This window comes from Akkermansiaceae bacterium, from assembly GCA_017798145.1.
In the GTDB taxonomy this organism is placed as follows: Bacteria; Verrucomicrobiota; Verrucomicrobiia; order Verrucomicrobiales; family Akkermansiaceae; genus Luteolibacter.
Map to the genome: position 1 here is coordinate 4084358 of CP059069.1, position 230686 is coordinate 4315043.

Consider the following 230686-nt stretch of genomic DNA (forward strand, 5'->3'; position numbering starts at 1 on the left):
TGCATTGGCTCGATGGGATGCTGCGGGTGAACTTGTGCTCGATGGGATGGCCTTTCTCCTTTTTCGAGATCATCGGATCCGGGTTGAAGGAAAGCCCCTGGTTGCCGTAGGCGCTGTACCAGCCGGAATTCGAGGGAGAGCGGTCATTCGCGTAAACTACGTGACATGCCGTACATCCGCTTGAGCGGTAGTCGCCGGCTCGGTCGTTGGAGCCGAAGAAATCCAGCAGCGGATCGTGCAGGCGGGTCTTGTGAGCGCCGATGATGACCGGATCGACGCGCGAGAGCGTGCCGAGGCCGCGCTCGCCGAGGCGGCGCAGCGGCCTGCCGGGAGGATCGAAGGGATCGGGGTTGCCGAGATCCAGCAGCCTTGTGCCGCCTTTCTCGAAGATGCGGTAGATGTTGCCTGTCTGGCCGACGTTGAAACGGGGCAGTGGGAAAATCTCATCGACGATCCCCATCTTTTTCATCTCCTCCTTGGGGTATTTGAACGGGCTTTTCAGGGCGAGCGGAGCGCCGTTCGCGCCGTATGCCTGGCCGAAGATCGAGTCCTTGGCCGGGAATGCGCCGTTGTTGTAGGCCGCCGCGCCCCACAGCATCGCGCCGTGGCGCATCATGCTGTGGCCGACGTTGTCCACTTCCTTGGCATGGCAGTCGCCGCAGGTTTTCTTGGCCACCCGGAGGTCGCCGGGATTTACGAATTGGATGAACTCCTCGGACTCATGATTGAGCAGGACCGTGCTGTCGCTTGGGTTTGCGGAGCTTTCGAAGAACACCGGATTGCGCGGCTCCACGTGCGCCTGCCTCATCGTGAGGCCGGGGGTCGCATCGCCGCCATGGCAATCGGTGCAGCCCAGCCGCACAAACTCGCTGCCGTGCGGATCGTGGGAGTTCTCATGGCAGTCGATGCAGCCGCGGCTCTTCGCCATCTGCGCGGCCTTGGATTGGTCCACCTTGTTCGGCCTGGGGATCGCGACGGATGTCGGCGCGGCTTCGCTGGCGGCCGTCCGTGGGCCGAACAGGCTGCGGTATTCCGTTTCCTGGGAAAGGGCGGGCAAAGAAAGGAAGGCCGCGGCGAGTGCGAGGGCGGCGAGGGGGCGTATGGCTGGATAATGGGTCATCAGAAAGTCATGGTTGCGCTGAGGAAGCCGCTGTAGAGCACCCCGTCGATATCGCCGGAGCCGCCGCTGCTGAAGCCGCCCGCAGCGGGGTTTGAAATGCGGTAGATATCCTTGAGGCCTTTTCCGGGAAACAACATGCCCAACCCGGCGACGAGCCTGACATTGTCCGTGAGATAGGGCCTGTATTCCATGCCGAAGCTCAGATCCCAGCCGATCTCCCGATCTATCCCTCCAGTGAGCAAGGCTGTGGAAAGCGGATCCGTTTCCATGAACAGCATGTAGTTGAGGTTGGCGAAAAAGCGAAGCCTTGGGGTCAGCTCCCACTCCTCTCCGATGCCCGCGATGAAAATGCCAGGGTTCACAAAGCTGGATTGGCCGAGGAACTTGCTGGAGCGCAGGTTCGGGATGAGGCTGAGGCGCTGCTTGAGCGCCACCGCCGTTCCTCCGAGGTTGGGCCCCTGCCGCTGCCAGTAGCTGAATGGGCCGCCGACGAGATTCGGGCTGTCCACGATCGAGTCCCAGCCCTTGGCCGTGCCGTCCGTTGCGTCGTCATCTCCGGATGCCCAGAAAAATGTGAGCTTGTGGCGCATCCAGTCGGTGTCCACGGAAAGCTCAAGCGCGGCCATCCATGCGTCGATGTCCACCGATTGCCCGGCGAGTCCGTTGAGATCGTCCTCGCCGAAGACGTGGTAGAGCGAGTGGCTGATGTTGAGCCGCCCGAAGTGACCTTCTCCGTTCCAGCCGAGGTAGTAGGCCTCAAGATCATGGGCTGCGATCGTGCCGATGGGGGTGGGCCGGGCGATGTTGCCCGCGCTGTCGAAGGTCAGGCCGGCATCGCTGCCCTTATCCCAATTCGCCAGAAAACTGATTTGTGAGGTGTAGCCTTCGATGAAAAGATCCTGCCAGTAGAGGTTCGCCACAAACACCGTCTGGTCCCGGTCATCCCAGGTGTTGAGCTCGGAAAACGACTCTTTCTCAAAGAGGTCGAAGAGTGCGATGTTATATTGGATGCGGTTCTTGTTGAGGTTTCCCAGCAAGCGGTAGCCCCAGTTCGAATCGAAGAACACGTGGCCCCGGAAATCCGCGTTGAAGGTCTGGGTGCCGACGCGCATCGCGGCGAAGTCGTAGTTTTCCGAGACATCCAGCAGGTGCGTCTCTAAGAAAAACTGCTGGAGTGCGAAGTGATTCTGGAAGCGCTCGGTGGCCTTTGATCCCCGGAAATCGCCGCCTGCGGGGAAGAGCAGGGGATCGAGGAAGAAATCGATGTCTCCGGGGTTGAGGCCGCCGGGGTTGGTGCCAAATCCGCTGGGTGGTGCGCTGCCGGTGGATTGGTTGAGTCCGCGCGGATCGGGGGAGATGAGGCTGGTTTCGTCCACCGAGACGTAGTTGGTGTTGAACACGGGCTGGATGCGGAACAGCCACTCGACGGGCTTGAAGGAGGTCTCACCACGGAAGAGGTCGAAGGTGAGGCTGGTGTTGGTGACGATCCCAGCCTGCTCGCCGCGCCCGTAGAACTCCGCGTTCCCCCCCCGCGCCGTGCTGACACCCGCAGGGGTGGGTATGGAGCGCGTCTCCAATTCCGAGAAGCTCTGTAGTGTGAACGAAGCGAAAATGTCCTGCCCGCGTACCGGGACATCGCCCTTGTATTTGCTCTGGTAGTAGGGATGCCAGAGATAGGGGGTGCTGCGGGCGTAAGGCGTTTCCGCGATGCTGTCGTCCTCGTAGCGCTGCCATTTTCCAGTGGCGATGTTCCAGCGGTCTTCCACCGAAGTCATGTTCGCGGGATCCTCCGCATGGTCGTAGTGGCCGGCGTGCCAGTGCTCGTAGATGCGCTCCTCGAAGCGGATATCGCCGCGCGGCAGCTCGAAGGCTTTGGTGATGTCCGGATCGAAGGGCTCCTCCGGGCCGTGCTCCACGATCTCGATGTCGATGCGATTCTGCTCCACGCCTCGGCGGGGCAACACCATTCCCTCGGGGATGTCCGGGACGAACCTGCGCCCGCCCTGCGTGAAGCCCGCATCGTTCCCGAAGAAGCCGCTGTTACCCGGATCCGCGTCGTTTTCGAAGAAAGGCCGCTTGGTCAGGCCGGACTCGTTGAAAAATGGGTTGTCGCGTCCTTCCGTGACGGGCTTTTCCTCGTCAACGGTTTCCTCGGTCCAGCCCTGACCGGGGTCAGGGTTGAACTGGGAAGGCGGCAGCGGCGGCTCTTCGGTGAGGATCGTTTCACGCCCGATGCGGAATTCGGAAAAAGGGTTTCCCGGCCTGCGGTTGGCGGCTCCGGCATCCGGGGAGAAATCGGAGGGCGCGGCGGGGGGTTGGGTGGCGCGTTGCTGATGCGCGGTTAGCCGATCCGGTTTTTTCTCCCCCGGTTCGAGATCCCAGTCCGGGGTCCGCCGGTGAGGCGGGTGGTAGCAGGTCGTCATGAGCACAACGCCAACGCAGGTGGCGGTGAACCTACCGCTGGTCTTGGGGCTGGTGTTGTTCACGGCTTGCTGATGTCCATGGTTCGGGCGATCCTAGGGAGCTGATGATAGGGCTTGGGCGACAATACCAAGCTTTTCGGAAAATCCGCCGGATACGGCGGCATCGAAAGCCTTGGGCGGCATAGCGGCATCGAAAAGATCGTTCACCAGCCCGTCCGCGATGGGTTTTCCGCAGGTTTCGTTGAGCCGATCTATGGCCAGGGCGAGGCGTTCCGCGTAGTGCCCTGCCGCCCACATCCGATGATCCTCGGCTACCGAAGCGAAGGCACCCTTGCCGAAAGGTTCACGGTTTCCGGCAAGGCGGGTGAGGATGGCCAGCGCCTCTCCGTCTTTGGCGGGTTGGGCGGAAACACGTTTCGCATAGGCATCGGCCTCGGAGACGAGGGTTTCCCCTATGCCGGGAAACTCCGCGCCCGCCGCCCTGAGCAGTTCCTTGATCGCCTCGATCTCCGCCGTCCGGATCTCGCCCGGCTCACGCAGCGCCTGGGCGGCGGACTCGCGCAGGGCGACGGCCTGTCCCACCAGCCATGTCCGGGCATTGGAAAAGCCCTCCTCCTCGTGCCAGTGCTTCGGCTGGGCAACAAGGAGGCCGTCGAGTTCGAAGACCAGCGGCGGGTGCTTCGCGGCGACAAGCTCGTCGCTGAGGTTCTGGTGGCATGCCACGCAATTGTTGGCGCGTTGGTAAGCGCTGCCGAGCTGCCGCATGCCGAGCTGTGCCAGCGCATCCCTGGGGAAATCGTCGCGGGTGTGGGAGAGGATCCAGTTTTCCGCCCCTCCGTGGCAGTTCGCGCAGCTCACGCTATTCATTTCACGGGCGCGATCCGCACCGGCCGCGAACATTGACGGATCCACCTGTCGGTTGGGGGCATGGCAGATTGTGCAGCTTTTGGATTCCGCAGCCCCATCCAGCCCCATCTGGGCGGCCATCGCCTTGGACCTGCCGTTCCCTAGGGTCGCGGCGGAGGAGGTGTGCGGATCGTAGTTCAGCCAGATCGAATGCGCACCCCTGTTAGGGCCGGCCCCGCCGTGGCAGCCGCTGGTGGCGCAGGAATCCGCGCCGAGTATCCTCGACCCGCGCGCCGGCTCGGCATGGGCCGCCCCGCAAAGGCAGACAAAAACCGATGCCGCCATTGATCTGGGAACGCTTCTCATCTTGGTAAACCTTGTGATTCGCCTTGCCTGTATGGCAAGCCATTTCATGTCTTTCCAATCGGATAAATATGTTAAATGATAATTTTCTATCATGCAGGGAAGTTTGCGTAATTTCCCATCGACAGTTTTTTCGGGGCTGGATAGCCTATCCAAGCCTGTGAATCGGCGAAAAAGGTTGTGGACACTGAAAATCTGTTAGGACTGGTATCCTCCAGTCCCCTGCTTGCCGTCGGGCTCACCGGGGGGACGTTGATGGTCGGTTATCTGGCGACCCAGTGGTGGGCGGTGGGAAGCCGGGCGCGCACCGAGCGGATCCGCAGCCGGCTTGAGCTGGAGATTCTCAGGAAAAAGATCGAGGCGCTCGACAAGATGGCTGCGGCGGCACCCGAGGTGGCGTGGAACGGTTTCCGCAAGTTCACCGTGGCAAGGAAGGTGCTGGAATCCGAGGACACATATTCCTTCTACATGAAGCCGCACGACGGCAAGCGCCTGCCACCCTTCAAGCCCGGCCAATACCTGACCTTCCAGTTCCACCTCCCGGGAAAACCCAAGCCGGAGATCCGCTGCTACTCGCTCTCCGATGGTGCGATCAGCGACGGGCACTACCGGGTCACCATCAAGCGCGCGCTCCCGGACAAGAACCACAGGAGCTACGATCCGGCCAGGGTCGGCCTGATATCCAGCCACTTCTGCGACAACGTCCGAGAGGGCGATATCATCGACACGAAGGCTCCTTCCGGGAAATTTTATCTCGATGTGGAGGTCGAGCGCCCTGTGGTGCTGATCGGCGGCGGCATCGGAGTGACCCCGATGATTGCGATGGCCCGTTACCTGACACATATCGGGGACAAAAGGGAGATATATTTCTTTTTCGGATGCCGCAGCGGGCAGGATCATATGTTCCGCGAGGAGATGATCGAATTGCAGAAATCGAATCCGAAGATGAGGCTGCATGTGTGCTACAGCCGCCCGGATCCCAGCGATGAGCCGGGCAAATCGTTCAACCACGAGAGCCGCGTCACCGTTGGCCTGATCAAGGAGATCCTCCCTTCAAGCAACTTCGAATACTATCTTTGCGGGCCGGGGGCCTTCATGGACAGCCTGGTCAACGGATTGTATGAATGGGGGGTGCCGAAGAAGGATGTGTATTTCGAAGCCTTCGGGCCATCCACGGTGAAGGCGGTGCCGAAGGGGCCAGCCGCAGGCACAGGGGCGAGTGTGGTGGACATCGAGGTGGAGTTCTCAAAGTCCGGGAAGAAGCTCAAATGGGATGCACAGGCCGGCAACCTTCGGGATTTCGGGAACGACAACGGCATCGACATGGGCGGCTTCTGCGGAGCGGGGAGCTGCACGGAATGCATGGTTGCCATCAAGGAGGGCGAGGTGGAGTACCCGGATAGCGCCGCCGATGTGGAGGAAGGATGCTGCCTGCCCTGCCTCTGCCGACCCAAGGGCAAACTGGTAATCGACGCCTAAGCGAACAACATGGCAGCAAGCGACATCTCATTGGCCGAACTCACCCGCAAGGCGGCCAAGCCCGACCGTTGGGACGACCCCATGGATCCGAACATGACGGATGCGGATGTCGAAGGCTTGATGGCGGTGGAGCCGTTTTGCGTGATGGACGAGAAGGCGTTCCCCTCCTCCATGCCGCTGCGCGAAATCCTCAGGGCGGATACCGCGATCCGCAGCTATCAGCCGGGCGAGATCGTCGTGCGCCGTGGGGATTACGGCACCTCCGCATACCTTGTTCTCGGCGGCGAGGTGGAGGTGATCCTCAAGCCGCACCTAGATCCGCGCCTCCTCGGGCGGGCTGCGACCGAGAAGAAGAAGGGCTTCGTTTCCCGCCTGGCGCAGCTTTGGTCGAACAATCCGGAGCCGGAGGGTTGGGACGAGGCCTCGCTGCGGGTCAGTGACGATTTCAAGAACTCGGTGAACTCGGAGGACAACTCGGTTTTCCTACAGGATTTCCCAAGGGTGATTTCAACCACGGAGACGGCGAAGCTGCACGAGGGTCAGATGTTCGGGGAAATTTCCGCACTGAGCCGAATGCCGCGCACGGCGACCGTGGTGGCATCCGCGCAGGGCACGCGGCTCCTCGAGTTCAGCTGGCAGGGTCTGAGGGACCTGATGAGATACGATGTGGCGCTCAAGGGGCAGATCGATTCGAACTACCGCAAGTACTCGCTCAGCTCCTTCCTGGCGAAGCTGCCCTTGTTCAGCCACATGGAGGTGAACAGCCCGCAGTTCCACGCACTTTGCAATGAGGCCCAGCTTGAGACCTTTGGCGATTACGGGTGGTCCGGGGAATACAAGAAACTGGCGGCCGGTGGGGATCCGGACACCAAGGCCACAGAGCCTCTCGTCGTCAAGGAGGGTGAGTATTGCAACGGCATCCACCTCGTGCGCGCCGGGTTCTGCAGGGTGAGTCAGAAGTATGGGGGCGGGGAGAGGACGCTCAAATACATCGGTGCGGGCCAGGTGTTTGGCTTCGATGATGTGGTGAGGCAGCGTGTGAATCCGGAACAGGATGCGGTGTCGCTCTTCACGCTCCGGGCGATGGGTTATGCGGATTTGATTTTCATCCCAACCGCCACGCTCGTCCGCTACGTCCCTTCCCACCTGCTGGATGCGGATCATGCCGCAGTCGATCCCCAGGGGAAAAAGCCGAGCAAGAAAGCGCGAGCCCGCCAGGGAGATGAGCGCATCCATCCGCCGACGAAACTGATGGAATTCGTGGCGGAACAGCGGTTCTTCAACGGCACCCAGTCCATGGTGATCGACATGGATCTCTGCACCCGCTGCGACGATTGCGTGCGTGCCTGCGCCTCCACGCACGATGGCAACCCGCGCTTCCTGCGCCACGGCCCGATGATGGACAACCTGATGGTGGCCAACGCCTGCATGCACTGCGTAGATCCGGTTTGCATGATCGGCTGCCCTACGGGAGCGATCCACCGCAGCAGCCATGGCGGCGAGGTGGTGATCAACCCGGCGAGCTGCATCGGCTGCACGATCTGCGCGAACAATTGCCCCTACGATGCGATACGGATGGTGGAGGTGCGGACGAAAAAAGGGCATTTCTGGGTGGACGAGCAGCAGAAGCCCTTGCTCAAGGCGACGAAGTGCGACCTCTGCATCGAGCAGGCGAGCGGGCCGGCCTGCCAGAATGCCTGTCCCCATGATGCGCTGACGCGCTCGGATCTCTCGCAGGAAAACTCCCTCATCCAGTGGCTGAAGAAACGATGACACCCGCCAGGAAAAGACCGGTCGGCATGCTTGCCACGTTGCTGATCTGCGCCGTGCTGGCGCTTGCATCCCTGTGGTTCATCCCGGATTTCCCGCACCATGCCTACCTCAGCGGCTGGCTTCTCTTCGCGCTGATGCTCATCCTAACCTTTTTCAACTTCCGGAAAAAGGTGCCCTTCCTGCGCATGGGTAAGGCCAGCTTCTGGCTGAGGATGCACATCTGCCTCGGGATTTTTTCGGGTGTCCTCTTCTTCGTCCACATGGGCTGGTCCTGGCCTTCCGGATTGTTCCGGCAGATCTTCGCCTGGTGTTTCCTCATCGTCTTCGCCTCCGGCCTGGTGGGCTGGTGGATGAGCCGTTCTTTCCCAAAGAGGCTTACGGTGGCCGGATACGAAACTCCCTTCGAGCGCATGGCGGATGCGCGCAACAAGCTCCGCAAGCAGGCGGAGGCTCTGGTGCTTGCCAACGGGGAGGGCAAGAGCCCCTCGCTCGTCGCCGTCCGCTATGCGGATCTCTTCGGGTCGTTTTTCACCAAGCCATGCAACTTCTGGGCGCACCTGATGGAGTCCCGCTCGCCGCAGGCGGCGCACGCCTCGCAGTTCGACGAGATGCAGAGATACATCGAAAAGAGCGAACAGGAGAGGTTTGAGGAGTTGCGCGAGCTTGTGGCCCGCAAGCACATGCTAGATTACCAATATTCTCTCCAACTCGCGCTGCGGCTCTGGCTTTTCGTCCACATCCCACTGAGCTACTCGTTGCTGGCCTTTTCCGTGCTTCACATCATCCTCGTCCATTCGTTCTCCGCCGCCGTCTCATGAAGGACAAGAAGCCATCATCCGCATTCGACAGGAAGGACTACGCCCGCCCGAACCAGGACTGGGTGTGCGGGCACCTTTGCAAGGGCGAGGCCTGCCGCATCGGCCCCTCGCCGAAGGGGAAATGCCGTGCCTCCTTCGAGTGTGTGCCGCTGCTCGATCTCAAGCCGGGCGAGGGCAAGGGGCAGTTCAAGTGCACCCGCCCGGCATCCGCCGGAGGCAGGTGCGACCGCGGCCCCATGCCGGACGGCAGCTGTTGCAACGCGATCCCGAAATGCCAGCCGCGCCGCAGCCTGCGCAACATCCGCAAGCGGGTGATCGCCTTCACGGTGATCGCCACCTTGCTCCTGCTCTGCATCGGAATCGATCACAGGACGCGCGATCGCTTCGTCAATCCCGGGCCGATCTCCAGCCCACATGCGAGCGTTCACTTTTCCGGACTGACGAAGGAGAAGTGGGGGGATCCGAGCAACTGCGCGGCCTGTCATGAAAGCGCCCGCCGCAACGCGGGGGCATGGCCGGGCAAGATCGGAGAGGCACTCAGCGGCGGCCTGTCACCCCACGCGCTCATCCGCAAGGGGCCGTCGGCACCGACGGGGATGGATAAGAACTGCCTGGCTTGCCACACGGGCAAGGATTTCCACCAGCCGAACATGGCCGTGGAATTCGCCTGCCATACCTGCCACAAGGAGCACGGGACAAGCGGCTTCATGCCGGAGGTGGCGAATTCCTCCTGTCTCGACTGCCATGCCTCCGCAGAGTTGATGTCGAAGTCCAGGGAGATGGTCGCGGGCACGGATTATCATGCGTTCCCCTCATCGGCGGGGAAGTCGGCGGCGGACAATCCATCGCTGCGGCGGCCGGAGGGCGGCTACACGAAGGTCATCCGGGATTTTCACGACGGTCACCCCGAGTTCCGCGTGATCCGGGACAAGGTGAGGGATGTGAACACGCTGAAGTTCAACCACAAGCTGCATCTCTCCTCCGGGGAAATCCCGGAGCTGCATGGCAAGGCGCTGGGCTGCACGGATTGCCACCAGACGGATGCCCAGGGCGAGTATCAGCTTCCAATCACGTATGAGGAAAACTGCGCGGGGTGCCATGCCCTGCAGTTCGACAAGGACACGCCGGGGCTGACCCTTCCGCACGGGGATCCGTTCTATGTTAGATCCTTCCTCCGCAGCCTGAGCATCCAGTATGAGGAATACGCGAAGACCACGGAGGGCATCACGAGCCGGGACACGCTCCGGGAATACGTGCAGAACAGGGGCAGGAAGGTCGAGAAACTCTATCAGACCGGCGCGTACATGGAGCGCGCCGTGTTCTTCGCCGACATGAAGGGGGAGGTGCCGGGTGGCCGCCGTGCTCCCTTTGCCGGCTGCGCGACTTGCCATGACGTCTCCGAGCCCGCCGTGGACAACGGCGCGCCCGTCATCGCCAAGGTCGCGGCGCCGAACCGTTGGATGAATGTTGGGAATTTCAACCACTCCATGCACGTGAAAGGACTGAGCTGCCTGGATTGCCACAATGTGATGAAAAGCGAGCTAACATCCGATGTGAACCTGCCTTCGATCAAGAGCTGCGTGGATTGCCACAGCCCCGGAGGCGGCATCGACCACCGCTGCATCACCTGCCACAGCTACCACAACACCCCGCCCGGTTCCCTCTTCGGGGAGGGAGAAAATAAGGCGTCGGGGAAGGGGAAATGATGCTGGCGGGGATGGCTGGTCAGCTTCCTGCTGCTTTCATTCGCCATGATGGGAGAGGATCTGCCCATCGGCCAGCAGGCGTTTTCTGAGATCCTCGTAAGGGAGGTCCTGGACGGGGATTTTTCCGTCGATGGACATGGAGGCGGCTGTTCCGGCGCTCTGGCCGAGGATCATGAAGACAGGCTCCATGCGCATCGAGCCGTAGGCGACGTGGGATGAGGAGATGCAGCCCGGCACGAGGAGGTTTTCGCACTCGGATTTTTTCGGGACGATGGAGCGGTAGGAAATGGGGTAGGGTTTCGGGCATTTGTGGCCGAAGCCGCCTTCGTTGCGAACGGTGGTGACGCCATCGAGCACGACCGGAACCCGCTGGCAGAAATGGGAATCCATGGCGTATGCGGCCAGCCCGACGGAGTCCTCCGCGACGCGTGTCGATTCGCAATCCGCCTGGGTCATCACATATTCCGAAACCATGCGCCGCCCCTCGCGGACGTAGAGGGCGTGCGGCCAGTGGCCGGTTTCCCGGAACTCATCGGGAGCTAGGCCGAAGCGGTTCACCCGCTCCCTGAACTCTGCGGGCACCTGCGGATCGTTGGCGAGAAAATACATGAGCCCTTGCTGGTAGCTGACGTGGTCTTGGAAAATTTTCTCGCGCAGCTCATAAAGCTCCGGAAGCGGAACCGGCAAACCACGCCGAGGCGCGGGCAACTCCGCGAACGAATCCGGGCTGTAGGTGCCATCCGGCCAGCGGTGGCTGCCGCCCACCAGATCGGTGGAGAAGCTGCCGGCGTTGTTGCTATCGCCCTCGCGCATCTGCACCGGGCCGTCGGTCATGGGTTTGGTTGTGTAGTTGAGCGGCCAACTGACAGAGGGATCGAAGTTCATGAAACGTGCAAGCAGGGCGAAGCGGGCGGGATCGTATCCTGCGGGTTTCGGGAAAGGGATTTTGCCTTCCCGCTGGGTCAGGTGCATGCGGAAATTATAGGCCTGCACGCGGTAGTCGCCTTCGCCGGGCTTGCCGGGCGTTTCGGAGGAAATTTCCGGAAGCAGCCCTGATGCGGGGTCGCCGGGTTTGTTGTATGGATCGACGGGCAGGTCGCAGAACTGATAGACGCCTTTCCAGGAAATCTCCTGCCACTGTCCGGCGAGGGATTCACCGTAGGTGCCGCGCGGCTCGCGGCCGACATGGTATGAGATATTCGCGGCGGCGAGAAGGTCACCCTCATAGGTGGCGTCCACGAACATCGAGGCGGCGATGGTCTCGCCGGTTTCCATGGCGATGGATGTGATTTTTCCGTCCTTCATGTCAACGGATTCGAGGGCGCGCCCGTAGAGCACGCGTACGTTTTGCTCCTCTAACATCTTGCGGAATTCCGCCTCGGCCAAGGATGGGCTGAAGTCCTTGAGTTTCCCGAGGCGTCCGTAGAACTCCCTAGCTATCCCGCCGATGGCCTCACGGTCACCGATATCGGTGGCGGTAAGGCCGCCCGAGGTGAGACCGCCGACATGCTGGTTGAAGGAAAGCAGCACCGCTTTTTTCCCCATGCGCGCAGCTTGCAGGGCTGCGGCGAAACCGGTGGGCGTGCCTCCGTAGATCGCGATGTCGCAGGTGATGGCCTGCGGTGCGGTACGCTCGGCTTTCCTGTAATAGTGCGGTGATTCTGCGAAAGCGGGGCTGTGGGTTCCGCAGGCCAAGAGGATGGCGAGAGAAGAAGCGGACAGGAAAGGACTTACGGCGGTTTGCATGGTTTTGGGTTACGAAATGATGAGCCGGAATCCTTCTCGGCAGGGAGCGGCGTGTCTCTCACCGCCGGATAGGGAAAAAGGAAATAGCTAGGTATGTGCAGGCGCCCGGAGAGACACCTCTCTAGCTACTTGTAAAACACCGTGAAATAAATGAGCAGCAGCACACCGATGCCGAAGCTGAAGGCGTAGGCCTGTAGGTTGCCGGACTGGGCTTTGCGGAAAAAATTGCCGGTGGATTCCGCGAGGCGCGAGAGGCCGCCGACGAGTAGGCTGCTGACCAGTAGCTCGTCGATGAAATGGACGATGGCCGCGAAGCCGTCCTGCAGGTATTTCACGATGCCTTTCTCGTAGATCGCATCGAGGTAGAAGCGGTTCCGGAACAGCGGGATGGAAAGCGGGTCTTTCGTTTTGCCCTTGTAGAGGACGAATCCTGCGGCGAGGCCAAGAACCAGCGAGGCGATGGAGGCGCCCAAAATCACGTAGTGGCCTTCTACATGATGGCCACCGTGATCCGGGCGGTATGCGTTGAGGGCGTTAGAGAGTAGCGGGAATCCCGAGAAAATAGCCATGCCAGCGAGGGCGATGAGTGGGATGAACATCAGCGGGCCGACCTCGTGGGCGTGATCCGCGTTTTCCGAACGGGTCTTGCCGAGGAAGGTGATGACGAAGGCGCGGGTCATGTAGAAGGTGGTGAGGAAAGCGACCAGGACTGCGATGGCGAAGAGCGCCTTGTTGCCGTTGTATGCGGCGGCGAGGATCTCCTCTTTGGACCAGAAGCCGGAGGTGACGTATGGGAGGGCGATGAGTGCCGCGGTGCCGATCGCGAAGGTGATCGCGGTGACGGGCATTTTTTTCAGCAGGCCGCCCATTTTCCAGATGTCCTGCTCGTGGTGGCAGGCATGGATGATCGCTCCGGCGCCGAGGAAGAGGAGCGCCTTGAACCATGCGTGGGTGAAGAGATGGAACATGCCCGCCTCCCCGACAAGCAGGCCGACGGCCATGACCATGTAGCCGAGCTGGGAGAGGGTGGAGTAGGCGAGGATCTTCTTGATGTCGTCCTGTTGCGTGGCCATCAGCGCGGCCGCCAGAGAGGTGATGCCGCCGACCCATGCGATGGTTGTGCCGGAGAAACCGTCAAACGAACCGGGTGGCAGGGAGATCTGGACGCGGAAGAGCATGTAGACACCCGCCGCAACCATCGTGGCGGCGTGGATGAGGGCGGAGACGGGGGTGGGGCCTTCCATCGCATCCGGCAGCCAGACGTGGAGGGGAAGCTGGGCGGATTTCCCGACCGCGCCGCAGAAGACGCAAAGCAGCGCCGCGCCGAGGACACCGGCGGAGACGGTGATCGGGGCGGACATTTCCGCGAAAGTCAGGGTGCCGGTGATGCCCCAGAGCATGAGGATGCCGATCATGAAGCCGAAGTCTCCGATGCGGTTGGTGAGGAAGGCCTTTTTCGCGGCGTCCGCGGCGGAGTCCTTCTGATACCAATGTCCGATGAGCAGGTAGGAGCTTAGGCCGACCAGCTCCCAGAAAATAAAGGTCATGATGAAATTCGAAGCCAGTACGATGCCGGTCATCGAGAACATGAACAGGGCGAGTCCGGTGAAGTAGCGGGCCTTCGCGGAATCGTCCTTCATGTAGGCGAGCGAGAACACATGCACTAGCAGGCCGACGCCGGTGACGACGATCATCATGCCGGTGGAGAGCTTGTCCAGGGTGATGCCGATATCGATCTGGAAGGAGCCGACGGTGGCCCACGGGAAGGAGAAATCGCCGGTCTTGCCGAGGCAGAGGATGGCGATGGTGAACGTTGCGGCGGCGGATGCGGTGGAGACCCAGTGGGCGATGCCGATTTTCCGGAGGAAAAGCTGGTTCGCGGCGGCGGCGAGGAGAGGCAGGATGAGGAGAAGCCAGGGCATGGTCGTGTGCGGGGGAAGATGGGGGAGGGGATGCCGGTTATCCAAGCATGAAATTCGCATCGGGATCGCCTTTTGGCGGCTGAGGCCTTTCCCTGCGGCGGAGGGTGAGATTTCGGGAGCATTTGTCTTGCCAGTGCCGGTGGCAGGCTCCACAACGTGCGCGCCCGTTCCGCTGGTGCATCATCCCTTGTTGCGCCAGTCGCAGCGCGCGCAATCCCAATCAAAGCGCAACCATGCACAGCATCTCATCACGTATCGAAAAGGTCTCGCCCTCACTTACCCTTGCCGTCACCGCACAGACCAAGGCCATGATCGCCCAGGGCGAGGAAGTCTATGCACTCGCAGGCGGCGAACCGGAGGTTGACACCCCGCAGTTCATCAAGGATGCGGCTGTGAAGGCTCTCATGGAGGGACGCACGAAATACACCCCTTCCGGCGGCATCCCCGAGCTACGCCAGGCGCTTTCCAAGAAATTGAAGGATGACAACGGTATCGACTACCCGGCCAGCCAGATTTGCGTCACGTCCGGTGCGAAAATGGCCTGCTTCAACGCCATCCTAGCCATCGTGGAGGAAGGCGACGAGGTGATCATCCCGACCCCTTACTGGGTTTCCTACCCGGAAATGGTCAAACTCGCCGGCGGTGTGCCTGTCCTCGTTGAGACCAAGGAATCCACCGGCTGGAAAATGACCCCGGCGCAGTTCGAGGGGGCCATGACCCCGGCGACCAAGATGGTGATCATCAACTCCCCCGGCAATCCAACCGGTGCCGTTTACTCAAGGGAGGAGCTGCTCGCCCTCGGTGAGATCGCCCTTGAAGAGGATATCATCATCCTTTCCGATGAGATTTACGAAAAACTTGTTTACGGAGAGACGGAGCATGTTTCCATCGCCTCTCTCAGCGAGGATCTCTACAACCTGACCATCACCGTCAACGGCTTCTCCAAGGCCTATTCGATGACAGGCTGGCGCCTCGGCTACACGGCTGCGCCGAAAGCCATCGCGGATGCCATCGACAAGATCCAGAACCACTCGGTTTCCAATGCGACCACTTTCGCCCAATACGGGGCGCTCGCAGCCCTGGAGGGCGACCAGTCATTCATCGAGGACCTGCGCGGCGAGTATGATGTGAAGCGCCAGTTCGTATTCTCCCGCCTCAGCGCGATCAACAACATCCGCGTGGTCGAGCCGAAGGGTGCGTTCTACTTCTTCATCTACACCGGCCAGACAGGCCTGAAGTCGATGAACCTCTGCGACAAGCTCCTCTCCCGCTACAAGGTTGCGGCCGTCCCCGGCATCGCCTTCGGCTACGACGAGGGCATCCGCATCAGCTACTGCACCACGCTAGACGTCCTCAACGAAGGTCTCTCGCGCCTGGAGCAGTTCTTCCGCGAGCACTGAAGCGGCATGCCATTCACGGAAGAAGGCGCACGGGAGTTATCCCTGCGCCTTTTTTCATCTCCCCGGCGGGGTTTCTGTCTCGGGGGAAATGAAGATATGCCAACCTCGGATATCAGGGGTTCTGATTCGGTGAGGGCGAGCCAAGGGCCTGATTTCTTCCGTCTCCCTCCGTGGAATCCGTTGTGATTCGCGCATTCTCCTCAGTCTGAGCCTTGTGGATGAAACCTGTATTACGAACGGGGGATTTCATTTGACATCTTCGTGATATTTGGATTTCATGATAATCAGTCATGTCAAATCAGGATTTGGAAAAACTGTTCGAGGCCGCGCTTCACGAAAAACAGGCACCCAGCCGTTTCGGCACTCCCGAGGAGCTCAGGAAATCAGTTCCGGCCGCATTCAGCCGCCCGGCCCCAGGCAGTGAGGCGCAGGGAGACGCGTCAGCGATCCGGGCAGCGCCGAGCGCGTTTCAGGCGGCGCCACCTGTTGGTCAGGCCGCGCCTTCCGTTTTCCGGGCAGCAGCGCCGACTCCCTCGGCATTCCAGGCGGCGCAGTCCGTCCCGATCCGAGATTCGAATGCGGAGGCCTCTCTGGACGTCTCGATCAACGCCGAACTCGCCGCCATCATGGATGCGAAGGTCTTGAGGGAAAAACGCCGCCGCCGCCGTGGTTTCGTTTTCACGCTGTTGTTCTTCCTGGGTGTGACGGGTGGCGCGACAGGCTGGGTTGTCATCAATCCGGAACGCTACCAGGCGCTGAAGGCGGTGATCGCAGAGATCAAGTCCGTCGGTGACATCCAGGGAATGGTCGCGAAATACCAGCAATCCCTGGATAAGATCGCGGTGCGCGGCACGCAGATCGATGCGGCAACCACCGCCATGGGGATAGATCCGAGTACGGTGGATGAGCATGAGGATCCCGGATTCGACAAGGAGATGCAGGAGATGATGGGCAAGGAAGGTGGCAAGACCACGGCTGCCCGCGACAAGCTGCTGCGCGAGAAATTCAAGGACGTCCAGGAATCGGGAAGCCTGGTTCCCAAAAAGGATTCCGAGAAGACGAAGGACAAGCAAAGCGAAACCAAGGACAAGGCGAAGGTGGCTGAGTGAGGCCGGCCTTTGCGCCATCCCGGCGCGGCCCCTCTTACTTCAAGTCCTGTTCGGTGTAAGGGCGGCCTGAGCGTCCGGCGGTTTCCTTGCGGAGCTTTTTGATGAGATCCGGGGAGACGGGGGCGGCCTTGTTCGACCATTCGTTGCGCGTGTAAGTCATGATGTCGGCGATCTTTTGGTCGGTGAACATCGGGTTGGCGGAAAGGGCGGGCATCTCGGCGGGGGTTTCGTATTTCACGCCATTCACATGGACAGGGCCTGTCATGCCGTGAAGGAGGAGCTTGGCGAAAACCTCCTCCTTGCCCGTGACCCATTCCGAGCCGTCGAGGGGCGGGCCGAGGTTGGGCATTCCCGCACCATCCGGTGCGTGGCAGCCGAAGCAGGCGGCCTCGCCGTGGAAGAGCGCCTTGCCGCGCTCGAAGGAAGCCAGCTGGGCTCCCTTGAGCTTGGGGCCGGTGGGGCCTTTCTTTTTCGCGGACTGCTCGATCCAGCCGGAGAGCTGCTTGTCGGTGAGCTTGGCGCCGAGGGCGGCCTTGAACGAAGCTTCATGCCCGGCGAGTCCGGAGAAGGCGGCGCCTTTCACCAATGGGTTTTTCGAGCCGTTGACGAGTTCGTTGATTTTCGCGAAAGCGGCCGGCGTGGCGAGTGGGCCTAGCGCGCGGGTGAGATAGACGGATTGTTCCTCGGACTCGGGAGAAAATGCGAGTAGCGCCGGACTGGCGGCGGCGAGTTCGGAGGCCGGGAGTTTCGAGGCGGCCCAGAGTGCGGAAACGATCACCTTGGGATCCTGCGCATTGATCGCCATGGTGACATGGGCTGCGCTCAATTTGCCAAGGCCTTCGAGCACCCACAGCGCATGGATTTTGGCGAGGGGCTGGTTGCTGCCGGTGATTGTCCGCTCCAGGAGCGAATCGACGGAGGTGTCCTTGCGGTCGACGAGGACGCGCTGCGCCATGTCGCGGTGCCAGCCGTTGGGATGGGCGAGGAATTTCACGAGTTCGGCGGAGGGGAGGGATTCCATGTCCGGCACGGGCTCCACCTTCCCGCCCTTGGCGGTGATGCGGAAGATGCGTCCGTGGCCGGTGCCGGGGCCGTCGAGGCCGAGGTCGGTGTAGTATTTCCGCAGGTAGCTGGTGACGTAGGTCTTGTGCTGGATGATACCGTGATACATGTCGAGCACGTGGACTGAGCCGTCCGGCGCGTTATAGATGTTCACGGGGCGGAAGCGCTCGTCGGTGGAGGCGAGCCATTCGCTGTCCTTGTAGGTGTGGGAGCCGCTGAGCTGGGTGCCGGATTCGGCGATGTCCATGGCCTTGATGAGGTTGATCGAGGGTTCGGTGATCAGGCCTTTGCCGACCCATTCCGAGGGGAAATTGGTGCCCCGGTAGATGGTCATTCCGGCGGCGGCGGTGCAGGAGAGCAGTTTGTGGGTTTCCGGATCGAGGGTGTTGGAATCGTAGCCGTTGGACTTCTGGATGTAGGCGCGGTTGAGGCCGGGGGTGACGCGGATGGGGAAGGGTTTGTTGGAACCGATCCTGCCGGTGCTGGAGACCCGTGTGTTCACCGAGCGGTTGCCCTCAAGCACGTTGGGGGCGATGAAATCGCCCATCAGGAACTGGGAGTTGTTGTTGTGGTAGATGCGGCCTTGGTTGTCGAAGGCCACACCCCATTGGCCGCGGAAGAGGGTCGGTTCGGAGACGAATTTGCCGTCGGTGCGGCGGATGCGGATGGCGGATTTGGCGTTGTAGAGCCAGTTGTCGAGGCCGCGGACGAGGCCGTTGGCGCGGTGCTCGACATTGCCGCCCTCGATATAGCCTTTGACGGCGACTTCCGCTTTTCCGATGGGCTTCAAGCCATCCCGTTTGATGAAATACAGGTCTTCCTGGGTGGCGTAGAGGAGGCCGTCGGGATACACGGCGACGGCGCGGGGCAGGAGGAGTTTGTCCAGGAACACGGTGCGCCTGTCGGCCTGGCCGTCCTTGTCGGTGTCTTCGAGGATGACGATGCGACCCATGGGTGTGTCTTCCTCGGTGCCGTCGATATCTGTCATGTAGCCTATCATTTCGCAGATCCAGAGGCGGCCTGCGGGATCGTAGTCGAGGGCGACGGGCTTCTCGGTCATCGGCTCGGTGGCGAAGGGCTTGATTTCGAAGCCGGGTGCGATGACGAAGGATTTCATCGCGTCATCCGGTGAGAGCACGGGCGCGGGCGGGACGAGATTTGCTGGAACGACGGGTTCCATGTTGTCGTGGCCCTTGCGGTTACCCTGTTGGGCGGGAAGCGGGGCGGCCAGGGCTAGGAGGAGGGCTAGGGGCTTTAATTTCATGCAGGCGAAAAATATGGGCAAATGGGCGCTTGGTCGAATGGAAATATGGGGAGGGCGGAACGCCCTTTTCACGGCCTGCGGCGGGAGGCCACAGCTACGCGGTGCGACTTTTGGCGATCTTGTCGAGCAGGCCGTTGACAAAGCGGCCTGAATCGGTGGTGCCGAAGCGTTTCGCCAGCTCGACGGCTTCGTTGATGATGGCTCCGGGCGGGGTGCCGGTGTGGAGTATCTCGTGGGTGCCGAGGCGGAGGATGGCACGATCCACGGGATCGATGCGCTCCGGAGAGTAGTTTTCCACGATCGAGGCGATGGTGCCGTCGATGCTTTCCTTGGCGGCGAGGATTTCATCGACCAAGGAGTCGGTTCGGGAGCGGAGATCGGCGATCTCCGCCTTGGTCTGGCGGAGTTTCGCCATGTCCGCCTGCTCGGGGAACTTTTCCGGTTCCTCAACCATGCGGAGCCGGTCCGAAATTCTCTGGAGGCGGCGTATGGGAGCGGAAACCGGCTCAAGCTGGGCTTTCAGGGATGGGAAATCCCCGGCGCTTTTGAGGAATTGCCCGCGATGGAAGGCGAGGTCGCGGTCGGTTTTGAAAAATGCCTCAAGGGCATCTCCGAACTCGTCGGCGACGGCGGAATCCTCCCTGTCCCTTGGGATTTTCCCGAGCTTGGAGAAAGCGAGGCTCCATGTGGACTCGAGTGCCAGCAGGCGGTTGAGTGAAATTCTCAGGTCTTCCGCCTGCGGGAGTGCGGAGAGGTGGGCGAGGGCGGTCTTGGATCGCTCAACGAACTCGGTGAGCCTGTCCCCACGGCCAGCGGCTAGGTGATGGACAGTGCGGAAGGTTGCGACCTGAAGGTTCCTGCGGTCAGTTTCCGTGAGGAACTCCCAGAAAGGCTCCCTCAGGCCGGATGGGTCGGCTCCGCCTTCCAGGTCGGAGCAATAAAGGAACTGGACGGCGGCTTCCCGGATTTGCCTGCGGCTCGGCATACTATTCACTTGCCCTTTCGTTTGTCTTCCTTCGGCATCGTCTTCGCGATCTCCGCGAACACATCGACAATTCCGGCGGCAGCGCGCGCGGCCTCGCGTCCGCGGTTCTTGGAGGAGGAGTTGCAGCGGGCGTGTGCCTGTTTCTCATCGTCCACGAGGAGCACTTCGTGGATGACCGGGACGATTTTCCCGATGGCCAGGGACTGCAGGGAATCGGTGACGGAGGCGGCGACGAGATCGGCATGGCCGGTATCGCCGCGGATGATGACGCCAAGGGCGATGACGCAGTGGATTTGCTCGCGATCCATGACGGCTGCGACCGCGACAGGGATCTCGAAGGCTCCGGGGACGCGGATCAGGTCGATGCGTGACATCGGGATGAGGTCGCCGAGTTCCTCGATGCAGTTCTCGACGAGGGAGTCGGTGAATTTCTCGTTGTATTTGGAGGCAACGATGCAGATACGGACCTTGTGGCCGATGATGCGGGGCTTGGGCTGCAACGCGGTTGACATGTGATGGCTATGGGGGGCGAGGACGGAAATGTCAACTGGCGCGGAGAATTTTCCCATGCAGGGCAGGACGATCTCCGGGTTTGCTCTTTACGCGGGGCTCCGTGCGGCTAAACAGGTGCCCCGCGCACCGATTTGGCCGCGACATCCAAACCAACCACCACATCCAAGACATGGACATACAAATTGCAACGCTTTGCGACTTCGCCGCCGACTACAACGGCAAGCTGGTCATCACCGGAACCTTCGACACCCTCGCCGCCCGTGCCCTGCCGGTGGTCCACCCATCGTGCGCGCTGGCGCTGCGGTTCTGCTTCACGCAGGAAGACGTCGGCAAGCACAAGCTCTCCATCAACATCATCGACGAGGACGGTGAGCCGCTCGATCCGAACAACATGCCCATTGAGCCGGAGTTCGAGGTGCAGCTGCCGAAAGGCGCGCCCTTTCTGACCCGCAACATCGTCATGAACCTCCAAGGCCTGCGCTTCAACAAGGATGGCATCTACTCGATCGACCTCGGCTGCGACGGCGAGCTGCTCATGCGCGTGCCGCTGCGTGTGTTGAAAGTGAATGCTGACGGCTCTGCGGCGCAGGCGAACTGATTGCCGCGTCCCCACCGACGCCGTCCCATGGAAATGGGCGGCGTCTTTTTTTGGTAATGGCCGCTTGCACGCGGGCTCCGGCGCGTTTCATGTGGGCTTATGGAAATGCACTACAACTGCGCGATGATCACCGGAGCCTCTTCCGGACTGGGGGAGGAGTTCGCATGGCAACTTGCGGGCGGGGTGGGCAGGCTGGTGCTCGTCGCGCGGCGTGTGCAACGTCTGGAGGCGATTGCCGCGGAGCTGCGTGATGCGTTCCCCGGCACGGCGGTGATGGTGCTTTCCGCCGATCTCTCGGATGCCGGGGAAAGGGCTGCGGCAATCGGAACGGCATCCGCCGCAGGCTTCGCGCCGGATCTCCTGGTGAACAACGCCGGTCTCGGGGACTATGGTGAATTCGCAACCGCGGAATGGCGAGCCTTGGAGTCGATGCTGGATGTGAACATCACCGCGCTCACCCACCTGAGCCACCTCGCCCTGCCGGAGATGATACGGCGCGGCGGTGGGGCGATCCTCAACGTTTCCTCCCTGGCAAGCACCCTGCCTATCCCGGACTTCGCCGTCTATGCCGCCACCAAGGCATACGTCAGCAGTTTTTCCGAGGCTCTCAGGATCGAGCTCGCGGAGCACGGCGTGAAAGTGCTCTCGCTCTGCCCCGGGCCTGTGAAAACGGAATTCGGCGAGGTCGCAAGGCGCGGGGGCAGTGCCGGTGACATACCGACCAGCCCCTATTTCTATGTGGCCAAGGAGCAGGTGGTGCGCGAGGCGCTGGCCGGGCTGGCGCGTGGCAAGGCCAGGGTGCTGCCCGGCCTCCAGGTCGCCGCGGCCGGACTACTCATCGGTGCCCTGCCGCTCTTCGCCCTTCGTGTGATCATGTCCCTTCGCCCGAGGCGCTGAGGGTTTGGCTTCACAATGCGCCGCGAAGGGCTACGCTGTCCGGGTGATTCCGCGCCTTTGCATGCCCCTCGTCCCGGTTGTCCTGTTAGCCCTGGCAGCCTGCGCACCTGTCGGCCCGCCGTCGGGGATTGCGACGCGGACGGAGGGGAAAGTCCCCGTTTCAGCCTTGTTGCGCGAGGTGCGGCTCAAGGTGGACTTGGTTCCGAAAGGCACGCACGGGCGCAAGGTGGTGAGGCCGATGACGCCCCGCTACATCACCATCCACAGCACCCAGAATTTCACGGCGGATGCCGAGAAGCATTCGCTGGCACTGAAGCGGGGCGCCCTGCGTGCGCCGAAACGCCGGGGAGGCAACCGCATCGGCTATCTCATCTGGCATTTCACGGTCGATCAGGGAAGGGCGATCCAGCACCTGCCCACCTCCGAGCAGGGCGAGCACGCTGATTTCGACGGGCCTGGAAACCGGTATTCGATCGGCATCGAGATGTGCGAGGAACGCGGGTCGAGCATCGCCGCGACCGTGGAGCGGACGGCGAAGCTGACCGCCGTGCTGATGAAGAAACACGGGATACCGGTCAGCAGAGTGGTTCCCCACTACCACTGGCCGCGCCGGGGTGCCAAGCCGCCCAACAAGGACTGCCCGCACTTCCTGCTGGATAATGGCAGGCCGGGGAGGAAGTGGAGGGTGTTCCAGGAAAAGGTGAATTTTTATTACCGGAGGCTGGAGTGATAGGCGCAAATCACGGTAGTCCGGGAAACGATCTGACGGTGCTGGAGCCGGGCTTGCATTATGTCTGCCAGCGGTGCAACGCCTGCTGCAAGTGGCCGGGCGATGTGCGGCTCGCGGAGCGTGAGATCGCCCCCATTGCCGCGCATCTCGGGATGGCGGAGGAGGATTTCATCGCACGCTACACCCGCCTGCGAACCAACCGGCAGGGGCTTTCGCTCATCGAGAAGGATAACCATGAGTGCATCATGCTGGAGGGTTCCGGCTGCCGCATCCATGCCGTGAAGCCTTCCCAGTGCGCCGGTTTCCCCAACAAATGGAACTTTCCCGGGTGGCGCGAGATCTGTGAGGCCATCCCAATCCCGGCCAGACCCTGAAAACCGGAAATGCGATACGATGTGAGGCGACCTTGGATCGCCCCTACGCATCCAGCCTGAGGGCGGCTTTCTGGGCGGCGGATTTTGCTTCGGTTTTCTGATCCTCGTTGGAGGCGGTGAGGCGCATGCCGACGGGTTTCGAGACGCCGAATTCCTCCATGGTCACACCATACATCACGTCGGCACGGGCCATGGTGCGCTTGGAGTGGGTGACGATGATGAACTGGGAGCGGTCGATGAAGCGGTCGAGCACCTTGACGAAGCGGTTGATGTTCGATTCGTCGAGGGGGGCGTCGAGCTCGTCGAGGACGCAGAAGGGCGAGGGCTTGATCATGTAGATCGAGAACAGCAGGGCGACGGCGGTCATCGAGCGTTCCCCACCGGAGAGCAGGGTGATGGACTGGAGTTTCTTGCCGGGTGGTTTGGCGATGACCTCGATCCCGGATTCCAGCGGGTCGTTCTCGTCGATGAGTGTGAGGTCGGCCTGGCCTTTCTCGCCGAAGAGTTCCTTGAACATGTCGCGGAAGTTGATGCGCACCTGGGCGAAGGTTTCCGAGAAACGGCGCTGGGTTTCCTCGTTGATGCGCTCGATGACGGCCAGCAGCTCGGTCTTGGAGGCGACGAGGTCGTCGTGCTGGTTGCGGAGGAAATTATGGCGTTCCTCAAGCTCGTCGTATTCCTCGATGGCATCGACATTGACCGGCCCCATGGATTCGATCTTGCGCTTGAGGTCGTGGACGAGGGACTCGACGTGGGACCAGTTGGGCTCGCCCGGGGTGTCCTGGATCTCTTCGTGCAAGACGGTCTGGGGCGGGCAGTCCGGGGACAGCCCGTCCTCGATGTCGCCGGAGTCGTTTTTGGCTTTCCGGGAGCTGAGCGTGGCGAGGAGGAGGTGGGCGTCCGGCTCGAAGGTGGCGAGGGTGATCTGGTGGCGGTCTTCGGTGGCGGCGAGAAGGTTTTCGAGCCGCAGGTCGAGTTTGGTGGCGGCGATCTCCTCGCGGCCTTTCTGCTCGTTGGTGGCGGCGAGTTCGCTGCGCAGCTTCGAGAGCAGCACTTCCGCATCCTCGATGGCCTTGATGAGTTCGGAGCGTCCCTGGGCTTTCTCGGATAGCGCCTGCTGGAGGTCTTCGGCTTCGATCTTGGAATCCTCGGACTGGGCGATGAGCGCGAGGTTTTCATCGGCGGCCGACTTGATGCGGGTGGTGAAATTTTCGATCTCCGCCTCGCGGCGGATGGCGAGCTCGCGAAGCTCGGAGAGGCGAGCCTCCATGGGGCGCTGCTGTTCCTCGGCGGCCTGCTTCGCGCGTTTTTCGACGGCGAGGTTGGTGCGGAGTTCGTTGAGTGCGGCGGTGAGATCCTGCTCGGCGGCGATGGACGAATCGAGCTGCGACTGTAGGGAACGGGTCCCGTCCTCGATGGCGGCGAGGCGCTCGCGGGAGGCGGCGAGTTCGGATTCCAGGGACTGGCGGGAATCGGCGGCAGCGGTCTCACGCTTGTCGAGCTCGGAGCGTTCCCATCGGACGTTCTCGATGCGGGTGTTGAAGTTTTCGACTTCCTTGGAGGCGAGCGAAAGCTGGCCCTGGAGGGTGGATAGCTCGACCTTCTGTCTCTGGAGGCGCTCGCGGGAGACTTCGACGGCCTCGCGGTGTGCCTCGAGGTTTTTCTCAAGTGTGGCGACGAGGGCGCGAGCTTCCTCGTCGGATACCTGTAGGGATTCGACTTCCTTTTCGAGGGAGCGGATTTCGTTTTGCCTTTCGAGAAGTGAGGTGGGAGCGCCGGATGCGGCTCCGCCCTGGATGGTGCCCTCGGGCGAGAGCGTTTCACCGGCGAGGGTTGCGAAGGTGAGCTCCGGGTAGCCGGAGCGCAGGCTGAGGGCGGTCTTGAGATCCGGGACGATAAGGGTTTTCTCCAACAGCTGCTCGATGATGGCGGCGACCTGCGGTTCGGATTTCACCTTGTCGAGCGCCCATGCGGTGGCGCCGGCGGGAAGGGTCTCGATCTGGGTGCCGGATGGTTTCGGGATGAGGTTTTTCGGGAGGATGGCGGCTTGGCCGAGTTTCTTTTCCGTCAGGCGGGCGATGAGGGTTTCAGCGACGGCGGAATCGGAGACGAGAACGGTTTGGAGTTTTGCGCCGAGGGCGGCCTCGATGGCCCGTGCGGCGGAATCATCTGCTTGGATAAAGGTGGCGAGAACGCCTTCGATGGAGGGCTGGAATTCTGCGGGAGAGTCGAGTCCTTTGAGGAGACTCTGGGTGCCCTTCGCGAAGCCCTCGCCGGATGCGACGAGCTGTTTCACTGCATCGAGACGGGCGGAACGCTGGGCGAGGATTTTGTTAGATTCGGTGGCGGCGTTGCGGGCGGAATCGAGATCTCCGCGGGTGTGTTGGTGGCTGCGCTCGGCGGCTTGGAAGGCTTCCTCCAGATCGGTGAGCTTGTTGCCCGTTTCCATGACGAGGGAGGAGATTTCCGACTGCCGGGAGATGTGCTCCTCGACCCCGAGGTTCAGGCGCTGCTCCTCCTCGGCGAGCTGCCTGGCGCGATCGCGGTTGCCTTCGAGCTGAGCGAGGGAGGACTCGATCTTGGCCTGCATCGAGGCGATGAGTGTCTGGGCCTTGTTCGCCTCGGCGCGGGAGGAGCGCAGGGAGGCCTCGAGGTTGGCGCGGGTCTCGCGGGCCGTCAGGGTTTGCTCTTCCTGTTTCTGGAGCTCGAGCTCTTGCTCGGCGATGCGGCGGTTGAGCTGGTCGAGGGATTCGTTGGCGGCGGTGAAATCGAATTCCTGCTGGGCGAGCTTTTCGCGGGTGGCGGAAATGTCGGAATGGTTCTGGGAGATCCGGCCTTCGAGTTCGGCCTTGCGCTCGTTGTTGAAGGCGATGCGCGCCTGGGCGGAGGCGAGGGCGTTCTGGTGGGTGTTGAGCTGCTGGCGGAGCTCGGCGAGCTCGGACTCGAAGAGGCGGGCGGCGGAACGGGCTTCGGAAACGGCCTCTTCCTTTTCCGGCAGCTGGCGCTCGAGGTGTGAGTCCTGCGCGTCGAGGGAGCGGATCGAGTTGGTGAGCTCCGCGCGCTCGGCGGTGATCTCCACATAGCGCTTGTGGGCGAGGTGGGTGTCGAGGATGCGGTGGTCGGTGGAGAGGGATTGGAAACGGCGGGCTTTTGCGACCTGGCGTTTCAGCGAGTTCATTCGGCGCTCCTGCTCGGCGAGGACGTCGGAGACGCGGAGCAGGTTCGCCTCGGTGTATTCGAGTTTGCGCAGCGCGTCCTTTTTCTCGCGCTTGAACTTCGTGATGCCGGCCGCTTCCTCGAAGACCGCGCGGCGCTCCTCGGGTTTCGAGGAAAGGATCTGGTCGATCTGGCCTTGCGCCATGATGGAGTACGCGGTGCGGCCGATGCCGGTGTCCATGAAGAGGTCGTGGAAATCGCGGAGGCGGCAGAGGGTGCCGTTGAGCCGGTATTCGGAGCGGCCGTCCCGGAACACGCGGCGTGTGATGGCCACCTCATTGAAATCGACTTTCAGGGAATCCTCGCAATCCGCCATGGTCAGGGTGACCTCCGCCATGCCGAGCGGCTTGCGTTTCTCCGTGCCGTTGAAAATGACATCCGCCATCTCCCCGCCGCGCAGGGCCTTTGCGGAGGTCTCGCCGAGCACCCAGCGGATCGCATCGACGACATTGGATTTCCCGCAGCCATTCGGGCCGACGATGCCGGTGACGCCTTCGGCGAACTCGAACACGGTCTTGTCTGCGAATGATTTGAAGCCTTGGATTTCGAGGGTCTTGAGGTACATGTTTTTGGGAAACCAGAATTTGGGAACCAGAGGCCGGAACAGGGCTTTGGTTGCTGGCAAGCCTACGTTTTATTCCTGCGCAAACAAGAAGGGAATGAGCTGAAATACAATATATGGTGGTTAAATCATTGTGAATATCCCATATGAAGTGTTTTTGGGTATTTCGGAAAACCTAATGAAAATGCCGGATGACAGGCGCGAAAGGGAAAATGACGCTTGCGAAACGGGGGCTGAATGATACTTCTAAGCGCTGATGTTCAAGGGATACGCGCCAACCCAAGCGCCCAATGTATGGGCGGCTGTTCTCTGGATTTCCGGGCTTTTGCTCGCCGGAAGTATGGCGCAGGCTCCCGAAAACCCTCAGTTTGACCCATCGGATGTCTATTTCCAGGCATACCTTGAGGCAAGGGCTGGCGAGCAACTGGAGAAGGATGGTGATTTTATGGCCGCCCTGAAAAAGTACGAGCAGGCGGGCAAGCTTTTCGATTCCGTAGGGCGTTTCTATCCGGATTGGAAAAGCGGGATGGTGCAAAACCGCCGGGAACTTACGGCCAAGGCGGTGGAGGTGGTGCGTGGCAAGGCGGGCGAGCAGATCCGGGAGCGCCAGGGTGTCATTGCGGAGCTCGAGGGCGGCGCGAAGGTCGGCGCTGCGCCGAATGGGAATCCAATTCCCGAGGTGCAGGTTGCGGGCAAACAACCGAGGCCACGGGAGGGCGGATTGGCTGCCAATCCAGTGGAAGCCTTGCAGGACCGTCGTCTCAGGGATGCCGAGGCGGAGGCGGCTAGGCTGAGGAAAATGATCGCCGAAGCCGATGCCCGAAGCACCGAGGCGATGCGGAACGCCACGCGTGTGGATGATTTGAAAAAGCAGAACGAGCTGCTTGCCCAGAAATTGAGGGAGGCGGACTCGAAGGTGGAGCAGATGAGGCAGGATGCCGCAGCCCAAAGGCGTCAGGAAGAACTGAACAGGGGGGTGCTTGAGGTCGATCCCTTGCTGGCGCGGCGACTCAAGGATGCTGAGGCGGAGATGGAGCGCCTTAGAAAAATGATCGCCGAAGGGAATGCCAGCAGCAATGCGGCGATGCGCAACGCCACGCGGGTGGATGACCTCAACAAGCAGAACGATCTTTTGGCGCGCAAGCTCAAGGCTGCGGAAGCCGATGCCCGCTCGTTGCGCGCCGAGATGGCCGCCGCGCCGGTGAAGAGTGAGATGGATGCCCTGAACAACCAGATCGAGCGTCTTGAGCAGGAACGCGAGGCGATGGGCATGGCATTGCGGACAAGCAGGGGAGACCACACGGAGGCGCTTTCCAAGATCGCAATACTCAATGCGGACATGGATATCCTGAAAAAGCAGGCAACGGAGCTCCGCCAGGCGCAGGCGAACATGCAGCGCGACCTGGAGAAGGAGCGGAAGGTGGCGAACGATGTGGTCGCCGGCCAGCGCAGGCAGATGGAAGCCCTTGAAAAAGCCCTGGAAGAAAAATCGTCCGAGCTGGAGAATGCGCGCGGTGAGATTGCAGCTCTTCACGAGCAGCTTGAGGAAAGCCGCGAGGCCTTCGCCGCACTTCGGGATGAGCGCGACGGATTACTCCAGGAGCGCGACCAGATGGCGGCCCTGCTCAAGCAGGACGATGCCGGTCGCACCGTCCAGCTCATCGAGCAGAACATGGGGCTCGTGAAACTGCTGCGCGAGGCGAACGAAAAGGTCGAGCGTCTCAACCGCGATAACAACGCAGCCAAGGACGATGTGGTCGATGCACTGCGTGACCTTGCTATTGCGAAAAGCCAGATCAACCGGCTGCATCAGGACAAGCGCGAGCAGGACAAGCGGATCAGTGATCTGATGGCCAAGCTCCGCAACGAGGAGACCGCGCTGGCAAGCGGACAGGTGGATGCCGATCCCGTGGAGGTGGAGATGCTGCGTGAGGTGATACGCCGCCAGCTGCGGGTGCAGGAGCGCCGCAGGCAGGCGAAGGAACTTCTGGTCGAGGCTGCGAAGGATCTCGGCAAACAGGATGGCAAGATCAACGAGGCGGTGGATCTCCTGGACGGTGCCGAGCTTGTCCTTACACCGGAAGAACAGAGGCTGGTGGCTGACCAGCAGGTGGACGGCGAGTTCATCTCCCCCTTCGCCCGCGACCGTGCCACCGTGAACAGGGCAACCGGCGAACTCAACCGGGAGCTTGAAAGCTACGACCGCGCGGCCACCAAGGCATACCTCGCAGGCCGCCTGCTGCCGACGCGCGAACTCTTCGAGCTGATGGTGGAGCAGCATCCCGGCCATGTGCCCGCACTCTGCAAGCTCGGTGTCGTACAGATGAAATTGGAGCAGCCCATCGAGGCGGCTGAGTCCTTCCAGAAGGCCATTGAGCTGGATGGCAACAATTCCTACGCGAACCGCATGCTCGGATACGCCATGATGAAAACCGGCGATCTTCCGTCCGCCCAGCAGCACCTGAGGCGGGCCGTGGATCTCGCCCCCGACGATGCGAAGGCATACCTGCTGCTTGGCACGGTATCCTTCCGCCTCGGCGACACCAAAGATGCGGAATCGAATTTCAAGGCGGCGATCAGCGCCGATCCGGTGCCGAGCGAACCGTATTTCAATCTCGCCGTCATCCACGCGAAGGCCGGCAATGGCAAGGAAGGGTTGGATTGCTACAACAAGGCGCTGGAGCGCGGTGCGGTGCCTGACCAGGCGTTGTTCGAGAAACTGGGAGGCAAACCATGATGTTCTCGAAGGAACCTGATTGGGTGGGGAGGGGGCTTGTTCTCGGGCTTTGCATCCTCACCGGTGCTTGTGCCGAGATGGGGGAGGATTCCGCTAAACCTGCCGTGGCCGAGCACAAGGGCCTCCAGGAAAGGCTCACGGAGGGCGGCGGATACATACAGGATGCAAACGGCCAGTGGGTGCCGAGATCCGACAAACGGAGCCAGTACGACAGCAAGGGAGAATCCCCGTATTTCAAGGGGAAACTTGAGAAGGAAAGCTACAAGACCGGGGATTACGCGAAGAAAACCTGGTGGGGCGGCAAGGACTACCAGACCAAGGGGTATGAAGGGAATACCGATGCCTCGCGCTTCCAGACCAAGGCGCGGCAGGATGGGATGACGGCCAGGGACAGCGGCAAAGGGGCTCGGGAATCCGGCATTTTCAAGACCAATACCCTCGATGGCAAGAGCGCCCGGGAGACCGGCGCTTCCGCGGTGAGCCGTCCGGCGGACGCCGAAACAGAATTTAGGAGAGGGGTGTTCCAGGCGCCGTCAGTGATCGGCTGGAGGGAGCAGCGCTCGATGAGCATGGAGCGCTCCAAGGGGATCTTGGGAAGGTGATCCTCCTCGCCCACCCTCGTTTGCTGCAACGCCATCAGCCCCCAGGGACTTGGACGAGCTTCGAATACTCGTAGGAGTTTTGGGCGATGAACTTGGCTTTCGCATCGTCATTCGCGAACGAACGCCTGCGGAGCTGCTGAAGCCCGAAATCGGTGAGCACCGTCATGGAAATCTCCACGGAAGAGAGCTGGGATCCCTTGATCTGATCCAGTGAGGCGCCGTTGATCGCCGAATCGGTGACGATCCCGGCTCCAGTGATGGAAAGCTTCCTGGACGCGTTTGTCCCCTGTCCGACCGGAATGCGGACCGTCCTTATCGTTGCCGGATTGGTGGTGGAATCGGTGATCCTGATGTGGAAGGTGACGGTGAACTGATAGACATTCTCGCAGATGAAGTTTTCCTTTGCGGTCACCGCGTTGGCGCCGCCGCCGGTGAAATCGACTTTGCCTTCGAGCGTGGCCTGGCCGAGGTTTTTTTCGAAGGTCTCCTTGGGATCGACCAGTTTCCGGTAAAGCACGAATGTCTTGTACTCATCGGTTCCGGAGGAATCGATGGGATCCTTGTAAGCGAGCTGGTAACCGATGGTCGAGACATCCCCGCCCTTGTCATCCGCAGTGCCGATCTTGCCGTTGTAGCGGTCGGTTGCCGCGGAGAAGAAAATCAGGTCGGTTGCATTGGGGCTGCCGTTGCCCTTGGGCCCGTCGGTGGATGGGTTGGACTTTGCATAAAGCCATTCGAAGGCGTTGCCCTTGCGGACCACGAGGGACTCGAAGTCGCGGGCGATCGTGTCGATCATGGCCTTGCCCTGGCGTGCGGCGCGTACTTCGGAGCGGCTGCGGTTCCATGTGTCGAGCGACATGGAGGTGACGGAAACGAGGATGGTGATGATCACCGTGGTGATCGCCATCGCAACGAGAAGTTCGATGAGCGTGAATCCGTTCGCTGGGTTCTTGGTGCGGGTCTTCATGGGAAATCTCGGTTTGGATTCAGCGGCGGATCGCCAGGTTGCGGGTGAAGACAGGCTTTGTGACGGAGTCGAAGCGGGTCTTGAATGCGGCTCCGGTCAGGTAGCCGATGGATTTTGTTGGGACGCTGTGGAACTCGGCGGAAAAGGGGATCACCGCGTCCCTGAAATCGGCGGCTGTGGCCGCCGTGGCAGGGCTGCTTCCGGTCGGGTTTGCTATCGTGCCCTTGGTGCCAAGCACCATCTGGTTTCCGCTGAAGACCAGTTGTGTCGGTTTCACGAAGAAAATGGCGCCTTCCATGGCCTTGAGATCCTCCCTGAATTCCGCATCGTCCGCACGGCGAGCCATGGATTGCACGATGTAGTCTGTTCCGGGTTGGCCGGTTATCACAATCTTTGGTTTCGGGGTTCCGTCGGGCCGGATGGCGCTTGGATCCCCGCGGTATTGGTAAACGAAGATCGCGTTGGCTGCGACGTTGCCTTCCTTAAGCCAGGTGAAACCTTTCTCGAAGCCCGTTTTTGCAGCGGCGGGTGTCTGACCGCTGCGCAGGGTGACAAGTTCGCGCTCCAGGGTGGTGGTGAGCCGATCCGCCTGCTGGGAGCTTATGGAGCGGCGTATGCCCTGGGCGGCGGGGGTGAAGACCGCGATGAAGCCGGTGAGAAGCACGGCGAGTACGCCGATGGCGATCACCGTCTCCATGAGGGTGAAGGCCGGCGTTCCGTTGGATGATGTCTGGGGTTTTTGCATTTAAGGTCAGAAGTTGAACGGTATGTCGCTTTTTGGGAGTCCGGTGATCTGCTCCGGGCTGCGGAAAGTGGATGTGCGCCCGTTGCGCCATACCACGAATCCTGCGAAGTCGCGCTTTGCCGATGGGGTGGTCTTCGGCTCCTGCCCCTTTGGGCGTACGCCGGCTCCGATCACGAAGCTTGAGCCGGGCTTGTCGAAGATGCCCTCGCCATTGAATTCATAGTAATAATATTTCCCGGCATAATCGGCCTTCGCTGTTGTCAGCGTGAATTCCGGGATTTTCCCGCCGGGCTCCAGTTCGGAGTATTGGTAGCTGAAATAGGTGCCGCTGGGCATGTCATAGCCCCGGCTGGCCAGGATCCAGCGATCCGGGACGACGGCTCCATTCGCATCGATTTCCTCATGGATGATGACCACGCGCTGGAGATATTTTTCCTTGGTGGGATCCGCCGCAAGCACCATCACGCGCGCTTTGCAGCGTTTCGAGACAGCGATGGTGCGGGCTTCCTCAAAGAGGGCTTCGCAGGAGGCGATGGCACTCGATGTGCCCTTGCCAGCGTTGATGTTGCCCAGTCCGATGGCTCCCGCACCCATTAGGATGGCGATGATTGCAATGACGGTCAGGACTTCCACGAGGGTGAATCCACTGCGGATTCCCGCTCGGAACGGAAAGGCGGCGTTTGTTGGGCTCTTGTTCATCGGGCTCTCGGATGGGTCTTGGGTTTCATGGCTAATGTGGCTTTTTGGGGCTGGTTCCGCAAGTATTAATGTCAATACATCGCAGATACCCCCATTCATTGTGATGCCGCAGGGGAAATCTCATCAGGAGGGGAAGCGCCCACCGCCAGGTCCACTCATCCAGGCCCATGCGGAGGCGACGATTTCCTGCACATCCTTGTGTTTTGCCGACCAACCCAGGGTTTGCAGCGCGAGCGAAGGGTCGGCAACAAGCTCGGGCGGATCCCCCTCGCGGCGCGCGCCGAAGATGACAGGAACTTTTTTGCCAGTGACCGCCTCGGCGGCGTCGATGATCTCCCTGACGGAAATGCCCTTGCCGGTGCCAAGGTTGCAGCGCACGGATGGTTTTCCTGAAATCAGGTGGTCTAGGGCCAGTCCGTGCGCCTCCGCGAGATCCTCGACGTGGATGTAATCGCGGATGCATGTGCCGTCCGGGGTTGGGTAATCCGTTCCGTAGACTTCCAGGGTTTCTATCTCGCCGGTGATGGCCATGAGCACGCGCGGGATGAGGTGGGTCTCGGGATCATGGTCTTCGCCGATCTTGCCGTCCGCAGAGCATCCGCTCGCATTGAAATAGCGCAGGCAGGCGGAACGCAGGCCCCATGCATGGTCGCAGTCCCGAAGGATGCGCTCGACCATAAGCTTGCTGTGGCCGTAGGGATTGATCGGGTTCTGCGGGTTGGACTCGTCGATGGGCACACGCTCCGGGGTGCCGTAGGTTGCGCAGGTGGAGGAAAAAACAAAGGCCTTGCAGCCGTGCCGCTGCATCGCCTGTAGCAGTACGATGGGCTCGGCGGTGTTGTTCCAGTAGTATTTCAAGGGATCTGTCACCGATTCCCCGACATAGGCGAAGGCGGCGAAGTGGACGACGGCGCAGAAGCGATGTGTCTCGAAAAGCGATTGCAGCAAGGCGCGATCCCCGACATCGCCTTTCACGAATTCCACGCCCGCATCCACGATGGCCTCGGGGTGGCCGTAGGCGAGGTTGTCGAGGACGACGATTTTCTTTCCGGAGGAGGCGAGGTGGCGTACGGTATGCGAGCCGATGTATCCGGCACCGCCGGTGATGAGGATGGGTTGGTCGGTCATTTGGCGCAGCCCAGAAAAGCTGGGAACCCAAGCAAGTGCAAGACCCGATGATGCCATTGCGCCTGGATTCATCGCCCAGCGATGAAACCTGGGCCGCGCGCCCGGCCTTGGTGCGGGATCATTGCCGACAGTTGCAATTGTGTCCCGGACACGGCTTAACCCATGCTTTTCCCCGGATTTCCAGATCACGCTCAGCGATTTCAGGATAACAAAAGGCTAGACGAATCGCGGATACAGTGTCGATTGGTTTGGTAATGAAAATTTCCGCAATTGTGATGACCGCCGCCCTATTGGCCGCGACGCTCCACGCAAGGGAGCCCGCCGCTTCCGTGGCAGATCTCCGCAACCTCGAATCCATGGTTGCCCAAGTGGCGGCAAAGGCCATGCCCGCAACAGTGGCGCTGGTATCCGAGAAATCCGGTTCCTCGGGATCCGGCGTCATCGTTTCCCCGGACGGGCTCATCCTTACCGCCGCCCACGTGATCCAGGGCATGGGCGAGGTGGACGTGTATTTCCCCGACGGCAAAAAATGGCTGGGGAAGGTGCTCGGTGCGAACTATTCCAAGGACATCGGCATGGTCAAAATGACCGATCCCGGCCCGTGGCCTTTCGTCTTGATCGGCGAGTCCAAGCCACTGGAAGCCGGCGATTGGGTGGTTGCCCTCGGACACTCCGCAGGCTTCGACCCGGCCCGCACCCCGCCGGTCCGCTTCGGGCGCGTGATGTCCGACGGCCCGGGGAACTTTTTCACAACCGACTGCACGCTCATCGGCGGCGATTCCGGCGGGCCGCTCTTCGGCATCGACGGGAAACTCGTCGGGATCAACTCCTCGATCGGGGTTTCCTGGAAAAACAACAACCATGCCGGGGTTGACGGTTTCCGCGAGGATTGGGACAGGCTGACCGAAGGCCAGACATGGGGTATCCTGCAGATGAACCCGCTTGCCAATCCAGAGACCCCTGTGCTCGGCATAGGCATGGCCATGCAGCGCGGCCGCGATGTCGGAGTTTCGATCCAGAAGGTGGAGCCGAATTCGCCCGCCGCTGCCGCCGGTGTCAGGGTGGGTGATATGATCCGATCCGTCGATGGTGAATTGGTCCGCGAGGGCGCGGATCTCCAGCAGGTGCTGGTGAAACGCGAGGTCGGCGACAAGGTCAAGCTCGGCATCCTGCGGGGAGAGGAATCGCTGGAAATCGAGGTCGAGCTGGTAAAACGGGAGGAACTTTACAAGGTAAGATGAACATCACCCATACCATACGCTGCTGCGCCCTTTTGGCCGGCCTCGCAACAATGGCCTCCGCACAGCGCGGCAACGAAGAGGTGCCGCTGATGCGGTCCGACGAGAAGAAGACCGTGGATGGCCAGACGGATGCCTTCAACAAGGCGCTGGAATCCGTGGTCAGGGACGCAGCGGAATCGACTGTCCTCATTTGGGGAAGGGCGAACAACCCGCTTGAACTCGCCTACGGCACGGTCATCGGGGACGGCACACAGGTTCTCACGAAATGGAGCCAGATCATGCCCTATGCGGATACCCTTTACCTCCAGGGAGGCAATGGCCAGGAGGCGAAGGCGGAGGTGGCCGGGATCTATACGGAGGAGGATCTCGCCTTGCTGACGGTCAGGGGAGCTGCCTTCACCCCCGCGAAGTTCTACGAAGCGCCCCTCACCCTGGGCCGTTTCCTCGCGGCCTCCCGCCCTTCCGGAAAACCGGGCGCCTTCGGGGTTGTCGGAGTGTTGGAAAGGAATTTGCGCGAGACCGACCAGGCTCACCTGGGCATCCTGGCGGACCAGAAGTACAGAGGCGAGGGTGTCCGCATCGCCGACGTCCAGCCGGAATACGGTGCAGCCGCTGCCGGTATCCAGGCCGGGGATGTCATACTGAAAATCGGTGATCGCGCGATCTCCGGCTTGCAGGAGCTCAAAAATGCGATGAGCGGGAAACGTCCGGGAGATACGATCAAGATCTTGGTGGACTCCGCCGGCAAGGAGCGCAGCATTGATGTGCGTCTCTCGAACCGTCCGGTGCTAGGCCAGTTTTCCGGAGACCGCCTCAACCAGATGGAGCGCATGGGCGGGGAGCCGAACCGTGTGCGCAGCGGCTTTTCCCGTGTCGTCCAGTCCGACATGCAGATCGAGGCAAACCGCGTCGGCGGCCCCGTCGCGGATCTCGATGGGCGCATCGTCGGGATCACCATGGCGCGAGCGGATCGCACGCGCACCTACATCATGGGAAGCTCTGCGGTCATGGAAATGCTGAAGGGCAAAACCGATACCGTGGCCGAGGCGATGATCAAGATGGAGGAGGAGAGGCAACAGCTCGCCGAGCAGCGCCGCGCCATGATCCCGCAGCTCCGCGCCCAGGGCAAACCACGCGATGCACAGCGCATGCGCAGGCACCTCGGCGACATGGAGCGCCTCATCGAGCGGATGAACCGCGAGATGGAGGAGCTGGGCGAGAGGTGACCCTGCCCCAGGCATGGCCTCGCCATGCGGGAGGCCGAATCCGATCGGAGCGAAATCCAACAAATGCGGAGCTTTCCGACGGATAGGCTTGGCAAGGGCGGGCGGGATATGCGAGATAAGGACTGATAGCGATCCTACGGCGGCTCCCCCGCTTCCAAACACATGCCAAAATCACTCAAGACAACAAACCCGAGGATTCTCATCGTCACCCCGGAAATTACGTATCTTCCGGCCGGCATGGGGAACATGGCGCAGAGGATGTCCGCCAAGGCCGGCGGGCTGGCCGATGTGTCCGCATCGCTCGTATCCGCGCTTTTTAACCTCGGTGCCGATGTGCATGTGGCGATGCCGAACTACCGCAAGCTCTTCCAGGGCGATGTCTTCAACCTCCATGAGAAGGAGCTGAAAAAATACCACGAGGTGCTTCCCGAGGCGCACATCCACCTCGCGGAAGACCGCATTTTCTACTACCGGGACCGCGTTTACAGCAATCATTCCGATGAGGCGATGCGCATCGCTCTGGTGTTCCAGCGGGAGGTGATCAACCACATCGTGCCCAAGGCGCGTCCCGACCTGATCCACTGCAACGACTGGATGACCGCGCTCATCCCGGCCATGGCGAAGCGGCGCGGGATCAAGAGCCTGTTCACCGTTCACAACATCCACACCAGGCAGGTGAGCCTGGAGCAGGCGGAGGGCACCGGGATCGATGCCGCGGAGTTCTGGATGAACCTGTATTTCTCCGCGAACCCCGGCGGATACGACCATGCCCGCTCCCACGTGCCGGTTGATCTGCTGACCTCCGGGATCTTCGCCTCGCATTTCATCAACACCGTCAGCCCGCGCTTCCTATGGGAGATCGTGGAGGGCTGGCATCCCGTGGTGCCATGGTCGGTGCGCGAGGAAATCCGCAACAAATATCACGCCGGCTGCGCCTCCGGCATCCTTAACGCGCCGGATGCCTCCTACAGCCCGAAGACCGATGATTCCCTCGTCCGCAACTTCACGCACAAGGACTTCTGGGATGCGAAGCGGGAGAACAAGCTCGCCCTACAGCACGAGCTGGGACTGGATCAGAATCCGGACGCTCCGCTCTTCTTCTGGCCATCCCGCCTGGATCCCGTCCAAAAGGGGCCGCAGCTTGTCACCGATATCCTGGTGAAAACCGTTTCCGATTACTGGGACCGCGGCCTGCAGATCGCAGTGATCGCCAACGGGCCGCATGAGGTGCATTTCAAGCAGATCATCAAGGATTTCAACCTGGGGAACCGCGTTGCCATCGTGGATTTCAATGAACGCCAGTCGCGCTTGGCCTATGCGGCCTCGGATTTCATGCTGATGCCTTCGTTGTTCGAGCCGTGCGGGCTGCCGCAGATGACCGCGCCGCTCTACGGATCCCTCCCTGTGGTGCACGGCACCGGCGGGCTTTACGACACGATACGGCCCATAGATGTGCAGAACTCGACGGGCAACGGCTTCCGCTTCGACAATTACGATGCCGGTGCGCTGCGCTGGGGTGTGGATCGTGCGATGGAATTCCATGCGCTGCCCTTCGAGATCAGGGAGCCTCAGATCCGCCGAGTGATGAAGGAGAGCAAGAAGGAATTCAGCCACGAGGAGGTGGCTCGGCGTTACATCGAGATCTACGAGCAGATGCTTGCCCGCCCGCTCGTCGAGCAGGAGGCGGGTGAGGAGTTCAAGGGGCTGACGGCCGCGAATTACTCGTTCCTTCCCAGTTCGTAGGAGGGCCTATCTTGCCCTGGTGATCAGCGAGCCGGGGACTTCGATCACCTCATCCCTGTGGCTTACGAAAAACCTGTCCCCCTTTCCGGGGTGGACGATGTGGCCGCCGGTGAAACTCCCGAAGGCTGGCAGTGTCAGGCGGTTTCCCGATAGGTGGAAGCAGGGCAGGCGCAGCGATGTTTTCCGCCCGTCCGGGATGCGCAGCACGGGGTGGATGTGGCCGCAGGCGGTGGGCATGCCATGCACCGCATCCTCCGGGCTGTGGACGATGCGGATACCGCACAGATCAAGGTGATCGGATGTGCCGATGCTGGTGGGAAGCCCGCGAATCCTGCGGTCATGGTTCCCGGTTACGAGTGAAAAGGGGATTCCGATCTCTTGGGTGAAATCGGCAAGTTCCTCCATCAGCGAGGAGTTGGCTCCGGCGGGGGCGTGGAAGAGATCGCCGGCGATGACGAGCTGGTCCGGGCGGTGCACGCGGATGAGCTTGGCGAGGCGGGCGAGATCGCGGGCGGTGTCACCCTCCGGAACAGGCAGTCCGTTGGCGCGGAAGGCGGCGGATTTCCCAAGGTGGATATCGGCTGCAACAAGATGCGTGCGCTCGCCGAGCACCAGAAGTGCGCTATCGGGCAGGAGCTTCAGTGGGACGGGTGCGAAACTTTCGATAAGCATGGCGTCCTGTGTTTACCGGCGGTTGGCGGGTTTGCCCTCCTCCTCCAGGTGAAGCAAAAGGATGCGGCGGATCTCATCGGATGCCGCCGGATGGTTCGGCACCCCATGGTTTGAGGGCACGATGAGCTCAGAGGCGACCGGGCTGACCCGCGACGACCAGTAAGGCACCACGCCGTCGCTGCTTTCAGGCGTGTCTCCCTGGCCCTTGTCGCCGATGATGGAGTGGAATGCCATCCCTGCGGGTAGGGGCATCCGTTCCAAGGCCCGGAAGCCGCGGCTGTTTGGCGAGAGGCTGCTGATCGCGGTCGGCGGGCGTAAGGTCTCGGACTCCGCGCTGCCGTCAAGGGAGCTTCCGAGGCCTTGCGCGGTCGCATCAAGTATGCCGATCGTGAGGGTCTTCGGCAGCCGGATCAGGTTGGAAATGAGTGCCGTCCCCCTGAAGTTGGCCATCGGGCTGCCGCGGTGCGGGACGGCCATGAAGACGATCCGTTTCGGATCGGCGTAGGGCTTGTAGAGCAAACCTTCCCGGATCAGTTCACGGGTTGTGGCACTGCTTTCCAGCTGGTCGAAGGGTGTGCTGAAGTGGGCGTCGTAGAGAGCCGTGCCGGGATCGGTGACCGCCGTCCGCGTGAGAAGCCCGCCCATGGAGTGGGTCAGGACCACCATCTTTTCCAGGTTCCTGTCGTCGCCCTGGGAGCGTGCGTATGAGGATGCCTCCTCCATGTTCTGGCGGAATTTCATGGCGTTGTAGAGCCAGGGGGTGCCGGTGGGGTAGTTGTAGAGCCAGATCTGGTAATTTTCCCTGAACCATGGCTCGGGCGAGAGGTCGTTGATGATATCGCGGTAGGCTTCCGGGCTCGATACCAGGCCGTGCACCATCACCAAGGGGATCTTGTCGGTGGTGTAAGGTTCGAGGAAATAGAGCCCCGTTTCCTTGGCAAAGCGCTCCGGGATGATGACGTTCTGGATGCGGAGGTTGTCGAGTTCACACATGTACCAGAAGAAATCCACGGGTGCGGTCCAGTCCGCCGCGAGGTGGTGGGTGTTCCTTCCGACCCTGTAATCGTCCTGCACCCAGCGCTTGGGGAAACGCCATTCGGGAACCGGTTTTCCGAAATCGAGCATGACCGTGAGGTTCCGCGGCTGTCCGTTGGGCGGATAGAACTTCGGACGCTCGACCCCGACCGGGGTTGTTGCCGTCCAGGCAACGGCAGGGATTCCCAAACCGTCGGTATAGTTGTGGCGATCCTTGGTGCGGATTTTCACCTTCGAGGCGGGGAAAAGCGCATCGACACGGGCAAGATCCTCATTGAGCCGGCCGGGCTTGGAAATGACGGTTCCGATTTTCGACGCCCGGGAATTCCAGTCGCCTCCACCGCAGCGGAGCTTGTCGAACAGAACGCCCACGGATTTGTTGTAGCTCTCCTGCGCCAGATGCCACTCCTCCTTTTTTCCGGGATCGGCAAGGATCGCCCAGTTGCGCCGCGCGTTCTCGAGCACTTCGTCGGCATTCCCGCGCGAGGCGATGGGAAGCATCCTGCAGGTTGGCGGCTGGGGTGAGCCGCAATTGAAGAGAAGGACAAGCGGGAGGAGAAAAACAATGGAACGCATACGAACTGCGCCCTACGTAATCCATCAGTCTGGATGGAACAAGAGGTTCCTCAAGGACTGTAAAGCACCCGGAAGCGGCCGAAATGGGCGGGAGGCGGCGAGGGAATGTCGTAGCGGTAGGTTGTGCGCTGGTAATTGGCGTTGAAAGGGTTGCTCGTTACGGTGATCCCCGCCGGCGGCGCTCCGAAAACCAGGTTTGTGGCCGCCTCCAGGCGGTAGTCGATCACATCCGCCCCGATGCGCTGAATGGTTTCCGCCACGAAAGCGCGGTTCGATCCGTTGACCTCGACACGGAACACCGGCAGTCCCTTGGTTGCCGTCGCGAAATTCCCGATCACCGCGCTGTCGGCAAGGTTCGGATTCATGTTGAATGCGTATTCCTCGTAGTTGGATACGCCGTCGAGATCGGGATCCTCGAAAGGTTCCGTGTCGGTCCCGGTCAGTCCGAACGACTCGGCGTATGCCTGCACCGCAGCCGCTCCCTGCGCCCACAGGATATGGTCGCCCGCTTGGCTGGCCACGAAGATGTCCATATCGCCGTCGCCGTTGAAGTCCGCCGCGATGACGGCCTCGGTTGTTTGGCTCCCGTATGTCGGTGTCTCAAGGACAAAGGACCCGGAGCCGTCGTTCGTCCATAGCTGATCCGGATTGGAGAAAAAGCCCCTGCCGAACCAGAGGTCGAGATCGGTATCCCCTTCGAGGTCGAATGCCGCAGCGGAAGTGGTGTTGTTGCCTGTGAAGACCTGCGCGGACTCCGTGAAGGTGCCGGAGCCGCTGTTCGTGTAGAGTTTGCTGCCTCCGGAAGAGTTCGCGCAGAGGACGTCGAGCCCCGGGCTGCCATCGAAATCCCCTAGCAGGACGGCGCGGGTATTGCCGGTGCCGAGCGACTGCCCGCTGTCGGTGAAATTCCCGGTGCCATCCCCGAACCAGATGGTCGTCGGGAGATCAATGCTGCCGACAACGATATCCACGTGCGCGTCGTTGTTGATCAGCCCGACCGCGATCCCGCGCGTGTTCCCGGTGCCGAGCGCATCGTATGGGGTGAATGTGCCGGTGCCGTCGTTGCGGTAGATGCGGTTCTGCCCCGCGCCAAATCCGTATGGCGCGTTGCCCACGATCGCATCCAGGTCATTGTCTCCGTCGACGTCCGCGATGGCCACGCAACCGCCGTTTTCCGCGCCGATCAGCTGCGGGCTCATGGTGAATCTCCCGGTGCCGTCGTTGAACCACACCCGATCCGCAAGATCCGCGTTTCCTCCCCTGGGATTGTTCACGACAAGCAGGTCGATGAAATTGTCCCCATTGAAATCACCCGCGCCGATGGCTCCGTTGTTGTTCCCGAACCCGTTGGGGAGGGGGTTTGGAGTGTCCCTGAATTGGCCGGCTCCGTTGTTCCGGAGGATGCGCACGATCCCCCCTCCGTTGCCCATTGCGATATCGATGTCGTTGTCACCATCGAAGTCACCCTGCGCCAGGCAGGATGCGCTGCTGCTGCCGAATCTCTGCCCGCTGTCCTTGATCGGGCCGCCCTGGTTGACGGGCACCCGGTTCCAGAGCTCGCTGGGGTAGCCGTTGATCGCGAGGAAAAAGTCGGTGTCGTTGTCCCCATCGAAATCCGCCGCCTCGATATCGATCGCGTTGTTGATGCCGAGGGTGACGGGTGCCAGCGTGAACGTCCCCGTGCCGTCGTTGCGCCAGACCTCGTTGGGCTGGGTGGTGTTGTTCCCCACCACCGCATCGATGTCCGAATCATTGTCCAAATCCGTCAGGACCACGCAGAACGAATAGCCGTCGCCGAGGCTCTGTCCGCTGTTCGTGAACGTTCCGTTGCCATCGTTGAACCACACCTCGTTGTCGTCGGCGAAGGGCGGATTGAAACCGTCGGCCACGAACGCGTCCGGAAAGGTGTCGCCGTTCAGGTCTGCGAACTGGATGTCAAAGGTGGTGCCGCCTCCGAGCTGCGTCGCGCTCAGCGTGAAGACACCGCTGCCATTGTTGATCCAGAGCTTGTTCTGGCCGTTGATCGAAAGGGCGATGTCCGGAAACGTGTCTCCGTTGACATCGAACACCGTGGACGACTGCGCAAAGGCGCTGCCCAATTGCTGTCCGCTGTCCGTGAAAACGCCGTTGCCGTCGTTGAGCCAGACCTCGGTGTAGATCACCGTGCTGCCGCTCATCGGGCTGTTTGCCGGAAGCACGACATCCAGATCGTTGTCCCCGTCGAGATCGGCAAGCGAGACCGCCACCCGCGAGTAGCTCCCGCTGATCGACTGCCCGCTGTCCGAGAAATTCCCGCTCCCGTCATTGAGCCACACCTTGCAAGGGCCCAGGTGGGTGGCGAGGAAAAGATCGGGATCCCCGTCGCCATCCAGATCGCCCAGCTGGGCGGCACCTGCAGCGGGAAGGGGGGCGGCGGTGGGGCTTTGTGTGAAGACGCCGCTGCCGTCATTCAGGAGGACTGTCCCTTCGTCGACGAGATGGATCAGGCAGACATCGAGATCGCCGTCATCGTCAACGTCGGCGGAGGTTGAGTCGATTGCAGTTGTGCCCTTGATTTTCTCCGCCCATGCGACCTGGAATTCCGCAAGGGCGGCGAGGCTGGCGATCAGGGAGAGGCCTGTTAGGAGGATTGGTGTCTTCATGGGGAATCGTCTTCGTTGGGGATTGATTGGGAGGGGCGGAAAAATGCAATTTCTCCATTACAACATGCACGCAGTGCGGGTCAATCATGAAGCCACCCCGTTTTCCCGTGCATTTGGTGTCGCATCCCTGCCCTGCGGGTGGTTTGTTCGCTGCGAGACATGAAAGTCGGCATTGCACAGATCAACGCGGTGGTGGGGGATTTCCCGGGGAATGCGAAACGCATCCTGGCGGCCTACAGGGAATGCCTGGAAAAAGGTGCGGAACTCGTGGTCACGCCTGAAATGAGTCTCGTCGGATATCCACCGCGCGACCTTGTGTTCAAATCACAGTTCGTCCCCAAGTGCCTGCAGGCACTCGACTACCTGGCCGATGAGATCAAGGATGTGCCTCTGCTCGTCGGCTATGTCGATCACCACGAAGGGAAAGTCGGCAAGCCTTATCGAAACGCCGCCGCATGGCTGGAGAAGGGCGGGATCAAGGCGAAGTTCTGGAAAACCCTGCTGCCGACCTACGACGTCTTCGACGAGCGCCGCTACTTTGAGCCGGGCGAGTTTTGCGAGCCGTTCACCTGGCAGGGGAAGCGCATCGGCGTAACGATCTGCGAGGACATCTGGACGGAGGACTACCTGCAGCGCCCGTTTTACGACCGCGATCCGGTCGAGGAACTCACCGCCAGGGGTGTCGATCTGCTGATCAATCTGAGTGCTTCGCCATTTCATCTCGGAAAGCCGGAGAACCGCCGGAAGATGCTCGGCGATGTTGCGCGCGAGGCCGCCGTCCCTGTGGTCTATTGCAATTCCCTCGGTGGCAACGACCAACTCGTCTTCGATGGTCACTCGATGGTCGTGGATGCATCGGGAAATGTCGTTTCACAGTTCGCCGGTTTCGCGGATGAGTGCCGGGTGGTCGATCCCTTCTCTGCCGGTGGGATCGAAGTCCTCAAGACCTGTGACTCCCAACAGCTCTACGACGCCCTCGTGCTCGGCCTCCGCGATTACACCTCGAAATGTGGTTTTTCCACTGTCTGCCTCGGCCTCAGCGGCGGGATCGACTCCGCCCTCACCGCCGTCATCGCCGCAGATGCGCTGGGGCCGGAAAATGTGCGCGGCCTGACCATGCCCAGCCCATACTCATCCCGGGGCAGCGTGGAGGATTCCTTCGCACTCGCGGAAATGATCGGCATCCGCTGCGATGAGGTCTCCATCTCCGCCGCATTCGATGCGGTGAAGCATTCCATGGCACCCATTTTCGAGGGCAAGGCCGAGGATGTGACCGAGGAAAACATGCAGGCTCGCCTGCGCGGGCTTTTCCTCATGGCGCTCTCCAACAAGGACAACCACCTCCTCCTCACCACAGGCAACAAGAGCGAGCTCGCCGTCGGCTACTGCACGATCTACGGCGACATGTGCGGAGGGCTCGCCGCCATTTCCGACCTCCCCAAGACCAAGGTCTTCGAGGTGGCGAAATGGGTGAACCGCAATGGTGAGCGCATCCCCTGGAACACGATCAACAAGCCCCCCAGCGCCGAGCTCCGCCCCGACCAGAAAGACCAGGACACCCTTCCGGAATACGATGTCCTCGATGCCATCCTCGAACTCTACGTCGAGCAACACCTTGGCGCGGAAGAGATCGTCGAGCGCGGCTTCGAGGAGGCCATGGTTCGCTGGATCCAGCGCCGCGTCGATCTGAACGAGTGGAAACGCCAGCAGGCCGCGCCGGGTATCCGCGTCACCACCAAGGCCTTCGGCATGGGCCGGCGCATGCCCATCGTGCAGAGGTTTCTGTGAAGCGGGTTGCAAATCCCGGGCCAGCCCCTACCTTGCGCCCAACATGAACACCACCCAGCCCAAGATCACAGCCTACCTGAAAACCTTCTGCGGATGGAGCGAGGGAGTCCGCGCCATCATGCGCAAGTATGAACTGCCCTTCGAGGAAAAGGACATCATCAAGAACCCCGCCTTCCGCTGGGAGATGGAGCAGCGCAGCGGCCAGCCGCTCTCCCCCTGCGTCGAGATCAACGGAATCATGCTGCCCGATGTCAGCGGTGAGGAAGTCGAGAAATGGATGTTGGAAAACGGGGTCGTCACCGAAAACGAAGTCCAGCCCGACGCCCCGATCGACTCGGCCTGCACCGACGAGCAGCATGAGGCGATGGCCGCCGGTAGGCTGCCGCTTCCCGGGAAGATCAAGTTCTTCGATTGATCGCCGCTAGAGCGCGAGCCGGTGCCTCACCTCCGGCGGGGTGTCTGCGTTTTTGCCCAGCTCTATGGCATGGAAGCTGGCCCAGTTGGGGGCCGGATGGGTCAGGCTCTGGAATTGCGCGATGGATTTCCTGTCATCCAGCCCGCCTTCCAGCATGAGCGGCTTCGCGAGGTGGGTCAGGTAGCTGCCCTGGTTGGAAAAGACCCTGGGCATGAATCCCAAAGACCCGGCGGCATGCGCGAGATCGGTGAAATCCACATGCGCGGTGATGTCTTTTTCCCCGGGCGCCTCCAGCGCATCCTCGCCGGCCTTGTGGCTGGAAAAGGTGCGGAGCGTGCCGGTGGTGCGGTGGCGGTCGTAGTATTCCGGGGCGGCGAATCCGTAGTCGGTGAAGAGCATGGTGCCGCCTTCCATGCCGGCCGCGATGGGTGTCAGGAAATCCAGGAAGTTTGTCCGCATCTCCGTGCGGTAGCCTTCCGGGAAATCATTTCCCAGCTCCACTAGCCGTGCTGACAATGCGCTTCCCTCCTCGATTTCCCTCGGCCTGTAGCCCAGTTGGCCGCCGGTGGCCACAACGTGGAGTTCCATCCATTTCCCGGAGCGCATTTCGATGAGATGGAAGGGCAGGGCATCGAGGATCTCGTTGCCGAACGCGAAGCCGGGAAGCGGCTCGGCTGCGAGTCCGCCCGGATCCGCAACGATGTTCAGCTTTTCCGTGAACTCCGCAAGCCGCTCCGCCTGAAGGTTGCGCAGCAGCGGCAGGGGCTCCGCGATGGCATACCGGAGGGCATCCCATGCATCGGGGCGGATTCCGCGGAGTTCGCCAAGGATGTCGGCGGCGAGCTTCCCGTCGTGCGCACCGATCTCAAGGATACGCCAAGCGCCGGGACGCCCCGCATCATCCCAGCCTGCGGCGAAACGGCGGGCCAGAAGCCTCCCGAAGAGATCGCCGACGCTGACGCTGGTGTAAAAATCGCCCCCGCGCCCGACCTGCCCGCCGGTTTTCGCGTAGTATCCGAGTTCCGGATCGTAGAGCGCCATTTCCAGATATTCCGGAAATGGCATCGCTCCCCGTTCCGTGATCATCGCATGCAAGGAAGGGGTTGCCGAGACATCTGGATTCGGGTAGTTCTGTGGGCGCAAAGAGTCGCCGGAAGGCGTCTTGGGATCGGCATCGGGCATGGCGGAAAACAGGAGCAACTACCGGAGGAAGGGCGGCAAGCGCCGTTTCTACAAGCGCAAAACCTTTTGGATTGTGAGCTTCATGCTTGTTCTGGTCGCGGGGGTTTTCGGATTGCTGTTTGCGGAGCAATACACCCGTGAATACCGCGAAAGGGCGGCCCGCTACGATCTCTCCCAGATCAACAAGATCGAGGTGCCCAGCGTGATCCAGGATCGCAGCGGAAAGGAGATAGGGCGCATCTTCGTCCAGAACCGCAGCATCATCCCGGTCGGCGAGGTTCCTGAGCTTTTCATCGATGCGCTCCGGGCCGGCGAGGACCAGCGTTTCTATACGCACGGCGGGGTTGACTACTTCGGGGTTGCCAGGGCGGCGAAGGATTGGCTCCAGGAAGGGCAGGCGGTGTCGGGCGCGAGCACGATCACCCAGCAGCTAGCCCGGAACGCTTATCCCCTCAAGCAGGATGCGATGGCCAAGGGCGAGGGCGGGCTGCAGCGCAAAATGGTGGAAGCCTTCCTCGCGATGCGCATCGAGGAGAGGTATTCCAAGCCGGAGATCCTCGGTTTCTATCTCAACAGGATCTATTTCGGAAGCGGCTTCTACGGGATCAAGTCCGCCTCGCTCGGCTACTTCGGCAAGCCGCCGGAAGATCTCACCCTGGCGGAGTGCGCGACGATCGTGGGACTGATCAAGAACCCTACGAAAAACTCGCCTCTCAACAACATCGCCGCCAGCACCAAGGCGCGCAACATGGTGCTTACCCGAATGCGGGATGAGGGGATGATTTCCGGTAAGGAAATGGCCGCCGCCCAGGCGGAGGCCATGGTCATCTCGCCGGATCCCTTGCGGCGCGGCACTTCCCACCTCTACGAGCGCATCGCGGACAGCGTCGGCAGGGCCTTGGGTGCGGATGCGCTGGCGGCGGGGGGCTTTACGATCCACACCACCATTTCCGCAGAGGCGCAGGACGCTGCGGAGAAAGCCTTGGCTGTCTCGCTGGCGGATGCGGAAAAGCACCCCGGATTCACCCGCCAGAAATACAGGGACTACGACCGAAAGGCCGGCGGCATGGCACCCGAGTATCTCCAGGGAGCCGTGTTCATGGTGGATCACAGGACCGGTGAGGTGCTCGCGCATGTCGGCGGGCGGGACTATGCGGAGGTGCCCTTCGATTTCATCGAGATGGGGAAACGGCCTCTTGGCACCGCGTTTTTCCCTTTCCTCTATTCCGCCGCCCTTGCCGACAAGCATACCCCGGCATCCCCGCTGGAGGACGAACCGATGGACAACCGCGCGGTCATGGTCGGCGGGCGCGAGGGCATACTCGGGGAGTGGGGCATGGAAGTGCCTTCCCCGAAATACGAGGGCTGGACGACGCTCCGCAATGCCTTCGAGAATTCCAAGATCGCGGCAACCGTCCGCCTCGGCTCGGAAATCGGGATACAGCGCATCATCGATGCCGCGGTTTCCTTCGGATTCTCGATGAAAGGCTCCAAGCCTTTGCCACGGGTCAGCGTGGGCTGGGAGCCAGCCTCCCTCAAGGAAGCCGTCACGGCGATGTCCACCTTTCCCCTGGGCGGCAGGAGAGGGCCGGCGAAATTCCACTACATCGATCGGATCGAGGATGCCGATGGGCTTGTGGTCTATCGCAGGGCGAAATCCGCAAACCCGCCCGGACGCCTTCTTGATGAAGGCGTGGCGTGGCAGATGCACAGCATGATGGCTGGCGGCATGAAAGATGGAAGCGCGCGGGGGTTGGCCGGTTCGCTCATCGAAAAACCATTTTCCGGGGCTGGAAAAGGCGGGACGACCCATGATTTTTCCGATGCTTGGTTCCTCGGCTACAATGGGCGCGTCACCTGCGGCGTCTGGACCGGATTCCTCCAGGGCAGCAGCGATCCCATCTACCCCGGGGCATTCAGCCGCGATCTTGCCATGCCCGTCTGGGCGGCAGCCATGAATGCGGTGACACCCGCCTTCGGGGGGAAGGCAATCGAAAAGCCGGATTCCATCGTGGATGTCGAGATCTGCTCGGTCTCCGGGCAGCGGGCGACCGAGTTCTGCCAGGAACTCGTCGAGGATGTCGCCAGTGGCACGGTGAAATCCGTCAGAACCGTGAGGATGGAGGGTTTCCGCGAAGGTGCGGACAAGCTCCCTTTCTGCGGCCTGCATTCTGGTGGCGGCGCTGCGGAGATCGATTCGGGCCTCGCGCTCAGCCACCTGCCCGCCCTCGACACCTTGCCCATAAGGCCCAAGGCTGCGGTGCTGCTGGGGGAGGATCCGTATCACTCGGAGCTGCCCAGCTATGCGCCGGCAGGCAGCGCCCGCAGTGGGATGCGGGGCGGCACCAACGTCCTGGATAGCCTTGAGCTGGAAAACTTCGACGAGGAGATACGCATGCGCAGGCCGCCGAGGCTGGAGATCCAGCCGGACTGACCTGCTAGCGCAGCCGCAGCGGCTCGGCCATGGGATCGGGTTTGAAGAAGATCACTCCCGGCCTTCCGTAGAGCTGCAGATCCAGGGCGGAGCGCTGGGGTGTGCTCAGCGGTGTGAGATGCGGCGCTTTCCCACCCGGCTGCGTGAACTTCGAGATGGCGGCCAATGCCTCCGGGGAGGCAATGACGCGGGCATTTGCCGCAAGCCTGCCATCGCTCAAAAGCATGCCGTTCCCGATGATGCATGCCTCCTCGCTGACCAGCCGAGCATCCGGGCAGCGCAACGCCCCGTTCTGGAAAAGGAAGATCGCCTGCCCGCGCTCGAAGCGGTTCCTCTGCGCCCCATGCCCGGCATCCACCCCGCCCGCCTCAACGATCCACTGCCCCTGCCATGTTGCGGGAGCCTGGAGATAGCCTTGCACGCGGCCTTGTGCTGCGATCTTCCCGGCTTTCGCCTCCAGACCGCTGCCTGTCCGCATCTCCCAGCCGTTTTGCTCCGGCACCACGCACTCCACGAGGAATGGCAAGCCCTGCACCAGCCCGACCTGTGCCCCAATCCGGAAATCCAAGCCGAAGATCCCTCCGTCCACGGTTCCGGCCGTGAGCGCGGGAGCCGACCACTTGAGCGGGATTTCGGTTTTCCCGGGAGCTGTCCCGCCTGTTCCGGTCAGCCGTTCAATGCTGATGAGCGACGTCGCATCCTTGCCTGCCAGCGGCACTCCGCCATTGATCCCGGATGCGTGGAAAAGCGGCGTGCGCAACATCAGGGTGACGATGCGCAGGCTGCCGCCGCGCACATCCATCCAGGTGGTCGGCTCCGTGGGCTTGCTGGGCGGGGCTGTCAGAACATGGGGCCGCTGCCCGGCCCCGGCTGACGGCGGAGGGGAGGGCACGCCACCCTCCGGCGCGGCGGGCACCTGCGCCTGGGGCCTTGCGGTGGCGGGATTCGGATTGGTGGCGGCCAGCACGGGCACGTCCTCTTTCTGCTGGATTTGCGAAAGCAGCTCGATGGGGATGCACAGCTCCGGCTTCACGATCTCCATGCCCTTGATGGAAAGCCTTTTCCGCGCCAGCTCCATCCAATCCGGATGGATGCGCACGGATTCCACGGATACCAGCGGCCTGCCAAAGGCCTTGCGGAGGGCGGGCGGCTGTTCCGCACGCAATCCGTAAACGGTGATCCCGTTCCAAGGCGACCATGTGGCTCCCTGCACGCTCGTTTCCAAGGGCAGCAACCGGGATATTTTCGCAGCGATGAATGCCCTGCCCTTGGGGCTGACGAGGTAAAGGTTGCTGATGCCGAACGCGAGCGGAGGTGCGGCCAGCGCCAGGGCCAGAAACGCAAGCCCAAGTCTCCGTTTCCAACTCCAGCTGCTCATGGCTCAGCGTGGAGCCGGTGCGGTCGGCGGTTGCATGTGCCCGGCCTTGCCCAGCGCGAAGCGGATCACAAGGCTCTTGTCCAGAAGGCGGCTGCCCTCCGAGGAGATCTCCTGCGCACGGTAGACGACAATGCCGAAGCCCTTGCCATCCATTTGTCCGACCGCGAAATTTTCCTTGGTCTTGCCCAGGCCGGTCTCCTCCTCGAAACGCCATTCCCGACCGGACCACGCGCCGAGTATGCTCGAGGGATCCGCCTTGATGTCCTCCAGTCGCTTCAACTCGCCGCTGGGCGAGCGCACCACATCCTTCTCGGGATCGTAGCGGAGGGTGGAAATCACACCCGCATCGCCTGTGGCGGTGATCGTCCAGGTTTTCCCGAAGGTTTCGCGCAGCATCAGCATGACCTCCGAGGTGGCCTTGAACTCGCGCTTCGCCCAGAGGGCCAGGTAATCGTCATACTCCTCCTTGGTGAGTCCCAGGTTCTCATGGTAAGGCAGGGGGGCGCCGGGCTTCGCAGACTTTGAGTATTCCGCAAACCACTCCGCATTCTTGCGAGCCGAGGCCTCCACTTTTGCGATGTACTTTTCGATCTCCGGCGGCGGCACGACGATCCCGATGTTCGCACGCACCGCCACGTCCTTTTCGAAAAGCCCTTCGAAAACCTTGGGGACGTCGGCGGCCAGCGGGGAGGCGAGCAGGAAAAGGAAGCTGAGGAATTTCATGGCAGGCGGCAGAGAGTGGGGGCACCGCGCGGACAACTCAAGCCGCAATCCCGGGCGGCGACGCGGATTTTTTCCCGGGCTGTTCGCCGAGTTCATCGTCAGCGCCGGGCGAGCCAATCCTTGCAGCCGTATTTGGCCCCGACGAGCGCGGCAACCCTGGACTCGTCCACGCTGAGATCCGCCTCCCACCAGCTTTCCGCCAGCCGCTCCGCGAAAAGCTCGCCCCGCAGCCTGGAATCCCCGCCCGTGGCGACGGAACCCTGGTGCAACAGCCCGAGCTTGCCGCGCCTCTGGGCGGCTCCCGCCAGCTTCGCCCCCCCGGCATCCATGAGATCATGCTCGACGGGGTTCTCAAAACACATGTCCCCGGTCTTCCTCCTCCCTGCGGAGAAATCCGGCGAGCCGCCCTCCGCAACCAGCACTTCCAGGAGGATGTGGTGGATGGCCCGGTAGCTCTCGCCGCCCTTCATGCGCGCGATCTCCCTGTCCCTGGGGACGATGAGGCTGTATGTCCAGTCGGCGCGGTGATCGACGATGCCGCCGCCGGTCCACCTGCGCACGAAATCCACGCCCGGCAGCCCGCCCGTCGCCTCGGAGAGTTTCCCGAAATAGCCGAGGCTGCCCCATGCTCCATCCCAGCGGTAGATGCGCAATACAGGGCTTTCCGCCCGCTCCAGAAGCCATTCGTCCACGGCCATGGCCTCCGGCCCGCTTCGCGGGACAGGATCGAACCACAGCTCCATTTCCCTGAATATCACGGTAAAAACCTAGGTGCCGCAGCTAGCATGGAAAAGCCAAAAACACAGTCGTGTGACTGCGGGCGGAATGAAAGCGGATGCGCCGGGGTGGGGGAGGGCTCACTTCCGCTTGCGCGTTTTCTTCGCCTCGAAATCGACGGCAGCGATGTCAAAAACCTCAGGATCGTAGCCGGGATGCGCCCACTCGATTTCCCCAGCCAGCGCCTGCATGTATTGGAATGCGCCACCAAAGTCCTCCGGAGGGCAGGCGCGCTCCCCGGCGATCATGACCGGCGGGCCCTCGCCCTCCTCGCGTTTGTCGAAGACCACCTCGTGGATCCATTCGTCGGCGAAATCATAGCGGTAGAGCATGCGCAGGGGCAGGCGCTTGCGGCCCATGTAATCGGCGACGGTGAGCTTGGCCTCGTCCTGGAAATCGCCGAGCGTCTGGTCTTGCAGGCCAACCGGGCCGATGACATCGACGAGGCGCTTGCCCTTGCCGTGGCGGAACTCGTGGGGATGCTTGTTTTCCCAGCCCATGGCCGCCTGGATCGCATCGCTTAGCCCAAGGAAGGTGACGGATGTGGGGATGGAGAAATGCCTCCAGACCTTCGGCTGTATGCCGTAGGTGAAGACCTTTACAAGCACCCGTTCCGCTCCGCTTTTCTTTGGCATGCCCGAATCCTAGGAAATTCGCACCGCCGGTTCAAACCGAAACATGCGCTCAGTTCCGGGGTGCGAACTGGTTCAGGTTCTCCGCGGATTCCAGGATGCCCGCCTGGTAACGCTGCAATTGCGCGGGGGTGAGTATGCCCTCGAATTGGCCCATCCTGCGCTCCATTTCCTCCCTGTGGATGGCGGCGATCTCCTCAATGCCCATCGGGCCGCCCGCGCCGGAGGCTGCCAGTTTTCCGAGGAGCCGGTAGCCGTCTTCTGTGATGCGCCGCTGGCCTATGGGCAGCACGGACCCATCGAGGAGCAGGCGGGCGCCGGAGGGGATGGAGGCCGCCTCCTCTTCGGCATGCTTTCGCAAAACTCCAAGCGCTTGATCCGTTTGTTCGGCAGTTAGGTCGAGCTTGCCGAGTTCCTGGACATACTGCTCCATCGCCTTGGAATGGAGCTGGTTGTTCAGGCTGCGCTCCTGAAGCTCTTTGAACGCCTTGGCCTGGTCCTCGCTGAGCATGGAGAGGATCGACTGCTGGAGCTTTTCCCCCGCATCCGCGTAGGCTGCGCCCAGTTCCTCACCCTCGGACAGGCTTGGCTCCGACTCCCTGATGGCCGACTCAAGGGTTTTGGCCTGGTCCGCATTCAGCCCGAGGACTTCGATGAGCCTGTTCCACTTCGCCTGCTCGGCCTTTTCGGCTGATTCCGGGGGCTTGGCGTCGCCCACAGGAAGATCCCTTTGTGGAGAGATGGCTCGGTCGATGTCGCTGGGAGCCATGCGCTCCGGCGGTATGGCCAGAGGGTCGCCGTTGCCTGTGGTGGGGCGCTTCCTATCCTTCTCGATGACAACGATCTTGTTCTCGATGCCATCGAGCTCGGCCGTCGCGGATCGGATCAGCCATCCGAAGGTGAAACCGATGGCGATGGATATGGCGGAGCTGATGAGGATGGTTTTCAAATGACGGTTGGTTTGGGTTTCATGCTTCGCGTATGGCGGCGATGGCGGCGGCCATGTCCTTCGCCCCGAAGGTGGTGGAGCCGGCGACCATCACGTTCGCCCCGGCGGCGTAGGAAATGGCTGCTGTTTCGGCTCCGATCCCGCCATCCACCTCGATGTGGTAGGCCAGGCCTTTCTCTTTCCGGAAATCGGCGGCGGCACGGACTTTTCCCATCACCTCCGGCATGAACGGCTGCCCGCCGAAGCCCGGGACAACCGTCATGCAAAGCAGGAGATCGATCTTTCCCAGGAACGGAATGACATTTTCGAAAGGGGTCGCGGGATTCAGCGCGAGCCCGGCCAGGCAGCCCGCCTCCCGGATCCGCTCCAATGTTTCCGTGACATCGTGCTCCGCCTCCACATGCACCGTGATGCAGTCCGAACCCGCAGCAATGAAGCGCGGCAGGTAATGGTCGGGCCGCGAGATCATCAGGTGCACGTCGAGGAAAATGTCGTTCGACTCATGAATTGTCTGCACCATCGCAGGGCCGAAGGAGATATTGTCCACGAAATGCCCGTCCATCACGTCGAGGTGAAGCCAGTCGGCGCCCGCCGTGATGGCGCGGGAGGTTTCCTGGCCGACTTTCGAGAAATCCGCAGCGAGCAGGGACGGGGCGATGATACGGTCTTGGAAGGTTCTGGCGATCACGCGGACTAACGAAGCATGGTGGGGCTGGATGGGAAAGAAAATCCGGGGTTGCCACAACGGAGGTGGGTGTCGCCGCGAGATTTCACGGGAGGAAATTCGGCATCCGCCCGACCAAGCTGGGCTCGGAAAAACCTTTTTTGCCAAGGCAACGCGTATGGCATGCCGGCTTTTCATGGGCAGCGAGTAAGCCGCCCGCATGGCAGCAAGAACCGGCGATAAGCGACGAAATCTCACTCATGGCCGATTTCGGGTTGCGATTTCTTTTGTCGTGCTGTCTGCGGTTTCTTCTAACGCATTGGTGAATTCGCGAAGCCATTCGGCAAGCGCTCCGGGCGACAAGCCGGCGCCGCGTCCGCGCATGGTCGGCAGGTTCGCCGAGCCTTGCCTCCCTGCCATTTTCCGGTTGCTCCCCCAAGCCCCCCTGACCGTCAGGGACGGCGAAGGCTTCGTGACCAACCAACACCTACGACGTCCTCGGCCGCCTCCTCGTCCACACCAAGGCCGATGGGGTGGAGGAAAAAGAGCGGTTCCGAACCCTGATGCGGATGATGGAGAATTTCACGGGCTGCCGGGTTCTGTCCTACTGCCTGATCTGCAACCAGATCCACATCCTGCTGGAGGTTCCGCCGATGCCGGAGGGCGGATTGCCGGATGCGGAGTTTCTGAAAAGGCTCTCGGTGCCTTATGGCGAGGTGGTCGGTGGCGGACCGAGGGGGAATGGTAAAATGGCGCGGGAGGTGCTGGTAAGGGCGATCACATCGGATGCCGATACAGGTTTTTTATGCAGGGGAATGGAAGGAGGCATCGAAGAGATACCGGAGGTTGCTGGGGATGGCTTTGGAAAGGAAACCTTCAAATTCCAGATCTCAAGTTTCAAGGAAGAGCACGGCGGTGGACGGGATGAATGATGCGGAGGCGGTGGCGGCGGAAGGTGAAGGGACAGCGACCGAAGGGCGCCCCCACGGTGTCTTACCGGTGCTGGATATGGCGAAAATGCTGCGCTGCCGGGTAAGGTATTTTACGGACGGAGCGGTGATAGGCGGCAAGGGCTTTGTGAACGTTGCGTTCGCGGCGGCCCGGGTGCGATTTCATCGGTTGATCCATGGTCAATAGGGGAGAAGGGGACTGCGTTCCCTTCCGCTATCCAGTCGTTCTCCCGTTCCCTCCCAAAGGGGTTTCAAACCCCTACTACACACTGGGTGCCGATCAAAATCAGCCCGCCTGCGGCGGCTGGCGAGACCTTCCCCCGCCCCTGCGTATCCACCACTCCGCGAAAATGATGTTCGGGATGAAGCCGAGCCATGCTACGATGCGGTAGGTATCCATCGGGGGCGGTTCGAAGGCAATGACGATGAGGTATTTCCATGCCCGCAGGGTGATGGCGGAGAGCGTGAGGGCGTAGCTGCGTATCATCCACTCGCGGTGCGCGGCGAAATCGCGCCGCATCACGCTTCCCCAACCCATGGCCGTGGTGCCCAGCCACAGAAGCGCCAGGGTGGCGAAGGCGATGCGGGAGGTGATCCCGCCGTTCGCATAAAACGCCATCACGAGGCTTGCCGGGCCGGTGACGAAGAGGACGGTCAAGACATACAGCTTGCCCATCACGCGGTGGAGCTTGCGGTGTTTCCGCAAAACCCATCCGGAGAACTGGGTGAAACCCGCAAGCAGCGGGATCATGCTGGTGAAGACATGGATCCAGAACGCCAGCTCCCAGTGGCGGATGCCGATGTATTGCTGCTTGATCCGGAGAAAGGCGGCATCGCTGCGCACCGGCCAATATTCCAGGGTGATCCGCAGCATGAGCCATGAAAAGAATGCGAGGGCTGCCAGCGATAGGCCGCCAAGGATGATCCGTTTTGTTTCAGCCCGCCCCATGATTTCCTTGCTTTGGAATCGCGTTTCGGGATGCTCTTAGCCAGCTCAAAAACAGAACCATGAAAAACATCGCCGCTCTCTGTGTTGGTTTCTCCATGTTCGCCTTTGTGTCCGCCCAGGATGATGCGGATGTCAGCAGCCCGGACAAGGCCGCCGCCGCGATGAAGGGCACGTACGTGGGCGATTTCGGGGGAAAGAAAATCACCGTTTGCCTGGATCGCATCGTTGGGAAAACGGTCACGGGCTATAGCATCGTGGCGGGCAACGAGCGTGCCTTCAGCGGCTCCTTCAAGGCATCGGAGAAGGGTTTCGAGATCGTGGCCGAGGAGCCGGGGGACAGGCCGGATGACGGGCTTTTCAAGATGATCTACTCCCCGGAAAGCGACGACCTGGGCGGGATCTGGAAACCGAACGACCCGAAGAAGATCACCGAGCGTGTGTTCGTGTTGCCGAGGCGCATCTACAAGTATGACCCCAAGGTCGGGGACTACCCGCAGTCCTCCACCAAAAAACTCGCCGAGAAGGATGTGGAGAACATGCGTCCGGCGGAGCTGCGCATCATGCGCAACGAGATCTACGCCCGCCACGGGTATACCTTCCAGCTTGCGGACATGCGCCAGCACTTCGATAGGCAGGGCTGGTACATGGCGGTGAACAAGGATGTCACCGACAAGCTCACGGCCACCGAGAAAAAGAACGCGGAGCTGATCAAACGCTACGAAAAATACGGCGAGGAATACTATGACAGCTTCGGGAGATAGCGGACATTTCGGCTGGGAATCGCGCCGCTCCCGCCCCAGAGTCGCGGTGTGAACGAATTCGAGCAGAAAATCGGCGAGGTGCTGGCCGACCCGCAGAACCAGGGCGAAATGGCGGACGCGGATGCCGTCGGCACGGTTGGCTCGCCAGAATGTGGCGACATGATGCGGGTGTGGCTGAAATTTTCCGAGAAGGACGGCAAGAAAGTCATCGACCGCGCGTCCTTCCAGGCCTTCGGCTGCCAGACGGCGATCGCCGTGGCCTCGGTGGCGACCAGGCTTCTGCAGGGGAAAACGGAGGAAGAGGCAAGGAACCTTAGCGCCCAGGAGCTAGCGGGCGATCTCGGCACCCTGCCGCCCATGAAGATCCATTGCGGCCAACTCGTCGAGGGGGCGTTGCGCAACGCGCTCGATCCTAGCGATCTCACGGATGCCCCACAGAAAGGCACCCTCCTTGGCCAGATCAGCTCCGGCAAGCCCTCCGCGATACGCATCGTCCCGATCGGCGATTGAATGCATTTTCCTGAAAAACGATAAACCGGGGAGCGTTGCCGCGTTCCCTTATCCTTAAACCCATTCCCCAGTGCTAGAACTCAAGGACGTTTGTTTCACCATCAGGAAGGACGGCGAGGATGTGAACCTCGTGGACCGCGTCTCGATCAAGGTTCCGAAAGGGCACTTCATGGCCATCGTCGGCCCATCCGGCTGCGGCAAGACGACCTTGCTGAAAACCATCGCCGGGCTCAACCCGGAGTCGGGCGGCGCGCTTTTCTGGGAAGGCCGCAACCTTTCCGAGGAGGGGGATTTCGAGCCTTCGGAAATCGGCTACGTGCCGCAGTTCTCCATCGCCTACGATCCACTCACCGTGGATGAATCCGTGGAGGCAGCAACCCGGCTGCGGGTGAAATGCAGGGGCACGGAGGAGCTCGATCAGCGCATCGACCACGTGCTTGAGGAAACCGGTCTCAGCCCGATCAGCGACAGGCCGGTGAAAGTGCTATCCGGCGGCCAGAAGCGCAGGCTCGGGCTCGCGATGGAGCTGGTCTCCGATCCCCGCATCCTGCTTTGCGACGAGGTCACCTCCGGCCTCGATCCCCGCTCGGAGCGCGAGATCGTGCGGCTTTTGCACGACCTTTCCCGCAAGGACGGGCGCATCGTTCTGTCCGTCACGCACTCGCTCGCCCACCTTGAGCTATACGATTCCATCCTCGTTCTCCACGAGGGCCGAGTGGCCTTCCACGGCCCGCCGGAGCAGCTGACCCATTATTTTTCCGTGAAGGATACGGAGGAGGTCTATCCACGGCTTGCCGGCCAGCCCTCCGAGCGCTGGCATGCCTCCTGGGGGAAGCACAGCGACCACTATTATGGCATGCTGGAAAAAAACCGGGTGCGCCTCATCGCATCCGGCGAACTCCCGCCCGTTCGCGACAAGCCGGACGGGGCGGAGGCCGGGGATGGGGAAGTGCGCGACACCCGCCTGCCCGGATTCATCTCCCAGTTCACCACGCTCCTTTCCCGCCGCTGGCGGATCTTTTTCCGTGATCGCGGGCAGGTCTTCCTCCAACTCGCCATCCTCATCTGTTTCCCGCTGCTCGTCACGCTTTTCAGCAACAAGGCATCCGGCAACATACGCAGCTACTCGGACACCCGCCAGGACAACATCATCCAGGAAATCCAAGAGCAGCAATCAGTCCGCTCCGACCAGGCGAAGGTCGGCTCCGCAATCTCTGGGATCATCATGTTCCAGGTCGTCCTGCTGGCGCTGATGGGTTCCAACAACTCCGCCCGCGAGATCGCCGGCGAGAGGCCGATCTATGAAAAGGAGAAATTCGGCGGCTTGCGACCCATGGCCTACCTTTCCTCGAAGGTGGCCTTCCTGTCCTGCCTTGTGATCGCCCAATCCCTGTGGATGGCGTTTTTCGTGAACATGTTCGGCGCATTTCGGGGCGACTTCGTCCAGCATGCGGTGTTCCTTCTGCTCATCAACGCTTCGATGACAGCCATCTGCCTAGCCATCTCCGCGCTGATGCGCACGGCCGAGCAGGCCTCGCTGCTTTCCATCTACCTGGTAGGCTTCCAGCTTCCGCTCTCCGGCGCGGTGCTTGCTCTCCCGGAGCACATCGAGAGGTTCACCCGCCCCTTCATCTCCGCCTACTGGTCATGGTCCGGTTCCGTGGAGGCGCTCCAGGCCCGCGTGCACGGAGCGGTGAAATCCGTCATCGACACTTCGCTCTCGGACCAGGATTCATGCCTGTTCACCCTTGCGATCCACATTTCCGTCGCCCTACTGCTCGCATGGATAGGCACCCGCCGCCCGCAATGGGAATAACCTTCCAATTTCGCTTTCCCGGATTATTTTCCTGAAGTGGCCAAGGTGCCACAGCATCCCAGTTTCCAGCATTCAACCAAATCCATGGCACGTCGCGCTAGTTCCAGCACCAACCCAGTCCTCATCATCGTCATCGTCGTCGGTGTGATCGCCGCCGTCTTCGGGGGGAAAATCCTGATGACCAAAAAATCGGAAACCTTCTCAGATGTGAACCCGCTCGTGATCCAGGACCTGCTGGACAACGGCAACAGCCTTCGGAACAACGAATACCTCATCGAAGGGAAGATCGACGAGCGGTATTTCCGGGACAACAACCCCTCGTCCATTGTCACCGTGCGGGTCAAGACGGATGCCGGGGATGAGATCGTTTTCGTGAAAGTGCCCGAAAAATTCAACAACATGAACATGGAGCGCGAGCAGCGCTACGCCTTCAAGGTGAAGTTCGAGCAAGGCGGCATCCCCGTCGCCACGAACATCAATCGCCTCTGAGATCCAGCAACCACCCCTCAACCAACGGCCATGAAAAAACTACCGCTCTACCTACTCTTGGGACTCGGGTCCCCAGCCATTGCGCAGGTCTACACGCCGCCCGCAGCCCCGGGAGCGCCCACGACGCCACCGGTCGACAGCAGCCCTGCGCCCCAGAAACAGCCTGCCGCCTCGCCCCTCGGCCAGGAGATCCCGATGCTCGATCCCTCTGCGGAAACCATCACCGTCGGGGGCGTGGCCATCCCCCTTGGCGACAACCGACTGCTCAAGGCGCGCTTCGAGAAATACCTCAGCCAACCTCCGGAGACCAATGAGGATGCCGCTGAATACCGGAAGAACATCGACGAGATCCTCGGCACGATATCCCCGTTCCGCAGCGGCGGCCCGGATCTCAAGGGGGCTTTCCAGCTCCTGCCGCGCGCATCCACCTATCCCGGCGATGCGAATCTCTGCATGTCCCTTGCCGAATCCATCTACATGGCCCTTCTCGCCAAGCAGGATGTCAGGCAGCTCAGGGAACTCAACGATTCCATGGACAAGGAGAAAATCGAGATCGCCCGCAAGGCGGATTGGGATGCCCGCCATGACAAGGACAAGACACTGGGCGACACGGGGACACCCGCCGGCGGCGGTGGCGGCGGTGCCCGTCCGGGTGGCGGCGGAGGCGGAGGCGGAAGAGCAAGCCAGCCCGCGACAAATCCGGGTGCCGGCGTGAACTCCCTGAAATACGCGGACACCCTGCGGCGCATCGCCGAAATCGAGGTGCTCAAGAAAAGCAACATCGTCCGCACCGAGGCGCAGACGATCCAGACCAAGGCGCAATACCAGGTTTCCATGGTCCAGTGGTTCGTCCAGCGCCGCTACGAGCATGTGCTCATGGCCGCCCGTTTCTACAACCAGATCTGGAAAGACGGCGACACCACGCTGCGCGTGGACAAGGGCTCCGATGTGTCCAAGCTCTTCTCCCAGTCCCTCGGCATTTCGCCCACCGTCGCCTCGCTCGACTCCCTTTCCAACGAGGCCATCCGCGAGGTGGAGAAATACATCGAGGCTTTCGATCTCATGCTCTCCCGCGGCGAGTTGCATTCCGCCTCCCAGCGCCTGATGGAAGCCTATGCCCTGGGCGAATACCTTGCGCCGGTCGCCACCCTGCCGCTCGAGAAGAAACTGCGCGTCGCCGCATACGTCCGGGATCTCCACGAGCTCTATGGCACTCTCCAGGCCAGGGATTACGTGAAAACCAAGGAACTCGCCGCGCGTCTCAAGGAGACAGCGAAGGATTTCCCGTCCTCCAAGGTGGATTCCGCCATCGCCGGCTACACCCTCGCCTCCGATCTCGCCATCGAGGAAGCGAAATCCCATCTCATCGCCCGCGATGCCGACAAGGCGGCCGAGAAAATCAAGCAGGCCGCTGAGATCTGGCCGACCAACCCAAAGCTCCAGGAATTCCGCGATCTCGTCGGCAACTCCGGCGCGGTGGTGTCCGCCCGCAACGACTTCGACCGCCTCCTCTCCGAGGGCAACTACCGCGAGATCGCCAAGCGCCAATACGAGTTCGCCCCCGCCATCCAGGGTGATGCGACCCGCGAGGACGCCTTCAAGCAGATCATGGAGAACCTGATGAAGATCGAGTCGGCCATCGGTAAGGCCGCGGAATTCTCCCGCATGGGCCAGAACTACGGCGCATGGGAACAGCTGGCCGAAATCCGTGAGGAGTTTCCGGACGATCCCAAGCTCGGGCGCGAACTGGAGCTGCTCGCGCCCAAGGTGGCGGATTTCACCCTCGCCCTCGACAAGGCCAGGCAGTTCGAGAGCCGCTCGCCCAAGCAGACCGGCTCCTCCCTCACCTGGTATCTCAAGGCCCGCAACATCCACCCACAGTCCGAGCAGGCGGAAAAAGGCATCCAGCGCCTCCTCGACGAAATCCTCCCCGGCCAGCAGACCACCGGGATAGAATGAGCCGGCAAGATGAGGCCGGGCAATTCGCTTTACGCCGAATCCCGTCTTCAGCCGAGCAAGTTTGAAATCTGAAGTTTCCCCCGAATGTTCGCGAATCCCCTCGGCCTCCTGACCCTGCTTGCCATCCCGGCCATCCTTGCGATCCATTTCCTCCAGCGAAAGTCCATCACCCTGCCCGTCTCCACCCTGTTCCTGTTGGAGCGCACCCAGCGCGAGGCGACTTCCGGGCGGCGCTTTGAGCGGCTCATCCCATCCGTGCCGCTGTGGATGCAGCTGCTCGCCGTCCTGCTGCTCGCCTGGTTTCTCTCGGAGCCGCGCTTCGGGAAGGAAAACTCCGTGCAGCGCGTCGTCATCGTGGTGGATGGCTCCGCCTCCATGACGGTTTTCAAAAGGGAAGCCATCGCCGCCCTGCGCAAGAAAATCCCGGATCTCCAGGGCAGCGCCTCGGCGATGGAACTCACATTGATTCCATCGGCACCCGGCGCGGATCGGATTTACTCCGGCACCTCCACCGAGGATCTCATTACGGCCTTGGAAAATTTCTCCCCGGACAGCGGCATCATCGATCCCTCCCAAGCCCTGCGCCTCGCCCGTTCCATCGTCTCCAATGACGGCATCGTCATTTACCTCACCGATACCCCGGTGGAATCCCTGCCCTACGAGGCGGGCTTGCTCGCCGTCGGCAAACCCACCGACAACGTCGGCTTCACCGGCATCAGCTTCGAGGAGAAGGAAGGAGCCCTGACATTCAAGGCCATCGTGAGGAATTACGGCACCTCTCCCGCCAGCCGGACCTGGTCGCTACGTGCATCGAACGGCTCCACGGAACCCCGCTCCTTCGATATCGCGCCGAAATCCTTCGTCACCCTTTCCGCCGCTTTTCCCGAGGGCGCAGATAACGTCTGCCTGAACCTCTCGGCGGATGCCTTCACGCTCGATGACTCAATGCCCCTCGTCGCCCCGCAGCCCAAGGCGCTGGAGCTTTTCACCGCCACCTCCCCGGCCTTCGAGGATCTCACCCAAAAGCTTCTCCGCTCCCTCGCATCCACCCGTGCCTCCACAGATGCCGCCACCTCGGATCTTGTCATCACCTCCTACGATCCGCTCGATCCCAGCCTGCCGGAAACCAACGCGATCCTCTTCGTCGAGGATCCCACTTCTGCAGGGAAATACCTCAAGGGCGGCATCCTCGCCGAGGCGCACCCGCTCATGGACGGCATCAACTGGCAGGCCCTGCTTGTCCGCGAAACACTGGAGCTGCCACGCCGCCCCGGGGACAGGGTTTTGCTCTGGCAGGAGAAACGCCCGCTCATTTTCCTCCGCGAAAACACCGGAAACAAAAAAATCCTCTGCTTCAACTTCGACCTCCGCCTCTCCAACGCCACCCAACAACCGGCCTTCATCGTCCTGCTCCACCGCTTCGCGGAGTCGCTGCGTGCGGCGAAGGTCGCGCCCGAATCCCTCAACCTGGAGACCGGCCAGGAAATCCGCATCGCCACCGCCGCCGGCATACCCACCGAGGTATCCGCCACCGATCCCACGGGTAAAGCCATCCCCGCCCCGCAGTCTTCCCGCGCCCCCTCTGCCCCGGGTTTCCTGAGCATCACGCAGGAAAAGCAAGCCCTACTCACCGCTGCCGTCCATTTTGCGGACACCCGCGAGGCGGATCTCAACTCCTGCGCCCCAGCTGAGCTGAACGGCCTCTCCAACTCCGCATCCCTGGAATTGCACACCGCCCCCGATCCGTTCGCCCGGCTCTGGATACTCGTGCTCCTCGCCGCGCTCCTTGTCGCCTGGCACTTCACATCGCCAAGGGAAAAAACCGCGGCTGCCACAGCAGCCTGACCGGGAGAATTCCCGCGCCTTGAACCACCCGGAAGGGGCTGACTCTCATCGAGGTCTTCGAGCATCCGCTCGCCGACAAAAGGAACCGCGATCTGGAAGTTGCGGCTGCAATGGGAAACGCCTGGGCGGGCAGTGCGCCGCACTTGCCGCGATTTCCCAATCGCGGTTCCATCCCAAAACCGATTTGTCACCACTAGGCTTGCGTTCCGGGTTCTGCCTTTCCAAGCTGTGCGCATGCATCCTGATGTCGAGAAATTGGTAGAAGCCGGAAAAATCCCCAAAGCCGTTGGCGAACGCCTGTCACAGCTCTCCCCGGGGAATTTCTGCCTCCACAAGTCCTTCGGAGCGGGGAAAATCGTTTCATGGGACTTCGGGAGCAAGAAAATCACCGTGGATTTCGAGAACTCCAGCGGCCAGGAGATGGATCTCCAGTTCGCCATGCAGAAGACCGAATGGATCCCGGAAGACGACTTCCGCGCGGTGAAGATCGAGCAGGTTGAGGGACTCCGGAAGCTGGCGAAGACGGATTCCGTGGCTCTGGTCGTCCACATCCTCGAGAGCCACGGCGGCACCATCACCGGCGATGCCATCGAGCAGCTCGTCAGCGGAGCGGTCATTCCGGCCAAGGATTACACCAAGTGGTGGAACGCCACGAAAAAGGCTCTCAAGGAAAGCCGCAAGGCGGTCGTGCCGACAAAACGCACGGAAAACATCGTGCTGCGCGATTCCGACATCACCCCGGCCCAGGCACTGCTTGCGGATTTCGAGGCATCGCGGGACATCAAAGGCATGATCAAGGCGCTTGAGGCCATCGCGGCGGACATGGGTGCCTTCGACAACGATTCCGAAGCCCTCAGGCAGCTCCTCACCGACATCGATGACGGGGCGAAAAAAGCCGCCCGCGTCCAGCTTGGCGGCGCGATGCAGCTCATCGCCGCCCGTGACGAGGTTATCGGCAGCAGCAAGGCGCTGGAGCTCGATCCCGGCGCCGTCCGCCTCAGCGACCTCATCGCCGGCTCGGATCTCAGCCGCATCGCGGAGGAACTCGTCGCCCTGCCTTCCACCCGCCAGCGCGCCGTTTATGAGGCATTCGAGACCGCCTTTGGCGATGAATGGATCGAGAAAATCGTAACCGTTTTCGATCAGGTCGGCGCACGCGGCGTTACCGAGATTGCCCGCATCCTCGGCGAGAACGATGGGATGCCCGCCCTCATGGAACACCTCGGCTCCGCCCTCGCCCGCCGCGCCCTCGGCCCGGATGCGCTCATCTGGGTTTGCCGGGAGCGGAAAGGCGCCGCCGTAAGCGTTTTCGGAGCCGATGTCGGTGCCTCCATCCTCAATCTCCTTGAAAACGACCACCTTTCCGATGGTCCGCGCAAGACCTCGCGGCTCCAGACACTGCTCAACGAGGACAAGGCGCTGCTTTCCGATCTCGTCACGAACATGGATCTCAACGAAGCCAAGAACTTCGCGCGCCGCCTTCTGGATTGCCCGGTCTTCGGCGATCTCGAGAAAAAATCCCTGATGGCGCGCATCATCAGGGTGCGCCCGGAAACCGTGGAACTCGTCTCCGGCCAGAACGCCGCCAGGCGTGAGGAGCCGCTCCTCGTTTCCTGGCCGTCCCTAGAGAAAAAGAAGGAGGAACTCCAGGAACTCATCCGCGAAAAAATCCCCCAGAACCGCGAGGACGTGAAAATCGCCAAGTCCTACGGCGATCTCCGCGAGAACTTCGAATACAAGTCCGCCAAGGACATGGAGAAATACCTCAACCACCGCCGCACCGCCCTTGAGCGCGAGATCGCAAACGCCCGTGGCACCGATTTCAAGGGTGCCGACACCAAGACCGTCAACATCGGCACGGTCGTCGTCCTCGCCGACGAGGACGGCAAGGAACAGACCATCGCCGTGCTCGGTGCATGGGACTCGAACCCCGACAAAAAGGAGGTCTCCTACATGTCCGATGTCGGCAAGGCGCTCATGGGGCTATCTGTCGGAGACGGCGCAAAAGTCCGCGACATGGAAACCGAACAAATGCGGACATTGACGATCAAGTCGATTTCAGCTTACCACGCCTGAGGAAACCAGTTTCCCAAACCAATCAGAATAACATGGATCTTACCACAATCGTAGAAATCAGGGGCCGCGAGGTCATCGACTCGCGCGGAAACCCAACCGTGGAGGTGGACGTCCACCTCGAAGGCGGAGCCGTGGGCCGCGCCGCAGTCCCATCCGGAGCCTCCACCGGCGAACACGAGGCCCACGAACTCCGAGACGGCGACAAGGCGCGTTACCTCGGGAAAGGCGTGCTCCAGGCGGTCGAAGCCGTCAACGAAACCATCGCCCCGGAACTCCTCGGCTTCGATGCCACCGAGCAGGCATCCATCGATGCGATGATGATCGAGCTCGACGGTACGGCGAACAAGAAAAAGCTCGGCGCAAACGCGATCCTCGGTGTTTCCCTGGCTGTTGCAAAGGCGGCAGCATCCCAGTGCGGCATCCCCCTCTACAAATATCTCGGCGGCCCGAACGCCAAGGTGCTGCCCGTCCCGATGATGAACATCATCAACGGCGGCTCCCACTCGGATGCCCCGATCGACTTCCAGGAGTTCATGATCGTGCCCATCGGCGCACCGACCTTCCGCGAGTCCGTCCGCTACGGCGCGGAGGTATTCCATGCGCTCAAAGCCGTGCTCCATCACCGCGGCCTCTCCACCGCCGTCGGCGATGAAGGCGGCTTCGCCCCGAAACTCGATTCCGCGGAGGACGCACTGTCCGTCATCTGCCAGGCGATCGAGAAAGCCGGCTACAAGGTCGGCGAGGACATCTCCATCGCCCTCGACGTCGCTTCCTCCGAGTTCTTCAACAAGGAAAAGGGCAAGTATGTCTTCCACAAGTCCGACGGCTCCGAGAAGACCGCACAGGAACTCGTGGCATTCTACGCCGATCTCCAGAAGCGCTTCCCCATCATCTCCATCGAGGATGGCTGCGATGAGAACGACTGGGACGGTTGGAAAATCCTCACCGACACCATGGGCAAAAACACCCAGCTCGTCGGCGACGACCTATTCGTCACCAACTCGAAGTTCCTCCAGAAGGGCATCGACCTCGGCGTGGCCAACTCCATCCTCGTCAAGGTGAACCAGATCGGTTCCCTCACCGAGACCTTCGACGCCGTCGAGCTCGCCAAGGAAAACGCCTACACCGCCGTCCTCTCCCACCGCTCCGGCGAGACGGAGGACAGCACCATCGCCGATCTCGCGGTTGCCACCAACTGCGGCCAGATCAAGACCGGCTCCATGTCCCGCTCGGATCGTATCGCGAAATACAACCAGCTCCTCCGCATTGAGGAGGAGCTCGGCGAGGACGCGATCTACGGCGTATCCAAGCTCAAGGTTCTCAAGAAGTGATGACAATGGTGGCAATCTCAGTCCGCCACCGATTCATTTTCCGACCAAAAGCCCCGGAGCGATCCGGGGCTTTTCCCGTAAGAATAGGACTCCCGGGGGGGGCTCAGCCTCTCGTAATGCGCACCGGGGTGCCGAGGCTGGCCGCGGCATAGAGCTTCGGCACGAAATCCCTGGGCAAGCGGATGCACCCGTGGGACAGCGCCTGGCCGGGCTTGCTGATCTCCCCCGCATGCAGCCCGACGCCGTAGGAGGTGAGACGCATCCAGTTTTGCATTTCCGATCCCCTGTAAACATGGCCGGGCGGCACAGGTGTTCCGGCACGTGCGCTCGGCACCGCCACCTTCCCTTCCGGATCCGCGATCCAGCCGTAGCGGTTCGAAACCTTCAGCGGCATTTTTTCAGTGATGCGGAAATCGCCCACGGGAGTGGAATGCCCCTCGCGCCCGGTAGAGACATAAGACCAGCCGACCTGCCTGTCGCCGCGCATGTAGGCCGCTTTCTGCTCCTTGAGGTTGATCCGGATGCTCAGTGGTTCCCCTTCGCCGGTGTCCTCCCACTCATACATCACGATCTCCGCCTTCTTCGGCGGCTCCGGGTTCATCAGCCCGCAGGATGCCAGCAGCAGCGGAATGATGCACATCGGGGCTTTGGATAAATCGCGCATGATTGGTGGCGTGCCTTGCAGATGGGCGAGCTACTATTGGAGACTCACGCACAGCGCAAGCCATTCCATCCGGATGCATTCCAGCACCCGGCCAATCTGTGTTCTTGCAGCCGGTGGAAAATCTGACCAACCTTCCGCCACAGCGCCGGGGTGGCGGAATTGGTAGACGCGCCTGACTTAGGATCAGGTGTCTTTTGATGTGCAGGTTCGAGTCCTGTCCCCGGTATCTCCAACACACAAGGTCATGATCGAAGAACTCAAACAAAAGCTCACCGCACTCGGTATGGACGAGGCAATGGCAACCAAGGCGATCGCCACCGTGGCGGATTTCGCGAAATCCAAGCTGCCCGCATCACTCCACGGGGCCATCGACGACGTGATGTCCGGCAACAAACCGGATCTCGGCGGCCTCGGCGGGATGCTGGGAGGGCTTTCCGGGCTCTTCGGCAAGAAGTAGCGGCACGGCAGGCCGGTGAGTTTCCCGTTGTTTCCCGGCGGGCCGCTGCGATACGTTCGCTGCGGCATGATACGGATACCCACAGCCCTTCTCCTCTCCCTTTCGCTCGGCGTTTTCGCCAAGGAGGCACCGCTCCCTGCGGAACTTTCCGCATACAGGCTCACCCCCGTACCGGAAGCATCGGTCGCGTTGGAAAAGGGTGACCGCCTCGCCATCTGCGGGGACTCGATCACCGAGCAGAGGATGTATTCGGTGCTCATCGAGACATACCTCGCGGCGTGCCTGCCGGAGCTAGGCATCACCTGCCGCCAATATGGCTGGAGCGGGGAGCAGGCCGGAGGCTTCCTTGCCCGCATGGACAACGATGTGCTCCGTTTCAAGCCCACTATCGCCACCTCATGCTACGGGATGAACGATTTCCGCTACGTCCCCTTCGACAAGGCGATCGCTGCTGAGTATGAGCGCAACCAAACAAGGATCGCGGAAAAATTCAAGGCGGCGGGCACCCGCTACGTGATCGGCTCATCCGGCATCATCGACTCAGTGCCCAATTGGGTGAAGACCGCCACAGGCACCAAGCAGGAACTCAACCTCTCCCTCTCGGAATTCCGCAACATCGCCCTTAAGGTCGCCCGCAACCGGGGTGCCGGCTTTGCGGATGTCTATCGCCCCATGTTGGTCGCCGATTTCCATGCGAAGCAGCACTACGGGGAGACTTTCCAGGTGAGCGGCAAGGACGGTGTCCACCCCGGCTGGGCGGGGCACGCGATCATGGCCTACGCCTTCCTCAGGAGCCTCGGGGTGGATGGCGATCTCGGCACCATCACCTACGACGACGCCACCGGCATGGCCTCCTCCACCGGTGGCCATGAAATCCTCTCCGCATCCGACGGCAGGATCGGCGTCCGCAGCCACCGCCTTGCCTTCGCGCCCGGCCCCGGTGCCGCCGATAGCGACGCCTCGCTCCGCGCAGGAATGGCGCTGGTGCCCTTTGATGCGCAGCTGAACCGATTTCTCCTGAAAATCACGAATCCCGCAGCGGAAAGCTACGAGGTGAAATGGGGTGGGGAAACAAAGCATTACACCGCCGCGCAACTCCGGGCCGGCATCAACCTCGCCGCCGAGTTCCACGAGAATCCTTTCGTCGCCCCGTTCCGGAAAATCCAGGCTGCGGTGACCGCCAAGCAGGGCTTCGAGACAAAGCAGATCAAGGGACTCGTCCACGGCAAGCAGGGCAAAGCCGACATGGAAGGCACATTCGAGCGGAGCGAACGGGAAAGGGCCGGGTTCGTCGAGAAACTGGCGGCCGCCATCGGCCCGGTGGAACACGGATTGAGCATCTCACGCGCAGGCAACCGCTAGTTGGCAGGCGCAGGTGGGTGGGGGCAGGGATACGAGTCTTCCCAGGGGGCTCCGCGGAACCCGGCTTTTTTCAGGCAGCCCTGCGTAGCAGAGCTACCATCACTCCCTGGACCAGGAGCTCGCCGACGGGGATGAGATCGGGGAAGTCCGGGTTCTCCGCCTTGAGAAATGTTTTCCCGTTCTTGGAAATGAAGCGCTTTAGCGTCGTCTCGCCATCGATGAGGGCGGCGACGACCTCACCGCTGCGGGGTGTGCGTTTTTCGAGGATCACCGTATCGCCGTCACAGATATGTGCGTCGATCATGGATTCGCCGCGCACCCGCAGGGCGAAGGTTTCCTTCTTGCGCGCCACGCCGAGCGAGGCGACGTCAATGGAGATGCAGCCTTCCTGTTCCTGCTCCGCACCCTCGGCGAAGCCGGCGGCGATGCTGCCGTAGATGGGTATGTCGCAGATTTCCTCGCGATCCAGGTCTTCCGGGAAAACGACGGCGCGCGCCTTGCCCGGGAGGCGCTGGATCACCCCCTTTTTCTCAAGCGCACGCAGGTGGCTCATCGCCGCAGTCTGGCTCGCGAAGCCGAAGTAATGCTGGATCTCCCGGGTGGACGGCATGATGCCGGTTTCGCGCTGGGCCTTGCGGAGATAGTCGAGGATCTCGACCTGACGGGATGTTATGTTGTGTGCCATGGCTTTTGAACAGTGTTCTTGGGAACAAACTACACCTACGCCGCGAGTCCCGTAAAGGGGAAACTTTCCTACGGGCATTCTGTTCTCCCCCGGATTCCGAGGTGATCCGGATCAATCCGATCACCGTTGAAAGAGTATGCCCTTCGCGGTTCAAAAACCTTTTTGCTGTCACGTTTTTGGATGATCGCATCCCTAATGTCGGAACCCTGGCCATTGAACAGAAAAAAAAGTGTTAATTCGAAGATTTTCTGATTATCATCTTTTACGAAAGATTTTTCCCGCTTATGAAGAAGCCCCAGAAGCAGCTCCTCTCCGTGATGTTCCATCTCGCCGTGCTCTGCGGCATGGTGGTGACCTACGATGCGGGCAAGGCTTTGGCTCAGAAGCTGGGATGGATCAAATCCGGGCACAAGGCGGCGGAAGGAACGGCCATCGACTTCATGGATAAGGAGCCGCAGCTGTCCACGGAGATCGATCCGGCGCTGGAAAAGCTTGTTGCCAAAAAGGACGGCACTTTCCTTTTCCGAACGGACATCCCTTTTCCGCCGCATCTCAGGGTGATCAGCACGGATGTCACCAAGTTCCACGATGTGAACATCGCGAAACGTGTGGCCGATGGCAGCCAGCGAACCAGGGAAAGCCTGCGGATCGAGGAGGTGATGGAGTATGAGATGGCCGGAAAATCGGTGCGCTTCACACAGAGGCAGATGCTAAGCCAGCGCAAGCCGACCGCCGCAGAACGGTTGGAGAGGCTCAAGGCCATCGAGGCGGCGGTGAAAAAGGGGGCCGAGCCGCCAGCGGATCCGTTCAGCACTGTCGGTGAGCTCGTCGGCAAGGCCGTTCAGTTCAAGACCGATGGGAAGGCATGGGCCGTGATGCCCACCAAGGAATTCAAGACGATGGCATGGGGCAAGGGCTTGGAGAAGCAGGTCGGTGACATGCTTGTTGCCAACGGGCTGATGCGGAAAGCGAGATGGTTCGGCGACAAACCCCTGCCGATCGGTCATAAGCTGACGCTTTCCGGGGACAGCCTCGATCTGGTGCTAACGGGCGGCCGGAGCGGCAGCCTGGATATGGAGCTCAAGGGGATGGAAGGGGTGCACGGGCATCCCTGTGCCGTTTTCGAGGTTTCGGGAGCGGTCAAGCTCGATGAAGATACGGATGACCAGGGCAGGACAACAAGCGGTGAGGAGACCATCGAATCCGGTAGGATCTGGTTTTCCCTGCTCTATCCCGTGGTTCTCCGCGGCGAGATGGCCATGATCGTATCCTACGACACTCGGGAGAAAGGAAAGCTGGTCGAGCAGTTGCAGGGCAAGGCCGAGAAATCGTTCCACCGCAAGTGGGGAGCCGTCACCAAGGCAGCTCCGAAGGAGTAATGCCAGGCGCGGGCCGGCGGGCCCAGTCCTGACATGCGCTAGCCAAAGCCAATATTTCTGTTAGTCGGCCGCCCTTACTTCGAATGGCAAATGATAGGTGTGGGAAAGTCCCCCGCAATAGCATCGCCTAGCTTCTCGTTATCGCCTTCCAAGGAGCCACTCCGGAGGCTGCATTCACCGGGCTTTCAAAAATACAAGTCCATGGGAGGGGCTGACCGTGAGCGTCCAAAGAAGCGCCTCTTGTCGTAAGCGTCGTAGGTGTGCTACGTGCTACGATAGCGACTTCCCCGTCTTTTTTGGGGTGCTGGCGCGGGTGGGGTTTTTCCGCTTGGGCTGCGGGGTTGTGATGGGCGAAGGTGGCGGCTGGACATGTACTTTGGGAAGCTCCCCGAAGATCCAGACGAGGGATTTCCATGTGGCGACGTTCCGGGGGCGGCGGCCTTCGATGAGGCCATACTCATCCTCCTGTATGTCGCAACGCAGATCAGATCGCCCTTTTCGATTCATGGTTTCCCTTCCCTCCATGGACGGATCATCCGTTCATTTGTCAGGCGAATGAATCCGTGAGGATCGTGTCTTGATGGAGGTTGCCGTGGCTGGGATTCTCCTTTAGAACCCGGCGTGACGCAAATGAACGAGGTACCTATCATCGACCTGCAGAGCGACGCGCATTTCATGCAACAGGCGATGCGCGAGGCGCACAAGGCCTACGCCGCCGGCGAGGTGCCTGTCGGCGCGGTGGTGGTGCACGAAGGGAAAATCATCGGGCGCGCATGGAACCAGGTGGAAACCCTCAAGGACGCCACCGCCCATGCGGAAATGCTCGCCCTCACCGCCGCGCAGCAGGCGCTGGGCGATTGGCGGCTGGAGAAATGCACGCTCTATGTCACCAAGGAGCCCTGCCCGATGTGCGCGGGTGCCATCGTCCATTGCAGGCCGGACCGCGTGGTCTTCGGCTGCTCCGATCCAAAGGCTGGCGCTGCGGGCGGCTGGATCAATCTTTTGGAATCGAACCCGCCACTCAACCACCGCTGCGATGTCACCGCCGGAATCTTGGGTCAGGAGTCCCTTGCCCTGCTCCAATCCTTTTTCCGCGAGGCCCGTCAGAGGAACAAGATGGAGGAATCCTGAAAATTTTGATGGAATCTGAGAGTAGAAGCATGGTGCCATTGATCACATGAAGTACCTTATCCCCATCAGCCTGCTTGCCGCCGCACAGATCCACGCGGCCACCTTCCTAGTCGAAGCCGAACAGTTTTCCGACAAGGGCGGGTGGGGGATAGATACCCAGTTCATCGAGTCCATGGGGTCTCCCTACCTCATCGCGCATGGCTTGGGGAAACCCGTGCCCGATGCCACCACCGAGGCCGATGTCCCGGAAGATGGGAGCTACCGTGTCTGGGTGCGGACCCTGGATTGGACGAAACGCCTTGGCCGCCCCGCCAGTGCCGGGCGTTTCAAGCTTTCGGTCAATGGTGCAGCCCTCGCGAACGAGCTCGGGAGCGGCGAGCCGAAATGGACATGGCAGCTCGCTGGCCAGACCGAGCTCAAGGCCGGAAAAGCCAAGCTTGCGCTCCAGGATCTCACTGGCTTCAACGGCCGCGCCGATGCCGTTCTTTTCTCCAGCGATCCCTCTTTCTCCCCCCCTGCTGACGCAACGTTTGAGGAGCGCACCGCCTGGGAAATCCCTGGAGTTCCAAGCGGGATCGAGGATGCCGGGAATTTCGATCTCGTCGTTGTCGGTGGCGGCTACGGTGGCATCGGCGCGGCGGTTTCCGCAGCCCGCATGGGAGCGAAGGTCGCCCTGATCCAGAACCGTAATGTGCTCGGCGGCAACGGTTCGTCCGAAATCCGCGTCTGGGCGATGGGGAACTATCCGCCCAGCGAATATCCGCTCGACGAGATCATCCGAGAGATCGAGGACAAGGCCTCCGCCTCGCCCGCCCCAGCCGAGGAGTTCGTCGATGACAAGAAGGAGAAAGTCGTCCGCGCCGAGAAAAACATCAGCCTCTTCCTCGGCCACCACGCCTACGGACTCGACATGGCGGATGGGAAAATTTCCGCCGTCAAGGCCGTCGATATCGACGCCGGGAAGATCAAGCGCATCAGCGGGAAATTCTTCTGCGACTGCACCGGACACGGTTTCATCGCGATGTGGTCCGGCGCGGACACGAAGTTCACCGAGAAGGGCCGCATGGGCATGAGCAACATGTGGATCTGGGAAAACCAGCCGGAGGCTGTTTTCTTCCGGGAACAGCCGTGGATGTACAAATTCGCCGCCGATGATTTCCCCTACCCGAAGGTGCGCCACGGCTTCGGCCACGCCGAATGGTTCTGGGAGAGCGGCTACGACAACCATCCCGTCAAGGAGCTCGAGAACACCCGCGACCTCAACCACCTCGCCTCCTTCAGCGCATGGAATTCCATCAAGAACCACGGTGCCTACGCCGAGCGTGATGAAAAGAAACACGCCAACTCCGCCCTCACCTGGATGGCATACATTGGCGGCACCCGCGAGACCGTCCAGATCCTCGGCGATATCATCCTGACCGGAGACGACGTTCGAGGGAAAAAGGATTTCCCGGATGCGACTTTCAAGACCACCTGGTCCATCGACCTCCACTACCCGGTGGAAAAATACAAGGATACCATCCCCGGCAAGCCATTCATCGCCCGCGCCGTCCACGGCCCCGGGGTGGACAAGAAGGTCGGCTACGCCGTGCCCTACCGCACCCTCTACTCCCGCAACATCCCCAACCTCTTCATGGCCGGGCGCAACATCAGCGTGGAGCGCGATGCCCTAGGCACAATACGCGTGATGAAGACCATCGGCATGATGGGTGTCACCGTCGGGCGTGCCGCCGCACTCGCCACAGTCCGCGATTGCACCCCGCGCGAGATCTATGAGAAACACCTCGACGAGGTGAAAACGCTCTGGAAAATGAAGGGAGCCGACCGATTCGAGACACTCGCTGAGTTGGAACAATCCCTCGATGGACAACGCAAGAAGCCGTAAGCCACAGGTCGCCCGCCGCATCCGGCGCTGGGGGCTCGGCGCATACCGGCTCGCCCTCATCCTCGCCGCCCTTGCCTGCCTCCGCATCTCGCCCCGCGAAACGGGTGACCTCGATCCCGCGCGCATCCTCGCGGAAGCGAAAGCCGTCCTGCCTGCGGCCGAATCCGTCGGCGAACCCTCCGAAGGCCTCCACCCACTGTTGGGAAAGGACGGGGAACCCGCCGGCTGGGCCACCTCCACCCTCCCGCAGGCGGAGGAAATCATCGGATATTCCGGCACCTCAGAACTGCTCGTCATCTTCGATCCCGATCGCAGGGTGAAAGCCGTCCGTTTTCTCTCCAGCCAGGACACCGACGGCCACGTCGCGAAAGTCCGCGGGAGCGCCGACTTCTGGTCGCAGTGGAGCGGGAAGCCGGAGGCAATGCTCGGCGAGCGTGCCGCCCCGCTCATCGTCTCCGGTGCAACGCTTACCAGCGAGGCCATGGCACGCGGGGTCGCGGCACGCTTCGGCGCGAAGGGCATGGACCAATGGTTCCCCGAGTCGCTCAGGCTTGCCGATGTGGAAAAATGGTTTCCCGGGGCGGATGCGATCACGGATGGCGGCTACCCGGGCAGTTTCTCTGTTAGGAAAGGTGCCGAAGACCTCGGCAGCGTCCTACGCAGCAGCCGCATGGGTGTTTCGGCGCGCGGTTTCAACGGCACTTCCGATGTCATCGTCGCCCTCGATCGCGAGGGAGGGAAAGTCCTCGGCATCGGCCTGCTCGGCAGCCGCGACAACGAGCCTTACGTCGGCGATGTCGGCGAGGAGGTGAAATACGCCGACGGATTCGCCGGGAAAAACATCGCGGATATCCTCGCCGAAGACCCGCGCGAATCGCCCTCGCTTTTCACCAGCGGCGCCAGCTACACGAACAGCGCGGTGGTCGCCAGTGTCAGCGAAATGCTGCGCCGCCACATCGCCGATGGGGCGTCCCGCGGCTTCCCATGGAAAAGCTCGCTCGCCCTCGCATGGATCGCGCTCGGCGTCGGTTTGGCGTTTCACGAGAGCGGGAAACGCCGGAATATCCGCACCGCATACGCTGCGGTTTCCGTTGTCGCCGGCCTCGGCCTCGGCTGGATGGTCAGCCAAGACCAGATCATCGGCTGGGGGGCGAACGGCCTCGGCCTCCGCAACGCGTTGCCGCTCCTCGTCCTGACAGCCGTTGCTCTCCTCGTTCCCGCTTTCACCGGGAAAAACGTCTATTGCAGCCACATCTGCCCTCACGGAGCCGCCCAGACCCTTGCCGGGCGGTTCGTGAAGAAGCGCTTCCACCTCCCGCCCAAGCTCCATGCAATCCTCGTGCGCGTCCCCTGGCTTACACTGCTGGTCATCTGGGCGCTTGCTTTCCTAGCCAGCGGCGTGCCCTTCGCCTACTTTGAGCCTTTCGAGACATGGAGCAGCGGCTATGTCGCCTTCGTCCCCGCCGCCATCCTGACCCTCGGCATCCTCTCCGCCTTCTTCCTCCCGCAAGGCTACTGCCACTACGGATGCCCGACCGGTGCGCTCCTGAAATTCCTCACCCATTCCCCATCCGCATGGACGCGCCGCGATACCATCGCCACCTTGCTCATCGCCACCGCTCTCCTCTGGAATGTTCTCTAACAGTGAATGGACGCCCGATGAACATTTTCGATAAACCATGCATTCGCGTTCATTCACGGACACTCTCGGTTTCCCTCTTTCTGTTTTTGGCTTCGTGCGGTGGGGACAAGGAGCCGCCCGTCCTCACCGGCGAGGCCATGGGCACCACCTGGAAGCTGGCATGGCGGGGCGATTGCAAAGCCGATCTCGCCGCCGAAGTTCCGGCTGTCCTGGGGAAATGGGAAAACGTCCTCAGCCAGTGGCGCGAAGATTCCGACCTCTCCCGCCACAATCGCGGCGAGCATGCCACGCCCGAACTCCGGCGTGTCATCGCCCTCGCCGAGGAAATCCACGATGCCAGCGCCGGTGCTTTCGACTACCGCATGCTCAGGGAAACCAACGTGGCGGGCTTCGGCCCGGCTGGCGACGGGATGGATCTTTCCGGCATCGGCAAAGGATTCGCGGTGGACAGGGTGGGGGAGCGGTTGCGCGAACTGGGCGTCAACGATTTCGTATTCGAGCTGGGCGGCGAAATCCTCGCCGGAGACGGCGAATGGGAGGTCGCCATCGAAGCCCCCGACCCCGCCAGCCGCAAGGCGCTCCGCACCGTGAAGCTGAACAACCGAGCCCTCGCCACCAGCGGCAACTACCGGCAGTTCCAGCCCGCCCCCGGCGGCCTTGCAGGGCACATCCTCGATCCCCGCAACCGCAAGCCCCTCGTCCGCCCTCCCTCATCCGTCACCGTCATCGCCGCCGACTGCGCCACCGCCGACGCCTGGGCCACCGCCCTGTTCGTCCTCGGCAGGGAAATCGCAGATCCCCCGAGCCTCGAAGTGCAATGGAATGAGCCGGATTGAACGCCTTCCGCGAGGTGGCGCAGTCGGCTTTCTATGGCAGGAGTTCGGAAACGAAACTTGTCAGAGGAACCCTTGCCCCCCCGTTGCCTTGTCGAATCCATCAACCCAGCGGGCGCATCCTGCGGCATTTACGATGGAGAATGCCCACAGACAACAGAGCGCAATGTTCGATCTGGACTCGGATCGGGTCGCCAAGGCGTAACATGCCGTCACCACGAGGCACAGCCAGACGGGAAGCGCCCAGAAGATTGCCAGTTGGTCGCTGCCGAGAAGGATCCAGACACCTTGTGGAGCCAATCCAAGCATCGCCAGGCCGAAACCAAGCATCACGGCCAATGCCCGACACTTGGATCGTCGCCACTCATTTGAAGAGTCCTCATGCATGCCCTTGCTGCGATTGGGCTTTGTGACTCCGGCGTTTTGCGCGTTTCAGGGTGGGGGCGAGGGCGGCGGCAAGGGCTTGCAGGCGGCTTTGGGCGGCAGCGGGCGGGGGCGTGGGATCGAATCTGAGGCGCTGATGGAGGCGGATCGCCTCCTCGAGATCCGCAGCGGGCAGGCCGAGCCCGGCGAGGCGGCTCAGCCAGTGGGCGAAGGTGACGCCGGGGGGGCGCGGGCCAAGGATGCGGCGCGCCTGTTTTTCAAGGTCATGTAGCGGAGTGCGGGCACCTGCGGCGGCCCGGGCCGGGGCATTGCCGCCGACGAGGAGCTTGGAGCGCCAGAGCCTGCGGACGATGAATGAGAGCACCCCGCCGCCTAACAGCCACATGACGATGGTGGCTCCGAGGCGGTTCGCGGGACGGTTGCGCCAGAGGAAAAAATCCTCCTGGAAGCGCTGGAAGGCATCGGCGAGCCACATCGAGCCGGATTCGCGGCTTGTCTCCATGGCAAGCCAGCCGGGAGGCGTGGGGTCGAAGTCCGTCCAGGCGGCTGTTTCCGCGTCCCAGACGCGGGTCCATGCATGGCCGTGGGTGCCGCGGATCACGAATTCGCCGCGGTCGTTGTCCTTTTCCATGACCGCATAGCCGACGCAGTAGCGGGCCGGCACTCCCGCCTCGCGGAGCAGCAGGGTGGCGGCGGTGGCGAAGTATTCGCAGTGGCCGCGCTTGCCGTTGGTGAGGAAAATGGTGATGGCGGTCGGCTTGGCCATGCGAGCCGGGCCAATCGTGAGGTAGCGGGTGTAGGTGAACTCTTCCTCAAACCATTTGCGGATGCGCGCGGTTTTCGCGGCGGTGGTGGGCAGCTCGCGTAGGCCGAGGGCGTCGGCCGTTTGCCGTATCGCATCGATCTCCTTGCTGTTTACCGCGAGATCTTGCTTCGGCCAGGGCGGGCTTTCCGGGGCGATCCTGTCACCCCAGCGGACGGTGCCGTCGATGATGGAACGCTTGGGGAATACGCGGACGGTGCCGAGCGGGTTGATCTCGATGTCGTCCAGCTCGAAGTGCAGGAGGCTGGATGCGCTGCCGGGAAGGGGGATGGGGGCTTCCGACTGCGAGGCGCCCCGCAGACGGAAGGAGGGCATCGATTTCAGGATATCCGTGCCGGTCATTTTCTCGCGCATGAGGAAATGGGGGATGCCGGGCTCAAGCTCCAGGGTCGGGAGGTTGCGGAAATCGTTGCCGTCCTCCTCAAGGGTTTCGAGGAGTTCGTCAGGCAGTTCGTTCTGCCATGAGATGCGCTTGTAGCTGTTGTAGCTGGCGAGGCGCAGCAGCCGGGGAGGGGCGTTGTCGTTCAGGGGCGTCAGGCGCCATAGCATGTCCGGGGATTGCTTGATGCGGCCGAGCGAACCGATGCTGGTCCTGCTGACGGTGGGGTCGGTGCGAGGGTAGCCGCCGGGCATGTCCCTGTCGGTGGCCCAGCGGTAGAGCCTTTCCATGCCGAGCTGGCCGCCAAGGCCGAGCAGCCCCGCGATGACGATGATGGCGGCGAGGGCGAAGGGGCGGGCTTTCACGCGGGAGAAGACCAGCCAGCCGCCGAGGATGATGAGTCCGGGGAGGAAGGCGGCTTGCTGGGCGTAGGTGCCGAGGCTGGCGGCGATGGCGGCGGTGACGAAGTAAGGGTTCCCGAAGTTGAAGTGGATAACGGAATCACCGAGGCCGAGGCGGCGGTTGCGCTCGCGGTGGAGGTGGGCGAAGAAAGAAAGGCTGTTGAGCGGGATGCGGTCGCTCAGTCCGTAGCTCTGGACGAACTGTAGGGGCAGGAACAGCAGGGGAAACCAGGTGATGAGTTTTGGCAGGGCGGTGTAGCGATCCCCATCCAGCCAGATGAGCACGCCTGTGATGGCGGTGAGGGCGATGCTGATGCGCCATGCGCGTGAGCAGGCGGTGGTGTTGAAATCCCAGCGGAAACGGATCCAGTTCGCACCCTCGACGATGAGCGCGACGATGAGGCCCATGAGCGGGCGGCCTGTCATGGCACCCCAGAAAAGGAGGGCTGCGCCGAGCAGGAGCCTGGGCGGGGGCTGGACGGTTTTTTCCATGGCGTTCATCTATGTCGCAGCGGAAAGCCCCGCAGGCAAGTGCATGAGATCCCGGGCGACGTGCCCGTTCTCCAGCCAGTGCCCGATGACACCCGGGGGCGACGGGCCGTTGCCGACGACGAGAGGCACGCAGGGTATGCCGGCCTTGATGAGCTTCCCGAGGAACTCCGAGCGGTGGCCGTCCCAGCCGTTGAGGATGATCAGGCAGGAGGTCATTTTCTCGCGGTGGCGGATGACGCTGGCGGCAAGCAGATCGAGGTGCTCATCGTCCTCCATGCCGACACCCGCCAGCACCTCAAGGAGTTTTTCCGCGCGCTCCATGCCGCGCCCGGCGGTGACGGTATGTGCCTCGCCGGCGATGAACATCAGGTCTAACAGCGATTCGCTCCTGTCCAGTCCGACGATGAAGGAAGCGGCGACCGAGACCATTTCCTCAAACACGCTCTCATCCGGAGACCCTGCGAATGTATCCAGAACCAAGGCGTAGCGGGGGAAGAAATTGTCCTCCAGCTCCTTGACCATGGGGCGGCCGGTGTGCGCCCAGCTTTTCCAATGGATCTGCCGCAACGGATCGCCGGGACGGTAATCGCGCAGGCCGACGAACTCGCCCGCGCTGCCGATCGCGTTGCTGGTCTCCTCGCCGCCGATGCGGAACGCGGCGGAGCCGGGCATGACGAACTGGGGCAGGCGGTGGCGTTTTGGCAGGACGACGAGGCGAGCCGGCTTTGTCTCTATGCTACGGCATTTCTGGAAAAATCCGAGCGGATCGGGAAGCAGTGCGCGCAGATCGCCCATGGGGATGATGCCGCGCCGGATGGGGGTGAGGTGCATCGCGACCTTGCGCCGCTCGCCCGGTGCCAGCTCCAGGGTTTCCTCCGATTCGGTCGCGCGGAAGCCGGCCTTGCGCGCCATCAGCCACTGCCAGCGGTAATAGACCATGGTGCGGTCAAAGAGGTTGCGCTCGTGCTCGCCGGGCTCGCTGACGGCTGCGAACTCACGCAGCCCCGGACGCGGATCCGGGCCTGTTTGCCCGAGCTTAGCCCCGCGCAGGGTGCGCCTGCCGGTGTTTTCAAGGCGCACCGTGTAGCGCAGCGGCTCGCCGGCGGTGGCGTGGCGCGGGAGATCGAGGCTGGCGGAAAGCTTGGCCCTGCGGAAAAGCACCCACACCAGGCTGATGGCGACCATGCCGAGGGAGAAACAGAAGATCTGGAAAATGGAATTCCGCGGCTGGCCCACGCTCATGAAGCTGCCGATGGAGACGATGACCATCGCGCCCGCACCGGCGGGGCGGATGCGCCTTCCGAACCAATGCTGCAAGGCCGCGCCGCGATGGTAGAAAAGGTGCAGGATGCGGAAGCGGGCGCTCATTTTCCTGAAAAAATCACTAGGCAGGAACCGGCACCCTGGCGATGAGATCGCGCACGACCTGACGCGCGTCCATCCCGGAGTATTTCGATTCCGGGGCCAGAACGAGGCGGTGGGCGATGACATCCTCGGCGACGGATTGGATCACTTCCGGAACGACGAACTCGCGCCCTTCGAAAAGGGAGATGACCTGCGAAACCTTCATCAGCGCGAGAGATGCGCGCGGGCTTGCGGCGAGCTGGATCTCCGGGATGCCGCGGGTGGCCGCCACCAGCGAGACCGCGTAATGTCGCAGCTCGTCGCTGAAACGGATTTTGCGGGAGGCGGAGGAAACGGAAAGCAACTCCTCGCGGGATAGCACCGGTTCCATCGAGTCCACCGGATGGCTCTCGCGCTGGTCGGCGAGAATCATCGCCTCGTCCTCCGCGCTGACGTAGCCGAGCTTGCACTGCATGGCGAAGCGATCCATCTGGGCCTCGGGCAGCGGATAGGTGCCGCGGAACTCGACCGGATTCTGGGTGGCGATCACGAAAAAGAGCCCGTCGAGATCGTGGCGCGTGCCCTCCACCGTCACCTGCCGCTCACCCATCGCCTCAAGCAGCGCGCTCTGGGTGCGCGGCGAGGCGCGGTTGATCTCGTCCGCCAGCAGGATATCGGTGAAGACGGGGCCCTTGTGGAAGCGGAATTCCTGGGTGCGCGGATCGAGGATGGAGACGCCGAGTATGTCCGAGGGGAGTAGGTCGGGGGTGAACTGCACCCGTTTGAACTCCGCGCCGCCGACCGATTTCGCGATCGCCTTGGCCAGCGTCGTTTTGCCTGTGCCGGGGTAGTCCTCCAGCAGCACGTGGCCGCCGGCGAACATGCAGGCAAGCACCCGGCGCACCGTTTCCTCCTGCCCCCGCACCACCGCGCACACCGCCCGCTCCAATTTGTTCGCCCGTTCCGTATCAATCATCCTTGGAGGGTATCTTCGTTGTTGCCCGCCGTGTTTCAACGTCCATCTTCGGGGAAATGAGCATCATCACGCAGCGCGGCGACGACGGGGAAACCGATCTCATGTTCGGGAGACGGATTGCCAAAACCTCACCGCGCTTCGCCGCGCTGGGCACGATCGACGAGCTCAACGCGGCCATCGGCCTCGCCCGCGCCGCAGATGGGAAACACACGGCCACCCTGGATCGCGTGCAGAACCTGCTTTTCGGGCTGATGGGGCAGCTTGCGTGCCTGCCGGAGGATCAGGGGAAATATCTGGAGAAGGGTTATTCGCACATCACTGAGGAGGATCTGGAATGGATCACGGAAACCGCGCAGGAGAAAGAGTCCGCAGGTGTGAGGTTCACCCATTGGGCGGTGCCTGGGGCGGAGGGTTCCATGGCGCGGGCGCACCTGGATTTCGCACGCACCGTCGCACGCCGGGCGGAGCGGGATGTTCTCGCTCTCCATGCGGGCGGCGGGGAAGTGCCTGAAACGGTCCGGCTTTTCCTGAACCGAATTTCCGACCTGATGTGGATCCTCGCCAGGGCGGATTGATTTCCGGAGAACCCGCTCCCGATGAGGTGACGTGAATCAAGTCCTCCCAATCTTCCTCAGGACCCTGATGGCGGGTATTGCCATGCCTGCCGGTGCTGCGCTGGCAACGGTGGATAGGATCAGGCGCCGCGGCGGCTGGAGGCAGGTTTCCTGCACTTCGTCACAGCGTTCGGGGAGGCGTGCTTCTGTCTGCGGTCGTCGGGTTGGCCGGTCGGATCGCTTGCCCAGAAAATGTCAGGGAGGCGATGATTTGACTTCTTTCGGCTGTCCGTATGATTAGAATTCGCAAGGCTTTCGCACGGAAGCCGTGAGACCAGATGGACGATGCACTGCAACAACTGATTCGGGATGCCTTCCGTGACAAGGCCACCGACGTGTTCCTGATCGAGGCGGAGCCGCCGCGCATCCGCCGCGAGGGCAAGGTCATAGAGCTGCACCCAGGGCCGGTCCCCCACGTCGTGATGCGGGATTTCTGGAACGAATGCGGTGCCGATCCCGGCTTGGAGAAAGAGGCGGACATTTCCTGGCAGCTCCCGGAGGGCAAACGCCTGCGTGTGAACCTCTACCATACGCTCGGCCGCCTCGCCGCCGTGATGCGTCCGATCCGCGATGACATCCCGGATCTCACCAACCTTGCGATGCCTGCCGATCTCCTCCAATCCTGGATGCGCCGCGCGAACGGCCTCATCCTCGTGACTGGCCCCACCGGTTCGGGGAAATCGACGACCGTCGCGGCCTGCCTCAACTGGGTCAACCGGAACCAGGCACGGCACATCGTGACACTGGAGGATCCCATCGAGTTCCTTTTCGAAAACGAGGAGTCCCTGTTCTCCCAGCGCGAGGTGAGGCTGGATTCGGAGAACTTCTCCAGCGGACTCCGTGCCGCAATGCGCCAGAGCCCGGATGTGCTGTTCATCGGCGAGATTCGCGATGCGGAGACGGCCCTGACTGCGCTGCATGCCTCGGAGACCGGCCACCTGGTGATCTCCACGATGCACAGCGGTGGCGTGGTGGAGACCATCGACCGCTTCACCCATCTGTTAGGCAGCGGGGTGGAGGGCGGGATGCACCTGCTTTCCAAGCAGCTTGTCGGCGTCATCTCCCAGCAGCTCCTCCCGAAGTATGGCGGCGGGCTTTTCCCGGCGCTCGAATATTTCCAGAACGAAGCGGCATCGCGGCGCTGGATCGCAGAGAAACGCCTCGCGGACCTGCAGGATCACATCAACAAATCCGACGGCACGGTGAATTGCTCGGCGCTCGATTATCTGGTTGCCTCCGTGAAACAGAATTACCTGGAGCTCGAGGTCGCGCGCGACGCTTGCCCCCGGCCGCAGGATCTCGACCGTGCAATGCGCGGCATCAGCTGACCCATCACCGACATGCCACGCGAAATCACCGAATACCTCAGGGAAACCGTCACCCGCGGCGGTTCCGACCTCCACCTCTGCGCATGGGCCCCGGCCTGCGCGAGGGTAAACGGCTCGCTTGTCGCCTTTGAAGACGAAGTGCTCTCCCCGGCGATCGTCAGGGATCTCATCATCGACACACTCAGCGAAGCGCAGCGTGCGACCTTGGAGGAGGAACTGGAACTCGATTACGCCCTGCAGGTGGAAGGTGTGGGGCGTTTCCGTGGCAATGTCCACATGGCGCGCGGTCATGCCGAAGCCGCCTTCCGCTTCATCAGCGAGGTGATCCCTGAGCTGGAAAACCTCGGCCATCATCCGGTGATCCACGATCTCTGCGGGATACGCAGCGGGCTTGTGCTCGTCACGGGCGTGACCGGCTCCGGGAAATCCACCACGCTGGCCTCGATGATCAAGCGCATCTCCGAGCAGCGCAGCGGAATCATCATCACGCTGGAGGATCCCATCGAATACCTTTTCCAGCACAGTGCATCGCTCATCAAGCAGCGCGAGATCGGCAACGACAGCCGCAGTTTCCCGAAAGCCCTCCGCCAGACCCTGCGGCAGGATCCGGATGTGATCGTGGTGTCCGAGCTACGCGATCTTGAAACAATCCGCATCGCGCTCACCGCTGCGGAAACCGGACACCTTGTGCTTGCCACGCTCCACACTCCGGACGCCCCGCAGACCATAGACCGGCTGGTTGACATTTTCCCCTCGGACCAACAGCCGCAGATCGTCACCCAGCTGGCGGGCGTGCTGGAGGGCATCATTTCCCAGCGGCTGCTGCCGCGCGCCGACGGGCAAGGCCGCATCCTCGCCTCCGAGGTGATGCGCCCCAGCTACGCGATCCGCACCTGCATCCGGGAACAGAAAATGGAGCAGGTCGTCGGCCTGATGGAGATCGGCTTCAAGGAGGGCAACCGCACCATAGACCAATCCATCAAGGCACTCTACGAGAACGGCCTGATCAGCCGCGAGGAAGCCGTGTTCAACGCCCGCGAAAGAAACCTTTTCGAAGAGAAACCCAAGCCGCAGAAACCGAAATCGATCTGGACCTAAGCCACCATGGAAGACATCAATCTCCGCTACATCCTGACCCGCGCGGGCGGGGTCATCCTCGTGATCGTCGTCGGGCTCTATGCGCTCGGATACGTGAAAAAGCGCAACAAGCAGGCGGCCATCGTCGCGGAGCTGAAATCCCTCAGCAGCGACAGTTCGTTCTTCCGGCAGTTCTATGCGGAGGATGCCAGGAAATCGCTGGTCAAGGCTGTCGGCCTGATCGCGGAGGCGAACAACCTCGGCCTGCCGCCGGAAACCTCGATCAACCGCGGCCTCGGCATCGAGGAGAAATACTTCGCGATGGACGGCGACAAGGAGGCTTCCCCGGTCAAGGAAACCCTGGTCCGCGAAACCTTGCGCGCGAACTACGAGAACTTCCGCAAGCTCGGCTACGAAGCTGATTTCCATACCCTCGACATGATGAAGCAAGGCGATCTGCCGCCCGTCCGCACCGGCCCGCAGGCGGGCGCGAAGGCGGAGGTCGGGACGATTATCGACCCGGCACTCTCGCCCGGCCTCGACAAGGTGATGGCGAACCTTGAGATCCGCCCGCCCAAGGAGAAAGGCCTGCCGCTCACGGATGTGGAGACCGCCACCGCCAAGCAGCTCGCCACAGCCCTGCGGGATGCGGGCATCATCGAGGAGGCTGCGGAAAAACGCATCATCGAAAGCCTGACTCCTCCCCCCCCCGGGCCATGAGGATGGGCTTGCTGGCTGCCGGGGTTTTTCCGGTGCTCGTCTCCTGCATCCCGCTTCCCGGGATGCCGTCGTTTTCCGGGAACCTCAGGAAACGTGATGTGGTTTATGTCCCGCAGGATTGGGCGAAGCAGCTCAAGGGGGATCTTTACCGACCGGCACTTCCCGGAAAGCTTCCCGGAGTGCTGCTCATCCATGGCGATGGCCGGGTGTCGGAAGACGGGCGCTGGCAGATGGCCGGAATCGCGGAAAAACTCGCCGATCGCGGATATGTCGTTTTCAATATCACCTACCGCATGGCTCCTGACTGGGAGTATCCGGCCCCGCTGCTGGATGCGAAGCAGGCGCTGAATTGGATGAGGGATCACGCCGATGAATATGGGATGGATGGGGAACGCATCGGCGCGTACGGATATTCCGCCGGGGGCTACGTCGCGCTTCTGACGGCATTTCGCGAAGATACGCGCATAGGTGCGGTTGTGGGGGGTGCATCACCTGTAGATCTAACATACTACGGGAACGGGAACCTGATCCGGGATTTCCTCGGCGGCTCACCTGGGGAGGTGCCGGAACGCTATCGCGAGGCCTCTCCGGTGGATCATGTGACAGCTAACAGCCCGCCGGTTTTCCTCTACCACGGGGAAAAGGACACCTTGGTGAATCCCGACCATACGCTGGAAATGCTCGTGGAGCTGAAGAAACACAGGGTGCCGCACGAGGTGCATTGGATCCCCGCCAAGGGTCATATCGCCGCGTTCCTCATGCCGGGCGGAGCTGTGGACGGGGCGATCGGCTTCCTGGATCGGCACCTGAAGTGAGTCCGCCGTGCAGCAAGTTTTCACCCATCATTCACGGAATTAGGCCATGCCCATTCGTCGTTGCCATGTTCAGGGGATTCCGCTTCACTGGCCGGATCATGGAAACGACCAAGAAAAGGATTGTATCGATATCAGTGGTGCAGGCGGGTTTGGTGATCGGAGGGCTCTATGGGGTGCTGGCCTTGTTCTTTTCGGTGTTCCTTGTGATTTTCGGGCTGATCGCGATGGTTGCCGGTGCGGGATCGAATGACGCTGCGGCAGCGCTTGGGGGAGGGGTCGGCATGATCGTCATCGCCGTCATACTACCGATTGTTTACGGTGCCTTGGGATTCGTTGCCGGGGTGATCATGGCCTTGGTTTACAACCTGATCGCCAAGATGACGGGAGGTCTTGAGATGACGGTCAAGCACGTGTAGCGAGGGATCGCGGCACGAAAAAGCCGGGCAGGTTACCCTGACCGGCTTTTTGAGAGGGGCGGCGACCGAAGATCGCCGCCACCTTTGAATTACATCATGCCGCCCATGCCGCCATGGTCGTGGCCGTGGCCGCCGCCGCCTTCTTCCTTCGCAGGGAGATCGGTGATGAGTGCCTCGGTGGTGAGGAGGAGTCCGGAAATGGACGCCGCGTTCTGGAGTGCGGAACGGGTGACCTTGGTCGGATCGACAACGCCGGAGGCGATGAGGTCTTCGTAGGAATCGGTTGCGACGTTGTAGCCGTGGCCTTTCTTGTTGGTCTTGACGTTCTCGACGATGAGCGCGCCTTCGCGGCCTGCGTTTGCGGCAAGCTGGCGGAGGGGAGCCTCGACCGCTTTTGCGACGATGCCCATGCCCGTTTTCTCGTCGAGGCTGGTTGCCGCGGAGAGGTAATCCCCTGCCTCACACGCTGCGAGAGCGCGGAGGAGAGCCGTGCCACCGCCTGGGACGATGCCTTCTTCCACCGCTGCGCGGGTGGCGTGAAGGGCGTCCTCGACGCGGGCTTTCTTCTCTTTCATCTCGGTCTCGGTGGCAGCCCCGACGTTGATGACGGCGACACCGCCTGCGAGTTTCGCAAGGCGCTCCTGGAGCTTCTCGGAATCGTAGTCGCTGGTGGTTTCCTCGATCTGACGGCGGATCTGGTTCACGCGGCCGGTGATGGCCTCGGAAGTTCCGCCGCCTTCGACGATGACGGTGGAGTCCTTGCTGATGGTGAGGCGCTTGGCTTCGCCGAGGTCGGTGAGTTCAACGGACTCCAGCTTGATGCCGAGGTCTTCGGTGATCACGCGGCCACCGGTGAGGATGGCGATGTCTTCGAGCATGGCCTTGCGGCGGTCGCCGAAGCCCGGTGCTTTCACAGCAGCAATGTTGAGGATGCCGCGGAGCTTATTGACCACGAGGGTCGCGAGGGCTTCGCCTTCGACGTCTTCCGCGATGATGATGAGCGGCTTGCCGGACTTGGCGACCTTCTCGAGGAGAGGGAGCATGTCCTTGAGCGAGCTGATCTTCTTCTCGTGGATGAGGATGAGCGCGTTATCGAAGGAAGCCTCCATGGTCTCCGGATCGGTGACGAAGTATGGGCTGAGGTAGCCTTTGTCGAACTGCATGCCTTCGACGACGTCGAGGGTGGTTTCGATGCCTTTGGCTTCCTCAACGGTGATGGTGCCGTCCTTGCCGACCTTGTCCATCGCTTCGGCGATGATGCCGCCGATTTCGGTGTCCCAGTTGGCGGAAACGGTTGCGACCTGGGCGATTTCCTTGGTGTCGGAGACAGTCTTGGAAATCTTCTTCAGTTCGGCGACGAGAGCCTCGGTGGCCTTCATGATGCCGCGCTGGAGCGAGATCGGGTTGGCACCGGCGGTGACGTTGCGGAGGCCTTCCTTGTAGATGGCTTCGGCAAGCACGGTTGCGGTCGTGGTTCCGTCACCTGCGATGTCGCTGGTCTTGGAGGAAACCTCACGGATGAGCTGTGCGCCCATGTTTTCGTAAGGGCACTCGAGTTCGATTTCCTTGGCAACGGAAACACCGTCCTTGGTGATCGTCGGGGAACCGAATTTCTTGTCGAGGATGACGTTGCGTCCGGCCGGCCCGAGGGTCGCCTTGACGGCACGTGCGAGTTTCTCAACACCGCGCAGGAGTGCCTGGCGTGCTGCTTCGTCGAATACTAGTTGTTTGGCCATAATGGGTAATAGTGATTTGTTATTGGTGATTGGATAATTTGGTGAAGAACATTTGGGCGAGCGGATACGGAATTTCCGAATACCTAATCCCCAATTCCAAATGTCCCTTCGCCGTTAGGCGACGATGCCGAGGATGTCGGACTCGGAGATGATGAGGACTTCGGCGCCGTCGAGCTTCACTTCGGTGCCGCCGTATTTGGAGATGAGCACCTTGTCGCCGACCTTGACGGAGAAGGCGATGTCGTTGCCCTTTTCGTCCTTGCCGCCTGTTCCGAGGCTGAGGACTTCAGCTTCCTGCGGTTTTTCCTTCGCGGTGTCGGGAAGGACGATTCCGCCTGCGCTGATCGCGTCGGCTTCGAGGCGTTTTACGAGGACACGTTGTCCGAGTGGTTTGATGCTTGCCATGTTTTTCGTTTGGTTTGTTGGTTGCTTGTTTGGTTTGAGAAGCCACGCCCACACATGGTGGGAGTGGAAATTTTAGTTAATCGACGACTTCAGCATCGACGACCTTGCCCTTGGCTTTCTTGGGTTCGGAGGATTCGCCGGAAGCTTCGGATGGCTCGGCGTCGGGTTCCGCGCCCATGGCGGCTCCGGCCTGTTGGGCGGCGGCGGCGAGGGCTTGGAGCTGGGATTCGAGTTCCGAGGATGCGGAGTTGATCTTGTCCAGGTCGTCGCTGGTGATCGCGTCGCGGACGGCCTTGACCTTTTCCTCAAGGGTGGACTTGAGTTCGGCGGGAGCCTTGTCGCCGAGTTCCTCGAGTTGTTTCTCGACGTTGAATGCGAGATTCTCGGCCTTGTTGACGGCATCGACTTTCTCGACGCGCTTGCGGTCTTCCTCGGCGTGGGCCTCGGCATCGGCCTTGGCTTTTGCGATCTCTTCCTCGGAGAGTCCGGAGGATCCCTGGATGGAGATTTTCTGTTCCTTGCCGGATTGTTTGTCCTTGGCGGAGACGTGGAGGATGCCGTTGGCGTCGATGTCGAAGGTGACTTCGATCTGCGGCTCGCCGCGGCGTGCGGGGGCGATGCCGTCGAGCTTGAAGTTTCCGAGCAGCTTGTTGTCGGCGAACATCGGGCGCTCTCCCTGGGAGATGCGGATGTCAACGGCGGGCTGGTTGTCGGAAGCGGTGGAGAAGGTTTGGGATTTCTTGGTCGGGATCGCGGTGTTGCGCTCGATCATCGGGGTGGCGCGGGAGCCTTCGGTTTCGATGGAGAGCGTGAGCGGGGTGACGTCCAGGAGGAGGACGTCCTTCACGTCACCGCGAAGCACGCCGCCCTGGATGGCCGCGCCGATGGCGACGACTTCGTCGGGGTTGACTCCCTGGTGAGGGGTCTGTCCGGCGAGTTCCTTGGCAATTTCGACGACTTTCGGCATGCGGGTCATGCCGCCGACGAGGACGAGCTCGTTGATTTCGGATGCGGAAACGCCAGCTTCCTTGAGGCAGTCGATGACCGGCTTCTTGGTGCGGGCGAAGAGCTTGTCTGTGAGTTGCTCCAGCTTGGAGCGGGAAAGGGTGAGCTGGATGTGTTTCGGCCCGTTCTGGTCTGCGGTGATGAAGGGGAGGTTGATGTCGTAGGACTGGCTGGACGAGAGTGCGATCTTGGCTTTCTCGGCCTCCTCCTTGATGCGTTGGAGTGCGTCTGCCTGGTTGGAGAGATCGACCCCCTGGTCTTTCTTGAATTCCGCGACGATGTATTCGATGAGTGCGTTGTCCCAATCGTCGCCACCGAGCTGGGTGTCGCCATCGGTTGCGAGCACTTCGAAAACGCCGTCGCCGATATCGAGGACGGAGATGTCGAAGGTTCCGCCGCCGAGGTCATACACGGCGATTTTCTCGTCCTTTTTCTTGTCGAGGCCGTATGCAAGGGCAGCGGCGGTGGGCTCGTTGATGATGCGGAGGACTTCGAGGCCGGCGATCTCACCGGCGGCCTTGGTGGCGTTGCGCTGGGAGTCGTTGAAGTATGCGGGGACGGTGATGACCGCCTGGGTGACTTTCTCGCCGAGCTTTGCTTCGGCGTCGGCTTTCAGTTTGCCGAGAACCATTCCCGCGATTTCCTGCGGGGAGTAGGTTTTGGTCTCGCCGGCGACCTCGACCTGGATGTGGGCGTCGCCATTGGAGGCGGCGACGATCTTGTAAGGCATGCGTTTGTCGGCCTCGGTGAGCTCGGAAAACTTGCGGCCGATGAGGCGTTTTGCGGAGAAGATCGTGTTTTTCGGGTTGGTGACGGCCTGGCGTTTGGCTGCCTGGCCGACGAGGCGCTCGCCGTTCTTCGCAAAGGCGACGACGGATGGCGTGGTGCGGGCACCTTCGGAGTTTTCAAGAACGGTTGGCTCGCCGCCGTCCATGATGGACATACAGGAGTTGGTGGTGCCGAGGTCGATTCCTAGAATTTTTGACATGATATTAAATGGTGGTGTTGCTGCGTGACCAATTGCAGGCCGCGTGCCGGATGGTTTCTGATTCTGTTAAGTCTTGGTATTCAGCGGTTTGTGGCAATTGGGCGGTTTTGCGGGCGTAGAGGATAGGGACAGGATGGCGCGACTTGATGGGGCATTATGTCGCAGTGCGACAAGGGGGTGGCATTTCCTTTGACAGTCCGGATGCGCTCACGAAGATATTCACCTATGAATAGAGTGATCGTTGCCTTGTCCCTCGCATGTCTTGTTTCCGTGGCGACCGCGGAGCCCCCAATGAATGTTTTGAGTGATGCCGAGAAGGAGGCTGGGTGGGTGCTGCTTTTCGATGGTGAGGATGCTTCGGAGCATTTCCGTGGCTACAGGAAGGATGTATTGCCCGCCGCATGGACGGTGGAGGGCGGCGAGTTTTCCCAGAAGGGCAGGGGAGGGGATGTCATCACCAGGGAGAAGTATGAGAGCTTTGAGTTATCCATCGACTGGAAGATCGGGGAAAAAGGGAACTCCGGGATCATGTTCAAGGTGCTGGAGACCGACGGCCCGCCCTACAAGACGGGGCCGGAGGCGCAGATCCAGGATAATGCGATGGGAAGCGATCCACAGAAATCCGGCTGGATGTACGGGCTTTATGCGGCGGATAAGGATACGACGAAGCCAGTGGGGGAGTGGAACAGCTTTGTCCTGAAATGCCAGAAAACGCCTGCCGGGACTTACAAGTGCGAGCACTGGATGAACGGCGAGAAATACGTTGAGTATGAGATCGGATCGGATGACTGGAAGGCGAAAGTGGCGGCATCGAAATTCGCTAAGTGGGAGGGATTTGGAACGGCGGATGCGGGTCATATCTGTTTGCAGGATCACGGGAATCCGGTTTCTTTCCGGAATATCAAGATCAGGGTGCTGGAGCCTCTGAAGTAGCGGACTTGCCATGCGGGATTCGGGATTTAGTTTTAGCCCATGGATACGTTACCCATGGAAACCCCGCTCCCGGCAAAGAAAGGCAGGCCATCCTGCCTGCTAATCGCAGCCATCGTCTTTGTGCTGCTGATTGTCTCGGTGGCCGGTGCGTATTTTTGGTACAATCGCCCGATCAAGCCCGTGGAGCTGAGCGCGCAGGAAACGCAGGCGCTGGAGCAGAAGATTGAGAGCATGGAGGCGGCTCCAGACGAGCCGGACTATCAGCCGGGCTCCAAGGAAATCGTCATCACCGAGCGCGAGCTGAACGGGCTGCTGGCGCAGAACACGGATCTGGGTGATAAGCTGAAATTCACCCTGGCGACTGATGAGATCCACGCCCGGATCGAGACCGACCTGGATGAGGGGATGCCGGTGGTCGGCGGGAAAAAGCTGAAGGCGAAGGCAAGGTTCCTGGTTGGCGATGCGGACGGGAAGCCCTCGCTCATGCTCGATGACCTGACGGTCTGGGGCGCATCGCTTCCGAACGATTGGCTCGGGGGCATGAAGGGCAAGGATCTGCTGGCCGAGCTTTTCGGAGGCGGGAAAATCAGCGGGATCGAGGAACTGCGGATCGAGCGGGGGCGGCTGGTGATCAGGCTGGCGGAGTGATTTTCCCCACCTCCTCCGCGATGATGCTGAGGCCGTCGCGGACAGTTGCTTCATCCATCGCGAAGGAGACCCGGAGGCACTCGTTGCGGTGCGGCCACTCCCCGTCGCCGCAGCCGAAGAAGAAATGCTCGCCCGGGATGACGAGCACCTGCCTCGCCTTGAGCCTGGAATAGAGTTCCGCGGAGGTGATGGGCAGTCCCGGGAACCAGAGCCAGAGGAAGAGCGCGCCTTCGCTGCGGTGCATGTGCCATGGGAAACGCGTGCCGAAGATTTCCCGTGCGGCAGCCTGGGCAACGGCGGATTTCTGTTTGTAGAACGGCTGGATGACCTCGCGGCTGAGGCGCAGGATTTCCCCGGAGCTGATGAGCGGCAGGGTGATCTGCTGGCCTATGCTCGGGTTGGCGAGGCCGGTGATGGCGGTCATTGAGGAGATCGCGCGGATGATCTCCGGGGCTGCGACCACGATGCCCGTACGGGTGCCGGGTAGGCCGAGTTTTGATAGGCTCAGGGTCAGGATGATGTGCCCGTCCCAGATCGGCTTTGCCTCGGTGAAGATAATCCCCGGAAACGGGGCGCCGTAGGCGTTGTCGATGATGAGCGGGATGCCCTTTTGCCTGGCGATTTCCGAAAGATGTTTCACCTCATCATCCGTCAAAACGTTGCCAGTGGGGTTGGTGGGGCGGGATACGCAGATGGCAGCCACATCGTCGGCGACCTCCATGTTCCCGAAGTCGATGTGGTATTTGAATTCGTTGGCTCCGGTGTGCTCGATCTCCGGGCGGAAGGAACGGAACATTTCCGGATCGAGTCCCTGGGCGGCGTAGCCGATGTATTCCGGGACCAAGGGGAAGAGGATCTTGCGCTTTGACCCGTCCGGCATGTCGCCGGCGAGGAGGTTGAAGAGGTAGAAAAACGCGGTTTGCCCGCCGCTGGTGATGGCGATGTTTTTTTCCCAGACATCCCAGCCGAAGGAATCGCGGAGCAGATCCGCGATGGCCTGGATGAAGGCGGGGTTGCCCTGCGGAGCATCGTAGGTGGTGAGCATCTTCCGAGAATCCACTTCGCTCTCGGAAATTTCGCGCAGCCGCTGTTGCCAGATTGCGTTGATTTCCGCGATCTGGGCAGGCTGCCCGCCACCCAGCATTTTCAGGTCGGGGCCTGCGCTCGCGAGGGCGTGGCCGAGGTCGTCCATCAGGTCGCCGATGCCGCTGCCGCCCGCCAGGCCTTGGCCGATCTTGGAGAAGGTGAAATCCATCGGAGCCATCCTAGTGCCAAGTGCGGCGGATTGGAATGCGAATTAGCCTGACTCATCAATTTAGCGCTGCATTTTTGCTGGTTCGGATGCCTGTGGCATGTAGAAAAAGCAAAATGAAAAAAGATGCTCTTAGGCTGGGTGCCATGCTGGCGGTGCTGGTGGCAAACTGCATGGCCGGGGAGGTGCGGGATTGGACGAGCAAGGATGGGCGCACGATCAGGGGCGAACTCATCGGGCTGAATGCGGACGGCGTGAAGCTGAAGCTGGCAGGCGGAAAGGTGGTGGATGTGCCATACGGGATGCTCTCCGCTCAGGATGCCGCCCATGCACAGGAAGCAGGTGCGGAGATCATTCCGGATTGGAATGGCTGGCCCAAGGAACTGCGGATGAATCTCAGTGATGTCAGGATCACCGTGGATGAGGAGCGGTCCAAGAACGGCCTGACATATTACCTGACGGAGCATTTCGAGCTGAAATCCGAGGTGGAGCTCGGCTCCCAGGTGCGGCTGGATGTGGGGCGCATCTTCGAGCTTACCCACCGGCTGATGCAGGCCTCGCCGTGGGGCATCATGGCCAGCCCCGATGGCGGGCGTTTCAAGGCCGAGCTTTACAAGACGCGCCAGAGCTACGTCGCGGCCGGAGCGCCGACGTGGTCGGGTGGCGTTTACATGGGCGACAGGAAAGTTTTCATGGTTCCCGTCGAGTCGCTGGGTTTGACGGATTCGAAGAGCGGCTACCGGCGCAACGAGGATTTTTCGCTGGATACGGTGGTGCATGAAATCACCCATATGCTGATGGCCGATGCACTCCAATATCTTCCCATCGCGGTTACGGAGGGCATCGCGGAATACATCAGCCACATCCCCTTGAGCCTTGGCGCGTTCAAGCCGCCCAGTGTCCTGGGGAAAATCAAGGATGCTTCCAAAAGGAGAAAGCCATTGGCGTTTGAGACGCTTCTCGGGATGACCGCCAGCCAGTGGGCGGGGACAAAGCCGGTGCCGAGGGCGCCGGGCGGCACCGGCCCATCGCAGCAGCCGGTCGATCCCCATTCAAAGTCCGAGCAGTACCATGGCAGCCTTCTCCTCGCCTATCACCTGATGCATGGCCTTGATGGGGGGGAGCCTCACAGGCTGCGGAAGCTCGTTTACAGGGCACATGCGAAGGCGAAAAAGCGTGAGGCCCAGTTCAGGCAATACGACGACGATTTTGCGGTTTACGAGAAGGCCATCGCGGAGTTCATGAAGCTTCCCGGGGTGAAGGATATGGGAGAGGAAGGTTTCACCTATCCGGCGGATCTGACTCCGCCTGAAGCCCCTGAATTGCCCTTCGGTGAGGAGACCGATGAGGAAATGGAACTTTGGGATATGGATGTGATTTTCTCAGGAGAAAGCCCGGCTGCGTTCGCGAGGGAGATGGCCGAGAAGCTGGAGGCCGCGGGAATCAGCCTGCATGCGGGATTGTAGCCTTGCCATCGCGCCGCGCTTGCAAACCGCCTCCACTCCCGGCAGCTTCGCCTGGCTATGGGATTTGATTTCGATACGGTGATCGCGAGGCAAGGGACGGGCTGCATCAAGTACGACCGCAGGCCGGAGCTCGATCCGTTCTGGGTGGCGGACATGGATTTCGCATCGGCTCCGGCGATCCTAAATGCCCTGCACAGGCGGGTGGATCATGGTGTGTTCGGATATGCGCAGGCACATCCCGGCCTGGTGGATGCGGTGCGCGCCTACCTGGAAACCCGCAGGCAGGTCTCCCTTGACGAGGATCACCTGATCCACCTTGGGGGCTTGGTTCCGGCTCTTTCCCTTGCCGCCCGGGCGTTCTGTGGAAGCGGCGATGAGGTGATGACCTGCATCCCGGTCTATTATCCGTTCCTCAATGTGCACAAGGATGCGGGCGCGCGGCTGCTGACGGTGGATCATGTTTTCGAAAACGGGCGCTGGGTGTTCGACTGGGCGAGGATGGAGTCCTCGGTAACCGATAGGACAAAGGTTTTCCTGCTTTGCAATCCACAGAATCCGCTCGGCCGAGTATTCACCGAGGAGGAGATCGTACGAGTTGCCGAATTTTGCGAAAGGCACGGGCTGGTTCTGGTTTCGGATGAAATCCACTGCGATCTGATTCTCGACGAGGCGACCACCCCGCATTTCTCTGCGCTCCAGCTCCCGGAAAATCTCGCCAAGCGCACCATCACCCTGCTTTCCCCGAGCAAGACCTGGAACATCGCCGGGTTGGGCTATGCCTTTGCGATCATCCCCGACGACTCGGTGAGGAGGAAATTTTCCGCCGCGAAAGGCCATACTCTTGCCGAGATCAACGCGCTCTCCTATCACGCCGCTGAGGCCGCCTACAAGGATGCCGAGCCGTGGAGGAGGGAACTCATCGGCTACCTCAAGGCCAACCGCGACGAGCTTGTCAGGTTCATCACCGAGGAGTGCGATGGGCTCTCCATCATCGCCCCGGAAGCGACCTACCTCGCATGGATCGACGCACGCCAGCTGGGTGTGGAACATCCTGCGAGTTTTTTCGAGAAGGAAGCCGGATTGTTCCTCTCCGACGGAGCGGCCTTCGGCTGGTCGGGATACGTGCGCTTCAACTTCGCCTGCCCGAGGCAACGGATGCTGGAGGGGCTTGGGAAAATGAAAGCCGCGATCGGGAAAATTTCCCCTGGGTAGGGCTGGGCGGACCACCGACTCCGGTCGTGCCGGAAAAAGTCCTGTATTTTTTGGATGCGCATCCCACACTGGGGGCATGGATCTGGCTGCGACTTCGGAGGAGCTCTTGCACGAGGGCGCGCAGGTTGATGAGGATGCGCCGAGGGTGGAGATGGCCACCATGGATGACCTGCCGGCCTTGACCGAGCTGGTGATGGAGCTTTTCTCCATGTCTGACGGTGATTTCCAGCCCGACCGCGAGGTGCAGGAACGCGGGCTGCGGCTGATCCTTGAGCAGCCGAGCCGGGGGCGAATCGCCGTGGTGAGGAACAACGACCAGATCTTCGGCATGGTGAACATGCTGTTCACGATCTCAACCGCGCGCGGCGGCTTCGTGATCCTGATGGAGGATGTGGTGATTCATCCGCATCACCGTGGACAGGGCTACGGCACCATGCTGCTCGACCACGTGGTCGAGTATGCGAAGCAGAAGGACTTCCTCCGCATCACTCTCCTGACAGACAAGATCAGCGCCGAGAGCCAGGAATTCTTCAGGAAACAGGGCTTCGAATACTCGAACATGATCCCGATGCGGCGGCTGATCGGGTGACTTGCCGGTATATCAGGGATTGGATTCCAGTAGGTAGAAGGCTTTGTTGTCCGGGGAAGTGAAGCGGAACTCGAGTTTCCCTGCTGGATTGATTAGGGTTTGCGGAGCGCTCATGGGAAACGCTGTGAATGATGTAAGGTTGCTGGATTTCCTAACTCCGATCGTGAGGGTAAATTCACCCGTAGTGGGATTGCGTGCAAGCAATGGGCTGGGGACATGCAGTGCACCGAGCTGTGATTGGGTGAAAAGCCCAGCCGCATTACTGCCGGACATCAGGCTGGCGACGAGGTCCGGCTGCGCGATGGCGTAATCAAAGCCAAGCTCACGCAGTTGGTATTCTGCCAAATCACTCAGTCCATCGTTATCAGAATCCACAGTGGCGGAGAGGACCAAAGAATTGGCCTTGAGGGGGATGCTGACAGTCCCCAAGGCACTTGTGTAAGCAAGCGTGGCGGTTTTTGCTCCGGCGGTGCTAGCGCTGAAACGCAGAATCATCTGAACTGCGGGCGCCAATGGCTGGAGGGTCGCAGGTGTGGTTGCGACGAGCGAAAATGCTGCCGCATCTGGGCCAGAAATCGTGGCAGAACAGCCTGTGAGCGGGCTGGTGCCGGGATTGGAGACGAAAAATGTCAGATCAGCCGTGGTTCCGGAGATCACAGTCCCAAAGTCGCGGCTTTCCCCGCTGAGTATGGGATTACTCTCAGGCTGGGACAGCAGAAGTTGAGGGGTGAGCAGCAGGTCGTCATCAAGGATCTCTATCGAAGTAGTGCTGGGCGCGCCTGTGGCCGTGGTGGCATCGACTGGCACCAGCTCTAGCACAATGGATTCTGCCGATTCATGAATCGAGTCATTCAGGACCGCGAGTGGGACGATGAGCTCTGTATCTCCCGAGGGTATGGTGTGGACAACATCAGGAAGGGTGAAGTCGGAACTACCGCTGGCAGTGCTGGCAGAAGACACATCGATCTTGAATTGGGAGGGAATGTCCGTTTGTCCGTTGCGCTGGATGCGTAGCTCGACGTTGCCAGTGTTTTCCGGAACGCTGACGGGTAGGTTTTGGAAGGAAATCACAGGATGGTCGGGATCGTCATTCAAGAGTGTGACTTTTGCCGAAAAGGTGGAGATTTGCAGTCCAAAGGCGAGGGAGAGATCGATGTAAAATGACTCGTTCGGCTCAAACGTCCGATCCCCGAGGATATTGACAGAGTAGGTTGCTGCAGTGGATCCCGGGGGGAAGTCGATCACGCTTTCGTCAGATTTGAAATCCTCGTCGGCGATAGCTGAGTCACTGCGGGTGCTGCAGGTAATGTGACTGCGGAGTTTGCTGGCGATGGAGAGGTTGAGGGTGAGATTGAGCGTCTGGAAATCGTCGCCTTCCGAGAGAGTTGCATCGGCGAGGGAGACACTGGGAAATGGGTCGTTGTTTTTGATTCTGACGGTGAAAGTATTATTCGCACCTATGCCTATGCCGCCCGCCTCCACGAGAGTGAGGGCGAAGGACTCTCTGTCTTCATGAAACGGGTCGTCAACAATGGTGTAAGTTACGGATTGGGTGAGCACACCGGGCAGGAAGGTGAGAGTGGTGGAATTGGCACCGAGGTAGTCGCTGCCACGGGTGGAGTTGATGTCAAGCGCGAGGACTTTGACCTCCACCGTGCCGACTCCGCTACTGCGCTGCACGGTGGCGGTGATGGTGCCCACATCTTCGTCAACCAGCACACCGGAAGCCGTGAAAGTGACGACTTGGGCGGGCAAGGTATCGTCGTTGAGGACGGTTCCGATGGCAGGCGAGGAGTTGATGGTTTCAAATACACCGGGGTTGGCAGTGGTGAGTTCCAGGGTGGTGCTGAGCGAGAATGTTTCATCCGGCTCGTAGGCATTGTCGCCACGGATCGGCACTTGGATTTGAAAGACAGAAGGCGAGACGCTGACAACGCTTGGCGTTCCTGTGTCCGTAAAGTCGGTGGGATTTACCCCAGTTCCGGTGACTACGGCGGCTTGGCGGGCGATGCGTTCACATGGCCGTGAGAGCGCGGCGGTAAAGGTGGCGATGGGGGTGGCACCTTCGTTTCCTTCCAAAATCGTGACGGGCGTGATGGCAATGGTGGGAGAGGCATCGTCATCGATCAGATTGCCGATCTTGGGAGTTGTATCGGCAGAACTTCCGTTAGATGGTTCGCTTAGCGAGATGCTGATGGACTCGGTCTGTGGTTCATCGATGTCGTCCTGGAGGGCGTTAAGAGTGATGGTTCGCGATGTTTGGCCGTGGGCGAAATTGACGGTGCCATCGGGTAGATCGGTGCCAGTCAGCGACCAATCGCTGCCTGGGGTGGCGGTGGCGCTCAGCGGTGAGGTGATGACCCGTACGGAGGTGGCGCCATTGCTGCCATTGATTCGATTGATTTGGAGGATGGCGCTTTGGCCCTCTGCGGCGGATATAGGATTGTTGGTGAGGACGAAACGGCCGGAGCTAGGAACCTGAGCGGGCAGCGAAACGGGGCTGCAGTGGGGGCCGGCGGGAAGGCTTGAGCTTGTGGCGATGGCGGTGATCAGTTGGCCAGATGAAGTGCCGGGGAGAGTGGCTGATAGGGTGGCGTTGCCATTGGCAGCCGTAGTGACCGTTTGGCTACCTAACAGATCCCGGGGGCCGGGATTGATCACACCACTGCGGTCGCTGAAGAAATAGATGGTGAATGTTTGGTTAGGGAGGCTGTTAAAGCTGCCTTGGACGAGCGTGGAACTGGTGCTGGGGCGGTAGACGGACGTCAGCACAGGGGCGTTTAGCAGTGCATTCGGGCCGCTATCGGGATCGAGGTTGTCGTTCGGGGCATTGGCGGTGGTGGTCGGCGTGGGCGCCAGCAGGATCGGTGGGCCGCCGAGGATGCCGGTTATGGAGTTCTGGGAAACATCCGCATAGGTATCGAAGGCAGGAATGGAGCGCAGGCCGGGGGCGGTTGCCGTGTAGGGCGTAGAGGATGTGAGCGTGATGCCAGCAGAGGCACAGTTTCTCAGAATGTTATCTCGGCAAGTGATGGGCGCAGATGATGTGATATCGATGCCTCTTCCGGGAAATGTTTCGATCCCCGCCGGGCTTATGCCGATCTGATTGGCGGTGATTTCCACTGCTGGAACGGTGTTGTTCGCGTGGGAGAAGATTTGAATGGCAGAGCCTTGGCAATGGAAGAAGTTCGAGGAGATACGAGTGCTGAGATCATCCTGCGTGCTATAGAGGTCGTCATAGGTGATGCCGACTCCAGAGAGGGCGTTGGGGGTTCCGTTTTTTAGGAATCCGAAAACATTGCCGAGGATGTCGCAACCTACCGGTTTTGGAAAGCAAACGATGCCCCGCGTCGCTCCAGCGAAGTAGTTGCTTTGCGCAGGGGTAGTTCCTCCGACCCGGGTGGCTCCCACATTCAGGAAAAGATGGGTTTGGTTGGGAGGTGCCTCTCCCGGGAGAAATACAGCTCCGGTTCCGTCAGCAGATATCCCGAAGTGGTTGTTTTCGATGATGGCATTGTATGAATTGATGAGTATGGGAGCAGCGAGAACATTGCGGAAGGTGTCGCCGGGTTGGCCGAGGCGGAAACGGCGGGCATTGCTGGTAATGCCGGTGCCGTTGCCGCTGGCGACCAAGATCCCATTAGGGGGCAGGTAACGACCGTTGCTTGCGACGCCGATATGGCAGTTGAAGATGGAGGTATCGGATGCATCCACCTGAATGCAGGAAGTGCCGGTGGCGGTGTAGGCGATGCGAAGACCGCGGATGGTGGATCCAGCGGCACCGGCACTCAGACGAAGTAAGGATGTGCTGTTGCCGTTGCCGAGAATGGTGAACCCAGGGGTGGTGGGGGCGCTTCCCAGGCCTGCATCACCGACGAGATCCACGGTATCAGTTATGACTGGAAGCGCATTGGAGTCGGTGATGAAAATCTGCCGTGTGTCGCACCGGATCTGATCGGGGCCTGGTCGAGCATTTGCATCGGAAATCGCCTGACGCAAAGAGCCAGCTCCGGAATCATTGGCATTGTTCACCAAGAAGGTAGTCGCGCTGGCATTGGCGGAGATAAGAACCGCCAGAATGATGTTGGAGCGAAGAAACATCTCGCCATCTTCCCAGAAGCAGCGAATTTGGAAAATACGTCTTAGGGCGTAGTTTGGTCGGTAATTGCTTCTATGGCGATGAGGCTGGCTGCGCCTCGCTTTTCGACGCTGAGTTTTTCGAAGACATGCTCCATGTGTTTTTTTACCGTGCTTACAGTGATGTTAAGAATGATGGCGGCTTCGGAATTTGATTTTCCCTGAGCGACCCACAGCAGGACTTCGGCTTCCTTGCGGGTGAGTCCGAGATTGATCAATGGCTTTGGATCGGAAAAGTCCGGCAGGGCGCGGACCGGTTTGTAGCCTTGTATGTGAGTGAGTGCCTGATGGGCGAGGTTTTCCTGCGATGGGCAGGATGGGTCTGAGCGGAGAAGTCTGCGTATGAGCTCCTCAGCTGCTTTGAGATCCGTCACATCATGGTGGACGACGGTGACTTCATGGAGTGATCCGTCCGAGTTTTTTACCGGGTAAAGTGTACCGCCTATCCAGCGGACGGAGGTTTCTCTGCCGCGCACAGGAAAAGGCAGTGGGGGGATTGTGACGACGTTTCCCTCGAAAGCGCTGAGAATGAGTTTGTCCGCCCCGCAGGTTTTGAAGTTCGCGTCCTTGAGTATGTTGAATGCGTAGGCTTCTTCGTCGGTGTAGCCGAATAGAAGTGACCAGGCTTTGTTGAAGCGAATTGTTTGGCCTGAAGGGTCGAACGCCTGGGTGCTGATCGGACTGTGATGGAAAAAGGCATCCCATGCAAAATCGGTGGTATCGGATCTCAGGATATGTCTCACGTGATACGGATTACATTTCTACGCGTAAAATGTCCGAATTGGGAATGATGTCGAGGGTGAAAGCGGAATGCTTCCAATGGGAGGAGACCATTTCTCTACGGGAAATGCTTGTTGAGAATGGGGGTGAGGATAGGCTCGATGGAGCTATTCCTGATGACAAATCGCAGGGACTTCACAGCAACGGGGATGTGCTGGCGGTACCAGTCATCGCCCTTGTTCGTGAGGATGTTGCCAAACGCCCCCAAGGCCTGCATCAGGCGCTGCGCTGCGCATTTGTGGAACAGGGATGTCTCCGGGCGCTCGTCGGAAATGTCCTCCCAGAGATCCAGGAGTTGTTCGCGCTCGTCCCCGGAGTGGTCCATGTAGGGATCGAAAATGAGCGAGGCGAGGTCGTATTCCTGGCGTCCCCGGCGTAGCCCTTGGAAGTCGATCATGTAAAGCTTGCCGTCCTTGATGAGGAGGTTCTGGGATTGGAAATCACGATGGACGAGGTGCTTGTGGGATGCGCCCAGCTTGGCGGCCATCTCGGTGAAGGCCTCGTTTTTCTCCAGCGCGACCGGACTTTCTCCAAGGAAATCCTCGATGAAGTGGTCGAAGAAATACCGTTGCTCCCAGCGGTAGAGATCCGCATCGAAGGGCGGCATGAGTTCCAGGTCGGCAGGCACCTTCGCGTAGAAAAGCCGATCCACCTGCTCCAGAGCGGAGCGGTAGAAGGGGAGGCGCTCCTTGAACGGCCTGTCCTTCAAGGAAAGCAGGTCCACATCCCCCAAATCCTCGACGAGCGCGACGTTGTGCTGGGAGCGGTCGTAAAGGATTTCCGGCACATTGAAGCGCGCATTTATGAGGAACTCCGCGATCGGGACGAACTGCTCATTGTCCTCCCGCTCGTCGGTCCAGTGGATGCCGATGAAATCGTCGTGCACGGGTGTTTTCACCCTCACGATGGTGCGCCCGGATGCCCCCCGCTTGATCGGGATCATGGTGATAGGCGTGGTGGGATCGACCTCCAGGTATTGCCTTGCGGTGGATAGGATGGCTTCGGTGGACATGGGCGGCGGAATCCAACACGGGATCTTTGCTTTATGGAAGAGGAAAGGCAGGCATGGAAAGCAAAGGATTGCCCGGCCAAGATGGGATTGACGCGGCGGGGGATGGCGGGTTTGATTCGCGCCCCGCTCCCGGGCGGCCTACCCATGGATTATTCAGCGAAAATAGCGCGCCACGTGGCCTCGATCCCGAGATCCGGGATCCGGGATTTCTTCGATCTCGTCATCGGTCGCGACGACGTGATCTCCCTGGGCGTGGGCGAGCCGGACTTCGTCACCCCCTGGCACATCCGGGAGGCTGCGATCTATTCGCTCGAAAAAGGCCAGACCACCTACACCGCCAACCTCGGCCTCCTGAGCCTGCGGAAATCCATTTCCAAATACGTCGGCGGATTCTTCGATGTGGACTACGACCCCGCGAAGGAAGTGCTCGTGACGGTCGGTGTCTCGGAAGCCATCGACATCGCACTCCGCGCACTGCTGAACCCCGGCGACGAGGTGATCTACCACGAGCCCTGCTACGTTTCCTACTCGCCGAGCATCGTCATGGCCCACGGGGTCGCAGTTTCCGTGGAGACGACCAAGGAGGATGGCTTTTCCCTGAAGCCCGGTGCGCTCGAAAAAGCGATTACGCCGAGGAGCCGGGTGCTGATGCTGAATTTCCCGACCAACCCGACCGGAGCCGTGGCCTCCAACGAGGATCTGGAGGGGATTGCGAAACTGGCCGTGAAGCACGATCTCATCGTCCTGGCGGATGAGATCTATTCGGAGCTACGCTACGACGGGATCAGGCACGTTTCCATCGCCTCGCTTCCGGGGATGAAGGAACGCACCATCCTCATGCATGGCTTTTCGAAAGCCTTCGCGATGACAGGCTTTCGACTCGGCTATGCCTGCGCACCACAGCCCATCATCGAGGCGATGATGAAAATTCACCAATACTCCATGCTCTGCGCCCCGATCATGAGCCAGAACGCGGCCATCGAGGCGCTGGAAAACGGAACCCCTGCCATGGAGAAAATGAAGGACAGCTACCACCAGAGACGAGATTTCCTGGTGAAGCGACTCAACGAGATCGGCCTCGGATGCCACACCCCCGGCGGCGCGTTCTACGTGTTCCCGGACATCCGCAGCACTGGCCTGTCCTCAAGGGATTTCGCCATGCGCCTGCTCGAACAGGAAAGCGTCGCCGCCGTCCCCGGCGGAGCCTTCGGGCCAAGCGGCGAGGGCTTCCTCCGCTGCTGCTATGCGACCGGCATGGAGGATCTCCGCACGGCGATGGACCGCATGGGGCGCTTCGTCTCGAAACTTTGAATTCCTAATCTTTAACCCTGAGAAGAGCCATTGGATTCCGATCTGGAGAACCCGGACAAGCTGACGAAGGCGCATGTGGTGCCTTTCGGGGTGTTCATGGTGTTCCTGATCCTGCTGCAGCTTGCGGATGTGTTTTTCGGAATGGAACACCCGAAAGCGCCTTGGTGGCAGCAGGATGTGGCGCAGTGGATCTACCCGATCCAGACGGTCGTGGTGCTGGGCTTGCTCGCGTATTTCTGGAAGTTCTTCACGTTCGACTGGAGCCTGAAATGGTCTCTCGCCGGCGTGGCCTTCGGTGCCGTTGGCATCGGTTTCTGGCTGCTGCCGACCACGCTCTACGATCACTGGCGGCTCTCCGGCGAGACCGAGGGTTGGATGAAATGGCTCGGCATCGCCAAGCGCGACGACGGTTTCGATCCCGGGATTTTCGAGAACCCCGCAGCCTACTGGGTCTCGCTGGCCATGCGCTTCCTGCGGGCGGCGGTGGTGGTCGCGCTGGTGGAGGAGATTTTCTGGCGCGGCTTCGTCATGCGCTTCTGCATGGATTGGGAAGGGGACTACTGGAAGCAGCCCTTCGGCCGTGCGCACTGGAAAAGCTACGCCATCGTCACAGGACTTTTCATGCTGGCACATGCGCCCGTCGATTGGGCGGGGGCATTCGTCTATGGCTCGCTCACCTACCTGCTCTGCGTCTGGAGCAAGAGCCTCGGCGCATGTGTGGTCATGCATTTTGTCGCGAATTTCCTGATGGGCATCTACGCCATGGCCTACGGGAAATACGGCTTGTGGTGAGCATCGCCCACGGCCGCTTTCCGCAAAAAAAACCAAGCGAACGGATGTTCGCTTGGCGATTTGTCGGGCGCTGCGGCCTTGTGAGGGTTCGGGGATGGTTCACTTCAGCGTGACGGTGACATCGTCCTTGGTCTCCATCTTGATGCCATCGAGTTTTGCGAACTCTGCCTTGGCGGCAGCCATATCGGTCTTGGCGGTTTCAGCGATCTTTTTGATGGCGTCACCGTGGTCGAGCATCTTGCCGACCTGGACATCCATGAGGGTGATCGCGTTGCCATCGACATAGCTGGCATTGGTCTCGGCGATGCCATCCGCGATGACCAGTTTCATGGAAACGCGCATCTCCGCAAGCATCGGCTTCATCATCGCCATCTGCTGGGGATCCCCTCCCTCCGCATCGTCCATGTTCAGCTCATCGAAATCCGCAGGCGGGACGATGATCTTGAGCTTGCCGTCGGCATATTGGAATTTCGCGCTATCCTTATCCTTGCCCGCCTCCGCCGGTGCCTCGCCGTCGCCTTCCTGCATGTCATCGACGGCATCGCCGGGGCTGACAGAGATCTTGTTGATGTCCGCGAACTTGTAGTGGATGCGCGCGCCCTTGCGGCCGTCCTTGTCGATCATCTCTGTCTTCACGTATTCGACTCCCTCTCCCATCGTTGCCAGCTTCTTCCTGGCTTTTTCCTCCTTGAACATCTCTGCAACCGGATCCGGCTGCCCCGGCTGGGCGAACTGGGTCATCATCGCCATCATCTGGGCACCCAGCAGGGTTTCCTCGACGATGGTGCCGCTGCCGTCCTTGTTGAGCGTGATCGTGGTCTCACTCTGGAAGCAACTTGGCAGCGCGAGCGCAGCGAAGAGTCCCAGGGCGAGTTTGGCTGTTTTCATCAATCGCTTTTTCATAACAAACCACGATTAGCCGATGGCAGGGCGGCTGGCAATTACAGAAGCGCAGCGATTTTGGAACGGTCACCATGGATGGGGCGGAAAGGAATTGCATCACGCGGAAAGCTCCATCACCTTTTCCCCTGTCCATGACCGAAGCCACGCCAGCCGTAGAGATCCGCAATTTGGTGAAGGATTTCAAAACCTCATTCAAGCGCCAGCCGCTGCGGGCGGTGGACGATGTCTCGATCCGCATCATGCCCGGCGAGGTCTATGGTCTCATCGGCCCGAATGGTTCGGGGAAATCCACGACGATGAAGGCCTTGCTCGGGCTGGTCGCGCCGACTTCCGGGGATTGCTCGATTTTCGGAAAAGACTCGCTCAAGGTGGACTCGCGCAACGAGGTTGGATTCCTGCCGGAAAACCCCTATTTCTACAAGCACCTGAGCGGCGAGGAGACTCTGAAATTCTATGGCAAGCTCTGCGGCATCAAGGGCGCAAAGCTCGGCGACCGGGTGAAGGAACTCCTTGAACTCGTCGATCTGGCCGGTGCCAGCCACCGCCGGATCGGCGGCTACTCGAAGGGCATGCTGCAGCGCATCGGCCTGGCGCAGGCGCTGATCCAGGAGCCGAGGCTGGTGATCCTCGATGAGCCGACGGCGGGGGTCGATCCGGTGGGTTCCAGGGAAATCCGCGACCTAATCTTCAAGCTCCGCGAGCAGGGCATCACGGTATTCCTTTGCTCCCACCTCCTTGAGCAGGTGCAGGAAGTCTGCGACCATGTCGGAATCATTTTCCGTGGCAAGATGGTGAAAGAGGGCAGGCTGGACGATCTCATCGCCATCGAGGACCAGACGGAAATGGTGATGAAAAACGCCAGCCCGGAGCTTGTCGCCAGGATAGGCGCGCTTATCGCCGAAGACGGCGCCGCGGAACTGGTGCGCAGCGGCAAGCCGAGGACGACGCTGGAGCGGCTGTTCCTGCGCGAGACCCGCAAGCGGGAGGACTCCAACTGATTTCACGAAATGAACGCGCTCTCTAACATGCTATCCCATGCTTCACGGATCGGCGTCATCGCCCGGCACGCCTTCACGCAACTGGTGCGGATGAAGGTCTTCTATTTCCTCGCCTTCTTCGCTGTCATCCTCATCGCCAGCAACTTCTTCAGCCTCCCGCAGCACGTCGGGCCCGAGTCCGAGGGGGTGCGCGTGCTCCGCAACATCAAGAGCTGGTCGCTTGGCGCGATGACGCTTTTCGCACTGGTGATTTCCGTCGTCTCCACCGCCCTGCTGCTGCCCAAGGACGTGGAGGACAGGACTCTCTACACGATCCTTGCCAAGCCGGTGCCGAGGCTCGATTACCTCGCCGGGAAGCTCCTCGGCGTGCTTCTGCTTGTCTTCGTCTCGCTCGCACTCATGGATCTCCTGATGACAGGCGCCCTGCAACTGCGGACCAACATGATCCTCACGGAGCAGGTGGCCCTTGCGGAGTCCAGGGGCTGGCCCGCTCAGGACATCGCCATCCTCAGGGAGGAAATCCTCTCCCATGGGCCGACGGCCTCGCTGCAGGGAGCGGTCTTCTCCGTGTTCCTGCGGGCTTCCATCATCGCCTCCCTGGCGCTGCTCATCTCCACGTTCTCCAGCAGCACGCTTTTCACCACGAACATCTCCTTCCTGATCTATTTCATCGGCCATTTCCAGGCGGACGCCCGCTCCGTTTTCACGGGCGGCGGGGACGGCACGGGCGATGGCCTGCTGATCCGCGGCGCAAGCCTGCTGTTCTCCCTGGCGATCCCGGATTTCCAGCTCTTCAACGTCATCGATGCCGTCATCGAGGGGCAGGTGATGCCGCTCGCGATCCTCCTGAAGCTCACGCTCGTCGCGCTTTTCTACTTCGTGTTCTATGTGCTCGCATCGTGGTTTGTCTTCGCCAAAAAGGAATTCTGAAAACCCATGACGCAGGGAAAACGGTATATGGTCCTCGCCGCCGCAGTCCTTGCGATGGGGGCGGTGCGCATGCCTTTCGAGAAAGGGTTGGACAATGACCTGCGCGCCTCCGGCCTGCTGCCGCCCAGGCTCGAGGTGCGGACTTCGGATCGCATCGGCCAGACGTTTTTCGCGGTCTCCCTGGGCGGGATGAGGACTCTGGTCGCAACCATCTGGAACCTTCGCGCCTTCGGGTTTTTCAACGAGCAGAAATGGGAGGACATTGAGGAATGCTACGATCTCATCGTCGATCTCGCGCCCCGCACCCGCTACTACTGGGACACCGGCAGCTGGCACCAGGCATACAACGAGGCGTCCTATTATCTCTACGATTCCACGCTGCCCGCATTGCGGCGCAAGCAGGCATGGAAGGACTCCATCCTCTCGGGTCGTGCCTTCCTCGAGCGCGGCATCCGCAATAATCCGGGCGATTCCGTCCTCTGGGAGAGGCTCGGCTACCTGCTTTCCGACTCGAACAAGATCTCCGCCTTTGGGGACCCGGCCAAGGCCTACCAGGAATCATATGATGCCTACATGACCGCGGTGGAAATGGGCAACTCGCGCGCGCTTACCTCTCGCTTCGCCCTCTACTCCCTGGCGCGCGTCCCCGGCAGGGAGAAGGAGGCGCTGGCAATGGCAAGGAGGCTGCACGCTGAGCAGAATGCGAACACCGCCACCATGCTCAGCCTGCTCTACACACTCGGCTACCATGAGGATCCCGCACAACCCGTGGACAAGCTGATCGACTCCGTTTTCCCTAGCCGTGAAAAGGCCTACGAGATACTCACCGGCCTCTGGGAGCGCACCCGCGACCGCTACCCAGTGTATGGCGTCGCCCAGGCCATCACCTTCCTTGAGTCCGAGCTGAAAGTGCCGCCGGCGGAAAGCGTCCTGAAGCGCGAGCTGCTCCCGCCCATGTCCCCGGAGGATTACTTCCGGCAGGAGGAATGAGCGGCAGCCGCTTCCGCCGTTTTTCCGCAGGTGCCGGGAAATCGCTTGTGGCATTCCCGAAAGCTTCCCATGCTAGCGCCGATCAATCCCTCCTTGAACATGTCCGGCGACCATCCTTTTCAGCAGCTCTTCGAAACCTTCGGGAAACCGCCCGCAGCCCACTCGGAATCCGTGAACCGCGAGGCGCGCGAAACCCTCAGGGAAAAACTCTCCGTCCCGATCGAAAGCCCCGGCCATTTCATCCTGCTCAAGGCTCCGCGCGCCGGGCACGGCAAGACGCACCTTCTCACCAAGCTCCTCCACGATCTCGGCGGCTCCCATGAGTTCATCCCCCTCCATGCCACCGGTGGCAGCCGCATCGATGCCCTGACAGTCCTGGAGGACACCCTGCGCCGCCTCGTTCGCCCGCTTCCCGCCGCCGGCGGCCTTACGGTGCTGGATCTGGTGGCAAGGCGGCTTTTTTCCTCCTCCCTCCAGCCGCTCGTGAACTCCGGCGAGGTGCCATGCCAGGATCGCGAGGGTGCCCTCAGCGCCCTCCGCAGCCGCCCCGTCGAGACCTTCGATTTCCACCATCCCGCCGCCGTCACCGCCCACTGGGCCCGGGAAAACTTCGAGCTTCTGGGGCCGCGCCTTTCGCTGGAGCTCGCCCAAAGAATCGGCCTGCCGCTGCGGGAGGTTTCGTTCTGGGTGGACACGATGTTCCGCTTCGCCGCGACCCCGATCGACAATCCCGGAAGAGTGCGCGCCCTTGCCGCACATGTTTTCGACTCGCCGTCCGCAGAGTCGGCCGCGCACGAGCGGCTCGTGGCGCTGCTCGGACTCATGGGCTCCCAGATGCGGGTGGTGCTTGTCGCCGATGAGCTGGAGGGCTTCTCCTCCGACGAGGCGGCTGCCCTGCGCTTCGCATCCTTCCTCGGCTCGCTCCGACAGTCGGTGGAGCGCGCGGAGGTCATCCTTTCGGTGAACCAGGATGTCTGGGAAAGCGCCTTCCTGCCGCGCCTCAGCGGTGGCTTGGCGGACAGGCTTTCCGAGGTCACCGTGGAGCTTGCCCCTCTCGACAGGAGGGGGATGCTGGCCATCATCGAGTCCCGCTCGCCCGGCATGGGCGAGAAAATCCTCGGCAGTCTGGGCGAGGGCCATCCCCCCACCTATGCACGCGGCATCATCAAGGGAGCCGCAGAAAACTGGGGTGGAACGCCCAAGGATGAGGCCGCCATTCAGCCGGTGGAAAAACCGCAGTCAGGCTTCGCCGTGTCAGATCATGCCGAAGGCATTCCCGCGCCAGCAACGCCTGAACCGGCTCCGCCCAACCTGGAATCCACGCCAAACGCCTTTCCCGAGCCTGTTGTCGCCGCGCCTGCTCCGGCTTTTCCCATCGCCGCGGAAGCCCCCTCAAGCGCTGTCGCCCCACCGCAGCCGCCGGTATCCGCCCCTGCGGTGGAGAATCCGATCGAAGTGCCCACGAATTTCTCCCCGGAGGCCGCCATCGCGGCATACCAAGGCAACTCACCAGCGGTGCAGCCGCTGGAAAATCCCTTCTCATCCTCGCCGGGCGCCGATGCTGGTGCTCCGCCCGCCAACTTTTCAGCCCCAGCTCAGCCCGCATTTTCGTCGGAACCGCCGCATCAGGCCGATCCACGGCCGGAATCCCCGGTTGAGGCGTTCCAGGGCGGCCCGGCAGACCTCCCGGAAGATGCTGCCGAGAAACCGGCTTCCACGGATAGGGTCGATGACCTGCTGCGCCAGTTCCGCGAGCGCTACGGCAAATCCTAGGTTTTGAAAAAACCGATAAAGCCCTTGCGATGGGGGGCGCTTTGGGTGCTTATTGCCCGCAAGCGAACATATGAGCATTTCCACCCAATATGAGGCCCCGGACACCTTGGGGAAAGCCGCCAAAGCCGTGGAGTCCTATCAGGAAGAAACGGACGATCTCGTAGGCGAGCGCATGGTTCTGAACATGGGGCCGTCCCATCCCGCCACCCATGGCGTCCTTCGCCTGATCCTTGAGCTGGACGGCGAGGTGATCCACTCCGCAGATCCCGATGTCGGATTCCTGCACCGCGGCGACGAGAAGATCGCGGAAAACATGCACTACAACCAGTTCGTGCCATACACCGACCGGCTCGACTACCTCGCCCCGCTCGCAAACAACGTCGCCTATGCCTGCGCCGTGGAGAAGCTCATGGGCTGGGAACTCCCGCCTCGCGGCCAGGCGCTGCGCGTCCTTTGCTGCGAGCTGGCGCGCATCTCCGCGCACATGCTCGGTGTGGGTGTCTGCGCCATGGATGTGGGTGCGATGACGGTTTTCCTCTACACCTTCACCGAGCGGGAAAAGATCTACAACCTCTGCGAGCAGCTCACCGGCGCGCGTTTCACCACCTCCTACACCCGTGTCGGCGGCCAGCTCCGCGACATGCCTCCGGGCTTCGATGCCGCCGTCCGCACCTTCCTCGAGGAGTGCGAGGTCGCCATCGGGGAAATCGCCAGGCTCCTAGACAACAACAAGATCTTCCGTGACCGCATGATCGACATCGGAGTGATTTCCAGGGAGTCGGCCATCTCCTACGGCATGACGGGCCCCAACCTGCGGGCATCCGGGGTGGATCGCGACCTGCGGAAAAACAGCCCCTACCTCGGCTACGAGAATTACGACTTCGACATCCCCATCGCCGATGAGGGCGATTGCTACGCCCGCTACCAGATCCGCATGGAGGAGATGCGCCAGTCGATCCGGATCTGCCGCCAGGTGCTCGACACCATGCCGGCCGGGCCGGTGAACATCGCCGACCCGAAAGGCATGCTCCCGGCGAAGGAGCGCGTGATGATGTCCATGGAGGAGCTGATCCACCATTTCATCGTCGCGACCCAGGGCATCGACGCCCCGGAGGGCGAAGTCTATTTCGCGGCGGAAAACCCCAAGGGCGAGCTGGGTTTCTACATCCACTCCAAGGGCGGCGGGGTGCCGAACCGCCTGAAAATCCGCAGCCCCTCCTTCTGCAACCTCTCCATCGTCTCGAAACTCCTCAAGGGACACATGGTTTCCGATATCCCAGCCATCCTCGGATCGCTTGACTTCGTGATGGGGGAATGTGACCGTTAGGCCGTCCGCTGAATGGATCCAACCAACACCAAAATGAAACTCATCACAACGCTGCTTGCATTCTGCATCGCCTCCGCCGCCCACGCGGGATACGAGACCTGGACAAGCGCAGACGGGCGAACCGCCAGCATGGAGCTTGTCAGCGTCAAAGAAGCTGACGGAGCCAAAACAGGAACTTTCCGCATGAGGAACGGCAAGACCGTGACACTCGCGGCAAAAGACCTGTCCGCAGATGATGCGAAGCGCCTTGACGATTGGAAGGATCCGAGTGTCCCGGAAGTGGTCTCGCAACCCAGCGTTTTCGATGATGTCCTCGATGGCAACCTTGTGATCCTCGATGGCAAGAAACTTTCGAAGCATGAGCCCACGGCCAAGCCGACCCAATATTACGTTTTCTACTACACCGCCTCCTGGTGCCCTCCCTGCCAGGCATTCACGCCCAGCCTCGTGGATTTCTACAACAAGAACAAGAACGAGAAATTCGAGCTTGTGCTCATCAGCAGCGACAGTGACGAAGACGCGATGGAAGGCTACGCAAAGGACAAGAAAATGCCCTGGCCCCAGCTCAAGCATTCCAAGGTGGGCTCTTTCAAGAAGGGTTTCAACCATGGGGTGAGTGGAATCCCCTCGGTCATCGTCTGTGACCTGAAGGGCGAGATCGTCAGCCGAGACGGGCGGAACCTTGCCGAACTCGAAAAACTCGTCAAATAATCGATGTCTCCCACGCCCTCCTCCGATTCCATGACTTTGCAGGATTCCCCCGGCAGTGCCCATTTCCCAGCCTTCTCCGTAACGGCCGCCCTCGAATCGGAGGCCGACGAGCGCATCTCCCACTATCCGGAAAGCAAGCGCTCCGCCGTTCTCCCTTTGCTGCATATCGTCCAGCACAGGTTCGGTTTCATCTCGGAGCAAGCCGTGGAATGGGTCGCGGCGAAACTTTCGCTGGAGCCGATCAAGGTGCTGGAAGTTGTGACCTTCTATCCCGGCTTCCGCCAATATGCCCCGGGCAAATACCATGTGCGCGTCTGCCGCACCCTCTCCTGCGCGCTGGGCGGCAGCTATGAGCTGATGGAAGGTCTCTGCAAGGAATTCGGCATCGACCGCACCGCCGCGGATCCACACCACCATCCGATTTCCGTTTCCCCCTGCGGGAAATACTCGGTCGAGTTCGCCGAGTGCCTCGCCTCCTGCGGCACCGCCCCGGTCTGCCTGATCAACGACGACTTCCACGAAGCCGTCGATGTGGCCAAGGTGAAGCAAGCCTGCTCGTGATTGCCATCACGTGCCGGGCGCATCCGTTGCCCGGCTCGGTGGTGCCTTGATGAATCTCTGCCTCGGGCCGGTTCCCTCATCGCCGTGCGCCGCCTGGTCGCGAATGGCCTTGGCGATGGCTTTCGCCAGCCTGTCGCGGTGCGAGGCGGAGCTGATCTGGCGGGCTTCCGAGGGGTGGCTCATGTAACCGCCTTCTAGCAGGACGCAGGGGATGGAAGGATTCCGCGTCAGGCGCAGGCGGCGGCGGCTCAGCCCGGCGTTTGCGGAATATGGCGAGACGGATTTCATCGCCCTCTGGCAGCGGACGGCGAGACCATGCGAGTCCACCCGCCACCAATATGTCTCAGGGCCGCGCCGGTTGGATTGGCCGGCATTGAAATGTAGGCTGACGAGGATCGCATCGCCATAGCGGTTGGCGAGCTTCACGCGCTCGTCGAGATCCACGAAGCGGTCGCCGGAGCGGATCATCACCGTGCGGAAGGAGCCGGAAAGCTCGGAACGGAGGCGCCTGGCGAGATCGAGGTTCGCATCTTTCTCGCGCTGGCCGGTGTGGCGGGAGATGGCACCGGGATCCTTGCCGCCGTGGCCTGCATCGATCACCACTGTCCGGAATCCCTGCGGCCCCGGCTTGTTCCCCCAGTAGTCGCCGCCGCCGCCGGAGATCGGCGAGCAGGAGGGCAGCAGGGCCAGGAAAAGCAGGAATGGCAGGGAGCGCATGCGCCCTTCTAAGCGGCTGAGTCCCAAAGTTCAAATCCCAAAGACCGACGAATCCTCGCGGAGGCGGTCATTGCTCGTTTTCGATTTCCCTGAAGAACCTATCGAAATCCCCGCCGCTATCCTCCAGCAATTTCCGGAAGCGGGGCATTTCGCTGTTGTAGGTGATGAGCGCAAGCAGGTGGGCGTTGGTCAGATCCTGCTCCAGCCAGCCTTCCAAGGCCTTGGTCCCCCATCGCGCCTGCAACGCCCGCGCGCGCGACTTGAGCTCGGAAAGGATCGCCTGTTTCCGCTCCCTCATTTCAGCCTCCGGCAAGGGCGAGCGGTAGAGCTTTTCCAACTGCACCCGCGTGACCTCGATCTCGGCGTAGAAATCCCTCCTTCGGGCCAGTCGCTCCCCGTAATCGGCCAGTTCCGACGTCCGTCCCTTCGCACGCAGATACTTCATCGTGCCTTCCTCCTGGACAAGGTTCGCCAGGGATTCGTTGAAGCTTGTGTCCCCTTTGCGGAAAATGCGGCGGTGGGTCAGTTCGTGGAAAATGAGCTCGGCGAAGTCGATTTCAGGGTAGTCGATGAAGGTGTTCAGCAGGGGATCGTGGAAAACCCCGAGCGTCGAGTAGGCGTTGGTGCCGCCGAGGTGGATCTCGTAGCCCTCCGCGCGCAGTTTTTCCGCGTAGGCGAGGGCATCCTCTTCCTCGAAATAGCCGCGGTAATCCAGCTCGCCGATGATGGGGTAGCGCCAGGTCTTGGGTTCCAGGGAAAACTCCCGGGCCGCGTACAGGACGAACACCACATGCCGCCTTCCCAGATCCGCATAGCGGTGGTATGAGGAATCCCCCGGCAGCGCCAGATCCTCGCTTGCGAAGTCGCATAGCTCCTGCGCCAGAAGCAGCTTTTCCCTCAGGGCGGCGGATGTCCCCGGCGCGGCCAGCAGCTTTGCATTGGGGCGGGATTTCCGCAGTATCTCAGCCTGTCCGCGCACTCCCTGTCCGTAGAAATGGAGTGTCTGGCATCCGCCTAGGAAAAAGAGGGCAAGCAACGGGACTCGGCGCATAAGGACTTACAGGGTGTCCGCATTTTGCGGCGGATCAAGGCCGTCGGAGCGGTTTCAATTCTTCTTGCAAGGCGGAGCGTGGGCAAACACATTCCTGACAGATGCCCGATTTCATTAATGTTTGGTGGGATGGATTGAGCTTCGGCCTGAAGTTTTTCTACGGCATTGCGATCCTCTCCGCCGTTCTGCTGCTGCTCCAGACGGTTACGATGTTCTTTTTCGGGGATTCGGATGGGCACGGTGGGGATTTCTCCGGCGCGGATGGGGCGGATCACCACGACACGGGGGTGGGGATGCTTTCCCTGAAGTCGATCACCGCCTTTTTCACGGGCTTCGGGTGGACGGCGGTGGGTTTTATGCGGATGGGGCTTTCCATGCCGGTTGTGATATTCTTGGCGGGGATGGTGGGGGTTGTCATGATGTTCCTGATCTATCTCCTGATGAAGAGCCTGGTGAAACTTTCCGACAGCGGCACGATGGACTACGCAAACGCGGTTGGCCAGCCGGGTACGGTGTATGTGACCATCCCGCCCGCAAAGGGCCCGGGTGGGCAGGTGGAGACCATGATCCAGGGCCGCCTCGTCACTGCGGAGGCCTTGCAGCGCGGCCCCGAGCCGCTCAAGCCCGGCACCAAGGTGCAGGTGATCGAAAAGGTCGGTGCCTCCACGCTCATCGTCGAGCCGGTCGAAAACTATTTCCCCTAATCCCGAACACACAAACATCCCATGGAATTCATCATCGGCCTCATCGTTCTCATCGTCTTCGCTTTCATTTTGCTTGCGTGGGTCGCCATGCGCTACCGCCGCTGCCCGTCGGACAAGATCCTGGTGGTTTACGGCAAGGTGGGCGGGGGCAAATCGGCACACTGCCACCACGGCGGTGCGGCTTTCGTCTGGCCGGTGATCCAGGATTACCAATACCTCGATCTTACCCCGCTTCCCATCGATATCCGCCTTGAGGGCGCGCTCTCCAAGCAGAATATCCGGGTCAACACGCCATCGACCTTCACCGTCGGCATCTCCACCGAACCGGGTGTGATGGAGAATGCTGCGGAGCGCATGCTGGGACTGAACATGGAGCACATCAAGGAACTGGCGAAGGACATCATCTTCGGCCAGATGCGTGTGGTCATCGCCACGATGGACATCGAGGAAATCAACGCGGACCGGGACAAGCTCATCCAGAACATTTCCATGGGTGTGGAGGTCGAGCTGAAAAAGGTCGGACTGCGCCTCATCAACGTCAACGTCCAGGACATCACTGACGCCTCGGGCTACATCGATGCACTCGGCCAGGAAGCCGCGTCCAAAGCGATTGCGGAAGCGAAGGTCAAGGTAGCCATGGCGGATCGCGACGGCGAGAGCGGCGCGGCCGCGATGCAGAGGGACAAGCGGATCAGCGTGGCGGCGGCGAACGCGGAGGCGACCAAGGGGGAGAACACATCCCTTGTGGAGATCGCGAATTCGGATGCCACCCGGCGCGCGGCACAGGCCGAGGCGGAGCGCATCGCGACGGCGGCGGAGAAGGTGGCCGAGGCGAAGGTTTTGGAAGAGGCCTACGTTTCCGAGCAGGCGGCGGAGAAGCAGCGTGCGGAACGCGACAAGGCCAGCCAGTATGCGGACATCGTGGTGCCCGCGCAGGTTGCGAAGGAGCGCCAGATCGTCGAGGCGGATGCGGAGGCCGAAAAGGTTCGGCGCATCCAGCAGGGCAAGGCGGACGCCGTCCGCGCCGAGAAACAGGCGGAGGCGGACGGCATCATTTTCGTAAAAGAGGCGGAGGCGAGCGGCCTGAAGGCCAAGCTCCTCGCGGAGGCCGAAGGTGCGCAGGCTGTCCTCGCCGGCAAGGCGAAGGGCTTCGAGGATCTCATCAAGGCCTGCATGGGACCGGGCGGGGCGCAGCAGATGCTCGTCACCGAGCTACTGCCGCAGCTTGTCCGCGAGCAGGTTCAGGCGATCGCGAACCTCAAGATCGACAAGATCACCGTCTGGGACAGCGGCACCGGCGCGGATGGCAAGACCAGCACCGCGAATTTCCTCTCGGGTCTGGCAGGTGCGGTGCCGCCGCTGCACGAGATCGCCAAGAACGTCGGCGTTGAGCTGCCTGCATACCTGGGGAAACTCGATGAGGCTGGAGCGAACAAACAAGCGCCGCCCGCCGAGCCCAAGGCCGCCAAGGAAGATCCCGGCACCAGCCACGGGGTGGAGTCCATCTGATTTCCTGCGGCTGCCTAGGTCTCCTCGGGAGCCGGCGGTATGACGCCGAGATCGGTGAGGAAATGGTCGGCGGCGCTGACTGTCATCTCGAAGTTCCCGTGGTGGACATTGAAGTTGAAGAAGCTGTGCTCGGCTCCGCTGAAGTCCAGGAGCGTGCATTTGTTCCTGCGCCATTTCGTCCTGCGGCAAAAGGAGGCAACCTCTTCGAACGGGGTCACGCGGTCTGATTTCCCATGCAGGAAAAGCATTGGGGGCAGCTTGCGGCGGAGCAGGGTGCCGGGGCTGGAGGCCTTGGCTCTCTTGCTGTCCGGGAAGCGGGCGGCGAGCTGGCCTTTCGGGCTGGTGTTGACGAGGGCGCTGAAGAGGATGGCGGCCTTCGGGTGAGGGGGAGCCCCGCTATTCTTGACAGTTTTCCGCATGGCGAGATGGAGGGCGAGGAAGGCTCCGCCCGCCGCCCCGGCGACGGTGATGGCTGCCGGATCGATCCCCAGCAGATCGGCGTTCTCGGCGAGCCATGCGAATGCGGCCTGCGCATCGCCGATGGCTTCCATCGGGCCGGTGCCGTTCTTGGATGATGTGCGGTACTCGAAGGCCACGGCGACCGCGCCGCGGCTGGCGAAGTGGTGGCAGTGCGGGACGAACTGAGTGACCATGGGCGTGTCCCAGAAGCCGCCGTGGAAAAACGCGACGGCCGGGCGCGATGTGTCGGCAGCACCTTCGGGAAAGAAGACATGGGCCAGGAGATCGGTGTCCCCGTGACTCGCATACACGTAGCTGGAGGCGGATTTCAGCAGTTCCCTGTCCCTCGACTCTCCGATGGGTGCTACCTTTTGCAGAATTTGGCTCATGGCTGGAATGCGGCGCAGGCGGACGTATCCGTGCGGGCATGGATTTGTTTGTTGTGGTTTTGGGGCTTTTGTCCAATCGTTTCGTCCATGAAAGGGCATATTTTGGCACTCACTCTGGTTTTGTCATCCTTGGGCGGGGCGCAGGAAACCCTGAGGCCGGAGTTGGAAAGGACGTATGGGATCTGGCGGAAGTCCCTCATCGAGAGGGACGCGGCAACGTGGCAGCAGGTGACGGCGGAGCACCGGCGCGTGTTGGTGCGCAACCGCATCCTCTCCGAAAAACGCCCCTTCCCGGCAACGGTGTTCGATCTGCCTGCGCCGCCGCCGTCGCTCGACGGACTGGCTTTCCTTGAGGCGAAGCGGAACGGTGCCACGGCGAAGGCGGCTTACTTCGGCAAGGTCGATTTCGGGGTAGGTGGCGAGCCGACCGACAACTTGCTTGTCCTCTCTTTCGTGAGAGGTGCGCGTGGCTGGCTCTATGACAATGCGGATTTCGTGAACCTGACTGCGCTGCCGGAGGTGCGGACGGAACTGGCGAAAGGGGATCTTAGCTACCTTCACGGCGTGCCGGAGGCCCAGCCATCGGGGATCGTTCCAACGGTGCCCATTGCCGCAAACCCTGCGACGACGATCGCCAAGGTCTATGTCTTTTGCCCGGGGCGGGAGGTGCAGGTGCAGGTGAACAAGATCAGCCGCCACCGCTTCGCCAACGCGAAGGAGGCGGAGGTGGTGATAGGCGGGGCGCGGCTAGGTGCGAACGAGGTGCAGTTCTCCGTGAAAAAGCTGGAGGGAGGGACGGGGATGGAGGCGATGACGATACGCGTTTACCTGATGTCCGAGGTGGAGGGGATGCAGCCGGTCAAGGCCTTCGAATACCAGGTTCTGGAAAAGGAGCCTTTCAAGCCATATGGCACCGAGCATTTCAGCCTGGATGCGGCGACGGCGGCGAGGCTTTCCGGAAGGTGACCATGGGCATGTCGGAGGATGCGAAGAGGAAGCCGTATCTCGATGCGTGGCTGAAACGCACCGGCAGGGAGCTTTCCGTGAGCGGGCGGCTATCGGAACTTGTCCTCATCCTCTCGCGGAAAAAAGGGGGCGATCAGGATGAATGGCGCGAGCGCATCCAGCGCATCATGAGCCGGGAACAGGAACCGTGCTTCGAGCTGCTCACGGAAATCGATACGCTATTGGCACGGCAAGGGTCCAAGCCGCCCCCTGCGACTGATGACGGCGATCTATTCGACTGATATCCAATCGGTTATGGGAATCTCAGGTTCATTGATGATTTTTAGTTGCGGAACCTTGCTATTCGTTAGAATTTGTCGCACCTTCCGCAAGACACTAAGATACGTGGCTGGTAATCAAGGCCATGCATAGATTGTCATCACAGGATACCCTGCGCAGGTTCAGGATCGCGTCCGTTCTGGTGCTTCTCACGTTCCTGATGATCCCCGTTGCAACGGGACTCCTGATAGGCGCCCTGGCTCTGAAGCGTCACGACTGGTTGCCGTATGTCGGGATCGCCGTGGGGGTTAGCGTTCTCTTCTCACTCCTGAGTTTCATCATGAGCGCGCGCCTCCGCTGCCCTCTTTGCATGGTGCCGCCCCTTGTGAACCGCCGCTGCTCCAAGCATCGCACTGCGGAAACCATGTTCGGGAGCCACAAGTTCAAGGTGGCCCACTCGATCATTTTTGCGGATAGCTTCCGCTGCCCCTATTGCGGGGAGCCGACGGCGATGGAGGTGCGGCGCAGGGGTGTCCGCCGCTGATCCGGGGGGATTTTCCAAAAGCTCCGCATTGCGGGTTGCGCCGGGCGCGGGTGATGGCAAGCTAGCACCAGCTTGATATGACAACTGAAGAACTACAGGAACGGATTTCGGAAAGCAGCGGATGGATCGGTGATGTGAAGGCCGAGATGGCAAAGGTGCTGGTGGGCCAGGAAGACCTCGTGGACAGGCTGCTCGTCGGCCTGCTCTGCAACGGCCACATTCTGCTTGAAGGTGTGCCTGGCCTTGCGAAAACCCTGGCGGTCAAGGCGCTCTCCGGCTCTCTCTCCGCGACCTTCGCGCGCTTCCAGTTCACGCCTGACCTGCTTCCCGCGGATCTTGTCGGCACGATGATCTATCATCCACAGGATGCCCGCTTCGAGCCGAAGCTTGGCCCGATTTTCAACAACCTGATCCTGGCGGACGAGATCAACCGCGCGCCTGCGAAGGTGCAGTCCGCGCTGCTGGAGGCGATGCAGGAGCGGCAGGTCACGCTCGGCGACAAATCCTACCCGCTGCCCAAGCCTTTCCTTGTCCTGGCGACGCAGAACCCCATCGACCAGGAGGGCACCTACCAGCTTCCCGAGGCGCAGCTCGACCGATTCCTGCTCAAGGTCAACGTGGGCTACCCGTCGAAGGGCGAGGAACTGGAGATCCTCAACCGCATGGCGACGTCCGCGCCGATCTACGAAACCCGCAACGTGGCGACCCCGGAGCAGGTCGGTGCTTCGCGGGATCTGGTGAACGGGATCTACATCGACGAGGCGATACGCAAATACATCGTCGAGCTGGTCTATTGCACCCGTTTCCCGGTTAAGGTGGATGCGCCCCTGAAGAACTGGGTGCGCGCCGGTGCCTCGCCGCGCGGCACGATCAACCTCGCGCTAGCCGCCCGCGCCCGCGCCTTCATGCAGGGACGGGCTTTCGTGACTCCCCAGGACGTGAAGGACATGGCTCTCGATGTTTTGCGCCACCGCATCCTGCTTACCTACGAGGCCGAGGCCGAGGGCGTCACCACGGACACCATCGTGCAGCGGGTGCTGGCCAAGGTGGTGGTGCCCTGAACTCTCAAGGAATACGAATCTGCGGGCATTGATGACGGAGGAGGAACAGATCGATGAAATGATGGCCCGGGTGCGCAAGCTCGAGCTCAAGGCGCGGCGGCTTGTTAGGGAGTCGTTCTCCGGCGAGTACCTTTCCTCGTTCCGGGGGCAAGGGCTGGATTTCGATGATTTCCGCGAGTATCAACACGGCGATGAGGTGCGATTCATCGACTGGAATGTGACGGCCCGGATGAATGAGCCTTTTGTTAGGAAATTCCGGGAGGAACGCGAGCTTTCCGTTGTCATGGCAGTGGATGTTTCGGGCTCCGCGGATTTCGGCAGCAGGCACCTGAGCAAGCGCGAGTTGTCTGCAGAGATCGCGGCGGTGCTAGGGTTCAGCGCGCTGCAAAACGGCGACAAGGTCGGGCTGCTGGTCTTCGCGGGGGAGCCGGTGATGTTCATCCCGCCGGCGAAAGGCACCCGCCACCTGCTGCGCATGATACGCGAGATCCTGATGGCCAGGCCGGACAAGCAGGGCACTTCGATCACGGAGGCCTGCGATTTCCTGATCCGCACGCTCAATAGGAAGGCGCTGGTCTTCATGATCTCGGACTTCCATGCGGATCCGCTCGACAAACCGCTCGGCAAGCTCGCCCGCAAGCACGAGACGGTGGCGCTGCGGGTCAACGATCCGCTGGAGGAAAACCTGCCCAAGGCGGGCAAGGTGGTGCTCGTCGATCCGGAAACGGGCTTGGAGACCCTGGTCAACACGAACAATCCCAACCTGCGTATGGGTTACAAGAGGCTGATGCAGAGGCAGGCGGAAGGGGCGGACTCGGTATTCAAGAAACACGGCATCGATGCGGCGACGCTTTCCACGGACAGCGACACGCTGCCTGCGCTGCACGTCCTGTTGAAACGGAGGAGCAAGCGGCGTAGATAGGAACCATGGAGGAAACGCGCAACAGCTTCGAACTTGTCGAGTCCCGGGATGCCATTGAGCTGGTGCCCCGCTGGGAGGCTCAGGCATGGTGGTTTTTCGCGGGCGGTGGCTTGATCCTGGCCGTCGTGCTCACGGTTGTTGTCCTGAGGCGGAAAAAGTCCGTGGCGGATCCCCACCGGGAGAGGCGCGAGGCATACAGGGAGGCGAAGGAGGATTTCCGGGAAGCGCAGGGCGGCGGTGTGCGTGACGCCGCGATCCGGGTTTCCGTCATCCTCCGCCGCTATCTCGCCAGGAGCCTGGGCGAGCCCTCGCTCTACGAGACCCATGAGGAATTCATCTCCCGCCACGATGCGCTCAACTCCCTGCCGGGCGATGTGCGGGATGAGGCCGCGCAATTTTTCGGCAGGCTGGCCGCGCTGAAATACGCACCGGTGCCGCCCGATGCGGAACCCGCCGCCATCCGCGACGGCGGCCTGGAACTTCTCGAAAGGATGCACGCGGCATGATCGGCGATTTCATCACCCACTTCAGGTTCGCCCAGCCGGGCTGGCTGCTGCTGCTCGTGCCCAGCCTGCTCCTGCTTCTGCTCCGGCGCGGCAAGGGTGCCTCCGGTGCCGTCGTTTTCCCCAACCTCGGAGTGCTCCTCAGCCTCGGGAAAAAGGTCAACCGCCTCGCCTGGAACGTAGGGATCCCCATGCTTTTCACATCGCTCATCTTCGCCATCCTCGGCATGGCGAGGCCGGTCTGGCGCAACGAATACCAGAGCAGGATCGCCAGCGGCATCGACATCGTCATCGCCTTCGATGTCTCGCTCTCCATGGATATCGACGACTTCCGCATGGAAGGGCGGCCCATGCGCCGCATCGATGCGGCGAAGCGCGTGGTCGATGCCTTCATCTCCCGCCGCCCGGACGACCGCATTGGCCTGGTGGCCTTTGCGGGCAGGCCGGTTTCCGCAAGCCCCATCACCCTGGATCACGATTGGCTCCGGCTTGCCCTCGACTCCCTCCAGCTAAACCGCCAGGACAGGGGCTACCCCGGCACCGTCAAGGAGCAGGGCACGGCGATCGGCTCGGCGCTCGCCACTGCCGCGACCCGCCTCGACAACCGCGAAGCGAAAAGCAAGATCATCGTGCTCATCACGGATGGCGCCAGCAACTCCGGGAAGATCTCCCCGCTGGAGGCGGCGCAGCACATCAAGACCCTCGGGATCAAGACCTACACCGTGGCGATAGGCACAAAGGAAGGCCGCGTTTCCGGCAGGATCCAGACATTCCCCCGGCAGGAGTTCGATCTTCCCACCCTGCGCAAAATCGCCAGCGAAACGCGCGGCGAGCATTTCTGGGCGCAAAGCCTGGAGGATCTGGAAAACAATTTCCGCACCATCGACAACCTTGAGAAAACCGAGTCCCGGAGCCTGACGGTGACGGATGACAGGGAACTCTACGCATGGTTCGTCGGCATTTCCCTGCTGGCGGCGCTCGGGTTGGCGGGCTACATTTCACTGAACAGGACTGTCGCATAACATGAATCTCGCACACCCAGCCTGGCTTTTGCTCTGGATCGCCGTGCCCGCCATCGCGGTGCTCGCGGTGCTGGCCGGGCGTTTCGCGAAAAGGCCGTGGGAGGAATTCGCGGCGGAGCGCCTGCGCGGGCGGCTCGTCCGGCGGGAGCATCCGCTGCCACGCTGGCTGTCCCTTGGTCTCCTGCTCGCCGCCAGCGCCGCGATGGTTTTCACATTGGCCCGTCCCCAGGGGGATGCCGGGACGAGAACGGAAACCACCAAGGGCCGCAACATCATGATCGCCCTCGATCTCTCGCGCAGCATGAGGGTGCAGGACGTGAAGCCGGATCGCCTCGCGCAGGCGAAGATCGTGATCTACGAGCTGCTGGATTCCCTGAAGGACGACCGCATCGGCCTGATCGGTTTCGCAGGCTCGCCTTTCCTCAGCGCCCCGCTCACGATCGACCACTCCGCTGTGAAGGAAACGGTGGAGCAGATCGATGAGGAATGGGTGCCGAAGGGCGGCTCGGACATTTCCGCCGCAGTCCAGCTCGCAACCCAGGTGCTCAAGGAAACGGGGCAGAAAAACAACGCATTGATCGTCATCAGCGATGGAGAGGAGCATGAGGGGGATCTCGCGGCCATCATCGCGGAAGCCGAGCGCTCCGGGGTCACGATCTTTGCGGTCGGTGTGGGCACGGAGGACGGCGGGTTTGTGCCGCACCCGGGTTTCGTCGGCGGCCTGGTGGATTCCTCGGGCAACCGCATCCTCAGCCGCATCCAGCCGGATGTCCTGCGCAAGCTGGCCAACGGCACGGGAGGAAGCTACGTCATCGCCGGGCGCGGGGCGGACATCCCGGCCATGGTGAAGGTGGCCATCCAGGGCATCGATGCCTTCGAAATGGAGGGCGGGCGGACGAGGATCGTGGTTGAGTTTTTCCAATGGGCGCTGTTCCCGGCCATCGTTTTCCTGATGGCGGCGATCGTCGCAGGCACCCGCTGGAGGGGCATGGCGGGCGGCGTCTCCGCACTTTTTTTCCTGATGACCGTGCAGCCCGGCCATGCGGATGCCGCGAAGGATGCCCGCAAGGCCTTTGCCGAGGAACGCTTCGATGAGGCCCGGGACAAGTACCGCTCCCTCGCCGAATCCAAGGGCGGGGGCGGTTCATCCGCCGGATACCGTCTCGGGCAAGCGCTGTCCGCCTACGCGGCGCAGGACTACCGGGGTGCGCGCACCGCATACAGCGAGGCCTTGCTGGCGGAAGATTGGCGGATCGCGGCCAAAGCCCACGAGGGCATGGGCAACACGCTTTTCCAGCTCGGCTGGATGGGGCTTTCCGGCAGCAGCTACCCGGAGGGCGAAGAGGTGCCGGACATGGGGGAATTCGACGCATTGGTCCGCGAACAGCTCAAGCGCATGGGCGAGGCGGAGCCGCCGGAATCCGGCGAGACCAACGAGTTCATACGCCTCGATTCCATCATACTCAACTGGACCGATGCAGTCAGGCACTATCGCTCCGCGCTCGCCAAGGATCCAGGCGCGGAGGGGGCGATGCGCAACGAGGAGCTGACAATGAATTACCTCAAAAGGCTCAGGGAGCTGTTGGAAGAGGAAAAGGAGCAGACGGAGCAGGAAATCCAGCAGCAGGAACAGCAGGGTCAGGGACAGGGACAGGGCGAACCGCAGGAAGGGGAGGGGGGCGAAGGCGAACCCAAGGAAGGCGGCGAAGGCGAACCGCAGCAAGGCGAGGGCGGCGAGGAACAGGAAGATAAGGGAAAGGGCGGGGAAGAGCAGGACGAGGAGGGCGAAAATGGCAAAAACGGGGACGAAGAGAAGGCCGATCCGAATGAGACCTCCGAGGAACGCGCAAGCCGCATCCTTTCGGAAAACTCGGATGTCGAAAAGGGACCCCTCACCCAGGGGAGGCGGGATTTCAGGCCGCCGGACAAGGACTGGTAAGTTTTTATGAACGCATTCACACTCAGAATCATCATCCTGGCACTGCTCACCGCCGCCATCGGGCACGGTGCGGTGAGGGCAAAGCTCTCTTCCGGTTTTGTCGCCCGCGGTGAACAATGCATCTTCGAGATCCGCGTGGAAGGCCAGGAGCCGGACACGATGCCCCGTGTCCCGCTGGTCAAGGATGTCGCCATCGAGTCCATCGGCTTCGGCCGCCCGCAGATGTTTCCCGGACGCCGCATCGAGTCGAGCTTCCAGTTCCTCGTCTCCAGCTACGCCGTGGGTGCCCACGTGATCCCGCCCGTCGAGGTCATGGTGGACGGCGTGAAGCACATGACAGACCCGGTCCGGCTGGAGGTCTTCGACCCCAGCGACCTGAAATGGGCTGAGGCCGCCTCCCAGCCTGCGGGGCTCGGCGAGACGGTCAGATACGCAAGCATCATCCGCATCCCCCAAAAGAAGATCTACACAAACCAAGCGGTGCCTGCGGAGATCAAGATCTACGTGCCGGAAGAGCTTGCCTCAGCCGTGGCCGATTGGGGCGTGCCGGAGTTTGAGAGGAAAGGCCTCGCCGTCTGGAGGTTCGAGCCATCGGATCCGCCAGGGCGGGTCAATCTTCTCGGCTCTCCCTATGTCTCCATTTCCTACCAGACCAGCATGAACGCCCTCGCGCCCGGCGAGGTCGAGATCGGCCCGGCGACGGTGCGGCTGACCTATGTGAGAATGGTTTTCGACGGATTCACCCGCCGTGTGAATGTCCAGGCCACGCTCGACGTGCCGAAGCTTGCCTATGAGGTCGCCGCCCTGCCGGAGGGCGCGCCGGAGGGTTTTGACAACGCGGTCGGGAAATTCACCATCGGCACATCGATCAGCGAGACGGATGTCACCGAGGGCGAACCCCTGGCGCTTGACGTCATCGTCAGCGGCAGCGGGAACCTGGACAACTTGCGGACGCCGCAGATGGTGGATCCGGCAGGCTGGAAGGTTTATGAAGCGTCGCAGACGCAGCGTGGCGAGGAGCGCCGGGAGGTGACCGGCTCGGTGGTGTTCAGCCAGTTCATACGCCCGCTGGAAATGAAGTCCGCCGTCCCGCCCTTCCGCCTCGTCTATTTCGATCCGGATGAGGAGAGATACGTCACCGTCACGACGGAGGGAATCCCCCTCAACATGAAGCCCGCCGCCGGCGGCAGGGGCTTCGAATCCTCCGGGCCGCCCCAGGCGCTGCCCCTGCCCGTAGAGAGGATGACGGATATCCTGGGAGCGATCAAAACCGGCGGGCTTCTTTCCGCGCCTGGCAGCTCCATCCCCACATGGCTGCCCCATGCCCTTGCCGCAGCCCTCGCGCTCGCCCTCATCGGCAAGGCTCTGTGGATGCGCTACGGATACCTTTTTGAAAAGGACGAGGTGAAGATCGCCAAGCGCAGGGATTTCGAGAAATTGTCAAAAGTCCCTGCGGAGGACGGTCTGGGCTTCCTCCGTGCCGCCGGTGGATTTGCGGAACGCTGGCTGGCCGGGGAGGGCGGCGAAGAGATACGCGGCATCATCGAGGAGAGGGATCGCCTCTGCTTCCGGGCCAAGAACGATGTCCCCGGTGTTCCGAACGGCCGCCGCAGCGAGATACTCCGCAGCCTGCGCCGGGCGGCTTTCGGGGTGCTGATCCTGGCGCTCACGCTCCCATCCGCAAACGCGGGGGATGTATCCGCCAAGGCGATGCAAGCCTATGAGGCAGCGAAGTTCGACGAGGCGGCGAAACTCTGGCTGCAGGCCGGCCCCTACGAGCAACTCAGCGCGGACACGCTCTACAACATAGGCAACGCATCGTATCGCATGGGCGCCCCGGGTCAGGCGGCGCTCTATTACCGCCGCGCGCTGGCGAGGGACAGCAGCCATGGGGAGGCGCGGCAGAACCTGCGTTTCCTGGAGAGGAAATACGGTGCCATTACCATAGAGCGCCCGGCCTACCAATACGTCCTGGCCAGGTTTCCGCTCGCTGCATGGAAGGGTGCGCTCTGGTGCGGGCTGTGGCTCGTTGCGCTCGGCCTGCTCGCCTTCCCTGCCACCCGTCCCGGCTCCCGCCTGCGCGTGGCGGGTGTCGTCGGCTTCGTACTAGGCCCTCTGATGATCTCGCTCGGCGGGCTTGGCTGGCGATATTTCCCGGACGATGCCGGGTTTGCGCCGCTTGCCATGCAGGCGGTCATCGTCGGGGAGAAGGTGGTGCTGCATGCGGATGCCGCCCGCACGTCCCCGGAGGTGATCGACGCCCCGGCCGGTTCCCTCGCAGAGGTGATACGCCGTTCCGGGCGTTGGGCCTATGTCGGCTTTGCCACCAAGACCCGCGGCTGGGTGCCTGTGGAATCGATTGAGATGATCATCCCCCGCACCCCGCCGGAGCCGCCGAAAGTCCGCAAGACCGCTGCCGATGGCAGCAGCGCATGAGCGGGCGAATCGCATGGCTGGCGCGGCGGGATGGGACGGTGATCCTCGGCAGCGGCCCCTTCGCCGCAGCGGAGCAACCGCCCGCCGATGGCGTCGCTTTCTACAAGCGCGGCTTCGCGGCGCGTGAGAAAACCCCGTGGATGATCCCATCCAGTTTTCTCCTGATGACGGCGGAGGAATTCCGGCTCGCCCACGCGATCCAAGCTGCACCGGCGATACGCTGGGAGACGCCGGATGCCATGCCGTTTTCCTTCGTTTTCCAGGAAATCATGGACTGTATCCACCAGGGGCTGATCGAGAAAACGGTGCCTGTTGTCACGGAAAGGGGTGAGGCTTCCGGTTCTGCGGGCAACGCGATCATCGCCGCAATGGCGGCCCAGGGCGCCCCGCTCCATTCCTACGGCTGGGCTTCGGAAGAGGACGGCTTTGCGGGGGCGACGCCCGAACTCCTGTTTTCCCTCGATGGGCAGCGGCTTGAAACCATGGCGCTCGCCGGCACCGCCCGCTGCGAGGATGAGGATGTCTTCGGCGTGGATGGAAAGGAGATCCGGGAGCACGAATACGTGGCCCAGACATTGGTGTCGAAGCTGCTCGGCCTCGGCTCGTTGCAGCGCAGGGAGCGCTGTGTCCTGCGGCTCGGCTCCATCATCCATTTCCACACCGGCATCAGCGTCGATCTCGATACGGCGCAGGATCCCGTGCAGTTGCTGCGGCTGCTGCACCCGACGCCCGCTCTCGGTCCCTTGCCGCGCACCGAGGAGAACATGGAAATGCTCAGCGTCTGGCGCGGGCGGCTGGGCTGCCCGGAGGAATTCGGCGCACCTTTCGGCGTTTGGGATTGCGGGAAATTCGAGGCGGTCGTGGCGATACGCGGCGTCTGGTGGCAGGGCAAACGGATCTCGCTGCCAGCGGGCTGCGGTGTCATCGAGGCCAGCCGCCTTGTCAATGAATGGCGCGAACTGCGCCTCAAGCGCGCCGCCGTGAAAGCTTTCCTTGCCTGATCCCCGGCACGAACCGGTGGCCGCGGATCGCCGCTACTCCAACAACGACTTGCCGGTCATCTGCTCCGGCTTATCGAGGCGGAGCATTTCCAGCAGGGTGGGCGCGACGTCGGCGAGGATGCCGTCGCGCATCTTGTGGGAGGATGCGTCGTCGGCGACGTAGATGATCTCCACAAGGTTGGTGGTATGTGCGGTGTTGGGCGAGCCGTCGGCATTGCGCATGTATTCGCAGTTGCCGTGATCGGCCGTGATGAGAAGCTTGCCGCCGAGGCGGAGGGTTTGCTCGACGATCGCTTTCACCGATGCGTCGATGGTCTCGACGGCGCTCATCGCCGCCTCGACGACGCCTGTGTGGCCGACCATGTCCGGATTGGCGAAGTTGAGGATGACGAGATCGAAGTCCTTGAGGTTTTCCACAACCGTCCGTGTGACTTCCTCCGCCGACATCTGCGGCTTGAGGTCGTAGGTGGCGACGTCCTTGGGCGAGGGGATGATGAAACGTTTCTCGCCCTTGTTTTCCTTCTCTATGCCACCGTTGAAGAAATAGGTGACGTGCGGGTATTTCTCCGTCTCCGCGATCCGCATCTGCTTCATGCCTGCGGCGGCGACGGTTTCCCCGAGGGTCATGTCGAGCGTCTGCGGGGAGAAGATCGCATCGCAATCATATTTTTCGTCGTAGACGGTGAGGGTGACGTAGTGGACCTGCGGGACTGCGCCGCGGTCGAAGCCGGCGAAGTCTTTCTCGAGAAACGCTTCGGAAAGCTCGCGGGCGCGGTCGGCGCGGAAGTTGAAGAACAGCACCACATCGCCGTCGCGCACGCGTTGCGTATCTGCCTCGGTGAAAACCATGGGGGGCATGAACTCGTCGGTCTTGCTTTGGTCGGCGTAAACCTCGGCAACCGCTTCGGAGGCGAGGATCTCCTTTTTCGTGCCGATGCCGTGGACGATGGCATCCCAAGCGAGCTTCACACGGTCCCAGCGCTTATCGCGGTCCATCGCGAAGTAGCGGCCGACCACCGTGGCGATCTTCGCCCCGGCCTTCGCCGTCTCGTCCTCGACCTTGGAGATGTATCCTGCCCCGCCTGTCGGGGAGGTGTCGCGTCCGTCGGTGATCGCGTGGATCATGATGTCCTTCACCCCCGCCTCGGCGGCGAGCTTGGTCATCGCGATGAGCTGATCCTGATGGGAGTGGACTCCGCCGTCGGAGACGAGGCCGATGAAATGGAGTCGGCAGGGCTTCGCTTTCTCCAAGGCCTTCCTGAAGACCTCGTTGTTGGCGATCGTGCCCTCCGCGATGGCCTTGTTGATGCGGGTGAAATCCTGATAAACGATGCGTCCGGCCCCGAGGTTCAGGTGACCGACCTCGGAATTTCCCATTTGCCCTTCCGGGAGCCCGACATCCATGCCTGAAGCGGAGAGGAAGGAGTGCGGGTATTGGGAGAGGGTTTCGTCGGTGAAAGGGGTGTTGGCGAGAAGGATGGCGTTTCCGTCCTTCTCTGCGGTTTCCTTGCCGCCGGGGTTTGTGCCCCAGCCGTCGCGAATGATTAGCACCACTGGTTTCTTAGCCATGCGGGATGCTGTAAAGGTAGATCGTAGCCGGGTCAATTGCGATCCTGCGGCAGGCGGGAGGAAGGCTTGCCCACGAGGGGCGCAGGGGAGGATGGTGTACGATGCTTCTTTGAATCAAGCGTAGGGCGTGTGTGGGATGGAGACAGGGCGTCATCACGGTCTCTGCAGCCGCAACATTCGCCCGGGATCGAGTGCCCATGGCTCGCAGCTCGCATCCTGGGTTTCTGCCTCACGGGCTGTGGGAGGCTACGGATGGCCAACATGAAGTTCCGGGTTTTTGTCCTTGGGTGGCCCATCATCAGAAATCGAAGAGATTCATCTGCGGGGAATTTGTCTCCGGGAGGGTGTCTTCGAGTTTCGTGGTCTTGGGTTTCGGGTGCTTTTCCTTGGACTCCGGCTTGGAGGAGTTCATTTCCAGGTGGGAGAGGATGTCCTTGGCGCGGGTAAGGACGGGTTTCGGGAGGCCGGCGAGGCGGGCGACCTGGATGCCGTAGGATTTGTCGGCGGGGCCGGGGAGGATCTTGTGGAGGAAGATGATTTCCTCGTTCCACTCGCGGACGGCGACGTTGCAGTTGGTGACGGCTTCGCGGGTGTTGGCGAGGTCGGTGAGCTCGTGGTAGTGGGTGGCGAAGAGGGTGCGGCATTTCACCTCGTCGTGGAGGTGCTCGGCGACGGCCCAGGCGATGGAAAGGCCGTCGAAGGTGGCGGTGCCGCGGCCGATCTCGTCGAGGATCACCAACGATTTCTCGGTGGCGTGGTTGAGGATGAGGGCGGTTTCCGACATCTCGACCATGAAGGTGGATTGGCCGCGCGAGAGGTCATCGGATGCCCCGACGCGGCAGAAGATGCGGTCGGCGAGGCCGATGGTGGCGGAATCGGCGGGGACGTAGGCGCCGATCTGAGCCATCAGGGTGATGAGGGCAAGCTGGCGGATGTAGGTGGATTTTCCGGCCATGTTGGGGCCGGTGAGGATCTGGAGGCGGCTCGATTCCGGGAGGAGTTCGGTGTCGTTGGGGACGAACTTTGTGTCCGTTAGGGTTTGCTCGAGGACGGGGTGGCGGCCGTTCTCGATGATGAGTTCGGTGCCGTGTGTGAGGGTGGGGCGGCAGTGGCGGTGGAGCTGGGCGGTCTCGGCGAGGGCGCAAAGGGTGTCGATTTCGGCGATGGCGGCGGCGGTTTCTTTTAGCTCGGCGAGGTGGGTGACGACCTGTTGGCGTAGCTCGAGGAAGAGTTCGTATTCGAGCTGTTTGGAGCGTTCCTCGGCGCCGAGAACCTTGTTTTCCATTTCCTTGAGCGCGGGGGTGATGTAGCGCTCGGCGTTGGCCATGGTTTGCTTGCGGGTGTAGTCGTCGGGGACTTTGGAAAGCTGGGAGGTGGTGATCTCGATGAAGTAGCCGAAGACGTTGTTGAATTTGATTTTCAGGGAGTCGATGCCGGTGCGTTTCCTCTCATCTTCCTGGAGCCGGGCGATCCAGTCCTTTCCGCCACGGGCGGCGAAGCGGAGTTCGTCGAGATCGGCGGAGTGGCCGTCGCGGATGATGTTGCCGTCCTTGAGGTTGGCCGGGGGTTCGTCGCTGAGAGCGGCTTCGAGGAGGGTGGTGAGTTCTGGGAGGGGGTGGAGGGAAGTGATCAGTGAGCAGTGATCAGTGAGCAGTGAAGAGAGATCCTCTTTCAGAGGGGGGATGCTTTGGAGGGAGATGGAGAGGGATTGGAGGTCGCGGGGGTTGCCGGAGTTTTGGGAGAGGCGGGAGGTGGTGCGCTCGATGTCGCGGATGTTTTTGAGGGATTCGCGGGCTTTGGAGAGGAGGAATGGCTCGGCGAGGAGGGCGGCGATGGTGTTTTGGCGGGCTTGCAACGTTTCGATGTCGCGGAGGGGGTGGAGGAGCCAGTTGCGGAGCAGGCGGCCGCCCATGGGGGTCTGGGTGCGGTCGAGGACGGCGAGCAGGGTGTGCTTGGGGCCGGAGCGGGATTCGATGAGGTCGAGGTTGCGCTGGGAGGCCTGGTCGATGAGGACGTGCTTTTCGTTATCGAGGAGTTTGGGTGGGTTGAGGTGCTCGCAGGGGCGGCGGAGCTGGGTGACGAGGTAGTGGAGGGCGGCTCCGGCGGCGGCGGATGCGGCGTGGAGGTTGGCACAGCCGAAGCCGTCGAGGGAGTGGACGTTGAAGTGGGATTTCAGGAGATCGACGGCGTGCTCGGGGAGGAAGGTATAGCCGTCGTAAGGGAGGGCGTGGGGGTGGTTTTCGGAGAAGTCGGAGATCTGGTGGTCGGGGATGATGATTTCCGAGGGGGATATGCGGGCGAGCTCGTCGAGGAGCTGGGCCGGGTCGTTGAACTCGGCGATGATGAACTCGCCGGTGGTGTGGTCGATGGCGGCGAGGCCGTAGGAGTTTTTGGTTTTCGATAGGGCGGCCAGGTAGTTGGGGCGTTGGTCGTCGAGGAGGGTGAGGTCGTCGATGGAGCCGGCCGTGAGGATGCGGGCGATCTCGCGCTCGACGAGTTTGCCGGGTACCGCCTCGGAGGTTTGCTCGGCGATGGCGACGCGCTTGCCGGCCTTGAGGAGGCGGGCGATGTAATTTTGGGCGGAGTGGTAGGGGACGCCGCACATCGGGGTGCCGCCGCGTTTCGTGAGGGCGACGTTCATGATGGGGGCGGCGGTTTTCGCGTCCTCGAAGAACATTTCATAGAAGTCCCCGAGCCGGTAGAAGAGGATGATGTCCGCAGGCAGGCTTTTCCTCATTCCGAGGTATTGGGCCATCATGGGGGTTGTGCTGCCGGACATGCGGGGATGCTGGGCGGCGAAACTTCAAACTTCAAATTTTAAACTCGAAGCCGGTGGGAGAAGGTGGGATCCGTTGCGAACCAATTCCGCCTTGCCTCGCGTGACGGCGGAATGTATCCGATAGGGCGATGAGATTTTCTTTTCCCATGCATGCGGGCATAATCAAGGCGGGCTTTTTCCTATCCCTTGCCGCGACGCTTGTGCTGCGGGCGGACACATGGACCAGCTCCGATGGCAAGACGATCGAGGCGGATTTCGTTAGGCTCCAGGATGATTCGCTTTTCCTCAGGTCCGCAGGCAAGGAATATTCCGTGCCGCTCTCCCGCCTGGATCAGAAATCCCAGGGGTATGCGCGTTTCCTCCATGGCAAAATGAAGGAACTGGCGGCCAATGCACTCGAGTCCCCGATTGTCGCGGAGACCGCCTTGCTGGATGCGATAGGGGCGGATCCGAAGCTCGTGGAGGGCAGGAATTTCCTGATGGAAGGGTATGTGAAATCGATCTCCAAGAGCAGTTCGCTTGGAGCCTCGCCGCTCACCACGGCGGTGGTGGTGCTGGGCGGCGGCACAAGGATGGAAATGAACCTTTCCGGCGAAGCGGACGGTAGGATGACGAAGGTAAAGGTCGAGGAGGGCAGGGTTGTCCTGACAAAAGGTAAGAACTATTCGGATGGGAAATACCGGGATTTCGAGGAGTACAAGACACTGATGGAGAATGGGAAGGCCGTCGTTTTCCGTGCGCGTGTCGAGGGCGGGAAGATTATCGGCTCCGGGATCGCGACGTTTGAGGAAATCGTCAGGTCCAAGGTGGTGCGAGCTCCGCAATCGAAGGAGCTGACGGCGGAGGAGAAGGCGGAGATCGCCCGGATTCAGATCCGCGTGGAATACCTGGAATCCCAGCTTGCGGAGGGCGCAGGGAAGCCTGCGGGTGGCGATGGGGGCGGATTCCTCGGGCCGGGAGCTGCAGGATACACCGATGGGGAGAAGGATACCATGCGCAGGGAACTCGGTCAGCTGAAGGAGAAGCTCGGCTACCTGACGAGATCGGCCCAGCCGGGACGGAATTTCCCGAGGTGAATGTTTTGAGAAGGCGCGGCAAACGGAAGGGGGCTGCCCCGGAGTGGGTTACGTTCGCGCGGTGTTTCCTGCTGACGATGGGAATGTTTTTCGTAGGTGTTGCCGCCGTTGGTTTCAATGAGACGGGCGGGGAGGAACCAATTCCCGGATGGCTGCCATTCCTGCTGCTCGGGATGCTCGTGCTGGGCGTGGTTCTGCTGGCCGTGGCAGTCATCGGATCGCGACGCGATGCGGATTCCTGGATGGAGTCGGCATCGAGGACCGAGGCCTCCATCGTCGTGATGATCGTCGCCGCGCCTCTCTATTTCGTCCTCAGGTTGCTTTTCCGCAGGCAGGGGAAATAGCGGCGGCAAGATGATTCAATCACCAGCGGGCTTCGTCCCGGTTCCGTGGAAATGGATGTCGCGCTGCGGGAAGGGGATGGAGATGCCCGCCGCATCGAAGTCCTCCTTGACGCGCCTTGTGATTTCAGTGCGGACCGTGAGGAAATCCGAGGTGGCGGCCCATGGCCAGCAGCGGATGTTCACCGAGGAGTCCGCAAGTTCGTGGACGCCGATGTTCGGTTCCGGCTCGCTGAGGATAAGCGGATGCTCCGAGACGGCGCGGGCGATGATTTCCTCGGCTTTCCCGATGTCATCCGAATACCCTATGCCGAAGACCATATCGACGCGGCGGGTGTCCATGCCGGTGATGTTGGTGATGGTTTCGCCCCAGACCTTCTTGTTGGGGACGAGGACTTTCTGGTTGTCGAAGGTTAAAATGGTCGTTGAGACCATGCTGACGCTGTCCACCTTGCCCTTGATCCCGCCGATTTCCACGGCGCTGCCGACATCGAAGGGGCGGTAGATGAGCAGCATCATGCCTGCGGCGAAGTTGCTGAGGGTGTCCTGGAGCGCGAAGGCGAGGATGAACGCACCGCCGCCGATGAGAGCAAGGGCGGCTCCGACGTTCACGCCGACCGTGCCAAGCGCTACGATGATGCCGATGCCGAGGATGATGCGGCTGGCCATCTTGTTGATGAACACCTTTAGGAGTGCGGAAATGTTCGCCTGCCTTGAGATGGAGCGGCGGATGAGCTTGCCTGCGAAAACCGATAGCAGCCAGAAACCTGCGAGGACGACAATGAATTTGATGCTTCCAAGAAGGATGCGCATGCCACCGTCCTCGGCGCCCAGCCATGTGCGGAAGGCATGGACGCGGGTGCCGACATCGTTGTTGGCCGGCTTGATGCCACGGACGGCGGCAAGGTATTTCATTTGTTTCGAAGCATCGCCTCCCTTGAGCTCGTAGGCTTCGAGGACGATCTGCGTGCGCGTCAGGATCTCCGCCTTGGTTTCGCGGAGAAGCAGCAGTTCTGCGCTGATCGCGCTGGCATCGCCCTCGCCGCTGAGGAGCCGGATCTCGTTTTCTGCGATGCGGGTTGATGATTCCTTGAGCGCTGCCATCCAAATGGCCGTCTGCGTCTCCAGCTCTTCTTCGGTGAGCGGATCCAGGGAAAGGGCGAGGATGTCGGTGGAAATCCGGGGATCGGGGGAGAGGGTGTTTTCCTGGGAAAGAGCAGGGCAGATGAACAGGGTGAGTGCGCAGGCTAAGAAGAGAGGGAGGCGAATCATGCGCCTAAGGGTGCATGGTATGGCCGTTAGGTCAAACCGGGAGGCCGAGAAAGAACGGCGGCGGGAATGAACGCGAAGCCGGATGGTGCGCGCTGCAGGGTTCGAACCTGCGAAAGGAAAAGCTCCCCTTGTAAATCAATGGATTCCAGGAAATACCGGGCTTTTGGAACAGTGAAAACTTGCTGGCCGTCCAAAACTAGGGGACAGTTTAGGGACACCAAATCCCGAAAAGCGATGGCATCACTTAAAAAGCGCAAAGGTTCGAAAGTCTATCAGGCGCAATTCTACGTCCCCGACCTTGTGAACGGCGGTTTACGGCAAGTCAGGAGATCCACAGGGAAAACGAAGAAATCCGAAGCCCTTCTTGCCGCTGCTGACATGGAGCGGGCAGCACAAGGGATCGTGAAATCAGGAAGCGACAAGGCACAGCAAGCAAAGGCCATCCTTGTCGAGATGGGCGCGGAGATCGAGCTGGAGAAGTTCACCGCGCTATCAGCACGAAAGCACGTTGCCAGATTGCTTGCCCTTGCCACGGGCGAGGACATGCCCGCTTATACGCTCGAAAGCTGGACGGCGGAATGGCTCCGCAGGAAGGGGAGGGATTCAAGCAAGGCCACGATGGCGCGATACAAGAGCCACGCGGAAGCCTTCCTCTCATGGCTTGGCGATGAACGGCGCAAGAAGCCCCTCGAAAGCGTCACTTCCCAGCATGTCCGCGAGTGGCGAGAGAAACTGCAGGATGAGGGGCGGGCGGGGAAGACAGTGCTTTCCTATGTCAAAGACCTGGGGGCGATCTACCGGGCAGCCATGCGCGAGGGAATCGTTGCCTTCAATCCATGCGGAACCGCGATTGCCGACACCGATACGGGGGACAGTCAGGAGCGGAAGCCGTTCACGCTGGAGGAAGTCGGGAAGCTGGTAGGTGCCGCCCCTTCCGAGGAATGGCGCGGGCTTGTCCTTGTGGCAGCGTTCACAGGGTTACGGCTTGGCGATTCCGCTCGTTTGTCATGGGAAGCCGTTGACCTTGACGCAAAGAAAATCACTCTCATCCCATCGAAGACGAAAAGGAAAAAGCGCGAAGTTCACATTCCGATCCAGCCCGACTTGCTCGCCTATCTCATGGCCGCCCCGGTTGCCGATGATTCACCTGCCGCCCCAGTTTTTCCTACACTGGCAAAAAAGAGAGTGAACGGCGCAAACGGGCTTTCCGACACATTCAAGGGCATCATGGCCGCCTCTGGCGTGGATCGAGGCAAGCCGTCCAGAATCATCGAAGAGGGGCAGGGCAAGGGCGCGGGGCGCATCACATGGGAGAAGGGATTTCACAGCCTGCGTCATACTTTCACAAGCTGGCTCCGCAATGCTGGCGTGAGTGAAGAAGACAGGATGGCCTTGGTGGGACACAGCACCCGTGAAAGTCATCAGATTTACAGTCATCCGGACGAGAAGGCCGGACGGAAAGCCATCGCCAAGCTGCCGAGACTAACCCCGGACAAGTCATGAGCGACAAGCGAGACGAACTTCCCCGAGATCTTCGCGCTTTGTGCGGAGGCACTGTAGAGGACGAGGACGGTTCTCAGCGGACACTGGTTTTTCCAGCCGACTCTTATGCCAACATCTGCAGTGCGCGTGCTGACCTGGAGCTTGCCATTGATGATCCTGATACCTTGATGGAACACATTGATTCGCTGCGCGAGGAACTGGAGTTGGTGAAGCGATTACAAGCCGACATGGAGCAAAGGATTCTCAATCACTTCGAGCCGCGCCGCCGTGCGCCCAGCACCAAGGACAATTCTGCCCAGCAGCCCAAGGTTGACCATGGGGCAAAAAGCAAGGTGGAAAAGGCGATAGCTGATGCGAAAGCAGGGCGGGCACGCGGGAGAAAGTCAAAGACTCTACAGGCTGTGCTGAAGTCCCTAGCCTTCTCCCAAGAGAAGGGCCGCGTGCCATCGCATGCCGAGCTCAAGGAGCTTGGGTTCAATGACCAACAGGCGACCGACGCCGGGAGATGGCTAGTGATGCAGAATGCCCTTGATACAGATCCGCTGTTTTGGCCACTGCCCGATGGCCGAGGACGATCAAACAAAAAGTAGGAGTTCTTTCGCCAAGGGTCAAAAAATGGTAAAATTGGGCGGCGTCATTATGTACGCCAACAACATTACCAAAACCAATTCAGAAGCCGAGTGGGCGCGTGAAAAGCAAGTCACCGCGCAATTCGGGCTCACGCACACGATCCTGTATAACCTCCGCCTGGAGAAGAAGATTCGTTCTGTGTCCCTTCGTGGAGAAGGGAAGCAATACGGTGCCCGGCTCTACAACGTCGCCTCGATCCGCGAGTTTCTGGCGAACCAGGAAGCCATGAACTCCAACATTGCCAGTTCCCGCAAGGCTAGTGTTACCGAAACTCTGAAACCATAAAGAATCAGGCCGCCCCACGCGAATGGAAACGGCCCGACGGTTTGGAAACCTGTCGAAATGTCTCAAATCGCGAGGTGGCCTGCAATCGAAAAAACCATTGCAGGACATGTCTAACAATCAATCCACCGCAGCTTTTCATAGCTCAACGAAAACGACCGCCGAGGCGGAGAAGGGTAACCCCTTGAAGTCACCAATTTCCTTCTTCAGACGCATCCATGACCGGACTCCGACGGAGGAAACCACCATCATCGCTTTCATCCTTAGGGTGAGGCTCGGCTCTTACGGGGAGACCATCAAGCAAATCCGCGAGTTCGAGGAACAGGGCGACCATCAACGGGCAGACGAAATCAAGAGGACGTTACCGTCAGTGACTCTGTCGGGACTGGTCACCGAGGGTCTCCGAGCAGGTGCACACAAAGAGGGTCGTTTCCAGCACAGCGGTTATCTGCAGGGTGACTTTGACGCCAAAGATTTCCATCCCCGCGCCGCTGACGAAATCAAGGAAATGCTCGCGGGAGACGAACATGTCCAATCCGTATTTTTGAGCGTAAAGTTCGGGGTGAAGGCCATCATCCGCATCCCCGTTTGCGCAACCCAATCGGAGCATACTGCCGCGTTCACTGCTGCGGAATCGTATTTTCGTGAGAAATACGGACTGAAACTCGACGCCAGCACCAAGGATCCAGCGAGGCTGTGCTTCGTGAGCTTCGACCCTGAGGCATACTTGATGACATCGCCCGCCACCGTGCTACCCGTCACGTCGGCGAAAAATTCGAGAGGTGCATCGATGACACCGGGGGAGTGCTCAATCTTGGAGAGTCAAGACGCCAAAGGCAATGCTGCCAGCGCGAAGCATGACCCCCTCACCCCGGAAACTATCAAGGGCATGCTGACCTGCATTCCGACTCGCCCGGACTACGATACCTGGCTGAAAGTATCGTCAGCCGTATGGTCTGCCACCGGGGACGAAGCGGCCGGAACCGCGCTTTTGAAAGAGTGGAGCCCAGAGGAAGAACCAGGCGAATACAGCGAGAAGTTCAAAACCCGCCTGACTGAAATTACCGCAGGCACTCTTGTCCACTTGGCTAGGAAGCACGGGTATCAATTTCCCTCAGCAAAGAGCAATTGCGACAGCGTGGACGTTCCTGAGGGAGTCTTCCCCGTTCCTGCCGGCGAAATCGAATACCGTGAGGCCGGGGAGATTATCTTCAGTACCATCGCGCCTAAGCACCGGCTGTTTATCCGCGGAGGAACCGTCCATGAGATCAAAGGCGGCGGCAAGGGGCACGATCACTTTGAGCAGCTTTTCCCGGAGCGCTTTTGCAGCCTCCTCGAGAATTTCGGTCATCGAGTAGCCCGGAGGGAGTGGCAGGAGGGGGGAGGGGGTGGGAAGGGAAAACACATCTGGCGGAGCCGTAGGATGCCCATCAGCGCTGCCAAAATTCTTTTGTGTTCAGATTCCGCCACCAGCAACCTGCCGCCGGTTCGGCAGTTGGCAGCATGTCCGGTTCTGAGCAAAGATGGAGAAGTCCTCGGACGTGGGTATCACCCCCACGCTGGCGGCACCTACGTCACCGACGGTGAGATCCCTCCGGAAATGCCAGTGGAAGCTGCCACGGCCGCGATTCTGGGTTTGTTGGATGATTTCAACTTCGTAACACCCGCAGACAAGTCGCGAGCCGTTGCAAGCTTCCTCAGCCCGGCTCTCAAAATGGGCAACTGGATCGACGATGATTTCCCATTGGACGTCGGGGAGGCCACGGAAAGTCAGTCAGGGAAGACCTACCGTCAAAAGCTGGTGAATCGGACCTACAACGAGATCCCATCCGCTATCCCCGCGCCCCGTGGCGGCGTCGGCAGCTTGGACGAAGCCATTTCTACCGCACTCATCAAGGGGCGCCCATTTGTGACGCTCGATAATTTCCGGGGGAAGTTGGATTCTACTATTTTGGAACAGGCAGTACGGGGGGTTGGCAGGGTCACATGCCGTGCGTTGCGCGTAAGTGCGGATGTCGACACGGGGCCTTTCAACTGGCAGCTCTCCACCAACGGCGCGGAGTTCACGAGGGACATCGCCAACCGATCAATCATCACCCGGATCCGAAAGCAGAGTTCGGGATACCAATTCAAGGAATACGCCGAGGGAAGTCTGGAGGCGCATGTTGAGGCACAGCAGGCGTTCTACCTTGGCGCGGTCTTCTCGGTCATCAAGGAGTGGTCTCAGAACGGATGCCCGAAGACAGACGATAGCCGCCACGATTTCCGGGGCTGGTGTAGGTCTCTGGACTGGATCGTCCAGAACATCTTCAAGCTCGCCCCTCTGCTCGACGGCCACTCTGAGGAGCAGGCGCGGACAGCGAACCCCGCACTGCAGTGGCTCCGTGAGGTGACGATCGCGGCGCGGGATGGCAAGCAGTTGCAGATGGCGCTGACCACCGCCCAACTGGTTAGTATCGCGGAGGATGCCGGAATCGAATTTCCGGGCAACCCCTTGGGTCGGGAGGAACCGCATCAGCGGGCGGGTAAAATCCTTGGAAGGTTGTTCCGGGACACGGAGGGGCAGCCTGTCACCGTCGATGGCCTCACAGTCGCACGGGTGGAGCGCGATGTTTATGTCGAGGGTCGGGGTCACGAGAAGCAAAAGTTCTACTCCATCGTGCCTGTTGCATGAGTTTTTCCCGCGCGTCCCGGCGTCCCCGGCGTGGTATGGTAAGACGTAGAAAAGCTACAGCGAGGTCACACTACTGTAGCTTTTCTTGGAATTACACCATGACGGCGGGACGGCGGGGAAGGGCGCCATCCACCAAGCGATGCTCGCGAGTACAGCCCGAGCAGCGTGTGTTTGCATCCAGCGGGGCGTCTGTGCAGAGTTCCCTCATGGCAGATTACCCAGCCTACATGGTGGAACGCGCAGGCAACCTGCTTCTCGACATCCTTGAAGACGAATTTCGCGTGCCTTACAGCCGCTTTTACGATGGGGAGGAGGAGCTTCATGACTGGTTGCTCGGCAAAATTTGCAAAACCGAGGAGGAGCGGAACCTGTATGAGTATCGTTCCGTTGAATCCATTATCGATTGTGCCGTGTACCAGCTGAAGGAGGCTGGCATTGTTGGCACTCAGGAACTGAATGAAATGCTTTCGGATGGTCACAATGACTACGCCATCTACCTGACCCCTAAAGGGCTGCCTCTCTTGGAGCGGCGAGATGAAATCCGCTACTTCGATGTCTACCTGTGATGCGGTAGGTCTGCGCGATTTTTAGGCATTCTTGGCGCCCTCACAGCCCCCGCTGCGTTATCCGCCGCACCCGGAGGCGCTGCTCTTTGACGAGTTCCTCGCGATCGTGGACGAGGATGAGAATTGTTGCTTTTGGGGATGATGGAGCGCGCCGGGATGAGCGAGATGGACATCTACAACCGCACTCGGGACGTGTTCCATCACTACAAGCTGCCGTATGACGCGCCGCCGCCGGAGGTGAAGCTCCCAAACTTCCTCAGCTTGGCCTTGAAACATTCTCCACCATCCTTGCCATGGAGGGCGCTGTTTCTTGCTCTTTGTCACGAATCGACCTCGCCACCATTTGGGCAATTCCATCGAGCCGATCTCTTACCCTAGCTGCACGCTTATCGATCACTAGATCGAGTCGCCGGTCCAGGGCGATCAACTGCTGGTCGTCAAGGACATGAAAGTCGCTTCGAGGAAGGTCAGTGGCAAGGATCGCCGGCAGCAGCCCGCCGGGCTGTCCCCACAAGAGGAGTTGCTTCACATGTCCAAAGGTGTCGGCGAAACATGTGGGCACCAGATCCGCTCCCGCTGCCTTCGCCATCTCGTGCAAAGTTGTGACCAGACTACCATCACCACGGATCAACGCCATGGGTATCCGGGTGAGAAACTGCATCACGGACCAGTCCGGCAGGTTGCTGTCAAAGTCCCTCCTCCCGACCAAGACGAACTTCATCGTTCCACAAGGCCGCCGAACCACGGAGGAATCCTCGAAGCTGGAACGAACGATGCCGACATCCAGTCCGCCGTCGTGCAGTTGCCGCACGATCCCTTCCGTGCTATCCGGCACAAACTCGAATCTATAATCAGGCAGCGTCCTGCGCAGGTTGCGGATGGCTGGATAGACCATCGCTTCCAGGACTGCCGCCCCGGCTCCTATTTTCAGGATGCCCTTGTCACCGCTGAACCGAGCCGACAGCGCTTCGAGCTCGTCGAGGTAGGAGGCGGTCAGGAGAGCAAGCTCCTTGCCGGCCGATGTGATCTGGAGGCTCTTGCCCTTCCGGATAAATAGATCCGCTCCCAAGGCACCTTCAAGCTCTCCGATCTGTCGACTCATCAGACTCCGGCGGCTCTCTACGCCTCCCGCCGCCTGAACCACAGAACCGGCCCGCGCCACCGCAAGAAACGCCAGGAGCTTGTCCAAGGTCAGCCCTCTCTGCTTCAGTTCGATGATGTCCATTCGTTACTTTCGAGTAACGCTATGAACTCACTCGTGACTTTTCAAGTGTCATCTGGTGACTAGGTTGGAGCCATGAAACTTGAGCAGATCAAAGTTGGCGACCGCATCCACGGCGTCTCCGCTGGCGAACTGGTGACCGTCAAGAGCTGCGACCTCATCGGGTCCAGCTGCGCTGAAATCACTTACCAAGCAGCCTCCGGGCGCACCGACACCCGGCTGCTCTACCGTGACGACGAGGCGAAATTGAAATTGGAGGAGACCAAGCGCCCACTCAGCTTCACCGCAGACCCACAACGCTTCCGACTCGCCTCCGAGGCCCAACGGATCAAGCTCGGCTACCTTTTTGACCCCTTCGTTGCCGTCAACACCTCCAACGTCGACCCGCTGCCCCACCAGATCACAGCGGTTTACGAGGCCATGCTTGGTCGCCAACCTCTTCGTTTCCTCCTCGCAGACGACCCCGGTGCCGGCAAGACCATCATGACCGGCCTGCTCATCAAGGAGCTTGTCATCCGAGGCGACATCGCCAAATGCCTCATCGTCGCCCCGGGTAGCCTGGTGGAGCAGTGGCAGGATGAACTCGACCAGAAGTTCTCCCTCCCCTTCGACATCCTCACCAATGACGCGCTGGAGTCATCCCGCACTGGAAACTGGTTCACCGAGCATGATTTCTGCATCGCACGCCTCGACAAGCTCTCCCGCAACGAGGAGGTGCAGGAGAAACTCAAGGCAGTTGATTGGGACCTGGTGATCGTCGATGAAGCCCATAAAATGGCAGCCACCTATTTTGGCAACGAACTCAAGCAAACCAAGCGCTTCCAACTCGGCAAACTCCTCTCTGCCAATACCCGGCAACTGCTACTCCTCACCGCCACACCTCACAATGGCAAGGAGCAGGACTTTCAGCTCTTCCTCTCTCTGATCGACGGCGACCGCTTCGAGGGCCGCATCCGCGACGCAGCCCACACCCAGGACGCCTCCGATCTCATGCGCCGCATGGTGAAGGAAAACCTCATCACCATGGACGGTAAGCCGCTGTTCCCGAAGCGCCACGCCTTCACGCTGCCCTTCAAGCTCTCTGATCAAGAGGCCGCCCTTTACGAAGCTGTGACCCGCTACGTCCGCGAGGAATTCAACCGCGCCGACAACCTCGATGAAAACCGCCGCAACACCGTCGGCTTCGCGCTCACCATTCTCCAACGCCGCCTCGCCTCGTCCCCGGAAGCGATTTTCCAGAGCCTCAAACGTCGCCGCGAACGCCTCGAAAAGCGCCTGCGCGAGGAACGCCTGCTCAAGCGTGGCGCCGAGGCCCGGCTTTCCCCGACCCCGGAGCTGCCGGATCTCGACGAGGAAGACATCGACAACATTGAAGACGCCCCCGAATACGAGCTCGAAGCGGCCGAGGAGCAGGTCGTTGATCTCGCCACCACCGCGCTCACCATCCACGAGCTCGAACTCGAAATCGAAACGCTCAAGGGTCTGGAAAAGCAGGCAGCAGCCGTGCTGGCCTCCGGCAACGACACCAAGTGGGTGAAGCTGGCCGAGGCCCTCGACGAAATCGTCCGCGACAAGGAGAGTGGCAAGCGCCGCAAGCTCGTCCTTTTCACCGAGCACCGCGACACACTCCGTTATCTCGAAGCCAAGCTCAAGGCCTTCTACCGCTCCGACGAAGCCGTCGTCACCGTCCATGGCCAGACTCCGCGCGACCAGCGTCGCGCCATCCAGGAGGCCTTCACCAACGACCCAGCAGTGCTTGTGTTCCTCGCCACCGATGCCGCCGGCGAGGGCATCAACCTCCAGCGCGCCCACCTCATGGTGAACTACGACCTGCCTTGGAACCCGAACCGCCTCGAACAACGCTTCGGCCGCATCCATCGTATCGGCCAGCGCGAGGAATGCTGGCTCTGGAATCTCATCGCCGAGGAAACCCGCGAGGCCGACGTCTTCCTCAAGTTGCTCAAGAAACTCGAACAGGAATGCGAGTCGCTCAACGGTGCGGTCTTCGACGTGCTTGGAGAACTCTTCAAGGAAAAGTCCCTCAAGCAACTACTTATCGATGCCGTCCGCAGGGCCGACGATCCATCCGCCAAGGACTACCTCAGCCAAGTGATCGAGACCGAATTCTCCCACGAGCGCCTGCAGAGCCTCATCGACGAGCGCTCCCTCGGCAACGAGGGCCTGACTGACTCCCGCATCCGCGATCTCTGTGACCAGATGGAGCGTGCCAACACCCTGCGGCTCCAGCCCCATCATGTCGGCGGGTTCTTCGAGGCCGCCTTCGACGAACAGGGCGGGCGCTTGCTGCCCCGCGAAAAAAACCGCTTCGAGATCAAAAACGTCCCGCTCGACATCCGTCGCCGCGACCGAATCGTTGGCCGTGGAGCACCCGTCCTGAAGTCCTACGAGCGCATCACCTTCCACAAGGAGCAGGTCCGCATCGACGGCCACCCACCCGCCGCTCTCGTTGCCCCGGGCCACCCGCTGCTCGATTCGCTCATCGATCTTGTCCTCGAATCGAACCGCAACCTGCTCCGCGAGGGCACGATCCTCATCGATCCCCACAACCGCACGGATCGCCCCCGCCTGCTTTTCTACATCCTTAGCGACGTCACCGACGGCCGCCCCGCACGCAAGGGGTCTTCGGACCGCCGCCTGCTCTCCCGCCGTCTCCAGTTCGTCGAGCTCACCGAAAACGGCGAAATCCACGATGCCGGCGCCGCCCCTTACCTCGACTACGAATGCCCCCGCGAACAGGACGGCGAGACCATCGCTTCCCTGCTTGAGGCCGACTGGCTCGCCACCAATCTGGAGACTCAGGCCCGCACCTACGCCATCTCCGAGTTGGTGCCCCGCCACCTCGCCGAAGTCCGCACCCGCCGCGAACACTACCTCGATAAAACCCGCGACCAGGTCCACAGTCGCCTCACCCGCGAGATCGCGTTCTGGGACAACCGCGCCGTCGAGCTCGAAGAAAAAGAACGCGCCGGCAAATCCCCCGGCAAGCTCAACTCCACCCAGGCAGCACGCCGCCGCGACGAACTGGCCGAGCGCCTGCGCGTCCGCATTGATGAAATCGAGCGCGAGAAGGAAATCACAGCCCTGCCGCCTGTCGTCACCGGCGGTGCCCTGATCATCCCTGAAAGCATGCTCCGCTCGGTGCCATTGGAGCCGGAGCACTCCGCCAGCGTCCGCGAAGACACCACCCCTTACCGGGTCCGCGATACCAAAACCTCTGAACTGGCCGCCATGGAGGCCGTCATGGAATACGAGCGTTCCCTTGGCAACGAGCCCAAGGACGTTTCCTCCGAAAACCGCGGTTACGACATCGAGTCCCGCTGCGGCGAATCCGGCAAACTCCGCTTCATCGAGGTCAAGGCCCGCCACCCCTCCGCCACCTTCATCAACCTCACTCGCAACGAACTCATCTGCGCCCTCAACAACCCCGACAACTGGATCCTCGCATACGTCCCGGTCGAAAACGGCGGCGCGAGCGCTCCCATCTACCGAACCAACGCCTTCCACGACGGTATCCCCTTCGAGGCCTCCGCCTTCAGAATCGAGATCGAGCAGATCATCGCATCAGGAGATTCTGCAATCTAATTTCCTAACAAACACAAATCGTCATGAACAAATGGGAAGACACTTTCGCGCGCTGGTCGCAAGGCCCGGGAAAAACGGAGGATGAGAAATGCGAGCGTGCCGTCGCCGCAATCCGAAAGGCCATTGGGGACGACTCCAAGCTCAACAAGCGGAACATCGTCGTCTTTCCTCAAGGATCGTATCGCAACCGCACCAACATCCGGATTGAGAGCGACGTGGATGTTTGCATCTGCTGCAAGAACCCGTTTTTCGCCGAATACCCTAAAGACACCTCCGATGAACACTTTGGCAATGTCTCTGGCGACTACCCTTACCCCGAATTCAAGAACGATGTGGAGGCGGCTCTTGTCCGCTACTTCGGCAGACAGCATGTCAATCGCGGCAACAAAGCCTTCGACCTCAAGAGCAACACCTACCGTGTCGATGCCGATGCGGTCCCAACCTTCTCCCACCGCCGCTACGCGTCAGACCGGTCATGGATCGAAGGCGTGGAGCTGAGGCCCGATGACGGGAATCCATCCAGAATCATCAACTGGCCGGAACAGGTTTACAGCAACGGCGTCCAAAAACACACCAACACCGCTCGCCGCTACAAGAAGGTCATCCGCATCTTCAAAAATCTCCGGAACCAAATGCAGAAGGATGGCATTAGCCAAGCAAACGACATCGCCTCGTTCCTCATCGAGTGCCTGATCTGGAATGTGCCCAATCCATCATTCGGAAACCCATCGCTGACTGCGGATGTCCGGGCATGCCTGATTCATCTCATTCCGAAAACCAAGGAAGACGAGCCTTGCCTTGAATGGGGAGAGGTAAGCGAGCTCAAATACCTCTTTCGTCCCACGCAACCATGGACCCGCCAACAGGCTCATGCATTCCTCTGCGCCTGCTGGCACTATCTTCGATTCTAACCATGAACACCGCTCCTCTGCTAAATCAAAAGTCCTTCGTCTGGGTCGCGGTTGGATTCCTCGCCGCCGCGCTCGTCATCATCTGCCTCTCTACCGGCACCAACCTAACGGAACCACGGGCGGTGGCAAGGAAGCTGCCACTTGCAGTCACGGCCGAACTCGCGGGCTGGTTTGTCTTCCGCAAGTGGCTCTGGCGCTGGAAATTCCTCAACCCCTGGTTGGTAATAGCGCCGGACCTGAACGGGGACTGGGAAGGATCGGTCACCCCGGTTGTGAACGGCGGGAATGGAGAGTCTCCAGAAGCCATCCCCGTGAGAATGACCATTCGCCAGACCCTCACCACCTTCAGCTGCGTGGTCCAGACCAAGGAGATGACAAGCCGGAGCTTCTCGGCGGGATTCCAGATCGAGCCCGATTCCCAACGTCGTCAGCTCACCTACTCCTACGAAAGCTTGCCCAGGGCGGGCGTTCGAGACCATAGTCCCGTCCACTTCGGCACCACCCGACTGGAGATTGACTCCGAGGATCCCACCGAAATGACCGGTGAGTATTGGACTAATCGACGCACCAAGGGCGAGCTGACTTTCAGCCGGATTTCAGCATCCGCTAAGGATCAAATTGACTCAACTGAACAACCGCCATGCAAATCCTGAACAGAGTCAATTTCGAGATCCCCATTCCTGAGGGGAGCGCTGCGGAAGACGTCTTCAGCGCTTGTGGCTCCGAGGTGTTGAAGTGGGTGGCAACCCGCCAGTTCATCACGAAGCCGCAAGCCGTCCCTCGCACATTGGAGACCGTTCCGAGGATCGCGGTGGCGAAGACCAGCACCATTGAAACGGTCAAGGCTTCTCACGCAGGAGCCCAGGCTTGGGGAGTCAAGATCCGCAATCCCGACACGTCTAATCGCTACCTGATTTGGTCATCAGAGGTGACCCTGCTGCAGACACCTGCTGGGCAGCTCTTTTTTAGCTGCTCCCTCCTGATCCATCGTGAGGGCCGATTCATTGCCCCGGTCAATCGCAAGCCGAACACGCCAGGAATCGTGAGACGGATTCTCGACCAGTTCGGTGGCAAGGCAAGTTATCCGCTGTCGTCTTCGCCACTCAGGTTCCGTAACAGTGGCAAGGATGTCGCCACTCTTATCCGGGTCCTTGAGAGCACCGATCGGACTCACCCGATCATCCTGGTCACGCCTCGCACCGCTGATGGCAGCTATACGACCGATCCCGATGAGTTGGCGAAGTTTTTGGCAGGAATGGCACACGTCATTGTCGCGGAAGATGTCGATGCGACCCGGCACCTGGAAAGCTCCCTGCCCCGTCACCTGAACTGCTTCGACGGCGGGACCAGAATCTACTGGCCCGGCTTTCGCCGCCACAGCCCACCGGACTATCATCCGCTGTTCCTCCGCTACCAAATCGAGAAGTGGAACCGCACGGATCCTCACCTCGTCGGTCAGGAGCTTCACTCCATGATCGCGGAAACGGCGGCCTACTCGATCCACGAGAGCTTCTTGACCTGGCCGGCGTTGGAGCGCCTCGCGAGACAGGAAGCCATCTCCAAGGCCAAGGAGTCCGGCGAAACCGACGAGTATCTGGAGCTCCTTGAGGAAGAGAATCGAGATCTGACAGCCGAGACTGCGACGCTCAACACCGCGCTTGAAGAAGCCCGCTCTGATGCGGCTCGTCAAAAACACCTTGTTGGCCAACTTCAGCAAGCGCTTGCCGATCGGAAGTCGGGGCAGGTGGGTGCGACCGAGGCCGAACTCCCCGTCCAGTCGGTTCCGGAAGCGATCGAGCGGGCGGAGTCGGAATACTCCGACAAGCTGGCCTTCCAATTCAACAGCAAGTCGGAGGAGAAGGTCAGCCCGTTCAATCATCCCGAAGAGGTGCTCCAGGCCTTCCGCTGGCTCGCGACTACCTACCACGACGCCAAGTCAGGCAAGCAACCCAACTCCGATCTGGAAGGGGACTTTGCTGAGCATGTGCCGGGTTGGAACTTCCGGACGCATCAGAAGAAGGAGACCATGCGGAATGCGAAATGGCGCCCCTACTACGTCTGCACCCACGACAGCCGCGAAATCGAGCTCCCGGCCCATTTCAAGTGCGGAACCAGCTCGGATCCCCGGGAAACCATCCGGATCGCCTTCAACTGGGACGGGGCGACCGGCAAGGTCGTCGTCGGATTTCTGGGGCAACACCAGCCGAATACAAAAACTGCCTAAATCTCTCCTTGCAATGAGGGTATCAATTGATACCTTCCACCCGTGAAGCCACTATGCCTGCCAAGAAAACTACAGTCGCTCCCTTGCCACAGAAGTGGCTCGACGTGGTTATTCCGATTCTTGAGCGCCAGGATTCCAGCAAGATACTATGGACTGGCCGGGCTCAGCGAGAAATGTCTGCCGCCGGCCTCAGCTTCAAGCACGAGGCCTACGAGCTCTGTCTCCAAGTTCTGCGGACGCCTGGCATGCTCGGGGAGCAGATCTTCGACATGATCGACGAGACCGATGACACGATCGCCGACACCTGGGCCCTCCTTTGCCCTCACCCCCTCAAACTGCCCGAACCCCTTTACGTCAAAATCGCGGTCCATGAGAAACGAGTCCACCTGACGATGATTTCCATGCACACCGACAACTCCGGCAAGCTCCTCAAGGCAATCCGGGACTACATAAAAAAGAACAAATGAAACTGAAGACCTACACGACCAACTTCGACATCTACCTCCCGGCAACCGCGAATGAGCCCGAGCGATTCGTCGAAACCATTGAGGTCGAAGTCTTCCGCAACTTCGGCGAGGAGATCCTCACTCCCGAATCCAGCGAAAGAATCGAACGTATCAAGGCCCGTGAGCTGGGCATCATGACCGGTGCCGACATCAAGGCGATGCGCGAACGGCTCGGCCTCTCCCAAAAGCAGCTCACCCAGCTTCTCGACTGCGGAGATAAGAGTCTCTCCCGCTGGGAGAACGGACACGGTTACCCCACGGGCATCGTCAACAGGATGCTCCGCCTTCTCGACGAGGGCTTCCTCGCCCCCGCGAGCCTCGAGGCCGTCACCGGTCCGCGCTCTGAACTTTCAAGCGAACGCTTCCTCCGCAACCGGAAGATCCATCGTGCACCCAGCGTCGTTCACTACGACTTTCAAGGTGCCCGCGCACCAAAACTCAAATCCTCCATTGTGGAGGAATACATGGCATTTGCATCATCATGAAACCTGCACCCCTCCAACTCATGGACTATTGGGCAAACTCCATTCGCATGGAGGCCTGCCCGGACTATGACCCAAAGTCGAACACTGAGCTCGACCTCGAGTTGATCTCCGTCAAACACAGTGTCAAACAGCTCGACACCCCGGATCCAGAGGAGAATGGGACGAGTTGGCTCGTCGGCCTCTCCATCGAGCAAACTCCCTGCGACACCGGGAACATTCCCTACACCTTCGCTGTTTCCCTCCAAGGAGTCGTGCTCGCACTCCCGGGTGGCCCAACAGGGGAAAGGCTTGAGCGAGTATCAGAGCCACGTAGGTATACCATGCTTTTGGCGTCGCACGGGAAATGATTCGCGCTGCCACCGGTCGCGGCCCCCACAGCGCTGTCATTATCCCTTCAACCAACTTCCTGCCACCGGTGCCAACTGCAGAGGAGGCCAAAGACAGCCCGGCCAAGAAGAAAGGTGCAGCCAAGAAGGCCACCAAGAAGAAATCTACCGACAAGTCCAGTTAAGGGTAGCCACCACTACTGCTCACTAATTCACGCCATGTCCTACCCCAAAAAACTCATCGAGGTCTCCATCCCGCTCAAGGAGATCAACGATGCCTGTGCATACGAAAAGCTGCCAGGAATCGGCCCTCATCCACGCGGGATCCATCATTGGTGGGCGCGGCGACCGCTGGCGGCAGCGCGGGCGGTATTGTTCTGTCAGCTTGTGGACGATCCTTCGGGCTACGCAGACGAGCTGGTGAAGGACAAGGCCCGCGCCAAGGCCACCGAGCAGGAACTGCTGATGGAACCGGAAGGCGAAAAGGATCTTTCCCCGCGGCTACGCGAGCGCCTCATCGAGAAAGAGCGCGAGCGACTCCACGAGATGGTTCGCAAGCTGGTGGTCTGGGAAAATACCACCAACGAATCCCTCTTCAAGCAGGCCCAACAGGAAATCCTGAAATCCTGGCAGCGCCAACTCAAGCGTGAGGGCAAGCCGCTCGATACCCCCATGCCGCCGGTGCTCGATCCTTTCGCTGGTGGCGGAGCCATCCCACTGGAAGCCCAGCGCCTCGGGATGGAAGCCCACGCCTCCGACCTCAACCCTGTGGCGGTGCTTATCAACAAGGCGATGATCGAGATCCCACCCAAGTTCGCCGGACTGCCGCCGGTGAACCCGGAGTGGCAGGGCAAGACCAAGGAGGAAAAGGCCGCCACCACCTGGAAGGGCGCGCAGGGTCTCGCCGAAGACGTGCGGCACTATGGCCGGTGGATGCGAGAGGAGGCGAAGAAGCGCATCGGCCACCTCTACCCGCCCTACACACTCACGCAGGAACTCATTGATGCCCGGCCCGACCTGATAAAGGCCGGCTACAAGGCGGGCGACGAGCTCACCGTCATCGCCTGGCTGTGGGCGCGCACGGTGCCCAGCCCGAACCCGGCGTTGCAGGGGAAACCTGTCCCGCTGGTCTCCTCCTTCTGGCTTTGCAAGAAAAAGGGCAAAGAAGCCTACGTCGAACCAGTTGTCGAAAATGGCGACTACCGCTTTGAAATTCGCGTCAGGAAGCCGAAGAACTCGGCGGCCGTGGAAGCGGGAACGAAAGCGACAGGACGCGGGTCTGATTTCCACTGCCTTGTCTCCGGTGTCGCGATCTCTGGAAACTACATCAAAGAGACAGGAAAAAGAGGACACATGGGGGCGGAGATCATGTCTGTTGTCTGTGAAGGGCAGCGAGGCCGAGTTTACCTCCCGACTTCCGATGCCCAAGTCAAGGCAGCAGCATCTGCGAATCCAACATGGGCACCGAGTGGAAAGATCCCACGTCTAACGGGTGGGAGCTGCGAGCCCTATGGAATGGACGATTTCGGCAAACTCTTCACCCCCCGCCAACTCGTCGCCTTGACGACCTTTTCCGATCTGGTGGCAGAAGCGCGGAAGTGCATCCTCGCCGACACCCGAACCGCCGGTCACCTCCCCAACGATGACACCACCCTCGAACAATCCGGCATCGGCTCACACGCCTACGCCGATGCCGTGGCGGTGTATTTGGCAAACGCTGTCAGTCGCTCAGTGGACTTCAACAATTCTTGCGTGGGCTGGAGATGCGGCAACGAAAAGATCATGAACCTGTTTAGCCGCCAGGCGATCCCGATGGTCTGGGATTATGGGGAAGCCAACATTCTAGCGGATGTTGTTGGCGGATTTGGCCCTAGCATCGAATACCAAACCAAGTGTTTCCGCTACTTGCCCGCCAAACCTCAGGCGAAAGCCTTCCAACAGGATGCCCAAACCCATCGTTATGATGGCGAGCCAATCATTTCTTCAGATCCGCCGTATTACGACAACATCGGTTATGCAGATTTATCCGATCTGTTCTATCTGTGGCAGCGGCGAACACTGAAGTCGGTATTTCCAAAACTGATGGGCGGCATTCTCGTTCCAAAAACCGACGAGCTGATAGCATCTACCTCCCGCCACGGCAGCAAGAAGAAGGCAGAGGACTTTTTCCTGAATGGGATGTCAGCGGTAGCGAAGCGTTGGGCGGAATTCTCTAACCCCAGTTTCCCGACTACCTTGTATTACGCGTTCAAGCAAAACGAGATCAAATCAGAGGGCCTCGTTTCAACGGGTTGGGCAACATTCCTTGGAGCTGTGATCGAGTCCGGATTCGCTGTCTTAGGCACATGGCCGATTCGCAGCGAACAATCAACGAGGGTACTAAGCCTTGGAAATTCCGCCCTTGCTTCTTCCATCGTCCTTGTCTGTCGGCAGAGAACCCAGACGGCAGAGACAATCACCAAGCGCGAGTTCATCGAGGCGCTTGAAGCCGAGCTGCCCGAGGCCTTGCGCGAACTCCAGCACGCCAACCTATCGCCGGTGGACTTGCCGCAATCTGCAATCGGTCCCGGCATGGCGATCTTTTCCCGCTACGCCGCCGTGATGAAGGGCGACGGCAAGCCGATGTCGGTCACCGAGGCGCTGCAGCTCATCAACCACGAGTTGGGCCATCTGCTCGACGGCCAAATCTCGGACATGGACCCGCACACTCGCTTCGCCTGTAAGTGGTTCGCACAACACGGATTCTCTGCCGCCGCCTACGGCGACGCAGAACTCATCGCCACCGCCACCGACGTTTCCGTGCAAGGCGTGGTCGCAGCAGGCGTCCTCGAATCCGGAAAGGGCAAGGCCCGCTTGCTCAAGCCAGCCGAACTTCCGGGAGGATGGAGCCCGGAGGGCGACCCACACCTCACCGTCTGGGAAGTTGTCCACCACCTCATCCGCCTCGCCGAGAGCGGCGGCGATGGTGATTGCGCCAAAGTAATCGCCGCCCTCAGCCATACCCAGATCGCCGAGGCCCGCCAGCTGGCCTACCGCCTCTTCACCCTCTGCGATCAGCAGAAGTGGAGCGAACTCGCCCAGCCCTACAACCAGCTCGTCACCAATTGGCAGGACTACAGCGACCTCGCAGCCCAACTCCCCGCCGCCGCAGCGAAACCCGTGCAGGCCAGCTTCGACCTTTGAGCCATGAAACTCGATCCCCACCACTTCCGTCTCAAGGAGTATCTCAAGGAGCATCCCTTGAAAGTGTCGCCATGGTCGGGCGTGGCGTTCCGCTCCACCGCGCTGAATCTTGCATCAACCTGAACCAATCCCATGGCCCTATCCAACAAACAACGCGTCGGCCAGGCGCTCGAAGAACTCCAGCCCGCCCTGCTTGCCTACCTCGTCCCGATCCTCGACGAGGCCGCGACCGGTCCGCGCAAAGCCGAAATCGAACAGGCGATGCAGGAGTGCGAGGTCCGCACGGTGAACGGAACCCCCCACTGGGAAATCCAGGCCCTGCTGCGGATGGTGATCAAGTTGTGGGGGCCCCTGTTCACTCACCGCTTCGATAAGAACGAACGAACCCGCGTCCGCTCACTCGTTCACGAGGCCAACGACATCCGCAACCGCTGGGCGCACGACATGCCGTTTTCCTATGACGACACCTACCGCGACCTAGACACACTCGGTCGCGTGGCTGAGGCCATTGATGGCCGTGATGCCCATGAGAAACTGCGCGAAATGGCCAAGGCCGTCATGCGAGTCCAGTTTCAGGAAGAAGCGCGACGCGAAACCCGCCGCACCTCAGCCATGGAGGGCACCCCGCTCCCGGCACTGAAGCCTTGGCGCGAGGTCATCGCACCGCACACGGACGTGGCCAAGGGCAATTTCCTCGAAGCGGAATTTGTGGCCGACCTCCACGCCGTCCACTATGGACTGGCCAATTCGGAATACGGCGACCCACGGGAGTTCTTCGCCCGCACATTCCTGACCGACGGCCTCAAAGACCTCCTCAAGCGCGCACTCAGCCGCCTGAACGGAAATGGCGGCAGCCCGGTTCTGGAACTCAAGACCAACTTCGGCGGAGGCAAGACCCACTCGCTGCTCGCCCTCTATCATCTTTTCGGAGACACGAAAGCAACCCAGCTCGCTGGCATGGATGGTCTGCTCCGCGAGACCGGCGTCAACGATACACCAGCCACACGAAGGGTGGTGATCGCCGGCCACCAGCTTGGCGTCAACCAGCCCCGGAAGAAACCCGATGGTATTGTGGTGCGCACGCTCTGGGGTGAAATTGCCCACCAACTCGGTGGGGCGGCGGCCTACGAGAAAATCCGCAGCTCGGATGAATCCGGCACCAATCCGGGAGCTGAAGTACTCGCCGATCTCATGCGGGAGGCCGGCCCCTGTCTCATTCTCATCGACGAGTGGGTTGCCTACCTGCGCGAAACTGTCGATACCCAAGGTCTCGCAGCCGGCTCCTACGAATCAAACTTCGGTTTCGCCCAGTCCATTACTGAAGCAGCCAAGGTGGTTCCCCAAGCGCTGGTCGTAGCATCACTTCCCGCCTCCCGAATCGAGATGGGCGGAGCACGGGGAGAAGCGGCGTTCGAGCAACTCTCCAATCTGTTCCAGCGTGTTGCCACTCCATGGCAATCCATCCGCACCGAGGAAGGCTACGAAATCGTTCGCCGCCGCCTCTTCGAGAGCCACCTCGACTACCCGGCGCGCGACGCGGTCGTGAAAGCCTTCCATGAACTTTACAGCAGCTCCAAAGGCGGTTTCCCGTCCAACTGTTCGGAACTTGCCTACCGCCGCAAGCTCGATGCCTGCTACCCGATCCATCCGGAACTCTTCGACAAGCTCGACGGTGTCTGGTCCACGCTGGAGAAGTTCCAGAAAACCCGTGGCGTACTCCGTTTCATGGCTGCTGTGATTTCCGAGCTCTGGCAGCGCGACGACCGCAACCTGCTCATCATGCCCGCCTCGGTTTCGCTCGACAGCCCCAGGGTTTCCAGCGTCATCAAGGAAGTCCTCCCCGGCGGTGGAAGCTGGGACGGCGTGATCCATACCGACATCGACGGCCAAGGAGCTCAAGCGCACCTCATTGACAGCGAAAACAGCGGCCTCGGGAAATACTCCGCCTGCCGCCGCGTCGCCCGCTCTATCTTCATCGCCGCCGCTCCCACCAGCGGCCCCAACCGCGGCGTGGACGATCAGCACCTTCTGCTCGCGTGCACCCAGCCCGGTGAGAATCCGGAAAAATTCGGCGATGCCCTGCGCCGTCTGTCCGACCGCGCGACCTACCTTTACCGTGATGCCTCGCGTTCTTGGTTCGCCCTGCAGCCCAGCGTCACCCGCTTGGCCAAGGACCGCGCCAAATCCATCCTCGAAAGCGACCAGGTCGATGCGGAAATCCTCAAACGCCTAGCCAAGTGGGAGGGCCGCAGCGCATTCCCCGGCGGCACCCAGCTCGCGGCCAATCCTGCCGACATCGCCGACGAGCCGGCCACGCGACTCATCATCCTGCCTCCCAGTGCTCCGGTCACCAAATCTCCGGATGGCACACCCGGCCAAATCCTTGCCGGAGAATTGCTCACCCAAGCGGCCAATCGCCCGCGCACACATCGCAACGGATTAGTCTTCCTCGCTGCGGAAGAATCCCAGCTGCAGCGGCTGCGCGAGTCCACCTCCTCCCTGCTCGCTTGGCGCGGCATCGATCGCGGTCAGGACAGCCTCGAACTCACCGCCGCCGACAAGAAAATGGCCGTCTCCAAAGTCGAGGAATTCGAGAAGACCACCACCGCACAGCTCGGCGATGCCTGGAGCATGATCCTCGTTCCCGAATCCAAAAACCCAAAAAGCCCGGAGATCACATGGCTCGCAATTCCTTGTGCTGGGCACGACGACAAGCCCCGCTCCGTGCGCAAAAAACTCTGCGACAAGGAAATCCTCCACCAATCGTTCAACCCCTTCCATCTCCACCGTGAGTTGGATCGCCACCTCTGGGGTATGAAAAACCACATCTCCACACGTGAGGTCGCGTCCGCATTCGCCACATTCCTGTTCCTGCCGAAACTGCTGCACCCGGATCTCCTCGTGGAAGCCATCCGCAACGCCTTCAGTGGAAATAGTCTGATGCCCGATTTCTTCGCCTATGCGGAAGCATACGACTCGGACGAAGACAGATACCTCGGCCTCTACACCACTGAGCGTCCGCCTTCCGTCCAGATCGGCGACAGTCTGCTAATCAAACCCGACGCGGCCATGGCTCAAGCCGCAACGACACATCCACCTGACTCCGGCCTCGGCCAGCCAACACACCCCACGCAAGCGGGCAACGGAACAACCACGCCCACAACCACAGGAACCGGCACAAGCCCGCAGCCTGCCCCGCAAGCGGCGACAAAGACGAGATTCTACGGCTCAGTCGAAATCGCCCCACAAAAAGTCAGCTCCTCCGTCCAGAAGGTCGTGGACGAAGTGATCCAACACCTCTCCGCGAAATACGGCAGCAAGCTCACGATTAGCCTCGAAATCGAAGCAGAGAGCGACAGCGGCTTCGACGAAAACACCGTCCGCATCGTCTCCGAGAACGCGAATACCCTTGGATTCAAGGAGAAGGGATTTGAATAGAACCCGCAATCTCTATGGCCACCACTCCGAGACTACTGCCGACTGCGAAGATCCGGACGGAGCTCATCGAGCTCTTTCACGGGTTAGGCAGCGATCTCGCAAAGTGGCTGCATGGTCAGTTCCTGCGCCATGGCGGGAAGAACTGGTGGAGGCACCACGTCTGTGAGGTCGTCCAGGAGCGGGACCAACAGCGAATCGCGGATGGCGAGTGGAAGGAGCTCGCGGACATGGATCTCGGCTCCCTGCTGGGTTTGCTTCAAGCCAACTTCCGTTTCTTGAAGTCCCGCAGGGCGCTGGACAAGGAAGCTCGCGATACGATCCGAGCCATGAAGGAGGTCCGTAATCGCTGCGAAGGTCACTGGCCGGTCAAGGGCATTCCTCTGACGGAGTTCGCGGTGCATCTCGCGGCGATCCGAGCCTTCTCGGGACTGATCGGCGGCGGTAAGGCACGAGCCGAGCAGATCGATGCTGCCGAGCGTAGCCTAGAGGCCCTCAAAGAACGCGGCGATGACGACGTCGTTGAAGAGTCCCAGCCGAAGGAGGATGCGCAGCCGCCGTTCATTCTCACCCCGGAGAAGCGCCTAGCGGACTATTTCGGAGATGAGGCCCTTACTCCGTCCCAGCAACGCGCCGTCGATGAGCTCCAGCGCTTTCTGGACAGCTCGGATGAGCATTGCTTTATCCTGCGCGGCTATGCAGGAACCGGGAAAACCTTCCTGATCGGAGGCCTTGTTCGGTACCTGCAGGCAGTTCACCGGAAGCCTGAAATGATGGCTCCACGGGCAAGGGCCGCCCACGTGCTTCGTGATCGGCATCAGGTTGACGCCAGCACCGTGCACCGTCACATCTACTCCCTTGCTGCGCTCAAGGAATACCGCGAGGTCGATGAGAATGGGGACGTGACCTACAAGTTCTACTTTGAGCTGAAGAACAACGACCTTGAACACGACACCGTCTTCATCGTCGACGAGGCATCAATGCTCTCCGACGTCTACTCGGAGTCCGAGTTCATGCACTTTGGCTCCGGACGCCTTCTCAGTGACTTGCTGCGCTACATCAATTTCGATGCCAACGACTACCGGAAGAAGCTGATCCTCGTGGGTGATGACGCGCAGCTCCCACCCGTCGGAATGAACAAGTCACCGGCCCTTGATGCGGAGTATCTCCGGAAGAAGTGCTTCATCCGAAGCAATGGCTGTGAACTGACGGACGTCGTTCGCCAGGTCGATTCGAGCCCGGTGCTGGAGAATGCCACCAAAATGCGTGAGCTCCTTCGTACCCAGCGTTTCCCCAGCTTTGACTTTGTGTCAGACGGGAAGGCGATCCGGGAGCTTCGCCCCGACGAGTTTGTCGAGACCTTTGTCCGGGAGCGCGATCCGTCGTCCATCAACCGCTCGGTGATCGTGGCGGACACGAATGCCAAGACGAAGGATTACAACGATGCCGTGCGAAGCCGGTTGTTTCCGGGAAGCGCCAGCATTGTGCCCGGAGATCAGATCATTGTGGTCCGGAACAACTACCGATACGAACGCGCCCTTCTGAATGGCCAGATGGGCCTGATCGTGGACTGCGCGGATCAGACTGAGGTTCGCAAGGTGCCCCTGAATGTTCCGGACGAAACTGGGAAACGAAAGATCGAGATGATCAAGCTGGAGTTCCGGGAGGCCAAACTTAGGTTCCCCCACGATCGGGAGGGGCATTTCGACATCACCTGCAAGATCTCGGAAGACTGCCTGCAGAACAGGGATGCGGACATTTCCTCAAACTACTCGAAGGCGCTCTACGTCGACTTCAAAGAGCGCCACCCAGACCTGAAGCCCGGCCAGCCGGAGTTCAAGGAGGCCTTGAAGTCCGACCCTTACTTCAACGCGGTGATGCTCAAATACGGCTACGCCATCACCTGTCACAAAGCACAGGGTGGAGAGTGGGTGACTGTGTTCGTGGATTTCTCGGGTAAGAACAAACTCAACGCAGATGGGATTCGCTGGAGCTACACAGCGCTCACCCGGGCTGAGACCTCGGTCGTCGCCACGAACGCTCTTCACCACACTATTCTGACGCCGAAGAAGGGGCTTGTCCGCCCCTTCAAGGTGGAGACACCGTCCGCCCCGTCAACGGACGCTTCTACTTCGATCCAAGCCCATGGCTCGACCGAGACCATGAAATCCTCAGATGCGGTGAATCCCGGCGCAGCGATTAAGTCTCTCGTCGAAGCGCTCCTCCCGGAGGGCTGGAAAATCGTAGGAACTCGCAGTCACCAATACCAAGAACGCGTCATTCTGGGCGTGGCTGAGAAACAAATCACTGTCGCGGTTCACTACAAGTCGAACCACCGCGTCAGCCGGGTTCAGATCATGCCGAAGAACGGTCAGGATGAGCTGGACCAACAGGCATCGAACATTCTGGCACCCCTGAAAGGGCAGACTCTCGTTCCTGATGGAAGTGCATCCTCGAATGTTCGGGAGTCGCACGCTGCCTTCGTTAAGGCCTTGGAGGAAAAGTTCAGTCCGCGAGGGGTAGAAGTCGTCTTCCTCAAGTCTAATACCGAGTATCATCTGGTTACTCGACTGCGCGCCGGAATGGCCGAGGGAACCGTCAACTATCACTTCGACGGGAAGGGCACCTTGAGCAGCTGCCTTCCGCACTCGGATTGTCCCGATACAATCATCGAAATCCTCCAAGGAATACACCCGATCCATGGCTGACCAGCAACAACAGGTCTCAACGCAAGGGATCAACGCTCTCCGCAAGGCCGGGAACCTCGAAGAAGCGCTCGGGCATGCACGACGACTTCAGACGGACGACCCGGAAGATCCATGGGTTGTCCGGACGCTGTTCTGGTGTCTCCACGACGAATTCAAGCGCCTCCGGGACGCCGGAGACACCAAAGGCGTTGCCGCGGTGCGCGAGGAGGTGGGCGAGCTCAAGATGCCCAAGGAAGCAACAGACGACGTGATGCACCAATGTGCGGCGAGAATCCTTGGAACCGATCCTGTTGCCAATGCATCCGAACTCAGCAAGGCTGGAAAACACCACGACGCGGTGGCGCTGCTGCGGCCGCTCGTCCAAGGCGATGACCTGACATCATCGCTTGGCGAAGCCTACGGATGGGTGCTCTACCGAAAGCTCCGTGACATTGGAGCGGAGGAACCGCAGGTCGCTGCATGGTGTCTTGACGAGTTTCTCGCCTGCTGGTCCACCGACTGGGATCCGAATGCGATGCTCTTCAAGTGCATTCTGATCCAAGCGAAGCTCCATGCGGAGAACTGGGTTGGGTTGGTTCCGCTTGTGGAGAAGTTAGGGTTGCATCGCCTGAAGCCGGAAGAATTTGCGGATGATCGGGAGGATTCCGACTTTGAGCCATTCCAAGACCAACTGCTCACCGCCATTCACAAGTGCATCAAGAAGCACCCTGCCCTTCAAGGTGATCGACCGGCCCTTCGCCAACTCCTCCACGAGTGGAAAGATTCGTTCGGGGAAGGCGAATGGCCAAGATACCACCTGGGACGAATCCTGTTGTGGGTTCGTGGCGATACAGACGCGGCACGGGTTCTGCTTCTCAAGACCGTCCAGCGGAACCCAAGCGACTTCTGGCGCTGGCAGGCGTTCGCTGAGACACTTTCAGGTGAAGAAGCCAAGGCCGCATTCTCGCGTGCCATTCTTTGTGAGTGTGAGGACAGCTCGTTCAAGGTTCCGCTTTACCAGATCTATGCCAACCTCCTCGCCGATGAAGGAGAGGTGGCCGCGGCCAAGGCCAGCCTGGATGAGGCGATGCGGCTCCGGCAGCTGTCGGGCAAGGAGTGGCGAGAACCGATGCCAGCTTGGTATGACCAGACGCCAGAGGGCGGCGAACCAGATGTTCACCACTATGCAGAGCCTTTTGCTGCGAGGGCGGATGAACTGCTGGCAGCCAGCCTGCCAGCAAGACTTTGCGTTTTGGTCCGCCCGCTCGAAAAGGCCAACCGCATGCTGTTTTACTGTGTCGGGCTCGGCATACGGAATCTGAAGTTCGCCAAGGACAAGTTGCCAGAGCCTGATGCTTCCGCGATCGAGGCGAGGTTCGAGGATAAGGATGACGCCGCCTGTATGGTTCTGGCATGGAAGCATGTCGATGTTTCCGAAGATCTCGGCACACTGGAAACAGGAGTGGTTGGCCACGTGAACACGGAGAAGAAGCTGGCCTCAGTAGGCACGCCTTCGCAGGAGTTCATTCCATTGTATTTTGAGCGATGGCGCGAAGCCGGCGAACTTCGTACCGGGGACTGCATCAAGGTCCGCTGGCTGCGGGACGAGCACGACAAGACTGTTGTGATTGGCTGGGAGCGTTCAGAGCCTGCTCACCTTCCTGGATTCTTGGTTCCGGTCGAGGGTCGATTTGAGCGTGCTCCCGGGAAGGCTTTTGGATTCATCAAAAGTGCAGAACTGGAGGTTTTTGTGGCTCCCAGTGAAGCTGATGGGATGACGGACCATGCTGCCACCAAAGGTTGGGCGATGCGGTCCAAGGACAAGCACGGTAGGGCTTCATGGAAACTGCTCCCCGGATCTTGAAGACCCAAACTATGCCCCATCTACATTCCCTCTTCAAGTCATCCCAGCCCCCAAACAGATTCTCAAGATCAGCAACAAATTACCGAAAATGGACATTTCCCCCGACAAACAGAACATCGACCGCGTCTTTTCAAACACCGCCTACTACATCGACTTCTACCAGCGCGACTATCGTTGGACGGACGAACCGGTGCTCCGACTGCTGGACGACGTGTTCTTCAAATTCACAGAGCAATACGCCCGCACCGCCGACCGCGATCCCTCGCAGGAAACCATCACCGCCCACTATCCCTGGTATTACCTCAACACCTACGTGACCAACGTCGTCAGCGGGCGCACCTACGTCGTGGATGGCCAGCAGCGACTCACCACCCTCTCTCTCATGCTCATCAAGCTGCGGCATCTGGCCATCCAGCACCAGTCCCCGCTTCAAGGGTGGCTTGAGACCAAGATCGGCGGCCAGCAGGGCTTCGACCGCCACTTCTGGATGAACCACATCGGACACCAAAAAGCGCAGCAAGGATTGTTCGACGGCAAGGACGCGAAGGAGATCGACATCTCCAGCGGCATCACCGCAGAGAACATGGTGAAGAACTACGCCACCATCAGCACCTTCATCGACAAGAAGCTCACCGACCGGCACAGCTTCGAGACCTTCACCTTCTATTTCCTCTACCGGCTGGTGCTGATCAACCTGGCCGTGGAGCAAACCGACGTCTCGATGGTCTTCGAGGTCATCAACGACCGCGGGGTGAAGCTCCGCCCGTATGAGATCCTGAAAGGCAAGCTGCTCGGGCAGATTGACAAGATCGAACTCGACAAGGATCACTACAACGAGCTGTGGGAAACGCAGGCTGGCGCGATCAATGCCTTCAAGGAGGACGAGCTGGACGTGTTCTTCCGCTTCTACCTGAAGGCCAAGTATGCCGACACCCGCCGAGAGGGCACCAAGTTCGACGGAGATTACCATCGCGCCATGTTCACCACTGAGATGGACGAGAAGCTCGGCCTGCTGCACAACCCGGCGAAAGTGAAAGCCTTCCTCAAGGGCGATTTCACCTACTACTCGAACCTATTCATAAAACTCCGCACCGCCTACAACACCGACCAGCAGGAGTTTCGCGGGGTCTATTACAACTACCTGCTCGACCTCGATGCCCCGTTTCTGCTCGTGCTGGCCGCCTGTCTCCGGGATGATCCCGATGAGGACGAGAAGATCCGCGCCGCCACCGCAGAGGTGGATCGCTATTTTGCCCTGCTCCAACTCCAGAGCGCCTATGACAGCAACGAGTTCGCTGATTCGCTCGTCCGCATCGCCGCCGCCATTCGCGAGCAAGATGCCGGGACGTTCCGCGCCGCCTTCGATGCCGAGCTGACCTCCGCCATCGCCTCGCGCCGTAACGTAAACGAGGCCGAGCCGCTCAGCTACGCTGCATTCAAGCAGACGGGCATCAACCTCAATACCCGCTTCAAACGCTACTTCTTCGCCCGGATAGATGAGTTCCTTGCCAACGGCATGAACCTCAACCTCAAACACCCCATCGCCGACTTGGTCACCAAGACCGGGGTCAAGACCGGTTTCCATGTGGAGCACATCCTTTCATGGAACGCTGAGAACAAGGCGCTCTTCGACGGCGACGAGGAACGCTTCGAGCAAGAGCGCAACCGCCTCGGCGGCATCCTCCTGCTCAAGGGCAAGGACAACATCTCCAGCAACAACGAGGCTTATCATAAAAAGCTCAAATCCTACGCGAACACCCTTTACTGGAACGAGACACTGCGTGCGGACAGCTACAAGTCGAAGCTCGACATGACCGCGTTGAAGAAGGAGCACCAACTCGACCTCCAGCCTTTGGACAAGTTCGGCCCTGACGAGTTGGAGGCGAGGCATAAACTATTGTTCCAGCTCATCGGAATCATCTGGAAGTAAGCCGCCAGATCGTTAGAAAAGTCACCAATCCACGTTCCAGGAAGATAAACAATGCCGACCCAAGACACACCCCTACGCTGGGATTCCCTGGTGCCCCGCCACTGGAGCGAATGGAAATGGCCCATCGATGACCTCCGCGACCTGACGGACTTCTGGGTCGTTGGCATCGTTGGCATTGGGTTGATTCTCATCACATGGGCCATCTGGAGAACGATCGAGGTCGGGATAAGGACAGGACGATACCTCCGGCTGGCAAAGAAACTCGGATCCAACGGTGCGCTGTCACAAACGCGCTCAGGGTGGAGCCAACGCAAGGGATGCAGGTTGGCATCGGATTTCAACGACATGCTGGTGGAAGTGCCGCGTGCGGGCGCGCCGCTCGAAAGAGATCTAAAGAGGTGCGGCCCCGCGTCCGAAGTATTCAACACCGCAAGCATGGGTCAGGGAATCGTCGGCAGCCGCCTGCTGATGGCGACTCCGGCCATCCTGACTGGACTCGGGGTGCTCGGCACCTTCGTCGGCCTGGCAATGGGAATCGGAGGGCTCGATCTCGGATCGGAAAACATCGAAGACCTGGACAAGAGCATCTCTCCGCTCATCAAGGGAAGTTCCACTGCCTTCGTGACCTCGGTCTGGGGTGTGACTTGCAGCATCCTGTTCACCCTCGTCGAAAAGATCCTCGAATGGTTTGCCGTGCGTCGCATCCGGAGCGTGCAAACCGCTTTCGATTCCCTGGCACCCCGCTACACCCCGGAAGAGAGCATGATCGCCCTGCACCGTTCCTCATCCCAGCAGGAAGAGATCCTCAAGGGGCTGGCGGTGGCAATCGGCGAGCAGATGCAGAAAGCGATCAACCGGATTGGCGAAGGGATCACCGAAGCGGTCAAGGAAGCTCTCGGAGGCCAGGCACAGGATCTTGGCAAGATGAGCGCGGATCTGATGTCGAAAGCGCTGACTGATGAACTCGCCAACCTGCAACAAGCAGTCACTGGGATGTCAGACGGTTTCAAAACGGAATTTGGTGCTGCCAGCGAAAAACTTTCGTCCACAATTTCGGGGTTCGACACTCTCCTCAATGGCGTGGACTCGACCGTTAAGTCATCCCAGACAGCAATGACCCAGGCGGTCGAACGTCTCACGGCGCACGAGGAAGTCGTAAAGGGACTGCAGGAGGGAGCCGCAAACCTGCAAAAGGCGGCAACCGAGCTGAGTTCCATGCGCGAGACATTCACCCTTTCCGCCGAGAAAAATGCAGAGGCTGCTGGCGCCCAGGAGAAGGCTGCCTCCAAGAACGAGCTGGTCGCTGACAAACTGGATAAGATCGGGGACAAGTTGCCCGAGGTGCAGGAGGCCGTTGCCTCTGGAGCCCAGATCATCGCCTCGCTCGGCCAACCTCTGCTCGAACTGAAAGAGATACTTAGCAAGACCCCGGAAATTTTAGGCGGACAGGCGGAAGAGCAAGCGGTTCGTGATGAGAAGCGGTCGAGTCTGCTGCTGCAACAGACCGAAGTCCTTGCAAATACGGTCGCGGAGGCAGCAACGAAGTTTGCCCAGATCGAAACGCTGGCTACGAGCCTGAGCACTTCGGCAGTGAGCCTGGAGAAGGCTGGATCGGCACTTGGGCAGCTGTCGGCAAACATCAGCTCGGCATCGGAGAAGCAAGTGGCGGCCGCAAATGCATCGGAGAAAGCTGCGGCGGCGGGAGAGCGCGCTGCGGAGAAATTGGAGCCGATCCCGGGATCCTTGGAGGGCTTGTCAGGGACGCTGGAAACCGCGAGTTCCAAGATCAAGGAGGGAGCGGATGCGGCACGTGATGTTTATCGGGAGCTCGTGGAGCACCAGAAGCAGTGGATTCAGGGTGTCGAACTGGGCCTGACCGCGATGCGAGACCGACTTCAGGACATCCTGGATCAGTATGGCGAGTCCGTCGAAGGCAACACCCGGAACCACATGGAGCTTTGGACTCGGGCGGTGAACGAATCGCTGAGCAAGTTCTCGGCCCAGGTTCAGATCCTTGAGGGAGCCGTCACCGACCTGACTAACGAAATGAACAACTGATGTTCCGCAGACCACCAGAGAGCGAGAAGCGAAATGGCGATGAGGAAAATCCGTTCCTTCTCTCCTTTTCCGACCTCATGGCGAGTCTGCTGGCCATCTTCATTCTAGCTCTGGTGGTGATGATGATCCAGCTTCACCTGAAGCAGAAGGAACTGGAAGAAGACAGGCAGAAGGTAAGGCTTTCGTTAATTGAGCTCCGAGAGAGCCTTGCCGAGATTCAGGAGACGCAGCAGGCCGTGGCCAGCGCTCTCGAAGGCGTCGGGCTCCGGGAGAAAAGCCTGGAAGGGATGCTCGAAGAGATCCAGAAGGACTTGAAGGAGCAGGGAATAGAAGTGCTGGTGACTGAGAATGGCACGGTGCTCCGCATCCCCGAGAAGGCACTGTCATTCGGGCTCAATCGTTTTGAGGTTCAGGAGCGTTATCGCCCGGCCGCAGACCTGATCGGTGCGGCCCTCGTAAAGGCTCTGAAAGCTGAGGCCAACAGGCGCATCTTGGATACGGTTTTCATTGAAGGCCACACGGATGCCGTTCCGAATCGGCGAGAGATGGGCAACTGGGGACTCAGCACCTACCGGGCGATTTCACTCTGGCTATACTGGACTGAGGAACCTGGGAGCTACGCGGAACTAAAGGCGCTCAAGTCCTTGGCTCAAGACAACGGGAACGGAGAGCGCCCGTTGATTTCGACCAGCGGATACGCGGAGACCCGCCCGACCGGAATGCCCCGGCCTGAGGAACTCGCGGACGATGACCCGGGGAACCCGGCGGATCGACGCATCGACATCCGGTTTACCTTGGCGTCTCAGGAAAAGAAAGACCTCACCGGTCTCAAGGAGAAGCTCCAGCGGATGCGATCAAAAACCGATGAGCTAATCGACAAGCTGGAGGGATTGGAATGAGTGCGTTTGATCTCAATTTGAAACCCTTGAAAGAGCCCAAGCTAAGCATTCCTCAGCTGGAGAAGCGGATCAGGATCCTCGACCGCATCACCAGTCACCTCAGCGAGCAAGGTTCACTTGAAACGCCGGATCAGGTCGCCGAATTGCGGAGGCGAGTGAAGGCTGGCTACAATGCAGGGAATAAGTTTGACGATTACACTGCGATTCCACGGCGAGAATCCCAGTTGCTGTCGCTGTATTTGATGGATCTGGGCGATGACGAAACCCGGCAACTTTTGCCGCCCTTCGACGAGGAAATCGCAACGTCAATCCTTGGTAATTGGACACAGAACCTCAAAAAGCATTTGCGCAGGCAGGCGACCCAACTTTACTTCGCCCACTACGGGGAAGATCGGATCGGGGCGCTGGGATTCCTTGCGGACCGGCTAGGTGCCTCTTGGAGAATCGAGCCGGAAGACCGATTGTTCGACGACGCGTCCAGAGCCTACCAGAGGCATGCCGATTTACTCTTTGTCGCCGATGCTCCAAGCAAGATTGCCAAACAGAGAGGCGTGGGCGAGTCAATCAAGGACTTGGCTGCGCGATTTGGAGTGCCGATCGAAAGCGAGTTCCGCGAACGGCTCTTTGAGGAGATGATCGTGGCGCGGATCAGGGACACCTCCCCGGATGAAATCAATGAGGAACTCGATACTCTGGTGCTTGAATCCAAGGAGCGCCGAATGCGGTCGGGCTATCCATTGGGAGCGGAGGTCATCCGGATCCTGATCGATCGGTCGATCTCCGAGTTCAGTGAGAAAGTGCCATCAGGGTGGAAGGAGAAGATTGTGACCTACTCGTGTGATCCCCGTTTGCCAGATCCGGCTGAGCAGTCCCGTTGGTGGGGATGGGCCGGACAACGGCAAAAAAACGTTGCACTTCGGGCACTTACCGAACTCACGCTTCGGCAGTTTATCGAACTCTTGAGGAAGAGCTTGGGAGGGACCGCTGCCGGCGAGCCATTTGAGAAACGGGCTAAGATGCTGCTCAAAATCTTCGATCTGGGAAAGGTTATCGATGCGCGGTTGATCGTCGACGTTTTGACCTATGATCGTTTGACTCCGAAGATGATCGAAACTTTGAGGCCTCTCAGGACGAGCGGGGGACGGGAACTCACCAGTTTCGTTTGTCTGCGATGTACCGACGACGTCTATTTGATCGAGGGCACGCACAGCTTCGCGCTGCGAGGCTTTCTAGGAGGTGAATCTTTTCCGATCCCAACCCTTTGGAGCGCAAATCCAGGTCGGTATTTCGACGACAGCTGTTTCAGAATTTCAGAATACAAATGCCACATCTTCCAGCGCCATCACACGGGTGATTGGCTGTGGGATTTCGACTATCAGCTACGCCAGCGCCACATCGAGTGGCACGGCCTTTGAACTCCGCACAAAATGGCTATTTTCCGCGAAACAATTCCACTTGGGTGGTCATACGACGACCAAGGCATCGCTGTTTTTTTCAAGCATAAGAAGGATTTTGATAAGGTTAGTCTGGGGTTGGCAAAGGGACGGCTTGCCGATGCCTACGGGCGATTCCAGCAACTCCTGGAATCTGGGGAGGCATCCGTGCAGGAGACGCGAGGGGGCGTGTATTTGCCCGGGGAGGATGCGGTTCGCCTGGACGCCGGAACCCGGGAGTGTTTCGGGCTTCCAACTGCATGGCCCGGTTCATTGATCCTGGAGACCCACAGCGTTCCGAACCTTTGTGATTTCGCAGCGAAGCTTAGGATCGTTGATCCATTGGGACATCGGATCGACTCTTGGAGTTTGCGAGGTGCCATCCTCGAAGTGGGAGAGGAACGGTATCTTCCCGATCCTGAGACCTACGCCTGCTTGGCTGGCTACAGACAATGGCAGTCCTTGGAGGCGAAGTCTGAGGTAGACCATCTCCGGCTCATTCATGTGCTCACCGATGCAGCGAGCCGCGGGTGCCGGGCTGATGCCTCGTCCGCCGGCAAGATCGAGATTACGACAGCGGTGGAAGTGACTGTCGACGCTAGGGACCAAAAGGACGGATCGATTCTACTGACCCCGGTGCCAATCACTGAGGAACTCGGGCGCTTACTCGGTGAGGCAGACAAGAAGGGGAATGATCCGGCAGCGATTCTCCGCAACTATGTCGGCAAGATCGCGACCAGAGTGGCCCAACTCGATGCCGATGGGGAAGAGGCAATCCTTCGCATCGGGAACACCTTGGTGCTTCTTGACCCGAACCAAACCGAGCAGGCCCGATCCGTCGCGCGATCAAGGAGGGTTCCACCACGGGAGGCGGCGAATTTCCGCAAGGATCCGGCCAAGTGGCTTGCAGACCACCAGTTCGTCCATGGTGAGGTGGAGTTCCTGCCCCGGGTGATCGGCATCGGTGAGTGGGCCGGAGGTTACCTGGGGGCGGCCGGTGAGTTGGGGGAAAAGATCGACTGGTTCGACAAGAAGCCTGAACCGGAGAAGGAGCGGAAGCCTTCTGATGAATCTAATGAGGATGCTCCTCCCAAAGATTCTGAGACGATCGAAGACGACGTCGATCCGAACCGACAGGTGCCGATTATCGAATCGAACGACGAAGAGTTGAGGTGGGGGCTGCGCACGAATGGTGAAGCTGAAGAGGGAGTGATCAGTATCAAGCCTGACTACACGATCTATCCGAGGTCCCCCTTCCCCCACCAGAAGGATGCTGTCCAGTGGCTCGGGCTTCATGCAGAGAGATGCGGAAAGCCTCAGCGATGGTCTGAGGAGCAGAAATACTGGGGAGCCGGAGCCCTATTCGCCGATGACATGGGCTTAGGCAAATCGCTCTCCACCCTCGTCTTCCTCAGGGAATGGTTTCTGGCGTGGCGAGAGAAAGTCGGACAACCCGCACCCGCATGCCTGATCGTCTGTCCGCTGTCGTTGGTCGAGAACTGGGCCGGCGAGATAGCCAAGACCTTCGGCGATGCTCTTTCGCCATTCAGCAGGGTCGTTCAGGCAATCCCGGCGGCGGAGCTCGGTCGATTTCATGCAATCCCTAACGGCAAAGATGTTGTGCGTCCTGGGCTGAACGGAGAAAGCGGCAAAGTAGAGCAGTATGGCCTCACCTTTGGCAACGGTGATGAACAGAGTCTCGACATGCCGGGAACCGTGGTTCTCACGACTTACACCACTCTGCGTGACCATCGTTTCTCCTTTGCTGGCTGCAACTGGAGCGCCGTCATCCTCGATGAGGCTCAGAACGTTAAGAATCCCAACGCTCTGCAGACCATTGCTGCAAAAGCCATGAAGGGGTTCTTTCGGGTGGCCCTCAGTGGGACACCGGTAGAGAACCACCTGGGTGACCTCTGGTGCCTCATGGATACGGTCGAACCCGGTGCACTCGGGTCATTCAAGGACTTTCGATCCCGTTGGATTCACCCGATCCGACAAGACCCGTCGAGGATGCAGGAGATCGGTGAGTCCTTGAGAAAACACCTCGATACCCTGATCCTGCGCCGCACCAAGGAAGAGGCCCTGGAAGGTCTCCCAAGCAAGGCGATCTTGCCGGTTAGAATCCCGATGACGAACGAGCAAGCGGAGATCTACGATGAGATTCTCCGCTGCGCGAACGCAGCAGCTGACCTTGAAGAGGGCACAAGGAAAACCAACCAATGGTTGGCATCAATGTGGGAACTCCGTCGAGTCAGCCTGCATCCGGACTTGTCGGGAGACGCTGCCGGCACACCGGCTTCAAGCGAGACTGAGAGCCGCGCCTATTTTGGCAAATCAGGAAAACTCAGGTGGCTCTTGGAACAACTGGACACGATTCGAGGTGATGGGGAGAAAGTCCTTCTTTTTGCGGTTCAAAAAAAGTTCCAAGAGCTGCTCCGCCGGCATCTATCGATCATCTACGGGGTCAAGATCTCGGTCATCAACGGGGACACGAAAGCTGTCGCGAGCGGCCGTTCTAACGAGACCCGGCTCGGCCTGATCGAGGAGTTTTCAAAGGCCCCCGGCTTTGGTATCTGCGTTCTTTCCCCCATCGCGGCAGGAGCCGGGCTCAACATCACGGCCGCGAACCATGTCATCCACCTCGAACGCCACTGGAATCCCGCGAAAGAAGACCAAGCCACCGACCGCGCCTACCGGATCGGTCAAAAGCGTGATGTCCGCGTGTATCTCCCCCTGCTGGAGCACCCGTCGCGCCCAATCACTACTTTTGATACCGGCTTACATCGGCTCATCGACCAGAAGAAGCAGCTCGCAGGCTCGCTGGGACTGATCCCAACGCAAGCAGTCGGCCAGGAAGAACTTTTCGGCGAGATCTTCGGCAATGCAGAAGCCAATGGTGATCACAGAAGCCGCCCGATTGGTATTGCCGATGCCGTGAAGCTCTCTTGGGACCATTTCGAGGCATTGATTGCATGCCTTTACGAGCGGGACGCCGAAAGGGTGATCCTGACTCCTCGGGGACGAGACCATGGGGCTGACGTATTGATTCTCGGACACAAGACCGAAGGAAACATCCTCATTCAGGTCAAAACCACTGCTGCATCAAAGCTCGACAGCGAAGCCGCCATTCGGGAGCTGAAGGGAGCGGAACCATTTTTTGAGAATGCCATGAATCAGCGGTTCCCAGTGAAGCGGCTTCATACAAACGCCAAGCACTTTTCCCGTAGAACTATCAAGGCGGCCAAACTCTACAAGACGGATGCACAAGGTCAGTCATGGTTGGAAGAGAACTTGAAAAGAGTTTCAGTGACCATGGCCGAGATAATTTCAAGGAACGCGCATCGAGAATCGATCTGATGATTCGTAGGTAGCCCGAAATACCTGACGTGACCGTGTCATTATAGAATGACCAAGGCACCTGCCTGACATCATCCAACCTCAAGAAGCCCGCCCGGCCCTGTGCCTCGGCGGGCTTCTTCGTTCCACACCTAGCCGACATCCCAAATGATTCCACACCTACACAGACACATCTCTCATCCCTGTCAGCCCATGCTGCGATCCCAACGCCGTTTCCCAAACCGGAAATGGTTTCTGATCCCGCTCGCGGGGTTCGCCTTGGTGCTCGCGCTTGCATCCTGCTCGGAGCCGACGCCCAAGCCACCACCGATCCCGGTCACCGACACGAAGCCCGTCGGCGACGGGCTGAAGATCATCGGCTTCTCCCTTCTCGGGGGAGCCGTCGTGTCCGTCCTCGGCAAGATGATCCGCTGAAACCATGAGTCTTCGCGGCTTCCTCTTCCGGCTCATCATCATCCTCCTGCTGACCTGGATCATCGGCTCCATCACCGAATCGTTCTGGGCGGGTCTCTACTTCGCGGTAGTGCCCTTCCTGTTCTACGAAATGGTGCGTCTCAGGTGATCCAGAGCAGGACAACCCATTCCTACTCATGAATCCCATCCCATACCTGAAAGCGTTCGCCTGGATCTCCATCGCCGCCTTGTGCTGTTCGATCTTTTCGGACTTTTGGCTGCCCATACTGATCGGCGCGGTGGTCATCACCGTGCTCGTGAAACTGGCGACCCCGCCGAGGGTGTAACCGCCACGGCAATAGCAACGCACCTCACACAAGACCCGCCCCGGCACTGTCCGGAGCGGGTCTTTCCATTCTCCTGACCTCCATCGGAAACACGCGGCGCAATCAACCGCAAAACGCATTCACCACACCCGCCGGGTCCGCGTGGCCCGGCGGGTTGTTTGGTTTTTAGCTCAGCAGCAATTGTAGCCTGATTTGCTAGTCATCTCCGCCACCATGCTTTCTCAAATCACAGCGCTCCCATTTCCATCCGTAACCTGCTTTCACCTTGCCGCCCAACGGCTCTCGGATCAACATAACCGCAATGCCATGAGCCAATCAATCCAAGAGCATGCGACTGACCAAGAACCCGCTGGTGATGAAACGGCTCTTGACCCGGCATTGGCTGAAAATTCCAGCAAGCACCCGGCGGCCAATACAGTCTCAGACGCGCCCGAGGCCACAGATGTCAAATCCCTCGTGCAAAATGCTCTGGAGCGATGCCAGGGGCTTCTTTTTTGCGATGTTGCATCCCGTGGGCTGTCCACTGGCCTCAGTCTATTGGACGAAATGAGCAACGGTTTGGAACCCGGCAGGGTCTATTTGATCGCGGCACGTCCCTCCATGGGCAAGACCTCCCTGCTCCTGCAGATTCTGGCAGAGGTGTGTCTGAAGCAGCAGATCCCATCCCTTTTCTTCACCGGCGACCTCTCTGTCCCTGAGGTTATCGACAGACTGGTCTTCAACCGGGCCATGGCGCCTCTCCACGCGCTTACCGATCCCGCATACACTCCTAACAAAGGCGACCTAATGCGCATCCAGAAATCCGCGCATGAACTGGCTGGCTCGGGACTGATTCTGGACGGCATACGGGACCTGACCATTGAGGCGATCGCAGCCAAAGCTCGTGATGCACGTGCCGAAGCTGGCCTTGGGTTCATTGTGATCGACCACCTCCATTTGATCCGGTCGGAATCCACTCCGTCCGAAACCTCCCGCAAGCGTGAAACGGTTAGGGTAATACACGAAATCAGAAACCTCGCCCTGGAATTGGGATTGCCCATTCTCGTGAGCGCCCATCTAAAACGCCGGGCTGAGGGACGCTTGCCAAGAATCGGTGACATTAGGGAGGCGGGTGCCATCGAACACGAAGCCGACTTCATCGGACTGCTTCACAGGGAACCTCCGATCACGGACGAGGAATGTGTTGAGTTGCTGGTCGCTAAAAACAACAACGGTCCTCCTGGTGCCATCAGGCTCTTCCTGACCAAGGAAATCCAACGCTTTGAAGAAGGCCCGGTCGTTCCAAACGAGGAACAGGAGATGATCCGGGCATGGAGGAACTACAAAAGCGAAAAGAATTTTCCGTGGGAAGGCGGTTGAATGCTAGTAAAAACATGATCTGAGCCGTGTCAGAAAAAACTTCTAGTATTTTTATTTATTATGTCTTCTTTGAAAATTTTGAGCTTTTTTTTGGCAAACAAGGAGGCGTCTGCCGAGTTGATTTCTTCCTCACTTTTGCTGGATAAAGACCTTATTAGTAGCGAGCTTTATCGGCTGAAAGAGCGCGGATTGACGCAATTTAGCTCATACGACTATTCATGGTCTTTAACAGAGAGGGGACGTTTCTATGCCAGTGATAATAGAGTAAAGATTTCTGTTTCTAAATCGACGATTTCTGATGCCCAAAAAAGCACGCCTCAAAAATCAAATCCGCGCGTATTCAACGCTGGCGACGAAGTGAAAATCGAAATTGGCGATGTAGTGAAAATCAAATTCGACGACGAGAGTTATTCATTTTCTTTTACCATAGTACGCGGCAGAACTTCATGGGATGATCGTCGTATCGGTCATGAGGCTCCGCTCGCTGAAACCATAATGCAAAGAAAAGTAAAGCTTGGGCTCGACTCGAGCCTGTCTGTAAATGGTCGATCTTTCCGCGTAATCGAGGTTCATAGGAGAAATCAGGAGTGAAGTCCGGTGTAAAGAGCTTTTAATGGCGCCGCTTCTGCTGAAGAGGTCGTGTTCGACTAGCCGACCGACCCCGTATAGCAGAACGTCTGTCGCAATCTCGCCCCGCAACCGTGATGCCCGAGCGGAATTCCATCCAGCCCGGTGTCATTAGGTATTGAGAGAAACCGTAGGTATCTTCCCTCAACGCCATCCATTCGCCCGGTGGGAGCTTTTCTGCTCCCGCCGGGCGGCTGGTTCACCTATCATCCCGCCTCATAGCCGAGGCCAATCCTCACCATTTCAAAACCATGTACGAACCCATCCAAGCACCCGTCCCCGACCTTTGGACAACCGGCTCGCGCCGCCGTTCGGTGGTGATCGAGAAAGTCTGCGGCTTCCATCAGCTCGACAGTTACAGCTGCGGAGCCGCCGCCGTTGCCACCGTGATCCGTGCCTACACGAATTATCTGAAGCCCAAACACTGGTTCACGACGCTCCGATACACCAATCCCCAGCCATGCGGCGGCACACCCACCCGGCGGGTTCGCCGTGCGCTCCACGAGCTGGGATTCAAGACAACCATAAAGCGGTCGTTGAACGCCGCCAACGTCAGTGAGGCGATCCGCCAGGGCGACATGATCATCACGACCGTCCAGATGCCGGGGCAGGAGGCCGACTCCACCCACTGGATCGTTGTCGCCGGCTGCTCGCCCGATGACGTTCTCATCCTCAATGCCACAGGCCTCCCCCTGTTCAGCAAAAGGTGGATTCCGTGGGAGGTAGTCAGGACACGCCGCGACCGCCGCGAAAGCGTCATCCAGGTCCACACCGGACTCGCCGCCTGGGTGTCCGACAGATACCCGGTCGAGACCTCCGAGAAGCGCAGCAGCCGTTGGATCGCGAGAATGAAATAGCCACCAAGCCACCCCATGAACCTGCTCATCCCTCCCTCCAACATTTCGCGACAGTGGCACCCGTGCCCGAACTGCGAGGCATCGATCCCGATCGACGTCATGTCCGTAATCGAATCCGATAACGACTTCGCCCACTTCTGCATAAAGCGTCTCAACCGGGCGCAATGCTGCTTCTGCGGCTCTCAGGTGGAAGCACCGGTGCGGGTCACCATGATGCCGAATTGCGAAGAAATCCCCGACCACGATTGCGTCCCGCTCGCGTTGCTGAAAGACCCGGAAATCCTCGACGATCTCCTCCACAACACCCCGGAGGGTCTGCGAAGGGTCCATTCCTACGATGAGCTGGAGCGCTCCGTCGAGGCATGCATCCGGCTGCATGTCCGCCGCAAGGGGCTCACCATGGAAGAGTTCGAGGCGGAGTCCTCCACGTAGGAGGTGCTTCCCAGACCGCATCCACCATCCACCGCATCAAGGCGGCTCCCTCACCGGGAGCCGCCTTTTCTGTATTTCAACCCCTCTCCCCGCATCCGCGTTTCACACGCGGACACGGGAGCCACCTGGCAATCGCCACGGCAGGCTCCCGGGTGGGGGCCGTCGTGTCGTTTGCCTTTCAACAACAAACCGAAAGGAAACCCCAAGATGAGCCCAATGATGGAAGAAATGTTAGTTCACGAAGTTGTGCCACGCCTCAAGAAATCCGTCCACACGATCCCGAAGGTCGGACATGAAGACGACGAGGAAATCGTCCAGGACGCCACCTTGATGGCGGCTCGGATGATGGACTCGGCGGAGCAGGCGGGCCGCAAGTTCACTGCCGGAAACATGGCGTATTACGCCACCAAGGCCGCGAGAAGCGGACGCCGCAGCTACTACACCGGCCGCAGCGACGTGTTCTCGCCCGGATGCCAGATCGATGGCAAGGCGCGTCACGAATGGCTGGATGATGAAGTCGAGTTCGAGACCGGGGATTCCGGAACCCTGCACGATGTCATCACGCCCTATCACTATCAGGGCCAGGAACCCGACCCAGCCGAGGAAGCCGCGCGCAACGTCGACTGGGAGAGCTTCCTTGCCTCGCACCCGCCACGCCACCGCACCGCCATCCTTGTGTTGGTGGAAGGAGGCACCATGCGTGAGGCTGGCAAACGCTGCGGTCTCAAGGACAGTGCCGCCCTAGTGCTGAAACGCCGCATCGCCTCCGACCTGATCGAGTTCTTCGGAGAGGATGTGATCCGTCGTTTGCTCGATGGAGTGAGACCCGGCTGGGAGTCCGACTTGCGGATGTCGCGCGAGCGGCACCTTTGCCATGTGGCCAGGGGATCGGATGCGTCGCCCCAATCGAAGAGATGATGTCATTCCCGGAGTCCCTGACCGTGGGGCTCCGGGGCATGGCTTTTTTTATCCGGCTGGACACCTCCGCAAGGCATGTTCGGTGTCCATGAAACCATACCAGCAAATCGCACCCCAGTGGCTCACCATTGAAGGAGCCACGAAATACTCAGGACTGTCCGATGGCACCATCTGGACTTACATACGTGAAGGCCACATCGTCTCGGCCAACATCGTTCTTCCCGGCAACAGTCGCGGCAGGCGACTCATCAACAGGCCGAGCCTTGATGCCTTCATCGAACGCTACGTGGTCGGCACCAGACGCGAGGCGGATCAACAGCAACGGGCTCTGCTGGATCTCCTTTCCACTGCCGCCGACGCAATCGCCGAGGCTCGCAGGATCACCGCCGGAGTCCGGGATGAAAATGATGACGACTTTCCGTCGGTCATTTGAAGGTTTGTTCGAGGCGCACAAGGTAAGAGTTAACCCTCATCCGCGAGACTGCCTGAGCAAATGCGCCAGGTCTCCGGGCTTGCCCGGATAGAGGTCGGACACGCCACACTGCAGCACCTTGGCAAGCACCAGCAACTCGGCGTCGTTGACCCGCCGCAAACGAGCCTCGATCTTCGACAGACCTCCGCGCGTGAGATCCCAACCCGCCACCTGGAGCTTCGCGGATAGCGGTTGTTGGGTGAGGAGCATCCTTTCACCCACATGGAAAATACAAAAATTCACATCTATTAAAATGCTTCTCCAGCGATGCTTGTGAGTTACAATGGCCGATGATGGCTCGACACGGATCGTGTCAGCGACAACAGCCTCAAACTCACGGGTCATGCATCAAGAATCGCACTCTCACCTAAAGCAACTTCTCACCACCTTCAACGCCACCAGTCTCGGCGAAGGCAACATCAACGCCGGCGCCAACGTCCTGGCCACAATGGCTGTCACTCTGGCCAACGTCGCTCGCACCGGCAGCGGCATTGGATCACCGCAGACGGGACGGATGCGGGTCGGAGCAAGCTTGCTCGTCAGCGGAGGACTGACCACGAGCCTTGTGCGCGATGATGTCATCACGGAAACAGCCGTCCGCCAGAACAACCTCTTGGCACAGCTCAGGCGGCTGATCGGCGACAAGATTGCGGATGCGAAGAGGGATGGTCTGGGGACGGTCGAGTTTCCGAGCGGCCCCAAGGCGAACTACTCCGGGAACGCACTTTACCGGCTTGAGCACAGCGATCCCCTAGTTCCCGAGGACGTGGTGGAATCATGGAAGGATGTCATCGGCCTGCCTCCGAATCCCCGGATCGAAGACCTCGCAGCCCACCCGAAGATTTTGGTCACGGCAAAAACTCCCCGGCACTTGGACAAGCAGCTGGTCGGACTCCACCACAACCGTCCCCTGGTTGTCCTTGGGCTGAACTCAGCCGCCGACGCCTCCAGCATGTCGGAGACCTGCAACGCACTTTTGAACGGGACATTCCCCTGCGGCGAGTGGGGAGAGACGGCGGCAGGGAACTTCCTCATCACCGACCCGGGCACCGTGTTGTGTGAGATCGCACAGAACTCATCCGGCAAAGCCACCTGGCACAACCGCATGGTGTGGTTGGTGGATGGGAACCTGGGCCCCGATGCCGTCGAGGACGGTGCAGGTGAAGGCATGGTGCGTGCGGATAACATGACCGGGCGCTTCGGAGAGGCTCTCTCGTCTGCTTTTGCAAAGCGGCTGAACAACCACGACGCCAGCCCGACGATCCATGCGTTTGATCTCACCCGCAGCCAACTGCGGTGGGTGAAGTTCCTGGAAGGCATGGAGAGCCGCCTCCCCGGTATCACAGGAACAGCCCGCAGCCTGCTGGCCACCCTTTCCTTCGGCCTGATCGAACTCGCCAACGCGTCGCCCCGCCAGCGACTCCCATTGGCTCCCTCTGAGGTGGAGGCATTGGCACGCTGGGTCATCCTACGCATGGCCAACGCGAGGGCTGCGATGCTCGGATCGGCTGAGCGGGAGAGTTTGCAGGAACTAGCAAGGCGGGTTCACATCAGACTGAGTGAAGGCCGGCTGCCGAAGCGCGACATCTACCGGTCGCTGAGGATCAGTGCAAGCCAGTGCGATGAACTGCTGCTCCGGTTGCAATCGGCCCGGTGGGTGCAGAGGATCGGCAACGAATGGGAGAGCACCAAGGCAGGGATGCTCCAAAAACAGGAACTGGAGAACCTCTTCATTGACGTATGATCGCTGACAACTTTACCGGCCTACCTGCGTGGACACCTCCCGCCACCCTTACCCAGCTCGGGGAGCCGCCGCATCGGGTGCTTGCCGAGTTCATCCACGGTTGCTCGCAGGACGATAAGACCCGCACGGCCGCCACCACCGCCTTGGTGCTCAGCCTCTGGCAGCTGCAGGGGATCAAGCTCACGCCTCAGGTGCCATCACTGCTGCTCGTCCACCCCGGGGAACCGGCGGACGATCCGATTGACTCGTTCGTGAAAGATCTCGTCTACAACGAGGAGGACACCAAGCCCCGCGTGCAGCGACAGGGCCCCTTCATGCACATGGCCGTCGAGCAGGCTCCGCAGTCCATGATGAACGCCTACCTGAAGCGACAGCAAATGGGACGTGAGCTGGAAGGTAGCCCCATGCGTCAGCTAGAGGCGCGGAATGCCGAGGAGCGGTTTCATGCAGCCTCGATCACAGCCCATGGATTCGGGCACAGCCGTCCGTATGCGGAGGCCTGGCACCCGGACTACGGGCTGCTTGCCGATGAGGAGGGACAAATCATCCTGCGTCTGAATGGCGACGAGGATCGCAAAGTGTTCCTGGATGATCTGCAACACCACCCGGGCAAGCTGGTTTTCCCTCAGGGCATCTGCCCCCATCTTTTTCCCGTTGGCAAAAGCATCTCACTTTCCGGCTCGGTGAGCCTGCCACAAGCGCGCACTGCCAACGAAATCGTGGCATACGGCCAGCCCCTATTCCTGGTGCCGCACCTGGAGTGCGATTCCCTCAAGGTGGATAATGCTCCAGCGCTGCAGGCCTTGGCGCAAACATGGCGGCACGCGGTCATTGCGCCCGTGGCTACGTCGCCGCGTCTGCCGACATCGGAGTGGACCCGCACCTACCGGAATGCCCTCCGGAAGCGGTTGGCGTTGCTGCCCTACGATCACGCGTTCGCCATCCAGCAGGCGATCCATCAACTGGACGGCATCTGCGACCGGATTGTGAGCTTCGCGGGACGGATGTGTGGAGAGGTCGAGGAGCTTGGGGCTCTCGTCCGGGACATCTATGGGCACGCCCTGCGGGGGATGGTGCTCAGCGTCGCAGGGCTTTCATGGACTGGCCGGGGACTTTACCTCGGCCCGGAATGCGAGCCGCTCCGTGAGAAGGCGATCAAGATACTCACCAGGCTGCGCAGCAAGGGGACGGTTACCACAACCGAGCTTCTCAAGAACTTCCACATGAAGAAGCTGGAGCGTGACGCGTTGCTTCAGCGGCTCTCCGAGGAGAATCTTCTCCGGGTAGAGGGCAGTGAAGTCGTAGCCACGACCTATCAGGAATTCGTGGAGGGTCTGTATCGGCGTGAGGAGTTTCCACCAGTCGTGAACGAATGGGAGGTGCTTCAACAGCGGCTCAAGGTGGCGAGGGAATAAGTCAGGCTGATTCTCCACCGATCCCGATTCGCACGCATCGGCTCACCATGCTGGCCCGGTAAATCATTGTCGCCGTGACAGTCGCAACGAAGCCAGTGTGACGGAGTGTGATTTTTTTCGCAGGGATAAGGCTCCCGCCAATCTGTGGCGCACAAAGCTGATCCATGACATACTCGACAACGATGACGCCTGCCGACATTGGGCTGACAGTGTCGGATTTGTCAGTGGTGCAGGATCGCATCCTCTACTACCTCCAAAGCCGTGGTGTATGCCCTCATCAATACCACATTTGGGCGATTTTGGATTAGGGTGCAATTTAGGGTGCAGTCAGTTGCCTTTTTTATCGCAAACCCTTATGGGATAAGATGGTGCGCGCTGCAGGGTTCGAACCTGCGACCCCATCCGTGTGAAGGATGTGCTCTACCGCTGAGCTAAGCGCGCTTTCGCGGGGCGGGAGGATGGATGTCTGCGGTGGCTTTTGGCAAGCGGATTTGTGGATTGATATGCGGTGGAAACGAGGTATGTTTCACATAAGCTGATGTTCAACGCATACAATCTTTTGGCGGGCTTCATTTTCGGAGCGATAGGCTGGGGTTCCTGGCGCTACGGCAGGACTCTGGATCGTTGGAAGCCAGTGGCGATCGGATTGGTTCTGATGGCCTACCCGTATTTCGTCTTCAACAGCTGGCTGCTGTGGGGGATAGGGATCGGCTTGCTGGTTCTGCTGTGGTTCCAGCACGACGAGTGAGGTGGTGGTTGCCCGGGCGCCGCGTTCTGGAAGCTCTTCGAGGCGGGCGATGCGGTTCATGACAAGGAGCCAAACCAAGAGGAGAGTTGTCAGGTGGGCGAGGGGGATGAGGTAGCAGGGGAGGCGGATGCCCTCAGTCCAGAGTGCTGGCTCCGAAAAGAGCGACGGCAAGAAGGATGCCGATGCGGCGTTTCTGCTAGGAATGCATGGGTGGCTTCCTGTCTCCGAAACGCATTCAGGATTTGGAATTTCTCAGGGTATGGGCGAGGCGGGTTGCGGCCAGTTCCAGGAGCTGCGGGGCGCTTTCGATGGCCTGTTCCAAGGTCATCGGGGAATTCATGATGGAGGCGATCCCATCGAAGTGGCCGTGCAGTAGTTCCTCGTCCGCGAGGCGGCCCGCAAGGGCATAGACTGGCACACCGTGCTTCCGGGCGAGTTTTGAAACCCCATGCGGGGTTTTGCCTTCGAGCGTCTGGGAGTCGAGCGAACCCTCTGCGGTGATGACCAGACCGGCGAGGGCGATGAGTTTTTCTGCGCCGAGGGCTCCGGCGATGCAGTCGAAACCCGATTCGAGGGAGGCGGAGCAGAAGGTCATGAGGCCGTATCCGAGCCCTCCGGCGGCACCTGCGCCAGGGGTTTCCTGGAAGCGGGTTCCGAAATGTGCGCCGCAAATCTCCGCGAACCGGGAGAGGCCTGCTTCGGCGGATTCCATGGCCTCCGGCGGCAGCCCTTTCTGTGAGCCATAGACTCGGGTCGCGCCCCGTGGGCCGAGGAGTGGGTTGGAAACATCACAGGCAACGCGGATGGGTGGGAGTTTGCGGAGACCGGAAGAGTCGATGGAGGTGATGCGCGGGAAGTTGAGAGGGATGGCATCGAGGTTGTTCCCGCTTTCATCCAGGAAACGGCAGCCGAGGGCGGAGGCCAGGCCGATTCCCGCGTCGTTGGTGGCGCTGCCGCCTATGCCTACGATGATGCGTGATGCTCCGGCAGAGGCGGCTGCGAGGAGCAGCTGTCCGACCCCGAAGGTGGATGAACGTTGGACATCGCGTTCGTTTTCCGCGATCCGCCAGAGACCGTTCGCCTGGGAGGACTCGATGATGGCGGTGCCGTCCGCCATGAGCAGCCATGAGGCCTCGACATCGCGCCCGAGGGCATCGGAGACCGTGGTTCCGGCGGGTTTGACGTCATCGGAGGCATCCCGGAAAGCATCCAGGATGCCCTCTCCGCCGTCGGCAAGGGGCAGAAGGATGTAGGCGGCATCCGGGAAAACCTTGGCAAAGCCGTCGCGTATCGCCTGCGCCGCCACGCGCCCGGTCAGGGAGCCCTTGAACTTGTCCGGCGCGATGAGGATATGCACGGGGACGAGCTTCGCCCGCTTGCCCCGGCAGGTCGAGCCATCGCTGAAGATTTGTTTGAAAGCTTGAACAAGTTTTTGACAAGCCTCGATTTGCCGTATACAGAACGCGCCCCGCAGGAGGAAAAGCCCCTTGCGGAAACGAAGATCCACCACCAACCGATTTTAGAAATGTCCAAGGCAACCACACTCAAAGCGGCTCCCCGCCTCCGCAGCGGCTCCGGGAAACTCAAGCAAATGCGCCGCGAAGGCTGGCTCCCCTCCGTGGTTTACGGGCGCGGTGTCGAAAGCGAGAACCTCAAGGTGGACGCCAAGACCTTTTCCGAGCTGCTCGCCCACAGCTCCTCGGACAGCATCCTGATCAACCTTGATGTCGAGGGCGAAGGCACCCGCTCGGTGTTCCTCAAGACCATCCAGCACGATCCGCTGACCGGTCATGCGCTGCATGTCGATTTCCTGGCGGTCAATGACAAGACCGAAATCACCGCCAACATCCCCGTGCATCTCATCGGTGAGGCCAAGGGTGTCAAGGCCGGCGGTATTCTCGAGCAATACGCCCACACGATCGAGATCATCTGCCTTCCCAAGGATCTCCCGGATTTCCTGGAAAAAGATGTGACCTCACTTGATGAGGGAGATTCACTCCACATCGGTGAATTGGATTTTCCGGCCGGTGTCAAGGCCACCCACGCGGCGGATGTCGTTGTGGCGCATATCGGAAAACCGGCAGCCCTCGTTTCCGAGCAGGCGGCAGTCACCGAAGCAGCCCCTGCTGTTGCCAAGGCGGCCAAGCCGGATGCCTGAGCGAACCCGATACAATCCGTTCCAACGGACGCCCGGGGATTGATTCCCCGGGCGTTTTCGTTTACCAGGAATACGCCTGCAAATGGATGCTCCGCAAACCAAAATGCCGATATCGCTGGTCATAGGCCTGGGGAATCCGGGCAGGCAGTATGAAGGCACACGCCACAACGTGGGCTTCATGCTGCTAGACAGGATCGCTGCGGCGGAGGGCGTGGAGTTCAGATCCGAGCCGCGTTTCCAGGCGCACATCGCGAAGCTGGCCGACGGCACGCTCCTCATGAAGCCTCAGACATTCATGAATCTGAGCGGCCGTTCGGTGCGGCAGCTGATGGCGTTTTTCAAATGGGATCCGGAACGCATGCTCGTTGCCTATGACGACGTAGCCCTGCCGCTCGGCCACCTGCGTTTCCGGGAAAAAGGCTCTGCGGGAGGGCACAACGGGATCAAATCGCTCATCGAGCACCTCGGCGGCGAGGGTTTCCCCCGCCTGAAAATGGGGATAGGCGCAGCCCAGGGCGGGGCTGGCATGACCGGACACGTGCTGGGGAAGTTCGCACCCGATGAGCGGGAAAGCCTTGAAAACATGCTTGCCACCGCCCTGGAAGCGGTTCAGCTTTCGCGCTCCCAAGGTGTCGCCTTGGCTTCAAACCGTTTCAACACACCACGCAACAAACCAACCCCGAACAACCAAGATGAGCCGCAAATACGAAGGCCTGATAGTCCTGACCACCAAGAGCCAGGAAGGCAGCATGGATGACCTTGTCACCGCAATCTCCAAGGACATCGAGTCCGAAGGGGCGAAGGTGGAGAAAATCGAGAACATGGGCCGCAAGGACTTCGCCTACACCCCTCGCAAGATCAACGGTGCGCATTACGTCACCTACACGATCTCCGGCGGGCCGGAATGCATCACCAAGATCAAGGCAAAGCTCGCCCTGAACGATTCGGTTTACATGAACCAGTTCAACCGCGTGGCATAACTCCCGTCCGGCATCTCGCCGAATCCCCCATATCCCACCTCACCTTTTCCTATGGCCAACCTCAACAAAGTGATGCTGATCGGCAACCTGACACGCGATCCCGAATTGCGGCACACCCCGAAAGGCTCCGCCGTGGCCGATCTGAGCATCGCCGTGAACCGCAGGACCCAGGACGGCAACGGTGGCTGGAGGGATGAGACAATCTTCGTGGATGTCACCGTCTGGGGAAACACCGCTGAGAACGCCCATAAATACCTGACCAAAGGCCGTGGCGTCTTCATTGAAGGTCGCCTGCAGATGGATACCTGGGACGACAAGGAAACCGGCAAAAAGCGCAGCAAGCTCAAGGTCGTCGGGGAAATCCTCCAGTTCCTTCCGGACGGGAAGGGCGGAGCCACCAGGCAATACAACAGCGAGGAGGGCGGAAGCTCCGGCGGCGACCGCCAGGGCGGTTCCCCGGCACCCGCCGGCGATTACGAGGAAGAGGACGACATCCCGTTCTGATCCTTTTCGGGGGCGGCTAGCGTTCCGAATTCGCCGGCTTCAGGTAATAGAGCACGGCCATGCGGGCGGCGATGCCGTTTTCCACCTGGTCGTTGATGAGCGAGCGTTCGTAATCCATCACCGCATCGCAAAGCTCAACACCGCGGTTCACCGGGCCGGGGTGCATGAGATACAGGCCGCGTTTGCGGATTTCCTCCAGGCGCGCGTCGGTGATGCCGTAGAGCCTGTGATACTCGCGTATGGAGGGGAAAAACGGCGCGTCCTGCCGCTCCATCTGGACACGGAGCAGATAGATGATGTCAGGCTCCCACCTCATCGCCTCCGCATGGTCCGTGAAACGCACGATGTTCTCCGGGCCGTTCCTCGGCAGCAGCGAGCCGGGGCCGAGGAAGGCGACGTCGACCCCGAGTTTTTTGAGGATGCAGGAAGTGGAGCGCGCGACGCGGGAGTGCAGGATGTCTCCGATGATGAGGACTTTCTTCCCGGCGGGTTCGGGGAATTTCTCCTTGATGGTGAAAGCGTCCAGCAAGGCCTGGGTGGGGTGGGCGTGGGCGCCGTCCCCGGCATTGATGACTGATGCCTTGGTCTGCGCCGCGATCGCTGCCGGCAGGCCGGAGCGGGAGTGGCGGACGATGATGTAGTCCGTGCGCATCGCCTGCAAGGTCTCCACCGTCTCGCGAACCGATTCGCCCTTGGTGATGGAGGAATGCCTGACATCGAAATTCGTCACATCCGCCGAAAGCCTTTTTGCAGCGACCTCGAAGGACGAATGCGTGCGGGTGGATGGCTCGTAGAAAAGCGTGAGAACCGATTTCCCTTTGAGCGCAGGAACCTTTTTCACGGAACGTGTGAAGAGCTCCTTGAAAGGGGCGGCCTGATCCAGCAGGAGGTCGATTTCCCCTCGTTCAAGCGATGCGATGTCGAGCAGGTCTTTACGGGCCATTTTGGAAAAGGGGTGCGTAGTGTAGGAGTCCGAAGGCGGAGGTTAGGAAAACCAGCATGAAGATCAGCGCGGCATGGTGCCGTGAGCGCGGCTTGCGCATGGCGATGTATAGGGAAACCGCCAGGGACAAGGCGAGCAGAACGATGGGTGTGATGGGGGCCGTGCGCTGGTAGGCGCATGCCGCCGCCGCGAGTGCAAGGAGATATCCGGGTGCATAGAGCAGCGGATGGGCCGTCTGCCTGCGGAGGTGTGACGCCGGATCCGAGCCGGGATTCTGCAACTGAGCCAGAGCCTCGCGTTTGCGGATCTGGGCGATATCGCGGGGATCATGGCGGTGGGCGGGAAGGGCGGTCTTGTTCATGGCAGGCACCGGTGGGGCGGGTGCCAAAGGGAGATCGTGCTTGCGGAGGCGATGCGCCGCAGCGGCCTCCACCCGGCTGGGGATGGGCGCTATGTCCAGTTGGATGACCGCTTCAACTGGCTTCGCCATCGCCGCCTCGGCCCCGAGGGGGGCTGCTGCGGGATCACTTGCGGGCGGCATGGTTGGCTTCGCCGCTGGGGCTTTTTCCGGCTGTGCGGGGGGGGGCGGCACCCCCATGCCCTCGCGAAGCGCGGCAATCTCTTCCGGGCTCTTTTTCTTATCGGGTATCATGGCCGCATGGGTGTTACGACGCGGATGAGATCCTCCCCGTCGGTGCCTTCGAGCGAGACATGGACGTGTTCCAGTCGCTGCGTTTCAAGGGCGATTCCCACGTAGTCCGCACAGATCGGTAGCTCCCTGTGCCCGCGGTCGATGAGAACTGCCAGCTCCACCTTCGCCGGGCGCCCGTAATCGGAAAGCGCATCGAGCGCGGCGCGTATCGTGCGCCCGGTGAAAAGGACGTCATCCACGAGTATGATGTGGGCTCCGTCCACGGGGAAGGGGATGTCGCTTTCCTGAAGCTTCGGGTTCGAGTGGAGGTGCTCGAAATCATCGCGATAGAGCGATATGTCGAGGACGCCGAACTGGAGCTCCCTGTCATCCGATGAAAGGTGGGTCAGCAGCCGTTCCGCGACTTCATCGCCGCGCGAGCGGATCCCAACGAGGGCGACAGGTTTGTCCGGATTGGCTGCCTGTATGGCTTCCGCGAGCTTCCCGATGCCTGCGGCGATGTCATCCGGGGAGAGCGTGAGCCGTATGCTTTCCGGGCTATGTGATTTCGCTTCCGGAAAATGAAGTATGCCGATGTCCGTGCGGCGTTGCAGGCCGTCGAAGGAGATTTTTTCCGCTGCCGCATGCGCCGCCTCGACCGCCGTGATCCTGTCCGGTGCACTTGCCACACATGCGAGCACGCGCCCTCCGTTGGTCTGCCATTTTCCGCCGGAGAGCCGCGTCCCGGAGTGGAAAACCGCCTGGCCGCAATCAGGGATGCCCGAGATCACATCGCCCGAGCGCGAGCTTTCCGGGTATCCATGGGAAGCAAGGATCACGCAGACGGACCAGTTGTCGGAAAAGGAAATCAGATCCTTGCGGAGATTGCCCTTGGCACCCTCCAGGCAGAATGAGGCGAGATCGCCCTGCAGCAATGGCATCACCGCCTGGCATTCCGGATCCCCGAAGCGGCAGTTGTATTCGATCACCTTCGGCCCGTCCGGGGTGAGCATGAGGCCGAAGTAGAGGAAGCCCCGGTATGGCAGCTTCTCGGCCCGCAGCGCGGCCACGGTAGGCGCGACGATGGACTCGTCGATGACCGCGAACATCTCTGCGGAAATGAGTTTCCGCGAGGCCACCGCGCCCATGCCTCCGGTGTTCGGCCCCTTGTCGCCGTTGCCGAGGCGCTTGTAATCGCGGGCGGGGGTGAGGATCAGGTAATCATCGTCGGAAATGGCCGCGAAGATGGAAACCTCCGGGCCGGTCAGGCAATCCTCGACCAACAGCCGCCCCTCTCCGAAGCGTTTTTCCACAAACACCTCGTTGAGGAAATCCATCGCGGATTTCTCATCCGGGCACACGGCGACCCCCTTGCCTGCCGCGAGGCCGTCGAATTTCAGCACCGTCGGGTAGGTGCCTGCGATGGCGGCGATGGCGCTTTCCAGGGAATCGCAGGCGCTCGCTTGCGCCGTGGGGATATCGTTGCGCACCAGGAAATCCTTGGCGAATTCCTTGCTGGCCTCCAGTTGCGCGGATTCCTTGGGCGGCCCCCAGCAGGGGATTCCGTTGGCCTCGCAGAGATTCGCCAAGCCCTCGCCGGTGACGAGGTAGGACTCCTCCCCGGCGATGCAGAGATCGATCCCGTTGCCCTTCATCCACGCGATGAGCGAGGGCAGGTCGGTGGCATCGGTCGGCCGGGCGATTTCGAAAATCGCGTCACTGCCGGGGAAGGAAAAGATCTGCGGCTTGGCGGGGGAGAGGGATAGGGTATGGATCAGGGCGTGCTCGCGGCCGCCTTTTCCTACAACAAGTATCTTCATCCCCAGAGGTTTTCGGGGAAAAGCGGCGGATGGGCAAGGATGGAGATTGGGTGAATCGCCGGACGCTACCGGCTTGCCTGGGGCGAGGGTATGACCTTTGCTTCCGGAAATGGACGGTTCGCTGCTGCTGCTTGGTGTGAAAGGGACGGGGCTTTCCCCGGAGGAGGCCTCCCTTTTCAGGAAACTCCAGCCTGCCGGATTCATCCTCTTTACCAGAAACATCGAAAGCCCACAGCAGGTCCGCAAGCTGACGGACGATCTGCGCGGGCTTTGCATGGACGAGCCCATCCTCGCGATCGACCAGGAGGGCGGGCGCGTGACCCGGACGGCCGGCATTGCCCCTGCGCTGCCCTCGGCGGCGGCCTTTGCGGCGAAGCCGGAGACCGAGCAGATCGCGAGGGCAGGGGAGCTCACGGCCGAGCTGCTGCGCATGCTGGGGCTCAACCTGAACTTCGCGCCGGTGCTGGACCTCGACCATTTCCCTGGGATGCAGAACGCGCTGCGACAGAGGTGCTGGGGGCGGGATTGTCAGGATGTCATCAACCGCGCCGGAATGTGGAACCGCTGGACCCGCAAGCGCGGGATGCTTGGCTGCGGGAAACATTTCCCCGCCTGCGGCAGGGCGCAATCCGACCCCCACGAGGATCTCCCTTTCTCCGATGCGTCCAAAGAGGAAATGATGGCGGAGGACGTGATCCCCTACACCGCCCTGATGCCGGAACTCGATGCGGTCATGCTCGCACACGTGATGTTCCCGAAGCTTGATCCGGAGCTGCCGGCCTCCCTTTCGAGGACGATTGTGACCGCCTGGCTGCGCGACCAGCTCGGCTTCGACAAGCACCTCGTGATGACCGACGACCTCGACATGGGCGCGATCGCCGCCCGCTACGGTCGCGGCGAGGATGTGAAGCTCGCGATCAAGGCCGGCAACGATCTCGCGATGATCTGCCACAAAACCGAAACCGCGGAAACCGCAGCGCAGGCCATCGGGGAGCTATCCCCCGATATCCGCGACGATGCGCGGGCGAGGCTTGCGAAGTTCCGGAAAATGATGTCAGCCCCCCTGGATTTTTCCGAAGGGAAATGGGACGCGATGTGTGCGAAGATCGCGGATGTCGTCGCTGCGGTCCCCGAACCGGGAGCGGGCGACGTGAGGAGTGCGGTCACCAGATACTAGCTGCCTACTCCCTGTCCCGGCTATCCAGCCAGATGGTCACCGGGCCGTCGTTGGTCAGGGAGACTTTCATGTCGGCTCCGAAGACGCCGCGGGCGACAGGCTTGCCGATCTCCGCCTCCAAGGCCGCGCAGAACGATTCGTAGAGCGGCTCGGAATGCGCGGGGGCGGCGGCATCGAGGAATGAAGGGCGGTTGCCCTTTTTTGTGGAGGCATGGAGCGTGAACTGGCTGACAACCAGGATATCCCCTCCGACATCGAGGACGGAGCGGTTCATTTTCCCATCCTCATCCGCAAACACCCTCATCCGCGCGATTTTCCCGCACAGCCATCCGCCGTCGCTTTCATCATCCCCGCCCGCGATCCCCAGCAATGCGAGAAAACCGGGGCCGATGGAGGAAATCCGTTCCCCCTTAATGCTGACGGAGGCGGAGGAAACACGTTGTAGGAGAACTCGCATGACCCTCAGGATGGCGGTTGTTCACAGTTCTTCCAGAGGAAATGGGCTGCATGGAAGCTTAGAAATTGCGAAGCGGCCATCCAGCCGACAGGATGCGCCCCACCCATGGCCGAATCCCCGAAAAAAGCACCCGCAAATCTCTTTTCCGCAGGCCCCGACAAAGGCACTCAGCCGATGGACGACGTCACCCGCGCCCTCCCGCACGCCGTCGGGCCGGAAAAGTCCCTGCTCTCAACCATGCTCCAGGATCCGCAGGAATACATAGGCCGGGCGGTGGAGGAAAAACTCACCCACTCCCATTTCTACCTGCCGGGCCACTCGACGCTCTTCGGCTTTCTCATCCAACTCTTCGAGGCGGGGCACGAGGTGGAACTCGTCTCGCTGGTGCAGCGGCTGCTCGACAAGGGCTTGCTGGAGAAATGCGGCGGCCCGGGCTACCTGACGGAGCTGTACACCTATGCGCCCAGCCCGGGGCATTTCCACCACCACCTCCAGCATGTGAAGGACAAGTTCATCCTTCGCTCCATCATCCGCAGCTCGAACGAGGCGGTGGCGATGGCCTATGAGGCGCCCGACGAGGTGCCGGAGCTCCTCGATTCCGTTGAGCAATCCATTCTCGCCATCCGCGAGAGCGCGGAGACCAGCCAGGGGCAGACGCTCAAGCAGACCGTCGAGGAGGTGATGCGGAATTTCCAGATGCTCATCTCCAAGGAGAAGGTCTCGGCGGGGATCAGCACCGGCTTCGAGGAGCTGGACAGGAAATCCGGCGGCCTCAAGGCGGGGGAAATGTTCGTCGTCGCCGCCCGCCCCTCGATGGGAAAGACCTCGTTCATGATGAACATCGTGGAAAACATCTGCCTCGACCAAGGCAAGCCGTGCATGGTCTTCTCCTGCGAGATGAGCTCCGCCCAGCTTGTCCAGCGCCTGCTATTCGCGCGCGCGAAGTTCGCCGTCTCCCAGCTCACCCGTGGATACTCCCCCAAGAAACAGGAGTTGGAGCGCATCCGCAACGCATCGCAGCAGATCATCGATTCCAAGCTCTTCATCGACGACACCGCAGGAATCTCCATCAACGAGCTGCGCGCGAAAGCCCGCCGCAAGAAGCGCGATGAGAACATCGAGTTCATCGCCATCGACTACCTCCAGCTCATGAAATCCCGCACCAAGCAGGCGGAGAACTCACGTGAACGCGAGATCGCGGAAATCTCCGGCGGCATCAAGGCTTTGGCGAAAGAGCTCAGCATCCCCATCCTCATCCTCGCCCAGCTCAACCGCGGCCCGGAAGGGCGGACGGGGAAAAGCCTCGGCGTCCCGCGAATGTCCGACCTGCGCGAGTCCGGTTCCATCGAGCAGGACGCCGACCTCGTCGGCCTCCTCTACCGGAACAAATACTATGCCGAAAACGAGGAGGAACGCGCCGCCCTGGAAGGCAAGGCGGAGCTCGTCCTCGCGAAAAACCGCAACGGCGAGACCGGCGGCATCCCTCTCACCTTCGTGGAGGAACTCATGCGCTTCGAGACCGGCCCGCCTGCGGAAGAGCCGGAGTGAACGGGTTCCGGCTTGCAAGAAACGCCGTGCCGCTGCCTGTAGTGTCACCGATGAAAATGAAAACCCTTGCCCTCCCGTTCCTTCTGGCATGCGCCCCACTCTCCGCGGCAGCGGACAAGCCCAACATCGTTTTCCTGCTGGTTGATGACCTTGGGTGGGGGGACTTCGGCTGCTACGGGGCGGAATTCAACGAGACCCCGCACATCGACAAGCTCGCCGAGGACGGCATGCGTTTCACCAACGCCTACGCCGCCTGCACCGTCTGCTCGCCCAGCCGCGCCGCCATCCTCAGCGGCTGCTATCCGGCACGCCTGCACCTGACGGATTGGATCGCGGGTCACAACAACCCCAAGGCGAAGCTCAAAATCCCGGATTGGAAAATGAAAATCGACCATGAACGGGTGCTGCTCCCCGAGGCGCTCAAGGAGGCGGGCTACGCCACCGGATTTTTCGGCAAATGGCACCTCATGCCCAACGGCCAGCCTGATTTCGAGGAGCATTTCCCCACCGACCACGGCTTCGACACCAACGTCGGTGGCCGCGAATGGGGGCAGCCCAAGGGGCCGGGCAAATATTTCTCGCCCTTCGGCATGCCGGGTCTGGATGACGGCAAGCCAGGCGATTTCCTGACAGACAAGCTCACCGATGCGGCCGTCGATTTCCTCGGCAACACAAAACGCGACCAACCCTTCCTGCTTTATTTTTCCTACTACACCGTGCACGCGCCGCTGATGGCACCGCCGGAACTGGTGGAAAAATACACGAAGAAGGCAGAGACCTTCGACAACGCCAAGGACGAGTGGCTCGACCCGAGGAGGGCGGGCATGGTCGAGAGACTCGATGACAGCGTTGGCCGCATCGTCGCGAAACTTGAGGAAATGGGCATCGCCGATGACACCGTGATCATCCTGACCGGGGACAACGGCGGCGATGACAGGAGGACGAGCGGCGGTTTGCGGGATTACAAGGGCTTCTCCCATGAAGGTGCGGTCAGGGAGCCGCTTATCGTGAAATGGCCGGGCAAGATCGACGCCGCATCTTCCTGCGGGGTGCCTGTGATCGGCATGGACTTCTATCCGACCATACTCGATCTCGCCGGGCTGGAGCAGCGCCCGGATCAGCACATGGACGGCATCAGCATCGCCAATCTCCTGAAAGATCCCGAGGCCTCCTTGCCCCGCGAAACCCTCTTCTGGCACTACCCGCATTACCACCGCACCAAGCCCTACGGCGCGATACGGCATGGCGATTGGAAACTGATCGAGTTCTTCGAGAACGGGAACACCGAGCTCTACGACCTGAAGGAAGACCCTTCCGAGAAAAGGGATCTTTCAAAGGAAAACCCCGCCAAGGCGGCGGAGCTGTTAGGGAAGCTGGCCGCATGGCGCAAGGCCTCCGGCGCACAGATGATGACACCGAACCCGAACTACGATCCTGGCGCCGGGAAGGGAAAGCGTGGGAAAAAGCCCGCCAAGAACTGATGCGGCTGCGACCGGTGCAAGCCGCCGAAATAATTTCGGAAATTTTGAACATTCCGGTTTCCGTAGGGTCTATCCCCCTTGGACACCGACAATGTCGGTTTCATGTAAGGGTGTAACAGCAGTTGTCTATCTGATCTCATGGGTGTGGGTGATGGTATGACGACCTTATCGGGCCGCCGGGGAAGGGACTCCCCGGCGGCCTACCCGTTTTCAGGGCAGGGGATGCGGTCAGATCTCGCCTATGTCCTCGTTCCAGAGGGAAGGGTTGGCGGCTATGAAGTCCTGCATCATTTCAACGCAGGCCGGATCGTTGGCGACGGTCATCTCGACACCGTTTGCCCGGAGGTGGTCTTCCGCACCGAGGAATGTCCTGTTTTCCCCAATCACCACCCGGGGGATCCTGTAGAGGAGGATCGCCCCGCTGCACATGGGGCAGGGGGAGAGCGTGGTGTAGAGGGTGCATCTGCGGTAGGTGGCCGGGGCAATGCGGCCTGCGTTCTCCAGGGCATCCATTTCCCCGTGGAGGATGGTGCTGCCTTTCTGGATGCGCCGGTTGTGGCCGCGGCCGATGATTTCCCCATCCAGGACGATCACGCTGCCTATGGGTATGCCCCCCTCGCGGAGGCCTTTCCTGGCCTCGTCAACCGCAGCTTGCAGAAATTCATCCATGGCCGAGAATGTGCTTTCCAACCGCCCTCACGTCCAGCCAAAGACGGGGCGGAAACATTTCAGGAAAACGAAGACATGCCAAAGGTAAGATTAGCCGGAACGGTTACGGGAGAGAGGGACCGCAACAGGGAAACGAGGGCGAAACTGCTCTACCAGCTCTTCAGCAAGGGCTGGGACATCTACAACTCCAACGGCGACCAGCGGATCTCGCTTTCCAACATTGAGCGGAAGATCATCGAGGCGGATGCCTTCGTGTTCACACCCGGGGCGACGCTTGAGGACCTGTTCAAGGCGGTGTCGATATTCGTCGGTTACCAGACATTGGACAGGAACCTGGAGAACAAGCCGACCGTGCTGCTCAACTCCGACCAGTCATGGACGCCGCTCTACGCGCTTCTCGCCCATCTCAACGCGATGGGGACGGTGAAGCAGGACCCGCGGGATTACCTGCTCTCCGCGGATCATGTCGAGGATGTCATCGAACTCCTCGACCGTGCCCGGCAGATCGGATTGCCCGATGCCGGGAGGGAGCGGACGGGCGAGCCCGCAGGGCCGTCCTTCGAGACCCCGCTGCCCGAGGGGCACATCGGGAATGTCTGCGTGTTCTGCTCCGCCTCGATCGAGAAGGAGGACTACCTTGCCGATGGCTACCAGCTCGGAAAAAGCCTTGCGGAGAGTGGCTTCGGCTGTGTTTCCGGGGCGGGGAATTCGGGGATCATGGGGGAGGTTGTGCGCGGCTCGGTGGATGCCGGCGGTTGGGCGGGAGGTTCAAACGTCCCGCACATCATCGAGCTGGAGGGGCTTCCCGAGGGGCTTTCCAGCTTCTGGCTCAGGCCGGACATCTACACCCGCATGGAAATCATGATCGAGCGCTCCGATGCGTTCGTCATTTTCCCCGGCGGGGCGGGCACCGTGCAGGAAATGCTGGCGCTGATGATCTTCAAGCACCAGGGGAACAAGGGCATGGAGGGCAAGCCGGTGATCGTCTTCGACAGGCTCGACAGGAACGGGATGCGCTTCTGGACGCCGCTCATCAAGCTCCTCGGCGAATGGTGCTACGACGGGGAGTTCGTCGTGGTGGACGAGCTTTCGGAGATCGTCCCGAAGGTCAGGGAACTCATGGCAAAGGCATGACTTTTCCGCGATCCGCTTCCTTGCTTGTCAGCGGGCCAATTCCCTATCAGGATCAATGGGATTGAAAGTAGGGATACTGCTCAACCCGCAGAAACCGGCGGGACTGAAAACGATGCTCGCCTTGCGGGCGGCGCTGGTGGGGCGCGGCTGTGAGTGCATCCTGGATCACAGGACGGCCGAAATGGCAGGTGAAAAAGGCGGGGTCTCCGCGTCGCAATTCGCCGGGCTTGTCGATCTTGCGGCGGTGCTCGGCGGGGACGGCACGATGATGCACGCCGTCTCCCGTTTCGGGAAATTCGAGAAACCCGTGGCCGGCATAAACATCGGCAACCTCGGTTTCCTGACAAGCTGCACGGATGCGGACATCGAGGGCTTCGCCGATGCGGTGACTTCAGGCCGCTACTCGATCTGCCCCAGGGTTCTGCTTGAGGCGACGGTCATCCGTCCCGATGCCTCGACCGTCGTTTACCACGCATTGAACGAGGTCACCATGGCCCGCGGCGAGACCGGGCGCCTGGTGACGCTCAAGGCGATGGTCAACGGGGAGTGGCTCAACCGCTACCGCGCCGACGGCCTCATCGTCGCCACCCCGACCGGCTCCACCGCATACTCCCTTTCGGCAGGCGGCCCTCTCATCGCGCCGCAATCCTCGGTGATGGTCATCACCCCCATCTGCCCCCACAGCCTCAGCCAGAGGTCGCTGGTCCTGTCCGACGATTCCGTGATCGAAATCTCCCCAGAACGCGCCGACGACGGGCCGATGCTGTTCACCGTCGATGGGAGGGACACCACCCGTATCGATCCGGGCGACCGGGTGATTGTGAGGAAGTCCGACCGCACCTTCAATCTCCTGCGCTTGGAGGGGACTTCGTTTTACGAGGCACTACGGCAAAAGCTTGGCTGGCACTCTGTCTGAGGACGGCAGTGCGCCCTCGATGGCGTGGATGAGCCGGGCGCGAAGTTCAGCCGCAGCGGCGGCGTGTCGGCGTTGCTCCCATTCGTATTGCCTGCGCCCTTCCGGGGTTTCGATTTTCACCGGGACGACACCCCATGCGGAGAGATCATAGGGGCTGGCGCGCATGTCCAGATCGCGCAGTTCTGAGGCGAGCCGGAAGCTTTCCAGCAGAAGGGACGAACCGATCCAGGGCATGGATTTCGCGGCCCATTTGTAGAGATCCATGTTGGCATGGACGCAGCCCGGCTGCTCGTTTTCGTGGCGGGTTTCCAGGGATGGCTGGATGCGGTTGAATGGGCGTGCCTGCTTCGCGAAAAACCGGAACGCATCGTGGTGGGTGCAGGCGACGGGGCGGGACTCGATGAGCGCATCGATCTCCGCCTGCGGCAGCCGCAGCGGTGCCAGCGAGGCATGCCGTATCTCCTCGGCGCGGTAAACCATTGCCCATTCATGAAGCCCGTGGCAGGCAAAGTTCGGGGCGTGGGATTGCGTCGCGCGCAGCAGTCCGGCGATCCATTGGAGTCGCCCGCTTTCCTTATCGGAAAGCCGCGCCGGATCGGCGAAGCAGAGGTTTCCGTGGATCCGGTAGGCGTTCCCCCGGAATCGCTCCGGCAGGCTTTCCCGGTCTTGGAACTCAAGCGCGACACCTAGCCCCGGATGCCACTGCTCCAGCAGCGCGAACTTGTAGGGATAGTAATCGAAAAGGAAATCTTCCACTGGATGCCGCCGCCCGCGGTCACGACGAAGCCGGGCGGCTCCGGTGAAAACGCAAGCCGCCGCGAGGTGGGTGGAGGCGATCGCTTCCCACTCGTCCGTTCGGAGGATCTCCAGTCCCATGTTCAAACCATTCATCAAGCCGCGCCCAAAGAATCAAAAAACACGGGTCTTGGCAAAATTTTCCCTTGATTAAGAGCATTCTCCCGGCATACATTTCTGCCCCGCCGCAAGGCGCACATCCAAACGCGGGATGGAGAAGTCAGGTATCTCGTCAGGCTCATAACCTGAAGATCGTAGGTTCAAATCCTGCTCCCGCAACCAATGAAAGCCCCGTTCTACGGGGCTTTCTCCGTTTCAGGACACGGCACATCCGGCAAGCATCCGATGGCGAAAATCGCGCCGCGAAGAGAATCTAGATTTGAGCGGGCCGTTTTCCTTTCCATATACCGCAAATCGAATTCCCACACATGGATTCCGGCACTTTGACCTTCCCGTATTCCGGGCAAGTCGGTTAGAAACCCAATGACAGATGCCGACCCCTGAACAATCCGCCCGCGAAACCATCGACGCCATGTTGGCGGCGGCGGGCTGGGCGGTGCAGGACATCAAGGAACTGAACCTCGCCGCCTCGCGTGGCGTCGCTGTCCGCGAGATGCAATCCTTCAGCGGCTTTGCCGACTACATCCTCTTCGTCGATGGCAAGGCGCTCGGCATCGTCGAGGCGAAGAAAGTCGGCACCACGCTCTCCGCCGTCGCGGAGCAATCCGCCCGCTACACCACCGCGAAGAACTGGATCCCGCAGCGCTGGGCGGATCCGCTGCCCTTCACCTACCAGACCACCGGCGTCGAGACGAACTTCCGCGACCAGCGCGACCCCGACTCCCGCTCGCGCCCCGTCTTCGCCTTCCACCGGCCAGAGCACCTCGTCGATCTCGTCCAGCAGCCCGATACCCTCCGCGCCCGCCTCCGGAACTTCCCCGAGCTGAACACCGCACCGCTCCGCGACTGCCAGATCGACGCCATTTCGAACCTCGAAAAATCCCTCGCCGACAACCGCCCGCGCGCCCTCCTCCAGATGGCCACCGGCTCCGGCAAGACCTACACCGCCGTCACCCAGGCCTACCGCCTCATCAAGCACGCCGGAGCCAAGCGCATCCTCTTCCTCGTCGATCGCGGAAACCTCGGCCGCCAGACCGTCCGCGAGTTCCAGAACTTCACCACCCCCGACGACGGCCGCAGCTTCACCGACCTCTACAACGTCCAGATGCTCGGCCCCGCAGGCATCGATCCCGTCTGCAGCGTCACCGTCTCCACCATCCAGCGCCTCTACGCCCAGCTTGCGAACAACGCCCAGTTCGACGACGAGGCCGACGAGCACTCCGGCTACGAAGGCGCGGGCAGCACAGCAGGCAAGGAGCCGCTTCCCGTCACCTACAATCCCCGCATCCCCATCGAGTCCTTCGACTTCGTCATCGTCGATGAATGCCACCGCTCCATCTACAATCTCTGGAAGCAGGTTCTCGAATACTTCGACGCCTTCCTCATCGGCCTCACCGCCACCCCCAGCAAGGCCACCCTCGGCTTCTTCGACCAGAATCTCGTCACCGAGTATCCCCACGTCCAGGCCGTCGCCGATGGCGTCAACGTCGGCTACGACATCTACCGCATCAAGACCCGCGTCTCCGAGCAGGGCACCAAGCTCGATGCCGGCTTCGACTACCAGAAGCGCGACCGCCTCACCCGGGAGAAACGCTGGGCCGTCCAGGACGAGGAGGAATCCTTCCAGAAAACCCAGCTCGACCGCTCCGTCGTCGTCCCCGACCAGATCCGGAAGATCATCGCCACCTTCCGGGAAAAACTCTTCACCGATCTCTTTCCCGGCCGCACCGGCGACTGGGTGCCCAAGACCCTCATCTTCGCCAAGGACGACAACCACGCCGAGGACATCGTCAACCACGTCCGCGCGGAATTCGGCAAGGGCAACGACTTCTGCAAAAAGGTCACCTACAAGGCCAGCGGCAAGTCCGAGGACATCATCAAGGCCTTCCGCACCGCCCCCGAGTTCCGCATCGCCGTCACCGTCGACATGATCGCCACCGGCACCGACATCAAGCCCCTCGAGTGCCTGCTCTTCCTGCGCGATGTCCGCTCCCAGCTCTACTTCGAGCAGATGAAAGGGCGGGGGACACGCACCATCGATCCCACCGACCTCGCCACCGTCACCCCGGATGCCGGAGCCAAGACCCGCTTCGCCCTCGTCGATGCCGTCGGCGTCACCGAGTCCGACAAGACCGACTCCCGCCCCCTTGAGCGCAAGCCCACCGTCGCCTTCGACCAGCTTCTCAAAAACGTCGCCATCGGCCACCGCGACGAAGACACCCTCACCAGCCTCGCCAACCGCCTCGCCCGCCTCGACCGCTCGCTCAGCGATTCCGACAAAGCCGAACTCCAGGCCACCGGCGGCATCTCCCTCAAGCAGCTCGCCTCCGATCTCCTTAAAGCCACCGATCCCGACAACGTGGCGGCGGTTTCCAACCGCCATGCCAATCTCCCTCCCGAACAAGCCCTTCAAAAAGCCCGCGAGGAACTCGCAAACAAGGCCTCCGCCCCCATCGCCACCAATCCCGCCTTCCGCGACCTCCTCGAAAGCAAACGCCGCGACCGCGAGATCACCATCGACCACCTCGCCAGCGACGAAGTCCTCGAGACCGGCTACGACGAGGAAAAAGCCAAAGGCCTCATCACCAACTGGAAACAATTCCTCGAAGACAACCAGAACGAAATCACCGCCCTCCAGATCCTTTACAACAAGCCCCACGCCAAGCGGCACCTCGTTTACGAGGAACTCAAAGCCCTGGCCGAAGCCATCGCCCGTCCGCCCTATCACATCGCCCCCGCCGAAGTCTGGTCCGCCTACGAGCATCTGGAGAAACGCCCGCTCACCCGCAACCCCGTCAAGATCCTTACCAACCTCATCTCCCTCGTCCGCCACACCGCCGATCCCGAGCTCACCCCGCTCGCGCCATTCCCTGAACTCGTCGAAACCCGCTACCAGCAATGGCTCGCCCAACACGGGGAGCGCTTCAACGACGCCCAGCGCCAATGGCTAGCCGTCATAAAGAACTACGTCGCCCTCAACGGCGCCTTCGCCACCGACGACCAGGCCGCCTACCTCGATGCTTGGCAAAGCGTGGATTCCGATGAAGGCGTCCCCCTTGCTGTCGCCCGCAAAGCCTTCGGAGGCGATCCCAAGGACATCATCGAGGAACTCAACACCATCCTCGTCGCCTGATCGGTTAGTTCCTAATTTATCATAAAAGTGAAAAAGCCGGTTGAAATCGTCCTGAGTTCCATACATCTTGGTGAGGCACGCCGCGTGGTCACCCTCGGGATGGATGGCAAGGATCACGCGGACAGATTCCTCACCCAACTTCGGAAACATGACCGCAATCTATGGGATTTCATCCGGAAACGGATCCGGGCGGTGGCGAACCACGACCGCTATGCGAACGAACTCACCTTCAAGCACGTCGGGGAAGGGGTCTTCGAATTCAAGCGCCCCGGCATCCGACTCTACGCCTTCTACGATGAAATCGATGGAATCGGTCACCTGATTCTTTGCACGAACGGCGGCGGAAAGGGCAACCGAAAGGAACAGAACGCCGACATCCAATCCGCAAAAACCATCCGAAACGCCTATTTCAGCGCCAAACTACTCGAAGACACCCGCATCACCCTCGCCGAACCGAAACCATGAAGATCATTTACGAGAAAGTCAGCAATCCGCTCGCCGACGCCTTCGCCGAGCCGTTCTCCCTCGAGAGCGAAATCGAATTCTGCAAGCTTGAGGCCGTCGAGGAGCTCCTCCAGTTCATGAAGCGCGAAGGCATCAACCGCAGCGAACTCGCCGACCGCATGGGCGTACCTCCCTCCCGCATCACACGGCTGCTCAACGGCAGCGAAAACCTCACCATCGCCACCCTCGTCCGCGCCGGTCGTGCCGTCGGCGGTGAATTGAAGATCCGCTTCCAGCCCGCCGCAAAAAGCAAAGCCGCGAAACCCAAAGCCGCCGCAGCATCCACCTCCAAAGTCGCCGAAGATCCCACTCCCTACCGCGCGAAACGCAAACCCAAGGCGTGAAGAAAATCCTCATCATCGCCGGGCCCAACGGGGCGGGGAAGACCACCTTTGCGGAGGAACTCCTCCCAAACGAAGCGGGTTGCCCGGAATTCGTGAACGCCGATCTCATCGCCGCCGGGCTGAGCCCCTTCCAGCCGGAGCAGGTTGCTTTCACCGCAGGCCGGCTGATGCTGGAGAGGATGAGCGATCTTGTTTCGCGAGGGAAAAGTTTCGCCTTGGAGACCACGCTTTCCTCCCGCACCTACCTCCGCCTCATTCCACAGTGGAAGATGGCCGGATATACCGTGAAGCTCTGTTTCCTGAGACTCCCGGACGCCGGGTTCGCCGTGCAAAGGGTGGCGCAGAGGGTCTCCTTCGGAGGGCACAATATCCCCGTGGAAACAATCCACCGCCGCTACCTCCGTGGCTGGAAGCACCTGAAAGAGGATTACATTGGCATTGTCGATGAATGGGCGATTTACGATGCTTCCCACACGCCGCCAATCCTCATGGAAACGGGCGATAACTCCGCCTCTGAAAAGCTTATGGAAGATGTCACCCTTTACCGCACAGACTCTGGCAAGCCCACGCCTGTGAAGCCGCTCAACGATCCCGACTTCATCGGCATGGACGCGGCCATCAAGCGTGCCTCCGCCAAAGCCATCGCGAAAGCCCGCGCCGCTGGCTTGGAACCCATCGTCAGCAATCCCGAGGATCTCCCCAAACAACCCTGATGCCCCGCGCCCGCTCCAACGCCTCTCCCTCGGCCGCCGTAGCCTTGGCGGAGGAGGAAGCCCCAAAGGGGCGAAAGACCCCAGCCCAGGGCAACTCCCTGGGTCACTCACCCCCGGAGAATCAGAGCCCTGTAGGGGCGGCACAAGTTTGGACGATCGTGAAGCTTGAAGACGTTGCCGATATTCGTTCTGGAAACGGATTTCCAAAAAAGTATCAGGGTCGCACTGAAGGTGAATTGCCCTTTTTCAAAGTAGGTGACATTTCGCGTCATTGGCAGAAGGGCATGATCACCCTGACAAGAGGCGAGCATTATCTTACGCGAACCGAGGTAAAAGCAATCCGTGCCAAGACACTTCCAGAGGGCTCGGTGGTCTTTGCAAAGATTGGAGCTGCTGTTGCACTGAATCGCCGCGCAATTCTCGGTGTAGAGTCACTTGTGGATAATAATGTGATGGCGCTGGTTCCATCGGCCATGACCACTTCTCGTTTCTTGTTCTATTTCATGTGCCAAGTTGATCTTGGTGCATCGACACGAGGTGGAGCGGTTCCTAGCCTGCGAAGAGGGGACGTTGCAGATTTGGAGCTCCCACTCCCCCCCCTCCCCGAACAACGCCGCATCGTGGCGCGGATTGAGGAACTCTTTTCGCGGCTCGACGCCGGCGTCGCCGCCTTGCGCCACGCCAAAGCCCAACTCCAACGCTACCGCCAATCCGTCCTCGCCGCCGCCGTCACCGGCCAACTCACCCAAGCCTGGCGCGAACAACACCCCCAAGGTGAGCCTGCAACCGAAATGTTGGGTGACCTGCTTGACCGTTTGGCGAATGGGACAACCGCTGAACAGAGTAAAGAGCCGCCCGGGATCCCAGTTTCCCGGATCGAAACCATTTCTAATGCGACGATCAACTACAAGAGAGTTCGATACGTTCGAGAAATCGACCGGGAGAAGTGCGCCCAATTCATGGTCCGCGACGGCGATATCCTGTTTAGCCACATCAATAGCGATTTGCACCTTGGAAAGACCGCAGTCGCAATTGGGAACCGCGAGCTTCTACACGGGATGAACCTCCTGCTGATGCGGCCCTGCGAACGGATCAACGCCAAGTATCTAAACTATGTTCTCACCCACTTGCGGTTCTCCGGGTATTTCATGAGTATCGCTCAGCATGCAGTAAATCAATCATCTCTAAACCAGAAAAAGCTTATGGCGATCCCGATTCCCGTGCCGGCCATCGCCGAACAACGTCAGGTCGTCGCCGAAGTCGAAGCCCGCACCACCGCCATCGACCACCTCGAAGCCGAACTCGACCGCCAAATCACCCGCTCCAACCGCCTCCGCCAATCTACACTTGCCGCGGCTTTCTCTGGCAAGATTTTCTAACAATGCCTACCTTATTATGATTACGAAAATCTACGTTGACGGCTTCAAGAGCCTAAAGGAATTTGAACTCAATTTTGACCACGGTCTAAATATTCTAGTCGGTCCGAATGGCGCCGGTAAAACGAACATAGTTTCCTTTTTCGAATTTATTGCCCACCTGATGGACACTGACGCATCAGAAGCTACAAGTCGCACTGGTGGTGCTGGCGCTGTTTTTCGGCGTGTAGGAACAACCTATGAACGCACTATCACAGCACGGATTTACGGGTGTGTTCCGGTCGAAGTCCGACGCACACGCCGGGAACAGAAGCTAGGCAGTGAAGAGGAGAAGCCATTCTGCGGTTACGAGTATTCGTTTTCGCTCGTGTTCCCAGAAGAAGCGGACAGTGTATTCTTCAAGACGCAACGACTGAAGCTGGTTAGGCTAGATAGGTTCACTAAGGGCGAAGATCTGGTAAAAATCGAAAAGTGGGGTCTTGATCTTGAAGCTAGGTTTCAAACCGACGGGACAACAGAAGTAACCACAAATGCATTTGATGACTCTCTCCTAGAATTTCCATACTATCCGAGGAGAGTCAAGGCGGGCGGGAACAACCCCGACGTCCCCAAACCTGAGGAGGTAATTGCCGAAATTCTTGAGAGCGGCACAATCTCACTTGTTCCAGCAATCTCCCGCTATACGCCAAACCTATGGGCGATATCCAGAGATCTAACAGGCGGGCAAATTTATAACGTGGTTCCGTCAAAATTGAAACTGCCTGAGGATAGCGCCCGGGCTCCGGGAATCTCACGAGACGGATCAGGCTTGGCCGCGACCCTCTACGCTTTGCAACGGAGCAAGAACCCACCTACGCTCACCCACATTCCGTATTTCTACCATCATGGCCGACACCAGTATGATCCGAGCGGCATGGATCAGCTGAAGGCATACCTTGGACTGGTAAATTCTACCGTCGAAGATATTTTGGTAGAAAATGATGCCTTTGAGAATCTCCTGAGAGTGAGGTTCAAGGTTCATAGCGGTGAATACGAGGCATCCTTACCCCTTGCCCTCATGAGCGACGGGACTCTCAAATGGCTGGCCGTAGTTACGGCGGCTATCACCGCGCCATCTGTCTTCTGCATCGAAGAGCCTGAAAACTATCTACATCCCCAAATGCAGGGTCAGATCGTCACAATTCTTCGAGAAATCCTTTTTCAAGACGATTCCCATCGATTCACCTTAATGACGACACACAGCGAGACACTGCTCAATCATTGCAGGCCCGAAGAACTGATAATTGTTTCAATGTCCGGCGGACACACTCGCGCCAATAGGTGTTCAAATGCGGCAGACGTTTCGAATGAGATTAGCCGCACTGGATTCGGTCTTGGTTACTATTATGTTAGCGACGCCCTTCAAAATGATTAAGAAACCCGCATACTTAGTTGAGGGCAACATGGAACAGAAGTTTATCCAGATTGTTTGTCCAAGTGCACCTGTTCAGAGGATTAATTGCAACGGAGATAGTGTATGTTTGGAATCAATAGCTAAACGTGTCGGATCCCTCGGGCGGCTTCTTCACAAACGATACTCGCCGCTGGTTGTGATTTTTGATCGCGAAAGGCGACAAGAAACTGTAGCCGAGATCCGAGAGGAGTTTTTGAAACACCTGTCCAAGGAGGGTCTCGATACGCAGGTTATTGTAGGGATCCCGGATCGAGATATTGAGAATTGGATTCTCGCGGACTACGCTACCTTCGCCGGTGCTGCAAAGATCGATGCTGAGCTTATTCCGCCTTCTTTTGAGGGTGAAAAGGGGAAATCAATAATTAAGAAGCTCAACCAATCCGATCAGCCCTACGTGGAAACGGTTCATGGTGTCACTTGGCTGAAATCTTGCCGCCCAGACATTATGCGTAAGAATAGTCCCAGTTTTGCAGAATTCGCAGACGCTCTCACTGATCTTTCGTGTTGGTGGCTAGACCAGAAACACCTTTCGTGACGCCTCACACCTAGCTGTAATTTTTGATTTTTAAGAAACTCTATTTATCTCATGCCCGACTCCTCCTCCATCGTTTCCAAAGTCTGGAACTACGCCCACGTCCTCAAGAACGCGGGGGTGGGTTACGGCGACTACATCGAGCAGATCACCTACCTGCTATTCCTCAAGCTCGCCGACGAGATGACCGAGCTGGGCTTTGACAAGCCATCCAATTTCCGATGACTTCTGATTCGGATCCCGTGTTGCCCGTGACCAGTCACCGTTTCCTCGACGAAGCGGGCGACACCACGTTTTTTGGCAAAGGGAGAATTCCCATTGTCGGCCAGCCGGGCATTTCTCTGTCGTTTTCGATCGGGATGGTGAAATTCAATGGGGATCTCAATGAGGTTCGGGATCAGGTGCGGGCATTGCAGAATGAGGTTCTGGAAGATCGTTACCTGAATGTCATACCGAGTATTCGTAAGAAGTGCCAGGGCAAGGGGTTCTATTTTCACGCCACAGACGACCCACCAGAAGTAAGGGAACGGTTTTTCCGTTTCATCGAGGGCTTGGACTGCTCGGTGGAGGTGATGGTGGCGAGAAAGATTCCTGCGCTTTTCACCTCCAAGCACAATGGCAAGGATGCCGAGTTCTATGCCGATCTGCTGTCGCACCTGCTCAAAAACAAGCTGAAGATGGATCAGAAACTGGTGCTCAACATCGCGGAGCGGGGCAACAGCACGAAGAATGCGAACTTGGAACGTGCGCTCGTAAAAGCGACCGAGAGACACGCGAAGAAACACGGCCTTGGAGATATTGCCTGCAAGGTCGTCTTTAACGTTCAGAACCATCATACGGAACCCCTCCTCAATGTGGCGGACTACTTGTGCTGGGCAGTCCAGAGGGTTTTCGAACGTGGAGAGACCCGATACTACGATTTCCTAAACGAGAAGATTAGCTTGGTGGTGGATCTCTATGACTCACCATCGTATCCTGGAAACCGCCACTACCACACCCGCAAAAACCCGCTCACCTCAGCCAAAAAATTAAGCCCGCCATCACCCTGAGAAGGTTACCCTTCGACGACATGGAGTCGGAATTCAGGTGCGGCAGGCCCGAGGCAAGATCCCACAAGCTCCAAGAACCCGCAAGTTCAAATTTCCTACCACCTTCAAACTAAGCCACTCTTCGGATTTACCAACCATGTCCAACGACAACTCAGTCTCCATCGTCTCCAAAGTCTGGAACTACCCTCCTTCGCCCTCCGGGCTACGGCGGGCAGGCGCCCACGTCCTCAAGAACGCGGGGGTCGGACTCCATCGCCGTCAGCGTCCGAGTGATTGCCTGCGATTGGAGATGCGCGCGTTCCTAAAGAATTCTTCGGGGAAAATGGAGTTCTCGCGCTGCAGGATGGCGGGATCCTCACCGGCCTTGAGGCGTTCCTCATCGGCACGGCGGGACGCACGCTTTTCAGCGTCGCGCGATTCGCGGTTGAATTTTTCCGATGGTTTCATGGCTGCCGGTTTGTTGAATCCGTCTCTCTGACTTCCGATACGTTACACTTTTTCATTCCACCTGTCCACCCCGCCCATTTCATGTCCGACAACTCCGCATCCATCGTCTCCAAAGTCTGGAACTACGCCCACGTCCTCAAGAACGCGGGGGTGGGTTACGGCGACTACATCGAGCAGATCACGTATCTGCTCTTTCTCAAGCTCGCCGACGAGATGACCGAGCTGGGCTTCGACAACCCCATCCCCGGCGCCTTTGCCTGGGGCGTGTTGAGTGGCAAGAGCGGCGACGACCTCGAAATCCACTACCGCCACACCCTTGAGAACCTCGGCAAGGAACCCGGACTTGTTGGGATCATTTTCCGCAAGGCACAGAACAAGATCTCCAACCCCTCCGACCTCCAGCGCGTCATCAAGATGATCGCTGACGAGGATTGGTCCGGGATGGACGTGGACATCAAGGGCGCGATCTACGAAGGCCTGCTCGAAAAGACCGCCAGCTCCTCCGACAAGGGAGCCGGCCAATATTTCACACCCCGCCCGCTCATCCGCGCCATTGTCGATGTGATGGCTCCGAAGCCGGGGCAGGTGATAGGCGATCCCGCCTGCGGCACCGGCGGCTTCCTGCTCGCCGCCCACGACTTCATCCAGGAGCACAACAAACTCAGCAAGCCGGAGATCAAGCACCTCAGGACGGAAGCCCTGCGCGGCACCGACATCGTCCCCGGCGTCGTCAGCCTCTGCGCGATGAACCTCTACCTCCACGGCATCGGCTCCACCGCCGACGCCAACGACCCGCCCGTGGACCGCGCCGACGCCCTCGCCCAGCCCAGCGGCCGGAAGTTCGACATGATCCTCGCCAACCCGCCCTTCGGCAAGAAAGGCGGCTACACCATCGTCGGCGACGACGGTAAGATCAGCACCGAGAAGCAGGAATACGAGCGCGACGAATTCTGGGCGACCACCAGCAACAAGCAGCTCAACTTCCTCCAGCACATCGTCAGCGAGCTCAAGATCGGCGGCACCGCAGCCGTCGTCCTCCCCGACAACGTCCTCTTCGAAGGCGGAGCCGGGGAAACCATCCGCCGCGAACTCCTCAAGCGCTGCAACGTCCACACCCTCCTGCGCCTGCCCACCGGCATCTTCTACGCCCAGGGAGTCAAAGCCAACGTCCTCTTCTTCGAGCGCAAGGAAGCCAGCGAAAAGCCCTGGACCCAAGACCTCTGGATCTACGACCTCCGCACCAACCAGCACTTCACCCTCAAAACCAACCCGCTCGCCAACAAAGACCTCGACGACTTCAAAGCCTGTTACACAGGTAGGGACGCCTCGCCGCAGGCGTCCGAAGAAGGCAAGAAAGCCACCACCCCGAAGACGGACAGCTCGGAGAGCCGTCCCTGCCTATATCAACGCAAGGAAACCGACCGCTTCAGGAAATTCACCTACGAGGAGATCATCGCCCGAGACAAAGCCAACCTAGACATCCTCTGGCTCAAGGACGACAGCCTGGAAGACAGCGAGAATCTCCCGGCCCCGGCCTTGCTGGCGGCGGAGATCGTGGAGAGTTTGGAAGCAGCGTTGGCGGAGTTCCGGGCGGTGGAGGAGGCGCTGGCAGAACCAGAAGCCAATTGAACCATGCCCTCTGCAAATTCGGAGAAAACGAACTCAACGCTGTCGAATAACCTACGATGGCTGCGCTAAAGATCCGCGAGCGACAGGATCTTCAAAGGCTGCAGGAGGATAACATCGATGTGATCTCTGCCGGAACGCTTGTGATCTCGGAGGAGTATTCGGGCTGGTCGGGAAGCCTGAGACGGATCGATCTCCCGGGGATCGATCCGGACGGGACGCTGGTCGTCTTTGAGCTGAAACGAACGGAAGACGGTGGGCACATGGATCTTCGGGGAATCCGGGATGCTGCGTAGCTTGGGTGGAAAGGGGATCCCGTGTTCACCGAGGTGGTTCCAAAAAACGCCGATGGGTCAGCTACAGGGCTGCGAGGATGGTGTTGAGAGTTTCGCTGGGGCGGAGGGCGGCGTTGGCCTTGGCGTCGTCGGGGAGGTAGTATCCGCCGAGATCGACGGGGCTGCCTTGGACGGCGTTGAGTTCGGAAACGATCTTGGCCTCGTTTTCGGAGAGGGCTTTGGCGATGGGGGTGAAGAGGGCTTTGAGGGCGGCATCTGAGTCCTGTGCGGCGAGCGCCTGCGCCCAATAGAGTGCGAGGTAGAAGTGGGAGCCGCGGTTGTCGATGGTGCCGAGCTTGCGGCCGGGGGAGCGGTCGTTTTCGAGGAAGAGGCCGGTGGCGGCGTCGAGGGTCTCGGCGAGGGTTTTCGCGGAGGGGTTGCCTGCGGTCTCGGCGAGGTGCTCGAAGGATGCGGCGAGGGCGAAGAACTCTCCGAGGGAGTCCCAGCGGAGGTAGTTTTCCTCGGTGAACTGCTCGACGTGCTTCGGCGCGGAGCCGCCGGCGCCGGTTTCGAAGAGTCCGCCGCCGTTCATGAGGGGGACGATGGAGAGCATCTTCGCGGAGGTGCCGACCTCGAGGATGGGGAAGAGGTCGGTGAGGTAGTCGCGGAGGACGTTCCCGGTGACGGAAATGGTATCGAGGCCTTGGACGATGCGTTCGAGGGTTTTCCGGCAGGCTTCGGCGGGTGGGAGGATGGAAATGTCGAGGCCGGTGGTGTCGTGGTCGGCGAGGTAGGTTTTCACCTTGGCGATGATTTCGGCATCGTGGGCACGGGCTTCGTCGAGCCAGAAGATGGCGGGGGTTTGCGAGAGGCGGGCGCGGTTGACGGCGAGCTTCACCCAATCCTGGACGGAAGCGTCCTTGGTCTGGCAGGCGCGCCAGATATCGCCCTTTTGCACGGTGTGCTCGAGGAGGGTTTTTCCGGACGAGTCCGTGACGCGGACGGTGCCGTCTGCGGGTATCTCGAAGGTCTTGTTGTGGGATCCGTATTCCTCGGCGGCCTTGGCCATGAGGCCGACGTTGGGGACGGAGCCCATGGTGCGTGGGTCGAGCGCGCCGTTCTCGCGGCAGTAGTCGATGACCGTCTGATAGACACCGGCGTAGGAGGAGTCCGGGATCACGGCCAGGGTGTCCTGCTGCTTGCCTGCGGCGTTCCACATCTGGCCGGAGGTGCGTATCATGGCGGGCATGGAGGCATCGACGATGACGTCGGAGGGGACGTGGAGGTTGGTGATGCCCTTGTCGGAATTGACCATCGCGAGCGCGGGGCCGTTCTCGTAGGCCTTGGCGATGTCCGCCTCGATGGCGGCCTTCTTGTCGGCGGGGAGGGATTGGATTTTCGCGACGAGATCGCCGAAGCCGTTGTTGTAGTCGATGTTGAGCGGGGCGAGGGTATCGGCGTGGATGGCGATGAGGTCCTTGAAGAAGACCTTGACCGCATGGCCGAAGATGATGGGGTCGGAAACCTTCATCATCGTGGCCTTCATGTGGAGTGAGAAGAGGACTCCGGAGAGCTTCGCCTCGGCGATCTGGGAGTCGAGGAAGGTGGTGAGCGCCTCCCTGGAGATGAAGGTGCCGTCGAGGATTTCACCGGCAAGGAGCGGTGTGGATTCCTTGAGGACGGTGGTGGTGCCGTCAGCGGCGATGAGTTCGATTTTCGCGTCGGTGGCGGCGGTGACGGTGAGGGATTTCTCGTTGGAGAAGAAATCGCCCTTGCCGGCCATGGTGCCGACGTTGGTCTTGGAGTCCTTGGCCCAGGCGCCCATGGAGTGGGGGTGTTTGCGGGCGTATTCCTTGACGGCTTTGGGGGCGCGGCGGTCGGAATTGCCCTCGCGGAGGACGGGGTTGACGGCGGAGCCCATGACTTTCGCGAAGCGGGAGCGGATTTCCGATTCTTCCTCGGTGGAGGGGTTTTCGGGGAAGGAGGGGATGGGGAAACCTTTTTCCTGGAGTTCCTTGATCGCCGCCTTGAGCTGCGGGACGGATGCGGAGATGTTGGGGAGCTTGATGATGTTCGCATCCGGCTGGAGGGTCATTTTGCCAAGTTCCGCGAGATGGTCGGCGATCTGTTGATCGACGGAGAGCAGATCGGGGAATTGTGCGAGGATGCGGCCGGCCAGGGAGATGTCGCGGGTTTCCACGGTGATGGCCGCCGATTTCGCAAAGGCCTGGACGATGGGGAGCAGGGAGTAGGTGGCCAGGGCGGGGGCCTCGTCGGTCTTGGTGTAGATGATGGTGTTGGACATGGTGCTTCGGGCTTCGATAGGGGAATGCGGTGGGAGGGTCAAGGCGGAGGGTTTCCGCGCCCGGGTGGGCTAGGAGGGGCAAAGGCGAGGGGTGCGGATGGGCGAAGTTCGGGTTTCGCAAGTTGCACGGGGCGGTATGGTGAGGCCGCTCAGATCACGCCGTTGGCGCAGTTGCACTCGCCTTCGCCCCTGAGGGCGTTGATGAGGTTGGTGAGTGATTTCATCGCCTGGCGGGGGACGGACTCGTAGGTGCGGGAGCCGACGTGGGGTGTGACGATGACCTTTTGATGGGTGAGCAGGGGGTGATCCGCGGCGGGAGGTTCCTCGTCGAGGACATCGGTGGCGTAACCGGCGAGTTTCCCGGAATCGAGGGCGGCGATGACATCGGGCTGTGAGATGAGCTCGCCGCGGCCGGTGTTGATGAGCCAGGAATTGTCCGGCATGAGGTTGAGGCGGGCGGAATTGACGCAGTGGAGGCTTTCCGGGGTGAGCTTGGTGTGAGGGGAGATGATCTGGGAGGCGGCGAAAAGCGAGTCGAGCGAGTCGTGGCGGGTGATGGAGAACTGGGCGGCGAGATCCTCCGGCCAGTAGTTCCCGAAGCCGTGGATCTGCATGCCGAAGGCGTGTGCGCGTTTTGCGACTTCCTGGCCGATGCGGCCGAGGCCGATCAGGCCGATGCGCTTGCCGAGCAGTTCGTAGCCGGTGAGGCGGGTCCACTTGCCGGCTTTGGTGGCGCTTACGGAAGGGTAGAGGTTTTTGGTGATGGCGAGGAGCAGGAGCATGGTGTGCTCGGCGACGGTGTCGTGGTTCACGCCTGGAGTGAAAAGCACGGGGATTTTCATTTCGCGGGTGGCGGGCAGATCGATCTTATCGAGGCCGATGCCGTATTTGGAAATGACCCTGAGCTTTGGGGAGCATTTTTCCAAAACCTCGCGGGTGATTGCATCGTCGCCGCAGAGGAATGCGTCAAAGCCTTCGCCGGCCAGCTCCAGCATGCGAGATTCCGGCAAGGGGCCGCGCTCCCGGACGATGTCCCAGCCCTGGGATTCCATGAGGGCGTGGTGCGGGCCGGGTGTGTCCTGGTAGCTGCAGGTGGTGAGGAGGATTTTCATGAGTTGGGGATTTCAGGTTTGCCTTGGCCTGTGGTGGCTGGATCGCAGGGGCGCGCAGGTCGCGCACTGCCAGGTGGCTGATCGCGGGGGGAGCTTGGACGGCGATCAACGTACGTCCAACATCGAAGTTAGCGGGGAAGGGGATTTTTTCGGGCCTGCGGATTGGGGGCACGGATCGCCCCGGTTGACGCCAGGTCAGCGCCGCTTGCTCGGTTTGAGGGGCAGGCAGTTGCCGCGATAGCCGGTCAACAGCCGGGCCAGGTGGTTTTCGGTTTCGGAATGCTCGGGTCTTCCGCTGAGGTTGAGTTGTTCAAGGCCTTGGCTGGTGATGTCGTAGAGTTCCCTGGCGATGACATCGGATTTATCGCTGTGGAACCATTCGACGTATCTCCAGTCCTTGGTGCGGATCGAGTAGCCCATTGTCTCGATCCCATCCGGGGCGCTCCAGATCCCGTGGCGGAGGAACTGGCTGAAGGCATGGGGCTTGCCTTCCGCATCGGCGTTTTCGAAATGCTTGGCAAGGCTTTCACCGGCCAAGCCCTCCGGGCGAGGTAGCCCGGCGAGGTCGCAGAGGGTGGGGTAGATATCGACGGACTCGACGATCTGCGGGCGTTTGCCATCGTCCGCAACCGCTTGGGCGGGCTTGATGATGAGAGGGACGCGGGTGTCCATTTCGTAGTTCGTCATCTTGCACCAGCTGCCGTAGTCGCCGAGTTTCCAGCCGTTGTCGCCCCACAGTATGATGATGGTTTCATCGAGGATGCCGAGGGCTTCGAGGTGGTCGAGCACCTTGCCGATCTGGGTGTCGATGTATGTGACGGATGCGAAATATCCGTGGCGGAGCCGCCGGGAGTCCTCGGCGTTGAGCTGGGATTCGTTGGGGTGTGTGCAATCCTTGAAATCGGAGTAGCCGCGGAGCTCGCGCATGTTGTTCAGGGCCATGGGAGGCGCTCCGAGCGGCGGCATGTCGTATTCCGCCAGCTCGATCGTCTCGCGGTCGTACATGTCCCAGTATTTTTTCGGGACGTTGAAGGGCAGGTGCGGGCGGTAGTAGCCGAGCCCGAAGAAAAAGGGTTTGTCGAGCCTGCTCAACTCGCTGAGCTTCGCGAGCGCGACGTCAGTCTGGGCGCCATCGTAGTAGGCGTCGTCGGGGACGTCGGGCATTTCGGTTGCGCAGGCTTTCAGGTACCACTGGCCGTATTCATCGACGAAGCGGCTGCCTGTGCCTTCCTCCTCGGTGATCTGTTTTTTCCTCTGCTCGAGGTAATGGATGTTCCCGTCGTCCCGGTAGACGGCATCCGGGTCGTAGGGGTAGCCGGGGATGTGCATCTGCGGCTCCGACCAGGAGATGGGGTCGGGTTTGTCGTTGTGGTAGATTTTGCCGATGGCGGCGGTGTGGTAGCCGTTCTGTTTGAAATGCTGGGGCAGCGTCACGACATCCGGGGAGTTTTCCCTGAAATGGGTGTCAAGGCCCCAGAGGCTCAGCTCGTCGGGCCGCTTGCCGGTGAGCATGCTGGCGCGGGAGGGGTTGCAGACGGCGATCTGGACGTAGGATTTCTCGAACAGGCAGCCCTTTGCCGCGAGGCGGTCGATGTTCGGGCTGATGACGTGCTTGCAGCCGTAGCAGTTGAGTTCCGGGCGGAGGTCGTCGGCGAAGATGAAGAGGACGTTGGGTTTGTTTTTCATGTGTCGGGAGGAGGTGATGGGAGCTTGGGGAGGCTGAGGGAGCGGATGAGGGCGGTGAGGAAGAGGAGGGAGGCTAGGGCGGCGAGGGACAGGGTGATTTTTGTTGTCACGACCAGTAATGAAATTTCGTCCATTGATTTCTCAAATCCGTCAGGTCTTTCAATTTGTCCCACTGTTATAATTGTCCCGAAAACCTGACTCATCGCCATGGAATGGCATTTGGTGGCCATTGCTAAAAACAGGGGAGTGATAGCCAAGGCCAGCCACATCGCCCTCTTCCAGAAACGCTTTTTTCGGATGAGGATGGTGGCTTGCTCCGGGGGGAGGATATCGAGTTGTGAGGGTTGCATCGTGTTGCTGCGGACTAAAGCCCGCGCTCCGTGAGGATGCTCCAGCGGTGTGTGGTGATGGGGACTGTGAACCAGCCGTTTTCCGATGTCCTGCCGTTTGCGATGGTGACCTTGCCTGCGCCTGGGTCCGCCTGGATCCAATCCTCCCCGCCGAGGTAGGCGAGGATGTGCCGCCTGTCTGCGGTGACGGCGAGATCCCCGGGCTGGAGCTTCGCATAGTCCATTTGTGCGATGGTGCCACTTTCTCCGGTTGGGATGGTGAAATCCATGTATCCCTCGGCGAGTGCCTTGGCGCTGGCGTCGTTCCACCATTGCCTGAAGAAGAGCCGGAGGCTGCCGCCATTCATGGATTTGACGCCGTTGGAGAAAAGGGCTTCGCGCAGGGCTTTGCGGGGGAGGCCGGAACAGTCGATGCCGCGCCCGTTTTCGCCGCCCCAGTGGTATTTCGTGCCTTGGTAGGAGATCATGCGGCGGAGGAAATCGTCGCGCAGGGCTTCGCGGTTGATGGGCTTTGCGGGGAGGAGAAATGGGATGATGAGGAGCAGGGGGAGGGCTAGCAAGATGTAGCGGGCGGATTTCCTTTTCCAGGATAGCAGGACGGGGCCGAGCCAGATTCCAAGCATCGCGGCGAGGATGATGAGGCGTTGGAGCTTTGTGGACACGGGATCGAGGTCCACGACGATGAGCGCCGCGAGGGATCCGAAGGTGAGGAGCAGGAGGAGGCGCGGGATCATGCGGGAGTGCCGTGCTTTCAGCCGGCTTGGGTTGAGTTTTCGGGCAGCTTGGGGAGGGAGAGGCAGCGTATGAGGGAGACGAGGAAGATGAGAAATGCGAGCAGTGCCGGTGGCAGCGACCAGAGGCTGATGAGCATGGCTTCGGAGATGTCGCCGGCGAGCACGCTGGGGTCTGCGGACCCATTTGCCTGCAGCGATGAGAACGCGGCGGTCATTTTGATCACCGTTCCGCTGACGGCGATCATGGCCAGCATGACGCCGACACCCAGCGAGATCCACATGGTCTTTTTCCAGAAACGTTTTTTGCGGATGAGGATGGCGGCATGCTCCGGGGGGAGGGTTTCGAGTTGGGAGTGCATGGGAATTGTCAGTGTTTGCATGGCGGATGAGCTCCTCCGCCACATTACATGCCCGCCTCGGCGAGACGCTCGGCCATTTCGTGTTTCATGAGCTGGTCGGTCAGCTCGGAAAGTGAGCCGGACATGACAGCGTCGATGTTGTGGGTGGTGAACCCGATGCGGTGGTCGGTGATGCGGCTCTGGGGGAAGTTGTAGGTGCGGATCTTCTCCGAGCGGTCTCCGGAGCCGATGAGGGCACGGCGGTTCTCGGAATACTCGGCCATCTGTTCCTGCATTTTCTTTTCGTAGAGCCGCGAGCGCATGATCTGCAGGGCCATCTCCTTGTTCTTGGTCTGGGAGCGACCATGCTCGCAGCGGACGTAGAGGCCGGTGGGAAGGTGGAAGATCTGGACGGCGGAGTCTGTCGTGTTGACGTGCTGGCCACCCGCGCCGCCGGAGCGGCAGACCTCGATGCGGAGGTCTTCCATTTTCATGTCCACATCAACCTCCTCCGCCTCCGGGAGTACGGCGACGGTGATCGTGGAGGTATGGATGCGGCCCTGGGTCTCGGTGGCGGGGACGCGTTGTACGCGGTGGACGCCGGACTCGTATTTGAGGTGGCGGAAGACCTCGTCGCCGGTGATTTTCAGGATGACCTCCTTGAAGCCGCCGACCTCGGAGGGCGAGCTTTCGAGGTGCTCGGACTTCCATCCCATCGCATCGGCATGGCGTTGGTAGAGGCGCATCATTTCCGCTGCAAAGAGCGATGCCTCGTCGCCGCCCGCACCGGCGCGGATCTCGATGAGTGCGTCGCGGTCTTCGTTGGGATCGGCGGGGAGGAGGGCGTATTGGATGTCCTCGCGGAGTTTTACCAATGATCTCTCAAGCTCCGGGATTTCCTCGGCGGCCATCTCCGCCATTTCCCGGTCATCGGATTTCGCGAGTTCCTGGTTGTCGGCGAGCTGGGTCTCGGTGGATTGCAGGGTTTCCCAAAGATTGAGAGTCTGCTGGAGCTTGCGGTGTTCGCGGAGGATTTCGGTGGCGCGTTTCGGGTTGTCGAAAAGATTCGGGTTGCCGACCGCTTCCTCGAGTTCGCGGAAGCGGTCCTTTCGTTTGGCGATGAGATGAGAGTAGTCCATGGGTGAACACCGGGTCGCTTGGATAGCGTTGGGGCGGATTTTCTAGCTGTTTATCGAGGTGCTGTCCAACCCTGCCTTAGCATGGTGTGCGATAGGCTGCGCATGGTTTCCTGGCGGGTTGCAAAAGGTGTGTTTGCCTGCGAAGCTCAGCCTAGGCCATGGTGCCGGTGTAAAACCCATAAAGCGATGAACGAGACAAAGAAGAAGCCCATGATAGTTGCCGGAATTGATTTTTCGGATTCCTCCCCGGTAGTGCTTCGGCACGCCCTTCACGCGGCGTCGGCCTGCGGCGGTAGCGTGGTCGCGGTGCATGTGCTGGACAAAAGCATGCGCGAGCACAGGGAGGCGAGCGGCCACGGGAATCCCGGTTTCGAGGCGCTCAGGGAGCAGGCGGAGTCGCGTTTCGCCCGGCTTCCGGGTGTTAAGGACGGGACTGTCGATCTGAGCTTCACCGTTAGCATCGGCAAGCCCGCCGTGGAAATGGCGGCGCTGGCCGCCGATCTGGGTGCGGATTTCCTGGTCATTGCCGCGAATGACCTGACCAAGAAACGGCTTGGCTCCGTGGCGGCGCGATGTCTGCGCATGGCTCCCTGCGATGTGTTAGTTCTGCGGGATTGGCAGGGTGGTGATTTCCGGAAAATCGTGGTCTGCACGGATTTCTCCGCCACGGCGGATCGGGCAATCAGGCGGGCGGCAGCGATGGCGGGGCGCAGCGGGGCGGCCCTGGAGATTGTCAACGTGATCTTCCCTCCTGGGCTCGACAGCTGGGGGGGTGTGTTGGAGCACGCTGCGGATGCGCCGGAATCCTACGAGGAGGAATGCCGTGCCGCCGCGAAGGCAAGGATGGCCGCGTGCCTGAAAAAACACTCCGCCATCCTGGAGGGTGTGCGGCATGAGGCAGTGATCCTAGAGTCCGAGATGCCCTCCGTGAAAATCACCGGCCACGTATCCTCCTGCGGGGCGGATCTGGTGGTGATGGGCACCCACGGGCAATCGCCGATCATGAGCCATTTCATCGGGACGAATGCCGAGCGCCTGATCCAGGATGCTCCGGTCTCCGTCTTTGCGGTGAGGTGAGCCGCCGTTCTGATTTGCCACGGGGCGGTTGACGATCCATCGGATGCCTAGGTAGCGTAGCGCCGATGATGAACCGAAAGATGGCGTGGGCGATCAGCCTTGGGGTGGCGGCGCTGTTTGCGGTATTCTTCATCTATCCGGCGGGCATGGTGGTGAAGCAGGCTTTCGAGGCCAAGGATGTGGACGGCGGGACGGTGTGGACCCTGGATTTCATCGGGTCGGTTTTCTCGAATCCGATCTACCGCGAGGGGCTCTGGAACGCGCTGATGATGGGTGTGGTGAGCACGCTGCTGACGCTGCTGCTGGCGTTTCCGTTGGCACTGGTGGCGCACCGTTATGATTTCGTTGGGAAAAAGTTTCTCGGGATCCTGGTGCTGGCTCCGATGATTCTGCCTCCCTTTGTCGGTGCGGTGGGGATCAAGCAGATGCTGGGGGTGAACGGGGCTTTCAACGCCCTGCTGATCGACCTCGGTGCGATGGACGCGGCACATCCTTTCGATTGGCTGGCGCAAGGGCGTTTCCTGGGGATCGTGGTGATGAACGCGCTGCATCTTTATCCCATCCTCTACATGAACATCGCCGCCGCGCTCTCGAACCTCGATCCGGCTATGGAGCAGGCGGCGGAGAACCTGGGTTGCCCGCCTTGGAAGCGGTTTTTCAAGATCACCCTGCCCCTGGCCATGCCTGGGGTGTTTGCGGGGAGTTCGCTGGTTTTCATCTGGTCGTTCACGGAGCTGGGTGTTCCGCTGGTTTTCGATTATGCACGGATCGCGCCGGTGCAGATTTTCGACGGGATCAAGGGGCTGGAGAAAAACCCGGTGCCCTACGCGTTGACGGCGATCCTGCTGGTGGTCGCGGCGACTGTGTTCGCGCTGGCGAAACTGGTGATGGGCAGGGCTCCGCTGGGCACCGCGCCCAGGCCAAAGGGGCGCAGCGATGGGAAGAAGATCGGCGGGATCAAGGGATTGGCCTGTGCGGCGTTTTTCCTCGGGACTTTCCTGATCGCATCGATCCCGCATGCGGGAGTGGTTTTCCTTTCGCTGGCGGAACGGTGGTATGGGACGGTCATCCCCGATGAGCTGACGATGCGGCACTACATCGAGGCGCTCGGCAACGGGCTGGTGGTGCCATCGATCCAGAACAGCCTGATGTATGCCGGGACTGCGACGGTGCTGGCGGTGCTGATTGGGCTCTGCGTGGCGTGGGTGGTGGTGAGATCGGATCTTAAAATACGCGGCTGGCTGGACGCGCTGGTGATGATGCCGCTGGCCGTGCCGGGGCTTGTGATGGCTTTCGGTTACCTCGCGCTCTCACAGGAAGGGAAGCCGTTCGCGTTTCTGGTCGGTGCGGGCGGCAGCCCGTTTTTCCTGCTGGTGATCGCCTACTGCATCCGGCGCTTGCCCTATGTAGTGAGGGCGGCGGTGGCGGGCTTGCAGCAGAGCAATCCCGCGCTGGAGGAGGCGGCGAAATCGCTGGGTGCGACTCCGCTGCGGATGATGCGGCGGGTGGCGATCCCGCTGATCGGGGCGAACGTCGCGGCGGGTGCGATCCTCGGCTTCGCCTTCGCGATGCTTGAGGTGAGCGACAGCCTGATCCTCGCCCAACAGGCGCAGCATTACCCGATCACCAAGGCCATCTACACTCTCCTCAGCACGCTCGGGAACGGCACCGAACTGGCCGCCGCGCTGGGCGTCTGGGCTATGGTTTTCCTGTCCGTAGCCATCATGGGTGCCGCCGTCCTGGGAGGGAAGCGGGGCGGGCTTTTCAAGGTCTGAAATCCCAGCGTGGGGAAAAAAGAGCGGCCCGGTCGATCATCCCTTTGGAAAACCCATTAACCTAGGGGCGTCTCGACCGGACCGCTTGTCTTGCGACATGGAGAGATAAGCGGGTTCCGTGCCAAATCTTTCAGCATCTCAGGAAATTTTCCTACAAACCGAGCGAGGCGTAGATCTGGCGGGTGGCGTGGGATTTGTTGAGGGTGTAGAAATGGATGCCTGCCACATCGCCATCGAGGAGTTCCGCGCATTGCTGGGCGGCGTAATGGATGCCCGCCCGCTCGACGGCTCCAGGATCGTTCTTGGAGGCGGCGCGGTCGAGGGTTTTGAGAAGTTTCGCGGGATAGCGTGCACCGGCGGCGAGTTCCGCCATGCGTTTCATGCCGCCTGTGGAGGTGACGGGCATGATGCCGGCGATGATGGGGATGTTGATCCCGGCTATGGCGCAGCGCTCCCGGTAGTCGAAGAAATCATGGTTGTCGAAGAAGAGCTGGGTGCAGATGTAATCTGCCCCGGCATCGACCTTGGCCTTCATGTGGTCGAGTTCATCGACGCGGTTCGGGGTGGCCGGATGGCCTTCGGGAAAGCCGGCGACGCCGATCCCGAAGCCGCGCGGATCCGGATGTTTGCCGGATTGGTTGAAGGCGCGGATGTGGGTGACGAGGTCCGCGGCGTAGCGGAAATCGCCCTGGGACCAATCGTAGTCCGGCTGGTCTTTCGGAGGATCTCCGCGCAGGGCGAGGATATTGGAGACGCCGGCCTCGGCGTAGCGGGACAGGATGGCATCGATCTCCTCGCGGGTGTGGCCGACGCAGGTGAGGTGCGGGACTGGCGGGATGCTGGTGGTCTGCTTGATGCGGACGACGAGATCGTGGGTCAGCTCGCGGGTGGAGCCGCCGGCACCGTAGGTCACGGAGACGAAGGACGGGCAGAGCGTCTCAAGATCACGGATGGTTTCATAAAGCTCCTCCCATGCAGCGGCCGCGCGGGGAGGATAAAACTCAAAGGACAGGGATGGCTTTGGGGAACCGAGGATATCGCTGATGTGCATGGTCTTGATCTTTGGGGCGGACTGGCGGAAATTCCCGCGAAACTTTTTGTAACGCAAGGTGTTTAGGAAAAAGGCTTGCGGATGCTTGCGCCGAAATAGGAAATTTCAAACGCTAAACTTCGATGAAGACGATACTTGTGACCTTGTTCCTTGCCGGGATTCTCACCCCGGCGACCATGGCCGAGGGCGATTTGCGCCGGCCGGGGGAGGGTATGCCTGAAAGGCCGCACCCTGAGGCAAGGCCCGGCAAAGAGGGGGGTAGGCGTATGGAGATGGAGGGGCGGGACGTGCGCGAGCGCCAGCCCTTCGGGAATCCCGGCGAGATGTTCAGGCGCATGGACAAGGATCTGGACGGGAACATCACCAAGCAGGAATTCTTCGCGGCCCCGCACATCCAGCGCCTGCCTGAGGACAAGCGCATCAAGATCTTCGCAAGGCTCGACGGCGATGGCGACGGCATGGTCAGCAAGGAGGAGATACGGCTGATGAGGCAGGATGCGGAGCGCAAGTCCAAGGAGCAGTTCCGACATCTCGACGCGGACAACAGCGGTGGCCTGGATTATGAGGAGTTCAGCAAGGGCGAATTTATCTCCAAGTTGCCGGAGGAAAGGCGCAGGCAGTTTTTCGAGAGAATGGATACCGATGGCAACGGCGTGATAGATGCCGGGGACAGGCCCGCGGCTCCGCCAAGGCGCAAGCCGTAGGGAGGCCGTACCCGCCGATCTGGCAAGCATGGGCATCCCGGATCAGGCCGCCGGGCGTCGGCAAAATATTCCGGCTCGACATCCTGCGGATCTGGTGCGGATTCTTACCCGTCATGAACTACAAACTGAATCTCGCAATGGTGGCCACCGCCATCCTTTCCGGCTCCACCCTTGCTCACGCCGGCGGCGAGGGCTGGTCTTCCGACTTCGCCGCTTCCGCCAAACTTGCGGCTGCCGAAAACAAGGTCATGCTGGTCGATTTCACCGGCTCCGACTGGTGTGGCTGGTGCATCAAGCTCGATAAGGAGGTTTTTTCCCATGACGAGTTCAAGAATGGGGTGAAGGACGGCTTCGTTTTGGTGGAACTGGACTATCCGCGCGACAAATCGAAGCTTTCACCCGAGACCATCGCCCAGAACGAGGAACTGAAGGGCAAGTATGCCATTCGGGGCTACCCCACGATCCTGCTCATGGACGGCGAAGGCAGGCCATTTGCCAAGACCGGCTATCAGGCGGGCGGCCCGGAGAAATACGTCACCCATCTCAACGAGCTCACGGAGCGCAAGAAACTGCGCGACGAGGCATTCGCAAGTGCCGAGAAGCTGGAGGGCGTGGAAAAAGCCAAGGCGCTCGTCGCCGCACTCAAGGCGATCGGCCTTGATGAAGCGATGCTCGGCGCTTTCTACGGTGAGCAGATCGAGGCCATCAAAAAGGCCGATCCCAAAGATGAGAGCGGCTTTGCGAAAGGCATCGCGCTCAAGGCAAAAATGGCGGATTTCGAGAAAGAGCTCAACGCCCTTGCCTCGCAGCAGAAATTCGAGGAAGCCCAGGAACTTGTCGCGAAAAACATCGCCTCTGGGGATTTCGAGGGACCCATGCTCCAGCAGCTCGTGTTCGTGGAAGGGATGATCCACGCCCAGCTTGGTGACCTGGACAAGGCTCTTGTCTCCCTCGACAAGGCGGATGCAGTGGTGCCCGGCAGCCCGATGGCCAAGAGGATCGCCGCGATCAAGGCGAAGATTACGCAGGATATGGAGGCGAAAAAAGCCGAAGGGGATAAAGCCGAAGAGGAATAGGGCAGCGGGTGATTTTCCGGGATGCCGGATCGCCTGGCGTCTGCAGTGAATCCAACAAGGAAGCCCACCCCCGGTTGCGGGGGCGGGCTTTTTTGATGACTCGTAGGCGAATGCGATTCCGGCCCGGCGACCTCGATTTGTGCCGGCTCGCTTTGTTGGGGACAACGCCAGACCGCTCCCCCCCGTTGGGAGCCGCCTGAGCCATGGTGTCGAAGCAGGCCTGGAAAACCCCGGTTTCGCTGTGCGGAACCATCATGCTGACGGCGACCATCACGTTCTGGAGGACATGCCCCCGTAGTGTGGCAGGGTCGGGGGCTTCGGTAACAGGTCGGCAACGCGCTGCGCCTGCGGCTCTAACTGGGGGATGCCCGGGGTGTGCACCCGCCTGGCCTGCGGATGCTTCGATAGGTCTTGATTTGAGGAAAACGGGTGCTGATGATTTCCGCCTATGAGCGATCAATGGTTTGTAAACAGCAACGGCGAGCAAACGGGTCCTTACAGTGGTGAGCAACTCGTGCAATATGCACGGGAAGGCCTCATCACGGCGGAAACCATGGTCTGGGCTGAGGGTATGGCCGAGTGGGCGGCAGCCTCGCAGATCGAGGGCTTGCTTCCGGAAGCTGCCGTGGAAGTTGCCGCAAGCCCGGCGCCTGCCGCCTGGAGGCCTCCCGGCGCACCCGCTCCCCTGGCAGGAGCTGCGCCCGCCGCTTCCCAGATTCCCCAGGCCGAAGGGGGCGCATATCCGTTTTTCCCGGTCAAGGCGGTCAGCTTCTCGCTGTGGATGTGGTCGTTCCTCGGCGGCTTCATCCTGTTCATCCTGGCCATCGTTGGTTTCTCGATGGGGGCGAAGTCTGCCATCGACGCCCAGGCGGCGGGTGCAGGCCAGGATGCCATGACCGCTGCGGCCACCGGGAAATTCGCGTTCGGCATGGTTTTGATGGGGCTTGGCGGCCTGTCTTTGCTTCTCTCGATGGTCTTCTCGCTCATCAACATCCATCGTGCATGGGGCTGCCTGCGTGCGGGAAACCCCGCCACCAGCCCCGGGAAAGCGGTGGGCTTCCTGTTCATCCCATTTTTCAACATCTACTGGATCTTTGTGGCGCTTGCGGGATTGCCGAAGGATTGGAACCGCATCGTGGCAAGTTATGATGACCTGAAGGCCGCCCCTAGGCTCAGCGAAGGCGTGTTCCTGATGTACTGCATCGGTTCGCTGGTCTTCCCGCCGCTGGCTTTGATCGTGGGATTCCCGATGATGGCTCAGATCTGCAGGGGAGTGAATTTCTTCGCCTTCCGCCGCAACCCGAACGCGCCATCAGCCCTCGGAGCCAAGGGCTTCGGCGGAGTGAAATTCAACTGAGCCCCCGGAGCCGTCCGGAAGGGTTGGTCCGGTTCCGTTTTAGGGATTGAATGATTAACTTTCCTGAAGTATCAAGCGGCCATGACATTTCTCAGGTTTCTGTTTGTCCTGGTTCTAGCATCCGGTTTTTCGGCTTGCCGGAAGAAATCGGATGCGGTGGGCAAGGAAGTCCGCGAAGCGGGATACGAGATGACGGCGGACGGCTGGTTCGGTGCGGTGGCGGGCAACGATGTGGCGGTGATGCGTAAGATGGCGGAGGGCGGATTCGATGTGAAGGTGCAGGACGGGGATGGAAATGCGGCGATGCATGTTGCTGCGGGAGCGGGTGCGGAGGGGGCGGCGGAGTTCCTCCTGAACAAGGGTTTTCCCATCGATGCACAGGGTGCGAAAGGCCGCACGCCGCTGATGGTCGCGGTTCTGGCGGACAAGCCGGCGATGGTGCAGTGGCTGCTGCGCCAGGGCGCGGATCCCATGCTCAGGGACGAGGATGGCTTCATGCCGCTGATGCTGGCGGTGACGGCCGGTGGGAAGGGATCGGTCGAAGAGCTTGCACCCTACAACCGGGATGACCTGGATTCCGCTCTGTTGCTGGCATCGATCGTCGGGCAGGCGGAGGTGATCGATGTGCTGACGAATTACGGGGCTTCCGTCTATGCGCGGATGGAGGACGGCAGGACGCCGCTCATGCTAGCGGCGCAGAACGGCCACAAGGAGGCCGCCGCGCTCCTGATCGATATCGGAGCCAGCCGTTTCGCAACCATCGAAAGCGGGGAGACGGCTCAGAGCCTTGCGGTGGCTGCGGGTCATGCGGAAATTGCGGAGCTGATCGAGAAGGGTTTTGAAGGTGACGTGCTGGCTTTGGAAACGGATGAGCAGATCGCCGTGGAGATGGAGGGATACGTGGATGAAAATGTGGCCGCCGACTTGGAAGCTGCGGGCGATGATGGTGCGTTGGCTGCGAACGATACGGGCGATGTGCCATGGAACAAGCCGGTGGCTGGACAGGGTGGGGGGCAGTTCGGTATGCTGCCGGAAAATGAGCATAGGGAGGGGAGCGGTCTTGCCGGGGAGCAGACGGGGGAAGTCCGCAATGGATTGGATGGCGAGCCCTCAGGGGCCGCAGCCGGCCCGCTGGTTCGTGGCGTTGGGTCGGTGCGGAGCCTTGGGGGGGCGACGGTCAGCGGGGCAGGCGGCAGCACCGTTCTTACTGCTGGCGAGGAGGCATCCGGTGATGCCGGCACCCCTCCCGATTCCGGGACGCCTTCCGCCTCACCGGTGGAAAAACTTCCGCTTGTGATGCGGCGTTTCCGCCAGCGGGAACTGCCTGTGGAGGTGAAAAAGGTCTTCGGAGGCGTGGCCTCGCTGCGGCTTGCTGGTGCGCCGCCGAGGGATATCGAGGTGAGCGGCGGCGAGGCCATCCCCGGCTCCGATCTGGTGGTGGTGAGGGTTTTCAGCCGCACGGAGCAAGGCAAGCTCAATGGCGGCGAGCCCATCGAGGTGGGTATCGTGGAGGTGGAGGACAGGGACAGCGGCCAAAGGCGCGAGTGGCTGGAAGGCAGGCCGGCATCTGGGCATGATCCGGTGGCGCTGGTGGAGGATGCGGCGACGGGGCGGCGATATGTGGCCAAGCCCGGACAGAAATTCCGCTCGGAGGATGGCAGGGAGTTCATCGTGAACGATGTCCGCCCGGCGCAGCTCGTCATCGAGGATGCGGAGAGCGGCGAAGTGCGCACCTTGCGCCTTCGCGGGCCAAGGGGTTAGTTTCAGGAATAAGGTTCATGGATCAGGAATTTGAAAATGACGGCGCGGCGGTCGCGGACAACGGGACGCCGGTGCGGCAGTTCTCCGTGATGCTGCCCAACCGGGCGGGCGCACTGGCTTCGCTGGTGAAATTGCTGCGTTCTTCCGCCATCGAGGTGATCGGCCTGAGCGTGCAGGATTCCCGTGATGCCACGGTGGCGCGGCTGGTGCTTTCCGATCCGGATTCCGCGGAGGCGATTTTCTGCGAGAAAGGTATCCCGCACACCACCTGCGATCTGGTGGTGATCGCACTCAGGGAAGCGGGGTCAGGCCTGCTAAAGTGCCTCGATATCCTGATGGTGGCGGAGACGAACCTGGATTTTGCATACGCCTTGCTTCCTGGGCCGGATGGCCGGGCGCTGCTGGCGATGCACGTGGAGGATTACGATTTCGCAACCTCCGTGCTGAACCGCAGCGGCTTCCGGCTGATGTATGAGGAAGATCTGGTGAGGTGAGGCGGCTCAGTTCCGCGCGCCGGGGAGCTTAGCGGGATCCACTGTTTCTGGCTCCTGGATCGCTGGCTGCTTGCGCGACTTTTTCAGCGAAGCCAGCCATGCCACGAGATCGCGGGTCTCCGAGGGTTGGAGCAGCAGCGCCATGGGCGGCATCGCGGAAACGGGCGGGGTGAAGGATGCGATGTCGCTGCGTTTCGCGCGCAGCGTTTTTTCCGGGGTGGAAATGTCCAGGTATTCCGGCGTTTCCGCGACGAGGTTGCCTCCCAGGCTGGCTCCGTTTTTGAATGTCACTGAGGTGATGCCATAGCCGGGCGCGACGACAGCGCCTGGATTCACGATGGCTTCCAAAAGGTAGCGGCGGTCATGGAGCCCGCCTATCCCTGAAAGGTTGGGGCCGGCATCACCGCCTCCGGAGTGGCCGCTCTCCTCAGCCTTGTGGCAGCGCATGCACTGGCCGCCGGGGTGGGAGGCGAAAGGGAGGGCGCCCTTCGCCACATCCCCACCCTTCAGGGACACGTTGTATTTCGCAAGCGGATCATCGCTGCTCTCAATGGCTTTTTCGAAGGCGGAGAGTGCTGTGGTCACGGCGGGATCCTTGCGGGTGGCGGCGGCGGCAAGGAGTTCGATGGCGCTGGGCGAAATGCCGTCCGCCTCCCTCAGCGAGCCCAGGTTCTTGGCGATGAAAGCTGCCGTTTCCTCGCCGGGAATCCCTGCAATGATGGGCCAGGCCTGCTGGGCGCGCCATGCGCTGCCGGTGGATACTGCTGCCTCGATGAGCGGGATCGCCGCATCCGGGGCGATTTCCGAAAGGTGGCTGAGTGCGGCGATGGCCGTGGCATCCGAGCTGTCACCTGCGAGTTTCACCAGGAAATCCTTGAGATCCGCAGGCATGCGCCTGGAGTAGAGTTCCATCGCCATGGTGCGCGCCTTGTCGGGAAGCTCGCTGTTTGCGGCGATGGCTCGCAGCGATCCGGAATCCAGGGAGGCGATGTCGATCCTGTATTGCCCGATGAATTCCAGCGCACCTGTCAGGGCGATGGCATCGCCCTTGAGGAGGCCGGGCAGTGCATCCTCGAGCGGGGAGACGATTGATTCGCGCGGGCGGGGATCGAGGGGGCGCCAATGGCCGGTGAGCTGGTCCACAGGGAAAGGCTTTTCCCAATTCGCGAGAAGGCGCAGCGATTCCATCCTGACTTCCTCGGGAAGATCCGGGTTGGCGGCGACCCTGATGATGCGGGCTGCGTTCTCTGTGGTGCCGATGCGGTATGCGTTGTGGATGAGGCGGCGCAGCATGAAGGGCGCCCATTCGCGCGTGTCGAGGGTGTCGAGCAGGGCTGCGGCGAGCGGCCGCATGTCAGTCATGTCCTTTTCGTGGATGGCGCGTATCACCTCGTCCTGAACCTTGGGATCGGTATCGTTGATGAAACGGGCGAGCTCCGTGCTGTTCATCCTGCGCAGTGCGACGACCGCGGCGAGCCGAAGGGCGGGGGAACTCTCTCCCGTGAAAATGCTGATCTGGCGTGGATTGGTTGCCATGTGTTCCAGCGCGTAGATCCCGGCGTGGCGCAGATAGACATCGCGGTTGTTGTTTTTCCGGAGGAAATCGATGACTGCGGAATAGTGGCCGATGGCTTTGGTTTTGCCGATGGCGATGCCTGCGGCGAAACGGACACGCATTGAGTCGTCGGAAAGCAGCTTGCCGAGCGGCAGCGAATCCCCGGGGATGCCGGCTTCCCCGATGACACGCAGCGCCTGGACGCGGATTTCGGGATCGGGATCCGTGAGGAAAGGGATGATGGCCTTGGCGGCTTCTTCGCGCAGCCCTTTCTTGGGTAGGGATGAGAAATCATCGGTGGCCGATGGAGCCGCGCCACGCCGCGCGAGAATGCCAAGCCCCCAGATGCCGTGGACGCGTTCGATGCGGTTTTCCGAGGCGGCGGCAGCCTTGAACACCATGGTCGCACCGTCCTTGCGTGTCAGCGCAACCTGGGCACGCAGGCGCACGCGTGAATCCGGGTGGGCGAGGAGTCTCGCAAGCTCCCCTTCGCTGCGCTGGCCGAAGCCCTCGCGGATGAGCTCCGCCGCGTGTTCGGTTTCCGCAGGGAGGTACATGTTTTCACCGGCGTTGAGGGAAAGCAAGCGGCCGTCCTCGTGGGTCTGCCATCCGGTGACAAAGTCGGTGATGAACACGCGCCCGTCGAAGGAATATTCGACATCCGTGGCTGCCACGCCCCAGTTGAACTGGCGGGCGTCGGTCATTTTCATGCCGCCGCCGTCCGGCTCCACCGCGAAGGACCAGATCCCGGAGCTTGCCGCGCCGCCCTTGTAGTCGCAGATGAGGAAACGGCCTTTTTCGCTTTCCAGGAAACCTGCGCCGGGATGGTAGGTCAGGCCGGAGGGGCCTGCGGTGAGGTAGTCGGAAGGCGGAAGCATGTAGGCGGGCTGGGAATCGTTGCGCAGCTCCCACATTCTCTCATCCATCCAGCGGCTGGGCGGGCGTTTCTCCAGACCGATCTGGCGGTGGAAGGTGTGCATCGCCTGGTGCTCCATCTGCCAGCCGGAGTCCCCACCCTCGACGATGTAAACGACCCTTGCGCGGTCTCCCTGATCTGAGTTGTTGTCGACGGTGATCGCATTGCCTAGTTCATCGAAGGCGATTTCCTTAGGGTTGCGCAGCCCGGTGTGGACGATCTCGAAGCCAGAGCCGTCCGGCTCGAAGCGGAACACCGCGCCTTCGTCGGGATAGTTGTATTCCTTGCCCTCCTTGGTGATGAGCGAGTAGCCGCGGTCGCCCATCGTGCCATAAATCCGCCCGTCCGGGCCGAGCGTGAAACCGTTGAGATCGTGGCCGGATAGGGAGATGCGCACACCGAAGCCGTCCTGAACCACTTTTTTCTCATCCGCCACGCCATCGCCATCCGTGTCGCGGAGCTTGTAGATCTTCGGGATGCAGGCGAAGTAGAGGCAGCCGTCGTAGAAAAACACGCCTGCTGCGGTGCCATCGAGGACGTCGTTGTAGCCGTCGGAAAACACCTTGGATTCGTCGAGCGTGCCGTCGCCGTCCGTATCGGAGAGGCGGCGTATCACCTCGCTTTCCTTGGTCATGTAAGCGTGGGAAAGTTTTTTCTCCCATTTCTTGTGGAGGGCGCGGCGGTCTTCCGTTTTCCTGGCCTGGAGATCATCGAGATACCAGTAGAGATGGTTCCTGTCGTCCTCAATGCCGCGGCGGAAACGGTGGGTCTCGGCGATATAGACATTGCCCTGCTCGTCGAAGGTGAGGGCGGTGGGGGACATGACTTTTCCATCCCCGTAGCTGGCCTCGATGTTCAGGGTGCTGCCGTCCGGGATGGTCGTGCCCTCGATCACGTGTGAAGCGACGAGACCTTCGATGAACGGTTTTCCGTTCCTCGTGGAAACCGGGAACTTGGTGTTTGCGTAGCTTGAGAAAACGATCTCATCCACCGCGATGAATCCCCATTCGCCCTTGGCTCCATCGACGATCCGAAGGCGCGCCCGCTTCCCCTTGAGGGCGGAGACATCGAATTGCCCGGAGCCGAACCTCATGCTGCGCGATCCGGTGGCCTCCATCACGGCCTTGCCATCGATGAGGAGCTGAAACGCGGTTTTTCCCGCCGTATCGCCACCCGCGATGAGGAAGGCGATGTAGGGTTCCCTGATCGTGAACTCGGGCGATGTGAGAGTGCCCGTCGCGTCATCTCCGCCATGGGCCGAGAGCGCGAAGGCCTCGTTCGCATAGGCACCAAAGGAGGATTTCATCCCATCGAGCTTGCCGTGGACGGGAGAGAGTCCGAAGGCTTGCCCCTCCGCCTGCCATTCGCCGAAGCCGTCGCCCTCGAAGGACTCGAATGCGGCGTGAGCCGGGAGATATGCTGCGACAAGTAAGAATGCAGCGAGTAACGAAGGGCGCGGATGTTTCATGGGATCGGAAGTGACGGCCGGCGATGCCGCCGGGCACCGCAAGAGATAGGCGCGGATCCCGCCATTGCCAAACGCAAAGCGGCGTTCAGCGGGGGATGGTGAGCACCTGGCCGGGGCGGATCAAATCCCCGGAAATACCGTTGGCACGGCGCAATGCGCTCAGGCCGATGCCATGCCTGCTGGCGATCCTTGAGAGGTTGTCGCCCTTCTTGACCGTGTATTTGACCACCACGGGTTTCGGTTTGGGCTTCGGCTTGACCACCACGGGCTTGGGTTTGGGCTTCGGCTGGCTTACCTCAGGCCGTGGCTGGACAACTGCGATTTCCGGCGGCTTCTGTGCCGGCGGTGTCTCCTTCTTCGCAAAGAGAGGTTTTGGCTTGGGATTCTGGGTTGGGGCCGCAGGCCGGTACCATTTGTCAGGCTGATCCACCCATTCCTCGATGTAGTTTCCCCGGCTGTCGAAGGGGCCGGTGACGGCGTTGGTTTGGGGCGCGGTTCTGGTGCCGCATTGTGTGAGAAGCGGTGCAAGGAGCCAAGGTGCCAGAGTGCGGACAGGAAAGCGCATCGGCGGGTATGATGAAGGATTGCTACGGATATGCAAAGCATTGTTGCGGTTTGGCGTGATTTTCCACAGGCAGGCATTTTGGCGCAATCGGGTTCCGCGCTTGCCGGAGCCAACCGGAAAAGGCTAATCAAGGGCATGATTGGAATTGTCCTTGGATCGGGTTTGGGTGTTTTGGCGGATCAGGTGAAGGTGACGCGGGAGGTCGGTTTCAAATCGGCGGGGCTCGCCGTTTCCACAGTTCCCGGCCATGAGGGGAAATTCGTTTTTGGCAAGCTCGGTGGCTGCGAGGTCGTCCTGATGAAAGGCCGGGTCCACCTTTACGAAGGCCATCCCGCACAGGCGGTCACGGCTGGGGTGCGCTGGATGGCGGAGCACGGCGTCGATTCCCTGATTCTGACCAATGCAGCAGGAACCCTGAACCCCGATTTCGAGCCGGGCGGATGGATGATGCTTTCCGATCACCTGAATCTAACATCTACGACACCCCTGGTAGGTGCGAGCTTCATCGACATGGGCAATGTGTACGACAAGGCATGGCGGCTGGAGTTCCTGAAAGCGGCATCGGAGTCTGGCGTGGATCTCAGCGAGGGTGTGTATGCCGGTCTGCGCGGCCCGCAATATGAGACGCCTGCCGAGGTGCGGATGCTGCGCACGCTTGGTGCGGATGCCGTCGGCATGAGCACTGTGCTGGAGGCGATCCAGGCGCGGGCGCTGGGAATGCGCGTCGCCGGATTCTCGTGTCTCACCAATTGGGCGGCGGGCATGCAGGAAACCCTTGATCACGAGGAAGTTCTCGAAACCGGGAAAGCGGCCGGCGCAGTGATGGTGCGGCTGCTGGAGAAAGTGCTTGGCGGGCCTTGATAACAGGGCGGGTTCCCTATCCGGGCTTCACCCGGCCGCATCACGCATGGTGCAGCAGGATCGAGTTCGCGGCGAAATGATCCGAGAGGATGTCCGAAACGATGACCATGGGTGTGCCCGGGCGGACAAGTCCCAGTTCGCGGAGCTGGGCGGTGGCGCGCTGGATGGTTTCCTCGATGTTGGATGCGAAGGATGTCCTGAAGGGGCGGACGCCGCGAGTCAGCGAAAGCTGGCGGCAGACGCTTTCCTTGGGGGTGAAGGCGTAAAAGGCACCTGTCTTGGGGCGCATCATGGCCACGTTGTTGGCGAGCACCCCGCGCCGCGTTAGCACGACAAGGCGTGCGTCCGGGAGCGAATCCGCGAGGGTGACGGCCGCACGGGCGGTCTTTTGGCGCTCGTCGCGGAGGATGACGTTCTGGCCGAAGCCGTGGCCACCGGAGCGCTCGATGCGGGAGGAAATGCGGACAAGCGCCTCCACGCAGCGTTCCGGATAGCGCCCGACGGAGGTTTCTCCGGAAAGCATCAGGCAATCGGCCTCCTCGTAGGCGGCGTTCATGACATCGGTCACCTCGGCGCGGGTGGGCGTGGGGTTGGTGATCATGGATTCGAGCAACTGGGTGGCGACGATGACCCGTTTGCTCAGCTCATGGCAGCGCTTCACGATGCGGCGCTGCAGGATGGGCAAGTCCTCGAAATCAACCTCTATGCCGAGATCACCCCGCGCAATCATGATCGCATCCGCGGAACGGATGATGGAGTCGATGTTTCGGACGGCTTCCTGATCCTCGATCTTCGCCACGATCTGCGCCTCGCCCTCGAGCTTCTCCATCGCGCCGCGCAGCTCCTCGACGTGGGCTGCGTCTCGCACGAAGGAACCGGCGATGAAATCGGCACCGCATTCCACGGCCAGCGCGAGATCCTTGTGATCCTTTTCCGTGAGCGCCGGGAGGTTCAGGCGGACTCCAGGGAGGTTGATGTGGCGGCGGGAACCCATGGTTCCAGGCGTGCGGACATCACAGATGATGCGGTCTTCGGAGGCCGTTTCGATGCGCATGAGCAGCGCGCCGTTGTCCACCACGAGGGTGTTGCCCGCCTTCACGTCTCCCATCAGGCCGGGATAGTTCACCGTGGTGGAAAGCGGGGTGGAAGCCTCCGC

At 60.7% G+C, this 230686-nt stretch carries 194 protein-coding genes, 3 tRNA genes and 1 pseudogene (2 of these 198 cut by a window edge); 132 read left to right on the forward strand and 66 right to left on the reverse strand.

The window, feature by feature from the left end; all coding sequences use genetic code 11:
• The 3 genes in view from HZ994_17475 to HZ994_17485 are tightly spaced (at most 30 nt apart) and all read right to left on the reverse strand, a layout consistent with a single transcriptional unit that may run on beyond the window.
• Nucleotides 1-1120, reverse strand: partial view of a hypothetical protein gene (locus HZ994_17475; protein ID QTN34032.1) — the 5' end (the start) only. Its footprint begins 2777 nt before the window's first position; 1120 of the gene's 3897 nt are visible here — the first part of the coding sequence; the start codon lies at nucleotides 1118-1120; its stop codon lies beyond the left edge, outside the window.
• Complete coding sequence (locus HZ994_17480; GenBank protein ID QTN34033.1) at nucleotides 1120-3606, reverse strand: hypothetical protein; 2487 nt, start codon at nucleotides 3604-3606, stop codon at nucleotides 1120-1122. Before HZ994_17480 ends, HZ994_17475 begins: the two co-directional genes overlap by 1 nt.
• A 30-nt stretch (nucleotides 3607-3636) precedes the next feature.
• Nucleotides 3637-4755, reverse strand: a complete 1119-nt coding sequence (locus HZ994_17485) for a hypothetical protein (GenBank protein ID QTN34034.1) — start codon at nucleotides 4753-4755, stop codon at nucleotides 3637-3639.
• A 177-nt stretch (nucleotides 4756-4932) separates the two neighbouring features.
• On the opposite strand from HZ994_17485, the gene HZ994_17490 reads away from it, so the two are divergent.
• The 4 genes from HZ994_17490 to HZ994_17505 are packed head-to-tail and all read left to right on the forward strand — an operon-like array spanning nucleotide 4933 to nucleotide 10528.
• Nucleotides 4933-6231 (forward strand): 2Fe-2S iron-sulfur cluster binding domain-containing protein, encoded by a 1299-nt coding sequence (locus HZ994_17490; GenBank protein QTN34035.1) that lies wholly within the window; start codon nucleotides 4933-4935, stop codon nucleotides 6229-6231.
• Nucleotides 6232-6240: 9 nt separating this feature from the next.
• Complete coding sequence (locus HZ994_17495; protein QTN34036.1) at nucleotides 6241-8004, forward strand: cyclic nucleotide-binding domain-containing protein; 1764 nt, start codon at nucleotides 6241-6243, stop codon at nucleotides 8002-8004.
• Nucleotides 7986-8822 carry a hypothetical protein gene (locus HZ994_17500; GenBank protein QTN34037.1) on the forward strand — a complete coding sequence of 279 codons (837 nt, stop codon included), beginning with the start codon at nucleotides 7986-7988 and terminating at the stop codon, nucleotides 8820-8822. Before HZ994_17495 ends, HZ994_17500 begins: the two co-directional genes overlap by 19 nt.
• Nucleotides 8819-10528, forward strand: coding sequence for a cytochrome c3 family protein (locus tag HZ994_17505; protein QTN34038.1), 1710 nt, complete (start codon nucleotides 8819-8821; stop codon nucleotides 10526-10528). Before HZ994_17500 ends, HZ994_17505 begins: the two co-directional genes overlap by 4 nt.
• A gap of 36 nt (nucleotides 10529-10564) precedes the next feature.
• On the opposite strand, the gene HZ994_17510 is transcribed toward HZ994_17505, so the two are convergent.
• Nucleotides 10565-12274 (reverse strand): FAD-dependent oxidoreductase, encoded by a 1710-nt coding sequence (locus HZ994_17510; protein QTN34039.1) that lies wholly within the window; start codon nucleotides 12272-12274, stop codon nucleotides 10565-10567.
• Between the two features lie 125 nt (nucleotides 12275-12399).
• Nucleotides 12400-14196 carry an NADH-quinone oxidoreductase subunit L gene (gene nuoL / locus HZ994_17515; protein ID QTN34040.1) on the reverse strand — a complete coding sequence of 599 codons (1797 nt, stop codon included), beginning with the start codon at nucleotides 14194-14196 and terminating at the stop codon, nucleotides 12400-12402.
• Between the two features lie 233 nt (nucleotides 14197-14429).
• Here nuoL and HZ994_17520 point away from each other — a divergent pair, with 233 nt between their 5' ends.
• Together HZ994_17520 and HZ994_17525 are read left to right on the forward strand one after the other, a co-directional pair.
• Nucleotides 14430-15596 (forward strand): pyridoxal phosphate-dependent aminotransferase, encoded by a 1167-nt coding sequence (locus HZ994_17520; GenBank protein QTN34041.1) that lies wholly within the window; start codon nucleotides 14430-14432, stop codon nucleotides 15594-15596.
• A 290-nt stretch (nucleotides 15597-15886) separates the two neighbouring features.
• Entirely contained in the window at nucleotides 15887-16705 is an 819-nt protein-coding gene (locus tag HZ994_17525) for a hypothetical protein (GenBank protein QTN34042.1), read from the forward strand.
• A 34-nt stretch (nucleotides 16706-16739) separates the two neighbouring features.
• Here the strand turns inward: HZ994_17525 and HZ994_17530 are convergent, their stop codons facing one another.
• The 3 genes from HZ994_17530 to ribH all read right to left on the reverse strand — a co-directional run bounded on the left by HZ994_17530 (nucleotide 16740) and on the right by ribH (nucleotide 20528).
• Nucleotides 16740-19031 (reverse strand): c-type cytochrome, encoded by a 2292-nt coding sequence (locus HZ994_17530; GenBank protein ID QTN34043.1) that lies wholly within the window; start codon nucleotides 19029-19031, stop codon nucleotides 16740-16742.
• 94 nt (nucleotides 19032-19125) lie between these two features.
• Nucleotides 19126-20016 (reverse strand): transcription antitermination factor NusB, encoded by an 891-nt coding sequence (gene nusB, locus HZ994_17535; GenBank protein ID QTN34044.1) that lies wholly within the window; start codon nucleotides 20014-20016, stop codon nucleotides 19126-19128.
• A gap of 5 nt (nucleotides 20017-20021) precedes the next feature.
• The gene (gene ribH / locus HZ994_17540; protein QTN34045.1) at nucleotides 20022-20528 is read right to left on the reverse strand and encodes a 6,7-dimethyl-8-ribityllumazine synthase; all 507 of its coding nucleotides are present in this window, start codon (nucleotides 20526-20528) and stop codon (nucleotides 20022-20024) included.
• A gap of 170 nt (nucleotides 20529-20698) precedes the next feature.
• Between ribH and HZ994_17545 the strand changes: the two genes are divergently transcribed.
• The 4 genes from HZ994_17545 (at nucleotide 20699) to HZ994_17560 (ending at nucleotide 23128) form a co-directional block, all read left to right on the forward strand.
• On the forward strand, nucleotides 20699-21127 hold the full coding sequence (locus tag HZ994_17545) for a hypothetical protein (GenBank protein QTN34046.1): 429 nt from the start codon (nucleotides 20699-20701) through the stop codon (nucleotides 21125-21127).
• Between the two features lie 123 nt (nucleotides 21128-21250).
• Nucleotides 21251-22024: an SDR family oxidoreductase gene (locus tag HZ994_17550; GenBank protein QTN34435.1), complete on the forward strand. Its 774-nt coding sequence runs from the start codon at nucleotides 21251-21253 to the stop codon at nucleotides 22022-22024.
• 61 nt (nucleotides 22025-22085) lie between these two features.
• The gene (locus tag HZ994_17555) at nucleotides 22086-22754 is read left to right on the forward strand and encodes an N-acetylmuramoyl-L-alanine amidase (protein QTN34047.1); all 669 of its coding nucleotides are present in this window, start codon (nucleotides 22086-22088) and stop codon (nucleotides 22752-22754) included.
• A 41-nt stretch (nucleotides 22755-22795) separates the two neighbouring features.
• The gene (locus tag HZ994_17560) at nucleotides 22796-23128 is read left to right on the forward strand and encodes a YkgJ family cysteine cluster protein (GenBank protein ID QTN34436.1); all 333 of its coding nucleotides are present in this window, start codon (nucleotides 22796-22798) and stop codon (nucleotides 23126-23128) included.
• Between the two features lie 43 nt (nucleotides 23129-23171).
• Here HZ994_17560 and smc read toward each other — a convergent pair whose 3' ends face one another.
• Complete coding sequence (gene smc / locus HZ994_17565; protein ID QTN34048.1) at nucleotides 23172-26909, reverse strand: chromosome segregation protein SMC; 3738 nt, start codon at nucleotides 26907-26909, stop codon at nucleotides 23172-23174.
• Between the two features lie 253 nt (nucleotides 26910-27162).
• Here smc and HZ994_17570 point away from each other — a divergent pair, with 253 nt between their 5' ends.
• Both HZ994_17570 and HZ994_17575 read left to right on the forward strand, forming a co-directional pair.
• Nucleotides 27163-29643, forward strand: coding sequence for a tetratricopeptide repeat protein (locus tag HZ994_17570; protein QTN34049.1), 2481 nt, complete (start codon nucleotides 27163-27165; stop codon nucleotides 29641-29643).
• Complete coding sequence (locus tag HZ994_17575; GenBank protein ID QTN34050.1) at nucleotides 29640-30245, forward strand: hypothetical protein; 606 nt, start codon at nucleotides 29640-29642, stop codon at nucleotides 30243-30245. Before HZ994_17570 ends, HZ994_17575 begins: the two co-directional genes overlap by 4 nt.
• A 34-nt stretch (nucleotides 30246-30279) precedes the next feature.
• On the opposite strand, the gene HZ994_17580 is transcribed toward HZ994_17575, so the two are convergent.
• The 4 genes from HZ994_17580 to galE all read right to left on the reverse strand — a co-directional run bounded on the left by HZ994_17580 (nucleotide 30280) and on the right by galE (nucleotide 33784).
• The gene (locus tag HZ994_17580; protein QTN34051.1) at nucleotides 30280-31212 is read right to left on the reverse strand and encodes a prepilin-type N-terminal cleavage/methylation domain-containing protein; all 933 of its coding nucleotides are present in this window, start codon (nucleotides 31210-31212) and stop codon (nucleotides 30280-30282) included.
• 19 nt (nucleotides 31213-31231) lie between these two features.
• Nucleotides 31232-31957: a hypothetical protein gene (locus tag HZ994_17585; protein ID QTN34052.1), complete on the reverse strand. Its 726-nt coding sequence runs from the start codon at nucleotides 31955-31957 to the stop codon at nucleotides 31232-31234.
• Between the two features lie 6 nt (nucleotides 31958-31963).
• Nucleotides 31964-32656 carry a prepilin-type N-terminal cleavage/methylation domain-containing protein gene (locus HZ994_17590; GenBank protein ID QTN34053.1) on the reverse strand — a complete coding sequence of 231 codons (693 nt, stop codon included), beginning with the start codon at nucleotides 32654-32656 and terminating at the stop codon, nucleotides 31964-31966.
• A 123-nt stretch (nucleotides 32657-32779) separates the two neighbouring features.
• On the reverse strand, nucleotides 32780-33784 hold the full coding sequence (gene galE, locus HZ994_17595; GenBank protein QTN34054.1) for a UDP-glucose 4-epimerase GalE: 1005 nt from the start codon (nucleotides 33782-33784) through the stop codon (nucleotides 32780-32782).
• 254 nt (nucleotides 33785-34038) lie between these two features.
• On the opposite strand from galE, the gene HZ994_17600 reads away from it, so the two are divergent.
• From HZ994_17600 to HZ994_17610, 3 genes are all read left to right on the forward strand, one after another.
• Entirely contained in the window at nucleotides 34039-35025 is a 987-nt protein-coding gene (locus tag HZ994_17600) for a trypsin-like peptidase domain-containing protein (protein QTN34055.1), read from the forward strand.
• Nucleotides 35022-36251 (forward strand): PDZ domain-containing protein, encoded by a 1230-nt coding sequence (locus tag HZ994_17605; protein ID QTN34056.1) that lies wholly within the window; start codon nucleotides 35022-35024, stop codon nucleotides 36249-36251. Before HZ994_17600 ends, HZ994_17605 begins: the two co-directional genes overlap by 4 nt.
• A 162-nt stretch (nucleotides 36252-36413) precedes the next feature.
• Complete coding sequence (locus HZ994_17610) at nucleotides 36414-37994, forward strand: glycogen/starch synthase (protein QTN34057.1); 1581 nt, start codon at nucleotides 36414-36416, stop codon at nucleotides 37992-37994.
• A gap of 6 nt (nucleotides 37995-38000) precedes the next feature.
• Here the strand turns inward: HZ994_17610 and pdeM are convergent, their stop codons facing one another.
• The 3 genes from pdeM to HZ994_17625 all read right to left on the reverse strand — a co-directional run bounded on the left by pdeM (nucleotide 38001) and on the right by HZ994_17625 (nucleotide 42919).
• The gene (pdeM, locus tag HZ994_17615; protein QTN34058.1) at nucleotides 38001-38666 is read right to left on the reverse strand and encodes a ligase-associated DNA damage response endonuclease PdeM; all 666 of its coding nucleotides are present in this window, start codon (nucleotides 38664-38666) and stop codon (nucleotides 38001-38003) included.
• A 12-nt stretch (nucleotides 38667-38678) separates the two neighbouring features.
• Complete coding sequence (locus HZ994_17620; GenBank protein ID QTN34059.1) at nucleotides 38679-40202, reverse strand: hypothetical protein; 1524 nt, start codon at nucleotides 40200-40202, stop codon at nucleotides 38679-38681.
• Between the two features lie 125 nt (nucleotides 40203-40327).
• Entirely contained in the window at nucleotides 40328-42919 is a 2592-nt protein-coding gene (locus HZ994_17625; protein ID QTN34060.1) for a VCBS repeat-containing protein, read from the reverse strand.
• Between the two features lie 159 nt (nucleotides 42920-43078).
• Here HZ994_17625 and HZ994_17630 point away from each other — a divergent pair, with 159 nt between their 5' ends.
• Nucleotides 43079-44707: an NAD+ synthase gene (locus tag HZ994_17630; GenBank protein ID QTN34061.1), complete on the forward strand. Its 1629-nt coding sequence runs from the start codon at nucleotides 43079-43081 to the stop codon at nucleotides 44705-44707.
• 43 nt (nucleotides 44708-44750) lie between these two features.
• A complete protein-coding gene (locus tag HZ994_17635) occupies nucleotides 44751-45122 on the forward strand; it encodes a glutaredoxin (protein ID QTN34062.1) in 372 nt (123 codons plus the stop codon).
• A 6-nt stretch (nucleotides 45123-45128) separates the two neighbouring features.
• Here HZ994_17635 and HZ994_17640 read toward each other — a convergent pair whose 3' ends face one another.
• Nucleotides 45129-46208, reverse strand: coding sequence for an SAM-dependent methyltransferase (locus tag HZ994_17640; GenBank protein QTN34063.1), 1080 nt, complete (start codon nucleotides 46206-46208; stop codon nucleotides 45129-45131).
• A 94-nt stretch (nucleotides 46209-46302) separates the two neighbouring features.
• Here HZ994_17640 and HZ994_17645 point away from each other — a divergent pair, with 94 nt between their 5' ends.
• Nucleotides 46303-48738, forward strand: a complete 2436-nt coding sequence (locus HZ994_17645) for a penicillin-binding protein (GenBank protein QTN34064.1) — start codon at nucleotides 46303-46305, stop codon at nucleotides 48736-48738.
• A gap of 4 nt (nucleotides 48739-48742) precedes the next feature.
• On the opposite strand, the gene HZ994_17650 is transcribed toward HZ994_17645, so the two are convergent.
• The 6 genes from HZ994_17650 to rpe form a co-directional block, all read right to left on the reverse strand.
• A complete protein-coding gene (locus HZ994_17650) occupies nucleotides 48743-50116 on the reverse strand; it encodes a hypothetical protein (protein ID QTN34065.1) in 1374 nt (457 codons plus the stop codon).
• A 3-nt stretch (nucleotides 50117-50119) separates the two neighbouring features.
• Entirely contained in the window at nucleotides 50120-50839 is a 720-nt protein-coding gene (locus HZ994_17655; protein ID QTN34066.1) for a hypothetical protein, read from the reverse strand.
• 98 nt (nucleotides 50840-50937) lie between these two features.
• Complete coding sequence (locus HZ994_17660) at nucleotides 50938-51597, reverse strand: hypothetical protein (GenBank protein ID QTN34067.1); 660 nt, start codon at nucleotides 51595-51597, stop codon at nucleotides 50938-50940.
• A 99-nt stretch (nucleotides 51598-51696) separates the two neighbouring features.
• Complete coding sequence (locus tag HZ994_17665) at nucleotides 51697-52251, reverse strand: plasmid pRiA4b ORF-3 family protein (GenBank protein ID QTN34068.1); 555 nt, start codon at nucleotides 52249-52251, stop codon at nucleotides 51697-51699.
• Between the two features lie 49 nt (nucleotides 52252-52300).
• Nucleotides 52301-53197, reverse strand: coding sequence for a hypothetical protein (locus HZ994_17670; protein QTN34069.1), 897 nt, complete (start codon nucleotides 53195-53197; stop codon nucleotides 52301-52303).
• A gap of 19 nt (nucleotides 53198-53216) precedes the next feature.
• Nucleotides 53217-54059: a ribulose-phosphate 3-epimerase gene (rpe, locus tag HZ994_17675; GenBank protein ID QTN34070.1), complete on the reverse strand. Its 843-nt coding sequence runs from the start codon at nucleotides 54057-54059 to the stop codon at nucleotides 53217-53219.
• Nucleotides 54060-54514: 455 nt separating this feature from the next.
• On the opposite strand from rpe, the gene HZ994_17680 reads away from it, so the two are divergent.
• Complete coding sequence (locus HZ994_17680) at nucleotides 54515-54793, forward strand: hypothetical protein (GenBank protein ID QTN34071.1); 279 nt, start codon at nucleotides 54515-54517, stop codon at nucleotides 54791-54793.
• A 304-nt stretch (nucleotides 54794-55097) separates the two neighbouring features.
• Here the strand turns inward: HZ994_17680 and HZ994_17685 are convergent, their stop codons facing one another.
• Nucleotides 55098-55760 carry a DUF2306 domain-containing protein gene (locus HZ994_17685; GenBank protein QTN34072.1) on the reverse strand — a complete coding sequence of 221 codons (663 nt, stop codon included), beginning with the start codon at nucleotides 55758-55760 and terminating at the stop codon, nucleotides 55098-55100.
• A gap of 59 nt (nucleotides 55761-55819) precedes the next feature.
• Here HZ994_17685 and HZ994_17690 point away from each other — a divergent pair, with 59 nt between their 5' ends.
• The 8 genes from HZ994_17690 (at nucleotide 55820) to eno (ending at nucleotide 66547) form a co-directional block, all read left to right on the forward strand.
• Nucleotides 55820-56521, forward strand: coding sequence for a YARHG domain-containing protein (locus HZ994_17690; protein QTN34073.1), 702 nt, complete (start codon nucleotides 55820-55822; stop codon nucleotides 56519-56521).
• A 48-nt stretch (nucleotides 56522-56569) separates the two neighbouring features.
• Entirely contained in the window at nucleotides 56570-57031 is a 462-nt protein-coding gene (locus HZ994_17695) for an iron-sulfur cluster assembly scaffold protein (GenBank protein QTN34074.1), read from the forward strand.
• A 70-nt stretch (nucleotides 57032-57101) separates the two neighbouring features.
• Nucleotides 57102-58847: an ATP-binding cassette domain-containing protein gene (locus HZ994_17700; GenBank protein QTN34075.1), complete on the forward strand. Its 1746-nt coding sequence runs from the start codon at nucleotides 57102-57104 to the stop codon at nucleotides 58845-58847.
• Between the two features lie 84 nt (nucleotides 58848-58931).
• Nucleotides 58932-59336, forward strand: coding sequence for a hypothetical protein (locus tag HZ994_17705; GenBank protein ID QTN34076.1), 405 nt, complete (start codon nucleotides 58932-58934; stop codon nucleotides 59334-59336).
• A 30-nt stretch (nucleotides 59337-59366) separates the two neighbouring features.
• The gene (locus HZ994_17710) at nucleotides 59367-61295 is read left to right on the forward strand and encodes a hypothetical protein (GenBank protein QTN34077.1); all 1929 of its coding nucleotides are present in this window, start codon (nucleotides 59367-59369) and stop codon (nucleotides 61293-61295) included.
• A gap of 84 nt (nucleotides 61296-61379) precedes the next feature.
• Entirely contained in the window at nucleotides 61380-63140 is a 1761-nt protein-coding gene (locus tag HZ994_17715) for a BatA domain-containing protein (protein QTN34078.1), read from the forward strand.
• 234 nt (nucleotides 63141-63374) lie between these two features.
• Entirely contained in the window at nucleotides 63375-65216 is a 1842-nt protein-coding gene (locus HZ994_17720) for a GreA/GreB family elongation factor (protein ID QTN34079.1), read from the forward strand.
• A 32-nt stretch (nucleotides 65217-65248) separates the two neighbouring features.
• Nucleotides 65249-66547 carry a phosphopyruvate hydratase gene (gene eno / locus HZ994_17725; GenBank protein ID QTN34080.1) on the forward strand — a complete coding sequence of 433 codons (1299 nt, stop codon included), beginning with the start codon at nucleotides 65249-65251 and terminating at the stop codon, nucleotides 66545-66547.
• Between the two features lie 103 nt (nucleotides 66548-66650).
• Here the strand turns inward: eno and HZ994_17730 are convergent, their stop codons facing one another.
• Entirely contained in the window at nucleotides 66651-67211 is a 561-nt protein-coding gene (locus HZ994_17730) for a L,D-transpeptidase (GenBank protein QTN34081.1), read from the reverse strand.
• 144 nt (nucleotides 67212-67355) lie between these two features.
• Here HZ994_17730 and HZ994_17735 point away from each other — a divergent pair.
• From HZ994_17735 to HZ994_17745, 3 genes are all read left to right on the forward strand, one after another.
• Nucleotides 67356-67437: transfer RNA gene (locus tag HZ994_17735), tRNA-Leu, on the forward strand.
• Nucleotides 67438-67455: 18 nt separating this feature from the next.
• Nucleotides 67456-67668, forward strand: coding sequence for a hypothetical protein (locus HZ994_17740; GenBank protein QTN34082.1), 213 nt, complete (start codon nucleotides 67456-67458; stop codon nucleotides 67666-67668).
• Between the two features lie 66 nt (nucleotides 67669-67734).
• On the forward strand, nucleotides 67735-69030 hold the full coding sequence (locus HZ994_17745; GenBank protein QTN34083.1) for an SGNH/GDSL hydrolase family protein: 1296 nt from the start codon (nucleotides 67735-67737) through the stop codon (nucleotides 69028-69030).
• Nucleotides 69031-69100: 70 nt separating this feature from the next.
• Here HZ994_17745 and lexA read toward each other — a convergent pair whose 3' ends face one another.
• Nucleotides 69101-69715, reverse strand: coding sequence for a repressor LexA (gene lexA, locus HZ994_17750; protein QTN34084.1), 615 nt, complete (start codon nucleotides 69713-69715; stop codon nucleotides 69101-69103).
• A gap of 284 nt (nucleotides 69716-69999) precedes the next feature.
• On the opposite strand from lexA, the gene HZ994_17755 reads away from it, so the two are divergent.
• Nucleotides 70000-71094 (forward strand): hypothetical protein, encoded by a 1095-nt coding sequence (locus HZ994_17755; GenBank protein QTN34085.1) that lies wholly within the window; start codon nucleotides 70000-70002, stop codon nucleotides 71092-71094.
• 270 nt (nucleotides 71095-71364) lie between these two features.
• On the opposite strand, the gene HZ994_17760 is transcribed toward HZ994_17755, so the two are convergent.
• Complete coding sequence (locus tag HZ994_17760) at nucleotides 71365-71601, reverse strand: hypothetical protein (protein QTN34086.1); 237 nt, start codon at nucleotides 71599-71601, stop codon at nucleotides 71365-71367.
• A 123-nt stretch (nucleotides 71602-71724) separates the two neighbouring features.
• Here HZ994_17760 and HZ994_17765 point away from each other — a divergent pair, with 123 nt between their 5' ends.
• From HZ994_17765 to HZ994_17780, 4 genes are all read left to right on the forward strand, one after another.
• Nucleotides 71725-72225 carry a nucleoside deaminase gene (locus HZ994_17765; GenBank protein QTN34087.1) on the forward strand — a complete coding sequence of 167 codons (501 nt, stop codon included), beginning with the start codon at nucleotides 71725-71727 and terminating at the stop codon, nucleotides 72223-72225.
• 46 nt (nucleotides 72226-72271) lie between these two features.
• A complete protein-coding gene (locus HZ994_17770) occupies nucleotides 72272-74110 on the forward strand; it encodes an FAD-dependent oxidoreductase (protein QTN34088.1) in 1839 nt (612 codons plus the stop codon).
• Nucleotides 74088-75752, forward strand: coding sequence for a 4Fe-4S binding protein (locus HZ994_17775; GenBank protein QTN34089.1), 1665 nt, complete (start codon nucleotides 74088-74090; stop codon nucleotides 75750-75752). Before HZ994_17770 ends, HZ994_17775 begins: the two co-directional genes overlap by 23 nt.
• Nucleotides 75753-75838: 86 nt before the next feature.
• A complete protein-coding gene (locus HZ994_17780; protein QTN34090.1) occupies nucleotides 75839-76588 on the forward strand; it encodes an FAD:protein FMN transferase in 750 nt (249 codons plus the stop codon).
• A 376-nt stretch (nucleotides 76589-76964) separates the two neighbouring features.
• On the opposite strand, the gene HZ994_17785 is transcribed toward HZ994_17780, so the two are convergent.
• The 3 genes from HZ994_17785 to HZ994_17795 are packed head-to-tail and all read right to left on the reverse strand — an operon-like array spanning nucleotide 76965 to nucleotide 81384.
• Nucleotides 76965-79064, reverse strand: coding sequence for a transglutaminase domain-containing protein (locus tag HZ994_17785; protein QTN34091.1), 2100 nt, complete (start codon nucleotides 79062-79064; stop codon nucleotides 76965-76967).
• Between the two features lie 9 nt (nucleotides 79065-79073).
• Nucleotides 79074-80432 (reverse strand): DUF58 domain-containing protein, encoded by a 1359-nt coding sequence (locus HZ994_17790; GenBank protein QTN34092.1) that lies wholly within the window; start codon nucleotides 80430-80432, stop codon nucleotides 79074-79076.
• A 16-nt stretch (nucleotides 80433-80448) separates the two neighbouring features.
• Nucleotides 80449-81384: a MoxR family ATPase gene (locus HZ994_17795; protein ID QTN34093.1), complete on the reverse strand. Its 936-nt coding sequence runs from the start codon at nucleotides 81382-81384 to the stop codon at nucleotides 80449-80451.
• A 56-nt stretch (nucleotides 81385-81440) separates the two neighbouring features.
• Between HZ994_17795 and HZ994_17800 the strand changes: the two genes are divergently transcribed.
• The 6 genes from HZ994_17800 (at nucleotide 81441) to HZ994_17825 (ending at nucleotide 86354) form a co-directional block, all read left to right on the forward strand.
• Nucleotides 81441-81959, forward strand: coding sequence for a cob(I)yrinic acid a,c-diamide adenosyltransferase (locus HZ994_17800; GenBank protein ID QTN34094.1), 519 nt, complete (start codon nucleotides 81441-81443; stop codon nucleotides 81957-81959).
• 317 nt (nucleotides 81960-82276) lie between these two features.
• Nucleotides 82277-83326: a Flp pilus assembly complex ATPase component TadA gene (tadA, locus tag HZ994_17805; GenBank protein QTN34095.1), complete on the forward strand. Its 1050-nt coding sequence runs from the start codon at nucleotides 82277-82279 to the stop codon at nucleotides 83324-83326.
• Nucleotides 83327-83338: 12 nt separating this feature from the next.
• A complete protein-coding gene (locus HZ994_17810; protein ID QTN34096.1) occupies nucleotides 83339-84424 on the forward strand; it encodes a PilT/PilU family type 4a pilus ATPase in 1086 nt (361 codons plus the stop codon).
• A 6-nt stretch (nucleotides 84425-84430) separates the two neighbouring features.
• The gene (locus HZ994_17815) at nucleotides 84431-85123 is read left to right on the forward strand and encodes a hypothetical protein (protein ID QTN34097.1); all 693 of its coding nucleotides are present in this window, start codon (nucleotides 84431-84433) and stop codon (nucleotides 85121-85123) included.
• On the forward strand, nucleotides 85120-85938 hold the full coding sequence (locus tag HZ994_17820; GenBank protein ID QTN34098.1) for an alpha/beta hydrolase: 819 nt from the start codon (nucleotides 85120-85122) through the stop codon (nucleotides 85936-85938). Before HZ994_17815 ends, HZ994_17820 begins: the two co-directional genes overlap by 4 nt.
• Before the next feature lie 65 nt (nucleotides 85939-86003).
• Nucleotides 86004-86354, forward strand: coding sequence for a hypothetical protein (locus tag HZ994_17825; protein QTN34099.1), 351 nt, complete (start codon nucleotides 86004-86006; stop codon nucleotides 86352-86354).
• Between the two features lie 89 nt (nucleotides 86355-86443).
• Here HZ994_17825 and groL read toward each other — a convergent pair whose 3' ends face one another.
• From groL to dnaK, 3 genes are all read right to left on the reverse strand, one after another.
• Nucleotides 86444-88093 (reverse strand): chaperonin GroEL, encoded by a 1650-nt coding sequence (groL, locus tag HZ994_17830; GenBank protein QTN34437.1) that lies wholly within the window; start codon nucleotides 88091-88093, stop codon nucleotides 86444-86446.
• A gap of 111 nt (nucleotides 88094-88204) precedes the next feature.
• Nucleotides 88205-88495: a co-chaperone GroES gene (locus HZ994_17835; GenBank protein ID QTN34100.1), complete on the reverse strand. Its 291-nt coding sequence runs from the start codon at nucleotides 88493-88495 to the stop codon at nucleotides 88205-88207.
• Nucleotides 88496-88571: 76 nt separating this feature from the next.
• The gene (gene dnaK / locus HZ994_17840; protein QTN34101.1) at nucleotides 88572-90488 is read right to left on the reverse strand and encodes a molecular chaperone DnaK; all 1917 of its coding nucleotides are present in this window, start codon (nucleotides 90486-90488) and stop codon (nucleotides 88572-88574) included.
• 291 nt (nucleotides 90489-90779) lie between these two features.
• Here dnaK and HZ994_17845 point away from each other — a divergent pair, with 291 nt between their 5' ends.
• Both HZ994_17845 and HZ994_17850 read left to right on the forward strand, forming a co-directional pair.
• Nucleotides 90780-91421, forward strand: a complete 642-nt coding sequence (locus HZ994_17845) for a DUF1080 domain-containing protein (protein QTN34102.1) — start codon at nucleotides 90780-90782, stop codon at nucleotides 91419-91421.
• Between the two features lie 39 nt (nucleotides 91422-91460).
• On the forward strand, nucleotides 91461-92069 hold the full coding sequence (locus HZ994_17850; GenBank protein QTN34103.1) for a hypothetical protein: 609 nt from the start codon (nucleotides 91461-91463) through the stop codon (nucleotides 92067-92069).
• On the opposite strand, the gene HZ994_17855 is transcribed toward HZ994_17850, so the two are convergent.
• Nucleotides 92053-93324, reverse strand: a complete 1272-nt coding sequence (locus HZ994_17855) for a valine--pyruvate transaminase (GenBank protein QTN34104.1) — start codon at nucleotides 93322-93324, stop codon at nucleotides 92053-92055. The genes HZ994_17850 and HZ994_17855 overlap by 17 nt on opposite strands.
• Nucleotides 93325-93437: 113 nt before the next feature.
• Between HZ994_17855 and HZ994_17860 the strand changes: the two genes are divergently transcribed.
• The 3 genes from HZ994_17860 (at nucleotide 93438) to HZ994_17870 (ending at nucleotide 96588) form a co-directional block, all read left to right on the forward strand.
• A complete protein-coding gene (locus HZ994_17860; protein ID QTN34105.1) occupies nucleotides 93438-94787 on the forward strand; it encodes a hypothetical protein in 1350 nt (449 codons plus the stop codon).
• Between the two features lie 57 nt (nucleotides 94788-94844).
• Nucleotides 94845-95999, forward strand: coding sequence for a putative C-S lyase (locus HZ994_17865; GenBank protein QTN34106.1), 1155 nt, complete (start codon nucleotides 94845-94847; stop codon nucleotides 95997-95999).
• 76 nt (nucleotides 96000-96075) lie between these two features.
• The gene (locus tag HZ994_17870; GenBank protein ID QTN34107.1) at nucleotides 96076-96588 is read left to right on the forward strand and encodes a GNAT family N-acetyltransferase; all 513 of its coding nucleotides are present in this window, start codon (nucleotides 96076-96078) and stop codon (nucleotides 96586-96588) included.
• Between the two features lie 12 nt (nucleotides 96589-96600).
• Here the strand turns inward: HZ994_17870 and HZ994_17875 are convergent, their stop codons facing one another.
• The 4 genes and pseudogenes from HZ994_17875 to HZ994_17890 all read right to left on the reverse strand — a co-directional run bounded on the left by HZ994_17875 (nucleotide 96601) and on the right by HZ994_17890 (nucleotide 102517).
• Entirely contained in the window at nucleotides 96601-100689 is a 4089-nt protein-coding gene (locus tag HZ994_17875) for a hypothetical protein (GenBank protein QTN34108.1), read from the reverse strand.
• Nucleotides 100690-100730: 41 nt separating this feature from the next.
• The gene (locus tag HZ994_17880) at nucleotides 100731-101171 is read right to left on the reverse strand and encodes a helix-turn-helix transcriptional regulator (GenBank protein QTN34438.1); all 441 of its coding nucleotides are present in this window, start codon (nucleotides 101169-101171) and stop codon (nucleotides 100731-100733) included.
• Nucleotides 101073-101468 (reverse strand): annotated as a pseudogene (locus HZ994_17885) (PAS domain S-box protein). Before HZ994_17885 ends, HZ994_17880 begins: the two are co-directional and overlap by 99 nt.
• A 95-nt stretch (nucleotides 101469-101563) precedes the next feature.
• The gene (locus HZ994_17890; protein QTN34109.1) at nucleotides 101564-102517 is read right to left on the reverse strand and encodes a phosphotransferase; all 954 of its coding nucleotides are present in this window, start codon (nucleotides 102515-102517) and stop codon (nucleotides 101564-101566) included.
• 144 nt (nucleotides 102518-102661) lie between these two features.
• Between HZ994_17890 and HZ994_17895 the strand changes: the two genes are divergently transcribed.
• Nucleotides 102662-103828, forward strand: coding sequence for an aminotransferase class I/II-fold pyridoxal phosphate-dependent enzyme (locus HZ994_17895; protein QTN34439.1), 1167 nt, complete (start codon nucleotides 102662-102664; stop codon nucleotides 103826-103828).
• Nucleotides 103829-103858: 30 nt separating this feature from the next.
• Entirely contained in the window at nucleotides 103859-104620 is a 762-nt protein-coding gene (locus HZ994_17900; protein QTN34110.1) for a CAAX prenyl protease-related protein, read from the forward strand.
• A 99-nt stretch (nucleotides 104621-104719) separates the two neighbouring features.
• Here the strand turns inward: HZ994_17900 and HZ994_17905 are convergent, their stop codons facing one another.
• Entirely contained in the window at nucleotides 104720-105508 is a 789-nt protein-coding gene (locus HZ994_17905) for a hypothetical protein (GenBank protein QTN34111.1), read from the reverse strand.
• Nucleotides 105509-105654: 146 nt separating this feature from the next.
• Here HZ994_17905 and HZ994_17910 point away from each other — a divergent pair, with 146 nt between their 5' ends.
• The 7 genes from HZ994_17910 (at nucleotide 105655) to HZ994_17940 (ending at nucleotide 112813) form a co-directional block, all read left to right on the forward strand.
• Entirely contained in the window at nucleotides 105655-106521 is an 867-nt protein-coding gene (locus tag HZ994_17910) for an ABC transporter ATP-binding protein (protein QTN34112.1), read from the forward strand.
• A gap of 9 nt (nucleotides 106522-106530) precedes the next feature.
• A complete protein-coding gene (locus HZ994_17915; protein QTN34113.1) occupies nucleotides 106531-107451 on the forward strand; it encodes a hypothetical protein in 921 nt (306 codons plus the stop codon).
• Between the two features lie 6 nt (nucleotides 107452-107457).
• Entirely contained in the window at nucleotides 107458-108441 is a 984-nt protein-coding gene (locus HZ994_17920) for a hypothetical protein (GenBank protein ID QTN34114.1), read from the forward strand.
• 69 nt (nucleotides 108442-108510) lie between these two features.
• A complete protein-coding gene (locus HZ994_17925) occupies nucleotides 108511-110214 on the forward strand; it encodes a hypothetical protein (protein ID QTN34115.1) in 1704 nt (567 codons plus the stop codon).
• Between the two features lie 70 nt (nucleotides 110215-110284).
• Nucleotides 110285-111541: an NADH dehydrogenase (quinone) subunit D gene (gene nuoD, locus HZ994_17930; GenBank protein ID QTN34116.1), complete on the forward strand. Its 1257-nt coding sequence runs from the start codon at nucleotides 110285-110287 to the stop codon at nucleotides 111539-111541.
• Nucleotides 111542-111574: 33 nt separating this feature from the next.
• Complete coding sequence (locus HZ994_17935) at nucleotides 111575-112252, forward strand: redoxin family protein (GenBank protein QTN34117.1); 678 nt, start codon at nucleotides 111575-111577, stop codon at nucleotides 112250-112252.
• A 30-nt stretch (nucleotides 112253-112282) separates the two neighbouring features.
• Complete coding sequence (locus HZ994_17940) at nucleotides 112283-112813, forward strand: NAD(P)H-dependent oxidoreductase subunit E (GenBank protein QTN34118.1); 531 nt, start codon at nucleotides 112283-112285, stop codon at nucleotides 112811-112813.
• A 6-nt stretch (nucleotides 112814-112819) separates the two neighbouring features.
• On the opposite strand, the gene HZ994_17945 is transcribed toward HZ994_17940, so the two are convergent.
• Nucleotides 112820-113530 (reverse strand): N-acetylmuramoyl-L-alanine amidase, encoded by a 711-nt coding sequence (locus HZ994_17945; protein ID QTN34119.1) that lies wholly within the window; start codon nucleotides 113528-113530, stop codon nucleotides 112820-112822.
• A 67-nt stretch (nucleotides 113531-113597) separates the two neighbouring features.
• Entirely contained in the window at nucleotides 113598-114581 is a 984-nt protein-coding gene (locus HZ994_17950; protein QTN34120.1) for an aminopeptidase, read from the reverse strand.
• 101 nt (nucleotides 114582-114682) lie between these two features.
• Here HZ994_17950 and HZ994_17955 point away from each other — a divergent pair, with 101 nt between their 5' ends.
• A complete protein-coding gene (locus HZ994_17955; GenBank protein QTN34121.1) occupies nucleotides 114683-115285 on the forward strand; it encodes an NfeD family protein in 603 nt (200 codons plus the stop codon).
• A 21-nt stretch (nucleotides 115286-115306) separates the two neighbouring features.
• On the forward strand, nucleotides 115307-116794 hold the full coding sequence (locus HZ994_17960; GenBank protein QTN34122.1) for a flotillin family protein: 1488 nt from the start codon (nucleotides 115307-115309) through the stop codon (nucleotides 116792-116794).
• A gap of 14 nt (nucleotides 116795-116808) precedes the next feature.
• Here HZ994_17960 and HZ994_17965 read toward each other — a convergent pair whose 3' ends face one another.
• On the reverse strand, nucleotides 116809-117642 hold the full coding sequence (locus HZ994_17965) for an alpha/beta hydrolase (protein QTN34123.1): 834 nt from the start codon (nucleotides 117640-117642) through the stop codon (nucleotides 116809-116811).
• Nucleotides 117643-117729: 87 nt separating this feature from the next.
• Here HZ994_17965 and HZ994_17970 point away from each other — a divergent pair, with 87 nt between their 5' ends.
• The 10 genes from HZ994_17970 (at nucleotide 117730) to HZ994_18015 (ending at nucleotide 128294) form a co-directional block, all read left to right on the forward strand.
• Nucleotides 117730-118608, forward strand: a complete 879-nt coding sequence (locus HZ994_17970; protein ID QTN34124.1) for a hypothetical protein — start codon at nucleotides 117730-117732, stop codon at nucleotides 118606-118608.
• 8 nt (nucleotides 118609-118616) lie between these two features.
• Nucleotides 118617-118889 carry a hypothetical protein gene (locus tag HZ994_17975; protein QTN34125.1) on the forward strand — a complete coding sequence of 91 codons (273 nt, stop codon included), beginning with the start codon at nucleotides 118617-118619 and terminating at the stop codon, nucleotides 118887-118889.
• A gap of 122 nt (nucleotides 118890-119011) precedes the next feature.
• Nucleotides 119012-119410 carry a hypothetical protein gene (locus tag HZ994_17980; protein QTN34126.1) on the forward strand — a complete coding sequence of 133 codons (399 nt, stop codon included), beginning with the start codon at nucleotides 119012-119014 and terminating at the stop codon, nucleotides 119408-119410.
• A 77-nt stretch (nucleotides 119411-119487) separates the two neighbouring features.
• Complete coding sequence (locus HZ994_17985; protein ID QTN34127.1) at nucleotides 119488-120471, forward strand: AAA family ATPase; 984 nt, start codon at nucleotides 119488-119490, stop codon at nucleotides 120469-120471.
• A 31-nt stretch (nucleotides 120472-120502) separates the two neighbouring features.
• Nucleotides 120503-121393, forward strand: a complete 891-nt coding sequence (locus HZ994_17990) for a DUF58 domain-containing protein (protein QTN34128.1) — start codon at nucleotides 120503-120505, stop codon at nucleotides 121391-121393.
• Nucleotides 121394-121398: 5 nt separating this feature from the next.
• The gene (locus HZ994_17995) at nucleotides 121399-121899 is read left to right on the forward strand and encodes a hypothetical protein (GenBank protein ID QTN34129.1); all 501 of its coding nucleotides are present in this window, start codon (nucleotides 121399-121401) and stop codon (nucleotides 121897-121899) included.
• On the forward strand, nucleotides 121896-122918 hold the full coding sequence (locus HZ994_18000) for a VWA domain-containing protein (protein QTN34130.1): 1023 nt from the start codon (nucleotides 121896-121898) through the stop codon (nucleotides 122916-122918). The genes HZ994_17995 and HZ994_18000 overlap by 4 nt, the downstream gene beginning before the upstream one ends.
• A 1-nt stretch (nucleotide 122919) precedes the next feature.
• The gene (locus tag HZ994_18005; protein QTN34131.1) at nucleotides 122920-124857 is read left to right on the forward strand and encodes a VWA domain-containing protein; all 1938 of its coding nucleotides are present in this window, start codon (nucleotides 122920-122922) and stop codon (nucleotides 124855-124857) included.
• Between the two features lie 6 nt (nucleotides 124858-124863).
• Nucleotides 124864-127293 (forward strand): BatD family protein, encoded by a 2430-nt coding sequence (locus HZ994_18010; protein ID QTN34132.1) that lies wholly within the window; start codon nucleotides 124864-124866, stop codon nucleotides 127291-127293.
• A complete protein-coding gene (locus HZ994_18015) occupies nucleotides 127290-128294 on the forward strand; it encodes a chorismate-binding protein (GenBank protein QTN34133.1) in 1005 nt (334 codons plus the stop codon). Before HZ994_18010 ends, HZ994_18015 begins: the two co-directional genes overlap by 4 nt.
• A gap of 33 nt (nucleotides 128295-128327) precedes the next feature.
• On the opposite strand, the gene HZ994_18020 is transcribed toward HZ994_18015, so the two are convergent.
• Together HZ994_18020 and mutS are read right to left on the reverse strand one after the other, a co-directional pair.
• On the reverse strand, nucleotides 128328-129863 hold the full coding sequence (locus tag HZ994_18020) for a 2,3-bisphosphoglycerate-independent phosphoglycerate mutase (protein QTN34134.1): 1536 nt from the start codon (nucleotides 129861-129863) through the stop codon (nucleotides 128328-128330).
• 298 nt (nucleotides 129864-130161) lie between these two features.
• A complete protein-coding gene (gene mutS / locus HZ994_18025) occupies nucleotides 130162-132621 on the reverse strand; it encodes a DNA mismatch repair protein MutS (protein ID QTN34440.1) in 2460 nt (819 codons plus the stop codon).
• A gap of 167 nt (nucleotides 132622-132788) precedes the next feature.
• Between mutS and HZ994_18030 the strand changes: the two genes are divergently transcribed.
• Both HZ994_18030 and HZ994_18035 read left to right on the forward strand, forming a co-directional pair.
• Nucleotides 132789-133718, forward strand: coding sequence for a hypothetical protein (locus HZ994_18030; GenBank protein QTN34135.1), 930 nt, complete (start codon nucleotides 132789-132791; stop codon nucleotides 133716-133718).
• Nucleotides 133719-133795: 77 nt separating this feature from the next.
• Nucleotides 133796-134062, forward strand: coding sequence for a hypothetical protein (locus HZ994_18035; GenBank protein QTN34136.1), 267 nt, complete (start codon nucleotides 133796-133798; stop codon nucleotides 134060-134062).
• A 15-nt stretch (nucleotides 134063-134077) separates the two neighbouring features.
• Here the strand turns inward: HZ994_18035 and HZ994_18040 are convergent, their stop codons facing one another.
• Nucleotides 134078-135331 carry a mechanosensitive ion channel family protein gene (locus HZ994_18040; protein ID QTN34137.1) on the reverse strand — a complete coding sequence of 418 codons (1254 nt, stop codon included), beginning with the start codon at nucleotides 135329-135331 and terminating at the stop codon, nucleotides 134078-134080.
• Between the two features lie 234 nt (nucleotides 135332-135565).
• Between HZ994_18040 and HZ994_18045 the strand changes: the two genes are divergently transcribed.
• The 6 genes from HZ994_18045 (at nucleotide 135566) to HZ994_18070 (ending at nucleotide 141128) form a co-directional block, all read left to right on the forward strand.
• Nucleotides 135566-136834 (forward strand): site-specific integrase, encoded by a 1269-nt coding sequence (locus HZ994_18045; GenBank protein ID QTN34138.1) that lies wholly within the window; start codon nucleotides 135566-135568, stop codon nucleotides 136832-136834.
• Entirely contained in the window at nucleotides 136831-137424 is a 594-nt protein-coding gene (locus HZ994_18050; protein QTN34139.1) for a hypothetical protein, read from the forward strand. Before HZ994_18045 ends, HZ994_18050 begins: the two co-directional genes overlap by 4 nt.
• Nucleotides 137396-137749, forward strand: coding sequence for a hypothetical protein (locus tag HZ994_18055; protein QTN34140.1), 354 nt, complete (start codon nucleotides 137396-137398; stop codon nucleotides 137747-137749). The genes HZ994_18050 and HZ994_18055 overlap by 29 nt, the downstream gene beginning before the upstream one ends.
• A gap of 22 nt (nucleotides 137750-137771) precedes the next feature.
• Nucleotides 137772-140420, forward strand: a complete 2649-nt coding sequence (locus tag HZ994_18060) for a PriCT-2 domain-containing protein (protein QTN34141.1) — start codon at nucleotides 137772-137774, stop codon at nucleotides 140418-140420.
• A gap of 206 nt (nucleotides 140421-140626) precedes the next feature.
• Entirely contained in the window at nucleotides 140627-140986 is a 360-nt protein-coding gene (locus HZ994_18065) for a hypothetical protein (GenBank protein ID QTN34142.1), read from the forward strand.
• Between the two features lie 31 nt (nucleotides 140987-141017).
• A complete protein-coding gene (locus tag HZ994_18070; GenBank protein ID QTN34143.1) occupies nucleotides 141018-141128 on the forward strand; it encodes a DUF3024 domain-containing protein in 111 nt (36 codons plus the stop codon).
• A 114-nt stretch (nucleotides 141129-141242) separates the two neighbouring features.
• On the opposite strand, the gene HZ994_18075 is transcribed toward HZ994_18070, so the two are convergent.
• A complete protein-coding gene (locus HZ994_18075) occupies nucleotides 141243-142211 on the reverse strand; it encodes a LysR family transcriptional regulator (protein ID QTN34144.1) in 969 nt (322 codons plus the stop codon).
• Nucleotides 142212-142283: 72 nt separating this feature from the next.
• Between HZ994_18075 and HZ994_18080 the strand changes: the two genes are divergently transcribed.
• The 25 genes from HZ994_18080 (at nucleotide 142284) to HZ994_18200 (ending at nucleotide 176475) form a co-directional block, all read left to right on the forward strand.
• Nucleotides 142284-145811 (forward strand): DUF3883 domain-containing protein, encoded by a 3528-nt coding sequence (locus HZ994_18080; GenBank protein ID QTN34145.1) that lies wholly within the window; start codon nucleotides 142284-142286, stop codon nucleotides 145809-145811.
• A gap of 23 nt (nucleotides 145812-145834) precedes the next feature.
• A complete protein-coding gene (locus HZ994_18085) occupies nucleotides 145835-146722 on the forward strand; it encodes a nucleotidyltransferase (GenBank protein ID QTN34146.1) in 888 nt (295 codons plus the stop codon).
• Nucleotides 146723-146724: 2 nt separating this feature from the next.
• Nucleotides 146725-147375, forward strand: coding sequence for a hypothetical protein (locus HZ994_18090; GenBank protein ID QTN34147.1), 651 nt, complete (start codon nucleotides 146725-146727; stop codon nucleotides 147373-147375).
• Nucleotides 147363-148946, forward strand: a complete 1584-nt coding sequence (locus HZ994_18095) for a hypothetical protein (GenBank protein ID QTN34148.1) — start codon at nucleotides 147363-147365, stop codon at nucleotides 148944-148946. The genes HZ994_18090 and HZ994_18095 overlap by 13 nt, the downstream gene beginning before the upstream one ends.
• A gap of 173 nt (nucleotides 148947-149119) precedes the next feature.
• Nucleotides 149120-149413, forward strand: a complete 294-nt coding sequence (locus tag HZ994_18100; protein ID QTN34149.1) for a hypothetical protein — start codon at nucleotides 149120-149122, stop codon at nucleotides 149411-149413.
• Nucleotides 149410-149937, forward strand: coding sequence for a type II toxin-antitoxin system MqsA family antitoxin (locus HZ994_18105; GenBank protein QTN34150.1), 528 nt, complete (start codon nucleotides 149410-149412; stop codon nucleotides 149935-149937). The genes HZ994_18100 and HZ994_18105 overlap by 4 nt, the downstream gene beginning before the upstream one ends.
• Nucleotides 149934-150284 (forward strand): hypothetical protein, encoded by a 351-nt coding sequence (locus HZ994_18110; GenBank protein ID QTN34151.1) that lies wholly within the window; start codon nucleotides 149934-149936, stop codon nucleotides 150282-150284. The genes HZ994_18105 and HZ994_18110 overlap by 4 nt, the downstream gene beginning before the upstream one ends.
• A gap of 198 nt (nucleotides 150285-150482) precedes the next feature.
• Complete coding sequence (locus HZ994_18115) at nucleotides 150483-153446, forward strand: DUF1156 domain-containing protein (GenBank protein ID QTN34152.1); 2964 nt, start codon at nucleotides 150483-150485, stop codon at nucleotides 153444-153446.
• A 132-nt stretch (nucleotides 153447-153578) separates the two neighbouring features.
• Nucleotides 153579-156884, forward strand: coding sequence for an ATP-binding protein (locus tag HZ994_18120; GenBank protein QTN34153.1), 3306 nt, complete (start codon nucleotides 153579-153581; stop codon nucleotides 156882-156884).
• Nucleotides 156885-156898: 14 nt separating this feature from the next.
• Complete coding sequence (locus tag HZ994_18125; protein ID QTN34154.1) at nucleotides 156899-159589, forward strand: AAA family ATPase; 2691 nt, start codon at nucleotides 156899-156901, stop codon at nucleotides 159587-159589.
• A complete protein-coding gene (locus HZ994_18130; GenBank protein ID QTN34155.1) occupies nucleotides 159582-161432 on the forward strand; it encodes a hypothetical protein in 1851 nt (616 codons plus the stop codon). The genes HZ994_18125 and HZ994_18130 overlap by 8 nt, the downstream gene beginning before the upstream one ends.
• A gap of 88 nt (nucleotides 161433-161520) precedes the next feature.
• On the forward strand, nucleotides 161521-163362 hold the full coding sequence (locus HZ994_18135) for a DUF262 domain-containing protein (GenBank protein QTN34156.1): 1842 nt from the start codon (nucleotides 161521-161523) through the stop codon (nucleotides 163360-163362).
• 90 nt (nucleotides 163363-163452) lie between these two features.
• Nucleotides 163453-165420, forward strand: coding sequence for an anti-phage defense ZorAB system ZorA (zorA, locus tag HZ994_18140; protein ID QTN34157.1), 1968 nt, complete (start codon nucleotides 163453-163455; stop codon nucleotides 165418-165420).
• Complete coding sequence (locus HZ994_18145) at nucleotides 165420-166319, forward strand: OmpA family protein (protein QTN34158.1); 900 nt, start codon at nucleotides 165420-165422, stop codon at nucleotides 166317-166319. Before zorA ends, HZ994_18145 begins: the two co-directional genes overlap by 1 nt.
• Before the next feature lie 26 nt (nucleotides 166320-166345).
• Nucleotides 166346-167734, forward strand: coding sequence for a hypothetical protein (locus HZ994_18150; protein QTN34159.1), 1389 nt, complete (start codon nucleotides 166346-166348; stop codon nucleotides 167732-167734).
• Between the two features lie 12 nt (nucleotides 167735-167746).
• Nucleotides 167747-171109, forward strand: coding sequence for a restriction endonuclease (locus tag HZ994_18155; protein ID QTN34160.1), 3363 nt, complete (start codon nucleotides 167747-167749; stop codon nucleotides 171107-171109).
• 192 nt (nucleotides 171110-171301) lie between these two features.
• Complete coding sequence (locus tag HZ994_18160; protein QTN34161.1) at nucleotides 171302-171523, forward strand: hypothetical protein; 222 nt, start codon at nucleotides 171302-171304, stop codon at nucleotides 171521-171523.
• Nucleotides 171524-171527: 4 nt separating this feature from the next.
• Entirely contained in the window at nucleotides 171528-171671 is a 144-nt protein-coding gene (locus HZ994_18165; protein ID QTN34162.1) for a hypothetical protein, read from the forward strand.
• Between the two features lie 28 nt (nucleotides 171672-171699).
• Nucleotides 171700-171849: a hypothetical protein gene (locus HZ994_18170; GenBank protein ID QTN34163.1), complete on the forward strand. Its 150-nt coding sequence runs from the start codon at nucleotides 171700-171702 to the stop codon at nucleotides 171847-171849.
• Between the two features lie 306 nt (nucleotides 171850-172155).
• Nucleotides 172156-173208, forward strand: coding sequence for a DnaB-like helicase C-terminal domain-containing protein (locus HZ994_18175; GenBank protein ID QTN34164.1), 1053 nt, complete (start codon nucleotides 172156-172158; stop codon nucleotides 173206-173208).
• A gap of 60 nt (nucleotides 173209-173268) precedes the next feature.
• Entirely contained in the window at nucleotides 173269-173799 is a 531-nt protein-coding gene (locus tag HZ994_18180; GenBank protein QTN34165.1) for a hypothetical protein, read from the forward strand.
• A gap of 287 nt (nucleotides 173800-174086) precedes the next feature.
• Nucleotides 174087-174692 (forward strand): hypothetical protein, encoded by a 606-nt coding sequence (locus HZ994_18185; GenBank protein ID QTN34166.1) that lies wholly within the window; start codon nucleotides 174087-174089, stop codon nucleotides 174690-174692.
• A 15-nt stretch (nucleotides 174693-174707) separates the two neighbouring features.
• Nucleotides 174708-175124, forward strand: a complete 417-nt coding sequence (locus HZ994_18190; protein ID QTN34167.1) for a hypothetical protein — start codon at nucleotides 174708-174710, stop codon at nucleotides 175122-175124.
• Between the two features lie 228 nt (nucleotides 175125-175352).
• Complete coding sequence (locus tag HZ994_18195; protein ID QTN34168.1) at nucleotides 175353-176042, forward strand: hypothetical protein; 690 nt, start codon at nucleotides 175353-175355, stop codon at nucleotides 176040-176042.
• 88 nt (nucleotides 176043-176130) lie between these two features.
• Nucleotides 176131-176475: a helix-turn-helix domain-containing protein gene (locus HZ994_18200; GenBank protein ID QTN34169.1), complete on the forward strand. Its 345-nt coding sequence runs from the start codon at nucleotides 176131-176133 to the stop codon at nucleotides 176473-176475.
• 36 nt (nucleotides 176476-176511) lie between these two features.
• On the opposite strand, the gene HZ994_18205 is transcribed toward HZ994_18200, so the two are convergent.
• Nucleotides 176512-176859 (reverse strand): hypothetical protein, encoded by a 348-nt coding sequence (locus tag HZ994_18205; protein ID QTN34170.1) that lies wholly within the window; start codon nucleotides 176857-176859, stop codon nucleotides 176512-176514.
• Here HZ994_18205 and HZ994_18210 point away from each other — a divergent pair.
• Together HZ994_18210 and HZ994_18215 are read left to right on the forward strand one after the other, a co-directional pair.
• Nucleotides 176858-178258 (forward strand): hypothetical protein, encoded by a 1401-nt coding sequence (locus HZ994_18210; protein ID QTN34171.1) that lies wholly within the window; start codon nucleotides 176858-176860, stop codon nucleotides 178256-178258. The two genes, HZ994_18205 and HZ994_18210, sit on opposite strands and share 2 nt — an antisense overlap.
• Complete coding sequence (locus tag HZ994_18215; protein ID QTN34172.1) at nucleotides 178255-179673, forward strand: hypothetical protein; 1419 nt, start codon at nucleotides 178255-178257, stop codon at nucleotides 179671-179673. The genes HZ994_18210 and HZ994_18215 overlap by 4 nt, the downstream gene beginning before the upstream one ends.
• A 366-nt stretch (nucleotides 179674-180039) precedes the next feature.
• On the opposite strand, the gene HZ994_18220 is transcribed toward HZ994_18215, so the two are convergent.
• A tRNA-Val gene (locus tag HZ994_18220) sits at nucleotides 180040-180114 on the reverse strand.
• A gap of 97 nt (nucleotides 180115-180211) precedes the next feature.
• Between HZ994_18220 and HZ994_18225 the strand changes: the two genes are divergently transcribed.
• Entirely contained in the window at nucleotides 180212-180421 is a 210-nt protein-coding gene (locus HZ994_18225; protein QTN34173.1) for a hypothetical protein, read from the forward strand.
• Nucleotides 180422-180656: 235 nt separating this feature from the next.
• Here HZ994_18225 and HZ994_18230 read toward each other — a convergent pair whose 3' ends face one another.
• Nucleotides 180657-181778 (reverse strand): glycerate kinase, encoded by a 1122-nt coding sequence (locus HZ994_18230; protein ID QTN34174.1) that lies wholly within the window; start codon nucleotides 181776-181778, stop codon nucleotides 180657-180659.
• Nucleotides 181779-181946: 168 nt separating this feature from the next.
• Here HZ994_18230 and HZ994_18235 point away from each other — a divergent pair, with 168 nt between their 5' ends.
• The 4 genes from HZ994_18235 (at nucleotide 181947) to ssb (ending at nucleotide 184063) form a co-directional block, all read left to right on the forward strand.
• On the forward strand, nucleotides 181947-182579 hold the full coding sequence (locus tag HZ994_18235) for a 50S ribosomal protein L25 (protein QTN34175.1): 633 nt from the start codon (nucleotides 181947-181949) through the stop codon (nucleotides 182577-182579).
• 103 nt (nucleotides 182580-182682) lie between these two features.
• A complete protein-coding gene (locus tag HZ994_18240) occupies nucleotides 182683-183336 on the forward strand; it encodes an aminoacyl-tRNA hydrolase (protein ID QTN34176.1) in 654 nt (217 codons plus the stop codon).
• Entirely contained in the window at nucleotides 183272-183559 is a 288-nt protein-coding gene (gene rpsF, locus HZ994_18245; protein QTN34177.1) for a 30S ribosomal protein S6, read from the forward strand. Before HZ994_18240 ends, rpsF begins: the two co-directional genes overlap by 65 nt.
• 51 nt (nucleotides 183560-183610) lie before the next feature.
• Nucleotides 183611-184063, forward strand: coding sequence for a single-stranded DNA-binding protein (gene ssb, locus HZ994_18250; protein ID QTN34178.1), 453 nt, complete (start codon nucleotides 183611-183613; stop codon nucleotides 184061-184063).
• A gap of 16 nt (nucleotides 184064-184079) precedes the next feature.
• Here ssb and HZ994_18255 read toward each other — a convergent pair whose 3' ends face one another.
• Genes HZ994_18255 through purD form a run of 3 tightly spaced genes read right to left on the reverse strand, consistent with a single transcriptional unit; the run spans nucleotide 184080 to nucleotide 187457 of the window.
• Nucleotides 184080-185006, reverse strand: a complete 927-nt coding sequence (locus tag HZ994_18255; GenBank protein QTN34179.1) for an aspartate carbamoyltransferase catalytic subunit — start codon at nucleotides 185004-185006, stop codon at nucleotides 184080-184082.
• Nucleotides 184996-185658, reverse strand: coding sequence for a hypothetical protein (locus HZ994_18260; GenBank protein ID QTN34180.1), 663 nt, complete (start codon nucleotides 185656-185658; stop codon nucleotides 184996-184998). Before HZ994_18260 ends, HZ994_18255 begins: the two co-directional genes overlap by 11 nt.
• Nucleotides 185655-187457, reverse strand: a complete 1803-nt coding sequence (gene purD, locus HZ994_18265) for a phosphoribosylamine--glycine ligase (GenBank protein QTN34181.1) — start codon at nucleotides 187455-187457, stop codon at nucleotides 185655-185657. Before purD ends, HZ994_18260 begins: the two co-directional genes overlap by 4 nt.
• Before the next feature lie 109 nt (nucleotides 187458-187566).
• Between purD and nagZ the strand changes: the two genes are divergently transcribed.
• The gene (nagZ, locus tag HZ994_18270; protein QTN34182.1) at nucleotides 187567-188634 is read left to right on the forward strand and encodes a beta-N-acetylhexosaminidase; all 1068 of its coding nucleotides are present in this window, start codon (nucleotides 187567-187569) and stop codon (nucleotides 188632-188634) included.
• 4 nt (nucleotides 188635-188638) lie between these two features.
• Here nagZ and HZ994_18275 read toward each other — a convergent pair whose 3' ends face one another.
• Nucleotides 188639-189091, reverse strand: coding sequence for a D-tyrosyl-tRNA(Tyr) deacylase (locus HZ994_18275; protein QTN34183.1), 453 nt, complete (start codon nucleotides 189089-189091; stop codon nucleotides 188639-188641).
• Nucleotides 189092-189196: 105 nt separating this feature from the next.
• Here HZ994_18275 and dnaB point away from each other — a divergent pair, with 105 nt between their 5' ends.
• Both dnaB and HZ994_18285 read left to right on the forward strand, forming a co-directional pair.
• Nucleotides 189197-190639 (forward strand): replicative DNA helicase, encoded by a 1443-nt coding sequence (gene dnaB, locus HZ994_18280; protein ID QTN34184.1) that lies wholly within the window; start codon nucleotides 189197-189199, stop codon nucleotides 190637-190639.
• 50 nt (nucleotides 190640-190689) lie between these two features.
• Nucleotides 190690-192120 (forward strand): sulfatase, encoded by a 1431-nt coding sequence (locus tag HZ994_18285; protein ID QTN34185.1) that lies wholly within the window; start codon nucleotides 190690-190692, stop codon nucleotides 192118-192120.
• A 228-nt stretch (nucleotides 192121-192348) separates the two neighbouring features.
• Here the strand turns inward: HZ994_18285 and HZ994_18290 are convergent, their stop codons facing one another.
• Nucleotides 192349-192789: a nucleoside deaminase gene (locus tag HZ994_18290; protein ID QTN34186.1), complete on the reverse strand. Its 441-nt coding sequence runs from the start codon at nucleotides 192787-192789 to the stop codon at nucleotides 192349-192351.
• Between the two features lie 75 nt (nucleotides 192790-192864).
• Here HZ994_18290 and HZ994_18295 point away from each other — a divergent pair, with 75 nt between their 5' ends.
• Complete coding sequence (locus HZ994_18295; protein ID QTN34187.1) at nucleotides 192865-193923, forward strand: LOG family protein; 1059 nt, start codon at nucleotides 192865-192867, stop codon at nucleotides 193921-193923.
• A gap of 55 nt (nucleotides 193924-193978) precedes the next feature.
• On the forward strand, nucleotides 193979-194839 hold the full coding sequence (locus HZ994_18300) for an NAD(+)/NADH kinase (GenBank protein ID QTN34188.1): 861 nt from the start codon (nucleotides 193979-193981) through the stop codon (nucleotides 194837-194839).
• On the opposite strand, the gene HZ994_18305 is transcribed toward HZ994_18300, so the two are convergent.
• On the reverse strand, nucleotides 194807-195715 hold the full coding sequence (locus HZ994_18305; GenBank protein QTN34189.1) for a 3-methyladenine DNA glycosylase: 909 nt from the start codon (nucleotides 195713-195715) through the stop codon (nucleotides 194807-194809). The genes HZ994_18300 and HZ994_18305 overlap by 33 nt on opposite strands.
• Before the next feature lie 124 nt (nucleotides 195716-195839).
• Here HZ994_18305 and HZ994_18310 point away from each other — a divergent pair.
• The 10 genes from HZ994_18310 to HZ994_18355 all read left to right on the forward strand — a co-directional run bounded on the left by HZ994_18310 (nucleotide 195840) and on the right by HZ994_18355 (nucleotide 204858).
• Nucleotides 195840-195916: transfer RNA gene (locus tag HZ994_18310), tRNA-Met, on the forward strand.
• A 208-nt stretch (nucleotides 195917-196124) separates the two neighbouring features.
• Nucleotides 196125-198887: a DEAD/DEAH box helicase family protein gene (locus tag HZ994_18315; protein ID QTN34190.1), complete on the forward strand. Its 2763-nt coding sequence runs from the start codon at nucleotides 196125-196127 to the stop codon at nucleotides 198885-198887.
• A gap of 27 nt (nucleotides 198888-198914) precedes the next feature.
• Nucleotides 198915-199352 (forward strand): hypothetical protein, encoded by a 438-nt coding sequence (locus HZ994_18320; GenBank protein QTN34191.1) that lies wholly within the window; start codon nucleotides 198915-198917, stop codon nucleotides 199350-199352.
• Nucleotides 199349-199735, forward strand: a complete 387-nt coding sequence (locus tag HZ994_18325) for a helix-turn-helix domain-containing protein (protein QTN34192.1) — start codon at nucleotides 199349-199351, stop codon at nucleotides 199733-199735. Before HZ994_18320 ends, HZ994_18325 begins: the two co-directional genes overlap by 4 nt.
• Nucleotides 199732-200448 (forward strand): AAA family ATPase, encoded by a 717-nt coding sequence (locus HZ994_18330; protein QTN34193.1) that lies wholly within the window; start codon nucleotides 199732-199734, stop codon nucleotides 200446-200448. The genes HZ994_18325 and HZ994_18330 overlap by 4 nt, the downstream gene beginning before the upstream one ends.
• Nucleotides 200448-201827 (forward strand): restriction endonuclease subunit S, encoded by a 1380-nt coding sequence (locus HZ994_18335; GenBank protein QTN34194.1) that lies wholly within the window; start codon nucleotides 200448-200450, stop codon nucleotides 201825-201827. The genes HZ994_18330 and HZ994_18335 overlap by 1 nt, the downstream gene beginning before the upstream one ends.
• A 16-nt stretch (nucleotides 201828-201843) precedes the next feature.
• A complete protein-coding gene (locus HZ994_18340) occupies nucleotides 201844-203238 on the forward strand; it encodes an AAA family ATPase (GenBank protein ID QTN34195.1) in 1395 nt (464 codons plus the stop codon).
• Nucleotides 203231-203812: a DUF4276 family protein gene (locus HZ994_18345; protein QTN34196.1), complete on the forward strand. Its 582-nt coding sequence runs from the start codon at nucleotides 203231-203233 to the stop codon at nucleotides 203810-203812. The genes HZ994_18340 and HZ994_18345 overlap by 8 nt, the downstream gene beginning before the upstream one ends.
• 51 nt (nucleotides 203813-203863) lie before the next feature.
• Complete coding sequence (locus HZ994_18350; GenBank protein QTN30776.1) at nucleotides 203864-204034, forward strand: type I restriction-modification system subunit M N-terminal domain-containing protein; 171 nt, start codon at nucleotides 203864-203866, stop codon at nucleotides 204032-204034.
• A 17-nt stretch (nucleotides 204035-204051) separates the two neighbouring features.
• The gene (locus tag HZ994_18355; protein QTN34197.1) at nucleotides 204052-204858 is read left to right on the forward strand and encodes a DUF3800 domain-containing protein; all 807 of its coding nucleotides are present in this window, start codon (nucleotides 204052-204054) and stop codon (nucleotides 204856-204858) included.
• Between the two features lie 258 nt (nucleotides 204859-205116).
• On the opposite strand, the gene HZ994_18360 is transcribed toward HZ994_18355, so the two are convergent.
• On the reverse strand, nucleotides 205117-205305 hold the full coding sequence (locus tag HZ994_18360; protein ID QTN34198.1) for a hypothetical protein: 189 nt from the start codon (nucleotides 205303-205305) through the stop codon (nucleotides 205117-205119).
• An 81-nt stretch (nucleotides 205306-205386) separates the two neighbouring features.
• Here HZ994_18360 and HZ994_18365 point away from each other — a divergent pair, with 81 nt between their 5' ends.
• On the forward strand, nucleotides 205387-206934 hold the full coding sequence (locus HZ994_18365) for an SAM-dependent DNA methyltransferase (GenBank protein ID QTN34199.1): 1548 nt from the start codon (nucleotides 205387-205389) through the stop codon (nucleotides 206932-206934).
• A gap of 56 nt (nucleotides 206935-206990) precedes the next feature.
• Nucleotides 206991-207227 (forward strand): hypothetical protein, encoded by a 237-nt coding sequence (locus tag HZ994_18370; GenBank protein ID QTN34200.1) that lies wholly within the window; start codon nucleotides 206991-206993, stop codon nucleotides 207225-207227.
• Between the two features lie 61 nt (nucleotides 207228-207288).
• On the opposite strand, the gene HZ994_18375 is transcribed toward HZ994_18370, so the two are convergent.
• The 6 genes from HZ994_18375 to prfA all read right to left on the reverse strand — a co-directional run bounded on the left by HZ994_18375 (nucleotide 207289) and on the right by prfA (nucleotide 214870).
• Nucleotides 207289-209511, reverse strand: coding sequence for an NADP-dependent isocitrate dehydrogenase (locus HZ994_18375; GenBank protein QTN34201.1), 2223 nt, complete (start codon nucleotides 209509-209511; stop codon nucleotides 207289-207291).
• A 149-nt stretch (nucleotides 209512-209660) separates the two neighbouring features.
• Entirely contained in the window at nucleotides 209661-210623 is a 963-nt protein-coding gene (locus HZ994_18380) for a phosphoglycerate dehydrogenase (GenBank protein QTN34202.1), read from the reverse strand.
• A gap of 195 nt (nucleotides 210624-210818) precedes the next feature.
• Nucleotides 210819-212309: a sulfatase gene (locus HZ994_18385; protein ID QTN34203.1), complete on the reverse strand. Its 1491-nt coding sequence runs from the start codon at nucleotides 212307-212309 to the stop codon at nucleotides 210819-210821.
• Nucleotides 212310-212673: 364 nt separating this feature from the next.
• A complete protein-coding gene (locus HZ994_18390; GenBank protein ID QTN34204.1) occupies nucleotides 212674-213393 on the reverse strand; it encodes a C40 family peptidase in 720 nt (239 codons plus the stop codon).
• A gap of 17 nt (nucleotides 213394-213410) precedes the next feature.
• Nucleotides 213411-213752, reverse strand: coding sequence for a MotA/TolQ/ExbB proton channel family protein (locus HZ994_18395; protein ID QTN34205.1), 342 nt, complete (start codon nucleotides 213750-213752; stop codon nucleotides 213411-213413).
• A 44-nt stretch (nucleotides 213753-213796) separates the two neighbouring features.
• On the reverse strand, nucleotides 213797-214870 hold the full coding sequence (gene prfA, locus HZ994_18400; GenBank protein QTN34206.1) for a peptide chain release factor 1: 1074 nt from the start codon (nucleotides 214868-214870) through the stop codon (nucleotides 213797-213799).
• A 186-nt stretch (nucleotides 214871-215056) separates the two neighbouring features.
• On the opposite strand from prfA, the gene HZ994_18405 reads away from it, so the two are divergent.
• Both HZ994_18405 and HZ994_18410 read left to right on the forward strand, forming a co-directional pair.
• Nucleotides 215057-215947, forward strand: coding sequence for a universal stress protein (locus HZ994_18405; protein ID QTN34207.1), 891 nt, complete (start codon nucleotides 215057-215059; stop codon nucleotides 215945-215947).
• A 68-nt stretch (nucleotides 215948-216015) separates the two neighbouring features.
• On the forward strand, nucleotides 216016-217722 hold the full coding sequence (locus HZ994_18410) for an iron ABC transporter permease (GenBank protein QTN34441.1): 1707 nt from the start codon (nucleotides 216016-216018) through the stop codon (nucleotides 217720-217722).
• Between the two features lie 151 nt (nucleotides 217723-217873).
• On the opposite strand, the gene metF is transcribed toward HZ994_18410, so the two are convergent.
• Nucleotides 217874-218773: a methylenetetrahydrofolate reductase [NAD(P)H] gene (gene metF / locus HZ994_18415; protein ID QTN34208.1), complete on the reverse strand. Its 900-nt coding sequence runs from the start codon at nucleotides 218771-218773 to the stop codon at nucleotides 217874-217876.
• Between the two features lie 122 nt (nucleotides 218774-218895).
• Between metF and HZ994_18420 the strand changes: the two genes are divergently transcribed.
• From HZ994_18420 to HZ994_18440, 5 genes are all read left to right on the forward strand, one after another.
• Nucleotides 218896-219477: an EF-hand domain-containing protein gene (locus tag HZ994_18420; protein QTN34209.1), complete on the forward strand. Its 582-nt coding sequence runs from the start codon at nucleotides 218896-218898 to the stop codon at nucleotides 219475-219477.
• A gap of 113 nt (nucleotides 219478-219590) precedes the next feature.
• Complete coding sequence (locus HZ994_18425) at nucleotides 219591-220553, forward strand: thioredoxin family protein (GenBank protein ID QTN34210.1); 963 nt, start codon at nucleotides 219591-219593, stop codon at nucleotides 220551-220553.
• A 448-nt stretch (nucleotides 220554-221001) separates the two neighbouring features.
• Nucleotides 221002-221910: a DUF4339 domain-containing protein gene (locus HZ994_18430; GenBank protein QTN34211.1), complete on the forward strand. Its 909-nt coding sequence runs from the start codon at nucleotides 221002-221004 to the stop codon at nucleotides 221908-221910.
• An 81-nt stretch (nucleotides 221911-221991) separates the two neighbouring features.
• Complete coding sequence (locus HZ994_18435; protein ID QTN34212.1) at nucleotides 221992-223671, forward strand: ankyrin repeat domain-containing protein; 1680 nt, start codon at nucleotides 221992-221994, stop codon at nucleotides 223669-223671.
• Nucleotides 223672-223688: 17 nt separating this feature from the next.
• Entirely contained in the window at nucleotides 223689-224165 is a 477-nt protein-coding gene (locus HZ994_18440; protein ID QTN34213.1) for an acetolactate synthase, read from the forward strand.
• Between the two features lie 6 nt (nucleotides 224166-224171).
• Here the strand turns inward: HZ994_18440 and HZ994_18445 are convergent, their stop codons facing one another.
• Both HZ994_18445 and HZ994_18450 read right to left on the reverse strand, forming a co-directional pair.
• Entirely contained in the window at nucleotides 224172-228104 is a 3933-nt protein-coding gene (locus tag HZ994_18445; protein ID QTN34214.1) for a HEAT repeat domain-containing protein, read from the reverse strand.
• Between the two features lie 85 nt (nucleotides 228105-228189).
• Nucleotides 228190-228669 (reverse strand): LysM peptidoglycan-binding domain-containing protein, encoded by a 480-nt coding sequence (locus tag HZ994_18450; protein QTN34215.1) that lies wholly within the window; start codon nucleotides 228667-228669, stop codon nucleotides 228190-228192.
• Between the two features lie 135 nt (nucleotides 228670-228804).
• Between HZ994_18450 and HZ994_18455 the strand changes: the two genes are divergently transcribed.
• Nucleotides 228805-229530, forward strand: a complete 726-nt coding sequence (locus tag HZ994_18455) for a purine-nucleoside phosphorylase (GenBank protein QTN34216.1) — start codon at nucleotides 228805-228807, stop codon at nucleotides 229528-229530.
• Nucleotides 229531-229570: 40 nt separating this feature from the next.
• On the opposite strand, the gene pyk is transcribed toward HZ994_18455, so the two are convergent.
• Nucleotides 229571-230686, reverse strand: partial view of a pyruvate kinase gene (gene pyk / locus HZ994_18460; protein ID QTN34217.1) — the 3' portion only. It continues 288 nt past the right edge of the window; only the last 1116 of its 1404 coding nucleotides appear in the window; its start codon lies off the right edge, out of view; its stop codon occupies nucleotides 229571-229573.

Bases quoted from the DNA above. Each gene is read 5' to 3' on its own strand.
- HZ994_17485 (QTN34034.1), bottom strand. From the start codon at position 4,755: ATGAGAAGCGTTCCCAGATCAATGGCGGCATCGGTTTTTGTCTGCCTT.
- HZ994_17495 (QTN34036.1), top strand. From the start codon at position 6,241: ATGGCAGCAAGCGACATCTCATTGGCCGAACTCACCCGCAAGGCGGCC.
- HZ994_17505 (QTN34038.1), top strand. From the start codon at position 8,819: ATGAAGGACAAGAAGCCATCATCCGCATTCGACAGGAAGGACTACGCC.
- HZ994_17510 (QTN34039.1), bottom strand. From the start codon at position 12,274: ATGCAAACCGCCGTAAGTCCTTTCCTGTCCGCTTCTTCTCTCGCCATC.
- nuoL (QTN34040.1), bottom strand. From the start codon at position 14,196: ATGCCCTGGCTTCTCCTCATCCTGCCTCTCCTCGCCGCCGCCGCGAAC.
- HZ994_17520 (QTN34041.1), top strand. From the start codon at position 14,430: ATGCACAGCATCTCATCACGTATCGAAAAGGTCTCGCCCTCACTTACC.
- HZ994_17525 (QTN34042.1), top strand. From the start codon at position 15,887: ATGTCAAATCAGGATTTGGAAAAACTGTTCGAGGCCGCGCTTCACGAA.
- HZ994_17530 (QTN34043.1), bottom strand. From the start codon at position 19,031: ATGAAATTAAAGCCCCTAGCCCTCCTCCTAGCCCTGGCCGCCCCGCTT.
- nusB (QTN34044.1), bottom strand. From the start codon at position 20,016: ATGCCGAGCCGCAGGCAAATCCGGGAAGCCGCCGTCCAGTTCCTTTAT.
- ribH (QTN34045.1), bottom strand. From the start codon at position 20,528: ATGTCAACCGCGTTGCAGCCCAAGCCCCGCATCATCGGCCACAAGGTC.
- HZ994_17545 (QTN34046.1), top strand. From the start codon at position 20,699: ATGGACATACAAATTGCAACGCTTTGCGACTTCGCCGCCGACTACAAC.
- HZ994_17550 (QTN34435.1), top strand. From the start codon at position 21,251: ATGATCACCGGAGCCTCTTCCGGACTGGGGGAGGAGTTCGCATGGCAA.
- HZ994_17555 (QTN34047.1), top strand. From the start codon at position 22,086: ATGCCCCTCGTCCCGGTTGTCCTGTTAGCCCTGGCAGCCTGCGCACCT.
- smc (QTN34048.1), bottom strand. From the start codon at position 26,909: ATGTACCTCAAGACCCTCGAAATCCAAGGCTTCAAATCATTCGCAGAC.
- HZ994_17570 (QTN34049.1), top strand. From the start codon at position 27,163: ATGTTCAAGGGATACGCGCCAACCCAAGCGCCCAATGTATGGGCGGCT.
- HZ994_17575 (QTN34050.1), top strand. From the start codon at position 29,640: ATGATGTTCTCGAAGGAACCTGATTGGGTGGGGAGGGGGCTTGTTCTC.
- HZ994_17580 (QTN34051.1), bottom strand. From the start codon at position 31,212: ATGAAGACCCGCACCAAGAACCCAGCGAACGGATTCACGCTCATCGAA.
- HZ994_17585 (QTN34052.1), bottom strand. From the start codon at position 31,957: ATGCAAAAACCCCAGACATCATCCAACGGAACGCCGGCCTTCACCCTC.
- HZ994_17590 (QTN34053.1), bottom strand. From the start codon at position 32,656: ATGAACAAGAGCCCAACAAACGCCGCCTTTCCGTTCCGAGCGGGAATC.
- galE (QTN34054.1), bottom strand. From the start codon at position 33,784: ATGACCGACCAACCCATCCTCATCACCGGCGGTGCCGGATACATCGGC.
- HZ994_17600 (QTN34055.1), top strand. From the start codon at position 34,039: ATGAAAATTTCCGCAATTGTGATGACCGCCGCCCTATTGGCCGCGACG.
- HZ994_17605 (QTN34056.1), top strand. From the start codon at position 35,022: ATGAACATCACCCATACCATACGCTGCTGCGCCCTTTTGGCCGGCCTC.
- HZ994_17610 (QTN34057.1), top strand. From the start codon at position 36,414: ATGCCAAAATCACTCAAGACAACAAACCCGAGGATTCTCATCGTCACC.
- pdeM (QTN34058.1), bottom strand. From the start codon at position 38,666: ATGCTTATCGAAAGTTTCGCACCCGTCCCACTGAAGCTCCTGCCCGAT.
- HZ994_17620 (QTN34059.1), bottom strand. From the start codon at position 40,202: ATGCTTCCCATCGCCTCGCGCGGGAATGCCGACGAAGTGCTCGAGAAC.
- HZ994_17625 (QTN34060.1), bottom strand. From the start codon at position 42,919: ATGAAGACACCAATCCTCCTAACAGGCCTCTCCCTGATCGCCAGCCTC.
- HZ994_17630 (QTN34061.1), top strand. From the start codon at position 43,079: ATGAAAGTCGGCATTGCACAGATCAACGCGGTGGTGGGGGATTTCCCG.
- HZ994_17635 (QTN34062.1), top strand. From the start codon at position 44,751: ATGAACACCACCCAGCCCAAGATCACAGCCTACCTGAAAACCTTCTGC.
- HZ994_17640 (QTN34063.1), bottom strand. From the start codon at position 46,208: ATGATCACGGAACGGGGAGCGATGCCATTTCCGGAATATCTGGAAATG.
- HZ994_17645 (QTN34064.1), top strand. From the start codon at position 46,303: ATGGCGGAAAACAGGAGCAACTACCGGAGGAAGGGCGGCAAGCGCCGT.
- HZ994_17650 (QTN34065.1), bottom strand. From the start codon at position 50,116: ATGAGCAGCTGGAGTTGGAAACGGAGACTTGGGCTTGCGTTTCTGGCC.
- HZ994_17655 (QTN34066.1), bottom strand. From the start codon at position 50,839: ATGAAATTCCTCAGCTTCCTTTTCCTGCTCGCCTCCCCGCTGGCCGCC.
- HZ994_17665 (QTN34068.1), bottom strand. From the start codon at position 52,251: ATGCCAAAGAAAAGCGGAGCGGAACGGGTGCTTGTAAAGGTCTTCACC.
- rpe (QTN34070.1), bottom strand. From the start codon at position 54,059: ATGAAAAGCCGGCATGCCATACGCGTTGCCTTGGCAAAAAAGGTTTTT.
- HZ994_17680 (QTN34071.1), top strand. From the start codon at position 54,515: ATGCCGGAGGGCGGATTGCCGGATGCGGAGTTTCTGAAAAGGCTCTCG.
- HZ994_17685 (QTN34072.1), bottom strand. From the start codon at position 55,760: ATGGGGCGGGCTGAAACAAAACGGATCATCCTTGGCGGCCTATCGCTG.
- HZ994_17690 (QTN34073.1), top strand. From the start codon at position 55,820: ATGAAAAACATCGCCGCTCTCTGTGTTGGTTTCTCCATGTTCGCCTTT.
- HZ994_17705 (QTN34076.1), top strand. From the start codon at position 58,932: ATGGCACGTCGCGCTAGTTCCAGCACCAACCCAGTCCTCATCATCGTC.
- HZ994_17710 (QTN34077.1), top strand. From the start codon at position 59,367: ATGAAAAAACTACCGCTCTACCTACTCTTGGGACTCGGGTCCCCAGCC.
- HZ994_17715 (QTN34078.1), top strand. From the start codon at position 61,380: ATGTTCGCGAATCCCCTCGGCCTCCTGACCCTGCTTGCCATCCCGGCC.
- HZ994_17720 (QTN34079.1), top strand. From the start codon at position 63,375: ATGCATCCTGATGTCGAGAAATTGGTAGAAGCCGGAAAAATCCCCAAA.
- eno (QTN34080.1), top strand. From the start codon at position 65,249: ATGGATCTTACCACAATCGTAGAAATCAGGGGCCGCGAGGTCATCGAC.
- HZ994_17730 (QTN34081.1), bottom strand. From the start codon at position 67,211: ATGCGCGATTTATCCAAAGCCCCGATGTGCATCATTCCGCTGCTGCTG.
- HZ994_17740 (QTN34082.1), top strand. From the start codon at position 67,456: ATGATCGAAGAACTCAAACAAAAGCTCACCGCACTCGGTATGGACGAG.
- HZ994_17745 (QTN34083.1), top strand. From the start codon at position 67,735: ATGATACGGATACCCACAGCCCTTCTCCTCTCCCTTTCGCTCGGCGTT.
- lexA (QTN34084.1), bottom strand. From the start codon at position 69,715: ATGGCACACAACATAACATCCCGTCAGGTCGAGATCCTCGACTATCTC.
- HZ994_17755 (QTN34085.1), top strand. From the start codon at position 70,000: ATGAAGAAGCCCCAGAAGCAGCTCCTCTCCGTGATGTTCCATCTCGCC.
- HZ994_17760 (QTN34086.1), bottom strand. From the start codon at position 71,601: ATGAATCGAAAAGGGCGATCTGATCTGCGTTGCGACATACAGGAGGAT.
- HZ994_17765 (QTN34087.1), top strand. From the start codon at position 71,725: ATGAACGAGGTACCTATCATCGACCTGCAGAGCGACGCGCATTTCATG.
- HZ994_17770 (QTN34088.1), top strand. From the start codon at position 72,272: ATGAAGTACCTTATCCCCATCAGCCTGCTTGCCGCCGCACAGATCCAC.
- HZ994_17775 (QTN34089.1), top strand. From the start codon at position 74,088: ATGGACAACGCAAGAAGCCGTAAGCCACAGGTCGCCCGCCGCATCCGG.
- HZ994_17785 (QTN34091.1), bottom strand. From the start codon at position 79,064: ATGGAAAAAACCGTCCAGCCCCCGCCCAGGCTCCTGCTCGGCGCAGCC.
- HZ994_17790 (QTN34092.1), bottom strand. From the start codon at position 80,432: ATGAGCGCCCGCTTCCGCATCCTGCACCTTTTCTACCATCGCGGCGCG.
- HZ994_17795 (QTN34093.1), bottom strand. From the start codon at position 81,384: ATGATTGATACGGAACGGGCGAACAAATTGGAGCGGGCGGTGTGCGCG.
- HZ994_17800 (QTN34094.1), top strand. From the start codon at position 81,441: ATGAGCATCATCACGCAGCGCGGCGACGACGGGGAAACCGATCTCATG.
- tadA (QTN34095.1), top strand. From the start codon at position 82,277: ATGGACGATGCACTGCAACAACTGATTCGGGATGCCTTCCGTGACAAG.
- HZ994_17810 (QTN34096.1), top strand. From the start codon at position 83,339: ATGCCACGCGAAATCACCGAATACCTCAGGGAAACCGTCACCCGCGGC.
- HZ994_17815 (QTN34097.1), top strand. From the start codon at position 84,431: ATGGAAGACATCAATCTCCGCTACATCCTGACCCGCGCGGGCGGGGTC.
- HZ994_17820 (QTN34098.1), top strand. From the start codon at position 85,120: ATGAGGATGGGCTTGCTGGCTGCCGGGGTTTTTCCGGTGCTCGTCTCC.
- HZ994_17825 (QTN34099.1), top strand. From the start codon at position 86,004: ATGTTCAGGGGATTCCGCTTCACTGGCCGGATCATGGAAACGACCAAG.
- HZ994_17835 (QTN34100.1), bottom strand. From the start codon at position 88,495: ATGGCAAGCATCAAACCACTCGGACAACGTGTCCTCGTAAAACGCCTC.
- dnaK (QTN34101.1), bottom strand. From the start codon at position 90,488: ATGTCAAAAATTCTAGGAATCGACCTCGGCACCACCAACTCCTGTATG.
- HZ994_17845 (QTN34102.1), top strand. From the start codon at position 90,780: ATGAATGTTTTGAGTGATGCCGAGAAGGAGGCTGGGTGGGTGCTGCTT.
- HZ994_17850 (QTN34103.1), top strand. From the start codon at position 91,461: ATGGATACGTTACCCATGGAAACCCCGCTCCCGGCAAAGAAAGGCAGG.
- HZ994_17855 (QTN34104.1), bottom strand. From the start codon at position 93,324: ATGGATTTCACCTTCTCCAAGATCGGCCAAGGCCTGGCGGGCGGCAGC.
- HZ994_17860 (QTN34105.1), top strand. From the start codon at position 93,438: ATGAAAAAAGATGCTCTTAGGCTGGGTGCCATGCTGGCGGTGCTGGTG.
- HZ994_17865 (QTN34106.1), top strand. From the start codon at position 94,845: ATGGGATTTGATTTCGATACGGTGATCGCGAGGCAAGGGACGGGCTGC.
- HZ994_17870 (QTN34107.1), top strand. From the start codon at position 96,076: ATGGATCTGGCTGCGACTTCGGAGGAGCTCTTGCACGAGGGCGCGCAG.
- HZ994_17875 (QTN34108.1), bottom strand. From the start codon at position 100,689: ATGTTTCTTCGCTCCAACATCATTCTGGCGGTTCTTATCTCCGCCAAT.
- HZ994_17890 (QTN34109.1), bottom strand. From the start codon at position 102,517: ATGTCCACCGAAGCCATCCTATCCACCGCAAGGCAATACCTGGAGGTC.
- HZ994_17895 (QTN34439.1), top strand. From the start codon at position 102,662: ATGGATTATTCAGCGAAAATAGCGCGCCACGTGGCCTCGATCCCGAGA.
- HZ994_17905 (QTN34111.1), bottom strand. From the start codon at position 105,508: ATGAAAACAGCCAAACTCGCCCTGGGACTCTTCGCTGCGCTCGCGCTG.
- HZ994_17910 (QTN34112.1), top strand. From the start codon at position 105,655: ATGACCGAAGCCACGCCAGCCGTAGAGATCCGCAATTTGGTGAAGGAT.
- HZ994_17915 (QTN34113.1), top strand. From the start codon at position 106,531: ATGAACGCGCTCTCTAACATGCTATCCCATGCTTCACGGATCGGCGTC.
- HZ994_17920 (QTN34114.1), top strand. From the start codon at position 107,458: ATGACGCAGGGAAAACGGTATATGGTCCTCGCCGCCGCAGTCCTTGCG.
- HZ994_17925 (QTN34115.1), top strand. From the start codon at position 108,511: ATGCTAGCGCCGATCAATCCCTCCTTGAACATGTCCGGCGACCATCCT.
- nuoD (QTN34116.1), top strand. From the start codon at position 110,285: ATGAGCATTTCCACCCAATATGAGGCCCCGGACACCTTGGGGAAAGCC.
- HZ994_17935 (QTN34117.1), top strand. From the start codon at position 111,575: ATGAAACTCATCACAACGCTGCTTGCATTCTGCATCGCCTCCGCCGCC.
- HZ994_17940 (QTN34118.1), top strand. From the start codon at position 112,283: ATGACTTTGCAGGATTCCCCCGGCAGTGCCCATTTCCCAGCCTTCTCC.
- HZ994_17945 (QTN34119.1), bottom strand. From the start codon at position 113,530: ATGCGCTCCCTGCCATTCCTGCTTTTCCTGGCCCTGCTGCCCTCCTGC.
- HZ994_17950 (QTN34120.1), bottom strand. From the start codon at position 114,581: ATGCGCCGAGTCCCGTTGCTTGCCCTCTTTTTCCTAGGCGGATGCCAG.
- HZ994_17955 (QTN34121.1), top strand. From the start codon at position 114,683: ATGCCCGATTTCATTAATGTTTGGTGGGATGGATTGAGCTTCGGCCTG.
- HZ994_17960 (QTN34122.1), top strand. From the start codon at position 115,307: ATGGAATTCATCATCGGCCTCATCGTTCTCATCGTCTTCGCTTTCATT.
- HZ994_17965 (QTN34123.1), bottom strand. From the start codon at position 117,642: ATGAGCCAAATTCTGCAAAAGGTAGCACCCATCGGAGAGTCGAGGGAC.
- HZ994_17970 (QTN34124.1), top strand. From the start codon at position 117,730: ATGAAAGGGCATATTTTGGCACTCACTCTGGTTTTGTCATCCTTGGGC.
- HZ994_17975 (QTN34125.1), top strand. From the start codon at position 118,617: ATGTCGGAGGATGCGAAGAGGAAGCCGTATCTCGATGCGTGGCTGAAA.
- HZ994_17980 (QTN34126.1), top strand. From the start codon at position 119,012: ATGCATAGATTGTCATCACAGGATACCCTGCGCAGGTTCAGGATCGCG.
- HZ994_17985 (QTN34127.1), top strand. From the start codon at position 119,488: ATGACAACTGAAGAACTACAGGAACGGATTTCGGAAAGCAGCGGATGG.
- HZ994_17990 (QTN34128.1), top strand. From the start codon at position 120,503: ATGACGGAGGAGGAACAGATCGATGAAATGATGGCCCGGGTGCGCAAG.
- HZ994_17995 (QTN34129.1), top strand. From the start codon at position 121,399: ATGGAGGAAACGCGCAACAGCTTCGAACTTGTCGAGTCCCGGGATGCC.
- HZ994_18000 (QTN34130.1), top strand. From the start codon at position 121,896: ATGATCGGCGATTTCATCACCCACTTCAGGTTCGCCCAGCCGGGCTGG.
- HZ994_18005 (QTN34131.1), top strand. From the start codon at position 122,920: ATGAATCTCGCACACCCAGCCTGGCTTTTGCTCTGGATCGCCGTGCCC.
- HZ994_18010 (QTN34132.1), top strand. From the start codon at position 124,864: ATGAACGCATTCACACTCAGAATCATCATCCTGGCACTGCTCACCGCC.
- HZ994_18015 (QTN34133.1), top strand. From the start codon at position 127,290: ATGAGCGGGCGAATCGCATGGCTGGCGCGGCGGGATGGGACGGTGATC.
- HZ994_18020 (QTN34134.1), bottom strand. From the start codon at position 129,863: ATGGCTAAGAAACCAGTGGTGCTAATCATTCGCGACGGCTGGGGCACA.
- mutS (QTN34440.1), bottom strand. From the start codon at position 132,621: ATGATGGCCCAATACCTCGGAATGAGGAAAAGCCTGCCTGCGGACATC.
- HZ994_18030 (QTN34135.1), top strand. From the start codon at position 132,789: ATGCATGCGGGCATAATCAAGGCGGGCTTTTTCCTATCCCTTGCCGCG.
- HZ994_18035 (QTN34136.1), top strand. From the start codon at position 133,796: ATGGGAATGTTTTTCGTAGGTGTTGCCGCCGTTGGTTTCAATGAGACG.
- HZ994_18040 (QTN34137.1), bottom strand. From the start codon at position 135,331: ATGATTCGCCTCCCTCTCTTCTTAGCCTGCGCACTCACCCTGTTCATC.
- HZ994_18045 (QTN34138.1), top strand. From the start codon at position 135,566: ATGGCATCACTTAAAAAGCGCAAAGGTTCGAAAGTCTATCAGGCGCAA.
- HZ994_18050 (QTN34139.1), top strand. From the start codon at position 136,831: ATGAGCGACAAGCGAGACGAACTTCCCCGAGATCTTCGCGCTTTGTGC.
- HZ994_18055 (QTN34140.1), top strand. From the start codon at position 137,396: ATGGCCGAGGACGATCAAACAAAAAGTAGGAGTTCTTTCGCCAAGGGT.
- HZ994_18060 (QTN34141.1), top strand. From the start codon at position 137,772: ATGGAAACGGCCCGACGGTTTGGAAACCTGTCGAAATGTCTCAAATCG.
- HZ994_18065 (QTN34142.1), top strand. From the start codon at position 140,627: ATGGCAGATTACCCAGCCTACATGGTGGAACGCGCAGGCAACCTGCTT.
- HZ994_18075 (QTN34144.1), bottom strand. From the start codon at position 142,211: ATGGACATCATCGAACTGAAGCAGAGAGGGCTGACCTTGGACAAGCTC.
- HZ994_18080 (QTN34145.1), top strand. From the start codon at position 142,284: ATGAAACTTGAGCAGATCAAAGTTGGCGACCGCATCCACGGCGTCTCC.
- HZ994_18085 (QTN34146.1), top strand. From the start codon at position 145,835: ATGAACAAATGGGAAGACACTTTCGCGCGCTGGTCGCAAGGCCCGGGA.
- HZ994_18090 (QTN34147.1), top strand. From the start codon at position 146,725: ATGAACACCGCTCCTCTGCTAAATCAAAAGTCCTTCGTCTGGGTCGCG.
- HZ994_18095 (QTN34148.1), top strand. From the start codon at position 147,363: ATGCAAATCCTGAACAGAGTCAATTTCGAGATCCCCATTCCTGAGGGG.
- HZ994_18100 (QTN34149.1), top strand. From the start codon at position 149,120: ATGTCTGCCGCCGGCCTCAGCTTCAAGCACGAGGCCTACGAGCTCTGT.
- HZ994_18105 (QTN34150.1), top strand. From the start codon at position 149,410: ATGAAACTGAAGACCTACACGACCAACTTCGACATCTACCTCCCGGCA.
- HZ994_18110 (QTN34151.1), top strand. From the start codon at position 149,934: ATGAAACCTGCACCCCTCCAACTCATGGACTATTGGGCAAACTCCATT.
- HZ994_18115 (QTN34152.1), top strand. From the start codon at position 150,483: ATGTCCTACCCCAAAAAACTCATCGAGGTCTCCATCCCGCTCAAGGAG.
- HZ994_18120 (QTN34153.1), top strand. From the start codon at position 153,579: ATGGCCCTATCCAACAAACAACGCGTCGGCCAGGCGCTCGAAGAACTC.
- HZ994_18125 (QTN34154.1), top strand. From the start codon at position 156,899: ATGGCCACCACTCCGAGACTACTGCCGACTGCGAAGATCCGGACGGAG.
- HZ994_18130 (QTN34155.1), top strand. From the start codon at position 159,582: ATGGCTGACCAGCAACAACAGGTCTCAACGCAAGGGATCAACGCTCTC.
- HZ994_18135 (QTN34156.1), top strand. From the start codon at position 161,521: ATGGACATTTCCCCCGACAAACAGAACATCGACCGCGTCTTTTCAAAC.
- HZ994_18145 (QTN34158.1), top strand. From the start codon at position 165,420: ATGTTCCGCAGACCACCAGAGAGCGAGAAGCGAAATGGCGATGAGGAA.
- HZ994_18155 (QTN34160.1), top strand. From the start codon at position 167,747: ATGGCTATTTTCCGCGAAACAATTCCACTTGGGTGGTCATACGACGAC.
- HZ994_18160 (QTN34161.1), top strand. From the start codon at position 171,302: ATGCTGCGATCCCAACGCCGTTTCCCAAACCGGAAATGGTTTCTGATC.
- HZ994_18165 (QTN34162.1), top strand. From the start codon at position 171,528: ATGAGTCTTCGCGGCTTCCTCTTCCGGCTCATCATCATCCTCCTGCTG.
- HZ994_18170 (QTN34163.1), top strand. From the start codon at position 171,700: ATGAATCCCATCCCATACCTGAAAGCGTTCGCCTGGATCTCCATCGCC.
- HZ994_18175 (QTN34164.1), top strand. From the start codon at position 172,156: ATGAGCCAATCAATCCAAGAGCATGCGACTGACCAAGAACCCGCTGGT.
- HZ994_18180 (QTN34165.1), top strand. From the start codon at position 173,269: ATGTCTTCTTTGAAAATTTTGAGCTTTTTTTTGGCAAACAAGGAGGCG.
- HZ994_18185 (QTN34166.1), top strand. From the start codon at position 174,087: ATGTACGAACCCATCCAAGCACCCGTCCCCGACCTTTGGACAACCGGC.
- HZ994_18190 (QTN34167.1), top strand. From the start codon at position 174,708: ATGAACCTGCTCATCCCTCCCTCCAACATTTCGCGACAGTGGCACCCG.
- HZ994_18195 (QTN34168.1), top strand. From the start codon at position 175,353: ATGTTAGTTCACGAAGTTGTGCCACGCCTCAAGAAATCCGTCCACACG.
- HZ994_18200 (QTN34169.1), top strand. From the start codon at position 176,131: ATGAAACCATACCAGCAAATCGCACCCCAGTGGCTCACCATTGAAGGA.
- HZ994_18210 (QTN34171.1), top strand. From the start codon at position 176,858: ATGCATCAAGAATCGCACTCTCACCTAAAGCAACTTCTCACCACCTTC.
- HZ994_18205 (QTN34170.1), bottom strand. From the start codon at position 176,859: ATGACCCGTGAGTTTGAGGCTGTTGTCGCTGACACGATCCGTGTCGAG.
- HZ994_18215 (QTN34172.1), top strand. From the start codon at position 178,255: ATGATCGCTGACAACTTTACCGGCCTACCTGCGTGGACACCTCCCGCC.
- HZ994_18225 (QTN34173.1), top strand. From the start codon at position 180,212: ATGTTCAACGCATACAATCTTTTGGCGGGCTTCATTTTCGGAGCGATA.
- HZ994_18235 (QTN34175.1), top strand. From the start codon at position 181,947: ATGTCCAAGGCAACCACACTCAAAGCGGCTCCCCGCCTCCGCAGCGGC.
- HZ994_18240 (QTN34176.1), top strand. From the start codon at position 182,683: ATGCCGATATCGCTGGTCATAGGCCTGGGGAATCCGGGCAGGCAGTAT.
- rpsF (QTN34177.1), top strand. From the start codon at position 183,272: ATGAGCCGCAAATACGAAGGCCTGATAGTCCTGACCACCAAGAGCCAG.
- ssb (QTN34178.1), top strand. From the start codon at position 183,611: ATGGCCAACCTCAACAAAGTGATGCTGATCGGCAACCTGACACGCGAT.
- HZ994_18255 (QTN34179.1), bottom strand. From the start codon at position 185,006: ATGGCCCGTAAAGACCTGCTCGACATCGCATCGCTTGAACGAGGGGAA.
- HZ994_18260 (QTN34180.1), bottom strand. From the start codon at position 185,658: ATGATACCCGATAAGAAAAAGAGCCCGGAAGAGATTGCCGCGCTTCGC.
- purD (QTN34181.1), bottom strand. From the start codon at position 187,457: ATGAAGATACTTGTTGTAGGAAAAGGCGGCCGCGAGCACGCCCTGATC.
- nagZ (QTN34182.1), top strand. From the start codon at position 187,567: ATGGACGGTTCGCTGCTGCTGCTTGGTGTGAAAGGGACGGGGCTTTCC.
- HZ994_18275 (QTN34183.1), bottom strand. From the start codon at position 189,091: ATGCGAGTTCTCCTACAACGTGTTTCCTCCGCCTCCGTCAGCATTAAG.
- dnaB (QTN34184.1), top strand. From the start codon at position 189,197: ATGGCCGAATCCCCGAAAAAAGCACCCGCAAATCTCTTTTCCGCAGGC.
- HZ994_18285 (QTN34185.1), top strand. From the start codon at position 190,690: ATGAAAATGAAAACCCTTGCCCTCCCGTTCCTTCTGGCATGCGCCCCA.
- HZ994_18290 (QTN34186.1), bottom strand. From the start codon at position 192,789: ATGGATGAATTTCTGCAAGCTGCGGTTGACGAGGCCAGGAAAGGCCTC.
- HZ994_18295 (QTN34187.1), top strand. From the start codon at position 192,865: ATGCCAAAGGTAAGATTAGCCGGAACGGTTACGGGAGAGAGGGACCGC.
- HZ994_18300 (QTN34188.1), top strand. From the start codon at position 193,979: ATGGGATTGAAAGTAGGGATACTGCTCAACCCGCAGAAACCGGCGGGA.
- HZ994_18305 (QTN34189.1), bottom strand. From the start codon at position 195,715: ATGGGACTGGAGATCCTCCGAACGGACGAGTGGGAAGCGATCGCCTCC.
- HZ994_18315 (QTN34190.1), top strand. From the start codon at position 196,125: ATGCCGACCCCTGAACAATCCGCCCGCGAAACCATCGACGCCATGTTG.
- HZ994_18325 (QTN34192.1), top strand. From the start codon at position 199,349: ATGAAGATCATTTACGAGAAAGTCAGCAATCCGCTCGCCGACGCCTTC.
- HZ994_18335 (QTN34194.1), top strand. From the start codon at position 200,448: ATGCCCCGCGCCCGCTCCAACGCCTCTCCCTCGGCCGCCGTAGCCTTG.
- HZ994_18340 (QTN34195.1), top strand. From the start codon at position 201,844: ATGATTACGAAAATCTACGTTGACGGCTTCAAGAGCCTAAAGGAATTT.
- HZ994_18345 (QTN34196.1), top strand. From the start codon at position 203,231: ATGATTAAGAAACCCGCATACTTAGTTGAGGGCAACATGGAACAGAAG.
- HZ994_18350 (QTN30776.1), top strand. From the start codon at position 203,864: ATGCCCGACTCCTCCTCCATCGTTTCCAAAGTCTGGAACTACGCCCAC.
- HZ994_18360 (QTN34198.1), bottom strand. From the start codon at position 205,305: ATGAAACCATCGGAAAAATTCAACCGCGAATCGCGCGACGCTGAAAAG.
- HZ994_18365 (QTN34199.1), top strand. From the start codon at position 205,387: ATGTCCGACAACTCCGCATCCATCGTCTCCAAAGTCTGGAACTACGCC.
- HZ994_18370 (QTN34200.1), top strand. From the start codon at position 206,991: ATGGCTGCGCTAAAGATCCGCGAGCGACAGGATCTTCAAAGGCTGCAG.
- HZ994_18375 (QTN34201.1), bottom strand. From the start codon at position 209,511: ATGTCCAACACCATCATCTACACCAAGACCGACGAGGCCCCCGCCCTG.
- HZ994_18380 (QTN34202.1), bottom strand. From the start codon at position 210,623: ATGAAAATCCTCCTCACCACCTGCAGCTACCAGGACACACCCGGCCCG.
- HZ994_18385 (QTN34203.1), bottom strand. From the start codon at position 212,309: ATGAAAAACAAACCCAACGTCCTCTTCATCTTCGCCGACGACCTCCGC.
- HZ994_18390 (QTN34204.1), bottom strand. From the start codon at position 213,393: ATGATCCCGCGCCTCCTCCTGCTCCTCACCTTCGGATCCCTCGCGGCG.
- HZ994_18395 (QTN34205.1), bottom strand. From the start codon at position 213,752: ATGCACTCCCAACTCGAAACCCTCCCCCCGGAGCATGCCGCCATCCTC.
- prfA (QTN34206.1), bottom strand. From the start codon at position 214,870: ATGGACTACTCTCATCTCATCGCCAAACGAAAGGACCGCTTCCGCGAA.
- HZ994_18405 (QTN34207.1), top strand. From the start codon at position 215,057: ATGAACGAGACAAAGAAGAAGCCCATGATAGTTGCCGGAATTGATTTT.
- HZ994_18410 (QTN34441.1), top strand. From the start codon at position 216,016: ATGAACCGAAAGATGGCGTGGGCGATCAGCCTTGGGGTGGCGGCGCTG.
- metF (QTN34208.1), bottom strand. From the start codon at position 218,773: ATGCACATCAGCGATATCCTCGGTTCCCCAAAGCCATCCCTGTCCTTT.
- HZ994_18420 (QTN34209.1), top strand. From the start codon at position 218,896: ATGAAGACGATACTTGTGACCTTGTTCCTTGCCGGGATTCTCACCCCG.
- HZ994_18425 (QTN34210.1), top strand. From the start codon at position 219,591: ATGAACTACAAACTGAATCTCGCAATGGTGGCCACCGCCATCCTTTCC.
- HZ994_18430 (QTN34211.1), top strand. From the start codon at position 221,002: ATGAGCGATCAATGGTTTGTAAACAGCAACGGCGAGCAAACGGGTCCT.
- HZ994_18435 (QTN34212.1), top strand. From the start codon at position 221,992: ATGACATTTCTCAGGTTTCTGTTTGTCCTGGTTCTAGCATCCGGTTTT.
- HZ994_18440 (QTN34213.1), top strand. From the start codon at position 223,689: ATGGATCAGGAATTTGAAAATGACGGCGCGGCGGTCGCGGACAACGGG.
- HZ994_18445 (QTN34214.1), bottom strand. From the start codon at position 228,104: ATGAAACATCCGCGCCCTTCGTTACTCGCTGCATTCTTACTTGTCGCA.
- HZ994_18450 (QTN34215.1), bottom strand. From the start codon at position 228,669: ATGCGCTTTCCTGTCCGCACTCTGGCACCTTGGCTCCTTGCACCGCTT.
- HZ994_18455 (QTN34216.1), top strand. From the start codon at position 228,805: ATGATTGGAATTGTCCTTGGATCGGGTTTGGGTGTTTTGGCGGATCAG.